This is a genomic window from Sphingomonas sp. Leaf28, from assembly GCF_001421685.1.
Lineage (GTDB): Bacteria > Pseudomonadota > Alphaproteobacteria > Sphingomonadales > Sphingomonadaceae > Sphingomonas > Sphingomonas aurantiaca.
Genome location: NZ_LMKX01000007.1, coordinates 1 through 185,000 on the forward strand (window position 1 = coordinate 1; position 185,000 = coordinate 185,000).

Sequence of the window (185,000 nt, forward strand, 5' to 3'; positions counted from 1 at the left end):
TGTAGAAGTGCGGTAACGCATGGAGCTAACCGATACTAATTGCTCTATTCGCGCTTGAGAGTCTCACACCATCAATGACAACACTGGGTTCGCCCAGCTAGCCACGATGCGTGCGGATGATAACCAAGTCGAACGCCAGATTGCCAATCCCCTCGCCGTCGAGGGATTGGTCGAATACCACCAGCACTCGGTGTTCCGAGAGGCTGGCTACAAACCATGCACGGTATCGATTTTAAGCCCCGTCTCAGCGAAAGCGCCGACGGGGTACCCAAAGCATTCCCCAACGTATCGTCGCACCGGCTCCATTGCCTGGTGGCTATAGCGTCGGTGTCCCACCCGATCCCATTCCGAACTCGGCCGTGAAACCCGACTGCGCCAATGGTACTATCGCTCAAGCGATGGAAGAGTAGGTCGTCGCCAGGCATTGAAGCCCGTGCGGCGATACGCACAAGGAACGCTCAAAACCCATTCACCATGTCTCATACCCCCTTCGCGAAAGCGAATGTCGCGGGGTGGAGCAGCCCGGTAGCTCGTCAGGCTCATAACCTGAAGGTCACAGGTTCAAATCCTGTCCCCGCAACCAAATCATAGAACTACAACCGCCGCCCCTCGGGGCGGCGTTGTTGTTTGTAGGGTACTAAGTTACGTTCGAGTTCTTTCGCGGTCGATGCGACGACGGTTCAGCAACCTCTGCTAAAAGATCTACATTTTTACTCGCCGCGTGTATTTGAAGAGCATCACGAACAACTTCGCTGGCGCTTTCGTAATGTCCCAGAGCTACCTGACTACGAACGTAGTCACATATTGTCTTCGTCAGAGATACATGCAGGGAATGGAGTGCGGCCATACCCCAGACTTAGCTGCTTGTGCAAAGGGTGTCACCCGAAATCCGGCATTAGACCAATCGTTCTGAGAGCAGCTGTAGCTCGAATTTCACCGCATGCTGCGTCCAGGCAGATCTGCGTTACAGCTCTTTGCATCCCGCGGGAAGTACCTCCCGCCCACGTCTGGCAGTAGACTTTTAAGCCGCCTAACGTTTGAGTGGCTGTTCGGGTCGTGCGACGGCTTCAGCTAGATGATCATGCCGTCTAGGCCGTCACTGCCGTGACGTTTCGGATGTCCGATGCCTTCGTAACTGCCGCCATCAGATCGACGTCCGTCAGATCGCGGTGATCGATCCACCATTTGGCGTCAGTGACCCGAAGGCATGCGTTACAGTCGGCGTCGCTGTTTGAGTTGGTTAGCGCTGCGAGCCGCTTGGTCCTGATCGTCGACGCCCATCCGATTTGCCGATCGGTCCCCGCTAGCGGCGGAAGAACAAGGTGTGAGACAGCGGCGCTGCTCAACGCTGCCGCAGCGACCTCCTCAGCCCGCTTTTCCGCAACGAAGCAGTCTCGACAGGTAGTCGTCTTCAGCCACTTGGCCTTACGTTCCTGCTGGCTTTCAAAGCCGGTAAGATGATGAGTCTGCTCATGACCGCAGGCATGAATGATCCGCTGTTCCATGGCACGGATGATGCCCGTTCGTGGTTTGTGCGCAACGCCAATGAGTCAGGTTGAATCAGAATCGCGGCCAGTGGCTGACGACTGAACGGGAATGTCCAGCCAACTAAGCTGGCGCAACGCCGTCAGCGTTCACCAGATTCGGGCCAACCAGTGTGCCGATGAGCCGGACGCGCTTTTCTACCAGATCTACGGGGGTACGATGCAATTCCAGCTCGTAGCGGCCACCGACATCGCGGCGAAGATAGAAGGCTCCGCCATCGCGGACCAAGGTGCCTATCTCATTGATCCGCGTACCAATCGCCACCATCGCTATGTCGTCGCTCCGTTAATGATAATGCAAAATTGCGGGAGATCCTTGGGGCAGCCGATGCTCCTTGGTAGTCGCCTGATCCTGCTAATTCGTTCCTGACCGGTCTCTAAAGACTGATATTCCGCCGCGCCATTTCAGCGAATGCCATATCCCCGATTGGTGAGCGGGGCTCGGCTTTAAAGATGTCGGCCAAATCGAGCAGATCCTCGTTGGAAAGGTCCGCGATCGAGGCTTCGATCTCGGCAAGGCGCCGCACGGCGTGATCGCCGCGATCGGCGACCCGCTTCATTCTTGTCTTGAGCATGCCGCCTTTTATCATAAACGTCGCGGGGGCGGCAGGGGCATTTACGGCCGGTTGGCTGAGGTCATTCGGCCAAAAATGCCCGCTATCTGCAGGCGGAAGAAGCTTCTCTAATGGAGAACCGCACCGCGTTTTGGCAGCAGATCCCAAAGCGGCAGGAGCGCGCAACTTCAAAGAATGAACGGCGCCATCACGGTGCATGCGGACCGTCCGCATTTACGGTAAAACTGGTGGAAAGCCGCCTGTCTGCTTTCTGGCATCCGACCGACTAAACTGCCGTTCGTTCATGTGGCGGGGCGGGGGCCTCGAACGTCTGTTGGTGGAAAGCGAGACGGCTGCTTTGGAGGAGTAGCCTGCTGAAATTGACCTTCGTCGACTAACTCCTCGGAAGCAGTGCCGGACACTCGCGTGCTTACTAGGTAGCGCCGTATCCACACCCGACACGATCGATGCGCTTGTACCTTCCTGTCAGCTATCGCATTTACCGCCATGTTCATTTTCGGCTAAATCAATAAGATCTGAGCCTGAGTTTGACTGGCAATTACCGGGCATTACTAGCCTTGACGCACAAGGCTAAGTAACGTGCAGCCTGCTGTCGGGGCAGAGCCCTATTGATGGCATTTTGGTATTGCGGTCACGGCTAGCGATCGGGCGATCTTCTCTCGGCCCCGGCGGCGCCTCTCGACGCGATTTGACCGGACCGCTCAACGATGTCGAAGAACCTGAGGACATGCTCGTTGGTCAAGCGCAGGGCATCCTCCCAGTTGGTCCCGAAGCCTTCGCGACTGACTCTCTTGCCCTTGCTCGCCTTTGTGAACATGCCATCCGTGCCGAAGAGAATGAGCTGATCGCCGAAAAGGCTGTCGTCGAAATCGATAAGCTCGGCGCTGTCGTGCTTGATGCAGTTGGCGACCTTCCGAAGAAGCTCCAGCCCCTTTGGGTCTATGGTCCAACCATTCGCCTTGAGATCCCCGAATCCCTTCTGTCCCTGATATTCCGACCATTCCATGTAATCGCAGACATGCTTCTCCCATGCATGGAACGTCATCAGGACGAACGCTTTCCTGTGCGCCTGCAGGGCTTCTTCCGCGATCTCTCCGCGTAGGGTCTGATATTCGAGGTTGGGGAGCGTCTGCCCGGTCTCCTCGTTCTGCCAGTCGGGCTCCGCCAGACCGGCCTCGCGGGCTTCCACGGCTGTTTTCACCTCGCCGACGATCGCATCGTATTCCGCAACGAGCGACGCATGCCCGGCGAGATAGGCGGAGCGAAGCGGCCGCAACGCCACGCCCAGAAATATCGGACGGAGGTCCGTCACTTGGCCTGTTCCTGCGCGAACGTCTTCAAGCGACCGGCTCCGCCTCGATCGCCCGGGCTGTCCTGAGTGCCTGCTCGCCATGCGCGGGATCGCCGAGCCAATCCTGCACCAGGGCCATGTCCGTCGTGCGCCCGATCCGGGCGAGGATCTGCAACGCCGCGTCCAGATGCTCGTCCTGAAGGGAGCCGGACGTGCCGAAATGCGGAAACACCGAGCGGGCGGCGTAGCCTCGGGAGAGCACGCGCCGCACCAGGCCCAACACCATCTCCGGCCACATCACGTCGAACGCCATGTTGGCATGCTCGTGGAAACCGAGATTTCGCGCCTCGCGCGCGAGGCGCTGGATCACGTCGAAGGCCTCCGCCGTGCCGCAGCCGACGAAGTCCGGCACGGCGTCCGCCGGAAGCGACGATGACGGGCCGCCGTTCAGCGCATGAAGCAGCGGCGCCGCGCGGTACCAGGCCCGGACCGCCGGGTCCGACGGGGGAGCATCAGGCGGACTGAGGGGGAGCGCGAGGGCCGCGAGCAGCCGGATCGCGTCCGCGAAGCAGATCACCGCGTACTGGTGGGAGCCGTCCGTGAGCTTCGGGGCTTGCGCGAGCGCCTGCAGTTCCGGCCCCGCCGCGCTGTCCGGCGCGCGCGCCATCGCCCGCAGCACATCGGCGATGAGCCAGGGGTCGCCGCGCTCGTCGCGAAGGGCGCGCAGCAGCAGGGCCTGGCGCTTCCCGGGCGCCAGCGCCTCGTAGAACGCCTCCCAGTAGGTGTCCCGGTAGGGATGGTCGTAGGTCGAGGTGAGTGCGCTCAAAGCCAGCGACCGCGTATTCGGCGACTCCGGCTGTTCCAGGATCGTCTCGTACTCCCTGACCGCGTCCTCGACCGAGAAGTCGGTCTCGATCCCGTCGACGCCCTCGAGCGCGTCGATCAGGATGGAGTTCAAGAACGGGTTCGCGCCGGTCATGAACTCGTCGAGCGACGCGCGGACTGCCTCCCTATCGTCCTCGTCAAGGTCTCCACCGCGAAAGCGGATCAGGTCACACACGATCAGGCGCAGATGGTAGACCTGCGTCCTCCAGATGTGCCGAAGCAGGTCCGGGAAGCGGGACGGCAGGTCTGTCGAGTGCGCGCGCCTTAGGATCGACATGAGCAGGAACAGCTGACCGGTGCTCAGCTCCTCGAACCGGTCCAGCATGTCTCGTAGCCCGACGACTCCGTTCTCGCCATCGTCACGCCTGAAGTCGTTCTGGATGTCGTGGAGGATGTTCTGCAGGTGCCGCCCACCGGAGGGATGGTGGTGCATCCCATAGACAGTTTCGAACGCCGCCGCGCGCCAGGCGAGCCTGATGCCGGGATGCTCGGCCCGGAGGCGGTCGGCCTCCGCCGCCAAGCGCCGATCGGTTTCGGCGAACAGGTCGAGCAGCTCCGGCAGCAACCCGTCCCCGACCGATGCGGCGATGAGCTTGAGGTGGAGCGCGTCTCCAGGCCCGTCCCCGTGACCTTCGCCAAGGCTCGGAACGAGCGACGACAGTCGCCGCGCCGACTCGAAGTCCTCGGGGAGGGACAGCGCGACCGTCGCGTAGCGTTCCTTGAGCCGTCCGATCAGGTCGCGCATCCGGTCGAGGACGAAGCCTTTGGCCTTGGCCCCGGCGCGGCCCGAACGCGCGCTTTCCAGCATTCGAATGTCCGACGCATTTTCGAGAAGCGCCGCGATCTCGCGCGTGGTCGCGCAGCCACCGATCACGAACTCGCGCAGTTCCGCGTGGATCGGCTGGCGGACGAGAGATTGGAGTTCAGCTGGCGAACCGGCGCGGCGCAGCAGCGCCTCGGCGGCGAAGAAGTCACCGATCAGGTCATGGCGGAAGCCGACCCTGTTCGCTTCCTCCCACAGAAGACCGGCTTGGCAAGCGGCCTCCATGGCCGTGCCGTCCTTGGCGTCGACGATCCGCGCCGCCGCAGCCCTTGGCATGGCGGAGACGAACGCCGTCCGCATCGCGGTGGCGAGCGCCGCGAGCCCCTGGTCGACGCTTTGCGCCCCGGCCACCTTTAGCCGCGCCCTGGTGAAGCCGTGATAGAGCGCGAAGCGTCCATCGGTGGCCTTGGCCTGGCCGAGGCAGGCCGCCAGGATGGCGGCGTCGTGCGCCGTTGCCACCAGTTCAAGCGTGCCGGTCTCGGGTGTGGTCATCGCTCGACCGATGTGCTCCTCGACCATGCGTTGTGCCTGCGCCGCATCCGGTTGCCTGAGGGCAAGAGTCGCGCCCGACAGAGTCGCTGGCAACCTAACCGGTTGCTGCCCCGAAAGCAGGACGCGGACGCCGTAGTTGACTCGCGTGGCTTGGAGCGCCGCGATGAGATCAGGCCGACTTTCCGTGGGGCATTCATTCAGCGCGTCGACGTGAAGGATGATCTCGGCGCCAGCGTCCGCCGCAGCCTTGGCCAGGCCTGGAAAGCTCCGGTTCGAACACCGCGCCGTTGCCGTCCGCAGCAGACGCCCGAAATCCCGATCGAAGTCGCGCGCTCGAACGAACACCGGAAGATTTCCGCACGTCGCACACGCATCGGCCAGCCGCTTCAGAAGCTCGCTTTTCCCACTCCCGGAGCCGCCGACGATCTGGAACTGCTCGCCGTTTTTACACCGCGTAGCCAGACGCTGTGTCGTAGTCTCCTCGACAAACAGCGGTTCGATATAAGGCCCGAGCGTCGCGCGACTGAGGTCCTGATGGGCGGCGAGATAGTCCGCTACGATTTGCTCCGCTTCCGTGGGATGCCGTGCGCTCTCGTCCTTCAATCGCAGGGACCGCGCAAAGGCCTTCCACCGCTCCAGGCTTACCGCATCCGGGCGGGGCTGCCGTAACAGGGCGAGCAGGTCGGAGTAGCTGCCGATCGCGGCCTTGAAGTCACCCGTTGGTATCCCCGACCCGACCGGGGGCGATGGGTACAGACAGAGCATGCCCCCAACAGCGGGTTTGAGATCGGTGCCTTGCGCCCCGCGCAAAGCGTCCGTCACCGCGAACCGGTTTTCGAGCGCCTGCCGATAGGGATTGGTCGCGTCCAGCTCGCGGTAAGAGCCGTCGTCCAGTTCGAGTGCCCAGGGACCATCCACCGCGCCGTGAACGGCATGGATATAGCCTTTCACCTCGACAACGATCGCGGTCGCTTCTGTCGCCACGATCAGGTCGATCTGGCGTCGCTTTGGTCCGATTGTCAGGTTCGCGAGAATGACAGCATCAACGCCGGCCTCGCTCAAATCCCGTTTGAGACTGCGAACGCACGCGGCTTCGGCCGCGTTCGTGATCGGGTCACCTTGGAAAACGGGCATCATGGATGGAGCGGTCGGCATCTCCACAGGCTATATTTCATCGATCCCAAATGCAGCAGCGATCTTCGGCGCGAGAGCGATCGCACTGCTTGCGCGCGGGAATATGCGGAGACAGCATTGGCCGAAGATGTGATTAGGACGCTATGGAACCGACGCTGCAGCAGACCCAAGGACCCCGACCGGCGAGCGATGGATCGTCCCCGGTCCACCAAATCCTTTGCAGACTCCGGAAAGAGCGCTCGCCGGCGGAAATGGTGGCGGTGCTGAAAACTTTGGAGAGGCCGCGCCGGTCTAAGGCGGTTCAGAGCGAGATCAAATCGCTTATTCAGACCCTCGAAGGACATCTCGCGACCGACGGTACTCGGGAGGCCGTGGCCGTTGCGCTTACGTGGCCCGATGCGCAACAGAAAGCTGCCGTGTCCATCCAGAGCGTGCGCGCGACTAATAGATGTTTTCGTGACCCTCTGCAGCCGCTGCAACGGTAAGTGAATGGGTGTCCGATTTAGATGAGCCGGTCCACCGCGCTGAATGGCCTGAAATGGGTCAGGCTACGGAGGGAACTGGACGGCAACTCGCGACCAACTCAAGCCACTCAGCGTCATTGATGCGAGAGGCGGCTTTTGCTGGAATCCGCCGTTCGGAGCGCCGGAACCAGTCGGTCGGCTTTGCGCCCGTCAAACGTAAGAGCGCATATCGACACTTCCTACTTGCCGACCGTCGGTTTTTGCCGGCTCGGCGGTGTGAGCCGCGCTGGGTTTAGCCGGGCTCCAGTACTTCAGCCTTTAGATCGCGCGTCGCAATGAGCCCTGAGCGGGAAATATTTCGACGTTGACTTGATATAGAGCCGCCTTCTGTCGTCCCCGGGCTCGAAAATTCGCTCCGTCTTACTTGTCGATCGCGCATCTTAGATTGGCTAAGCCTGAACCCGATGGCAGATTGTTTAGCATGAAGAGCGCATACTCAAACGCTATGGGACACGTTGTCGTGGATGGCGGGGACCACCTGCATGACTGACGGTGAAACGCCCTCGCATCCGGTCGAAGAGGGCGATGATGGCGCCGGATCTGGAGCCCATTCCCTCGCTGGATATGATTATCAGGTCGATGTGTCGGTATGGCTTGCGCTAGATCTGCTGCTGGCAAACAAGATTGCGCAATCGATCGAGCTCGAACCAGCCACCGAGGAGGATATTGAAGCGGAGCTGATTGAGACCGAGCCAGGCCGCTTGGCGACGAAAGTCTCTGCAGACGGCTACAAGCTTGTCGTGCAGGCCAAGCTTCGTGGAGGCGATGCTTGGTCGGTCGCAGGCATCAATGCTCTCCTGAAGCATGGCGGCGTACGGCGGCTCTCCGCGGCGCGACGTCTCGCGGACCCTGACGTTCGATACCTTCTTATCACAAGCGCGGGCCTAAACGGTGAAACACGAGGCCTGCGTGTCGGCCGAGCAGGAAGCTGGCCTAAACCAAGCGGAATGCCAGCGACGACGGTTTCCAGCCTTCCCGCCAAGGCTGCTGGACGGGTGGGCATCATACCCAACCTCGACGAGGACAGGCTGGTCGGGGAGATCAAGCGTCTCCTCATCGATCGCTTTGGGGTTCCCTATTCCCGCTGGATCGAATGCCTCCACAAGCTGCGCGAGGAGGCGCGCATGCGCGTTCGGCGGGTCGGCGGTGGCCGGTGGCAGCGCGACGAAGTTGCCCACATCATCCGGGAACATGATGGATATCTTGCGACGTCGCCCCAGCTCGAAAACTATGTCTATCCCAAGAACTGGTCGGCGCTGCGTGAGGCGATGGGCTCGCCCCGGTATGCCGCCGTGATCATTGGACAGTCGGGAACGGGCAAGACCCTCGCGACGCGTAAGCTTTACGAGGAGCTGCGCGCCGAGAATCCAGGCATGGCATCAAAGCCGATCCGGCAAGGACCACAGCAACTTCGCGACGACAAGACCGATCCTCCCGTCCTTTACGACATCGAGGATCCGTGGGGCCGTTTCGATTTCGAGCCAGCCAGCCGGCCCTGGAACGACCAGCTCGCCCGCTTTCTTGCCGGCGCCACGCATGATCGGCGTATCGTCGTCACAACCCGGCGCGACGTGGGTGTATCGGCTGGCGTCCTCAGCACCATCGAGCCGTGGTTGGTGCCGCTCGAGGTCGAGCATTACGGCCCAAAGGAGCGCAGCAAACTCTATCGAACTCGGATCAACACCCTGCCTCGCGATGTGCAAATGCTCGCCGCCGATGCTGAAAAGCAGGTGCTCGACGAACTCGCCTCACCGCTCGAGATCGAGAAGTTTTTCGATGCCATGCGAACGTCGGGGCGACCCGAGCCCAATAACGGCGCTGGCTTCATCAAAGCGGCGATGGCTCGCGCGCATGAGGAGTCGATTGAGCTAACGGTTGCCGAGCAGATTCGAGAACGGAAAGACGTCGCAGCCGCAGCTGTGATTTGGGCACTGCTGAAAGCGAGCGAGAAGCTGTCGATCCAGACCGTTCGATCGCTGGAAGTCGATCTAGCGGAACGCAGTGACCGCTTGGACCGCGGCGTCCAACCCCTTATCGATTTCTTTGCTGCCGCACGCAATCTACGCGTCGGTGAAGGCGACGCATCCTATTATCATCCTCGCGTGGAAGCTGGCATTCAGGCCGCGCTTAAGCGCGAGCCTGTTCCTGCTGCTGTCGTGCTCCGGACACTGATTGACGTGTTGACGGATCCAGACGGCCCTGGGGCTGCCTGGGGATCGGGGATCGCTGCACGTATTCTGGAAGCGATAGGTCGCGTGGAGGAGTTGGCTGTATCGGCGAAACCCGCCGCGCAAAAAGCGATCGACACCTGGATCGATCAACAGTTTTCCGATCCCGCCACGCGCATTCCTGAACATTTTCGGATCGCAGCCGCAATCGGATCGGAGGCGTCCGTTGGAGCGGAATTCGCTCGATACATCAGTCATCGGCCCGACAGGACCTTCGCCAATCTGATGCACTGGAGTTCGCCGGGGCACGGCCAGGACTGGTACGATCGAATGGCTCATGCAGCGCCGATGCCGACGATCGCGACACGGTTTGTCCGTGAGATGCTGCCGAATGATCGAACTGGTTACGGTTCCGAGCTCGTGGCTGATCTCGAGCGCCTCTCGTCCGATCTGACCCCAGTGTATCTCGAGGCGACCGCAGGGATCGTCCGAAATGGGTTCGACCCGGTCGTCGACACGCTGGCCGAGGGTGCCTTGCGCGACCTCGGCGGGTTCGAAGCCATTGTGGATGCCGCTATCACTGAACTGGCGCCCACACCGACCGACCCCGAGACGGACCGCAAGGAACGCCTCGCCTATATCAACAGCGTTTATTCCGACGAATATATGGAGCATCTCGCCGATCAAGGCGACGGGCACACAGCCCAGCAGCTCCTGCGCGCCTATGTCGATAAGGTGCGTGAGGTCAAAGGCTGGCAGCGGCTGGCCCAGCATCCTCAGGCTGAAGCCCTTCAGGCGGACTGGATGCGATCGCTCGCAACCGACGCGCGCGACGGGATGCCGCCCAGCACAGAGGAGCTTGGTGGTGCCTGGTCAATCGTCCGAGACGGCGAGAACGAAGATGCGATCTGGCACGCGCTTCGTCATCATTGGGACGATGCCTACCATGATCGCCTTATCGAGCGAATCCGGAAAGGGCTCGACGACAGGGATGTCAGGGTGGCAGCACTGTCATGTTTGATCGCCCATCGCCGGGAAGAGTTGCCGCGAATTCTCGATGGCCTGATCGCTGCGGGTGAACAGGAGCGAGCGGTCGAACTCGCAATCGATCTTAGCCACATCCTCGCTCAGCGCGCCAGGAGCGGGCCTTTCCATGAGCCGGACGACGGCGCTCGGAACCCGGAAGAAGATGAAGCCAACGCCGCCAGGGACCTATTGCCTGCGGACTACGCGGCTATCGCATACGCCGCCCGCTCGCTGCGAAGCAATGCGGCCGAGATCGTTCCGCTCCCGCCACCAGCGGCAGCATTGCTAGCAGCTACGCCCGGAACACGCCCTGACGTTCGGCGGCTGCGGATCAAACAATACGCGGTGTTGGGAGCCAATGTCGGGCCAGACATTGAGGCAACGCTTGCTGAAGCCAGGGTCACCTGGGAGGATGCGCATCCGTGTGCCGAGGCGATAACCGCCGCAATCGCGCTCGGCCTTAACCCCATCGTCGAAGACGCGCTTGACCACATGTTCGCCGATGTCGTCGCGCCCGCGCTCAAGGCGGTCGGCGATCCCTTGGAAGCCCCACTTCCTGCGGGTTTGCTCGAACTGGCAAAGGCGGAGGGGAGTCCGGTCCGGAAGGCTCTGGTGGCGCTTTTGGTTGCAAAACCCCATCCCGACCATGTTCCGACGTTGATGTCGCTGGCACATGACCAGTGGTCTGCTTCCTATAGGCGATACGAGGAGGATGATCACTTCCCCATCGCCCACCAGGCGATTGCCGCGCTTGCGGCACTACCAAGTCTGCCAGGCGATAATCTTGAACGTCTCGACACGCTCGGGATCGAGACCACCGATCCAAAGCTCCGCTACGACGTCTTTGAACTCCTCGTCACGCATGGCGGGCGTGCGATGCAGGAGCGTCTGCTAGATCGCGCCTGCTCGCCCGGTCGGCCAGCTGTACGACGAGCGGCTGCCCATGCCCTTGTCTTCAAATCGGAGAGCCTAGATGCGGCCGTTGTCGCCGACATCGACGCGGTGACAGTCGCGACCCGCATGCCAAGCGTCGCCGCTTCGCTCGTGCTTGTCGCGGCCTATCGTGGCCAGAGCGAATTCATTATCAAGCTCGCACAGTATCTGGCAGCGCGCCCGAAGCGGCGCGTACTCGTTCTCCTTGCGATCTGGCTAACCCGCGAAGAGCGTCCGGAAGTGGCTGAGGCGTTGGAGGTACTCCTTCCCACAGGCCATGCAGCGATCACTTGGCTTCGGAGCGGCCCCGCGACGATTGCCAATGACGAGCTCGTCAAAGATCTGGGCGACCCGGCGGTCTGCCAAGAGGTCCTGCGCTGGCTCAACCCCAAGGAGCCAAAGGCGTGAGAAAGCCCTTCGACCTTTTGCGTGAGGTCGCCCGGTTTGGCGCGAGCCAGGGGGTTTCGCTGAATGATCCCGCAATGCCGGCAGCGTTCGGCTTGCATGTCGACGACTCGATGAAGCGGGCAATGTCGGATCCGACTTTTCTCCAGGGTCTTCGCGCCGAGGCCATGTTCGAAAACCTCGTGACAAGCCTGGGCGAGGTCATGATGATCAAGCCCGAGGACACTGGTCCCCTCCAATCCGCCGTGCCCATGCAGGCACCCGATTTCCGGATCGTGCTGAAGGATGGGTCGAACTGGCTCGTCGAGGTGAAGAATGTCTACGTCCGGAACGCCTTGCGCCAGCGCCGCAAGATCCTGAATCGAGATTATCGGCGTGCGCTCAACAACTATGCGCAGGCGACAGGTGGAGCGCTCAAACTCGCCGTTTTCTGGGCTCGGTGGTCGATCTGGACGTTGATCGATCCTGAGCAGCTTGCTCCTGGCGACCAAGACCTGACGCTCGACATGATGGATGCGATCAAGGCGAATGAGATGGCATCGGTCGGCGACCAGACGCTTGGATTACGGGCGCCGCTAACGCTGCGACTGACGATGGATCCTGATCGCACCAGCGACATCGGTGAGGACGGCCGTGTGCTGGTCACCATCGGCAAAGCCCAGCTTTTCTGCGACGGCCAGGAGCTCTTGCACCCGCACGACCAGCAGATAGCCTGGACCGTCATGAACTATAGCGACTGGGAAACACCGGACGCCCGCGCCGCAGTTGCGGGAAAGCACCTTCTCGCGATCGAGTTCGAGAGCAGCCCGCCGGAGCTGAGCTATCAAGGTTTCGAAATGGCTGGCAGCCTCAGCCGGATGTTCGCCCATTATTATGCGCAGCGAACCATGTCAGGCGGTGAGGTCATCGATATCAGCGCGCCCATCCAGGCCGAATGGTTCACTTCGCTTCGTTCGAGAGAAGGCTTGAACCGGATGCCGTTGTGGCGCTTTGTCATGCAGCCAAATTATGAGGGCTTCCAGCCAGTCGATGCAGCGCGACACGCGATCGGATCGCTGCCGCGACCGGCGCTACTCGAGCACAAGCGGACGGATTAATCCGGGTTCGGACATCCCTTTTAAAGGCGCTTCACCGACGCCAATGTGTTCGCTCCAAGTGGGGTCCGTCCCGTACGCAGGGGGTTGGGTATAGCTGCGCAGGAAGCCATAGCCCGGCTTCTTCAAATAGGCCGCGAGCTCTTGCGTGCCGTCGGCCTCGGCGATCGTGCGGGCTGTCACGAAGCCGATATTGTAAATGATCGAAAGCCGAACCCCGATGGCCCAGCGCACCCGGCTAGACGGCTTCGTGCTGGACGGGTTCGGTTAGGTTTCGATCGCTGAGGTAGTGCCGCCGGTCCAGGCGGGCAGCCAGAGGTGCCATATTGCGATCGGGCCAGGCGCATCGGCTGGCGCTGTCCGATTTAGGTAACGAAAAGCGCGAGCATGCCGCGTTGCCGCTAGGTCAAGCACAGCATGGCCCCTCTCGACCGGCCAGTCGCTCACTGCAAAGGGGTCCGGTTCTGCATCTCGGCCGGCAGCAAGAAACGGCAACAAGCAAGACTCGATTTTGGACTGGTCGCGGACATAGGCGAGCATGAAGCCGTCCCGGCCCGACCAGCCGTATTCGCCGGTCAGGAAGCGGCGTAGGCCGTTGTTGCAATAGAGAGTGCCGGACTTGCCGTCAGGCGCATCGATGAGCTTGCATTCGACGACCAGGGGAAAGGCCGGAGACCGGCCGGACAGGAAAATAGAAAGATCTGGGCGCTTTTCGAGGTGTGCTCCGTCAAAACTCACCGTCTCCTTGCCGCGCGCGACAGAGCGGACCAATTGCTCCCACAACGGTTGCTCGTCTAGCAAGCGGCTTAGGCGGGCCTCCAGTAGCGCGTTGATCTCGGCTTCGGATCCCGTCGCCAGAGTGCTCGCCCGATTGAGAGCAAGGTCACCCCAGGCGAGCGCGATCATGTCCGCGATCAGCGCTAGGTGCTCCTCATGCAGCGCTGCCAATGGCAGCTCAATCCCACGCGTGAGCTCGTCGATCTGTTCGGGACGCGGGACGGAGGAGCGGGTGGTCACGCGCTCGCCCGCCCCTTGAGCACATCCATATGCTCCCAGGCTAAGCGTTGCGCGACCAGTCTGGCTTGGCTTTCTGACCAGTAGCGCGCTTGGTCGAGCCTACCGAGCCACAGGCAATTACGCGCTTCCTCGAATATAACCTCGGTCGCTGCGAAATGGTCTGCGAGAGGCAGGAATTTGGCCCAGTCGATATGCTGGACCGCTTGTCGTTTCGAGCTCGCGACGCTGGAGGTGATGCGGATGCCCCGCCAAGGCGATGCGTCCAGCTTGGCAGCCGGAAGCGCTTCGATGTGCTGGCCTAGCCTTTGTCCCCACAGCGACAATTCGGCCTCCAAAACTTTGCAGAATTGGTCCACAGCCTCAGTTCCAGCCGGAGCTTGGGCGAGACGACGGTTTCCGGCAAAAGGCAGATTGAACTGTAGCGTATCCGTCACAACCTGCAGGTCGCGCTCACGCAGATGATAGATGCTGGCGCACCAATGATCGACCTCGTTCCATGCATCCCGAGCGCCGTCCTGGACCAGTTGGAAGAGTCGAAGCACCTCGGCCCGATCATCGTACGAGAGGGACTCCACCGTCGGGATGAACAGTCGGTCGATCGTCGCCTTCTCGATCGTATCGCGCTCGAAGCCGAACTCGCCGCTGGTGATCAGCACCTGCCACAGAGCGATCTTGCTGCCGATGACAAGGCTAAGGTAGCGGACGAGTAATCCATCATCGTGCGCTCGCGAGCTATAGCCGTACAGGCTGGTATTGAAGACGGCACCGCCCTGCACGACAGCTGTCTTGATCCGCCCGAGGGCTGCGGGCGGCGCTTTCTGGACGACGACGATCGGACCGTCGAACAATGTCTCAGCCCGCCGATCATGGATGCGAGCCTCGGTGAAGAAGGGAAGCGCGTCCTCGTCGACCAGAATATTGGACATCGACTCTAGAGTGATTTCCCGGCGGCCGTGTAAATAGTCAGCCGCAACGCCGGGCAGGCCATCTCCATGCTTTCTTATACGGCTGCTGTTCCTCAGCTTCTGGTACCCGTTTCCGGTGAAACGGGCTCGCCCAGCCTCAACCCCGAAGAGGCGGCGCCAATATTCGCCAAGGCGCTCAGGTGCATGAATCCTTAGTCGTTCATAGACCTGAACGTCGGCCCGAGTTCCCTTGAAAAGAAGTTTGAAAATCTCCGGTGTCTCGAGGATCTCCTGCGTCGTGATCAGTTCGGCATTGGTCGCATCGATCCGCATTCCGCCGGACTGGTTGAGCGCCGCTTCCAACCGGGGGCTGACAAGGCGGCATCCCGCGCCTTGTGGAGGCGCCTGATTGCAGGCGTAAAGAATGCAGAAGGGTGCCGCGATTTCCGGCCACACCCGGGTCTGGCGCAATTCGACACCATTGACCACACCCGTAACGTCGAGCGCCGCAAACAACGCCCGTCGTGCCGATTGCATGCCATCGCCCTGCTGGAACAGCAGCCGAGCATGAAGTGCGAAGGCGATCTGGCCGAGCGGCTTCGCCCATTCCATTGCGCGCCACACAAAAGGTAGGTCGAGCACCTCGTTCGGGATCGGCGGGGGCGGATAATGCGCCGGCAAACGCTCGGCTGCGATACGATGGATGATCGCCTGCACCACATGCCATCCGGACAGGCGGGTGCTGGTCGCCCAGGGCGGGTTGCCGACGACAAGATCATACTGGCCAATATGTTCATCGCCTACCGCCGGCCCGAGGCTTCCCAGCGGCCTCTCCCGTCCCTCGTCGCTCATCTTGAGGAGAACGCGCCCTCGAAGATTCTCGAATTTAAGTTTCCTTACTGGTTCGGGATGCGCGTCGAGTTCGATCGACATGAGATAGAGACCGAGTGCGGCGAACCGAAGGGCCGCCTCGTTGATGTCGAAGCCAGTGATTTGGTCGTAGAGGATGCGGCGCAGCTCATGCGTGTCCGGGCGCTGGCCGGACACGCGCCAATTCTCCGCCACCAGCTGGCGGAAGGCCGTGATCAGGAAGACGCCAGCTCCCGCGGCGGGGTCAAGAATGCGGGCTGCGTAGGCAGGCGTCGTGCGGGCGACCGCGTTCAGCCCGCCGCGAACCATCAGGTCCGCAATCGGGCGTGGCGTGTAGAAGCCGCCTTCACGTCGTTGCCGGTCTGGAGCGTGCCTGTGGAGATAATGCTCATAAGCCTGGCTGAGCACGCCCACCGGGATATGAGCGAAATCCAGACTGTCCCAGTTCTCTTCCCAACCGAGAAGTAGCTGGCCTCCGGGCGCACGACGCAGGATGTCTCCGAGCACCTTGAAGGCTTCTAGCGGCAACCGATCCCAAATTCCCACGGAGGTGGGAAGGAAATCGCCATTGAAGGTGGCATCGAGCCAGTCGGACGTCGCCGCAGCGCTCGCCGCATCGTCGAACAGTCCCGCTGCCGTGCGGATGTCGACCCCGAGCGATCCCAGCAGGTGACGATCGCCCAGAAAACGCGTGAAAAGGGCGCGTCCCACCAGCGAGATCGCGTCGTCATCATCAACGCCGCACACCGTCTTCAGCGTATCGATCGAGCCACCGAGAAGTTTCAGGACGACCTGCGAGATCCATTGCCGGTTGCCCGCGGGCAGGCCCGGCCGGGCATTGGCCAAATGCGCCAGCGTCGCGATCTCCTGCCCCGCCGCGATACCGATATCCACCCGCGCCTCAGCCGCCCGGCAGTCGTCAAGGCCGATATGATAAATGTCGAGACGTCCGGCTCCGACGACCCCCAGATACGGCGCGTCGCCGCGCATCGCCAGCACACGACGGATCCGCTGGAGGCGCGCCTCATCTCCGCCTAGTCGGTCGGCCACCACGAGAAAGACGAGCGGGGCGCCTTGCCATTCATAGACGCCGACAACTGCCTCGAGATCCTCATCGCCGCCATTGCGGGCAGACAGCAACGTCGCATAGGGGAGAAGCGCAGGACCATCTATATCAAGCAGGCGCAACGCCGCCTCGTCCGCTCCAAATTGCCGAAGCGCCTCAACGAAATCGATCTTTACGACTTCGTTCACAGTCCGTCCGCCACGGCAGTCTGCAGCGTAAGGCTATGCGGAACGCCGCCCAGCTGCCACGCCGGATCAGACGCGCCGCGGGCCGAAAACTCGAAACGGACCCGATTCATCGTCCGGCCTTGAGGATCTGCGGCGGGAAAGGAAGCGCACTTTGCGCCGAACTGGGCGTCGAGGGCATCATGCGCGCTCCGATCCGGCTGACGATGGGATCGCAGGGCACGACCAGCGTGGGCTCGCTGATCTGCCGCGCTGAGAAATCGCCGATCGTCAGGAGGCCAGCGGATGCCGAGCCGATAAGCGCAATAAAACCTTCCAGATGCGCGGGGCGCGCGTCGGCGAGTTCGCGAAACAGTCTGTCTACGCTGATCCCGATGTCGCTGATCCTCGCTCCGAAGCGGTTGGTCAGCTCGCTAGTAATCGCCAGACCCACCAAGTCAGCAAAGGTGAATCGCGCGGCCTTGCCAGGTTTGTCAGCCAGATAGGGTACCGCCTTGCGCCAGGCACGCACGTCGCCTGGCGACACCTCTGCGATGTCGCGCGCTTGCTCTTGGGTAAACTGAATTGTCGCCAACGCCATTTTTTCTTGTCGCCAACAACAGGAAAAAACGCAAGCGCGATCAGGCAGGTTTGGTGAGCGCTTCGGGGCGCTTCTCGATCGTCGCAGCCGTTCGGGAGCCTCGAGCGTCTGCATCCGCTAAAAGCGGTCGTTGACGAGCGTTGTGGGAACGGCAGCTTCGTCCCAATTTACGCCATTTCGGCGATCTCGCACGGTGATCGTGAGCCGATGAACGGGCGGCCGGAGTTGGGGAGCGGATAGGATGCTCTGAACGACCGCTATTGGGTCCTTCCGGATCCGATCGATGGGCTGCCAAGGCCATAAGCCTTCGAGTGTCTATTCGCCGAACAGAACGCTGAAGAAGGCTTGGTTGCGCTTCTTGGCATGCGCGATAAGCGTGTCATAACCCATCGCCTGTATGAAGATTTGCTCGTTGTCCCGATAGCGGACGTAGATGTCTGGGTTCCAGTCGTTCTTGAAGTCGTGGTTGCGCAGCACGGTCACGAGAGACGGCTTCAGGTCTGCAACGATGTAGCCGAACCGGCGAACCACGCCACGGAAGGCGAAGTGCGAGCCATCTGTCCGTGCGATCCCGCCTGCCGCTGTGGCGCCCTTGAGAGTCTCGATCACCTGCATGACGGGATCGTGCTTTACGTCCCCGAAGCGATAATCGTCGCGGCTCGGACGCTTGAACTCGATGATCGTGATCGTCGTACCGTCGTTGTCGCCGAGGACGAGGCTGTCATCGAAGAAGGCGAGATCGGCGATCTTGTCGCCTTTCTTGCGGCCCTTGCCGTGCATCGCGCGGTCGCTCGAGATGTACGGCAGGAACGCCAGCGCGTCGTCGACCAGCCACAGATTATGCTCAAAATAGTCGGTATCGACGCTGTCCGAGAAGCGGTGGAAGACGAGATCGTGGATCGTGTCCTCAGGCGCGTGGGTGCCGGTCGAGCCATATTTGCGCGCGGCCTCGATCAGCTCGATCACCTTCTTGCGGTGGACGACATATTCGGCGAGCGCCTCCTTGTTGGAGGCATCGATCTTGTCGACGATGTCCTTGATGTTGGCCATGTAGTTGTCGGGATCGTTGGCCGCGCTGGTGATCGCCTTAGTTAGATCCCGCGACACGCGGTAACGCTCGATCGCGAGGTCCGACACGAACTGCTGCGCCTTCCAGTTGTTCGGCTTGCCCGCGACGTAACTCGATATCGACTGACCCTTGAGCCCGATCCGTAGGATCGGATTTTCCAGGAGGGCAGTCTCGAGATCGCGCGATTGCGTCGTCTTGATCTTGTCGATCTGGCTCTTTTCTGTCGACTGGATGATGTCGCCAACCGCACTGACAATTTCTTCGATGATTGCCGGCGAGATGTTAATCCCGGTCCGGGCGTCGTTCAGCCGCGTTTCGAACGCGTCCGATCTTACAACGCCGATCACGATGTAGGGCTTGTCCTGATCGTCCATGAAGGCTGGCTGGCCGAGCAGATTGGTGAGATCGCGCGGATTGCCGACGATGCGATCGCCCGCGGCGAACAGCAGGCTGTGGTTTTTGAACGACCGGGTGCGCGGCACCTTGGTCAGCGAGTAGTCGATCGTCTCCGCCCTGCCATCGATCTGGACGTCGAACGAGCCCGATTCCGACTGGACGAAGACGTTCTTGAAGTGGGCGGTGATGCTGCTGGCCTCGGCGTCGTCGAACCGGATCGTGATTTCGGGCAGCCAGCGGTAAAGAAAATGCGGCAGGAAGTGGCTGCCAATATGGTCAGCGATGTCGCTCTCGTCGAGCGTGGCGATCAGCTCGTGCCACTCGGGGCGGGGCTCGTCATAGTCGACGCGAAGGCCGAGATGCCCAAAGTCCGGCTCGCCGTCATGATAGATGAGTTCGTCCTCTTGGTAGATGTCGAAACGGAAGGTGCGCTTGTCGGGCGCCGGCAGTGCCTCGAACCGGCTCGAGTAGAGGATGCGGTTAAACACCTTGAAGGCGATAAAGCGGCCGAAGCCGCGGCCATTCTGCTGAAGCTTGTGGCCTGAAAACGGGGTCTTGAACGAGCGGTAGTTGCCGTCCTCGAGACCGTTGCCGTTGTCGGTGATTGAGATCATCAGGTGCTGGGGATCGTTGATGCTCGACATCGCGATCTCGATCGTGCCCTGCTTGCGGGCGTCATCGCCGAAGCGCGCCTCGATCCCGTGCATCGCGTTCGACACCGCCTCGAGCGTCGGCAGCAGAAAGCCGTGGAGATCCTTGCTGACGTGGGTCCGTTGAAGCACCGCCACCATGTCGGGTTTGACGAGCGTATCGGTCTCAGCGGTCACAGTGTCGATCCTTCACGGCACGGCTTAGGCGAACCGGTGCAGGTGTGGCAATCGATCACATCAATCGTCCTCACTACCGGGCCTCACGCGACGGGCCGCTACCGGGAGATCCCCTTTCGCCGTTCAGCGTCGCTGCGTGAGTTGCAGAAGGCTTGATCGAACAGCATGAACAGGTGTCTGCTTCGGGCAGGCTCGTCACCTCAGCGAACTCCTTGTCCCCGCGCGGCACATTCTCGAGGGCGGCGCTCATCCGCCAGTCGATCTCCGGCGAAGCAGCCTTGCCCCATGTCGCCTCGCTCATCGAATCCCCCGTCTTTCCTTGGACACAACGGACAGCGTTTGTGACGTCGCCGCGGTTTCGAGCGCCGGTGGCCGGACCGTGTGGCCCCGGCCCCGCACGTCGGATATGACATCAATTAGAGAGAGGGTCGGGAGCAGGCGTTTGGCAGACTACAAGTTCATCCATATCGAGGACCGCGCCCCGATCCCGGCGAAGCTGCGCAACACATTCGTGATACAGGGAGACGGGTGGGACGACTACAGCAGCCAGGTCCGCTTCGACCTCCACCACTTCGATGGACGCGGCATCCGGACCGACTACGGCAAGCTCAAAATCCTGGAGAAGACGCCATACGGGTCCTCGACGATCGTCAAGTCGCGCACCAAGCCGCCCGCATCGTTCGCCGAGCTCCCCGACACCTACATCTCGCTAGGCCAGGGCGAGGAATACTACGAGCGGCTGGGTCGGGAATTCGGAACGGCGGAGGCCGTCGAGGTCCTGCGGGCCCTACGCGACATCGCGCTGATGCCGGCGCTCGCCGCAGACTTCGAAACCCACCCGCCCTTCCGCAACGGGATGATGCGGACCAACGGCGCGCAGCGGTCCATCCGCTTCGGCGCGACGTGGGTGCGCGGCGAGGAAGCGCACGTCGAACCGGCCTTCACCTACTCCAAGCTGATCGGCGGGGACATCCCGACCACGTCGCGCTTCGACCTCGATCCAACGGACAAGCTGCCCGGCCGAATCGCCGCGATCATCGGCCGCAACGCCGTGGGCAAGACCTTCTTCCTGTCTCAGCTGGCGGCGGACCTGTCGCAAATCGACCGCATCTCGGAGGAGCGCCTCACGCTCAAGGAGCAGCGCTTTCCCGATGGCCGACCCGTGTTCGCACGGATTATCGCGGTCTCGTTTAGCGCCTTCGACCGGTTCAGGCGGCCGGAGGCGACGCCATACAGCAGCTACGTCTACTGCGGCATCCGGGATGAGAAGGGCGCCTTCTCGCAGCGCAGCCTAACGAGGTCGTACAACGCTAACCGGTCCCGCGTCCGCGGGCTTCAGCGCGAGAGCGAATGGGTCGAGCACATCTTTGAGATCCTTGGAGACGAGCAGGGTCTCACCGCTGACCGGCTGCGCCGCGAGATCTCCGACGAAACGGAAGGCGAGGCCGGGAGCGATCGCCTCCTCGACGAGCTGAGCTCCGGGCAGGCGATCCTTGTGCACTTCGTCACCGCCGTCCTGGCGTGGATCCGCCCCGACAGCCTCGTGCTCTTCGACGAACCCGAGACGCACCTCCACCCGAATGCCGTCGCCAGCCTGTTTGTCGTCCTGACCCACATCCTGCGGCAGTTCCAATCCTACGCGATCGTCGCGACCCACTCTCCCGTCGTGCTTCAAGAGATCCCGGCGAAACGCGTCGTCCAGTTCGTGCGCGATGGAGACACGACGGTCGGGGACCTGCTCGAGATCGAGAGCTTCGGCGAGAGCGTTACCGAACTGACTAGGCACGTGTTCGAGACCTTCGAGGTCGAGAGCCTCTACAAGGCCGCGCTGCGCCAGCTGTCGCAGAAGATGTCCGCCGAGGAGGTGCTCACCCTGTTCCCCCGCGGCCTGAGCATGGCGGCCCAGTCCTTTCTGATCGGGCTCTACGCCGGACGGGACGCCGGATGAGGAACCTGCTCGCGCTCGGCAACAACCCGACATACCTATCGCGCTACGTAGCGATCCGCGACAGCAAGCAAGCACCCGTCCGTCCCGTGCTGGTGGCCCACCACGCCGCAATCTCCGACCGCTACCAGCAGTTGCTGGACCGCGCGGCCGATGACGAGCTCGAGGCGATCGGGAACTCGCCGCTCCTTGCCATCCGGTCCCAGCTGCGGGCATGCTACGACGGAAAGACGCTTAGTCTGCTCGCCCTCAAGAAGGCCATCAAGGACGCGCAGCCGCAGCGGCGCCTCAAGTACTGCCCCTATTGCGGCACCACCAAGAGCGAGACGCACGACCACTACTTGCCGGCGACGCGGTTCCCGGAGTTCGCAGTGAACGGGCTGAACCTCGTCCCCTGCTGCTTCAGGTGCAACACGATCAAGGACGACGACTGGCTGGACGGCGACGGCCGGCGCAGGTTCGTCCACTTCTACCTTGACGCCATCCCGGACGCAGACTTCCTGAAGGTCGCGCTGCTCGTGGCCCCGCCGCTCCGCGGCGTCGGAGCGCGCTTCTCCATCGAGCAGGCCGGCATGGATGATGACGACTGGCGCCTCATCAGGTCGCACTTCGACCGCCTCCACCTGCTCGAACGCTACGGCGAGGACGCCAACGACGAAATCGCCGAGATGCTAGAGGCTGGCGCAGCCTACCTGCAGACGGGCGGCATGGACGTCCGCGCGTTCCTGCTACTGCAGGCGGGAAACAGCGCCGACGTCTTCGGACGCGCGAACTGGCGCGCGGTGCTGCTGCGGGCGCTCGCCGGCCATCCCGACGTCGAGGATTGGATCGCCGAGTTCAGCTAAGCCCGCGAAAAGCCCCTTGGCCCTCCGCGCCACGCCGGCTCTATCCTACGACGGCTCACCTACTGCTCAGCACACCGTCATCGCGCTGCCGCACGTCCTCCGCAAAACCGGAATGGAGTCCGGAGACTAACCTGCTTCGGGCAAGCGTTGCCCGTCGTGGCAACCGGGCATGGTCCAGTTCAATGTCACGATGTGACCGGGGACGGACATAGCTGCGCGGTAGCCGCCTTGAGCATCAGCTGCGACTTGCTCTCCTGAACGCTCAACCCGGGTTCGCGACGGCCCACCCAACCGAGGACGCCGTGACGCTCCCGGTCGGCGCGGTCGCGCTTAAGTGGGTGCGCATGTATCTGCCGCTGGTCCGGAGCGGCCTTCCGCAAATGCCGCGGAACAGCGGCCCGGACGGGGTTCGCGAAAGCCGGTTTCCGCTCGCTCATGGCGTCGGGCTTCGGGCCGCTCGACCTGCGCATGGGCGCCGCTTTCGACGCCGATCGGTCGGCGATGCTCGCGGCGGCACTGCGGGAGGCGGCTGCGACCATCGCGGTGATGCCCGCCAACTTCATCAGGTATCCGAATTCGGCGGATCGGGTGTTCGCAGCCTCCCCGTCCACCCCCCGGCTCATGGGCGGCCTAGCGCTCGACGCCGAGACGCTCGACGCCTTCGGCAACATCGCGGTGTCGGGCCACGTCTGGCGGGCGATGCAGCTGCTGTCCGATAAGGCGTCCGCACGCGGCCCGCTGCTCCGAAATGAACCGGTGTCCGCTTTTGGGTAGCACTCAAGGCTGGTCGAGTGACCGCATCTGGGTCAAAACGAAGCTTCGATACTAACGTATCGGCGACAAGGTTCTCAAACGCTTTGAAAACCTCGTTCTACTCTAAATGAAGATAGCGATAGACTAAAGCCGGCGGGGAAGCAGACAAGTGAAGATCGGGGGACAATTAAGGCGCAGTGGTTGCGAAATATTCATAATATGATGAAGTTGGGACGAAAGATTTCGTCCAAAGTCAATGATATCAGAACTAGCGGCACTCCCGCATCTTGCGTTTGTCGATAGCGTTCGCTCGTTGCCGCTCACAAAACAGAATTATTCTGCCCCAAGGAGACCACGAATCCTCTCAACCGCGTTCGACGATCATCGCTATACCCTGCCCCCCGCCTATGCACATTGTCACGAGAGCGTAGCGGCCGCCGTTGCGGGCAAGTTCGTAGAGAGCCTTCACCGTCAGGATAGCCCCCGTCGCACCGACCGGATGGCCGAGCGATATACCCGATCCGTTCGGATTCACCTTGTCGGGGTCGAACCCAAGCGTTCGCGATACCGCACAGGCCTGTGCGGCAAAGGCTTCGTTGGACTCGATCACGTCGATCTGGTGAAGCGTCAGACCAGCGCGTTCGAGTGCAATCGGTACCGCCTGAATAGGCCCCAACCCCATGTGGCTGGGCGCAACGCCGGCATGACCCCAACCGAGAATCTTGCCGAGCGGCGTCAGGCCGCGCGCCTCCACCGCAGATGCCGACGCTAAAATCACGGCTGCGGCACCGTCGTTGATCCCCGACGCGTTGCCTGCCGTCACCGTGCCGGCCTTCTGAAAGGCAGGGCGTAAACTCGCCATCGAGTCGGCATTCGCGTCGCCGCGGACGTGTTCGTCGACCGCGAATTCGCGTGTGCCGCGACCTTGTTTGACGGTGATCGGCAGGATCTGGTCGTCGAACCGTCCTTCGGATTGCGCCTGCGCCGCCCGCCGGTGGCTCTCGACCGCGGCGGCATCCTGATCGACCCGCGAGACGTCGTGATCGCGCGCGATGTTTTCCGCAGTGATGCCCATGTGATAGCCGTCGATCGGATCGCTCAGGACCGCGATCATCGCATCAACCATCTGCACGTCGCCCATCTTCTGGCCGAACCGAACCGCGGGCACGTGGTGAGGCGACCGGCTCATTACCTCTGCACCGCCGGCTGCCGCGATCTCGACCTCGTCGAGTGCGATCATCTGCGCGGCCGAGATGATCGCTTGTAGGCCCGATCCGCATAGCCGGTTGAGTGTCAGGGCAGGGGCGCGGTCGGGAACCCCAGCCTTGAGTGCCGCGACCCGCGCCAGATACGCGTCCTGCGGTATCGTCTGGATCACCTGACCCATCACGACATGCTCGATATCGTTCGGCGTCAACCCGGCTCGCCGCACTGCTTCGGCGAGGACGCTCGCGCCCAGGTCCGCGGGCGCGTGATCCTTCAGGCTGCCCCCGAAATCACCGATCGCGGTCCGTACGCCCGACACGATATACACTGGCTTCACGCTCGACTCTCCGACGTTGTTCAATATTTGAAGCTTGCCTGCAGCAGGACTTCCCGGCCGCGCGCCACGACTCCGCGCTGCTCGCCCTGCGTGAGTGGAATGCTAGTGCCGCCGGTGCGATCACCCGCAAACAGCAGATAGTACTTGTTCGTCAGATTGCGACCAATCAGCGACATCTGCCACCGGCCGTCGGTCGGCCCGACGCGGGCGCTCGCGTTGAACCGCCAGAAGTCGTTCTGCTTGGAGGCGGGCGCAAAGGAGTCGCTCGCGAAGTATGCGGAGTTATAGAAGGTATCGCCGGTCACCCCGACTTCGAAATCATTGCTGGCCGGGATGGTCAGCTCGAAGCCCGCATTGCCGGTTAGGTCGGGCGAACGCGCTGGGGCTCGGCCGTCGAGCACCTGTTGCAGGATCGGCGTCCCTGCCGCGGTCAAAGTCCGCGTACCCGTCGCGTTGGTCACAAACGAACATCCGGACGGTGCAGCGGCGGTAAGCGCAACGGCCGCTGGAATCGTGTAGCCGTAGCACTGGCCGGTGTAATCGCGGAACCGGTTGTGCACGTATGCAACCGCGGCATGCAGTCGCAGCATCCGTGTGGCGTCGAAATTGGCCTCAAGCTCGCCACCACGCTGGCGTACCTGTCCGGCGTTGCTGATCTGGAATCGTATCGTGCTGGCGTCGTATTGCGTGACCTGCAGATTGCTAAAGTTGTATGCGAAGGCTGATGCAGTCAGTCGCAGCCGCCGGTCAAACAGCTCACCCTTGGCGCCCGCCTCAAAGCCTTTCACCGTTTCCGAATCGAAGTCGATGTCGGCGAGCGTCGTGTTGGTCTGGATCGGGCTAGTGATCCCGAACCCGCCCGATTTGAAACCGGTCTTGTAAGCGATGTACAGCGTCGAGTTGGCCACCGGATGGTAGGACAACGTCGCCTCGGGCGAAATGTTGTCATCCTTGAAGGTCCCGGCGAGGATACCGGGAGTCTGGTCGGTCGAACTTGCGAACACGGTTGCGGCAGTATTAAACCGGCCCAGCGCCGAGTTTATGCCATAAAGGTTCTGGTTCCGCGTCTTCTTCTTCTCCGACGTGTAACGTGCGCCTGCGGCAAGTTCGAGCTTAGGCACAATCAGCCAAGTTGCCTGGCCGAACACCGAATAGGTGCGGCCGGTCAGGTACGCGTCCTTCTCGTACGTCTCGATCCTATCGTTGAGCGGATTGTAGCTGATGTCGGCGCGAAAATTGGTGTCGTTGTACAGTTCGTCGCGGGTGTCGCCGTAATACGCGCCGACGAGGAAGTTGACCGGCCCGTCAAGCTTGGTCAGCAGGCGGAATTCCTGGCTAAAGCTAGCGTAGCTGGTGTCTTCGTACGTGGTCAGCGCGTTGTCGACGGTGTGCGTCAGGCCCGATACGCTGCGATACCGGTTGTAGATTCGGCCGGTCAGCGACGACAGGTTGAAGTCATCGGTATCGTATTTAAGCACCAGCGACGCCGTGTACGCCTTATTCAGCCCGCGCGAGCGGTTGTCACCATCTAGCGCGGGAATGCGGTTGGCGATCGCGGGGACGATGTTGCTGAAGCTGGTCTGGTTGTCGGCGCGGCAATCGCCGAACGGATCGGCGACCCCGAACGACCGTGGCCGGTCGCCCGTGCACGGACCGATATTCTGTGAGAACGAGCCGCCGCCCTGATCATGCGCGATCAGCCCGAACAGTTTTGCGCTTGCCGAAAATGCACTGGTCGGATTGTACTCGAGCGTCACGCGACCCATCGTCTCGTCGTCCCCGACCCTGCGACCCGGTGCGCCGGGTAGCGTTCCGGTCGACGCGGGCAGTGCGGCCGGAAAGAACGGGTTCGGCGCGACTTGCGCGTTGTTGTAGAGCCAGCCCTTCGCATCACGGTGCTTGATCGCCACGCGGCCGCCAAGTGTCTCGGTGATCGGGCCGGAGACATGCGCTTCGCCCGACACTTCGTCGGCGACGAATTCATAACCGACGCGTCCGCCGACCTCGAAGCGATCGGTCGGTCCTGCGGTGGTGATCGAGATGACGCCGGCCGGGCTGTTCTTACCGAAGAACAGCGCCTGCGGGCCCTTCAGCACTTCGACCTGCTGGATGTCAAAGAATCCGAGTGTCGCAACGCGCCCGGAGGACGACTGGATGCCGTCGATCGCAACCGAGACGGGCTGTTCATACCCAACCTGCGTCGGCGGCGAGCTGATCCCGCGGATCGCGATCGAACCGCCACCGATCGTGCGATAATTGCTGACGATCACGGTTGGGGTTAGTTCGCCGATCTTGGTAAGGTCGGTGGCGTTGTATTTGTTGATTTCTGCGGCCGACAGCACGGACACGGCGACGGGCACGTCGAGCAACCCTTCCTTCCGGAGACGCGCGGTGACAACGATGTCTGCGTCGCTGGCGACCGGGGCGGCATCCGTGGCCTGCTCAAGCGGCGTGGGGTTGCCTGGCGGGACGGCGACTGAAGCGGCGGGGGGGACCGGAGTGCCCTGAGCGGGTGCGAGCTGCGCGAGCGCGGTCCCCGCTATCAATGCTGAAGAACAGACGGCGGCAAGCGCGCCGATCCGGACCGAACGATATGAACGCACCTTCATGCCATCCTCCTCCTGTGTCGCGGTATGATTATCCGGCCGACCTCCAGTTTTGGATGGTCTGCCGAAGCCGCTGTGGTGGTCGGTGAGGGAACCTCCCCCCCGACATGTCGAAAGCTAGGCGCGCCTTCCGTCGACTGTCAACAGAAACGTTGACAATAACTGGGGTGATCGGTTGGAGGCGTAATTACGCAACATCAAACAGGTCGTGCTGACAAACAGAAGCGCGCGTTACACTTTTTCAGCGGCTCGTTCTGCCTTCCGACGAGTAGGGGACAGAGCAGTTAATCCACGCAGGCGTTGACGATATCTGCAACCCAAGCGGCTCAGGAATCGAGTATCGCCACCGCGCGTGTCCATCCGCCCGATGCCGCACGAATCTTTACGGGGAAGCAGGCGATCGTGAACCCGGTTGCCGGCAAGCTCTCCAAGTTGTGCAATTTCTCGATATGGCAGTAGCCGATGTCGCGCCCGGCCTTGTGACCCTGCCAGATCAGTCCTGCGTCACCGCTCTTCGCATATTCAGCCGCGGTATGGATGAACGGCGCGTCCCAACTCCAGCCGTCGGTGCCGGTCACGCGCACGCCGCGCTCCGTCAGGTACAGCGTCGCGTCGCGTCCCATGCCACAGCCCGAAGCGACATAATCGTCGTATCCGAACCGGTCGCCCGCGCTGGTGTTGACGACGACGATCTCCAGCGGGGACAGCGTATGTTCGATCCGCGCCAGTTCCGCCTCGACGTCCTCAGCGGTCGCAACGTAGCCGTCGGAGAAATGCCGAAAGTCGAGTTTGACGCCGGGCTGGAAGCACCAATCGAGCGGTACCTCGTCGATCGTGATCGCGCGCTTGCCGCCATCTCCAATCTTGGCATCCATGGTGGACGCATAGTGATACGGCGCATCGAGGTGCGTTCCATTGTGCGTGGTGAGCGCAACGCGTTCGATTGCCCAGGCCTCGCCGGCGGGAAGGTCGTCTGCTGCCAAACCCGGAAAAAAGCCGAGCAACCCCGGGACCGACGCCTTGTGATCGATGTATTCTATACTCGGGCCGTAGCCGGGCGGATCGGAGATCACGTCGTTCTCGAGGAACACCGATAGGTCGATGATCGTGCGTGCCATGCTCAGAACTCCACCCGGTCGCCACCCTTGAGGCCGAGCATCGCGCGCGCCTCGCTCGGCGTGGCAGGTTCATGCCCCATCTCGTGCAGAATGCGGACGATCTTCGCTACCTGCTGCGCGTTCGAGACCGCCAGTTCGCCGCGTTCAATGAAGAGGCTGTCCTCCAGCCCGACGCGGACATGCCCACCCATCAGCGCGGCCTGGGTCAGGAACGGCATCTGGTGCCTGCCCGCCGCCAGCACCGACCATTGATACGAGTCGCGCCCAAACAGCCGGTCCGCAGTCGCCTTCATGAACATCAGATTTTCGAGATCGGGACCTATCCCGCCCAGAATGCCGAAGATCATCTGGATGAAGAACGGCGGCTCGACGATCCCCGCAGCGACGAAATGCGCGAGGTTGTAGAGGTGGCCGACGTCGTAGCATTCATGCTCGAACTTGGTGCCGCCCTCGCGCATCGTCGTAATGATCCGGTCGATGTCGCGGAAGGTGTTGCGGAAGATATAGTCGTCGGAGTTGAGGACATAGTCCTTTTCCCACGCGTGCTTCCAGTCGGTGATTCGCCGCCCCGCGCCGTGGAACGCGAAGTTGATGCTGCCCATGTTGAGCGAGCACATCTCCGGCTTGAACCGCGTCGCCGCCGCCAGCCGATCGTCGAGCGGCATCGTCGCCGAGCCACCCGTGGTCAGGTTGACGACCGCATCGGTACGCTGGCGGATCACCGGCAGGAATTGCGCGTAGACGTCCGGATCGCCGGTCGGCTGTCCCGTCTCGGGCACGCGCGCATGGAGATGCAGGATCGCAGCGCCCGCCTCTGCGGCAGCTATCGCCTGGTTGGCGATTTCCTCGGGCGTGATCGGCAGCGCGTACGACATGCTCGGCGTATGCGCGCCGCCCGTCACCGCGCACGTGATGATGATCTTGGCCATGTTACCCTTTCCGCTCGCGTTGCAGGGCGAGCAGATGACGATGGAGCCCGAGCCGGTCGCCGGATACCTGCGCGCGTGAAACCGTGCCGTCGGCCACGTCGAAAATCGCCGCCAATCTGAGGATGACCGGCTCTCCGATCAATGCCCGGTCGATGTCGACGAACCCGCCCGCATAGCGTCCGTGGCTTTCGACATGCGCGGCCGCGCGGGGGCCGGCGGTGAACATGTGGGAGATCGTTAGCGTATCGATCTCGACCAACGCGGCGAAGTCCGGTCCGTCGACTAGCACGGGCTCGACTGCGGCAGCCCTTAACATTCCAGGCAACCAATCGCGCACAATCGCCTCGGTTGCGGGATCGGGCGGCAGTACCGGCTGATCCCACGGCGCGAGAGCAGGGGCGGCAACCGCGTCGGGCAGGCCGCTCTTCAACTGACGCTTGCGGGCGAAGTAATCCTCCTCCGCCCAGCCATGCGACAACCGCTCGCCAGCTAGACGGAATACCGTGATCCCGCGCCATGCTGCGACGCGACCGTCGTCGCGCACCGATGCGCCGTGCTCGGTAAAGCGCATCGCCACACCGTCGACGCCGAGGATCGTGTCGTGGACCGTTACCGTCAGTCCCGGAAACTGATCGAGTTGTGCCGCGGTTGCGGGAAGATACTGGTCGTCGCGCCCGTCGAACACGTGGCCACCGATCGACAGCTTATAGGCCGGGTCCATCACCCATTCGACAGCTTGCGGATCGTGCGAGGTCAAAAAATCGACTGCGAACCCGCGTAGTGCGCGTGCCTGGGGGGACAACGTCATGCCACAATTTCCGACCGCGCGCGGTCGAGCGTGCGCAGATCCTTTTTCAGTATTTTCCCGGACGCGTTCTGCGGCAGTGCACCGACGAAGCGAACCGAGGTCGGGCATTTGTAATGCGCCAGATGCTCGCGCGTGTAGGCGATCATCGCCGCCTCGTCCGGGTCTGCACCGATCCGCGGCACCACGTACGCCCTCGGGGTCTCGCCCCATTTTGCGTGCGGCACGCCGATCACAGCGACCTGGCCGACATCCGGGTGCGCGCCGAGGACGTTCTCGATCTCGGTCGGATAAACGTTCTCTCCACCTGACACGATCATGTCCTTGTAGCGATCGTGGATGAAGACGAACCCTTCGCCGTCGCAATAGGCGGCATCGCCGGTCCTGAGCCAGCCATCGGGCGTGACCGCCGCAGCCGTCTCGGCAGGTTTCCGCCAATAGCCGATCATCACCATCCCCGACCGGATCCGGACCTCGCCGACCTCGCCGGGTGCGACGCGCACCTCGGTGTCCGGATCAACCAGTTGCAACTCGACCCACGGCAAGGGCCGGCCGCACGACCGCAACCGCTCGGGCGTCGGTCCATCGGGATCATGCTCGTGCGGCGGCAGGCTTATGACGGTCCCGGCGGTCTCGGTCGCGCCATAGGCATGGCTGAACTCGCAGCCGAACAGCGCGATCGCGCGGCGCAGCAACGGTTCGCCGATCGGGGCCGCACCGTAGAGAATGCGTTGCAGTCCCTGAGGCGCGATGCCGCCTGTGTCGACATGGTCGACCAGCCTTTGCACCACGGTCGGGACGAAGAATGTGTGCGTCACCCCGTGCCGGTCGATCGTCGCCGCCACACTGGCCGGGTCGAGCTTTTCGAGCAGCACGGTATGCCCGCCCTGACTGAGCGCCATCATGCCGTAGCCGATCCCGCCGATATGGAAGAGCGGCATCGCCACGAGATTGACGCTGTCAGCGGTGAACGCCCATACCTCGCGTGCCATCCGCTCGACATAAGACAGGTTGGTCTGGCTGATCAGTACGCCTTTCGGCACCCCCGTGGTCCCCGACGTATAGAGGAGCAGGGTAGCCGCATCGGGATTGACCGTAATCTTCGGTGGCACATCGGACGCTGCGTCGCGCAACGCATCGAACGCCGTCAGATCGATCGTCTCGACCGCTACGCCGGTAAGGCGATCGGCCAGTACATCCTGCACCAGCACAAGCTGTGGTTCGCCATCCGCAATGATCGCCGCGATCTCGCCCGCCGCCAGTCGCCAGTTCAGCGGCATCATGATCGCGCCGATCTTCGCGCATGCGTAGGCAAGCTCGTAGAACACGCACGCCGCATGCGAAAGCAGCGCCACCCGGTCCCCCGCACCCACGCCGCGCTCGCGCAGCACGTTGGCCAACTGCGTACTGCGTCGATCGATATCCGCGAACGTCAGCAGCTCGTCGTCAAACGCGAGGCACTTCGCGTCCGGTGTCTCGGCCGCGAAATGCTGCATCAGCGTCAGCAGGGTCGGTTGCATCGTTCGCCCCTCAGTAGCTTTTCGGCAGGCCAAGGCTGTGTTGCGCAACGTGGTTCAGGATCATCTCGCGACTGACGGGCGCGGTCTTGTGCAACCGGGCGATAAACCACAGGTCGGCAAGCCCGTACTCGTAGCTCAGCCCATTGCCGCCATGCGTCTGGATCGCCTGGTCGAGTGCTTTCAGCGACGCCTCGGCGCCGGCGAACTTTGCCATGTTCGCGGCTTCGGCAGCATCCTCGCCCTGGTCGTACAGCTGCGCTGCACGCGCATTCAGCAGGCGCGCCGCCTGGACGTTGATATATGCCTCGGCGAGGGGGTGCGCGACGCCCTGGTGCTGGCCGATCGGTGTCTTCCACACACTGCGATCGCGCGCGTACTGCGCCGCCTTGTCGAGCGCAAACCGCGAAATGCCGTTGTTGATCGCCGCTGCTGCTACCCGCTCAGGGTTCAGTCCGACGAACACCTGTTTCAGGCCCGCACCGCGCGTGCCGATCAGCATCGATGCGTCGAGCTGGATGTCGTCGTAAAAAGTCGTGAACTGCTTCTCGGGCGTCATCACCGCGGCATCGATCGGCTGGTAGCTGAGCCCCGGTGCGCTGGTCGGCAGCAGGAACAACGACAGTGCTGAGCGCCCGTCGCCCGTCTCCATCTCCGGATCGCGGGCGACGATCATCACCGCGTCCGACACGTCGATTCCCGACGTCCAGTATTTAGAGCCGTTGAGCACGAACCCGTCGCCGTTGGACACGATACCAGTCTTCACCTTGTGCGTGTTGGAGCCCGCATCCGGCTCGGTGATCGCGAAGCAGATCTTCTTGGTACCGTTGGCGATGCCCGGCAGCCATTCGGCCTTCATCTCGGGCGAACCATGCGCAGCGATGATCGGCGCCGTGATCGAATTGATGACCAGCGAAAGCAACGGGCATCCCTGCGCAGCACACTCCTCGATCACGACGTTATAGTCGCCGATCCCGCCGCCGCTGCCGCCATGCTCTTCTGAGATGTGCACGCCGAGAAACCCGGCCTCGCCCAGCGCACGCCAGAGTTCGACTGGTTCTTCACCGCTCTTGACGCATTGCTGATAATATTTGCGGCCGAACTTGCCGACCAGCTTGGCGACGCTTTCGCGCAGTTCGCGGTGGTGATCGGCGGTGTCGACTAGGGGGGAGAAGAACATTGGTTGAGCGGACATGCGGTGCGTTCCTTGTGGATCTTATGGAATGTCAGGCGGGCCAGTCGAAGAAACCGTGCCCAGATTTTGCGCCGAGCCGGCCCTCGGCGACCATTTTCGCAAGCATAGCTGGCGGTGCGAAGCGTGGCCCGTGCGCTGCCTCCAGCGCGCGTGCGACCTCCAGCCGAACGTCGAGGCCGACGATATCGCTCAGCCGCAACGGGCCGACCGGGTGGCGATAGGCGAGCACTGCGGCGCGATCGATATCGTCCGCGCTGGCGACGCCGTCCTCGAGCATCCGTATCGCTTCCAGAGACGCCGCGAAGTCGAGCCGGCTAGTCGCGAACCCCGGTACGTCGCGCACCGTGATCGTCTCTTTGCCGATCGCCTTGCCGAATGTACGGGCCTGCGCGAGCGCGTCCGAAGAGGTGGCGGCGCCCTGCACGATCTCGAGAAGCTTGATCGACCAGACCGGATTGAAGAAATGCAGCCCGAGGAACGTCGACGGATCCCGTACGCTTTCGGCCAGCACGTCGATCGACATCGCGCTGGTGTTGGTGGCGAGTAACTGGGGGGACTTGGCGGACGCGCTGGAGAGGACGTCACGCTTGAGATCCAGCCGCTCGGGTACGGATTCGACGATCAGCGCCAGGCCTTCGGGAATCGCCTTCATCGTCTCGACGCGAACGACGCGGGCGGCGGTAGCTTCGGCTGCATCGGCGTCCAGCTTGCCACGCGACACTGCCCCCGCCAGCGTGGTCTCGACCGTTCGCGCCATAATCGCAGCGCGCGTCGCGTCTGGTTCGACGACGTGGACCCTTCGTCCGGCCAACGCTGCAACATAGGCGATACCCACGCCCATCGTGCCGCCGCCGATCACTGCGATATCGTCCGTCACGTCACATCCTCTCTTCCGTTGCAGCGGATTTGCGATTGTGGGTCATTCGCCGAGCCAGACCGGCGCGCGTTTGTCCGCAAAGGCCCGCGCGCCCTCTTGTGCATCGGCGGAAGCGAGCACGGTCTCGACCATGTCGCGTTGCAGGTCCCACCGTCGATCAAGCGGCCAGTCGGGCGACGCGGCCATGATCCGCTTGCTCGCCATCACCGACAGCGGTGCGTTCGCGGCAATCTCGTTCGCCAGCGCCAGAGCGGCTTCCAGCGCACTACCGGGCAGCGCGAGCCGGTTAACCAAGCCCCAGCGGTGCGCAGTGGCGGCGTCCATTCGCGCGCCGGTCAGCGCATATTCGAGCGCGATCGCTGGCGGGATGCGCTCGCGTAGCCGCACCAGCCCGCCCGATCCCGCGACCAGCCCACGCGAGACCTCCGGCAACCCGAACATCGCGGTGTCGCCTGCGACGATCAGGTCGCACGCGAGCGCCAACTCGCACCCTCCCGCCAGCGCGTAGCCTTCGACGGCAGCGATCAATGGTTTTGCGGGCGGTTTTTCGGTGACGCCGGCAAACCCGCGACCTTCGAGTTCCGGTCGTTCGCCGTCGACGAACGCCTTCAGGTCCATTCCCGAACAGAAATTTCCGCCCATGCCGGTGACGATTCCAACGCGTAACGTCGGATCCGCATCCAGCACGTCGAGCGCCTCGGCCAGAGCCAGCGAAACGGCGCGATTGACCGCGTTGCGCTGCGCCGGCCGATCGATCGTCATCACCAGCACCGCGGCGCGGCGTTCGACCACCACGCTCATGCCGACACCCGTTTACGGGTCACGTGGTAGTCGTCTAGGTCTGCCGTATCGGTCATCCGCCACATGTCGAGGATGCGGAACGGGTTGTTGACGACGATCCGCCCCTTTGAATTGCGGACATAGCCATCGACGCCGGGATAGGTCCAGACGAGCCCGGCATGCGTCTCGTCGACCTTTGCGTTGTACGCGTCGTGGACATCCTGCCGCACATCGATCGTCGCGATCCCCTTTGCGAACATCTGGCGGAGCAAGGACATGACGTAGTGCATCTGCCGTTCGAGCACCGAGATCAGGCTTCCGCCATGCCCGTATTGCGTGTTCGGTCCGTACAGGCAGAAGAAGTTCGGGTAGCCCGGCACCGTTGTCCCGAGATACGCGCGCGCATCGTCGCCATCCCAGTCGCCATGCAGGTCGCGTCCGTCCAAGCCGACGACGCGCATCGGTGCCAGCAGGTTGACCACGTCGAACCCTGTCGCCCAGATGATTGCATCCGCCTCATGTGTCGTCCCGTCGCTGGTCACGATGGCGTGCGGTAGGACCTCGGTCACTGCACCGTTGACGTACTCGACATGCGGTTGGGCGAGCATCCGGTACCAGCCATTGTCGAGCAGCATGCGCTTGCCGAACGGAGGGTAAGACGGGATCATGTCGGGCAGTAGGTCCTGCCGCTCGCCCAGTTGCGCCGTCATATAAGCGGTCAGCCCGCGACGGTGGGAGTCGTTGACCGCGTTGATCGATTTGCCTTGGCCGTCCCAGTCAGGATCTTGCCGTAACGCCTCATACTGTTTGTCGTTGAACGCCCAGCTCAGTCGCAATCGGTACCAGAGCCGGTACAGCGGCATCGTCTGCATCAGATGCTGCAACGCTTCTGGGATCGCCTGCTTGAACTTCGGGAACGGCGCGACCCATTGAGGCGTACGGTTTACCACCGTCAACGACACGACACTGTCGACGATTGCCGGCCCGACTTGCATTGCGCTCGCGCCGTTGCCGACCAGCACGACCTTCTTGCCGGCGAGCTCGATCCCGTCCTCAGGGTAGCGTGCGGTATGCACGCTCGGCCCTTCGAACCGGTCCATTCCGGGAATGTCGGGCAATCGCGGCTTGTTGAACGCGCCCACGCCACTGAGGATCATGCTCGCGGTCAGCGTTTCCGAATTGCCATCGGCATCGATCACGTCGGCTTGCCACTCGCCCGCGTCTGCATCCCAGCGCGCCTCGGTCACTTCAAGACCAAAGCGGATATGGCGGCGGATGTCGAAGCGGTCGGCGACATCCTGCAGATACGCGTGGATCTCACGACTTCCCGCGAAATAACGCGACCATTCATAGGGCGCATAGGAGAAGGAATAGAGGTGGCTCGGCACGTCGCAAGCTGCGCCCGGATAGCGGTTCTCGAACCAGACGCCTCCGAGGTCGGGTCGCCGCTCGAGGATGGTGTAAGGGATACCAGCCGCAGCGAATTGTACCGCGGCGCACATTCCCGAAATGCCGGCGCCGATGATCAGCGCGCGAAACCCCGGAGGCGGCGCTATATCCTGAGCGCCGTCGATTGCAGGCTGTACCTCGGTTAGTTGAAGCTCATGCCTGATCATCGCTGCGTAGCTCGCGGGGATAGTCTCACCCAACGACACGCTCATCATCTCGACCAGCAACGCGTCATCCGGATTGGCGAGGGCAGGAGGGCGTCCCTCGAACCACGCCGCGAACGCCGTCGTCGCTGCGGCTCGAATCTCGTCCTGTAGCGCGCCAGGCAGCCCGCCATCGTCGTTATCGTCCAGCCCACGCGTACGGGTCGGCACGAACCGGCCCTCGATCCATTCCCGGTCCCCGGTCAACTGCACCAGCACGCAGGCTAGCGTCGGAATGTTCGCCTGCGCGATGGCCTCTGCAAGCCAGAGGGGGGCATCCTGTCCAATTCTGTCGGCCATCGGCTCTATCTTCATTGGTGTCGCGCCGCGACGGAGCGGCATGGCACAGGTCAGAACAGGAATATGCGCACAGCCTCTTCCTCAGTCAACACTGTTGTTGACGAAAAGTTTGCGACCCATTTCGGTTATCGCGCGGTCGGCCATCGGCGTTAGCATCGGCAGACTTGCAAAGCCGTGGATCATCCCTTCGTAGCGCGTCATCGTCACCACCCCGCCGCTGGTACGAATTGCCGCGCCAAGCGCCTCGCCTTCGTCACGCAAGGGGTCGAAGGCCGCTGTGATGATGTGGGTCGGCGGCAAGCTGGCGAGATCTGCGCGCAGCAGGTCGACATCGGCCGCCAACGAACCGGCATCGCCCAGATAGGACGCCCAAGCCCAACGCATCCAATCACGCGTCAGCATGTGATCGGCCCCCAGCGTTCGCCAGGACTCGGTCTCGCACGCCGGAGCGACCACGGGATAGAACAGGCCAAGCGCGTCTATCCGGATACCTTGGCGGGCCGCGCACAATGCGGTCATGGCAGCAAGATAGCCGCCCGCGCTGTCGCCACATACCGCAAGCTTCCCGATGTCACCTGGCTCGATGCCCGCCACTCGTTGCAGGGCAGAGCGGCAATCATCGCGTGCGGCGGGAAAGGGGGCTTCGGGGGCAAGTCGATACTCGACGGCGACTACCGATGCACCGCTTGCTGCAGCCAGTGAGCGACACAGTGCGTCGTGGGTGTCGAGCGATCCAACAACGAAGCCACCGCCGTGGAAGAACAGGATCGTTCCGTGTGTTTGCGCAGTGGGGCGATAGATGCGGCGTCGGATGGCCTCGGTCTCGTCGGATCGCACCGACCAGATTGCGGGCCCTGCGACCGCCGCCATCGGCCGGTCGAGCCTTTGCCGATAATCCTTCATCGAGAGGCTTGGGGGCGGGGGGCGCAACGTTACCCTTGGATCGGCGAGCAGGGATACGAAAGTGGGATCCAGTTCGGTAGAAGCGCTCATATCAGAAGGATCACCTCTCACCGGCGCGATGTCAACGCTTGTGTTGATCCTGAGGCGGCGGTGTTTGATCTACCGCCCAGGCTGGTTCATGGAGCGACGATGGACGAAGATGATCAGGGCAAGCCCGAGGTACAGAGCGGCATCGGTCGCCGGCGCTCTGCGGCGCGTACCGATTCGAGTGCCTCCTACCAGACCAAGCGCAAGGAAATCGCGGAAGCCGCGGTGCGCGTCTTCAATCGCCTGGGGTTCGAACGGGCAAGCATTGCCGCGGTCGCTGAGGAGATGGGCGTCGACCGTGCCTCGCTCTATTATTATATCTCCTCGAAAGAGGCCCTGTTCGACGAGGTGGTTCGCACCGTAGTCGAGCGCAATTGCGCGATCGCCAAGCAGATCGAAACAAGCGATCTCTCGCCCCGCCGCAAGCTTCGCGACCTGATCACGACGCTGATGACGTCGTATGGCGACCACTACCCGCTCTTCTATATCTACATCCGCGAGAATCTGGGTCATGTCAGCGACTCTCGCTCGGCGTGGTCGAACGACATGCGTGAGATCAATCGCCTGACGACGCAGAGCATGATTGCGATCATCGAGCAGGGTTATGCCGACAAGAGCCTACGCAACGTGGGCCCATCACGGATCGTGGCCAATGGCATATTCGGTGTGATCGGCTGGACTCACCGCTGGTTCCGGCCCGATACGAGCGATGTCAGCGCGGCAGATATCGGCCGTACTTACGCGGACATGATCTTGTCGGGATTGGAAGACCCTTATCGCTGACGGCTATCCGGACTATCCGTTGCGAAGGGCCATCATGGGGTCACGGAAGCGATAATCAATCTCGACGACGATCTTATAACGAGGCTCATTGAACTACATTTTGGCGATACGTGACTGACCGCAATCCTCCCCATCACGACATTCGCGAGCGGATAGCCGGGCGTCAAAATCGGTCATTCGCAAAGATGAACCAGCGTCCGAAGTTGGGAAGTGAGGGAAGGGGCCTGAACGTCTGCTTGTGGGTCGTAACGCCAACAGGCCATTCGTTGAAGGAAGCCACCCGGCAGTCGGTCTAAGCGTCGGAGCGGACTGCTCGTTGAAACGGACGCCACTGCATATGCCCGAATAATGGCGTCACGATTAGATGCGGTACAGCGAGAGCCGCAATGCCCGCGAATAGGGGGCGAACGCCGGAAGGGTCAAAGTGTAACAAGAGAACGCCTGTTATGGTAGCGAGCTGCCCATCGTTGCACAACCGATCTGCGTACGACGTTCGAACGTTTGGGGTGCGGCATGCAGAACGAGAAAGCCCACCGAAAACCCCACGAGTGGCGGCAGAACGACAAGGGCCACAGTCCCGACCAGGAGGCGCAGGTCTTTGCGCTGACATGCTTTTACGACCAAATACGCTGCGGCTATTGCGCCGATCAACGCCATTGTCGACACCATTGCGGGCAGCACGTTTGTCGAGATGCCCCCAAGACGAAGAATATCGGTCAGGTTCGTGGCATGGAGAGTAGCGGGGGTGGCGACAAGGCTCGTTCCTCTCGCCACCCTCTCCAACGGCCGATCCGCTGGTGCATCTTCCACGCCGAAATGAACTGCCGACGCGACGAGAAAAGCCGGAAGTGCGACCGCTGGATCAATGACCCACCAACAGAGGCAAACTGCACCAACAAAGACGTATAAGGCGACGAACAAAGGGCGTTGCCGCGGCTCGACGATTGCCAAGTCGCTGGCGCCATGTGCCATGCCGATGAAACCTATCGCCACAACCGCAAAAGCTAATTGTACGGTCAACGCGCTAATGGAGGCGGCGGCTATTGCCCCTAGAAGCAGGCTCCAGCCCCAGGCTGGAGCGCGGGCGATCATGACTGATGACCGCGTTCGGTGCTATGCTGCTCCAGCGCCTTGTCCAGATTGCTTGCCGCATAGAAGGCGTAAACAACCTTGGCGACGACATCCATGATCAGAATTGCCCAGACTGATGTCGGATCCGTGATGATCTTCATTCCTTCAGGACCGATCAGGAAGACGATTGGATAGAGGAACCAGATAACCGTCAGGAAGGCGACGTTCTTATTGTATGCCGTGCCCAAGGCCATGCCCCGGCTTTTCGCCAGCATGCGTAGCGGCCCCCACAAGAGGTACAGAACGCCGAGAAAGGCGACGCATGACCACGCATACCAGACCCATTTTGCGAACGATGGGCCGGTTAGCGACGACACCAGTCCCGTAGCTATCATTAGCACGTCAAGGACGATGATGGCGGTGAGGTGGCCGCCAACCTCGCCGGTTCTACCATGCTCATGGAAGGCCAGAAGAACGAGGCTCGATAGCAGGGTTGTCACCGACCAATCGAGGTATCTTGCGAGATAGGTGACCGAGCCGTCGAGCTTGAACAGCGTACCGATGCCGAAGGCCATTGCCAGATACGCCGTAGCTGCAATGAACGGCACGCTGGCATGCAGCAGCGTATGGTGGCCGGACGGGTGACTTTTCTTCCCCGTCGCATAGATCGCCAGCGAACCCAGCGACATGATTGTGAACCCAAGTAGGAAGGCAGTCTGATCCATGCGGGATCCCCAGCACAAGGGGGCGACCCGATGCCGACCCAAATCGCATAACATGGATTGTATCGTTTTGTGTCCACGCCGGAGCAAAGTTCATCGGCTTGTCACGAAGCGCGGTCGATAGGAGACGAACGGACACWTCGTCAGTGAATTAAGCCGGCGGACTACCCTGCGCGACGCTGCGTAAGTAATCACTGGTACCGGATGCCTTCATGAGCATCGTATCGACTAGCCGTTGTCCTCTGCAGCCCCGGCGAACTGGATTGCGCGGCTTTGGTATCACGATACTGAAGCTTGGCTGATTGTGGAACGCGCGGTCGCCTGGATCGCTAAGATGGACCGCCTATCGCTCACCCACAAACTGAAAGTTCCGCATGTTCAACGGACTCGGCCTGCCGGTTTTGCTCGCCATCTTTGCCGCCTGCGCAGGTGTAATCTGGGTAGCGGGCGTGAAGCTAGCTGATACGACGGACATTCTGTCCTCGCGCCTTCACCTAGGCAAGGCGCTCGGCGGTATCATCGTACTCGCAATAGCCACCAACCTGCCCGAGGTCGCGATCACCGTCAGTGCGGCGCTGGCAGGCAATCTGGGGGTGGCGGTCGGCAATATAYTAGGCGGCATCGCCATCCAGACGGTTGTGCTCGTGGCGATGGACATCGCCATGAAGGAGCAGGTGCCTCTGACCTACCGCGCCGCCAGCCTCACGCTGGTCGTGGAGGCGGTGCTGGTCGTGGTGGTYTTGATCGTGTCGATCATGGCGACGCAGTTGCCGGGCACGCTGATTGCGGCTCGCCTGACTCCCGGGGCGGTGTTGATCGGCGTCTTGTGGGTCATCGGCGTGTGGCTTTCCAGCAAAGCCAGCAAGGGGCTGCCTTGGCAAGATACGAGCGGCACGGCTCCCGACGGGCAAAAAGAACCCAAGGGTCACTCGCAGGCAAAGAAAGATGACGCCTCCGGACAGCGCGGCGAGAGCACGATTCACGTCGCATTGGTCTTCGGCGCCGCGGCGCTTGCGACCCTGGCAGCCGGCGTACTCCTGGAGCGAAGCGGCGATGCCATAGCCGAACACATCGGCCTCAGCGGGGTCCTCTTCGGGGCAACGGTGCTTGCGGCCGCCACGTCGCTGCCCGAGCTTTCGACCGGTATCACCTCGGTACGCATGAAGGACTATCAGCTGGCCGTCAGCGACATCTTTGGTGGAAACGCCTTTCTGCCAGTGCTCTTCCTCCTAGCCGTCGTCGTCTCAGGCAAGGCGGTGCTGCCTGATGCACAGGCAAGCGACATMTATCTTGCGGGCCTTGGAGTGTTGCTGACCTGCGTTTACGCCGCAGGCCTGATTTTCCGACCCAAACGTCGAATTTGGCGCATGGGCATCGATTCCTTCGCGGTGCTTACCYTTTATGCCCTCGGCGTGGGTGGCCTGTTCGCAATATCTAGCGGTCACGGCAGTTGAGCCGCTTACTTCAAAACGCGACTTTCTGGGGTGGGAGCCAGCCTTTGAAACTAGCCGTGTTNCCCTCGGCGTGGGTGGCCTGTTCGCAATATCTAGCGGTCACGGCAGTTGAGCCGCTTACTTCAAAACGCGACTTTCTGGGGTGGGAGCCAGCCTTTGAAACTAGCCGTGTTAAACATGAACAGGTGTCCGATGTTGGGAGCAGAGAAGGAGCGCGTGTATGGCCGATTCTGGGTCTCCGCAACTGCGGGGAGCCGATCCTTCCTGGATCTCGGCTGGTGGCCGTTGGTGCTGCGCCGAGGTCCTAATCATGAGCTACAACGCCTGCGCGACTATCAAACGCCTGCGCGACTATCAGCTGCTGAAGTATGCCGGACTTCTTAGGTCATCGATTAGGGAGAGGCCGGCCGGTGCCCAGCCAAGTTCAGCTTGGGTGAGCGTGCTGCTCACTGGGTTGTCAACCGAGACGAACGGCGCCGTAAAGCCAAACTGGCGTGTGGCGTCGGCCTGCGTCCCCGAGCGCAGGGGCAGGCCCAATCGCTGGCCCATGACCTCGGCAATCTCCCGATAGGTGAGCACGTCGTTACCTACGCCGTGGTAGACGCCCCCAGGCTTTCCGTTTTCGAGCGCCAGCCTAAACAGCGAGACGGCGTCATCGATATGGACGCCGCTCCAGTGATTGGAGCCCTCACCGACATAAATAACCTCGCCGTGTTTGCGCGCTGCCAGGGCGAGCTGGGGGATTAGGCCCTTGTCGCCCGTCCCGTGTACTGCGGGCGCCAGTCTGACGATCGAGGCTCGCACTTTGTGGGACGCCCAATGCTCCACGAGTGCTTCACTGACAGAGCGGACGTAGCCAGGCGACGCCGCGTTTGGGCAGTCAGTTTCAATGGCAATGCCCCGTGCCGATGCACCCGACGCACCAGCTAAGCCCATCGTGGCGAAGGCGGTGACTAAGGGGCGCTCCGAACCGCTAAGTGCGCTCGCCAGGGTATTGAGGGCCGCATCGTTGGTTGCTGTAATGGCCTTCATCATTCTTCCCATGATGCCACCAGGCCAGCCACCAAAGATGGCACTGAGCATACGTGTACGCGGCATGTCACCCGGCAAGAAACTGTATGCCAGATGAATTACGCCGTCGGCCGCCTCAGCGCCCTGCCGCAGAACCGAAAGGTTAGTAAGGCTGCCAATGAGAGGTTGGACACCGTTCGCTCGCAGCATTTCAGCGGAGGCTTCAGATCTAGCAAGGCCCACAACTTGGTAACCGCGTTTAATGAGGTCATGCGCAATCGCAGGTCCTAGGAAACCCGTTGCGCCAGTGATGAAGACTCGCATGCAGATTACTCCTATATGTTGTTCAAGGAATTGCGTCGGCATTGCTGAAGGTTAGGTACAGCTCTGCCAGGACCATGTTGGGCAGCCAGCATGCCCAGGAAATCACGCGATAGGACAGGACCGGGTCGAGCCCGAGCTGAAAGCTAGCCGGCAGGTAGAGCCGCAGCGTTACTGCCGATAACGTCAGTGCAAACGAGCGGATCATCCAGCGCCGATGCGACGACACTCGTTGTGCGAGGATCTCCCGGACCGCAAATATGGTGGCTGCAATCCAAGCGATACCCAGCAAGCTGAAACCGGTGCCGGCGATAGGTCCTGCGGAGACGCCGGTCGCAAGCACCAGCGCAGCGGTGCCCCCGGTGACGCACCCGGCGACGTAGATTTGCCCGCACATCCGGTGAGCGGCTGTCTGGCGCCGACGAAGCACAGGCAGAAACTGCCATGGGCCAACAAAAAGTGCTGTTGCGGCCCCGGTCGCGTGAATCACAAGCCATGGGTTCACATGGGCATTGGCTGCAATTGTCACTGGAACGGGTCCCGCCTTGGCGAGATAGCGATAGGAAACAAGCGCCACAGCGCTACTCAGCATCGTCATGAACGCCCAAGACACACGTCGCACTAGAGAAGAAAGTGGTCGCGGCCTTTCCGTTCGTGGTTGGGTCCAGGACGGCAGATTGGGATCGATCATGCAAAGGCCTCGTATCTCGACACCGTCTAGGCATGAGGCGCTGGACCGACCATACTCATCCGTCCTCTAATTCATTGCGATCGTCCAAACTCATGGACCCACTTTCTGATATTCTGACGTTGATGAAACCGACTGGTTATGGCTTTCGCGGATTGAACGCGGCGGGGGATTGGGCACTTGCCTTTGAGCCCGCGCAAGGGATCCGCTGTTTTGGTATCGAGACGGGGGCCTGCCAATTGCAGGTCGCGGGCACGTCCGCACCGATATCGCTAGTCGCCGGTGACGTCGCGCTGGTGACGGTAGGGGGAGCGGTGCTCCAATCCTCCGACGCGGCGATACCAGTTGATGCGTTTGCACTGATGACGAGTGTACGAGCTGGACATATCGTCGTCCTGAACGGAGGTGGCGAATGTCGCGGGCTAGGCGGCTTCTTTGGGCTTGGCGGGGTCCAAGCCAAAACGCTGGTCGACGCCATTCCGGCGATGATCCATGTCGGTCCTGGTGCAGGCCGAGAGGCATTGCTGACCGGGATGCGACGGCTGATGGTCGAATTGAGCGATCCTCAGCCAGGCGGCGCTCTTCTGGCGGGCCACCTTGCTCAAGCACTACTGGTCGAGGCTCTGCGTGAACATCTGAAAAGCGGTCAGTCTACCAGCGGCTGGTTAGCAGCGCTTGCTCATCCCAATCTACGGCATGCCATGGCCGCGGTGCATAACGACGTCGCACGTCATTGGTCTATTAGCGACATGGCCCGGGCGGCGGGAATGTCGCGATCAAGCTTCGCCTCGCACTTTGAGAGGGTCACCGGCGCAACGCCGATGGCCTATCTGACCCGCTGGCGCATGATGCTGGCGTCCGAGCTTCTAATTAGCACCGGCATGTCGCTGCCTGCCGTTGCGTCCTCGGTAGGTTATGAATCGGAGAGCGCATTCGGAGCTGCTTTCAAGCGTATCACCGGTCATTCGCCACGCAGGGCCGGGAAGCAACCTCGCAGCTTGCTCTCCGCGACTAGGCCTTAGAACCTGAAGTTCGAACACCAAGGAGTAGGGAGGCGAGCTGGAGAATGAAATCCGGTTGGAAACCATAGTATCGTTGTCTTTTCAGATCTTGAAACGACCCGCAGTCACGCCGAAGGCTGCGCATAGGAGCGTAGTTCATCGACGATCGAATGCCGCGACGGGCGCCAACCAAGCTCGCGCACGGCGCGTTGGCCGGAGACCACCTGATCGCATGCAATCGCATCCGCGAAGCCTCCTAGCACCTGCCGAGCTTCCTCCAGTGGCCATTCCGCCAACTGGCCCCCGGCACCTGCTCCCTCGCTGGCGGCCCGGGCAATTTCGATCAGCGGAATAGCAGCGCCATGAGCCCCGTTGTAGATCGATGCGGCAGGCGCCTTCTCGAGCGCGAGCAGATAAAGGTCCGCTAGATCGTCGGCATGGACGCACGTCCAACGATTCTGGCCGTTGCCGACGTAGCGCGCAGCCCCATGCTCCTGGGCTGAGCTGAACATCATCATCGTGGTCCAAGCATGATTGCCATACACCCAGGCAGGACGGAGAATGATGCCGTGAGCGCCACCTGCAGCAGCTTCGAGAATCTCAGCTTCAAGCCTCTGGCGGAAGCGCACCATATCGAGTGGATGCAATGGGCTCTCCTCGGTCGCGGCCGTATCGCCGGTGGCACCGTACAAGAAACAGCCACTCGTATACAAAAAGCGCTTGGTCGTGCCGCGCAACGCATCAAGGATCGCTCGAACTGCGACCTGGTCATAGGCCGCACTATTCTGGTCGTTCGGCGATGCGGCGTGAACGACGGCGTCGACGCCGTGGACCGCGTTGACGATGCTATCTGCATCCTCCAGATCACCATAGGCTGCCTGATAGGCCATGTCATTCAGCTTGGCCACGCTTGCCTCCGAACGCGCGAGCCCGACGACGTCGTGCCCCGCCGTGGCCAATCGACGTGCGACCGCGCCACCGATCAATCCCGTCGCACCTGTTACCAATACACGCATGTCAGCACCTCATCACCTCTGTGCCAAGGCGTAAAGCGGAACGGCGGGCCTGCGTGAAATCACTAGAGATGATACTGCATGATCGGTTTGGCCGATGACGTCAGGCCGACGCGGCGATCCCGGCAATACAGTCGCGCAGCCATACTGTGGCCGGGTGATCATCCACCCGACGATGCCACATCATCGCTAGCGAAAAGTCGGACACCGCGATCGGTGGCTCATGGACGACGATGCCCAAACTGACCGCAGCGAACCGCTTGGCGACCCGCGAAGCGAGCGTGGCGATGAGATCGGTCTCGGCGACGACGAACGGGGCAACCAGGAACTGCGGCAGGCTCAGCACGACGCGGCGCGTTAGGCCGAGCACGGCGAGCTTACGGTCCACCACCCCTGTGCGATCTCCCTCCGGCGATACCAAAAGATGGGGGGCCGCCGCGAACGTCTCGATGTCGGCACCTTTTGCAAAGGCTGGATGGCCGGGCCGCGCAATGCAGGCAAAGCCTTCCCGGAGGATCAGGCGTGTCATGATGCGTGCCGAAGTGTCGACGGGGACGCTGAGTGCAAGGCTTGCCTCGCCACTGTCGAGGAGGTCGACGACTTCATCCTTGCCGAAAATGCCGCGGACCCGCAGCTCAAGACGAGGTGCCTCAACCGCCAGCCGTGCCAATAGGGAAGGCAGTAGGACAAAGGCAGCGTAGTCGGTCATTGCGATCGTCACGATGTGATCGGCTAACGCAGGATCGAAGCCATCCTTTTGCAGGACCGATTGCATGAGCTGGAGCGAAGACGAGATCGAGCCTGCTATATCATCAGCCCGCGGTGTCGGCAGCATACCTGTCGGCGACCGTACGAACAATTCATCGTCGAACGCCTCGCGCAGTCTGGTGAGCGCACCGCTCATGGCAGACTGGCTCAGGCCGATGCGCTGGCCAGCACGTGTGACGTGGCGCTCTGCGTACAGGGCATCGAACGCCTTCAGCAGATTCAGGTCAAAGCCCGCTACATTCATTCGAGAGCCATAGGAGAATGAGGTCAGCCGGGAAAGCGATCGGAAATAAACTTGATCCCGCCCTTCTTAAAGAGAACGGCCTTCCGGGAGCGGGGGCCCGCCCCCGTTGCCGTGTTCGCTGTGATATGAAGGAACGACTGAAGTTGGCAGCCGCGAATAGCTTGCAAACGTCCACAAATGGGTCGTGGAGATCGAAAACCACCTTAGGCAGTTAGGCGTGTTTCTGGCGAACCCAACTATCGCGTTCAGCGAAGATCGCCTGCATCTCTGCCATGTTCTGGGTCCCCCAAACGCATAACGGCTCGAGTGCCTGGGCAAGGCTCTGACCAAGCTGCGTCAGCGTGTAGTCGACGCGTGGCGGTACCTCCTTATAGTCGTTCCTGCGCAATACGCCGTCCGCTTCGAGCTCCTTGAGATGCTGGATTAGAACCTTGTCGCTGACGTCGCGTACCGCGCGCTTGAGCTCGCCGTAGCGCGTCGGTCCACGCAACAGGAAATACAGAATGAGCGGCTTCCATTTGCCAGAAATGATCTTGAGCGTCGCGTCGAGGCCGCAGGTGAAGGCAGGTGCAACGGGAGCGGGCTCGGCAATGGCGGGGCTCAGATGATCAAACATAATTTACACTTACCAAAAGGTGCATACTTGCTCGTAGGTAGGTCCAGCGCCAGCTGCATGCAACCAAAACTGGAGGCATGTATGAATAGGCTAGAAAGCAAGACGGCGATCATCACCGGGGGCGGCACGGGCATCGGCCTGGCGTCGGCAAAGCGCTTCATCGAGGAGGGGGCGTTCGTCTACATCTTCGGCCGGAGACAGGACAAACTGGACGCGGCATTGGCTACCCTTGGTACGAATGCACGCGCGGTAGTGGGATCGGTCACCGATGCCGACGATCTCGACCGCCTGTTTGACACAGTGAAGCAGGAGCGCGGCACGCTCGATATCCTGTTTGCCAATGCTGGGACTGGTGCACTCGCGCCGCTCCCCGAGATCACGTCGGAGCATTACGACGAGACCTTCGCCATCAATGTGAAGGGCACGATCTTCACGGTGCAAAAGGGCTTGAAGCTGATGGGCCAAGGTGGGTCAATCATCCTTACCGGCTCAACGACCGGCGTGATGGGAACGCCCGCGTTCAGCATCTACAGCGCTTCAAAGGCTGCTGTTCGTAACCTCGCACGCAGTTGGGCGCAGGATTTGCGTGGTACGGGTATTCGCATCAATGTCCTGTCGCCAGGACCAACGCTCACCGAGTTGGCGGCCGAGGTTGTGGGTCGCGATGCCATGATCGAGATGGGGTCTACCACGCCGATTGGGCATGTCGGCGACCCTGCCGAAATCGCAGCAGCCGCGGCGTTCCTCGCATCGTCGGATAGCAGTTTCATGACGGGTAGCGAGCTGTTCACCGATGGAGGCTTGGCTCAAATCTGAGGTCCAAGGCCAGCGGGCGAAAAAGCCCGCTGGCCTTGGACATGGTACCGGTCAAATTCCCGTGGTCAGACCAAGGATGTACGTTCCTCCGCCAGGCCCTCCAGAACCCGAGTAGGCGATGTTCGCACCGGTACGGACTACCCGCTTTTCCGAAAGTCACGCCGGCTGTCCATTTCCGCCGGTCGAACCGAAAATCTGGCCTGTCGAATAGCTCAAGGACGGATCGGCCGCGGCAACGTAAAGCGCCGCAATTTCTGCTGGCTGACCTGCTCTTGCCATCGGCGAGTCTCCACCAAAGCTGCGCAACTTCTCGGGCGTCGCCCCGCCGCTGACCTGCAGTGGAGTCCAGAACGGACCGGGCGCAACTGCGTTGACGCGGATACCGCGGCTGGCAAGCTGCTTGGCCATGCTCTTGGTGAAGTTCAGCACCGCAGCACGCGTTAGCGCATAGTCGACGATGTCGGGGGAAGGATTGCCAGCCTGTTCGGAGGACGTGTTGACGATCACCGCGCCCGCACTCATCCGTTCGAGTGCCGCCTTCGTCAGCCAGAACGGTGCATAGACGTTGGTCTTCATCGTATCGTCGAAGTCCTGGCTCGAGATATCGGCGATGCCGGGACGCGTCTGCTGACGGGCCGCATTGTTGACCAGAATATCGAGCCCGCCAAGCTGTTCGCTGGCTTGCTGCACCAGCCGACGGCAAAAGCGTTCGTCGCGCAGATCCCCTGGAATTGCGACCGCCTTGCGACCCTCGGCCTGGGTCAAGGCAATGACCTCGCGAGCATCCGGTTCTTCGGCCGGCAAATAGTTGATAGCAACGTCCGCGCCCTCTCGCGCATACGCAATCGCCGCAGCGCGACCGATGCCGCTGTCTCCACCAGTTATCAGGGCCTTCTTACCCGCCAGCTTGCCTGAACCCTTGTAGCTTTTCTCGCCATGATCGGGACGCGGCGTCATCTTTGACGCAAGACCGGGCCAAGGCTGCCGTTGTACGGGGTAGGGGGGCTTGGGATACGCTGCGGCAGCCGGTGTCGTCGCGGCGTTACTGGCACCACTTTGTGTCGCGGCGTTTGCGACGGTCGCCGCCATGGCACCGGCGGTAATGGCTGCCCCCGTCACGAAAGTCCGTCGTGTGGTATCGGTCATCGTCATAGCTCCCGGAATGATCACAATTCCAAGCGCTAAACGATTGCTTCCGTTCCAAATTCGGCCGTTGACCGCGTCGTGTCCTCTGCACGCGACAGCATCTGCAAAATGGACCCTCTTCGAGACAGATGAGCATCAGCAAGCGGCATTTGACCTGCCTCTAGCCACGCTTGCGACGCCGAACGTGTCAAATGAACGAGCATCTAATGGGGATGCCAAGAACGTCGCGTGCGTGACCGAGACTGAGTCCTGCAGCCCGCTTCGTCAGGCCCTCATTACGGCGTAGCAGGCAATAGCAACCGTGTGCCTTCTCGGATCGTTACATGCGCTAAAGGAGAGTAGTCATGGCCGCCCCACAGGACGAAGAACCGGGTTTCGAAACCGACGTCAACGAACTGCCGGATAGTAATAACAGTCCGGAAGATAGCCTTGAGGATAAGCCGTCGCCCGATACAAAACAGCCAGACGATATCGAGGAGGCCCAGAAGGAAGGTGCCGAGGAGAGAGAAGAGGGCGGCCTGTATTGAATTGCGAAGGGGGCGTTTGAAGCGTTTTGATTAAAACGTACTCCGAATATCCCCCGTGTGTAAGCATATCCCGCAAGGCCGAGTGGTCTGCATCACCACTGCGCTCTAACAGAACCGGTATTGTCAACGCGGTTGGTGTATCGGCCGCTTTGACATCGGTCGATCGCTTAGAATTTGCCTGACAATCAGATCTCGGTTTATGATAACGGTCATGCGTCATTCGCGTAAAGTTTGTAGCGCGGATGAACGTTTTGGAGCACCAGATGCTTAATTGGCTACGGCCTCCTTCTTGAGCATCGCGTCCTTGAGCGTATTGCCTGCGATCCCCCCGGCAGCGACCGCAACAACAACATTGCCGACGAAAAACTCCACAATACCAACGACGCTGCCGAAGGCGATCAATGCGGACGTCGTTACCGGCAGCGCGGCCGTCGCCTTACCGATCGCGACCTTCGCCTCTTGGCGAACGATCCGAAGCCGTTCGAACACGGGCTCGAGCGGTCGACCTTGATCGACTGCCGCGATCAGATCGCCCAGCGCATGATGCAACGCCTTCAGCTGTTCCAGGGCTACCGCCCGATCAGCATCGACCGGGCCTCCATTGTCGCGGGCGAGCTCTTCATCATCGATCAACCGCTGCACAGCTTCCAAGGCAACCGGCGCTAATGCCTGAACGACAGCGGCATGCTCGCGCAGGGAAGGGCGCCCGGTCCACCTTGCCGAACTGACCGCATCCGGTCCGCGAACCTCGTCCCACAGCGCCTTGAACTGGTCACGGACCATCTCACGCCGCAGATTGCGATCCTTCGTTTCCCGAGCATGGCGTACAAACGCTTCAAGGCTGGGCTGTGCCGCGACAAAGGCCGGCGCCAACGGCCGCAGGTCGGTCCGGCCAAGCAGCGCCCGGCGGAGCGCCTTGTAGCGCGTGTCGTCCGCCAGATCCTGGATGCCGTCGCAAGCGCCAAGGCATAGAGTTTGCAGACGCTGCAGCGCCTCCTCGTCGTTCAGCCCTTCCGGCCAGTGTGTTCCTGAATAGCCCATCGCATTCGATCCATTTCGACTCAGCTGACGGTCGGATGCACGAATGTTTGCCTGTAGGACATAGCAAGAACATCAAAGGGCCAGAACGTCGCTAGACATACGCGTAGCGATGATGTTGGTGGACAGCACCGATGCCGATCCGCCCCGAACATGTCTTCCTGTACCCGATCGATTGGCCCCAGCTATCGCATCTGGTCCGCTTCGTGCGCGCAGGCGGACGCTGCGAACATTGCGGGCGCCCACACGGGCAACGGGTCTTCCACATGGGCGACGGACGCTGGTGGGACAAAGGCCGGTCGTATTGGCGTAATGGCGACGGCAGACGTGTTCGCCGACCGATCGAGAACATCCTCGACTTAGGCAAATGGACACCGGTGGTGCTGGCCTGTGCGCACCTCAATCATGACCCCAGTGACAGCGCGCTTAACCAGTTGGCGGCGCTCTGCCAGCGCTGCCACATGATTTACGATGGCCCTGAACATCGTCGTCGACGTTGGATGAACGCACATTACCGGCGTGCGCTCGGCGATCTGTTCTACGGCCCATATCCGATGCGGGGGGCGGACTGGATCACCCCGACACCCATCAGCATGCTCGATGACAGCCGATCGCTATACGCGAACGTCCGGTAGCTCGGAGCACCGGAAACGCTGTGCCGGCTGCGTCCGGGCAAAAAAAGGGGCCGCCAAAAGCGACCCGGGAAGTTTTTAGGAGAGGATGCCTGAAAGGCGTCACCTTGGTATCCGGCAGGCCGGGCAATGGCGAATGCAAAACTGGCTAATCCGGATTGCATTTCATGCACTTGGCGGGATGTCGGAGCCAAACTCATCCCTTGGCTAGCTCGGCGATAAGGCACGGCTGACGAAGGTTCGATAGCGCGGGAAACGGACTGGATCCGGCACGCCGATCCGCATGCCCAATGACAGTCGTTCGCATACGCGCATTCACGGTCGCCCGCCTCCGCGGCACATAGCCAAACGCGCTTCGCAACGTTCGCAGGCAGAACCTTATCCACATGAGTCTCAAGTCTGACGCTTGACCAAACGGTTCCGGTAACGGAACATAAAGTGAACAGGTAGAGTCTAGACATTATGATCACCGCCCTCGAGTCCCTGCCGACAACCATCGCCCACCTGCGGACAATCGCAACGCCGGTGGTGGATCACCGCATCATGCCGTTCGGTATCCCTGCGCTCGACGATCGCCTCGCAAGCAGGGGCCTTCGCACTGGAGCGCTGCACGAGGTCGCCGCACAAAGCTGTGCGATGGTCGACGATGCCGCAGCAACGCTGTTCCTCGCAGGCATCGCCGCGCGAGAAGCGGCGCATACAGGCGGCCCGGTGCTGTGGGTGAGCTGTCGCAACGATCTCTATGCGCCGGGCTTGGAGCAGGCGGGGCTATCATCTGCCGACTTGATTCACGCACAACCCCGTGACGATGCAGCCTTGCTGGCCGTCGTCGAAGACGCGGTGCGCGATGGAACGCCGTCAGCGGTGATCGCCGAGGTTAGCCGGATGTCGATGGTGGCGACCCGGCGCCTGCAACTGGTCGCGGCCGACGCCGACATTCCCGTTCTCATCCTGCGACGCAGACGTAATCGCGACCAGGATCCGCTCGCCGAGCCGTCCGCGGCCTGGACGCGCTGGCGGATCGCCAGTGCGTCGTCCGAGCGCCTGGGCGTCGCCGGCGTCGGCCGATCGCGGTGGCAGGTCGAGGTCGCACGGCAACGTGGCGGCGAAGCATTTTCGATGATTTTGGAGGGCTGCGATGAGACGGGTTGTCTCGCTGTTCCTGCCGCACTTGGCCATCGAGCGGCTGAGACGGCTGGACCGGCACGCTACGCGGCCGCCTGAGCGGCCAGCCCTTCAGCTTCCCGTCGACGACGATCCCGGTGCGTGTTCGGTGCCGCGGGGCGGCGGGTGGCGGCCGGGCGCGCGCTGGGCGCGTGCCGACATGCCGACCAGGCAGGATGTGGAAGGTGAGATCGCAGCGCTGCCTGCGCATGCGAAACCACCCATGCGTGAACTTGGCCGACGATCGGAGGCGGCGAACCATCCGTTCCACGGACCAGCGCAAGCAGACAGTCACGACAGGGTCGCGGCGACCGTTGCGGCGTTCCACAGGGCACCGCTCGCGCTGGTCGGTAAAGTTGGCCGGCGCGAAGAGGTGGTGGCCGCCTGCGATGGCGCAGCTGCGTTGGGGATCACGATCGGCATGGCCGCGACCCATGCGCGTGCGCTGGTGTCCGATCTCGACATCCGACCGTCCGAGACGGAGGCGGATGCCGCGATGCTGGATCAGCTTGCGCTACGCGCGGTGCGCCGCTGGTCACCGATCGCCGCAGCCACACCGCCCGACGGGCTGTGGCTCGACCTGACCGGCTGCGCGCATCTCCATGGCGGGGAAGAACGGTTCTGCCGGCGTCTGCGCGCGTTTTGCCAGCGTGCCGGGTTCACCGCCCGCGTGGCGGTTGCAGACACACCGGGCGCGGCACACGCCATTGCCCGGTTCGGGCCTGCCGACATCGCGATCGTGCCCACAGGGCGGACGGTCGACGCGCTCAGCGGCCTACCGGTCGCGGCCTTGCGCCTAGCAGGCACTGCGCTTGTCGCCGCCCGCAAGTTCGGCTTCGAACGCGTCGCCGATCTTCTACCGGTCGCGCGCGGGCCTTTGGCACGCCGGCTCGGGCTGGCCGCAATCACGCGGCTCGATCAGGCACTCGGCGCGGTCGCCGAACCCATCACGCCGCGCACCGACGAGGTCATGCCGATCGTCGAGCGCCGGCTGCTCGAACCGATCGTCACCGCAGACGCGATCGCGCAGGTCATGGAGGATCTGCTCGGCGACATGGCCGAGCTGCTGCGCGCGAAGGGGCTCGGCGTACGATCACTACGGCTCGGTGGCCTACGCGTCGATGGCACCGAGCAGGTCGTGGCCGTCGGCACCTCACGCCCGACGCGCGAGGTTTCGCACCTGTTGCGGCTCATGAAGCTCAGGATCGAACGGATCGATCCGGGCCTGGGGCTCGAGCAATTCTATCTGGCGGCACCGCACACAGAGCCGCTCGACGCGGTCGATCTTGGCGCGGTTCTCGCCGGTGAGGTACTCGTGCGTGATCCGGCCCGTCTCGTCGACGTCGTTGCCGGCCGCATCGGCGCTGACGCCGTGTTCCGGATCGCCCCTGTTGAAAGCCACGTGCCCGAGCGCGCCGTCATGCGCGCCGACCCGGTGGTGGCGCCCGCGGGCTGGCCGAAATGGCGACGACCGACGCGCCTGCTGGCCAGGCCTGAACCGCTGTGGGGCGTCATTGCACTGATGCCCGATCAGCCGCCCCGGCGGTTCGAGTGGCGCGGCCGGCCGCACAAGGTCGTCGCAGGCGACGGCCCCGAGCGGATCCACGGTGAGTGGTGGCGCCGCGACGCGGAAGTCTGGGCGGTACGCGACTATTACCGCGTCGAGGATGAGACCGGCGGTCGCTACTGGGTGTTCCGGCGTGGCGACGGGTTCGTCGAGGACACCGGCGATCTGAGCTGGTGGATGCACGGCGTGTTCGCATGACCGACTATGTCGAACTCCAGGTCCTCACGCACTTCTCGCTGCTACGCGGCGCCTCGAGCCCCGAGGAGCTGTTCGCGGCTGCCGCGCTGCTCGGCTATCCGTCGATCGGGGTCAGCGACATCGGCACGGTCGCGGGTGTGGTGCGCGCATGGGAAGCGCAGAAGGCGACGGGCGTTCGCTCGATCGCCGGCACACGCGTCAATCTGTCCTGCGGCCGGCAGTTGCTGCTCTACCCGACCAACCGCCCCGCCTGGTCGCGCCTGACGCGTCTGCTGACAGTGGGCAAGAAGCGGGCGGGAAAGGGGGGGTGCCTCCTCCACTGGAATGACCTCGAACCCTGGTCGGAGGGCATGATCGCCATCCTGCTGCCGGTTGAGCCGGACGAGGATAATCTGGCAGCGCTCGCCGACCTGAAGACACTCTATGGCCGGCGTGGGTATATGGCATTGTTCCAGCGGCGCCGGCCGGACGATGCCGTGCGGATCGACGCGCTGGCGCAGCAGGCAGGTGGCGCTGGCGTTCGCGCGGTGGTGACGGGCGACGTCCTCTATCACGCGCCCGAAGCACGGCTACTGCAGGACGTGGTGACGGCCGTGCGCGAGAAATGCACCGTCGACGAGCTTGGCTACCGGCGCGAGGTCAATGCCGACCGTGCGCTCAAATCCCCCGACGAGATGGTCCGGCGGTTCAAGGCGTATCCCGATGCGCTGCGGGCCAGCGTCGACATCGCGCGGCTATGCACCTTCGATCTGGGCGAGCTGGCCTATCAGTATCCGCATGAGCGGCTAATCGACGGGCTGACCGCGCAAGAAGCTTTGCAGAAGCTCGCGGAAGACGCTGTCGACGTAATGTTCAACGGCGCGGTGCCGGCTGCCTATACCGAGCAGATCGCCCATGAGATGAAGCTCATCGGCGAGCTTGGCTATGCGCCGTATTTCCTGACCGTCTACGCGATCGTCCGCGAAGCCCGCCGGCGCGGGATCCTCTGCCAGGGCCGCGGTTCGGCCGCCAATTCCTGCGTCTGCTTCGTCCTCGGCGTTACCTCGATCGACCCGATCAAGCATGAGTTGCTGTTCGAGCGGTTCGTCAGTGGCGAGCGCCGCGAGCCGCCCGATATCGACGTCGACTTCGAGCATGAGCGTCGCGAAGAGATCATCCAGTGGATCTATGAGACCTATGGTCGCAATCACTCCGCGCTGACCGCCGTCGTCACGCGCTACCGCGCACGCGGAGCGGTCCGCGACGTCGGCAAGGCGCTCGGCCTGCCCGAGGATCTGACCTCGTCATTGGCAGGGCAAGTGTGGGGCTGGTCGGCCGAAGGCGTCGGCGAAAAGCAGGTCAACGAATTGAACCTCGACATCGGCGATCGTCGCCTGCGCCTCACGCTCGAGCTAGCCCGCAAGCTCATCGGCGTGCCGCGCCATATGTCTCAGCATCCAGGCGGCTTCGTTCTCACCCATGACCGTCTCGACGATCTCGTCCCGATCGAACCCGCCGCGATGGAAGACCGCCAGATCATCGAGTGGGACAAGGATGACATCGATGCGCTGAAGTTCATGAAGGTCGACGTGCTGGGTCTCGGCATGCTCGGCTGCATGAATCGCGCCTTCAACATGCTCGAGGTGGACAAGGGGCTTCGGGTCGGTTTGGCCGATCTGCAGGACGATGATCCCGACGTCTATGCGATGATCTCGAAGGCCGACACGCTCGGCACCTTCCAGATCGAAAGCCGCGCGCAGATGAGCATGCTGCCGCGCATGAAACCGCGGCGCTTCTATGATCTCGTGATCCAGGTCGCGATCGTACGACCGGGACCGATCCAGGGCGACATGGTTCACCCGTATCTGCGTAGGCGTGAAGGGCTGGAGAAGCCGGAATACCCGCGGCCCGAATTGCGCGCGGTGCTGGAAAAGACGCTCGGCGTGCCGCTGTTCCAGGAGCAGGCGATGAAGGTCGCGATCGTCGGCGCGGGGTTCACGCCGGCCGAAGCCGACCAGCTCCGCCGTGCCATGGCGACGTTCAAGTTCACAGGGGGCGTGTCGCACTTCAGCGAAAAGCTCATCGGGGGCATGGTCGAGCGCGGCTACCCGCGTGAGTTCGCCGAACGCACCTTCCGTCAGCTCGAGGGCTTCGGGTCTTACGGCTTTCCCGAGAGCCACGCGGCCTCATTCGCCAAGATTTCCTACGCATCGTCGTGGATGAAGCATCATCACCCGGACGTGTTCTGCGCGAGCCTGATGAACGCGCAGCCGATGGGGTTCTATGCACCCGCCCAGATCGTTCGCGACGCGCGCGAGCATGGCGTCGTGGTTCGCCCCCCTTGCGTCAACGCAAGCCGTTGGGACTGCACGCTGGAGCCGTATGGCGGGCGGTACCTCGCCGTACGGCTGGGACTCCGGCAGATCCGCGGTCTGTCCAATGCGGACGGCGCCAAGATCGTCGGCGCGCGCGAGCTGACCGCGTTCGAAAGCGTGGAAGATGTATGGCGACGATCGGGCGTCCAGCGCGCGGCGATCGAGAAGCTCGCCGACGGCGACGCCTTTCATAGTTTCGGTGCCAATCGTCGGCAGGGCCTGTGGAAGGTGAGGGGGCTCGGCGAAGCGCCGCTGCCGCTGTTTGCCGCGGCCGACCGCGCGGACCAGGCCGTCAGCGCGGAAGGGATCGAGCCCGATGTCGAACTGCGCCCACTGACCGATGGTCGTGAGGTTATCGAGGACTACCGGGCGCTGCAGCTCTCGCTGCGCGCACATCCGCTGACTTTCGTGCGCGACGAGCTGGCGCGCCGTGGGGTGACCAAGTGTGCGGACCTGGCGACCATTCGCGACGGACGCCATGTCGAGGTCGCCGGCATCATCCTTGTTCGCCAGAAGCCCGGGTCTGCCAAGGGCGTGCTATTCATCACGATCGAAGACGAGACCGGGATCGCCAACGGCATTCTGTGGCCCGATCGGTTCGAGCGGCAGCGCCGCACTGTGATGTCCGCGTCGATGATCGGCATGAAGGGCAGGGTGCAGAAGGAGGGCGAGGTCATCCACGTCATCTGCGATCGGATTATCGACCATGGCGACCTGCTGCACCGGGTCGGCGAGATGTCGTTCCCGCACCGGACCGGTCGCGGTGACGGTGCCAAGCATGCCGGCTCCCCCGATCGTGGCGACAAGGGCCGGAGCCCTGCCCCTTGCAACTCTTACTGGCCGCCCCATGCGGACGGCATGGATCCGGAAGCTGTCATGAAGTTCAAATCTCACGACTTTCATTGATGGCCAAGCTCGTCCGTCATCAACGCGTTGTCATCGCGCTATCGGTGCATATCTTGCGGGGCGGCGTTGCGCGCTGCTCGGACGCTCGGGTCGATGTCGTCGAGATCCGGTTGGCGCTGCGCTGCCTGCTGCCGCACTGCCCGGAACGCTGGCCCCTCGAGCTCTACTGGGATGCCGCCCGGCAGGAAAACGAGATCGGCAGGGCACAGGGTGTGACCGCTGCGTTCAACGGGATCGTCCGCCAGTTGCGGCGCGCCGGCTGTTATGAAGAGGTAACCGAACCGTGAGTATGCGACTACCGCGAGCAGCCATTGCTCGCGTTCCCGAAGGCACGCGGATCGTCAGCGTTGAGCGAATGTCGCGGGCTTTTACCAAATACCATCTGGATGACGGACGCGCACTGCACCGGTTCAAGATGGAAGAGCCGCATGCGACCCCGCATGATCACCCCTGGAGCTTCGACACCGAGATCCTTGATGGCGGCTATGTCGAAGAGGTGTTTCACCTGGATCCAAACGGCGGTTGGCACAGCGAACTGGTTCACCGACTCCCTGGCGAAACCTACCATGTCGACGCTGCGCACATTCACCGCATCGTGGAGCTGCCGACGGGTGAGTGCTGGACGCTCGTTCGCGCAGGTCCCCACACACGCGAGACCCGGTTCTGGCGGTTCGGAGAAGTGGTTCAGTCCCGGGCGTGGCATGAGCGCCGATGGACGCGCTTAAGATAAGGCATCACGGCAACGGTCGATCCACCACAATATTCATGACGGCGTTGGCCGGGGAAGGGCATCGAGCGCTGCCGATACCTGCAGGCGCAGATCGTCGTCCCGGGTGATCTCCAGCATCGCACTGAGGCTGCTGCGGGCGCCGGCCACATCACCTGCGACCAGTTGAAGTCTGGCGCGCTCCCACCAACCATGGGCATGCGTAGGCGCCACGATCGTCATACGGTCGTACAGGACCAGCGCGCGTGCGGGATCCCCGGCCTGCTCGGCACGGGTCGCCTGGTTGAGCAGCAGGCGGACGAGCGCCGACCGGTTCGATAGGGGAAGCATCCCGTCGGAAAACCGGGCCTGGCCCGTCATCTGCTCCAACAAGGCTTCCACCTGTTCAGGGGCGACGATGCGCCCGTCATTGAAGGGATCGATGATGAGAACATCCGATACGTCACCGAGGCGGACAAGGACGTGGCCGGGGGTATTGAGCGGCATCGCCGACCAACCCAGGCGGCGCGCCATCGCCACATAGATAATCGACAGACTGATCGGCAGCCCGAGCCGCCGATCGACGACCGCGATCAGGTCCGCATTCTGGGGATCGTCGTAGTGCGTGCGGTCACCGGAGAATCGGAACTCTTCAACCATCACGCTGCTTAGAGCCTGGGCCTGGGCGACGCTGTTCGCTGCGTCGCCGTCAGCGGCGCGCAGGGCTATTTCTATGTCGGTCAGCTCGTCGAGATATTCATCGAGATCGACATCCGGATGATCGAGCGCTGCGAGTTCTAGGGCGGCCAGATCAAGCTCAATCTCCCCGTCTTCCATCAGCCCGAGATGAAGAATGGTATTGGTCATGAAGCGGTAGATGGGGGCTTTTCCAATCGTTCCTATGACACGGCGGGCTAGGGGGGCCGGTGAACGTCGCGTCATTCATTCGCGCTGGCCAAAGACGACGATCCGTTCGAAGCCGTGTTCGCATGCCCCGCGCAGCTAATCTGGCCCCGATAGGCCCGCGGCCAAGTCTCGCTGGCACACCGTGTCGCAGGACTGTGCGACCCATGTCATTGCCGAGTGCATTATGCTCGGGCATCGTGACACTATGAACGAGCAAAACAGTGATTTCGAACAGGCGGCACAGATTGTCGAGGCGTTCTCCGAAAGCGAGACCGACGAACGCATTCTCGAACTGCTGACGCGGATCGCAGCCGCGATCCGCGATCACGCAATAGACAACTAAGGCAGCGACCATGTGCAATCGCGCCCGCATGCTCGGTGAACCCGAAACCCATTGGGAGTCTGCTGCGAAGATCTTTAGCGAGCGACCGCGCGACAACCGGTTCGATCCGCGCGAGCTTCGCCCCAAGAGCCGAAATTATGTGGTGCGGGAACAAGACGGCGAGCGTGCCTGGGATGTGATGTCGTGGGACGTGCTGGGCGGGAAGGCTCCATGGCCGATGACCAACGTCCGTAACCTGGCCCTTCCACAGTGGCGCAAACTCGAGGAAAAGCCGGAAAACCGTTGCCTCGTGCCGTTGACCGAGTTTTGCGAATTCACGCCCGACAAGCATGACTTAGGTGACGGCAAACCGCCGCTCAAAGGCGAAATGTGGTTCAGCGTGATCGACCAGCCCGTGTTCGCAGTCGCCGGTTTTTGGCAGCACACTGCTGAAGGAAACGGGTTCACGATGGTCACGTGCGATCCCAACACGCTGGTGGCGCCGATCCACCCGAAAGCCATGATCACGATCCTGGATCCTGCCGACATCGATACGTGGCTGCGCGGAACCTACGACGATATCGTTGGCCTGCAGAAACCCTATGACCCTGCCAAGATGACCGTCCGGGGGCCTGTCTTCCCGACACGCAGCAAGGAACGGTAGCGTTCAGCTATCCTTGGCATTCGAAAATGACCGCACCGAACGATCCATTGTGTCCGCTGCGTGTTGTAAGGCGGTGACAGGGAGCCGAGACGATGACGCAGGATGACGAACGCTGGATGCGCGAAGCGATCGCGATCGCCCGATCGAAGGGATCCGATCCCTCGACCTCGCCGCTGGGGTGCGTGATCGTACTTGATGGCAAGGTTATCGCGGGCGAGCGCAACCAGACGAAGGAATTGCCGGACGCGACCGCGCATGCCGAGATGATGGCGATCCGACGGGCGTGTGAAAGCACCGGGGAGTTGGAACTGCGCGGTGCGACGCTCTACTCCACGCTGCAGCCCTGCGGCATGTGCACGATGGCATCGATCTGGTCGAAGGTCGGCCGCGTCGTTTACGGGGCGGGCCGCGACGATGTTCATGAGATGTATTTCGAAGCGCAGCACGTCGACACGTTGGCGTTCATCGGCGACGCCTACCGCGACGATATCGTCATCGAGGGAGGGTGCCTTCGCAACGACTGCGCCAAGCTCTATTATGGTCCCGACGCTGAGCTGCCAGTCGACGAACAGGCCAATCTATAGCCCGCTGCGGCTGCGCGAAACCGAACGAAACTTACCCCTGAGTCGGTGCGTTACGGCGGTGCCGGAGCAGTTTGCTTCGCGGCTATCCGCTCAGCGAGGACACTATCATGGGCCTGTTTTCCAAAGACATCGTGACGTTCGACGACCTGTTCCTGCATCAGCTGCAGGACGTTTATTACGCGGAAAACCAGATCACCAAGGCCTTGCCTAAGATGGTCGACAAGGCGACGGCACCAGCACTGAAGCAGGGTTTCGAAACCCATCTGCGTGAGACGGAAGGGCAGATCACGCGCCTCGAGAGCATCTTCGACCTGCTCGGCGAGAAGGCAAAGGCAGTAACCTGTCCGGCGATCGACGGCATCATCAAGGAGGCCAACGAAGTCGCTGGCGAGATTGAGGACAAGGCCGTGCTCGACGCCGCGCTGATCGCGTCGGCACAGGCTGTCGAGCATTACGAGATCACGCGGTACGGCACGTTAATCGCTTGGGCGAACCAGCTCGGCCGCGCCGATATCGCAGCGATCCTGAAAGAGACGCTCGACGAGGAATATGCGACCGACGACAAGCTGACGGCGATGGCAACGTCGAGTGTGAACGCAAAGGCGGAAGCGGTTACCGCATAAGCGTTTCAGTGTCGGGGGGCCGATGCCCCCCGACCATTTTCAGCTTTTCACGAAAGGCACGTTCGATGGCCGATGATATTGCATTCACGCTTCCCGAAGCCTTGCGTGCGCAAAAGCATATGCGCGATGCGCTAGGCCTGGGCGAGGAGCGGTTCCCAGTGCCCGCCTTCATCAACATGGTAAGCGACGAGATCGAGCAGCTCCGCGACGCTGGTAGAAGCGATAGCGAAATCGCTGCGCTCGTCGAAGAATCGAGCGGTCATGCGCTCACCGAAGCGGATATAGCGCGCTACTACACGCCGGTCGAAGACCGGCACTCCAACGAGCATTGAATCCGCCCCTACCAAGCCAGCGATTACGTCCCTTGTCAGGGGCAGGGGGCACAGGTTTGCTGTTCTGATCGGGACCACCGATCGCCGCGTCGGAGTAAGCAGGAACAGATGGCGACTGGGGGGCTTTATAACTGAAGGCCGTCTGGAGTGATCTTATGTTCAAAGATGCCGTGATCAAATCGATTGAGCTTAACGGTTTTCGCAGTTCGGTTGGCGTTGCTCCGCTGCCAAGTCGGCAGGAACGACGTCGCGAGGCAGCAAAGGTAAAACGACTGGCTCCCAAACACTGTGCGTGCTGCGCCCCGGACCAGAACTGATGGTCGCAGACCGGCCTTCGCCAATGGAAGCCAAGCTCGTAAATGAGCTGCCGGTCGAACCGGGCTGGCAATATGAGCCCAAATGGGACGGTTTCAGAGCGCTGGTCTTCCGTGATGGCGATGCCGTCGACATCCTTTCCAAATCGGGAAAACCGCTCGGTCGCTACTTTCCCGAGATAGTCGCGCTTGTCGCATCGGTCCCGCAGGAGCGATTCGTGCTCGACGGCGAGATCATCCTACCTATCGCGGACATCCTCTCGTTCGATGCGCTTCAGGCACGGCTGCATCCGGCGCAAAGCCGGATCGATCGCTTGGCGAAAGAGACGCCTGCGCAGCTGATGCTGTTCGATTGCCTCGGCTTCGATGATGCCGACCTAATCAATGCGCCGCTCTCGGCTCGCCGGAGAGCGTTGGAGTCGTTCCATGCGCGACATGCCCGCGCTGGTCTCCTGCTGTCGCCCTGTAGCGATGATATCAACGATGCTACGGCCTGGTTGGCGACGAGCGGCGGGGCACTGGACGGCGTCGTCGCGAAACGGCTGGACGAGCCTTACCGTGGCGGGGAACGCGCCATGCTGAAGGTGAAGCAGCATCGCAGCGCGGATTGCGTCGTAGGCGGCTTCAGACGGGTGAAGGAGGGTAGCGAGGTGGCATCGATCCTTCTCGGGCTTTACGATGATAGCGGAAAGCTCAACCATGTCGGCTTCACCTCAGGTATCGCCGTGGCCGACCGCGCGGCGCTTACCGCGAAGCTCGAGCCGTTGATTGAAGCCCCGGGCTTCACCGGCAAAGCTCCCGGCGGTCCCAGTCGCTGGAACGACGGTCGTGAGAGTGAGTGGGTCCCCCTGCGGCCAGAGCTCGTCGTCGAAGTCCTGTACGATCAGGTGACCGGGAACCGGTTCCGGCACGGTACGCGCATCCTGCGCTGGCGTCCCGACAAGGCACCTGAGGCGTGCACGATGGATCAGCTGGAGCATGAGCTTCGCCCTGCTGAACTGGGCATAGCATCATGACCGATTCCTCCTCCAGCGATGCCCTGGCGAAATACCGGGAAAAGCGGGATTTCGCCAAGACCGCCGAACCTGAGGGCAGGATCGCTAAGGCAGGGGGCAACCGCTTCGTCGTGCAGAAGCATGCCGCGTCCCGGCTGCACTATGACTTGCGGCTCGAACTCGACGGCGTTCTCAAAAGCTGGGCCGTCACCCGAGGACCCAGCATCAATCCTGACGACAAACGTCTTGCGGTTCGCACCGAAGACCACCCCGTTGAGTACGCCGCGTTCGAAGGCACGATCCCGAAGTGCGAATATGGCGGCGGGACGATGATGCTATGGGACACGGGAACGTGGGAGCCGCTTGCTGGCAAGGACCCGAGCAAGACACTGCCCGAAGGGCATCTCCACTTCTTCCTGCATGGGCACCGCCTGAGGGGCGAATGGATGCTGTTCAGGCTCAAGCCGCGCGGAAAGGAGAAGGGCGAGAACTGGATCCTGCGCAAGGTTACCGACGATCAGATCGGCGGATCGGAGGATCTTGTCGGAACATACCTCACCGGGGTCATCAGCGGCCTGACTATGGAAGAGATTGCCGCAGGCAAGCGAGGCAAGTCGGGTGCGTCGGCAACGCCTTCCGCAAAGCCTGCGACGAAAGCTGCAAAAGCACGAGCGACAGGCCGTAAGAAGGCAGGCTCACCCCCGCCATTCCAACCTGTCCAGCTCGCGACGCTTGTCGATCATGTGCCCGCCGGCAACGCCTGGCTGCACGAGATGAAATATGACGGGTATCGAACACTGGTGGCGGTCGGTGGGGGGACGGGCAGGGCCTACACGCGGTCCGGGTTGGACTGGACGGACAAGTTCGCGGGCATCGTCGCTGACGCCGCAAAACTGGATGCGCCGTCGGCTCTTATCGATGGTGAGGCAGTGGTCGTCGACGCGGCGGCCAAGACCGACTTCCAGGCGTTGCAGGCCGCGCTGAAAGGAGACCCGGACGCGATCCTGTACTACGCGTTTGACCTGCTGGCGCTCGATGGTGAGGATCTGACCGGACTACCGCTATCGGAGCGCAAGGCGAAGCTTGCGGCCCTGCTCGGGGGCGGCACTGACCGGATCCGCTACTCGGACCACATCGTCGGCCGCGGCGAGGAGCTGTTCGAGACGTTTTGCGCCGAAGGTCTCGAGGGTGTCATCTCGAAGCGCGCGGACGCGCGCTACGCCGGCTCGCGGTCCGGCAGCTGGCTGAAGACGAAGTGTATCCAGAGACAGGAGTTCGTCATCGTCGGCTGGTTGCCGTCCGACAAGCAGCGAGGGTTCAAGTCGCTCCTCTTGGGCGTCAACGAAGACGGTCATCTCCGCTATGCCGGCAAGGTCGGAACAGGGTATACGGGCGAGGAGATCGACAAGCTGATGGATCTGATGACGCCGCTGGCCGTCACGAAGCCGACCGTCACCGCACCACGCGCAGCCGTACGCGGCGCACGCTGGATCAAGCCGCAGCTGGTGGCCGAAGTGGCGTTCATGGAAGTCACGGGCGACGGAGTGTTGCGCCACTCCAGCTATCTGGGTTTGCGTCAGGACAAGAAACCGGAGGCGGTCGTCGTTGAGAAGCCCGCGCCGGTGGCCAAGCTCGAGACGCCCGAGCCGTCCGTCGTCCGAGTGACCAACCGGGAACGGGTGATCTTTCCCGAGTCCGCAATTACGAAAGGCCAGCTTGCCGACTATTACTAGGCTGTGTCCGGCATCATGCTGCCATGGTGCGGGAGTCGCCCGATAAGCCTGGTCCGGTGTCCGCAGGGCAGAGGGAAGAAGTGCTTCTTCCAAAAGCATGACGCCGGCAGCTTCGGCGATCATGTCCACCATGTCGGGATTGCCGAGAAGGACGGACATGACGAACCCTATCTGTTCGTTGACGATGCCGAGGGTCTCGTCACCTGCGTCCAGATGGGTACGATCGAGTTCCACGGCTGGGGTGCGCGGATCGAAGACGTCGAGAAGGCCGACCGGCTGGTGTTCGATCTCGATCCCGATGGAGGCCTCGATTTCAAGGATGTCATTTCCGCGGCCCTTCATGTCCGCGACGTGCTGGCCCAGATGGGCCTTAAGACCTTTCCAATGGTGACGGGCGGAAAGGGTGTCCACGTCATCGCGCCGCTGACGCCGCAGGCTGAGTGGCCGGCTGTGAAGGATTTCGCGCACCGCTTGGCACTCGTCCTGGCCCAGTCCGAACCCGATCGATTTACCGCAGCCCTTGCAAAGGCCAAGCGAACAGGACGCATCTTCATCGACTATCTTCGCAATCAGCGCGGGGCGACGGCTGTCATGCCGTATAGTGCTCGCGCCCGCGAAGGCGCGCCCGTCGCCGTACCCATCACGTGGAAAGAGCTCGCTAAACTCGACCGCGCATCGGGCTGGCACATCGGCGATGCGGGCGCGTTATTGAAACGCGCGGCGTCCAAGGATCTGGTCGGTTGGGGACGCGCTGACCAAATTTTGCCCGACCTATGATCGTCTCTGTTCGCCTGGTGCCTCGATGAAGATCGCAACCTACAACGTGAATGGCATCAACGGTCGCCTGCCGGTGCTTCTGCGCTGGCTGGATGAGTCTCAGCCCGATGTCGTCTGCCTGCAGGAACTGAAAGCGCCGGACGAGAAGTTCCCTTTGAGTGCGATCGAAGCGGCGGGTTATGGCGCGATCTGGCAGGGTCAGAAGAGTTGGAACGGCGTCGCCATCCTCGCCCGTGGCGCAGAGCCCGTTGAGACCCGACGGGGGTTGCCTGGCGACCCGGACGACGTGCAGAGCCGCTATCTCGAAGCGGCCGTTGGCGGCATTCTGGTCGCAGGATTCTATCTACCCAATGGAAATCCAAGGCCGGGTCCGAAGTTCGACTACAAGCTCGCCTGGATGGAGCGCCTGATTGCTCATGCGGCCACGCTGTTCGATACCGATACGCCGGTCGTGCTGGCCGGCGACTACAATGTGATGCCGACCGAGATGGACGTCTACAAGCCGGAACGATGGATCAAGGACGCGCTGTTTGCGCCGGAGGTCCGGGCCGCGTTCTTTCGTCTGATCGATCAGGGTTGGCTGGATGCGCTACGGGCAAAGCATCCCGACGAAACAATCTACACGTTCTGGGACTATTTCAGGAACGCGTATGGTCGCAATGCCGGGCTAAGGCTCGATCATCTTCTCCTGAACGCCCCTGCGGCTGCGCGACTGGCGGACGCGCAGGTCGATCATCACGTCAGAGGGTGGGAGAAGACCAGCGACCACGCCCCTGTCTGGATCAAACTGAAGGCCGCGAGACGGAAGCGTTCCGCAACTTGATTGTCGGGCCGACGCACGCGATCATAACACTGTGAATTCCAATAATGCGTCGGCTTGGGCAGCCTATCCAACGCCGTTTAGACCTGCAGACCCAGGTCCCCATCCCACGTGAACTCGAGCATCGCGCTCAGGCTATTGCAGGGCCGGTGACGTCTGCTCATTATGAAGTGATGCGGCTGCACCTTGCCGGTGGTCAGGCGCTACCGCGCTGACCGTTTACCTTGCCAGCGGCAGCGTCGAGCTGCTCACGGTCGTTCCCGACTTCGGCAATCAGGTCACGCGCCTCCTGCGCACTCAATCCATGCTTCTGGGCGAAATACTCGACCTCGTAAGGTTCGCTACCCGAAACACGGCTGCGATCACGGTCGTCGGTCTTGCCCTTGTCGTCTGCCAATGTGTGTCTCCAATACGTTCTGATCCCAAAACGCTTGGCCCGCCGAGCGTTTCCTGGACGATGCATAATTTCACTGCTTGAGTAGCTTCGGCATTCAGGCTGGATCGACCATGATCAGTGGCCCTTGGTGACAGTTATCGAAGCCCCAATACGGAAATGTACGGTGCAGCAGATAGCTTAGTCAGATGATGCGCTCTCGTTATCAAGGCTGCGCGATCGTCGATTATGGCAGTTTGGGACCATCCTCGCGGGACCGCAACGAGCACGATCGCGAGCGACATGACGAACAGAGAAAGCCAGATCGCGATCTGGCCAAAGATGTGCAGCACCAACCCCATCCACGAGTAACTACGGCGCAACAGGACGGCGCTGCCAACGGCGACGAAGAATGCGACCGTCGTAGGCATGGTGATCGAGGGAGACCGGGATAGGGAGGCTTCCGCAAGCGGTGCCAATCCAATCGCCATAACCAGCAGCCAAGAAAACCCGAATATGAGGGTGCCAGACATGTCACCGAGTGCCGGGGGGCGGTGCTGAACAGACTGGAAAGCCTTACGCTCGTGCGTTGCCATCATGCTCATTTCGCTATACCCTATATAGTGAGGTGCATCATGCTTGATCCTAGTCAACCCATTATGTTCGACAGTGACTCGGCCCCTGGTCGGGGGACAGGAACATGGCAAATGGATCCAGACCGCGCTTATGACTGGGGTTCCGACGTGTCGCCTAATACCGACACTTTGGCAGGACGGATCGCTAACCGAATTGTTCTCACGGCCGTTTTTGGGGGACTTCCCCTCGCGGCGCTCCATATGCTGTTCAGGTAGCATCACCGCTTCGGGCCTGTGGGACCATTCGCAAGCGACACCTGCGCATCGATACCACGACGGTGCTTCTCACCAAGAAGTTCGGAAGCGCCAGAAGTAACGATACTGTCCTCCCGCTCCGTTGATGGCTTACCGCTCGCAACGGGGTGAGGCGAGGTAAGCCCGGCACCACCAGAAGAGCGCCCAGCAACGCTCGCCTCGGAGGCCACACCGGGCAGCGTCATACCTTCCAAGGCAGGATTGCTCAAAGCGCTTTGGATGTCTCGCTCGATCCCTGCCGAACGCTGGTTAGACCACTTGGCGATAGCAGCATTCCGCATGCCCTCTTGCGTCGCGCTGAGGTTGGTTTCCCAAAGGCCGGGGAGAACGCCGTTGGGACTGTTGGAAACCTCCTTGTCGTAGTGCCGCGCAAGGTCTTGTCGAAGATCTTCCGACAGACTGAAACCATGGCTCTCAGCGAAGCTGGCGTGCTGTTCCAAGGACTGGGACAACTCACGATAATGACGAGCCTGTTCATTGTAGGACTCAATGCGGCTAAGCGACTCCTCGATAGCCCTCGTCCTCGATTCACTTTGCGAGGAACGGGAGAACTGACCGGATTGGCTGAAGGTGCCATCGTTCGTGCTTACGGTTGCGCCGGTGGAATGGTCACGACTTACACCATCGGTAACCGACGTCGAGTTGTCGCGACTGGCCGACGCGGTGTCGCTGTCATTGCTTGTGTTCGAATTGGTATAGCTCTGATTGTACCCAGCGTTAATCTCACCATTGATCCCGATTGCGCGCGCTGCGGCGCCGAGAACCCCGCCGCCTTTACCCGCATTCCCAACGCTAGCCCGAATGCCTCCAGTGTACTGATCTGACCAGTTTGTACCCTTGCCGGTCTCCGACTGGCGACGCGTCCCGTTGCCCGCGCTCTGGCTATTCTGGACGCCGTCGGTGCCCGTGATCGTGTTGCGATCACTAAGCTCGGTGTTGCTGCCGCTACGAACACCGGAACTGGAGTCGTAACCAGACGAGTTCTCGCTCGACCAGGAATGGCCGTTCCGAAGGGCATTGAGGTGCGAGACTTCGCGCCGGCTTGCCTGCTCGAAGCCGTCGGCAACTCGGGCGGCCATCGTCGCCTGACGGCTTTCTGTCGCGACTGATCCCTGCGTCATCGAAGCAGAGAACGGAATATTCGAGATGGCCTTCGACGTGTCGTAGACGTTCTGGCCGTCGCCAAAACCGTTCGTCGTCGCGCCGTTGTCGTGCCGGAAGCTGGATGCAAATGCACCGGTCGAGAATGCAGGCGCGTCCGACCACTGGTTACTCTGACGCATGTTGGACGTCGAGTTCGAGAAGCTGGCATTGCCATAGGAGTAATTGCCTGTGGTCTGCTCCGCGGCTGCAGCCTCCGCAGCGTTCTGCGCCGGCGATAGAACCGATGTCGCCTGGCCTGAGATGCTCATAGCACCCTTGGCTAAGCCAGCTGCAAGGAACGGCACGGACATCAACATGAAGCCCGCAATCGTCGCAGTTTCAGCGTTTACCGCACCAATACCGGCATAGGACCCCAACGACATGCCGCCATCCGCTACGCCCTGAGCCGCGGCTGTCGCACGCGTCATGCAGATCATGTGGAGGATGACATAAAGCGGCCCCCACGCAGCAAGATAGAAGAACCCGGTCAAATACCCTTTGAGCGCGCCGACACCGGTTTGCGGCATCAGGAACAGCGGGAAGATTACCGGAAACATCGCATAGAAGACGACGGTCAGGACGATGTTCAGGATAGGCACCCAACTCATCGCCTGCTGCGCGATCGAGTTGTACGTGTTGCGAGCCTGAATATCGGCCCGCGTCGTCGCGAACGTGTCGATCGAGGCCGCGCCCGGACCACCCGCCATGCCGTCACGGGCCTGCATGAAGGCGTTGATGGCAGTGTTTTGCCGAACGATGTTCTCGTAGCCCGCACTGGACGCGGTGAACGCCTGATTGACGATCGGAACATCGGCCCGCAGCTTCGCGGAGGCGACGGCGGTCGAGAGCTTTGGATAGGTTTCCTTGGCCCAGAGCGAGGTCTGGGCGTCGATCATGCTGTGCCAAAGGCCATCGAGCATACCGTAGGCCTGCCGGCAGCTGACGATGCTGCTGGACGTTGTCGCGCCGGAGCGTTCCACCCAAGGCTGAGACCGCGCAGCCGAGCCGGGTCCCATCGTTGCCCAGAGGTCTTTCGCGGAGGCGAGATCGGTCATCGACTTCTGGCCGAGCATGACGTCGCCGAATACGCAGTTTTTGAAATGCGAAGACAGGTTGGTCGCGAACTCGGCGTCGCAGATCTGAAAATTGCGCGTCGCATCGAGCAGACGGGCACCATAGACCATGCCGTTGGATGAATAGCTAAGCTGGCTCGGCATCGTGAAAACGGTTTCGGCCGTCCGGGTCAGCCAGTCACCGACCTGACTGGTGAAGCTGGCGATTACCCCCAAGCCGAGGGGTACGTTGTCGACAACGGCGGGAGCGAGTGACGGATTGATCCGGTCCGTCACCTTAACCGTGACGGTCGGGACCATAAGGCACATGTAAATGAGCGATGAGCCAAGGAACCAGTTGAGCCAGACGCGCACGTTCATGGTGAAAGCGACGGCAAGGAGCGAGTAGATCAGGCCAAGGGCCATCACCACCTGCAAGAGGGAACGGTAGCCGCCCCCGCCCGTCCAGGCCGCTACCGCGTTGAACGTGTTGACGATGTATTCGCCACCGCCAATCGTGAAGACCTCAACCATGATCCGTCACCCGTCCTAGTTGAGGCCCTGGGCACTCAGGCCCCGCGAGAAATTCAGCGACGCAGACATCGCCGGCGACATGCTGTTCTGAAGGGTGGATTCGAGCATCACCGACTTATTGATGAGCGCGATCGTCTGGTTCAGCGTGTCCTTCAGCTTGACGTCACGCTGAGCGTAGCGCGTGCGCGCCTCCGCCAGTTGATCGCGCCATATTTTGCCCATTTCGGCATCGGCGGGCTGAACCTGGACGGTCGACTGGCTGATCCGGTCGAGCATGTTCTCGATCATCGACGAGAGGAGGTTCACAGCGACGATCTCAGCCAGCGCGCTGGTTTCGCCATCGGCGAAGTTCTGGTGCGCCATCGCCTGTACGGCGAGCATCTTATACAGCGGCAACGTCGTCATATTGAGGAGCTGTTGCTCTGACGCATCGAGCGCCGCATCGGTGCGGATCTTGGAATTGATAGAGTCGATCATTCCCTTGATCTTCGAGCGCAGGCCGGGCCCCGCCTGCAACGTCTGCTCAGTCATGTTGAGGCATGCTTCTGCCTCGTCGCAGTGCAGGATCTTAACCGGCGCGCCTGTCGCAGTGCCGTCGAGGAGGGCGGTGACGACTGCATCCTCGGCTGGGCCCACGAAGCCGACGATCGCTCCGGCCGGGGCCTTCGGATTGATGACGATCGTACCAACGAGCGTCATGAGATATTCCGAGAATTGCTGATCGGTGCTGCCAAACTTGTTCGACTTCTTGATCGCATCCCAGGTGTAATTCCGTGGGTTACCGGGGATCTTGTCGGCCAAGGTCGGATCGGTATTACCCTCGAGGGTGGCGTCCTGTTCACCGCCCGCGCCGCAACCTTGCCGCGACCGCGCCCAGTCGGAAAACTTGCCCTGTGAATTGCCGACCGCTGCGCAGACCGTCGAGCGTGCGCCGGCCATCTTAGGCCAGACTGATCCGACCAACCCCTGCGCCGCCTCGCACGACGAGATGTTCATCTGGTTCATCTGCTGCGCCTTGTTGGCCATGGTATCCATGACCTTGCCGATCTCTGGCGAGACGCTGTCGATCGCGAGCTGGAAGGCAAAACCCAGCGCGTTGTTGGCAGTCGCCTTCAGCATGGCGACCATTTCAGCGCCATTGATGAAGCTGAAGGAGCCGGTGAACAGGTCTATCCCACCGCAGCCCGCGGACACCTTGGGCATCTGCAGGTTGAATGGCTGCACGCTCTTTTGCGGGAAGCGCGTCCAGACGTTGCCCATCGAATAATAGCCAGCGGTCTGCCCCTGATAGGCGCTCGGCCCGGTCACGTTCGCGGCGCCGCCCGCGTCCTGGAAGAAGCTGTTCATCTGCCCCGCGACGTCCGCGCGTGCCATGCCAACGGGGATCATGCTGGCAGCACCGAGGCTCATCGCGACCGCCGCGGTCCGGCGAAGACAGGCGCGGAGGGGTGAGGGGCGAGGAGAGGAGAGATGCGCCATCAGTAGTCACCTCCCGGCTTGGAGTTGGTCAGCATGAAAATACGCTCCATAACTTCGTCGGCCGACATGACACCGAACCCGACGGGAACCGTCTTGCGCGTCACAGTGTCGAACAGGACGAGCGCCGGCGTGGCCAAGGGCACGCCCATGCGCTGACGTTGACCACTGTCGACGACATAGTTGGGGAACTGGCGGCTCGGACCGCCATCCGTCGACACGGCCATGACGGTGATGCGGTGGCTATCGGCAACCGAGCGCAGGATCGGCGAGAAGACCTCACAGGCAGCACAGGACTGCGCGAAGAAGTAGAACATGCCGTAGCGCTGACCCAGGCGCGACAGGACCTGGTCGCGCGTCGCGGCGCGGTTGTCGGTCCACGCGCGCTTGCCGACGGTCGAGACCGGCCGCTGCAGCGTGTAGTCGATATCCGGGTTCTGCCAGAGCGCCCGCTGCCAGGTGTCGGAGAAGATCGACGCCCGATCGAGCTGTTCGCGCTGGTAGCGGACATAGGCGATCACATTCGCTTCGCTCGGCTCGAGGATGGCGCGTGCCTTCAGTTCGTCCAGTTGCTTGGTGATTGCCTTCAGTTGCGCCGTCGACGACTGCTGCGGCTGCGTGGACGCCTGCGGGGCGGTCGGTTTGGCCTTGGGCCGCTCGCAGTAGAACCACTGGCCGAGTTTCCGCTCGCCACAATAGAAGTCGCCGCTCTGCTGCTCCGCCGGGGCGTCAGACGTCCGATCAAATTCGGGCTGAACCACTGCATTGCTGGATTGCGCATCGTCGTCATCGATCGCCTCAGCCATCGACGCGCTCTGCAGATCGACGGCCTGCGCGAGCGCGGGCGTTGCAACAGGCGCCGTCGCTGCAAGCAGCATCAGGATGGCAGCGGTCAACCGCCCGGCACGCTTAGCCTTGATCGTCGTCATCATCATGCTCCCCGTCGAGCTCAATCATTGCGAGTTTGAGAACTGACATCATCGCGGCGACGTCGAGCATCCTGGTGCCCTGATCGAGCATCCGCACGATGCCGCGAAGGTGGCTGCGACCGTGCTTGCGACCCTTGATGGTCGCGCGCATCCCGGTCTCCCGGCGAACCAGCCAGCCCTTGTCCGCCATGCGCGGAAAGGACTGCTCGACCTGGTGCGGATCGACCTCGCACTGGAACCAGTGCGAGATGGTCTGCGCAACCTCGCCCGCCGAAGTGCCTCGACCGGACCGATGGATGCGAAGGAAAATGGCAAGATCGAGCACTGACATGTCGATCGAACATGGCCCCCCCGGACCCGTCACATCATTTGCTCCCGTGAAGGTCATAATACCCCTGAATTTTAGTTTGAATGTCGGCCATTACGGAGACCTCACTGGGCAGCTTTGCTGCATCCATGAACTCCGCATAGACCTCGGAAAAATCCATCTGGCTCAGGTCGAGGCGCTGAAACTCCTCGATGGTGAAGCCCTTGCAGGTCTCGTCCTTGGGCTTGGCCCACGGCTTGCCGATCTGCTGACGGCCCTGCTCCTGAAGGATGCGGCTGAGCTTGCTACCAAAGCAGCAATAGGCGTCCTTGGACGTGACGCAGACGCCTAGAACCTTATCGGAACAGTACGATCCGACCTTGTGGCAGAGCCCCTTGTCGTCCTTCTCGTCGAGCTGCTTTTCGGCCGAACTGCACAGCCACGGCGTGAGCAGCGGAACGCCGCTGCCCGAGCAGCAATTCGAAGCACCAAAGATCTTCTTGTTGCAGGTGCCGCGCTCACCGGAAAAGACGGTGAGGTTGTCCGGATCAAACTGCTTGCCGGCGTCGCCGATCGAATGGAGGGCGACCAGCGCGTCCTTGAACTCGGTCGACGCTTCGCGCTCGATCGTCTCGCAGCTACCGTTGAGGCAATAGACGTCGCCGCCACAGACATACTGCTTATCGGTTGGCGCCTTATCATCGGGAAGCGGGCAACTATAAACCCGCTGCGACACCTTGCAGGCGCCGCTTTGCGGATCGTCGAGGCACTCGTCGCGCAGGAACTTGCATTGTTTGTTGGCGTCGAGATCGGTGCAATCGCTCGCCAGAGTGAGACGCTGACAGGTGAAGGACCGCGACCACGCCCAGCACGCTTGCGTGACGGGAACGCCCTCGATGATGCGGGTCTCAGGGCCCTCGGTGCAGACCTCTGCCGCTTGGGGCACGCACGTCGTGTCGGCCGCAAGCGCAGGGCAGGTGCCCTCGTTGCGGGCGACGGTGACGCTAAGCGTCCCTTCCTTCTTGAGATAAGGGGTGCCGGTCGCATTATTGTGATGGCTGGCGATCTCGGCAGCCGACAATTCGGGATTGCAGGAATATAGCTGCGCCGTGCCGCTGACATTCTTCTTGCAGTATTTACGGTAGCCTTCGACGTCGTTCCCGCCGGCGCCAAGCTCGATCTGCGCGTCGCAAATGTGCTTCGAAACAGGCTCTGCACGGCAAACGCCGGCATTGACCTTCGCCTGCAGGACGCTGTTTTTGGCGAACCCGTAACCCTCGTTTTTGTCGAGGACGCCGTAGTAGAACCAGCGCGCGGTGTTGATGACGGTCGGCACAAGGTTTCCGCGGCAGGCCTCAACCGTATCGGTGACCTTCGAACCCTTGTTGCAGGTCGCCTCATAATAGCCCTTCGAGCCGACCGATGGCGGGAGCGCTGTGCAGGTGCCTTCGGCACCGCCAATGTTCTCCCCACCCAGATAGGTGTCAGGATCCTTCTCGATCGCGGTGCCGCGCGAGGTCGCTGCGAGGATCTCGGCATTGCTGAAGGTCGCCCGCGTGCGGCCGCGATCGGTAACCGTGCCGAACGCATCGTCGGTGCCGGCTTTCGAGCCACCATCGACCACCAGGCGGTCGGGATCGTCGAAATAGACCTTCTCAGCCAGATCGGTGCCGCCATAGCCCGGCAGTTGTGCGAGCTTGGCGTCGTTCGGCCCCAAACTCTCATCAGCGCGCATCGTTTTGCCGAGGTCGGCGCCCTCCTTGCGTGCTTCCTCGATCGTCGTCTGCGCGACGACGCCGCTGGTGGCGCCTGCGAGGACGCTCAGTAGCAAAGAGAAAGCGACGCGCTTCACTCAGACGCCCTTGCTGAGGTTACGCAATGCGACGGACGCCACCCCAGCACCGGGGCCGTGCGCCGCGACGAAGGTATCGAGCACATAGCGAACCGAAACGTTGCCCGTGATCTTGTCGTGCGTCGGCACCAAGGTGGTGCAATTCAGCCCAGAGCAGAGATCGAAGTCGGTCGAGACGGCGACATAGGTCGGGACCGCCTCGACGTTGAACGCGCGAAAGAGCCGGGGATCGATCCCGACATTGGACAGCTGATCCTTGTCGGTGACGACCTTACCCAGCATGGAGCTGAAGGCCTTCATCGAGTTGTTCGGGAAACCCCGGAAGACAACCACACCGCCCGCCTTGGCCGTGTCGGCAATGAGCTGACGAAGGGTCGCTGGCGGCATCGACAGGCTCGCAAAGGCGATAAACTGCGGCGCGTCGCCCTTGGTGCCGGCGACGTTCTGGCTGGCCCCCTTGATGATCTCGTCGAAGTCGAACGCACCGTCCCCGTTCACCGGCAGATCCGCTTTAGCGAGCGCGGTGAGGTTCGTGCTGCTTTTGGCCTGAATGGCGACGGCCTCCTCGCGGAAGGCATCGCCGCGGTTGCGGACATGTTCGGCAAAGAGATCGGCGTCACCCTGCATGGCGGCCGAACGACGCTTGATCGCTTCGAGATCGAGGCCATCGACAGTCTGTGCGATCGCCTGGATGCCGGCGAGCCCGGCGATTGCGGCAATAACGATGGTGATGCGGCGCATGATTGTCTCTCCTCACAGCACGCAGCAGTTGCGCTTGCGCCAGACGAGGTAGCCCATGTCCTCGCCCTTCACGGGGAAGGCGCGGCCCGCCTGTGGTGGCATGGTCGAGGCCCCAAGCGGCGAGCAGGCCATTTTGCCGCTGACCATTGGGATCGGATTGACCATCTGGACGCGGTATTGCTGCTTGCGCAGCACCGGCATCGGGTACTTGTTGCACAGGCCCTTAGAGCCCATCGTGCCCCAGGCGAGACCTTCGCGGTGGATCTTGAAGGCGAAGCGAGCCAGCGCAAGCCGCGACGCCTGCACATGACCGATCGAGGCGGCGATGTTGCCGTTGACCGGATACATCGGACCCTGACAGCCGGCGCACCAAAAGGTCGCGTCGAGCGGCAGCTTGGCGGTTGCAGCGATGCAGTCGCCGGCACACGCAGCCTGCGCGATCGGCGTCGAGAACAGCACGGCTTCCGGGTTGATGAGCGCGGTCAGCGAGTCATCCTGCCAGAGCGGATCGACCTCGGTCATGTACGCGATGTCGAACGACGCCTGCTCGAAGCACAGGAAATCGGTCAGAATCTCCATCCAGTAGAGCAGCGGATAGACGTACCAGTGGACGTGCCACTTCGACGTGTTCTGCCCGTTCCCGCCGGTCTGCGATGGTCCGGATAGCTGGCCCTGTCCGATGTCGAAGCCGGGCGCGATCTTGGTGCCGCCCAGATTGACGAAGCACCACGGTTTGGTGGTGACGTCGGCAAGACGAACAGGCTCCCAAAAACCAGCCGAGATACCGATGCGCGGCACCGGGCTGCCACACGCGCAGACGGGGAGGGACGGATTTTCCGTATCGGCGCGATTGCTCGGCCAGATCTTCAGGCCACCCACCGAGAGCGGAAACAGGCACGACCAGCAGACGTCGGTGATCGGGTTCACGAATTTGCCCGAGCACTTCGATTGCGCCTCCGCGCGCGGGCTAAGTGTCGTCGAAAGCACGAACGCACCCAACAACAGCGTCAGGAAGCGCAGCAGCTTCACGCGTGCTCCTCCGACGACTGTGCAGCGTCGAGGAAGGCGTTGTCGGCGCGATTCTTTCGGAAGACGTAGAGCGCGGTATGCAGCGCCGTCGTCATAAGCAAAGCCGCAACCATGAAGGATGCGGGGCGTCCGAAAAGGCGCACCAGCGGCGAGATGGCAAGGACGCCGATCGCGGACGCAACGCAAAGGACCTGAAAGGTCCGCCTCATGGTACGCAGATCGTCGGTTTCAGGAGCCGCCATCGGCGTGCGCAGGAGGTCGAGCCACAACGGCATCAGCTTATTCCCTTCAGCTTGATTTCGGAGAGCTCCAGGACGCGGCCATTCTGAACGGCGACAGCCGGCGTGTGCCGAATGCCGAGTTTGCCGGTGAGGCGACCTTCCTGGTCGAAATAGAAGCGCCGCTTGCGGTTGGTCATTTCCTCAATCGGCGAGCCGCTCACGAGGATGATTTTTGCCTTCAGATCGCTGTATTGCGACGTTGCCCATTCCACCTGTGCGGCGTCATCACCGTCGACGAACACCAGCGCCTGATGGACCGCGACGAAGTCGAGCGGGTTCACAGTCTGACCGGCGCGGGCGATGTAGTTGCCCTTCTGGTCCTGAACGTCACGCTCGATGACGATCGTCGGATCGTAAGCCCAGCTGCGTGGCTCCGTCGTCGCTGTGATGCCGGCGACAGGCTTCGGCCGACGCACGCGCGCTTCGGACCGCTTGGCGAACTCGGCGTTCATGCGGTCAATTCCACCCGTGGCTTGCAGGCGCTGCAGGCGGGCCTCGATCGTTGCCAGCAAATCCGGCTCAATGATCGGAAAGGCCTGGCCGACGACACCGTGGTCACTGGCGATCGCAACGGAGGAAGTCAGCAGCGCGCTAACCGCGAACATCACACAAAGATCGAGGGCGGCCCTCACAGGATTGGATCCCCGACGCCGACGATCTTGTTCGAGCAGGCGTAGCCGATCGCGGCATAGCGGCTGTCGAAACCGTCCTTGTGCGGACTACCGACATAGTAGCAGCCCTGCGGGATAACGCCCGTCGGGCCAGCCACCAGCGGCTCGCCCGACTTCGTGAACGGCTTCATGTGGCTGACGAGCTTGCCCGCCACGAACACGTCCGCGCCGCGGTGGACGACGGTGTCACCCGGCATGCCGTAGACGATCTTGCCGAACATCTGCTTTTTCGCACCGAAATGCTTGATGACGAGAGGCACGGCTGGCGGCACGAAGAAGACGTACTCACCACGCTTCGGCACTGCCGTCTTGTGGATCACGAACGCCCAGTTCGGCAGCGATTCCGACGCGTTGATGAGCAAGCCGTGCGTGTCCCGCCACTGCGCGATTGCGTTCAGCGAGATCCCACCGGCGACGAATAGACCAAGCGCTGCCCAGAGACGCTTGCGGGGGCGGAAGCCCTCGGCCGGTGTCGGCGCCGCAATTGCCTTACTGGCCACCGGGACCTCCAAAGCTCGAGACCATCGCGCCGGCAACCGACGGATCGACCGGTGCGATGTCCTGGCCAGTGGCGGGGGCGGGCACTGCGGCAAAGGGGTTCGGCGCGGCGGGAACGGGGGCGACCTGCGCCATTTCGACAGGCGCGATCGTCGGCGCGGCAGGGGCCTGCCCCTGCATCATCAAACCCATCTGGGCGGGCGTCGCCGGCACTGGTGCCTTCACGCCCGAAGCATAAACGGCTCTGGCCACATCGGCGGTGATGTCAGGCACGCTCTTGGACAGGACTGCCTCCCCGACGAGCACGACCTGGCCAGCCGCACCGCGGCGCTGCAGCTCCGTATCGAGCGATGCCATGAACGTGCGCATCTGCGCCTGGACCTGGTCGGGCGGGGTCGCGCTACGGGCTTGTGCCTGAACGTACTCGCCAACGATCCGGGACAGGTCTGCCTTGACGATATGCTGCGGCTTTTCAGCAGTCACAACCTTCGTGACCCACATGGCCCAGACCAGCGCGAGGACGAGCGCCGCACCGATCAGCAGCTGTGTGGCGGTGTAGCCTGCGAACACCGTCTTGCGCCGGACAGTGATCGCGGCAGGAGCGGTCACAGCGGGCTCGGCAGTGGGGGTGTCGACGGCCTCGGTCATGCGCCGTGCTCCAGGCGGGCGGCATCACGCGGCAAAATGGCGTGACGGCGGAAGAACATGATCGCGCCGGAGATGACCATATGGACGACACCGACGATCATCTTGAACTGGTCGAGCCGGCCCGCGTCCGCTGCGAGGTAGCGGCTGGTCATGTTCTGCAGATGGTTCATCATGCCATCGAGCGAAAAGCTGCCGATGAGCAGGAAAAACAGGACGAAGACGCCCCACGTCATCAGGAGCGTCGTGGCCATAAAGCCCGCGAAGTGCAGTCCGAAATAAAGGGAATAGCCATAGTCGACCTTGCGCTCGACCTGGAGGGGCTGAAGAACGGTTGCCATAGCTGTCACTCCGCTGCGATCGCCAGCGCGTCATCGGCGCTCGGATCGGTCCATTTCTCGGGGTTGTCGGGGTAAGCGACCCGCTCGATCGCCTCTTCCATCGTCAGGCCTTGCGCGAGCAGGTCGTGGATCGCCGCAAACGTGCGCGGCGACGACGAGTAGACCGTTGCCGAATAGGGATCGAGCACGAGCCGGCCGACCGCCAGGGTCTCCGGACCCTTGATCATCACGTCGGAATATTCGGAGCCGTTACGCTTCAGCGAGCGGAGCAGCGCATCGGTATAATCGTCCATCTCAAAGCGATCGTGCTTCTTGAAGTCGGCGATCGTTTCCGCCTTCTGCTGGAGGATGACGAACCAGTCGCTGTTCTCGAGCGCCGCCTTCGACCCGTCCGACTTGTAATAGTCGTTCAAGCTCTGCGTGGCCGTGACCAGCGACGCGCCGTATTTGCGGCAGGTACGCGCATAGGCTTCGATGAAGTCGGCCATCGAGCCGCCCTTCAGCATCTGCCATGCCTCATCGAGCAGCAGCGCCTTGGGGACCGAGCGGTCCTCGCGGCGCATGGCTTGGCTCGCCATGAACATGATTGCCGTCAGCGCGACGCTACGAAGCTCCTCGCGTGACGAGAGGTCCGACAGCTCGAACACCGTCAGGTTATTCTTGAGCTGGAAGGACACCTCGCCCTCGAAGAAGCGGCCATAGGTGCCGTCGGTCGAGAAGGGGCGCATCGCGATCGCGAGATTGATCGCGAGCGGGTTTGTGGTTTCGTCGAGCGCTGCGATGACGTCGTTGACTGAGCCCTGCCGGCCTTTCTCGGCCCAGACCTTGTTGATCGCGCCATCGATCAGGCCGCGCTCGGTATCGTCGAGCTTGTCGATGTGCCGCGCCATCTGGTTCACGATCGATTTCAGCATGGCGAAGCAGTCCATGAGGTAATCCTCATCGGTCTCCGCCAGCACCGGATCGATCATCGAGAACGGGTTGATGCAGAACCCCGACGACATCGTGAACTCGACGAACGCGCCGCCCTGCAGCTTGGCAGAATGCTCGAACGACCGGCCGTCGTCGATCACGACGACCTTGGCGCCGGCGCCGACCATCGAGGCGCACAGCTCCTGCAGGGCCACCGACTTGCCCGAGCCCGACTTGCCGAAGACCGCCACGTTGTGGTTGCCGGCGGTGTTCTCAAACGGTGACCAGAAGAAGGGCTGGCCGCGCCTACCGATCAGCATCAGGTGCGGGTTGTTGCCGCCCAGATATTCGCCCTGCAGCGGCATTAGGCTGGCAGCAGTCGTGGTCAGGACGGTGCGCAGGCGCTTCATGTTCTTGAGGTCGAACGACAGGCCGTTGGCCATCGTCATCGGCATCGCCGCAAGCAGACCCTGGATCTGTAGATAGCGATCGTCGAGCAGGTCCCAGCCTGCCGCGCGGTACACCGACTTCAGGATGCGCTCATTGGCGTCGCCCTTGCCTTTCGGGCTGAACGAGGTGACCGAGTAGAAGGCCTGCACCAGCTTGCGACCCTGGCGCAGCTCGTCCTTCACGAAACGCCACTCTTCGGACTGGTCCTTCAGCTGTGGCAACATGCGCGCGGACTTGCTGTCGGCGAGGCTGGTGGTGCGCATGAACTTGCGGCCGGCGCGCTGCCCGGAGGCCTCGGCGTCGGGGAAGTCGAGGCACAGGTTGGTCGATACTGGGCAGGGCATGCGCAGCTTGTCCGCGAACATGTCGCCGATCAGCTTGGCCATGTCCCAGGGTGCCCAGCGCTGCGGCAGGTTGCGCACCGAGAAGGAGCGCACGTCAAACGTGTCTGGATAGATCTCGCCAATCTCGGGCGCGTTCTCGACGGTCTTGCCGGTAGGCCGGAAGCGCTCGGTGCGCAGCAGGATGCGGTCCGGCTCGATCTTTATCTCTAGATCATGGCGCACCGCCTGGTCTGCGATCGGGTCGAACGGATTGTAGGTGATCGTGTCGTCACCCGGGGCCGTCGTCGGCGAGGTTATGTCGTCGATCCAGGAGATCAGGCCCTTGGGATCAATTGCCCGTGCGTGGACGCCGAGCGACTCCAGCGCGGAGATCAGCCCCTCCATGACCGAGGTGATTTCCCCGTTCGATACGCGGCTCGATTCCGGCGTCGAGTAGGACAGGCCGAGACGATGATTACGCAGGCAGAAAGGCGCCGATGCTGACAGCGAGCTCCAGACGCCGCCCATCAGATACTCGGTGCGGTGCCGCGCCATGCGCTCGTAGATGCCCGATGCCGAATAGCGTGGCATGTACCACTGCGACAGCTTCTCGCTGATGCGGGGGCTCATCCAGCCATGCACCTGCAGGGCACCCGGCGTCGGAATGCCCTCGGACAGCAGCTGTGCCAACATCTCGTGGCTTTGCTCGGTCGCGCCGATCATCGGGGTCGCTTCGAGGAAGAAGCCGCGTGAGGCGCTATTGTAGTAAATTTGCGTCTTGGGGTCGTAGCCGCGGTAGGGCAGCCAATGGACGAACCGTGGGACGGCTGCGTCCGGACGGCCGTTCTCAGGCTTGGCGGAGTCTCCGAGGAGCGTGGAGAGCAGGCCTTTGAAGATGCTCACTGGACAACTCCGGGAAATGAGGATGCGCGCAGCACCGACAGCGGGTTCGCACCCTTTGCCGCCTCCCGCGCTTCCGGCTCGGCACGGGCAAGGCCGGCACGAACGGCTGGGTTGGCGCCGACCGCGGCGATCGCGGTGCGACCGGCCGGGGTTGCGTACTTCGGCGTGATAACCGAGGTGGACGTGACGACCGGACGAACAGGCGCGGGTGACGGGAGAGGCTTGGCGTTGGTAGTCATGCCAACCGCGACCGGCATGTTTGTCGTGGGGGCTGCTGGCTTCGAGCTATAGGTCAAAGCGGTAGGAGTGCGGAGAGCGGAGGGTGATACCGAAAGGCGGCGCGGGGTCTTCGAGAGTCGACGCGCGACCTGGTCCTTGATGTCACCGACTGGATCGGCCTGCACCCGTGCCGCGGCAACAGCAGCGGCGCTCGGCATGTCTGGATCAGCAATGGAGGAATCCTCCATCACGATGGGGGGATCGGCACGGTCGACGGCCGCTATCAGCGTGTCGCCACCCGTTGCCGCCTGAACCTGTGCCGGGGTCGTAGCGACAGCGTTGCTCGCAAGCGCGCGCTGCCATTCACCGCGCTCGACGACGGCATGAACTGCAGTCTGTTCGTGCAGGCGGCCGGCGCCATCGATCTGCGCCGGGAAAACGATGCGGAGAACCCGCTCCTGGCTACGCGCAGGCGCAGCAGCGGCGGTGTCGAAGCCCCGACCAGCGCTCTGCGGCGTGCTGTACGGACCAGCTGGCGTGATCATGCGATCGCCGTCCTCGCCCGCGATCATCGCAAGCGCGCGATCATCGATCGTGGAGCTGGGCGCACAGATCCCGTCGGGTGCCATGCAAGAGAAGTTACCCTTGATGTTGCCGCCCATCGTCGTGCAGCCGGTCATTATGGTGCCAGACGCCAGGGCGACAGCGAGACAAACGTGGACCTTGTTCACGACCGGCCTCCAGCGATGAAGGAAGCGAGTGCCTCCTTGGGACGATAGCCCTCGATCATCGCGCCATCGGCGCGGACGATGACGGGTGTTCCGTTCAGGCCATGCGACCGGGCAAAGCGCTCATTGGCATCGAGACCCGAGGTGTCGCAGGAGGCGGCGTTGCGCAGTGGCTCGCCGGCATAGGCCTGATGAAGCGCGGTCTCGCGGTTCTTGGCGCAATACACCTGGTTGGCGAGGTCGCGGCTACCCAGTACCGAGATCGGACGTTCGACCACGCGCACATTCATCGAGCGCAGGGTGTTCGACAGCGCGCGACAGTAGCCACAGCGAAAGTCACTGAAGACCGTAACCGTCTTGCCCGACTGGTTACCCCAGACGATTGCGCCGTCCTTGGGGAGACCGTCGAGCGAGATGCGCGACGGCATCGCCGGCACCGTAGGTTGTGTACCCGCACCGACTGCCTTCGCGATCGGGGGCTCGCCGCTGTCGGCCGCATTATTTGCCTTGGCGGCCCCGCCAATCAGAGTGTCCGGATTGATCTCGAGCAGACGGGTCGCGGTTAGATCCTGCCGCGTCTCCATGTCGTAGACCCGGCCGATGACGAGGTAGCGTCCCGAGCGATCGACGTAGAACAGGTTGTTGCCCGCCGTCACTTCGCACAGGCCATCGACAACCGCGCAGTCGACCTTGCTGACCTTCGTCTTGGGCAAACGCGCCTTGAGAAGCGAGATCACCGATGCGTCTACGGGACGAAGCGCAGCATAAGCCGCTTTCGCGCCGATCGCAGCGGCGATGAATGCCGCAATGATCGCGAGGAGGATGAATACCCGTCCCGCGGTGATGCGCTGGTCGGCGCTGCTATCAGTTCCGAACATAAACACCCTCCAGGAAGACGATCTCGACGTCGACGCCGGTCGGCATCTCGATGACCGGCTGGTACTGCTCGGCGCGCTCGATCAGGTATTTCGAGACCATGTCGCCAGCCTCGCCCACGCCGTTGCCGACGCCGCCTTGGGCAATGTCACCCAGACCGAGCTGCTGGCGCTTGCCGTTGACCTGGACGTTGGTGCCCTGAAGGAACGAGTTCGAGTTGGCGGCGAAGCCCTTGCCGATCCCGCCGACGAGGCCAGCGATGAAGGCTTGGCTGACCAGCGACCCCTCCCGGCTGACGACGCGGCCCCGAACACCGGTCTTTCCGCCAAACGCAATGAAACCCTTGACCTCGGAAACCGCATAGCGACCGCCCGGTTGCGGGCAGGTCATCTTCTGCAGCTTCACATAGACCTTCTCGCTCGACAGCTCGCCGCGGGCGGCGCCGTTGATGAGGCATCCCTGGATCTTGGTGGTCAGAAGCTTGCCGTTCTGCAACACCGATCGCGCAGGACCAGTGACGCGCAGGACGACAGGCAGGGGGTCGGTCTGGCTGTTGACGCCGGCTGCTGCATCGACACCGACGATGACCTTGGCGGTAGCGAAGGAGTTCGGCGGAAGATAATTCGGGCTGTCGGTATAAACCGTGCTGCCCTTCGAGACGCGTGACGCGTTACCAGCCTCGGCCGAGCCGAACGACACCATCTTAACTTCGCTCATGCGCGCAGGAGCGACGTCGGGGACATTGCCGGCGCCGGGAGCGCCAGGGCGACCGTACATGGCAGTGCTACCCGGGCCGTACATTGCCTGTGGCCCGGGCACCGGCGCGGGCGCGGCCGCGCGCTCATTGACCTGACGACGAAGCTGGTCGTTCTCAGCCTGATAGGCAGAGACGACACGCTGGCCGTCTGCCGACATCGACTGGTTTTGCGCGCGCATCGCATCGAGTTGCTCGGCAAGCTGCGCGACGCGGGCGTTGGTGCCTTCGACACCCTTCAGCTGGTTCTCGTTGGACTGGAAGCGGTTTTCGGACTGCGCCATCCACTCCTGCTCGGATTTGGTCTTGTTGGTCATGTCGCTGACCGAGACCGTCTTCCTGTCCGCGCTATCGGGATCGATCTTCTCGACCGCGTCGTCACCGCCGAAAATCCAGAAGGAGGAGGCCACCAGGACCACGCCGCACCCGACAGCGAGCTTCATCTGCTGCTTCTTGCGGGTCTCGACGTTGCCATCCAGTTCCGACGCGATCGGCGATACACCGTCGCCGTCGATGGCTTCAGGAGCGTCGAGCGGCTTGCGCTCGCGAGAGAAGATATCTTTGATGACCATGGCTTAGTTTCCGTTCCGCGAGACGAGGTAGGCGGTCGTGACCCGACCCGGCGCCAGCTTGGGTTCGGCGATCGACACCGCGAGTGCGCTCGATGGCACCACGCTGGCCTCGGTCAGCACTGTTTCCTTGGTGCCCTTGTTTTCGATGCGCAGGACGCGGCCGGTGAGAGCGTCGCCGCGATATTCGGCGATCATCTGAACCTTGAGGTCGCCGACATAGACGGGCTTGAGCGAGCGCTGACGCATCTCGAAGCCGTCGACCGTCTTGTTGGCGTACATTGCCTGCACCAGCGTTACAGCGGCCTCTTCCGGCGAGGACGTCTGTGCAACCTTGGTGGTCGTGCCGGCTTCCGCCGCGTCGGCCTTGGCGATCGCGGGGTTCGAGACGAAGACCTGCACCGCCTGGTCGCCGCTGATCCGGCACTGGAACTTGTAGACGTAGCCGCGCTTGCTGGTGCCGAAGAACGACAGGACCTGACGACCAAAGCCTTCCGGCACCGACAGGTAGATGTCGCCGCGAACAGGCTCGTTGACGACCGAGAAGTCGTCCGAAGGGTTGCCCGTGTTGATCTTGGAGACGCCAGCGAACTCGTCCCCGACGAGGCTGATCCGGGTGAGGTCCTTGGCGGATGCATTGCAGGAGACCTGCGCGCCGTCGTCGGCCATCAACGTCTGGTCGCCGGCCGCGAAGGCAGGCGCCGCGAAGACGAAGAGGGCGACGGCGATCAACGCTGCGCCGATGATGCGGCTCAGCCAGCAGAAGGTGCGGGTGGAGAGGGCAGTGCCAAGCGCGGCGCTACCAATGGCATAGATTGGGGTCACATCATGGCTCCCGGACGGGTTTTGGGCTGGACCATGCTGAAGCCGACAAGCTTCAGGGTCATGCCGGCATATTCCCAGTCGTAGACAAAGGTGCGCTGCTCGGACGAAACGACTTTCTGACCGATGACCGTATTAAGCTTGCCCGTCACGGTGGACTGGAGCGCCTTGGGGTCGATCTCCATGCCGTCGAGCGTGAAATACTGCGACATGCTTGAGCCGCGCTGCTCATCAACGATCTTGAGGAGGTCGGCTTTGATCTTACCCTGCGACTTGGGCGAGACGATCGCGAGGACGGACTTCATCCAGTATTCGAGGCTGCTGGGTGTGCGGTTGAGCGTCAGTACGGCCGTGTCGCGGGTCACCAGCTCCAGATACTCGCGCGAGACACCCGACGTGGACAGCGTGACCGGTGAGCCCAGAACAGGCTGCAGCACGATTTCGCGGCTACGGGTTGCCGACATCAAAAGCAGGAGCGCGACAATTCCTGCGAGAACCAGCGCGGCGATGCCGAGGACATTGCGCTGGCGGAGGACGCGCTGCGACTGCGCGTGCTGATAGCTAAAATCCATGTCAGCCCACCATCAGTCGGAGGTAGGAAGGTGGCGTGGCGCGGAGCGACGGGAAGCCGCCTGGCAGATGCCAATACGCCAGATGAATCAGCCACGAAGTCGCCCGCCCCGCCTTGGCCCGTCGAAGAGCCCACCACCCCAGGACGGCCAGGCCGATCCCAATGACGATGTGTTGGGACAAGATCCCCCATGTGAAGGGGATGACCATCGCGAGGAACTCGTCGAGCGTCCAAAACCCGATCAGCTCAGGATCGTCGAGGTGCGATGGGATCACGTACTTATCGGCTGACATCACGCCACCTTCAAAGACGGTGCCGGCGAAGCTGCTATCAACGCCGGCACCTGGCCGGTTCAAATGGTAGCGGTGACGGTCGAGGTGACGATCGGGATACCGGTGCCCGCACCGACGCCCACGCCGACCGGGATTGCGACCTGGCCGAGCGAGAAACGACCCGAGGCGAGACCCACGACACCGCCAGCGAGCGATAGAACGGTGATGATCTTGCCGCCCGAGCCCTCGAGGAAACCCGTGAAGGCTTGGAGTGCAGTGTTGAACGTCTGATCAGCACCGGCCAGTGCTGGGGTGGCGAGAACAGCGGCCGCGGCTGCCGCACCAACGACCGCCAGGGCGGTCGTCTCGGCGCGACGGCCGATCTTGAGCATGGTCTTCATGATAAGGAGTCTCCTTCGATCGAGCGCATTTCAGCGCGCCCAAAAGAAGGCTGAGGCAGGGATTCTTTCGCAGCAATCGCCGGATTACGGAACTTATTAGGAGGCCGTCGATTTAAGCGAAAATGCGACGAGTGGAGTTCCACGACGCATCCAAAAGACACCTCTGTCCGTCGCTACGGACGATTCGTCCGGCGTCACGGACAGATGTCCGCCCACGCGGACGCCTGTCCGCCTACACGGACACTTGTCCGCACAGGCGGACAGGCGATATTCCGCTCTCTGGAATGGCTACGAATCACGACCTGAGGTGTGGCATTAACGCGAAACCGAATGCAGATAGCCCACGCTGTTAGGAGGTTTAGCAATGCGGTGGTATCGGCGCCGATGAATACTGAAGACCAAGCAATGCAACGCGCATTCAGCCTCAAGATATCTGAGTCCCTATGGCGCTTGATGACAGAAAGTGTTCGCCTTTTTTCAAATAAAAGCATGCGCTTCGCTAGCATTAGCGATGTCGTAAACGACCGAGCTCCGGAGACGTCTACCCTGCAGGCGCATTATCGGCCCAGCTCGCTTACAGAACATTTGCGGATAATTCCCACCAATGGCGAAATCGGCGTAGAGCTGGAGATTCTCGAATCTAGCGTATCGGCGATTGACGGTAGTGTTCCGGGGCTTGAGCAAATGATAGGCTCGTCCGTTAGTTTCGCCTCTGCGGTCTCATTGGTACTTTTCGACTTTATCGTTGAGGAGGCCAGGACGGAGGCCATGACAAAGCTTGGACTCAACGCCGAGGATGCCGCTGCATTTCGAGCGGCTGCCCGTCGAGTGGAAACGAATGTGATCCCATTCCGATGATTGATCTGCGTCAAATGACAAAAGGTTAATGAAGGGTTGCCTTCATCGGAGATTAATGCCTACCTGATGGGGCACAGCTAGGGTCTGGGACGATGGAACCGTCAGAGCAGTTTGAACAAAGGGTTAGCGAAGATAATGCCACCCCAGAGTTGGTGGATTTCATTCGGATCCGCATGGTAGAGATGCGCTTCAGTATCCGAATGTTGAAAGCAGCGACCCCCAATATTCGCAAAAGTCGCCTTCACTCTATTGTGCATCCCGACCCGTCAAAGCGCCGCCCAATGCGGATGGATGAGGGCAAAGCGATTTGCGCAGCGCTTGGAATAAGCCAGTGGGAAGCGGCGTTCGGCTGCGAGCTATTGGAGGGCGAATTGAACGACCGCCCCGAGGAAGCGGGCAACCTTGCGGCGTTTATGGCAACCCTTTTCGCAGGATTAGCGCCCCGGTTGGCAACGGCTGTGGTTAGTATCAGCGGCCTCGACCTAAGCGACGTTAAGCCTGAACATGGCCACCAGATTCAGGACCTTGTTCTGGACGGCTTTGAGAAAGGTTACGAGGACTTGGTCCGACGGAAGGGCCTTCGGCTTGGCCGTAACGAGGAATAGCTAAGCCGTAACCGGACAGAACCGAAGAAGCATGCTGTCCGGCATGGCGCCGTCAGCGGGCAGGCAGTCTATCGCCGCCAACATTCTCCTATCGCGATCTCGTTATTGAGCCGACGGTTTCAGTGCTGAATTGCACTTGCGATCGCGCTAACGTAGATCGAGGGCTATGACGAGCCCGCCATCCTCTAAATCCGCGGCCCGATCCATGCGCGCCCGAACGGCAAGTTTTCGGGAAAAGGGATGGGTTCGAAACAACTTCTGGCTTTCACCAGAGTCGGTAAGCGCCCTCGATCAGCTGAGGAGCGAGCTATCTGTCAGCAGCCGCGAACTGACCGTGAATGCCGTCATGGAGCTAATCAGCCGAAATCCAAGCCTGCTCCAGACGATCCGCGGGGCAACTCACGACCCGGTCGTCGGAGGCACCCAGGCTTTGAGTGGAGGGGGAAGGCGATAGGAGGATGGGGTCAGCAAGTCGGGCCGGCAGCTGACTAGCTTCGACGAAGTGTCGTCGAAAGCACGAGGATCGGGCGAAAACTGAGCGCGGACGCCCGCTCAGCGTAGGAAATCGAGCCTAGATTCGTGCTTTCGACGACACTCTTCGTGCTTTCGACGACAGCTGATGACCGCATAGGATTTGTGCGGAAGCGAGCGTCCTACCGCCAAACGCTAGCCTCTGACCGGCTTCAGGAGATCAAGATGACCGACAAGAAAACCGGCCAGGGCGACCTGTTCACCTTTGATAGTCCGCTCCTGACCGGACTTCAGGGCGAGCGCTCGTTGATGGCATATCCATTCTTCGCGTTGGCGAAGACTGCTTGGACTAAACCACTCGTGTATAAGACGGACTCCGTCTCGATCGAGGTAGGTCCGGGGCCAAAGGGAATAGCGACAATCTATGACAAAGAGATACTTTTATACATCGCGAGTCTGATGGTTTCGAAACTGGAGGCAGGGCTCCCAGTATCTCAGGAGTTCTATTTCACCGCGAATGACCTATTTCGGGTGACGGGAGTGAATGCGTCATCGCGGTCGTATACTAGACTATCGGACGCGTTAGAGCGGCTTCAGGGAACCCAAATAAAGACCGATATACAAGCTGGCGGGGAAGGCGAGGCCGGATTCTTCTCTTGGCTAGAGTCCGCTAGACTACAATATACGACGAACAACAGCAACGAGAGACGTCTAAAGGCTGTCAGGGTTCGGCTTTGCGACTGGCTCTTTCGAGCGATACTGAGGGATCGCCACGTGCTTGAATATACGTCAACTTACTTTCAATTAGGGCCTGTCGAGCGTCGTTTGTACGAGGTGGCTCGATCTTCCTGTATCGATGGGCCCGTGAGCATGACGTTGGAAGATCTCCGCCTTCAGCTGGGTTATCAAAGCTCCCCTCGGCATCTGAAATCCATTCTCAAGGATGTAATAGACGCGAACTCCATTCCCGGCTTTGTCTTCTCGATTGCCGAGCCATCTCCGACCGATGGACTAAAGTCGCGAAAAGTGGCGTTCGAGGTCGTTCAGATAACACCCGAAGACGGGATTCACCGGAAAGCGAATCAGGTGATCCATAAGCCCGGTGAGCCTGACCCCGCCTGAACACCCCCCATTTTTGACGTACTGACTGTCGTCAAAAGCACGAAGACGAGCCCATACTGTCGTCGAAAGCACGAGCCGACGAGACTTAGTGTCGTCGAAAGCACGAATGTTTTCTGACGAACGTCGTCGAAAGCACGAATCGCCAAGGTTTTATTAACGGAATTTCTCAGCCACATTCCGAGCGAGAGTTTTCGCACCATGCGAGGGCCAGATAGGACTTGGCTGTGACCACATAAACGAATGCCCGGCACGAAGCCGGGCACCCTGAAAGTTCGATGTCCGCGCCGGCAAGCGCGATCGAGATCACCACGATTTCTGACATAGGCCTTTCTGAGCTTCGGTTCAAGGATGCGCGTTTCGCGCCACGCTATCGCTTTGCCTGGTCCGGCCTCCATCGAGGGGGAAGGCAATGGAAGCTATTAACATCGGCGGAGCATTCACCAGTTTGCTCTCCGGCATGCCCGTCAGGCCCAAGCCTGCGCGGTCTGGAGCGCTGCGTCACACCGGTGCGCCGGTGCTTCGCAACAGCATCGAGGCGGGAACGTTCGAAGAGAGTTTCTTCACGCTGCCGGCCGCGGGCGAACTCCACAAAATATACGCAACCGCAAAAAGAGCCGTGGACGAAGCCAATAGGTTGCGCCGTGTCGCACGTAGCGGCGAGCGGACGTTGACCGTCGCTGAGCGCATTCTGCTTGGTCTGACGGAAAAGGGACTTCGGGTGCTCGAGGAGCTGCTGACCCTTGCTCGATTGAACAAGGGTCAGGTCTACCCAAGCTACGGATATCTGATGGATAGGACCAGCATTGGTCGCGCGACCATAACACGAGCGCTGGCCACTCTGGAACGGCTAGGCTTCGTCATTCGCCAACGGCGCTTCAAGCGCGTGGCAAGCGAGGGAGCTGGGCCACGATACCACCAGACGTCGAATGCCTATCGAATGCAGCTTCCTCAGCGTCTGGTGACGCTCGTTCCGCGCTGGTTGCGTCCTGCGCCGATCCCTGTGGATCTGGAGCAGCACCACCTCGAGCAAATTGGCGAGACGAAGGCAATGCTCGCTACCCTCTCTTGCAAGGAATTCGCCGAGGCCACCGTTGGAGGAGCTCTCGGGAAAATTCTTGCTCGCCTCGGTGCCGGTGTCGATCGTGCGGAGCGTGAGGCTCACAACGGAACGCAACCGCTATTAGAGTCTATTAGATAAGGGATAATCGGAGTTGGCCTTAGACGGCCAACACGCAAATTATAGGAGACCGAGGTCGACGACCAATCAAGCCAAAACCGATTTGACCAAGAGGATAGGACAGGAGTGTCGGCCAAGGCCGCCACAATGCTCCCGAGTGGAGCATGCGACTTCTGCCGTCTTTCACCCTTAACGCGGATGTGCTCGATTGGCTGAAGTCAGAACTGCGTCAACGTCGCCGCACGGGAATAACCCTTGGGAAGTGTCGACATCGTTGCCGGCGAACCCATTGGGGAGGTTAGCCGCGACCAGTTAGCGATAATGTTCGTCACATAGGCCTGCGTCTCAGTGATGCGTGGCACTAACCCGCCGCGTACGCGCCCAGGCCCTGCATTGTACGCGGCAAGGGCAAGGTGGACTTGACCGAAATGGTCTAACTGCTGGCGGAGATAGCGGGCTCCACCTCGCATATTCTGAAGGGGATCATACCGATTGACGCCTAGGCCGACCGCAGTTCCTGGCATCAACTGCGCGAGGCCGTAAGCGTTTGCGGTTGAAGTCGCGATCGGGTTGTACCCGCTCTCGCGAATTATCATGGCGTCAAACAATCCTGTCGGAATGCCATGCTCGCAAGCGACCGCGCTCATCATGCCATAATAGGCGGCGCGACGTGCTTCTGCGCTACGCGCGAGAAACCCCGAAGGACGATAAGCGAGCGGAGCGCAACCGGCTTTGAACGAGATCGGCTGTACAGTGGTCCCCCCGCGGAGCCAGCCCGGAACTTGGATCGACGAAAAGGCTGCGATACCAGCCGTTTGCTGATTCAATACAGGGGCAACCGCCGGCGTTGCTCCGGAGGCTGCCATCTCCTGCTGCATTCGGAACTGGACGTAACGATGACTGAGATCATGTACCTGGAAAGCGTCGGGCAAAGGAGACGCCTCGTTCATCGACGCCAAAACGTTGGGCGAGGGTGCCGCTTCCGTGATCGGCAAGCTTCCTGTCATCGAGATAAGCTCGACCTTTCGGAGGGCTGCCCCTCTTGCCGCGGCACCGGCTTGCGAACCGACAATAAGACCGGCGCAAAGGCCAGCAAAAACGAGTGGATAACGCACGGAAAACCCCCAAGCGAAGTGATATCCAAGAGTTGAGATCATGCGATTTGCGCTTGTCAAGACCACCAGACCTGCCGAAACTGCCTCGACTAAGCGCCTGAAGGGCACTCGAGTATGTGGTTGATCCACCGCGAAACCGACGGAAAAAGCAGGGACAGGATCCCGCTGCCAGCACCCCTGCACGAGGCGCTAGTGCGCTGGTATGTCGGTGAGGGTTCCTTCCATGACGAACAAGCGGGGGTCACTCTCGTCCAAAATGCCAGGATAGGTCATCGTTGGATCGCTTGCGGGTGCCTTGGCCCGGATAGAGCCCCTCCTATCCTGACGCCGGCTTACCTTTCCGAAGCCGAGACCTACTATTTGCGCCGGTTGACGAGCACCAAACGTCCCGAGCACCGCCCCGACTGTCCATTCTTCCGCGATCAGGCGACCAACCGTATTTCAGAGGTCAGGTCGCACAACACGCCGACTGATCCGCCATCGGGCTTTTTCGAGGTTCTTCGACCGGCGCCTGAGAAGCTCGCACAGCGACCCGAGGACGACAGCCTGGATGATCGGACCCGCAATGCCTCGACCCCTCGGCTCGCGCGGCTCCTTTGGCGTCTGCTCGACAGCGCGGGTTGTAACACGATCGCACCGTTGGGGATGGCCTACGAATGGTCGATTAGGGAAGAGTTCGCAGCGCTGGGTCGCGCGGCCGGTAAGATCGAGATCGCGCCGGGAGTCGAGCTGGCTCGCGCTTTTTGGACACACGCCCGACCGCTCGAGACGAACACAGTCTACGGCACCCTTCGCGCGTTGGCGACAAAATGGCCCAAGACGCACGCGCCACAAGGCTTCCTGGCGCTTTACGCGAAATCGATCAAGGGCAACGAAATCCATGTGCCTGACGGCGACCCAGTCGCCATCGCGACCAGGGTTCAGTCGCCGTCGATCCGGGGCAACCACATCACTGGACCCTACATCGTTCTGATTGTGGCCGGAGAGTATCCAGAGGCACGCGGCTTTGCGCCGCTGCGGGCTTACGCTCAACCGATCTACAACGGCCGGATGTTCGTACCGGTGGAATCCGACTTTGAGCGGCGGGCACTGCGCGCCATCCTGCATACCCAACGCGAGTTGCACACACGCGGCGTCGACCTCGCTATTAACAAACCACTGTTCGACACCATGACGCCGCACGGTCCGTGTCGACCTGACTTTATCCTGGAGGCAAGGTCGCGAGTGACGGGAGAGCTACGGACAGTGGTGGTCGAAGCCATGGGTTTCGATAGCGAGGATTATGAGGCTGCGAAGGCCGTCACTCACCCACGTATGGCCGTCCTCGGTGACCTTGTGACACTTGATAGATCGGAAATGGACCAAGATCTGGCGTCGACCAAACTGCTCCGGGTCCTCAATATTTAAGCGCTCAGCTCCAAGTCATTGTTGCTGCGAAATAGCTAACGATTCCAAGCGTTACCGGGGTCGACAGAAGATAAAGCTTTTGCCAGCGCCACCATGCTTTTGGCAGGAATAGAACGGCACCACGAACACTCCGCACATCTTCCCATGCCTTATCCCGGTACATTCCATGGATCGTCACGGATACCGACATCGCCATAGCGATGGCGCAGCACATAGCAGCCGCCAGATAAATGGCGATCCAGTTGGCAATCTCGACCTGCGAAAACTGGTTCATCGACACCTCGGATGAAAAGGGCGCGGTCGACAAACCAGCGCAGAATGACTCTAGTTCCCAAGCTCCATAACGATGACGTTTTAGCAGCGGGTAAACGCCGCGACGTCGCGGTGATTCCCTAAATATGGAGTGGAGAGAGAGGGGTGGAAAGGCGGGGTCACGAAGAGATGGCTCCAGCATCCCTTGAACTTTGGGCGGACCGTTAACGGCTCGCCTTCAAACGAGGCATTTCGCCATGGAACGCTATCTCCTGTTCATCAGAGATGCGGGTAAAACCGACCGCACCGATATACATCCAAGCGAAAGGGACGCCCGAAAAGCGCTCGCCGCTTATGTCCGCCAGCGCTTGGGTCAGAAGGACGCTATCGCAGCGCTCGAAGACGACGAGGCGATCGACGTCTACTTTGAGCGCGAGGCGGCTGATTACGTAATCGCCCGGATGCGCAAGCCCGTACCGAGCAATGGTATTCGATCATGACGCTCATCGCTCGCCGCCCATCCCAGCAGCTGGTCGACCTGGTAGGAGCACTTGGGGGCTCTTGGCATGGGAACACCGCAATGTGCCGATGCCCTGCGCATGCCGACGGTACACCAAGCCTTTCGATCAGGCAGGGTGACCGCGGCTTGCTGGTCACCTGCTTTGCGGGTTGCGATGCCGGTGACATCCTGCGCGAATTGGACCGGATACCGCTTGGTCGCCGCTATGATCCCCCGGCTCCGGCGCAGGCGATGGGCACGGCCAATATTGACCGGCTATGGAATGAGGCGGTCAGTATGACCGGGAACATGGCGGAACGCTATCTCGCCTCCCGGGGACTGTTGCCGGCGCCGAGCGACGTTCGCTTCCACCCGCGCTGCCCGCTCGGCCCCAAACCGGTGACGGTGTTCAAGCCGGCGTTGCTGGTTGGAGTGCGTGACGCACAGCGTCTGGTCGCCTTCCAACGAATATTCCTGAAGGCCGACGGTGGCTATTCCGAGAAGGCAACGCTTGGCACGCTGGGGAGCGGTGCATGGCGTGGCGGTGGAGTTGGTGCGACCATTGGCCTAGCCGAAGGATTCGAGACAGCGCGCGCCTGGTCGCAGATCCGTGGATTGCCCTGTTGGGCGACGCTCGGCTCGCGACGTCTCGATCTTGTGACGATCCCTGACAGCGTTACCAAGCTGATCCTTGCCGGTGACAACGATGTGCCCGGACATCGCGCGGTAGCGCGGAGCATCGCCCGCTACGCCAACGCCAACCGGGTGATCCGGGTCGACTATCCGCAAGGCTACAAGGACTGGGCCGAGGCCCTCGAGGCGGCAGAGAGAGGAGGGGGAGGGAGGCGGTAAGCTGTCGGATTGGCAGCCAACCGAAGGAACCCTGCCATGTACGATCTGCTTGATATCCCGCCCGTCAACGATCGCACCGCAGCGCAACGCATTGCCGGATTACTGGCGGCCGGCACCCCGATCGCCCGCCGAAATCTGAATGAGGCGATGATAGCTGCGTTCGGCGGATCTGATGCCGACGGTCACTGGACCCAGCGCGACAGCTTCGAAATGCTTGAGCACGGCATTGCTCTCCACCTCGCGTCGCGGCCCTACCAACTCAAGGCTTTGGCGGACGTGGCACAGGCATCAGCGGTCATGGCGCTGCTGCCAACCCAGACGGTACGCAGCGAGGAGCAGATCAACCTCCAGCAATTCTCGACCCCGATCGATATCGCAGCGATCGCGGTACTGATGGCGGCGATAGGTCCGAACGACATTGTACTCGAACCCAGCGCCGGCAACGGTCTCCTGATCGTCCAGGCTCCGGTGTGCGCCAGCCTGCAGCTGAACGAGATCGATGCCAAACGGCGAGAACGTCTTGCCGGTATATTCCCCGACGCGATCGTCACCGGGCATGACGGCGCGGCACTGGTCAGTCTGCATGCGCGCATGCCGCGGCCGACGGTGGTGGTGATGAATCCGCCCTTCTCGCGCAGTGTTGGCCGCGGTGAAGACGACCTTGCCGCGCTGCGCCATCTGCAGGCCGCAATCCGCCGCGTCGCGAAAGGCGGCCGGGTCGTGGCGATCATGCCCGACTGGTTCACGCCCAGCGCGCGGCTGAAGGCGGCGTATGAGGCGGTGCTGACGGGTTGCACCGTCCGGACGTCGCTGCGGCTGGAGCATTGCTACCGCAAGCATGGCACGGACATCGCTGTGCGGCTCTACGTCATCGACAAGGTGGCGGGCGGCACGTCACACGTCGTAATCCAGCGCAGCTCGGTCGCGGACTTCCTCGACGCCGTCACCGTCCCACCGCGCGTCGCCCTGGTGGGCGATACCACGATAGCGATGGCGCCGATCGCCAAGCCCAGCCTGTTCGGCGCAGCGCGTCAGGCCAAGGCGACGGTAGTTCGGACCTATCATGCGCCGGTCCGCAACAACGTCCTGCCGGTCGCCTATCAGACGCTTCCGACGCCCGCGCCCCTAGCCGAACAGGTCGGCTGCTACCTGCCCTACCGGCCGAGCCGGATCGTATTCGACACGGCCGGTGACCACCCGACCGCCCTGGTCGAGTCCGTGGCGATGGGCTCGATCCCGGCACCAATCCCAACCCATGTCGCACACCTCCCCGAACGGACCGTCACCGAACGGATGTTGTCGTCGTCGCAGCTCGAAACGGTAGTCTATGCGGGGCACGCCTGGAACCAGATGCTGCCCGGCACCTTCAAGCCTGCCGACAAAGGCGTTGGCCTTACTATCAACGAGACGGGAAGCCGCTACCGCAAGGGCTTCTTTCTTGGCGACGGCACTGGTGCGGGCAAGGGCCGGCAGGTCGCTGCCTGCATCCTCGACAACTGGCTGCAAGGCCGGCGCCGCCACATCTGGGTCTCGAAGAACGAACCGTTGCTCGAAGACGCGCGACGCGACTGGACCGCGCTTGGCGGCATGTCCGGCGACGTGCAGCCGGTGTCGAACTGGAAAATCGATCAGCCGATCAATCTGACCGAGGGCGTCTTGTTCGTGACCTATCCGACGCTTCGGTCCATGCGCTCCGACAATAGCCGCTTGCAGCAGATCCTCGATTGGGCCGGCACCGACTTTGACGGCGTCATCGCGTTCGACGAAGCGCACGAGATGGGCGGCGTTGCGGGCGGCGAGGGTGCCATGGGCAAGAAGGAAGGATCCCAGCAGGGCGTCTGCGGCGTCCTCCTCCAAAACAATCTGCCAGGTGCTCGCGTCCTCTACGCTTCGGCAACCGGGGCGTCCGACGTCAACAATCTCGCTTATGCCGTGCGGCTCGGCTTGTGGGGACCGGAGACGGCGTTTGCCGACCGCGAAGCGTTCATTGCCGAGATCCGTAAGGGTGGCATCGCAGCGATGGAGCTGGTCGCACGCGACCTCAAGGCGCTTGGCCTATATACGTCTCGCGCACTCAGCTTCGCCGGCGTCGAGTACGATGTGCTGCGGCACGCGCTGACCCCGGCACAGATCGAGATCTACGACACCTATGCGAAAGCGTGGAGCGTCATTCACCAGAACATGGAAGAGGCGCTGGAATTGACCGGCGTCGTCGACGGCCTGGAAAAGGCTACTCTCAACAGCGGTGCGAAGGCGTCAGCTCGCTCACGGCTGGAATCGACCAAGCAGCGCTTCTTTGGCCAGGTCCTGCTCTCGATGAAGCTGCCAACCGTAATCGCCGCTGTCGAACAGCATCTGAAGGCTGACCAGTCTGTGGTGCTGCAGCTGGTGACAACCGCAGAGGCGATCCTTGATCGTCGCCTTGCGCAGATGTCGGTTGAGGAGCGCGCGGACCCCGTCGTAGACCTCTCGCCCACCGAATATGTCGCAGATTACCTCACACGTGCCTTCCCGACGCGGCAGATGCAGACCTTCACGGACGACACCGGCACCGCCCGCTCGCTGCCGATGAGCGACGTCGACGGCAACCCGGTCCACAACCCCGATGCGATCGCGGCGCGCGACCAGCTGCTCGAACACATCTGCGGACTGCCCCCCGTCAAGTCCGCACTCGATGCCCTGATCGAGCATTTCGGCACCGACATGGTAGCCGAGGTGACTGGCCGATCGCGGCGTCTGGTCCCGACGTCGGACGGCCGCCAGAAAATCGAGACTCGCTCCGGCCGTTCCAGCCAGGTTGAAGCCGCGGCGTTCATGGCTGGCAGCAAGCGCGTCTTGGTCTTCTCTGACGCAGGCGGCACCGGGCGCTCCTACCACGCCAGCCTCGATGCCAAGAACCAACAGCAGCGGGCGCACTTCCTGCTTGAACCGGGCTGGCGTGCCGATCGCGCGATCCAGGGTCTTGGTCGCACTCATCGCACCCATCAGGCGTCGACACCGCTATTCAGACCGGTGACGACCGACTGCAAGGGCGAGCTGCGCTTCACCTCGACGATCGCGCGACGGCTGGACAGTCTTGGTGCGCTAACACGCGGCCAGCGCCAGACGGGCGGCCAAAACCTGTTCGACCCGGCCGACAACCTCGAAAGCGAATACGCCAAGGATGCGCTCCTGACCTGGTTCGCGCTGCTCGACGCTGGCAAGCTGACCAGCACGACGATGGACGACTTCTGTTCGCGCACCGGGCTTGAGTTGCACGACAATGACGGCGTTCTGAAGGAAGACCTGCCGCCTATCCAGCGTTGGCTGAACCGACTGCTGGCGCTTCCGATCGGCATCCAGAACCTGATTTTCGATGAATTTCTCTCGCTCGTGGAGACCCGCATCGCCGCTGCCCGCGAGGCCGGAACCCTCGATGTAGGGGTCGAGACGATCACCGCCGATACCGCGACCGTCATCGACGATACGCTGTTGCGCACGGATCCACAGTCGGGTGCGACCTCGCATCTCCTGACGATCGAGATTGCTCGTCGTCGTAATCCCATCTCCCTCGAACGGATCCTCGACATCGCCAAATGGCAGGACGACGTTGCGTTCGTGGTCAACGCCCGGTCTGGTCGCGTTGCTCTGCGCACGCGTGCGCGGTCGTGGATGGACGACGACGGTCAGCCGATCGCACGCATTGAGCTGCAGAGACCCTGCAGGCGCGAATATTTGCGCGAGGCAGACCTGCTGGAGAGCGCATGGGACGTCGTCGACCAGGCCACGTTCATCGCTAAGTGGACCGAGGAGGTCACGGAAGCGGCCGACCAGATCGATACCGAGACGATCCGGTTGGCGACCGGCCTGCTGCTACCGATCTGGTCGGCACTTCCGTCGGACCATCTGGCGGTAAACCGGATCGCCGATGCAAACGGTAATTCCTGGCTCGGTCGCCTCGTCTTCGACAAGCACGTCGTTCAACTCTACACCAAACTGGGCATCGCCAAGACCGACGACCTGCCTGTCGATGCGATCGCAAGCTCGGTCCTCTCCGGCCGGAGCGTCGAAGTCGCGCAGCCGTTTCCCATGACCATCAAGCGGGCGATCGTGAACGGCAAATCGCGGGTAGAGATCATCGACGCGCCAGTGTCCCAGCTGCCGTGGCTGAAGGCGATCGGCTGCTTCTCGGAGATCATCGCTTACCGAACCCGGGTCTTCGTGCCGGTTGCCGAGGCTGAAGCAATCTTGAGCCGGCTCCTGAAGCGGCCTTGATAGACAGCCACGATGGGTTTCGTATAAATCATCATATGGCCGGGAGAGGGCGAATGAACGTTAACCCGTACGGAGATGCTAAGCTTCTCCCGTCAATGCCCAGGAGGACGGCATGCGTGCTTTCGTAACATTCAGCTGCGTGGCCCTTGCGCTAATGTTTCTGGGACCATTTGCCGGTTCCTTTGGTGATCCCGAGCCTGGTCGGGTAGCTGGGGGCGCGGCCGACCCTATAATTGGGCTCCTGCAAACCCAAGTCTTTCGCCTCACTATGGTGGTTATGGTAACTCTGTACGGCGTCGTTCTCGCGGTTCAGAGTTTGCGGAAAGAAGGCAAGGCATCGCGATCACCTGACGCGACATTAGATCGAACGCCACCAGCAATCAGCCTTTCTCCGGCTGTCATAGAAATTCGCAAACGTATCGATAGTGCGATTGGCCGTATGAACCTGCTCCCTTTCGAGACCGTCCCGGTAGCGACAAAAATCGATCTCGAGGACATCCAGGGCTCACATCTACCCGGCCTCGAGGCCGCACATCGGAAGGCGCGAGCTGTCTATCCGGACACAGGCCCACAGGCGGAGGCACTGGATCGCGATCTGGCGACGTCGCTAGACCTGATCGCGTCCCGGCTCGACGAACTTCTGGAGGAATGCGGCCGAGAGGCACAAGGCGACTTTGCGACCCAACGTCGCTTCGTCGAACTGCGCCATCCCGTCGCGTCCGATGGACCTCTCGCGCTGCCAAAGGTCACACTGGTTGACGCCCGTTCCTGAGAACGAGCGCAGGTCGTGATTTACTCAGCCTCGGTTGAAGCCGCCTTCGGCGCTCGGCGCGTCTTGGTCGCGGCTGGCGCGGTGCTCGCCTTCTGCCCTGGCTTGCGACCGAGCCCGATCTTCTTCGCCATGGCACGACGGCTTTCGCTGTAGGCTTCGGCAACCATCGGATAATCGGCCTTGAGGCCATATCGCTCGCGATACTGCTCCGGCGTCAGGCCATTCGTCGAAAGATGACGGCGCAAGGTCTTGTACGGCTTGCCGTCGATCATGCTGATGATGTGGTCCTTGCTGGCGAGCGACTTCCGCGCCGTGACGGCTGGCGTATGCTCCTGAGGTGCAGCCTCAGGCGTAGCCGCTTCCCCGCCATCGCCAAGCGAGGCGACCGCTGCGTGCATTGATTTCAGGAACGCTGGGACGTCTTCAGGCGACGTCCGCGTGTTCGGGTTGCTCAACCACGCGATGGTCAACTCGGTCGCAAGCTCAACAACGTTCGTATCAGTATTCATAAAGTCGTCCGTACATCCAAACACATCGATTGTCGGTAGCTTCCAGATAGTCCTGTTTGAAAGGTCGGCAATACTGACGCCATGACGACAGGATCATCCCGGGACAACCAAAACGCCAAGGAGGGAGGGGGAAGGGAATAGGTGTCCGAAAATGGTCGGATGCTCGAAAAAACGAAGGGTGCTTTCCCCATGATCCAGTCCGTCAAGCTCTCGAAGCTCCGCCTCTCCGCCAGCAACGTCCGCACCGCACCGGATGAGACGCTGCAGATCGAACCGTTCGCTGCCGATCTCGAAGCCCGCGGTGTTCTGCAGAACCTGCTCGTTACGCCCGTCTCGCGGCCCCGCGGAATGTTCGAGGTGTTCGATGGCGGCCGGCGCTGGCGTGCACTCAATCTGCTCGTCGAGCGCGGCGTCATCGATCCCGAGAAGTACGAGGTGCCGGTACGGATCATGAAGGGAGACGATGCCGAACTGACTGAAACCTCGCTCGCTGTCAGCTTCCAGCATATGAAGCTGAGCCCTGCCGAGGAATGCCGCGCTTTCCAGCATTTCTTGAACGGCAGCACCGATATCGACGGCGTTGCCAAGCGGTTCGGCGTGACGCGCCGTTTCATCGAGGGGCGTCTGCGCCTGGCTGATCTTGCCGAGCCGATCTTCGCCAAGCTGGCGAGCGGCGACCTCACCCTCGACATGGCCAAAGCCTACGCGTCGACCAGCAGCCATGAAGCACAGCTTCGCGTTTGGTCGACCTATGGCTCGATGTCGCATTACAACGCCGACGCCATCCGCCGGGTCATCGCGACCGATATGATGCGCGCCAACGATCCGGTTGCCCTGTTGGTCGGGGTCGAGGCCTATGAAGCTGCAGGCGGCGTCGTAGATCGCGACCTCTTCAGCAACGACGGCGAACGCTGGCTGCAGCCGGACGTGGCGCGGTCCTTGGCAGCCACGCTGATGGAAGCCGAAGCGGCAAGGATCGGCGAGGAACGCGGTCTGGCGTGGATCCGGCCAATCGCCGGTCACAGCACCTGGGACGCCGCGCGAAATCTCCACCGGATCAGCCTGCCCGAGCAGCCGATGACGCTCGAGGAAGCCGAACGCGCCGAGCAGATCGAAAAGCGCATGGCTGAACTGCACGACGAAATGCAGAACGAAGAGCTGGCCGACGAAGCGTTCACCGCGCTGGAAACCGAGAACGATCGCCTCGCTGAGGAACTCGAAACGCTCGATCGCCGCCCGTCCTTCCTTCCGCCCGAACTCGCCCCTCGCGTAGGTGCCTTCCTGACGCTGTCGCAGTCGGGCACGATGGTCCTGGACGCGACCTATTACAGCGAGACGCCGATCCGGGTGACGGTGGTTGAACCGGAGCCGGTCGACGGGGACGTTGAAGGCGGGCAAGCCAATGACGAAAGCGATGATGGCGATGCCGCCTCTGATCGCGTCATTCAGGCCCCCACCTTCCGCATCGAGGAGGGCGCCACGACTGCGACTACGGGTAACAACGACAAGGTCGTCGATCCCGACAATGCCGCGCCGGGTGGCAAGGCACTCAGCCAGGTTCTCAGCGACCAATTGGCCATGCAGCGACGCGACGTTCTCGGTGCGGCGTTGATCGCCAGTCCGGGGCTGGCACTGGACTACATGCTCTTCGCAATGGTCGACGGGCGCCGGGGGGCCTCCTCGAACGATGGCACGACGATCCGGGCCGACCGGCCGCAGGATCCGATCCTATTGAGCAACATGCCGGCATCACGCGCACGCGACTACCTCTGCGAGGTGCATGACGGGCTCGACGCGTCGTGGACGGAATCCAACGACCAGGTCGTGCGGTTCGAGGCATTCCGCGCGCTCGGCGACGAGGTGAAGTCGGCGTGGCTGGCTTACATCGTCGCGACCTCGCTGGAGGCCAAGATCGCCTACGGCTCGAACCGGCAGAACCCGCTCCATGGCCGCCTCGCCAACATCCTCGATATCGACGTTGCCAGCTGGTGGCGGCCGACTTCGGAAAACTTCTTCGACCGCGTGTCCAAGGGATCACTGATCTCGCTGCTCCATGAGGTGGGCGGACCTGCTCTGTCGAGCCGCCATGCGACCGAAAAGAAACCCGAAGTCTCGGCATCGTGCCAGAAGCTGTTCGGTGGTGACGCGATCGTCGAGCCGGAGATCAAGGAAGCCGCGCTCAAGTGGCTGCCGACTGCGATGTGCTTCACGAACCCGGTAACCAACGCCGAGGCCGAGGCCGAGGACGCTGACGAGCAGCAGGGCAATCTTGCCGACCTGATCGAGGGGGAAGACGACCAGATCGATCCCGACGCCGGAAACAGCGAAATCGGCGGAGACGATCTGGCTGCGTTGATTGGTGACGGTCCGGAAGACGGCAGCGAGCACCGGGAAGGCGACGTCGACGCGGGTCAGCTGGAACATCACAACGACGACGCCGTGACGGACGAGATCGTCGCGGCCGAATAGCGCACTCGGCAATCCCGTCCTGAGTACCCTCACTGCCGGCCCGCGCTACCTCGCGGTGCCGGCAGTATCGTTTCACCTGGCCGAAGAGGACAGCGCCATGACCGCTGCAACCCGCGATATCGCGGCCGACATCACCGCCACCATCATTGCCAAGCTCGAGGCGGGCACCACGCCCTGGCAGCGCCCGTGGTCGATCATCGGCGAGAGCGGCAGGCCGCTCCGCCACGAAGGCGTCGCTTATAACGGCATCAACGCGCTGTGGTTGTGGGCTACCGCCGACACCTATGGCTATCAAAGCCGGTACTGGATGACCGCTCGCCAGGCGCGTGCGCTTGGCGGGGAAGTACGCCGCGACGCACGGCCGTCCTTCTCCGTGTACGCCTCGACGTTCCGCAAGGCCGGCGTCCCCAGCCTGCTCGGCATGTCGGCCGACCGGATGATCCGGTTCCTACGGTCCTACGTCGTTTACAATGCCGACGAGATCACGGGGCTGCCGGACTATTACTACCCCGTTCCGGTCCCCCCGACCCCGCGGCTTCTGTCGGACCGACAGGACCGGATCGATGGGTTCTTTGCGGCTGTGCCGTCAAAGGTCCGACATGGCGGCGACCGGGCCTTTTTTGACCCAACCTTCGACTACATCCAGATGCCGCGGCCCGGCAGCTTCCGGTCGGCCGACGCCTATGCCTCGATTTTGGCGCACGAAAGCTGTCACTGGACTGGGCATCATTCCAGGCTCGATCGCACCTTCGGTAAGCGCTTTGGTGACAAGGCTTACGGCGTCGAAGAGCTCGTCGCGGAACTCGGCTCTGCAATGGTCTGTGGCGATCTCGGCCTGGCAACCGAGATCCACGACAGCCACGCCTCCTATCTCGCCAGCTGGCTCGGACTGCTCCGTGCCGACAAGACCGCGATTTTTCTCGCCGCGACCAAGGCCGAACAGGCCTTCTCGTACCTGCGCGCCTTCTCGACCAAAACGGTCGACACCGCTGCGACGCGGCTCGCCGCATGACCCACAAAAACCGGAGGATACGACATGGGTTGGCTCTCAATGACCAGCGCCGGCATGGGCGGACATGCCACGCCCAAGGCCTATCTCGACACGCAATTTACCTACAGTCGCACGGACGATGGTGGCGGCACGCGCGGCATGCGCGTCATCGACAGCGCATTCGTCGGAAACCGCGTCTGGTACGCAGCGACTGAGATCCTTGCTGACGGTGAGGTGCAATATGTGATCGCGTTGGTGTGCCTTGTCCGCTGGAACCCCAAGGCCAAGGACGGATATTCATTCGCGTACAAGGACATGGAGGAATCGATGGGACCCTGCGAGGCCGGATGCCCCGCCCGGATCCTGCGCCTGCTGTCGCCGACCGCTAAGGAAAGCGCGCTCGACTGGCGCCGTCGCTGCCTCATGCGGTTACGCCTCCATGCCCGCAAGGTGGAGAACGGCATGCGGATCAGGTTTCCACGCGCGATCAAGTTTAGCGATGGGCATAGCGGCACCGAGTTTATCGTCGTGAAGCGGGGTGAAAAGATCACGTTCCACAGCAGCGAGGGACACGGACACTATCGAATATCGCATTTCCGCGACTTGTCCTGGTCTGTCGTGCCGGAGACCAGGATCCACCGCACGGTCTTCGCACCGTCGCTCCCCTCTGCAAAAGCAGCATGATGGAATTGCCCATGTCTGATGACACGCCTCTTTCGCCGCTGCGCCGCATATTGTGCAGCCACTCCAACGCCATTCGCGTCGCAGCCTGGATGCAGGAGGACGGATTCGAGACCGCGGTGATCGCGACTAATGAACCGTTGCAGCCATGGCGGGTCGTTGACGCGGTTTTGCTCTCGATCGAGGACACGCGCGTATGCGCCTGATCCTTGGCCTCGCCCTCCTTGTTGCGGCCTGCGGGCAAGCCGCACGCCAGGCCGAAGACCAGTCCGCAATTCGCGCCGACGGCCGAGCCATCGATGGGGATACAGTCTCCTTCGACGTTCGCCTTTTCGGTGCAGACGCCTTCGAGAAACGGCAATTATGCCGCAACTCGAATGGCTGCTGGCCATGCGGAAAGGCGGCGCAGGATTACGCCTCGAAGCTCCTGAAGACCGGGACCAGCACCATCCGGTTAACCGGGAAGCAGAGTTACGGGCGGCCGATCGGAACGGTGGAAATCGACGGCCAGGATCTCGGAGAAAGCATGATTGCAGCCGGCCTCGCCGTCCCTGCGACCAGTTATCTCAAAAACGATCTGGAACGGGCAGAACGGTATGTCGCTGCTTATGAACGCGCCGAGGCCAGCCATGCCGGCGTCCATGCCGGCTATTTCACCGATCCGACCAAGTGGCGCCGCGGCGAGCGCCTCTCCTGCGAAAGCCGCCCCCGAGATAAAGGGACGCGCTGAAAAACGGGAGAAGAGGGGGAGAGAACGGGCATCGATCTAGGAGAAGACCATGCCCGCTTTCGCCTCCACGCCTGCGCCCGTGCATACGCTCTGGGACACGCCCGATATGGCAACCCAGCGCCTGCCAGGGGTCTGGTGGGTTACGACGCCCTCACACGGCGGGTTTGTCCTGTCTGATGAGCGCCAGGCGGCAATGCCGGAAGCTCTCCGCCTCGACAGCATCTATTACGAGGAGGATGTAAATTGGTCGCTGGTCGTCATCGGTTTCGAGGCCGAGTTCGCTAACCTGAAGGATCAGAATTTCGACATCGAACGTGACCTGGCCCACCAAACTGCACGCCACTGGCGCCCTTGCAAGTACGGTGCATTCACCGGCGAGGTCATCACGCCGAGCGACAGTTACGTGCTCAAGAAAGTCGAAATTCTAGAAGCATCTATCGGCGAAATCGGCGTGCGGTCCGCGTCGGGAGACTGGGCGGATTGGGTGCCAAAGGGCAAAGTCGGCGTGACCGGGCAGCGCATCGCGGGATGTGATCATCTCGGCTTTGTCAGATATGAAGGACCGGACTTCACCGGCCTCTGCGATGCCGCGCGCTACGACAGCACGCGCCCGGTAAATACGTTCGCCGCGCTCGGTGTGGAGCTACTGCCATCACCCTAGCGATGGCTGCATGACGAAGCCACGCCGAGCTCGCTCATGCCCTCCGGATACCGCGCCGGAGGTGTGATTAGCCGCCTGACGACCGGAAAGATGTTTCCGAAAACCGGCAATATCTTTCTGCCGAGGCATGCCCATGCACCCAGCCCTGAGGGGCTGACGATACGAGCGCGAACCCGGTGATGCGGAGGAGAGAGGGGGGTGAGGGGCGTGCGCCAGAAAGGCGTGCGGACCTTATTCGGAGCATGCGTCGATGATTTACGATGTGCCTTTCCGCCACCAACAAGCGCTGGACCCAAGCGCCCTCACCACTGTCACCGCCACGCTACATGCGATCGGCAAGGCCTTGGAGGATTGTCGCAACGCCGGAGTGAGCCCGGACAGCGACCCTGCAGTGGTATTGCTGACGCGGCACATGGCCACCGTGTCGAGCAATCACGCAGACGCAGAGGTCCTGCGTGCAGCCTGCCATCGCCGGCTGCAGGAGCTGCAGCGCTTTCCGACCTTGTTGGCGCTGGCGATCAGAGGCGTTGAATATGACGTCGTCGCCAAAAACCGGTTTCACGAAGATGGCCGCGCGGCGATGCTGCAGCTGGCGATAGCACTCGGCCTTGCTCCGGAAACCTACACGGTGTGCAATTTCGAGGGCACCCCCGACCAGTCGGGTAACGTCCTGCTCGCCGCGGCCGATATTGCGGTCATGGTACAGATCGGGGGTCGGCACGAAGGACGCGAGGTGTCCTATCGCGCGGTGTCGGAGGGCCACCAGCAGCCAAACCGTTTCGCCTCGATCCGGGACCTTCTGAAGCCTGACCGGTTCGCAGACCGGCTGTGCCGCGAGCTTGGCCTGAAGCGTGCCGCCACGCCGGCCAACCTCCCCATCCCGCTCGCCGCCTGAAGGGACACCACGATGGAAATCCTGCACGCCCTTGCCGTTGCCCGCGCTGACGCCGCCAATCTCGCCCGCTTCATCGAGCGCCGCGAACGCTTCCTCGACGCCCTCGATTGGCCGATGATGAGCGAAGAGCACGCACGCCAGTCGTCGATGCTCGACGATCTGCTCGAGGGGGATATGGCTGATGCCATTCTCTACATCGACTGGCTGGTCGACCGGTTGGCGGACGATGCCGGACCACTCCCCGGCGTACTCCGCTTTACGCCACGTCCGCGCCCGTGGCACGCTGAGTGGATAACGCTCGCTTCCTGACCGACTGGGGGATCAATTGATGAGCCGTCATACTTTCACCGGCAACGCCGGCACCACTGTCGCAATCGGTTGGGATCGACCGCTTGCGACGTTTTTCGTCCAGGTTTTGCGTTCTCACCCGACCATGGAAGGCGAGGATGACATGGTCGAATGGCAGGGCACGGAACCCGAAGAGTTACCGACCGCGGCCTCCGCGATTGAAATCGCAGCGCGCTATGCCAGCCTGCCGGACGACCTAGGCGCCACGCTAGAGACCGATCGCCTGAAGACGCTGGGATCGACCGACGGACCAGCGCAACGCGCAGTGCGCCCATTCCTTTATCGGTCCTGAGCAATCCGCTGCGCGACGGGAGAGGGAAGGGGGATGGGATACTTTTGATCCAGGTGGATCGAAGGAGAACCTCCCATGTCCCACATCATCGATATTGGCGGCGCGCCTGCCAACGAAGAATGCGCGCAACTCGGGCAAACCATCGACTTCGAGGTGGCCAATACGCACGAGGTGATGGCCTACAAACTGGCGATGATCGCGCGCCACGGCATGCCACCGGAAGGATGCAAGCTGATCGTCCACACCAACCGGCATGACTTCGGTATCTATCGGACGCTCGCCCTGAAGGTTGAGGACGAAGATAGCGAGGCGGTCGCGGCCTATGCCCAGGCCGTAGAGGAGGGGCTTGGCTCCTGGCTCGAGGCGGGCTTCACGGCACCCGTCACCTACACCGGCAAAGTCGCGAAGATCGAACGCTCGGACCATACCGAGCTGGTAATCGGTGCCCTCCTGACGACACGGCCGAACGCTAACGGCACGTTCCCGATCGCCGACTTCGCGATCCTCCACGGCCATCTGGCAGCGGCCTTCCCGCAACAGGCTGACACGGCGCGCCAGCGTCTCACCGCCGCGTAATCCCGCCTGTCCTCAAAGGATTGAGCCAATGCTGATGTTGCAATCGCAGCCCGCCGAGATTCTCTCGGCGGGCGCATTTCCCGCTGTCAGGGCTAAGCGTGCCGGTGGGGACGTGGCACTGGACCACTTCGATTCTACAGACATGCGCTGCTGGCTGACGCGTGGCCGGTCGGTCGAGCAAGCGACCGAGCTCGCGCGGATTTGGCGATCCTACCCGGATCTCCCACCTACGGCGCCACTGGTTGACCGAATGGCGCGGGGCCGCGAACGGATCGCGGCTATGAAGCCCTTGAATGACGCGATCGCCGCGAAGACGGAAGCAGAGCGGCAGAACCGCAACTTCGCCTTCATGGCATCGCGCGCCCAGGACGGGACGATCACCGATAGCGAGATTGCTATCCTACGTGGTCGGGATCTCCACGGCTACGATTGGGATCTTGCGGTTGCCTATGCGAGCGGCTGGACCGCGGCCGAGGCCGGTTGGGATTTTCGCTTTTGCGCTGATGGCTCGCGCCGGCAAGAGGCCAAGCGTGACGCCTACGACCGGGGCTTCGCCGATGGAGGCGGCGATCAGGGCGACCTCTTCGACGCCGCACGACGCAGCAATTTGGCAGCCATGCGTAAGGACAATCAACGCCCAATTGAGGCACCGCCTCTGGTCGCTCGACCGGCTCCGAGCAGTTGGCCGAAGCCGAACGATCATGCCCGCCCAACGCGGTGGTCGCGCCGTTTACTAATCGTCGCGGATGCCACGATCGAGGAAGTGACGCCGGGATTGATGCGGGTATCTGGTCTGCGACTGAGCGACGAGGTCCGTGCCAGACACGGGACCGAGGCAATGACGATCGTCACGATCGATCGCCATGCTGGCTTCGTCGTGACCGACTGCCCGGTCGAGACGCCGGTTCCTATTTCGGCAACGCGTGCCGACGAGATCATTGCGGATCCTCGCAATGGTGACGCGCTGCGTGCCATCCTCCGCGGACGCGAGATCGATGACATCCTGATCGCGGTACAGGGTGACTACCTTCGCATCGTCGACGCCTTCGCCAGCGCTCTGCCGTTGTGCGCGAACATGGAGCGATCGCGCAATTCGCTCCTGCAACAGCGCACCCATCTGCGCTGCTGGCTCGACCGGGGCTACGACGGCACAGACAATCTCGGCGCCGGCCACATCCGCTGGGGCAAGGCCATCAAGGGCCTGACTGGTAAGCTCGGCGAGTTTACTGCTCGCCATGTCGGCCCCGCGCCCAGGCGTGGTCACCTGATCCGCATTGAGGCCGAGGACGGTACGCCCGCCGAGGGCTACGCGACCTCCACCGGTGATCGTCTCGCGCCCGAGATCATCGTCTCCAACAAGACGAATATCAGACGCGAGATGGCCGCGGCCCTGCGCGCCTTTGGCGGCGCAACGCGCCTGATGGCCCCTGTGCATTATCCGGACACAGATTCACGGTAGGCTTGGCTTTCACACTAGCCTTGCCTTTCGGTCAGCGGATGAAAGGGGTTTACGAAAGGCGCTTCCCGTAGGGGACGCGCCAGCGCCGCTATTACACCGGAAGAGGGTCGTTTATGAAAGGAATGGTAGGGCGGAAGTTGGTTCGGTAACGGCCAGGATTGGGATGATAGACCTGTCGGCTTACGGATGATCCGTCGCGCTGGCCGACATCCTGCGACGCTGCCGTCTTTCTCGAAAAGGATCAAATTTCGGGAATACAAAATGCTTCCCAAAATTGGCATTTTGCGTAATTTGAGAATGTCAGCATAGCGACGGCAAAAGGCGAGAATGCTGGTTAGCGCTGCGTCCGATCGAACTAATCAGCAAGACTCTCGATGATTGGGCACTGCGGTCGATCATCGCCGTTGCAGCGCTCAACCAAGTCGATCAATGCCGATTGCATAGCTTTCAACGCACGCGCCTTGCGGCCCAACTCGGCAGCGCGCGCTTTTGCCAACGCCTTCACCTCGGCGCTCGACCGGTCCCGATCCGACCACAAGCCGAGTAGCGTGCGGATCTCTTCAATCGGAAAGCCGAGGTCTCGCGCATTTGCGATGAACCGCAGCCGGTGAATGTCCGCGTCCGCATAGTCTCGGTAGCTCCCGCGCCGGGGCGGTGCGGGCACGAGGCCTATCTTCTCGTAGTGGCGGATCATGCGTTGCGAGACGCCGCTGGCCTCTGATGCCGCCCCGATGTTCATAATTTTACCGTGTTCAGACGCAGCGCGTTGAGCACGACGGTGAACGAAGAGAGCGCCATCGCCGCGCCGGCCAGCATCGGCGACAGAAGCACTCCGGCAACCGGGTAGAGCACACCGGCTGCGACGGGCACGCCAACCCCGTTGAACAGGAATGAGAAGAACAAGTTCTGGCGAATATTTCTCATCGTCGCGCGGGCAAGCTTGCGGGCGCGCACGATCGCCGAGAGGTCACCTCGGGTAAGCGTCATGCCAGCGCTTTCAATCGCGACGTCTGTTCCCGTCCCCATCGCGAGACCGACGTCGGCAGCGGCCAACGCCGGGGCATCATTGATACCATCGCCAGCCATAGCGACCTTGGCACCACCCGCTTTGAGTTCGCCGATGATCCGAGCCTTGTCTTCCGGGCGCAGATCGGCGCGTACATCGTCCAGTCCACCTACGGCCCGAGCGACTGCATCGGCCGTACCGCGATTGTCGCCCGTCAACATGATCACGCGCAGACCTTCCTTGCGAAGGGCCGCGATAGCGTCGCGCGCCGAAGGGCGCACCGGGTCAGCAACCGCGAGCAAGCCGGCGAGCGCGCCGTCGATCGCGACCAGGATGACGCCGGCTCCCTCGGTTCGATGACGATCAGCCGCGGCGTCGAGTGATTGAGGATCGGCACCGACCCGGTTCATTTGTGCTGCGTTGCCGATTACTATCGATCGGCCGCCAACCGTGGCGCTGACACCCATGCCGGTCTGCGAGGCAAACTCTACAACCGTCCCGAGTTCTAATCCCCGTTCTTTGGCGGCGACGACGATCGCGTGGGCTAGCGGATGTTCGGACTGGCCTTCGACCGCCGCAGCGAGCGCTAGCATGTCGTTCTTACCAACAGTGCCAATTGCCTCGATGGCGATCAGCGACGGCTTTCCCTCCGTAAGCGTGCCTGTCTTGTCGACGACCAGCGTATCCACCTTGTCGAGAGCCTGTAGGCTCTCAGCATTCTTGACCAGCACGCCGGCCTGCGCGCCGCGTCCGGTGCCGACCATGATCGACATAGGGGTAGCGAGCCCGAGCGCGCATGGGCAGGCGATCACCAGCACGGCAATTGCATTGAGAAGGGCATGACCCATACGCGGCTCCGGCCCAACCAGTGACCACACCACGAACGTCGCGACCGAAATCAGAACGACCAAGGGCACGAACCAGCCCGAGACCCGATCGGCGACAGCCTGAATTGGAGCACGGCTGCGCTGCGCTTCCGCGACCATGCGGACGATGCGCGCCAACATCGTATCCGAGCCGACTGCACGGGCTTCCATGACAAGGCTACCTGTGCCGTTCACCGTGCCCCCGGTGACAGCCGCGTCGACGTCCTTGAGGACGGGGGCTGGCTCACCGGTGAGCATGGACTCATCGACCGAGGAACGGCCATCGACCACCACACCATCGACCGGGATGGCCTCGCCGGGACGAACACGCAACCGGTCGCCGGTTGCCACCTCGGCAAGACCAATTTCTTCCTCGGAGCCGTCAGGCAGCAGCCGTCGCGCTGTCTTGGGAGCGAGATCCATGAGGGCGCGGATGGCGCGCCCCGTCGCCGCTCTGGCACGCAATTCTAAGACCTGTCCGAGCAGCACCAGCGTCACGACGACGCCGGCAGCTTCGTAATAGACCGGGACCGTGCCCCCGTGCATGCGGAACGTCGCAGGGAAGACGCCAGGCGTGAGCGTCGCGACGAGGCTGTAAAGAAATGCCGCGCCGACGCCGAGGGCAATCAGCGTAAACATATTCAGGTGGCGGGTGCGAAGCGACGTCCACCCCCGCTCGAAAAACGGCCACCCCGCCCACAGCACGATGGGCGCGGTAAGCGCGAGTTGAACCCAAGGCGAAGCGGCAGGGGTGACGACGTGCAGCCCGAACATCTCGGCGAACATCGAAACGACGAGCAATGGCACGGTGAGCGCCCCTGCCACCCACAATCGACGGGTAAAGTCGACCAGTTCGGGGTTGGGTCCATCGTCAAGCGATGGTTCCTCCGGTTCGAGGGCCATGCCGCAAATGGGGCATGTTCCTGGCCCCTCCTGACGAATTTGCGGGTGCATCGGGCACGTCCAGATCGCCCCTGGCGTTGCCTTAGGCTCAGGCTTCGGCTTGTCGCCGAGATAGGCGTCAGGGTTGGCAACGAACTTGGTCCGGCAACCGGCGCTGCAAAAATGATAGGTTTGGCCGGCCTGCTCGGCATGATGCGCCGTTTTCGCCGGATCGACGGTCATCCCGCACACCGGGTCCGTGACCATCGTCGTGCCCTTGGCGGCTTGGTCGCCAGAGCAGCAGCCACCAGGCTTGGCGTTGCTATGAGCTTGATCGACTGTCGCGGGAGCCCCGCTCGCCGGTTCACCCGAGCAGCAGGACGCAAGCGCGACGGCCGGCACTACCGACGCAGGCTCGGCTTCGCGCTTTTCCGAGCAGCCGCAGCGCTTGGCTTGAGGATCATGAGAATGAGGGTCGGTCATGGCGTAAGACTCCTTCGACCCGAAAGCATGTAGGGTTTGACATTATGTCAGGGTCAAGGCCTGATCGGTGTAAGGGTCAACCATCGGATTCTACGCGCCGTGGAGGGATTGCCCTCACATCGCTGAAGCGGGCGGTTCGAGCGTGCCCAGCCAGGCGACCAGCGCCAAGATCAATACGACGCAGGCCGTTTCGATGGCCAGGCTTCGTCGCAGCGCACCGAGGGCACCGGGATGATCGCCGTTGGCGATCGACCGCTCGAATGCTGGCGTCAGCCGGAAGCGGTTAACCGAGGCAAGCCCGAGCATCGCCAAGAACAGCAACAGCTTCGCCATCAGCAGCCGGCCATATAGCGTCACGCCGAGGTTCAGGGCATTGACAACGCCGACGAGCAGCCACGCGTTGACGAGGCCAGTGACGACGATCGTGCCGACGACGATCGTGCCGATCATACCGAACCCGTGCAGCGCTCGATGCGTCAGCGTGAGGTGCGCGGCATCGATGCGGCACGCTGGTCGTGTCACCAGCAGCCCAAGCCCGAGCAGTGCTCCAACCCATGCACCAGCGCTCAGAAGATGGAGGATATCGGCCGCCAGATGCACCCACCCAGTTGCGCCTTCATCCATCGCCCCGTGCCCCGTCCAGGCGAGCGTCGCGAGAGCGACCCCGGAAGAGATGACAACCAGGGCCAGCGGCATCGTGCGCCACGCTGCCATGAGAGCAGCGATCGACGCCATCACCAACGCGATCATGCGTATTTTCCATGCCGTGCCCGTTGCGGAGTCAGAGAGCAGCATTCCAATCGCTTCCCGATCGATCGGCCACGGGGGTGTGCCTGCCATCGCAGCCGCGAGCAGCGCGATAGCTATGCCGGACAGTAGAAGGGCAAACAGCCCGGTCCCAAGAAGCCAAGGGCGGAAGGCAAGCGCGTCACCGCGCTCGCCCTCCTTGAGCCCGTAGAGACCGAATGCCGAAAGACCGAACAGCCCACTCAGCGTAAGGTAGAGCGCAAAGCGAACCGCGATCAGTGGCCAATCGGCTTCCATCTTACTTCACCGCAAAGGCGTAATTTCCGGCGATGCGGTGTGTGTCGGTCGAGACGACACGCCAAGCAAGCTTATAGCTGCCCGCGCCGAGCGGCGACTTGGGCGTGACGATGAGGGTGCGACCGTCCGAGCCGATAGTTGCGGTCCCGGCGACTTTCATCGGTGCGTGCGTCGTGCCGCCATGCCCGGTCATCATCAGATCCGCGCCGGAGAACTTTGGCATCAGCTTCTCGCTGAAGCGTAGTGTGACATTGGCGGGCTTCGCGACCATCGCATTCGGTGCCGGCGATGCGGATACGAGTTTGGGATGGGCCTGGGCGGCTCCAGCAAGCCCGAGAAGGACGACAGCGGTAGGAAGAAAGACGCGACGCATGGGGGCTACTCCGATCAGGTTGGTTCCTGTTCTACGCGGCCCGGCCGCTCGCCCCTCATGACGAAAGTCGAGGGGTGATGGGCATCGCTGCGTAACAGGTGGTAGAGGCGCGGAGTGGACAGCATGGACGATCTAGACAGAACATTGGCGAGGCTGGCGGGCGCACCCGTGCCGGCATCGCTGGACGGGATCGAAGCACAGGTGTTCGCACGCATCGGTGCGCGGCCCGTCGCACGGTTGACCGGATTGGGTGTCGGGGGCGTGATGGTCGCAGCGCTCGCGATCGGCATGGTTGGCGCGGAACTTCCGGCGACCGCCAGCCCTGCGGTGTCGCTTTCGCCGCTCGGGGGCGCATCNTGACCGGATTGGGTGTCGGGGGCGTGATGGTCGCAGCGCTCGCGATCGGCATGGTTGGCGCGGAACTTCCGGCGACCGCCAGCCCTGCGGTGTCGCTTTCGCCGCTCGGGGGCGCATCGCCACTGGCGCCATCGGCCTTGTTGATTGGCGAGCCATGACTTCGGCCAAGCGTCTTATCGTCTGCGTTGTACTGGCTTTCCTCGCGGCTATCGCAGGCGTGTTCCTTGCGCGCGCGTTGCTGCCCCAGCCCAAGCAACCGGGCACTGCCTTGCACGAAGTCCTGCATCATAAGCTCGCGCTAGATGACAATCAGCAGGCACGGTTGAAGAGCCTAGAGGACCGGTTTGCGGTGCAACGCCGTTCGCTGGAATTGGAAATGCGCGCAAACAATGCTCGGCTAGCCGAGGCAATCGAGACGGAGCATGGCAACGGCCCCAAAGTGACCGCTGCGGTCGATCAGAGTCATGCTGCAATGGGCGAGTTACAGAAGGCCACGCTGGCGCATATTTTTGCCATGCGGCAGCTTTTGCGCCCGGATCAGACCCCCCAATTCGATGCTGCGGTGGTGAAGGCGCTCACCGACGGACAGGGGTGAGCCTCGATTGGACCACCCTGTCCGACGGCGAACTGGCAACGCTCAGCATCGCCGGCCGACAGGCGGCATTCGCCGAAATCATGCGTCGCTATCGCCAGCCAATATTCCGGCTTGCGCGCGCCTTTGTCGGCGAGGCCGACGAAGCGCTCGACTTGGTTCAAGAGACGTTTGTCGCGGCGCACCAGGCGATGCCGCGCTACGATACCCAGCGGGCAATGAAAGCATGGCTTTCTACGATCGCCGTCAACAAATGCCGGGATTGGGCAAGGAAGCGCGCCGTGCGCCGGTTCTTCTCCTTTGCCGCACCCCTGGACGAACAGGCTGAGACGATCGCGGACGATCAGGTAGCGGTCGATGACGCAGCAGCCGATCGACAGGAACTCGATAAGGTGACGCGCTTCATCGCGACCTTGCCGATGAATCTAAAAGAGCCGTTGGTGCTCCGCACAATCGAGGGTTTGAGCCAGGCGGAAACGGCCGAGGTATTGGGGATCAGCCAGAAGGCAGTCGAAACCCGCCTATACCGGGCTCGCGCGCGCCTCAGCGAAAAATTGAACGTAAGCCGAGGGGTAGGCGCGCGGGACGCGTAAAGGGTGAGAAGGGCCGGCAGCGGCTCAATCCCAAGGAGCTACCATGTCGCGCGTTCTAGACCGCCGCCAATTGCTGCGCGGTGCCACTCTTGCTGGAAGCGGCGTCGCGCTGTCGGCGTACATGCCGGCATGGGCGCAGCCCGTTTCCGCCGGTATCGTAAAGCCGCTACCAACCGTATCGGGTGATGAAATCCGGCTCCGGGTAGCGCACCAGATGATGATGATCGACGGACGGCAGAGCCACGCCATCGGCATCAACGGCACTGTGCCTGCGCCGCTGATCCGACTGCGCGAAGGTCAGACCGTGCGGCTGCATGTCGAGAACGGACTCGATGAGCAAACCTCGTTGCACTGGCACGGCCTGATAGTGCCGTTCCAGATGGACGGCGTGCCCGGCGTTGCCTTCCCCGGCATTGAGAAGGGTACGACCTTCACCTACGAGTTCCCGATCGTCCAGGCCGGTACCTACTGGTATCACAGCCACTCAGGGTTGCAGGAGCAAATGGGGCTTTACGGCCCGATCGTGATCGACCCGAAGGGTGTCGACCCGATCCAGTCGGATCGCGAGCACGTAATCGTGCTGTCCGATCATAGCCAACTGCACCCGCACCGCATCTTCATGAAGCTCAAGAAGCAGTCGGGCTATTTCAACCGGCAGCAACAGACGCTTGCCGGCTTGCTCAAGGGCGAGGATCAGCCTCTCAAGGATCGCCTCGATTGGGGTAAGATGCGGATGGACCCGACTGACGTCGCCGACGTGACGGGTTCAAACTACACCTATCTGGTCAACGGTCACGGGCCGCAGGACAATTGGACTGGGCTGTTCAGGCCCGGCGAGCGCGTGCGGCTGCGTGTTATCAATGCGTCCGCGATGACGACCTTCAACGTCCGGATTCCGGGCTTGAAACTCAGCGTCGTCCAAGCGGACGGCCTCAACGTCCGTCCCGTCGAGGTCGATGAGTTCCAGATCGGCGTGGCCGAGACATACGACGTGATCGTCACCCCAACGGACGAGCGCGCCTACACGCTGGTTGGCGAGAGCGTCGACAGGTCCGGCATGGCGCGCGCGACGCTTAGCCCCCGCGAAGGCATGGCTGCGGAAGTCCCGCCGCTTCGCAAGCGCCCGGTTGCGACCATGAAAGACATGGGGATGGACATGAACATGGACATGTCGGGCGGCGGTTCGATGCAGGGCATGGATCACGGCAACATGCCCGGAATGGATCATGGATCGATGGCCGCGGCTGGAAAACCCGCCGCTGCGATGGATCATGGTGCTGTGGGTTCCAGTGCTGGTGAAATGGCCGGCATGGCCGGCATGGATCATGGCGCGATGCAATCGGGTGCTACAATGCCAGGCATGGCAGGCGCGCCGGACGCTGCGGGCGGTATGGCGATGGGCGGCATGGCGGGCATGGACATGAACATGCGCGACTTCTCGAAAGCTCCGGGCGTGAAGAAGGGGCCGGGTGTCCAAACCATTTCCCCGATGCCGATGGATCGTACCGGGGACCCCGGTCAGGGCCTGGAGAATGTCGGGCACCGTGTGCTGAATTACCGCGATCTGGTCGCAGTCGATCGCAATCCCGATTTGCGCGCACCGTCGCGCGAGGTTCAGATCCATCTTACCGGCAACATGGAGCGCTATATGTGGGCGCTCGACGGAGAGAAGCTGTCCGAAGTGAAGGCACCGATCCCGTTTCTTGCCGGCGAGCGGGTCCGCGTCACGCTGGTCAACGACACGATGATGGGTCACCCGATCCACCTGCACGGCCACTTCTTCGAACTGGTGACGGGGCATGGCGCATACAGCCCGAGGAAGCATACCGTCATGGTGCAGCCGGGGGGTAAGGTCAGTTGGGACGTGACTGCCAACGAGGGCGACTGGGCCTTCCACTGCCACATGCTCTACCACATGCACGCGGGCATGATGCAGGTCGTCCAGGTCCGTTCGGCGAAGGGAGAGGCCGCATGAAGGCGCTGCTTCTCGCCGGGATCGGCGCGCTGGTCGCCGCCACACCCGCCATGGCACAGACGATGGACCATTCGATGATGCCGGGCATGAGTATGCCCGCCATGAAGATGCCAGCGAAAAAGCCGGTCGCGAAATCGAGGCCGGCCCCTAAGAAGGCTCCTGCCAAAAAAGCCGTGACTAGGAAGGTGCCGGCGAAGCGTTCCTCCCGGCCTCCTGCCGATCCGCATGCCGGACACATGATGCCCGGTATGGACATGAGCGGTGCGAACGCGACCGATCCGCACGCCGGCCACGACATTTCCCAAATGCCAGGCATGAACCCTGCTCCCGCTACTGAATCAGGCGAGCACGCCGGACACGATATGTCGGCGATGCCCGGTATGGATATGGCGCCCGGCCAGATCATGCAGCATGACATGTCTTCTATGCCAGGAATGGCGGCCGTACCTGTCGGTACAGACCTGAAGCCGGGCAACGCTCCCGCGCCGGCACCATCTCCGGTGCTGGCGGCGTCACGCTATTATGGCGAGGCGACCATGACCGATGCCAACCGCGATCTGCGCCGTGAGCACGGCGGAATGACCTACTACCAGGTCCTGTTTAATCTTGCCGAATATCAGGCTCGCAAAGGCGGGGATGGCTATCGATGGGATGGCGAGGCCTGGATCGGAGGCGACATCAATCGCCTCACTTTGAAGAGCGAGGGCGAAGGCACGTTCGGCAAACCGCTCGAAGCGGCCGAGGTACAAGCGCTCTATAGTCGCGCACTCGATCCCTACTGGAACCTCCAGGCAGGCGTCCGCTACGACTTCAAGCCGAACCCGTCACGCACCTATGCGACGATCGGGGTCGAGGGGCTTGCGCCTTACTGGTTCGACGTCGAGGGGGCGGTGTTCCTGTCGGATAAGGGCGACGTGCTTGGCCGTGCCGAGGCATGGTATGATGAGCGGGTGACGCAATTCTTCGTCCTTCAGCCCCGCGTGGAGGCGAACTTTGCGGCTCAGGACGTGCGACAAGACGGCATCGGATCGGGGCTCACCGACCTCGAACTGGGGCTTAGGCTGCGATACGAAAAATCCCGCGAGTTCGCGCCGTACATCGGCGTGTCATGGGAACGCCAATTCGGGGACACGGCACGCTTCACGAGGGCACGCGGTGATGACACGGGCGGCTTTAGCTTTGTTGCCGGCGTGAGGACCTGGTTCTGAGGAGCGGCAGGCTCCGCCTTCATGTCGGTGCCAGCAAGCTACATCGCTGGCTGGCACTGATTATCGGGGTGCAGCTACTGCTCTGGTTCTCCAGCGGCTTGTTGATGAGCATCCTGCCGATCGAGCGGGTGCGGGGAGAATATCTCGTTGCGCGCGAGAGTACGACGATGCTCGGGTCGGCTCAGGAGTTCGCTTCCCCGGCATCGGTGTTGGGCGCTGCTCCCGGCCCTGTGCTCGAGCTGCGCTACACGACCTTGCTCGGACAACCCGTCGCCGAGTTGACGATGGCAAACGGGACGGTCCGGATGCACGATGCGCGGAGCGGTTTGCCGATGCCGCGCATCGATGCACCGTTCGCGATGCGAGTTGCCCGCGCGGCATATCGCGGCCCCGGTGCCCCTGTTGCATCTGTCGTGCTTGCTCGAACGAGGAGCACCGAGTTCCGTGGCAAGTTGCCGGTCTGGCGCGTGCAGTTTGAGGACGCCGAGACGACCCGTGTGTTTGTTTCACCAGAAAACGGCAGGATTGTCGGTGTCCGAACCGGCACGTGGCGGCTTTACGACTTTTTCTGGGGCCTCCACATCATGGACTGGAAAAACCATGAGGACTTCAACACGCCTTGGATGATGGCATTCGCGGCTGGGGGGCTCGCTCTTGCCGTCGCCGGCGTGGTGCTGCTCTACATGCGCTGGCCGCGCCGCAAACAAAGAAAAATCCAAGGGGTGCGCAACGTGGCCGCGTAACTTTCTCTAGGTGGACCAATACCTCGGGAGAACGACCATGAAGACCATTACCACGATCGGCATGTTAGCCGCAGCGCTCGCCGCCAGTCCGCTTGCGGCACAGAGCAGCATGGCCGGCATGGATCATAGCCAGATGCAGGGAATGGACCATTCCAAGATGCAGGGCATGGACCATTCCAAGATGATGAATGATCCGAGCAATCCTTATGCCGCCTCTGAGATGGACATGCATCAGAAGATGATGTCGGCGAAGCAGGGAGACGCATCGGAGATGTGGACCCGCAAGATGATCGAACATCATCGTGGAGCCGTTACCATGTCGCGCGTGGCGCTTCGGGACGCGAAGAGACGCATCGGAGATGTGGACCCGCAAGATGATCGAACATCATCGTGGAGCCGTTACCATGTCGCGCGTGGCGCTTCGGGACGCGAAGGATGCCGACACGAAGCGCATGGCACAGATGACCATTACGAAGCAGGAAAAGGACATCGCCGAGCTTCAGGGCTGGCTCAAGTCACACGGCAAGCGCGCCCAATAAGGACACTGGCAGGAACCCCGCCCCTGGGCGGGGCTTCACCAAAGGAGTTTAGCGATGAAGTTTTCGATCCGGAGTGCGATCGTTGCCGCAGCGATGATGACCCCGGCTGTGGCCGTCGCGGCGAACAGCATTGCCATGCACCGCGATCCAGGGTGTGGCTGTTGCGAGCAGTGGGCCAAGCAGGTTCGTCAGCAATTCGGGCGCAACGTGCAGATCATCGATGACGCTCGCCGCGATGTGCTTCAGCGCAAGATGGGCGTCCCCGCCGACCTCAGTTCATGTCACACCGCGATAGTCGACGGCATGACATTTGAGGGCCATGTTCCGATTGCCGACATGAAACGGGTCCTTGCCCAGCATCTTAAAGGCGTAAACGGGCTTGCCGTGCCGGGTATGCCGATGGGGTCACCAGGCATGGAAATGCCGGGCATGAAAGCACAGCCCTATGAGGTGATCGCGTTCGGACCAGCCGGGCGTAAGGTGTTCGCCCGTCATTAAAAAGGGGAGGCGCGAACGCCTCCCCCCTCCTACTACTTCTTCGGCATGCCCGACATGTCGTGGCCGGCATGGTCCCCATGCTTGCCGCTCTTCATGTCAGCGCAGCAGTCGCCTTTGTCATCTTTGCAGCATTCAGCACCTTCTTTGCAGCATGCCATATCGGCACAGCAGGAGCCGGCCGCGAACGCGGCAGTGGGAAGGGCGAGCGCCAGTGCGGCACCGATCAGCTTGAACTTGGTCATCAAAATCTCCGTCGATTGAATATGTGAGCTGTTGGGAGCGTCACACGGTTCGCGGAGGAGGGGTCGGTAGCGGGACAGACCAACCGTCCATGCTTGAGGCCCGCGACGGCCAAGGTGCGATCGGCAGCATCGGACGGAAATCGACGGGCGCAAGGGCTTCACCGGGGACGGCCACGCAGGGCGTAGCACAGGCGGCTTGCGGGATCATTTTCTTGGGTGTCGACGATCCCTTGCCGTCCTCGCAGCCGGCCATCGTTGACGCGATCGGCGCGGCTTGAGCAGCGACTTCACAAAACGGCCCAAGGCGCATGAGCAACAGACCCGCAAGCACAGTCAGACCCGCAATACGGAGTAGTTGCGAAAGAAGGCGCGAGGTATATTCCACACCTCTCAACGACATGTGTCAGCTCGATTGTCAATCGGCGCGCCAAGGGTATCGGACGCCCGACCTGCCAACTTGTGCACCGGTGCTCGGGCGCATGGATCGGAGAGAGCATGTCTGCCGTGGCTTTCCCGATTAGGAACCCACAGGAGGAAAGTCGCCCTGGCGATTGCACCGGTCGCCGTCGCGCCATCCCCTTTTTCCCAAAATCTGTTCCCAATTGCTCTTTCCCAAAATTGCCAATCAGAGATGGGAAAACGGGAATGATCGCGCCTAACGAAAGGGTGCGTTCGTTGCGCGGATCGCCAAGCTTAGCGTTCGACACTGGGCGCTTTCAGGCCAAACGATTCCTACCGTGAATCTGTGTCCGGATAATACGCAGAGGCCCTGATGGATGCCTGCGGCTGAAAGGGCGCACCCTAGCAGCGACCGGCAGCAGCAGTTCGTGCTCACCGAAGCTCAATCCCTTGCGTGAAAGCAGGCGGCTCTACATGCTCCAGGATGCCTGCTGTATGACCACACGATACCCGTCCGGGTCTTCGAATGTGCAGCCATTTTCATCCCAATAGGAATTGAACGCGGCGACAGGCTGGAAGCCCGCAGCCGTCATCCGTTCAATCGCGGATTGCCAGTCGTTTGGGTCGGGCACATAGAAGACAAGAAGGTTGTCCTGCGAAGGGGCGCGCCCGACGGTGTGACCTTCTGCTCTGGTAAACTCAAAATGGTAGGGAGCGTCGCACTTCCCGATCATCACGCCATCGAAGCCGTTGTGACCGTCAAACTGGTAGAGAACGTCAAGCCCAAGCCCGTCGCGGTAGAAGGGGATCAACGCTGTGACGTCGTCGGTAGGTCGTGCGACGCGCAATTTCGGGATCATAGCAAACTCACCTTCCGCCATCGCGTTTTAAGCGCGAGCTATGGCTTCAGCCCAGGTACTGAGTTGTGATTGTGCAAGGTCCGTTGTGTTGAAGATCACAATCGTCTCACTCCGATCCAGACGATGCGAGATAAGGGCGCGGTACCCCTGAACCTTACCCGTCTCCCAGGCCCAAACATTGCCGTCGATCGAGTGTACTCGCCCGCCCAGCGCATAGTCCTCTTCTGGCCATTGAATCGTCGTGAGATCACGTCGAGAGGCGGCACTGAGGAGGGAGTCATGAAAGATACCGTGTGCGGCACGTACGGCGTCGCGCACGGTACTGGCCGTATTCCCGCTTGCTGCAATAAAGGACGGGTTCGGGGCCATCTTACGCACAGGCGGCATTGAACTGCCGTACGCAGCAGCCAGGTTCGGCATCGGCGGTTGGCCTGGTTGGACAAACCCAGTCGCTGTCATGCTGAGTGGGCGAAGTACCAGCTTCGCAACCGATTGTGGGAACGTTTCACCGGTAACCCGCTCGATAATCGCCGCTACTATGGCCCAGTTTATCGCACCGTAATCCCACCCCTTTCCCGGCACGAACGACAAGTCGCCATCACCAAACCGCGCGACCATCGTAGCCGCGCTAGCGTCCGTCGTTCGCAAAGCCGGCTCTTTGGCAAGCTGGCGGGTTAATAAGTCCGGGATGCCGCTGGTATTCGATAGCACATGCTTCAACAGTACCTGCTCGCCCGTGTCGCGCCGAAAATCCGGGAGATACGCCGTGATCGGGGCGTCGAGAGACAACCGCTTCTGTTCAACGAGGCGAAGCACGGTCGCGCTCGCCAACCACTTTGATGCAGAGCCCCATTTAAACTGGGTATCGGGTGAAATGGCTTTACCCGCTTCGACATCGGCCATGCCGACGTACCGAGCATGCTCGATCTTCCCGCCCCGGGCGTAGGCGAACGAGCCATTGAAGCCCGATGGTAACTGGACCGCTTCAATTGCGGCGCGCTTTGCAGCGGACGATGGTTTCACCGCCAGCGCGCTTGTTGCACCAAACGCTAGGCCGCTCACCATCAACATACGTCTATCGATCATGCAGTTCCCCCCTGTCTATTCAGTGACATATGCGAGCAAAACCTCCCCGGATAGCCTTTCCAGAACCGAGTCTCATTCGAGAAGGTCAGAACGCTTAGGGCGAGAGCGTGACCAGTCATGAGCCGGTCATCGAGGGGCGACGTATCCCGCTGAACAGCCGAAACGGCACAGGAGAGGAGAGGGGTTGGGGAAGAGAGACCGGAATAGACCGGACAGGATCCTTCCCCATGCGCATCCGCTACATCGCTACTTTTGCAGAGACGATCCGGACGGACCCGGTAACGCTTGCTCGCGAGTATCTCTCTGCACGTGACGCAACCGATCACGAATTTCAGACTGACGAGGCACGGTCTGCCTATGTCGACGTCCTGTCGGCGCTGGGTCGGTTTCAGCACCAGTCCGCGTTCGCGCGGGCGTTGGCGCACCTCGACGGCGGTCCCGAGGCCTTGGACAATACGCGGCAACACAACGGTATGCGCTCGATCGCGTGGTCATTTGGGGACGGGCCGACGTTCCCCGGCTTCACCGATGACACGACCTGGAACGGCTTCCTCAACGTCCGCGTGCCGGTATCGGCTTGGCCTTACGTGTTGGCCGAGCTGATGGCCGGCGCCGATGAAGATGCGGAGACCATCGAGGCATATCGACGAATTGGCACCGCCGATGGTCTGGTATGTCTGTCCAACGGTTTCGCCACCCAAGAGGCGATGCCGACATGGCCAGAGTTCTTTCCTGACTATCCAATCGATACGATGGTGCCGATCCCGTCCGAATGGTCGGAGATGAGCTGGCGCCACGAGACGGCGCCGAGCTTCGGACCATGCGTTGGTCCGATGGGCGAGGCCGCACAGATCTGGGTCGACTACGAACTGCCGGCGATGCGCGAATTTCCCGAGGCTGCAAGGTTCACCTTCAGCCGGCGTGACGCGATCGGTGAACTGACGGTCATCTACGAAGGCGATGACTACGCCGAAGCGCTTGGCCATATCGCAATTGAGACGCTTGCGTGCGCATTCGCTCACCTCATCGCAGAACAGTTAGATCCCGCCGAGTGGCGCGACATGCGAGTGCGAAACCAGACGATCGAGCCTCGCGTCTGTGCGTCGCATGATTTCGTCGACGCCAACATGGTCATGCTAGAGGCGTGGCAGGCTACGCGCTCGCCGACGATCGTCGGCAATGGCGATGCTGATGCCCTTGGCTCTGACCTTCACCATGTCAACGCGGCCTGGTCGGTCGCGACCCGCCATTATCTGACAGCCTCCAGCGAGGGGAGCCGGTTCGACGATTGGCGTGTCACGGGCCGCGACGTGCAGAGCTTGGCTGCTGCGGGGCGCGATCTGGCGACGATCCCACCTTCGGATAGCGCGGGCCGGGTCTACTCGGTCGGCTTTGTCCAGGCATATGGGACCGGCTGGATCGTCGACGTCAGCAACACCAGCCAGAGCTTCGACCACCTCATCGATGCGGAGGCTCACCTCTGGTCTGTCTTCGCATCTGCCGAAAGCCGCCACGCCTGAGCGACGTCGACCCGACTTTTATTGAAGGAAGATCACCATGCGTTCCATCGTCGCATTCTACGAAGTCGACCGAGAATATGGCGGTCCGGAGGAGGGCGGCTGGTATTTCAGCTCTGGCCGCTTCGTCCGCGCCATCGGCTTCTACCTCACCGATGAAGCAGCGATCACCGCCGTGCGTCGCGCTAATCGGCTGCTCGACCGTCTCCAGAAGCACCGGCGTAGCGTGGAGTCTGTTCTTTACGACGGAGGTCGGTTCCGTGCCTTCTCCTTTACCGGGCTGCCGCCTGAGCGCTTTCCTGTGAACCGTCCGCATTACGAATAGACGTGTGTGAGACCGGCCTTTCGCAGAGGCCGACCGGGGAGGCCCAGGGCTCAAGGAGGGAGGGGGAGGTGACAGGCAGATGCGGGGAATGGCCCCGCCGAGCCTGAGGACACCGCCATGCTCCCTGCCACGATCGCCACCAGCGTCGCACCCGAAACCATCGCTAAGGTCGGCCGGCTGTTCAACGGATCCGCGCACGACGTCTTGAGCGAGCTACTCCAGAACGCACGTCGCGCCGGTGCCGGCTCGGTGACCGTCACCACAGCCGGCAAGGGGAGTGACCGACTGATCCACATCGTCGACGATGGCAGCGGCATTGCAGATCCCGCCGCGGTCGTGACGTTGGGCCGGTCCGGCTGGTCAGAGGAAACCAAGACCAACGAGGATCCTGCCGGCATGGGCGTTTTCAGCCTCGCTGGACGAGACGTCATCATTCGTTCCTGGTCGCAGCCCGAACGGCAGGGATGGATGACGCACATTCCTGCCGGCGCATGGGAAAGCAGCCGCCCGATCGTCGTCTCGAAAGATCCCATTGCCCGAGGCACCGCCATCACGGTGCGGATGCCGCAGGAATGGTCCGACGGGCTGGAAGGCGCCATCCGGCAAGTCGCACGACATTACCCGTTGCCGGTGACCTTCAACGGCGAGCCGGTCGAACAGGAAAGCTGGCTCGCGGGCGCGATACTCGTCGAAGAGTGGAACGGCTGTCGGATCGGCATCTTCCGCGAGGAGTCGGCGCACAGCCGTAGTGGCGATCCGCGCCTGAACTTCCACGGCGTCACCATTCCGCTCCCGATGAGCGGCATCGGCGAGGTCGGACGCGGCCAAGCCTGGAACGCCCGGGTCGACATCGTCGACTGTCCCGCGATCCAGTTGGTCCTGCCGGCACGCAAGGAAGCGGTGCAGAATGCTGCGCTTGAGGCGCTGCGTACCGCGATCACCGCGGCCATCTTCCGCACCATCGCCGCGCAGCCTGCGCACCGGCTGTCGTTTGACTCATGGTCGAAGGCGCGGTCGATCGGCATTGAGATCGCCGAGGCCGAACCATATCTGCTGGGCTGGATCGCCCCTCATGCCGACTATGGCGAGAATTACCTCAGCGGTACGCGCGTCTCGACCTCGTCGATGGTCATCATGCCTCCGATCGACGCGCTGATCGCCCAGCCGGCCGCGCTGGCGCTTACCCGGCATTCCCCCTTTGGCGGCGAACTGGTTTGCGAGGAGCCCGCGTTTACTGGTTATCGCTGGTACGACACGCTGGCACGCGTCGAGATGATCGGTTTCGAGATCATCCAGGACGGTCGCTGTTTTGCTGTTGATGCGGACTCCGGCGCCCCGGCCGACGTCGATAACGGATACGTCGACACACTCGATCTGATCGCAACGGTGTCTCATGGCGGTGCGTACATCGACGTTCGGTGCGCGGCCGACCTCGCGTTTGCAGCGGACCACGACCTATCGAGCCATATCGACGATCTGGCGGTCTTCGTCAGACGGGAGACGGAACTGGACAGCGGGGATGTCGTGGAGCTGCTTCAACGCGCGGCTTTCGATCCGAATAGCGACAGCGACGCTGACAGCCACGATACGCAGCGCAGCCGCTTCGTCCGCGATGCGACCAAACGTGTCGTCGGTATCCTCGAAGGCAGCGACGCGGCTATCGAGATCCGGGTGCGGTCGCTTTTGTCGTCCTATCCGTGGCTGGTGCCGTCCGACCGGAGGGTGACGGTTACGATGACCCGCGACGGACTGGTAGTGACGGTCGCCGAACGCACGCCGGAGGCCGAGTGACATGGACGGCCCACCTCCAGCGCCAGTTGTCCTCGCATACGGTGTCGGCGTCGACAGCACTGCCCTCCTGATCGAGAAGGTCGCCCGTGGCGACAGGATCGATCTCGTGCTGACTGCCGATACCGGGGTCGAGAAGCCGGCGACCTACGCCTACCTCGACGTCATCCGCGCCTGGATGGACGCACGCGGGATTCGGCACGAAATCGTTTCCTACCTGCCCAAGCGCTTCAAGCATTGGCCGCCCTATTACGGGTTGCTGGAGATGTGCCTCACCAACGCAACGCTCCCGAGCAAGAGCATGGGCGGGTCGAGCTGCAGCCTGAAATACAAGAAGGCCCCGCAGGATGCCTTCCTCGCCACCTGGCAGCCGGCGATCGATGCATGGTGCCGCGGTCAACGCGTCACACGCCTCATCGGCTATGACGCGGGGCCGCGTGACACGGCGCGCGCAAATCATGCCCTGTCGATCGATGACCCGCTTTATGCCTGCGAGTACCCCTTGCGTGAGTGGGGATGGGACCGGGACGCTTGTGTCGCTCGGATCGTGGCAGAGGGCCTGCCGGTCCCGCCCAAGTCTGCGTGCTGGATTTGCATTGCGAACCAGCCGCAGGAGATTCGCGACCTTCCGCGCTGGTGTTTGCGCCTGATCGTACTGGTCGAGGCTCGCGCCGCCCCACGGTTGCACACGGTCGAGGGTCTATGGCGCAAAGGCACGAAAGCGCGACCAGGCCGGATGACAGACTTCATTCGTAACGAGGGGCTGCTGCCCGCGCGCGAGGTCGACCGCATCTGGAATACCGCGCCAACCGATCTGATCCGCTTTCAAGACGTCGCGGCCTCAATTCCGATCGAGGAACGCCCGACAATGCGGGACTGGATCGACCGTTTCAACGCAGGCGTAGCCGCGATCGAGCGCCCTCTGCTCGCTGCCTGACCCACCCGAAGGACAATGCCATGATCGCACAGCACAAGCTGGCGAGCGCCGACGTGCGTCTCGCGACTATCGCCCGTCTCAACGACCGTTGCCGCCAGGGCCACGACCGTACCGCCAGGATCATGGTGACGCGGACCTGCCTTGACACATTTGCCTCAGGCGATAGCCCTATGACGATCGTCGTTCAGGCGAGACTGTTGGCTACGGTTCGACGACATGAGTTTTCGGCTGACAATGCGGCCGAGCGGGACCGCGGCGATTTCGAGTTCGAAGGGACGCGGGTCTACTTCCGGATCGACTATTACGACGCCGCGCTCGAGTACGGCTCGGAGGATCCCGCCAACGCCAGCATCACCCGCCGCGTGCTGACGATCATGGTCCGTGAGGACCTCTGAAATGGTCACAGACACGACACCCGGCCGCTGTCTCGACCTGATGACGCTGCTTGCGCCAGCTCCAGTCGACGAGGACTGGGAGGCTGAGAAGGCAGGTTGGCGATGCTTCGTCATGGGCAACGAGACGCCCAGCCATCGGTCGGGCAGTCGCCTGAGGGCGGCATGGCAGCGGGGGTACGACGCGGCCTCGCGCAGCAGCGACCCCGTAGGCCTGATGCTGTGACCTTCGCCAATCTTTGAGAGAATCGCCAAATGCGCCCAGACGCTTCACCCGCAGCCGACCGCGCGCGCCGCGCGGGTGTCCGCAATCCTGTTCTCGCATTGCCTGCCGCCACACGTCTTGAGGGTCTAAGCCCGGCGCTTCGCGCCGAGCTTCGCGCACTCCTCATGGATCTGCGCCGCGACGCCCTGGTCCGTGCCGAGGATTGCTGGCGTCGCCACAAGGCACCGATGGCTGCCTATTGGAAGGCGGTCGCAGTCTATGCCGGCCACATCGCCCGCGTGCTGCGATGATCTATAACCCGCGGCTTGCGACCGTCCCGGAGGGCGAGTTCGACCAGTTGATGACGATCGTCCGCGATCAGGCCGCCCCGAGGCCACTGAGCGACGATGATCGCTGGCGGGCGGAATATGCCGATGAGCAACGCCGGCGCAGGATCGTCGGCTATCAACAGGATCTCTTCACCAGCGCTGCGACAATCCATTACCGCCGCAATCCCGCCGCACCAGTCGTCGAACACATGCCGGTCGAGACGGTCCCAGCGAAGCTGGACCGGATCAAAGACGATCCGATGGCCGCCTTTGGTCCAGCTCGCAGCGATCGGCCATCGATCCTGACGCTGCGGCAGAGGCGAACGATTGTCGAAGGGGCAGCCAACTGGCTGACCGTTCGTCAACGGGTCACGCTTGCCGACGCACCAGGCTCCGTTGATCCCGCCTTTGGCATACAGCGCTATCTTGGCCGACACGGCGTCATCTGGCGTCTCTGCGGCTCAACATTTGCTGACCATTGCTACGTCTTTTTCGACGCGGTCGGTGCTGAGCGCACGGCGAAGATCCACATGGTCGAAGTCCGAGACCTGCGGCCACTGACATGAGTGTCCGGCAGCCGGACCTCTTCTACGGCGATCGGCAACCGCCCCGGACGCTACCGCCCGCACGGAGTTACCGTCGGGACGAGAGGACTAAAGCGAAGGCGTTCGCTTGGGAAAGCATGGGTGCGTGGGTTCGATATATGCACCGCCTCTTCGCGCTCGAAAGCCCTTGCAGCGATCATTATCGGCGAACCTGTGAGACTGCACGCGCCCTGACCGTCGAACGCATTCGCGAATGCCGGCACGATGACGATCTTGAGCGCTGTGAGACGATGCTGGTCGAAGCCGGGGCGGGCTGGCTCTACGGCCTTGATCGTGCCTTCAGCAGGGCAGAGCGCGGCGCGTTGCTAGTCGAAGTACGCAACCGCCGACACCTGATAGCTTTGGGACGGAATGGACCCAAGACCAAGGGGCCAAGGCTCGATCCCCGATCCATGCCTGACGACGCGCTCGATCGGCTGATCCAATCCCACGCAGATGTCATGGTGGTCGATCGACTGCGGCACGAGCGGGAGCGACGCGTCATTGAGAGGGGAGGGTGAAGGATGTACCGATAGAAATGAGGGAGAATGACGATGGTGGGTTCAGCACTCGGCTCCGGCCCCTTCGGCGAGTTTGTTGCCATTGAATGGCTTCAGATGGTCGCGGGACTGCCTATATTTCTCTCAGTCATCCTCTACCTCTTTGCGATGTTTAAGAGGCTGACAGGCGAGATCGATGCCCATGGTATCGGCTCTGTGGGAGTCGTGATGATGGCAGCATCGGGTTTTGCCGCTGTAGTCTATCTCACCGGCTTCGCCTGCATTTACACTGGTTTGATGTGGGAAGGCGCATTCCCGCACAGATTACCGGAGAACTTGCTCGGTAGCGCCCTCTTCTTCTTGTTGGGGCTCTTCATTTACACCGCCCCGAAGCTCCTCGACCGGATCGACGAGTGGCGTGAGCATAGGCGTCCACGAGCGTAATCGGGACCAGGCGCGCGTATGATCGCCGCGCGAGTTAGCTGCAGGAAGGTTGGAGAGCCCAAGACCGATAATAATAGTTATGTTAAATCAATGACTTAAGGTAGTAATGGGCACCTATCTTGCATGGGCAATCCTGGACCGTCCGTTCTGAACCACCGATGCGTTTCAAAGCCAAGCGAGTAGTGCTTAACCCAGTAATGAGGATTGCACGGGAAGCATGGGCCTAGGACCGTCGTGGCTTGTGATACCGCGCGCCCCCCTGCTGATGGACTGGCGCTGTACTGATGGCCTGTTAGGGTCCGGGTTCATGGGGAGTATAACGTGCTGTTGATGCTACTAGCTATGGTGCAAGCTGAGCCCGTCAAAGCGCCGCCCTACTATACCGCGCAGGAACGGTGGAAATGCACCTTCCCCGGCTTTGTCGGCAAGACCGAAGTAACGGAGTATTTCGGCATATTCCGCTCTCACGTAGAAAGCGTGTGGGGATCCGATTACACGCTCGCGCAAAACGATGCAGCGGCAGTCGTGTTCATCGCCTCCGATTACGGCGAAACCGATATGTCAGGAAAAACGCTGCATTATGCGAGCGTCGACATGATCGATAAAAAGTCGCGGCAGTTCAAACGCACGGTGCTGAATATCGACAGCAAGCCCGATGAACGCATTGGTGAATGCCAACCGTATTAATGCCCGATACGCCCCGCAACCTGCACGACGCTGATTACCGGTACAGCGATGGATACCAGCAGAACCGTCATGATGATTAGGCACGCATAGCCGTACTGACCCTTCGCAATCAGCGCACGGACGATTTCCGACAGCGCCTGCCATTTCCACCGGTTCATGCCGCATACTCGCGACGAACATCGAAAAGTACGCCAAAGCCACCATTTGAACGATCAACGTAGAAGCCGGGAATAAGCCGGTTTACAACGCCAACGTACCCAGCAATCATGAAGGTACGAAAACTCGCAATGACCGCGCAATCGTACGTTTGACGAACAAAGCCATTGTTATTGACAGTACCGTCAACATGCCGTAGGCGAATTACAGCGAGTAGGACGAAGTTAGCGAACTTAGTACGAACGCTCGAATGGTAGCCGAACATGGCAATGCCTTTCCAAAAGCCAGCGAAGACAGAATGTCATCTGTCACGGGCGAAAAATTACACCATCGATACCCTTCTTAGATTGCCCTGATAGTTGCAAGGGGGGCACTGTTAGATTCCTGCCGCAGTGATAAAATGGCAACGCGGCATACGTCTTGGGCGCGAGGATCCTCGACAAGCCGCAGAACGGAAGGGGAGTCGGGTCGCATTGTAGTCATCGCTTCTACCCAACCGAGCAAACGTCGCTACGATAAGGGTATGCTAGACTTTATTGTGATTGCCGTTTTGATCTTGGCGGCGGTTGTCAGCGCCACAGTCGTCGTTCTCCCTCCTGTTAGCTTTGCCTACGTCGTAACGGCGTGCGGTATCCTTCTGACGTGGCGCATCCAAAACACTCAAGCCAAGCTGGCGGAACGCAAGCTATTCCTTGAGCTAATGCAACGCCGCGCTGAGTGGTATGATCGCGTAAAACTAGCCCTAGAAGGCAGAAGCCAAGAACGCCGCGATCAAGTTGAAGTGATACTGACGGGCAAGATGCCCGACAATCCCGAAAATCTCAGTAAACTGTGGCAGCTGGAAACCGAGGCCAGCTGGCTGTTTGGAAAGGAGATGGTCATCCTCATGGCGAATATGATCGAGGCTGACAATCTGCTGTATGGTAAGATGATGGCCGCCCGTGAGGGAGACTTCGAGGCCGCCAAGGAATGCAGTACCTTCGCTTGGGATGTTAGCAATAGGCAGAGTGGTGTTCAAGAATATCTAAGTGACTATCTCTATGTAGGCGATATTGGAAAGACAAAACAATCTCCCGTTAAGTTCATGAGAGAAAAAAGAAGAGGTCCACTTGGCCTATTGCCACCGCGTAAGTCGACGAGTCCATGAACACAGCCGACCTGATAGCCTTAGGAGCAGCTTCTATTGCAGGAGTGGGCCTTCTCATAACGATTGCGGGTATCGTGGTCAGCCGTGCTGCTAACTCAATCAATCGAAACTCAAGTAGGCAACAAATCGCTGTAGCCGAGCGTCAATTATCTCTCAGTATAGTCGAGAAACGAACGACGTGGATGATTGATTATACAGACGCCTTTATGCGTCGACAACGTGAATGGCGAGTGCAAGCTCACGTTCTGCATGACCTTGCGGGCGCGACTGAATTTCCATGGGAACGGCGACTTCATGATCTTCACGTGATTGCAGGTTGGCTGTTCGATCAAGAAATAATCGATGACCTTGCAGACATAGATCGGGCACAGAGCAAAGCACTTAGAGATTACTCTGACTGGCTTACTGAGGGTAACAGGCTATTACCATATTTGAGCCAGGACCTGACGCCGAGGGTATGGACCTTGCACACAACGCTTTGGGCACGATGAACGAGCACATGAACCGCTTTCTCTAAGTGGGCGACATTCAAAGGCATCCCAGCGGTAGCATGGACGTATTACTTGGCGTGCGGGGGACAGTCTGGAAAAGCTGACATACCCCTACGTATTGCCGACAACCTCGATACCAGTTCCCGGACAACGCGATAGAGCTGCCTTACATACCCTAACTATCTTGCTGTTTAACGAAACAATCGAAGGACTGTAGGTTTGGACGAAGTTGAAGTATCAAAACTGATTCAAGATGAAGGATCTGCTCAAGCAAAAGCACTAGACGACGCAGGCTTGACTGCAACGGAGCTCGTCGACGTTAAAAGTTTGGTCTTCCCGCTACCGGTGGGCGCCATCATTGCATCAATAGTTCTAAGCTATGATACACGTGAGGGCGCCAACCGAGAGAAGGTTCGCTGCGCCGTGTGCCCTCAACACCAAGCTCACAACCGTGGCTTCCGAGTAGCGCTGGCAGACGGTCAACAAGCTCTCATCGGCATAAACTGTGGAGAAACGCGGTTCGGTGAAGGTGCTTGGCAAACTGCGTTAGCCGATTATGAGCGACGCGTTCAGCATGCAACTTATATCGCTCGTATTGATCCAGCTTTGAAAGCCATTGCTGCGATCTCTCCGATAGTAGCGGAATGGCATACTCGAGCTAGAGAGCTTGGGTCATGGCTTAGCCACTTTCGTCTTGCCTTTCCAAACCTGTCGCGCGTTTTAACTGACGCGGCTCGTCGCTCGGAGGGCCGATTTACTCGGGAACGTGGGAGAACCAAAACGCGCATAAACCGGTTAGGACGCGAAGAAAGTTACCGTGACGTCGAAGTCATAGAGATCGCAAGAATCCCTTTCCCCGACATGTTTTTCGGCAAAACCCCTCAAGCAGCACTCGGTTTAGCCATCGACCATCTAGCCGAAGCACAGCGCCTGTTAAAAGCGACCGACATGCGCAGTTTGGCCAGCGCTTACCTTCGCCTGCGCCAAGCCCGTCAAGCTGTGAATGACGCATCTGAACACCATCAAGCATGTTTGCGGAATTGCAACGTCTCTTGGCTCGTTGGGATGTGCGATTGGGTGAACAGAGAGGCAGGACTGATGCCAACGTACTGTTTTGAGGACCAAGACTTAGTCGCGCGAGATGAGGGTGGTTTTGAGCGTCGGTTCGAATGGTTTGCCAGCAGCTCCATCGGCTCTTCCTCATCGGAACAAATTTCGCGGCTATGGCCCGACGCGTAACTTTCGATAGATGTGCTACATCGAGCGGCTCCTATCCGAGCTGCACCAATCCCCTCTTGCGCTGAAACGATAACGGGGCCGGAACCGATAGCAGCGGTCCCGACCCCGTCGATCGAAGGATCCTCCGTCGAAACGGTGGATAGACAGGCTCAACGCGTTAGCGACGATTCCGGTCCCCACCCCCGTTATAAGGTTCATTCTCAATTTTCCATGAACGAGCCGTTCCGGCCGTTCCACCCGCCATACGGCACACCACCCGAAGGACTTCACCCGAAGGACATCAACCCCGAAGGGACATCAACATGACCGTCATCGCACTCTCAGCTCGTCGCAGGTCGCTCGCGTCATTCGAGAACGCCTACGCCGTCGCCATTCAGCTTCGCGAGAATACCGGGGTCGACCAGTTCGTGGTCCGCACCGACAATCCCATCCAGCCCTTCCGCGTCTCCCGGTGCCGGCCACATCACCCGGAGAGTCTTCTCGCCCTGGTCGCCTGACCGGGCGTCGATTGTCAGCCTGCGCTCGATACATTGGTTATGATCTGCGCAGCCGCGCGGCCTTCACACAGTTCAGCGTTCGTCGCGTACAGCACCGGTAGCTTCTGCTCACGCATTACGTTGCACATCCGGCCACGACGATACGTCAAGCTCTGCAGCCAGGCCAACTCGGTGATCGCCTGCTCGATCGGCGTGTCGTACAGCAGATACCAAAGGCGCATCTGGTACGGGTTCTTGTCGCGCAGGATCTCCTCGATATCCTTGTAGCCTTCTCCGTATCCCGTCGTGTTGCGAACGTCGCTCGCGAGCGCGGTAAACGCCTCCTGCAACTCCGTGATCGCGAGATAGGCGACGTCGAGGCCGATGCCGACCGTGGCGCCTGCAAGCACCCTGCGATCGACCGATACCTGCGGATCGCCGTTGTCGTCCTTCTCATTGTTGTTCAGCACGTCGAGCAGCGGCAGGTCGTAATCGTACCCCCGCATCATGTCCTGGACCTTCATCATATTCTCCTTCGGGTGAGGCCTCGGACTTGCTCCGACTGTCACGCGCCCGGTTTCATGGCCGCATGACGAACATTGACAATTCCGCCACCTGCGGCAATGTCTGTACGTCACGACAAACAAGGTCAACCCGAAATGCAAACTTTTTCCAGTCGCGACTTCAATCGCGAACCGGGGCGCATAAAGCGCGCTGCCGTGGACGGTCCCGTCATCATCACCGAGCGCGGTCGGCCGATCATCGCGGTGCTGCCGTTTGCTGAATATGAGCGGCTAAAGGCACCCCCCGGCAACATCCTCGACGCGCTGGACATGGACGAGGTCGGCGATATCGAGGTCGACTTCACCCGACCGCAATCCTTCCCGCGGCCGGCAGTATTCGACTGATGTACCTGCTCGATACCAACGTCCTCTCCGAACTGCGCAAGCGCCGCAGCGGAAAGATCAATCCAGCTGTGGAAGCATGGGCGAGCAGCGTCGATCAAGCCGACATGTACCTCTCAGTCATTACGATCATGGAAGTCGAGCTCGGCATTGCGCTACTCGAACGACGCGATTCTAGACAGGCGGGCGTGCTACGGCTCTGGCTTCACGAGAAGGTTATGCCGGCGTTCACCGGTCGCGTCCTGCCTGTGGACACGGCGATCGCGCTGCGCTGCGCGCGGCTGCACGTCCCGGAAACCAAAAGCGAGCGCGACGCGTGGATCGCGGCAACGGGGCTCGCGCACGATCTAACGGTTGTCACAAGGAACCTCGCCGACTTTGCGGGAACCGGCGTGACACTCCTCGACCCCTGGACCTTCGCCGACTGAACAACACCACTCCGAGATACGCAGACCCAAGGGTTGCGACGCGCATCCGGCGCACGATTTCGGAAGCGTTCATCAAAAGCCATCTAATCTCGATCAAGGGATTGGAGGTTGGATGACTGACGCGCTTCCGGACTCCCTTTTGCCGATCGGCAGCCGGTGGATGTACCGCTGAACCTGATGAAGATGGCACTGGCGTTGCTCGACCAAGAAGTTGGGGCGACGCTCGCTGCAGCTCGCCTCGCGGAGGCCATCGAAGCAAGAAGTCGAGCTATGAGAGGAAAAGGGCATCAGCAATAATAACTGGCCCGTTTTGCTGGCTGTCGTGTTCTGTCTAAATGACAACCTCCACAGTCCCCTATGCGCTTGCGGTCGATGACGACCCTTTCATCCTCATAGATGTCACGACTATTCTCGAAGATGCAGGCTTCCGCACCTATGAGGCGGATGACGGCGATGCTGCGATCGCTATGCTCCCGGAGTACGCCCACACCATCACCCTGCTCTTCTCGGACGTCGACATGCCGGGCGACACGAACGGGTTCACGCTCGCCCATCACGTCGCTGAAAACTATCCCTGGATCGAGATCGTCATCGGTAGCGGTCATCTCCAGCCGAAAGAGGGTGACCTTCCCGAGAAGGCGACGTTCGTCTCGAAGCCGTTCAATGCGCAGATGATCCATGGCCATCTTCGCGAGACCCTGCCCGACGGCAAGCTACCAGATCCGCTAAAAACGGCCGTTTAACGACGACCATGCGGGCCTACTCGTCGTCGGTGTCCATGGTGGCAGCTACGCCGCGGGCTTCGAGGGCGGCGTTTAACTGACGCCTTATGCTCATGCCATTCAGGTGGCTGAATACGCCTTCATAGCCTTCGGCACTCAAGCGATCGCGAATGTCCGAAATTGAACGACAGGCCCCTTCCCGCGACAATTGAAATGCCCGCTCAACCGTTCCGATACGTGTGTCGCTCAATGCCCCTCCGGATAGCCGATCAGCGACGCAGGACACGGGCATCGGCTAGCACGCGATATCGCCCGAAAAATGTCGGGTTCAAGCCTGTTCGCTGTTGCAAAACGATGTTCGCAATTGCAGCATAGGGACGCCTTTCAGGCATCCTCTCCTAAAAACTCTCCGGGCCGGCTCACGCTGGCCCTTTTTTTGTCTGCCGAACGCAGCCGCAGCTGCGTGATAAGAGCACGTCGTTCACGCTCTATCTGAGTTTTCATCATCGCCCAGATATCGCGAGCGCCGGAGCAATAGCCTGCCCAGTCGGCCTCGATCGAGGCGTAGGTCCATTTGGCAATGTGCGCATTCGACATCAGCCGTTTTGCGGTCAGGGCGACCAAGAGATCGGATAGCGCGCTTCGCAGATCTGTATCCGCATCTTCGAGCAAGGCAGGTACGACCGTCTCACTCACGAACTTAGATCGTGCGAGGCTGGCGTCGGTAAGGCTCTGTCGATCCTTGGCCAACTGATCGCTGCCGGGGCAGGACGCCGCGCAATGCCTCTCGATTTTGCCTATCCCGTCGATGATCCTTCGGTGATGCTCCTCCAACGTATGTAGCATCTCGTCGTAGTTCATATGGATGGTCCTTCTCGGTCGCGAGCATTGCTTATTGCTGTCATTGACACCCGCGATCTGACGCCGCGCTTCCGCATTACACGAGGTATTATCACTATTTTATAACGGCTTAGATTGAAGGTCTGGCTCTACCCCTCGGCGCGTCCCCTGCCCCCTTTTGACACGCCGTTACTCAAACGCGCGAAGTCGGCAGGAGACTCATAAAAGCGCATCTGAAACGAAGAAATGGTCAGCGTCGATGACACGCTGAAGGACGTCGCTCGATTGCTGCGAAGTTCGGCGCAGTCTGATCAACGCGGTGGCCCACGGCTATGCACTGGCGGGAGGTATAAGGGGGCCACCCCGCCCAAATGGGCGGGGCCGGGCTCTAGTCGGCAAGAGCCGACCGGAGCCCCGCGAAGAGCGGGTCTCCGCCCTTACGGGTCACGATCCCTTGTCCGTCGTCCTTAAACGCTTCCACGAGCCTTCTGCGGCCATTGTCGCGGATGGAGTGGGGCGGAGGGTGCGCCCTGCCCTCACGTCACGTCCAGGACCACGACCACCGCCAAGCAGCCTGCGGCTGTGGAATCATGCGCTAGGCGCATGATGTGTTCTTTGTGGGCCTGTGTTCTCATCGCACCCTTCGCCGTCTCTCAGTGTCTCGGCGTGCCAGACCCGTCCGGCGGGGGCGGCGTCAAAGCTGAATTGCCCGCAAGCGGGCAATGTTTTTGTTTGATTGGAAGACGCCTCAACAAGAATACCGGGCCTAAAGGCCCTACGGTTTCCACCCCGCAAGCGGGGCGGAGCCTCCGTCATTCATGTTGACCCCGCCGGCCGTGCCTGCCTCTTGAGCCCCTGCGAGGACGGCTCCGGGTGCGATGAGAACAAAGGCCGGACCTTGCCCATCAGAACGGTAGAAACAGAATAGCCCGCTACCGCGGTCTATGCGTCTTTGATTTGTTATTTACGCCCCCTAGTCAGGGCTCTTTTATGCTCGGACTCACCGTGTACGATGACATGGTGTCAAGTAATCAATCCGGTTGGCTAAGTAGAGGGGAGGGGGTAAAAATAAGATGCCGGAGGGGAAAGGCCCCAAGCACCGGCAAACAGGGGGATAGGCCCCCGCCTAGATGGAGTTAAGACTATGAACATCGGTCAGTTCAAGAACACCAGCGGTCAGCTCGTTGGTTCGATCGCAACAGCGACTATCGACCTCCCGCGCCTTGGCCTTCGTCCCGTCGAGAGCAACAACGAACGCGCCCCGGTTTTCGAGATCGTCACCCTGAACGTCGCCCGCCGCTGGGTTCAGATCGGCGCGCTGTGGCAGCTGACCAGCAATTCGACCGGCGAGGTTTTCTATCAGGGTAAGCTGGACGACCCGAGCCTTTCCGAGCCGTTGCAGATCACGCTTTTCGGCAACAACGAAGAAGGTTTCCGAGTCGTCTGGAACCGCGCGCAGCCACGCCGCGAGAACATGGACGGCACCCGCCAGAGCCGCCGCAAGGCAGCCGACGACGGTTTCGGCAACGGCAACGCGACCGACAACGGCCAGCTTGCCGAGCCGCAGAACGACGAAATCCCCGCGTTCTAAGACACCGACCAAGACGGGCGGGGAGAGCGGCTGAAACGCTCCCCCGACCCTAAACCGCAATCCCTGCCAAAGGTTGAGACCATGACCAAGAAAACGACCTCCCCGCGCTTTAACAGCTTTTCCGAAATGGGCGAAGCGTTGAACGGCACCGACGCCAACGCGGACACCACGCCCGCCACGGAAACCGCCAGCGACGACGCCAGCGACCCGCGCGCGGCAGAGATTGCCGAGAGCCACGCCGAGGAAACCGCGACCACCAATTTTCAGGATGCGTTCGGCGACGTTGGCGCGCTTTCCATCGTCGAGCTTGGCGGCGAGCGTCAGGAACTCGACATGCCCGAGCCGATCGAGGCGCAGCACGATTGCGCGGCGATCATGGCGACCCTTTTTGACCTGTTCCGCGATACCCGCCTAGAGGCGAGCGCGCAGGCGATTGCATGGGGGTTCGTTAATTCGTTCCACTTCGAGGCGCAGAAGCTGGAACGCGAGGAAGACACGCTTTGCCGCGACCTTGGCGAGATGACGCGCCGCTATGATCCGTCGGAAATCTACGCAACGGAAATGGAGGAATTGCAACTCCGCGCGCAGACCATGACCGAGCGCCGCGCCGCCATCGAATGTATGCGCGACTATGCCGCCGACTGCTACCGCGCGCAGTCGGGCCACCCATGGTCCCCCGCGCGTGGATCGAAGGTTTCGAGCGGAGGCACCGCAAGCCAGATTGCCGCCCTCGACTTCCTGAAAGCCCGCGCGCAGGACCACCGCGAGAAGCGCAACCCGACCGGCCCGCTTGTCGTCTTTTCGGGCGGCCAAGAGTGGCACGACTTCCAGCAGCTTTGGGACCGCCTCGACCAGATCAAGGCCCGCGTGCCCCACATGACGCTTTGCACCACCGCACAGCGCAAGGGGTGCGATATGATCGCGGCAGCATGGGCGGCGAGCCGTGGCGTTACCGTGGTTGCCTTCACCCCGCAAACGGGCCGCTATGGCAACCGCGCCGGGTTCGTCCGCAACGAGCAGCTTGCAAAGCTGGCACCCGTCGAAGCTATCGTTTGTCAGGGTTCCGGGCTGCAATCCAACCTGTTGCAGGTGCTGAAAAACGCCCGCGTCCCGACCCACGCTTTCCGCATCGACGGACAGGCACCCGCCCCTACCGCAACCAAGCGGCAGGCGATCAGCTAACCCCATCGGGCGGCGCAGCCCAGAACGCGCCGCCCCTCCCCTTTCCTTGGCAGGAATCACTAGGCCAGCGACGGGCGACCCCCGGCGCTGGCCCTTTTTTGTCAGCGTTGCTGTGGGGGGAACCCTACGGTTCCCCCCACGCCAGGCGATCGGCCACGCGGCATCCTTGGCACGGCCCCGTCGGGCCGCGCCTGGACGCCGCGCGACCGATCGCCTTCCCCCCTCCGGTAATGCGCTGCCGCAGCTCCGCAGCGATCGCAGGCGAGTTGGTCGGCGTCGTGAGCGGGGATGGCCCGGCCCCGGCTCGCTCGCATCGGTCAGGCCCTTCGGCCTGCCCTTCGCTACGCATCGGCCGGGGAAGCGCCAGTGCGGGCATCGAGCCCGCCCTGGCGCTGCTGCCGCGAGGAAGAATCTATCTCAAGTCGTCCTATTATCCCGGGCGGCGCGACGAGCCTCAAGGCACGGCAGGGTCCCACCATTTTTCTGCGAAAAATCGTTGCCCCTACCGCCGCTAAAGCGGTCGCAAGAGCGATCCCTTGACCCTCGCCGCGCCGCCCTAATCCGGAATGCGTCTTGAAGAAGAAGGAGGACGAAATGCAGGTCTCATTGTTCAGAGCGCTGAAATCGGCTAATATCGAGGACGAAGCAGCTGCAAAGGCAGTCGCTGTCGTCGAGGAGCAGATCGACATGGCCGTAGGTCGCGCAGTGGAACCACTCAGACAGCAAATCGCCGGACTCGAGCTCAAACTCGACCAGCGGATTGCCGGGCTGGAGGTCAAGCTGGATAGCGGCCTCAAGGGCATGCAGACATCGATCGATGGGCTCAAATGGTACATCATCGGGCTGGGCTCGCTGATGACTGGCGCGATCGCGGTCGGGGCAGCACTTACGGCATACGCTCAGTTCATTAAATGACCTCGGGAGGGGCTACGGCCCCTCCCCTCACCGTCTCACGACTATAGGGCCATCCGGGCGACCGGGTGGCCTTTTCGGTGCCCTATTACGCGGCCCCGCCCGACCGGCTCGCTCGCGTCGGTTCGGCCCCTACGGGCCTCCCTTGCTACGCATCGGCCGGGGAAGCGCCAGTGCGGGCATCGAGCCCGCACCGGCGCTGCTGCCGCGCCCGTCCGGCCAAGCCGTTTCCCCTGCCCGATACGCCTCGCTCGCCTACACGCACCGGCCCTTCGGCCGCGCGCTGGCTACGCCTCGCCGATTGGACTGGTGTGCCTGTTTGCCGGCGTTCCGCATCCTCTCCGGAGAGGAGGGAGGGAAGAGTTTGCGGTTTCAATGAAGGAGGTCAGCATGACCATCACATTCCGCGTCGAAGACGGCCGTTCGATCATACCGCCAAGCGCTGCCGTCATCACCCCTGACCAGTTGGCAGCGTTCCGCGATATGCTTGCCGAACAGGCGTTGCGATTGGGCTTTGCGTTGCTCCTACCTGTCTACGGCGTGACGGGCGATCCGTGGTTCGAGTTCGATGCGCGTGTCTGTCATCTGTCGCTGGCAACGATCGCGCGATGCTTCGATCACGATCCCTCCGTGATCGCGATTCTGGACGAGGCGCAGTTCCTTGGGCGACGGGTCCGGATCGCTCAGACCGACCGGGCGCGCGACATAGAGATGCGGTTGTCCCTGAACCCCGATGCGGCCCCGGAAATCGTAATGGCGAACCCGGCCGCGCTCACGCTGTTGGATGGCCTTGGCATCGATCGAGCGATCGCCGGAATGGTCCCAATGACAGAGCTGCGGCAACGCCTGATGGACCCGCGGATCCGGCGACGCCTCGATGCCGATCCGGGGATGGCTGATTGCGTTGAGACGCTCTCCAAAATGGCGGCACTAAAGCCCGCCGACGGCGAGTATCTGCTGGCGTGGATCTGATCGCCTGCCACATCGAAACAGGACGTAAGGGACGCCCAGCCTAACGGCTGGTGCGTCCCTTTTTTTGCTTGATACCGCCAAGCCGGCTTCGCCGCTTTTCAGCTGAAAAGAGAATGGCCGCACAGGGTAGCAAACCCGTGCGGCCATTGAAGCGGGCCTCGGTCTCAAAACGTCGGCGGCTTACGCCGTCAGCCGCTTCTCGACCTCATCCACGCCCAGCGTCTTCACCGCCTCCATAATCCGCTCCAGTCGGTCCAGTGGGAGCTTGAGCAACCCTACCTTCTCGACCTTGTCGATCGCCGTATCCCGCAACTTCTTCAGGTGCGCCTTTCGACGCTCTGCCAGCTTGCGTTCCTCGGCCTCGATCGCGGCCATTTCAGCGTCCAGTGACTTCGCCATATTCTTGCCTTTTGGTCAGGCTGATCGGGCTCTGAACAACCCCGGTATAGCCTTCGATCAATTACGAGAAAAGACCGCAACCACGGCATCCAGCAGCACCCAAGGAAACACCATGACGTTCATCGGCGAACGGCCCGCTGACACCCGCCGAAGCGCAGGTTTACCCCCCCCATTCCGCCAAGATGGCGGGCCTTTTCCCGGCGGAAAAACGGAACCCCTTCACATCCATACGAAGGACCGAGGCGATCAGAGCAGCACGGAGGAATCGGGACTACAGTAGAGCACACCTTACGCAAGCTGCGCTTGCCTTTTCCCGAGCAATATCAGCATCTTAGAAAGTACGAGTTACGGCGGACCATGTCCTACAGATTGCGGGACATTGTCCGACGCCCACGGAATGGCGGTTATAAGCCGTTTTTTCGTCGGACGACGTAGTACATATTCTCGAACTGTCTCCTGACGGCCCTTGAACCGTATACGCGTCCCGGCTAAACAGAAACTCCGTCGAAGAGTCCACCAGCCCCCCTGCTAGGGAGCTGGAAGTTGAAACTATTCCGTAAATGCTCGGTCAGGTTGCCGCTCGACCTGTACACGCGCATCGATGCTCAGGCGGAAGCCGAGAGCTGCACGCCGTCCGACATCATCCGAAGCGCTATTGAGCAGCATCTCGGCCGCTCGGCCCTCATGAGCCAGAGCCATCGTCGCCAGCTTCGCGTAACGGAATATATGCAGGTCGCGATCGACGCGATCATCCGGGAAAACCACCCGGAATTGCGTGAGACGCTCGTCCTCGAAGCCGACCGTCGCATGAAGCTTCATCATGGCGCGTGACGACCCCAAAGCGCCCCGCCAGGACATCCGTAACGACCGGCGTCCGATCCCACAGAAGCACCATAGCGCGCGCGGTGAAGCACCGCGCAATTCGGGCAACTTCACCCGTGGCAGCCAGCTTCTCAATACCCAAGTCCTGATGTGGCTACAGGGCATCAAAATGCCCGTCTACATGTGGCTTGGTGTCTTCGTCATCGCTTACACAGCGATCCTGTCGATCACCCTCGACGAGAACAACGTTCAGCTAATCTCGATGCGCATCCTGTCATCGCTTTGGGATTGGATTTCGCCCGGCGCGATGAAGAAGATCAACCTGCGCCTGCCGGACAACAGCATACGACATACATACATGGGCTATGTCCCGTTCGTGCCAGAGGTGATCCTCGCCTGGCACAAGGCCGTGAAAGGCTTGATGGGGTCTCTAGCGATCGCCTCGTGCATCACCGTGCCGCTGTCGATCTGGTACGTCGATTTTTCGGCCCGTCGCGGCAAGGCGATGATCCAGGAACGCCATGAGCGCGGCGCCATGCTGGTCGAGCGCGATCTGCTCTATTCCGAGATCGCCCAGCATAACAGAATCGAGTTCGTAAAGGAGGCCGCGAAACTCTTCCCGGACAAGACGCCGGAACAGGTCCTGAAGCTGAAGTTCAAGGCCCGCAAGATGGGTGGGATCCACCACCCCTACACCGTTGCCGGTATCCCGTTTCCACACCGTCTCGAACAGTCACATTTCATGACGCTCGGCACCACCGGCTCCGGTAAAACGACCGTGTTCCGTAAACTCCTTCGGGAGATGCGCGAACGCGAAGATACCGCCGTCGTGTTCGACCTGACCGGGGCCTATGTCGAAGCGTTCTACGACCCGACACGTGACACCATTCTCAACCCGGCCGACGCACGCTGCCCGGCCTGGACGATCTTCAATGACTGCCGAACCTATAGCGAGTTTACCGCTGCCGCTGGAGCCCTGATCCCCTCCGATGGGGGGGCGGCCGATCCGTTCTGGGCCCTCGCTGCGCGCACCCTTTTCATCGAGATGTGCATGAAGCTCATCGAGAAGGGACTGACGTCCAACCAGGCGCTCGCCGACAACCTGATGACCGCCGACCTCAAGCTGGTTCACAAACATCTCGCCAACACTATCGCCGACCCCATCACGGCGCCTGAGGCCGCCAAGATGGCGGAGTCGATCCGAGCCGTCTTTAATACCAACGCGCAAGTGCTTCGCTTCCTGCCCGATGACGGGCCGCAATACTCAATCAAGGACTGGATGACGGCCGAGAAAAAGCCCGGCTCGATCCTCTTCATCACCTCCAACTACACCGACCTCGAGATGAACCGGGCGCTGCTCACGCTCTGGTCGAACCTCGCCATTCACGCGCTGATGACGATGAGGAAAACCCGCAACCTACGCACCTGGTTCGTGTTCGATGAACTGGGCGCACTCCACCGCCTTCCGGCTATCGAAGACGGCCTCCAGACCGCCCGTAACTTCGGTGGTGCGATGGTGCTCGGGTTGCACTCGTTCGACAAGCTCACGCAGGTCTACGGCGAGGAAAATGCCCGCAACCTGTCGTCGCTCGCACGCACCAAACTGATCCTCGCCGCGGCCGACCTCGACACCGCCGAACAGGGTGCCCGCTACATCGGCAACCGCGAGATCCGGCAGATGGATGAGGGGTATAGCTATGGGTACAACAACACCCGCGACGCCTCGACCCTGACCCCCCGTAAACAGATCGAACCGCTGGTCATCCCCGACGACATCATGAACCTTCCGAGCCTGCACGGTTTTGTGAAGTTTCCTGATGGCTTCCCTGCTGCGCGCATCCGCCTCGAATGGGAACATTACCCGACCGTTGCCGAGGGCTTCATCGAGCGAAAACCGACTAAGCCGGACGAGCCTGGAAAGGTTGTTCGCGGAGGTGGTGGCAAGCCGCAGGGTGATGGTGATGACGTAGGGCGTGGCGGTATGCCCGGCCTGACAGAAGAAGAGGTTGAGCCGGCAAACGTTGCCAACACCTTCGCCACCAATATTCTATCGCAGCCGACCGAGAACGAGGTCGACAATTCGCGCGACGCGACAACCGTTGAAGCCACCGCCAGGACCGAACCGCAGGTGCTCCTTCAGGACATGCGTGAGCGCTCCGGCGATGACGATCGAAAGGACCGCGAACGGTCACTGGAGGGTAAGTCCGTCCAGGCGCGCAGTGAGAACCAGCAGCGGCAGAAAGACGATCCTACGCCCACCGGAGAACGGCCGGAGGACCTGTCGATCCGGGAGGCGCGCGATGCCTTCCCTGATGATGGATATGGGATGTAACGATGCACTCGATCGCATCCGTAAGGTCGGCATCCGGCGCCGCAAAATACTTCACCAAGGACGACTTCGTCAGCGGCGAATATTATACCGATGAGAAGGCCGGTGACGTCAGCATGTGGGGCGGTGAAGGGGCTGCCGCAGCTGGCCTTACCGGCACCGTCTCACAGGAGGCATTTGCCAAGGCGCTCAGTGGCGAGCTTCCTTCTGGCGACCGCGTCGTCGATGATAAGGGCTCGCGACGGCCAGGCTACGACCTGACGTTCTCGGCACCGAAATCCGTGTCGGTTATGGCGTATATTGCCGGCGACAAACGCATTCTTGGACCTGACGGCGCACAGACCAGGGCAGTCCAACAGACCATGGCGTGGGTCGAAAAGAACCTGGCCGAAACGCGCGTGACGAAAGACGGGAAAACCGAGGCGGTTAAAACCGGCAATCTGGTCTACGCCTTGTTCCAGCACGACACGAGCCGAGCACTAGATCCGCAAGCACATATCCACGCCATTGTCGCCAACATGACAAAGGGGCCGGACGGCAAACTTCATGCCCTCCATGCCGACCGGATATGGTCAAGCAACAGCGTGATCGGCTCGATCTATCATAGCTTCCTGCGCGATGAGCTGGAGAATCTTGGCTACCAGGTGGAGATGACCGGCAAGCACGGGACGTTCGAAATTGCCGGCGTTCCGAAAGCCGTGCTGGAGACGTTCAGCCAGCGCCGTGAACAGATCATGGAGAAGGCGGCTGAGCTTGGCATTGTCTCGCCGGAAGGCCGTAACAAAATCACCGTAAATACGCGTGATCCCAAGCTGAATGTCGAAGACCGCGACGGCCTCGTGCTCGACTGGATGAAGAAGGCCGCAGAGCAAGGGTTTGACGGCAAGAAGCTGCTCGAAGGAGCGTTACAGAACGCCGCAAAGCTGGAGCAACGCGAGAATGCTGGCCCGATCGGGCGCGGCTACACCGTAATCGCGGACGCCGTGAAAGTCGCGATGGATACGGTGTCGGGCTTGCTCCGGTCACCGGACCCGCTGGTTGCCCGCGGCTTTGTACGCCTGGCGCAGTCAACCGGGCAGGCCAACGCACAGCTTGCTGTCGCATCCGCGGTCCGTAGTCTAAATCAGCGCGAAGCCGCGTTCGACAAAGACAAGGTCGCCAAGAAGGCACTCGATTTCGGCCTGAAGGGCGTCACCATCGATCATGTCGAGGCGAGGGTCGAGCAGCTCATTGAGAAGGGCAAACTGCTATCCGGGGAAATTACCCACCAGGGTCAGAAGGTCGAGGCTGTCACGACACCGGAAGCGCTTCACACCGAGGAGAGCATACTTGCGCGGGTCCAAGCGGGTAAAGACGCAGGTGCTCCGATCGTGGCTCCCTCGGAAGCGCCAGACCGATTGCAGGCCGCCTCCCCTCACCCCCTGAACGAAGGCCAGCTCGCAGCCGCGACCTTGATCGTATCGACCTCCGACCGCATCGTAGCGGTCCAGGGCATCGCCGGTGCCGGTAAGTCGACCATGCTGCAAGCCGTTGCCCGCGTCGTTGAGGGAGAAGGCAAATCGATCCTGGGCCTCGCCTTTCAGAATAAGATGGTCGCCGACATGAAGGAAGGCATGGCGCGACCCGACGCCATCCCCACCCGCGAGATGTCCGTCGACCAGATGCAGGATTCCGGCGTTAAAGCCGTGACGATCGCCCACTTCATCTGGCACAACGAAAAGCACGTCACCAACCCGAACACGCCCGATGCGCAGGCACGCCGTGACGAATTAAAGGACACGGTTATCGTCGTCGACGAGACGTCGATGGTGTCGAACCGCGACATGCTCAAAATGCTGACGATCGCGGAAGCGCTCGGCATCGAGAAGATTGCACTGATCGGCGATCGCCAGCAGCTCCTCCCGATCGATGCCGGCAAGGCCTTTGCCATGATGCAGGCCGACAAGATCGGCATGGCTCGCATGGATGACAACCTTCGCCAGCAGACTGACCAGCTGCGTACGGTCGCGGCGCTGGCCAACATCGGCAAGGCGGGTCAGGCCATGAAGGTGCTTGGCGACAAAGTCGTCGAGCATGAGGATCCATCGGCGCACGCGTCCGACCTGTGGCTGGCCCTGTCGCCCGACGAACGTGCCAACACGGCCATTTTCGCGTCCGGCCGCGAGACCCGCGCGGCGATCAATCAGGCGGTGCAAAAAGGCCTGAAGGACGAGGGCACGCTCAAAGGTGACGGGCTATCCATTGCGGTCATCCAGAACGTGAACATCGAGCGTGAGGACCTGCGCTACGCCAAGACCTATGAGAAAGGGCAGCGGCTAGAGATCAAGGGCTCGGTGCCGGAGCTTAAACTCGAACGCGGTGTAGCCGAGGTCCGGCGAACCTTTGCCAACGGCAAGGTCGAGATCGTCAAAAACGGTCGCTCGATCAAGTTTAGTCCTCAGAAGATCGATCCGATGATCGACAAGGATCGTATGTCCCTCGCGACGATCGAGACGATCCAGATTCACGAAGGTGACCGGATTCGGTGGACTGATAACGACAAGGAGCGCGGCATCTACAATGCCTCGCTGGCCACGATCGCCGGCATTGAGAACGGCAAGGTCACGGTTGATCTGGCGAACAAGGACCAGGTCACGCTCGAGAAGAACGACCCGATGATGCAGCGGATGGACCTCGCCTACGCGCTAAACATGCACATGGCGCAGGGCATCACCGTGAACAAAGCCATCACGGTGATGCAGACCTTCGAGCGCAATCTGTCGAACCAGCGCCTTTTCAACGTAGGCGTCACCCGCATTCGCCTCGACCTGACCATGGTCGTCGACAACCAGCAGAAGCTCGAGCTGCAGCTGGATAAGAACCCTGGCGACAAAACCTCATCCCTGGAAAGCCTCGGCCGCCTCGATATCGATGGTGCTGTCGTACAGACCAAAGCGGCCGACGATGCGCTCACCAAAGCGATGGAGAGCCTCGACGAGGCGAGCAGCGAAAAGATCCTGATCGACCCTGCCAGCCTCGACATGACGGACCTGCCGCCAATGGGCGCGTCGACCACTGACTATTCCGACATCAAAAACCTCGATGGGGAGATGCCGTCGATCACGGACGGTCAGGACGCCGATCGGCGCGATGTTCAGGCCGATCGCAAGGACGACGAGCTTGGCATGCCTCCACTCGACATGGACGACCTCAGCGCCCTGCCCGCGATGCTCAAGTCTGGCGAACAGATCCGCGGCCTTCCTGAAAAAAACCTCAGCCTGGATATGTGACAATGAATAACTCGCCCACGACGGTGATCCTATGCGGCACGAACGAGACCATTCCATCCGACATCCTCGACCTCCTTTTGACGCAAGCGCGGAGGGGGTGCGGACGTTTGATGGTCGTCGACGAAGGTAGCCAACTTGCACGTCTTCACGCCGCCCAGGATACGGATTTCCTGCTCGACCCGGCCATCGGCAACTGGGACTTCTTTGCCGATCACCTAGCACAGCATGAAATCGCATGCGCAGGCGAGGCGATCCTTCGATCAGACGCAGTAGCGCCGGGAATCTACAACGCTGTCAGTTGCGTGCTTGCCGAGATGCTTTCGGAACTAGCGGCGAAACCCGGTGCCAGGCTGCGGGACGTTTCGGAGAGGGTTCGTGCTTTCGGGTATGAATCTATGGCCGACGCGATGGGCCTAAATATCGACCTCGCAGCCGACACGCGGGCAGGCTGGATGGCATTGGCACGCCTCCAGGAAGATGCCGGACGGTTTGCGGCTGGGACGTCGTCTACGACAACGTCCATTCGCCGCTGGCTGACCACAAGCCCTCGATCGGTGCTGTTTCTAACAGCGGGAGCCGGGGTCAACGATGGTGCCTGTCGCTCCGTCCAGGCTGCCATCGACTGCGTCGCACGCCTGGAGGTGAACGCCGGGCGGGAGGTTCAAATCGTGCAAATCCATTCCGCGAGCGCCTCCGGCACGTCGTTGCGAGACGTGTCACCGTCGTCGGTGCCTTGGCAGGCCCGGACCGAAGGCCGTTGCTGAAGATCGAAGTTCTAGAGGGGGAATTAGTACATGATTGTAAAACCGTCGACCAAAGCTGACGAATGCGCGGCGATTGCCGCATTTATGGCAAACCCAGACTTCGACCGCCTTCCAGAGCGGGCGCGCAAGGAGACGATGAACCGCCAGCGCGGGCTGAACGGTGAGCGATCGACCGCGCATATCCTCGATCGTCACTTCCATGACGCGCCAAACCACGCTCTCTTGCACGATCTACGGCTTCCCGACGGTATCGGAGGGTTCGCCCAGTTCGATCATGTCATTCTGTCACGTCTGTCGCGCACAGCGGCCGTAGTCGAGGTGAAGAACTATCGTGGCCGGATCTCCAAGAACGAGCATAATGAATGGCACGTCTGGTATGAGGGACGGCGACGGCCGATCGACATCCCCAACCCATTGGAACAGGCCCGACGCCAAGGGGAGGTTCTCAGGGCCTGGCTGAAAGCGCGTCGGCATGACGTCGCGTTCGAGACGATCGGCGCGTTCGTCATCATCCCTCCGGAAGGCTCGATCGACCGCTCGAAGGTCGGCGCCGACGTGCGGATCTACAAGGCAGACAACTTCATTGCAGCATGGACGGAATTCGGCGGAATATCTCCTATGGGCCGGCTGTTCTCAACCGGCGTGTCAGCCAAGACGCTCTTGGCGATCAGCGGGCAGCTCGCAGGAGACCACCAGCCTGATCCCCGCGGCCTCGAAGAAATGATCGGCTTGCGATCGTCAAAGATCAAGCCGGCTGTGGTTGTCGACAACGAGGAAGACGGAGCCGACGACGAGACAAAGTCTGACGTCACGCAGCAGGGCGGCATCCAGGCCGTGGCTAGCGCAGAGGAGGCCTCCCCTGTCGTCGCCTCAAGCGAGCCTAAGGCAACCGTGGTCACGAGCGATACCGCGCTAAGCACCATAGCCGCTGAGGGCAAGGCATCGGACAAGATTGAGATCGTGCCTGGTATATACGAGCGCGTACTGCCTGACGGCAGCGTCGCCTTCCTCGCCGGTAGGGATGAAGCAGCGGGTGTTTGTCTGAAGCTGGCTTGCGAGGGTGTGGCCCGGTGGAACCCGCGCTATCGCAACTGGCTGAGCGATGCGAGCAAAGCTCCAATCATCCGAGACGCCCTTATCACGACACATCGGGAACAGCGGGAGGTAAGTCATGGGGTTGGCTGAACGCGACCATATGCGAGCACCACCCAGGCAACGTGGTCGTACAACCCGCCTCGATGCCGCGCCGACCGACGGTGTCATCTGGGAGGCGACGGTCGATCCCTCGCCTGAAGCCACACCGCGACACCGCCATCGCCGGCTGATTGCGCTGACATTCTGGATCGTCGGCGGGACTGCCGTCTTCACGGCCCTGTGGGCGATCGCCTGCGCGATGATCGGAGCCCAATGGCATGGGCAGGGCGCCACCTTCACGCCGCACACTACGCAAAGCGTTTCACGTACCGGGGGGAGTAATCATGCAGCACGCTGAAAGTGAACCGTCCTCGGCCGAGCTGCTGACACCCGATGCACTGTCCGACACGGACTTGGCGGACAGCTTCCGGACTCAGTCATTCCACCTAATGCAAGCGCATCCCATCGCCGCTGCGCATCTGGTACTGGCTGCAGCTTCGATAGCGCCCACCTGCGCGGCCGAGCAAGACGTCGCTGACGAGTTTTCGTTCGTCATCGTCGATTTCGCTCAGCAACTAGGTGTTTTCCACCGCCGCGCCGTCAACCGGCGGGCAAAGGAAATTGCGGGGGCTGGTCATGGGCATTGATGACCGAGACTATATGCGCGAGCGCTATCGGGACCGTCAGAGAAAGGCCTCCGGCACAATAATCTGGAACGATCGCAAAGCGAGGGTAGAGCAGCCGCACGACAAACACGGAAAAGCGGTACCGCTTGGCAGCGATACAGCCAGTCGTGGGTTCGACTATCAGAAGAACCGACATCGTCCTAAACAACATGCTCAGACGCACCCAATGCAGAAATGGATATTCCTGCTATGCGCGATGCCTATCTTGATCCCCGCCTACCGTGAGGCAAAACGCTCCGGCTGGTTTCCCGATCGCGTGGCGGAACTGCCCTTCCCAGCGTCCGGAACCGTCACGGTCAAATAGCGTCGATCCAAAGACGGCGACGTCGAAAATTGGGGTGACAGCGGCAGATGCAAATGTTGTCGTACAGCTGTTTGATCGAAAAACCGACGTTCACGTCATCTCCGTCTATGTGAACCGTAACGAGGATGTATCCGTACCGGTGCCACCCAGCACTTACCGGATGAGAATCATCGAGGGGGACAAATGGCACGGTCTGACGAAGTGGTTCGGTACATCGACCACCTATGAGACTGTGGTGCGGCCGATGGTCTTCACACAGCGAACCAGTCGGACGATCGACTTGCATCGGTCGCCGGCCGGCAACCTCCACACCAGCATCAACTTTACCAACCCAAAACCGCTCAACTGAACAAGGGGAACACACATAAATCGGACACTCGCAATCCTTGGGATGCTTGCGATCGCCCTCCCCCCCCCCTGCGACGGCGCAAAAGCTCCTTAAGGGCGGTATCGACACTGATGGTGACATGGAGATGCCGTGCGGCGACCGCTCCTAAGGGCAATCGCGCTGGGCTAGAAGCGTACGCGGTGAACCCTGCCGACGGGCTCTTTGCCGCCATGGTGGCTCTGATTTGGGTGGCTGACGCACAAAACGATGGATGCCTGTGTGTTGACCCCCTCCCCTCCCCTGCCCTTTGCTGAAGCTCCTGGTGTCATAGTTGGGCGATCCCCTGCTCGTCGCCCGCGGAGAAGGTTTATATGCCCTCCAGCGCGAGCGGCAGCTTGCTGTGGGTGGATCGGTCGCTGGCGCAAACAATCAGGCTGCGCTGAAGGCGACAGACTATCTATTGCATGTAAAGCTGCTCCATTTTGCCAACGATCCTGGCAGCAGCGGTGGTCGTCTAACTCCAGCAGCCTACGACGTAGGCCAGTGAGGGGGGTGAATATCCGCAGGATATCCATTTCGTTTGGCTACCATAAGGATATCCAGTTAATATTCTTTGGTTGGCTATCAAACATCGACCACCATATCGATAGGCCGCCATATCCATAGGCAAGGATATCCATAGGCCCGCATATGCATAGGCCACCATATGCATAGGCAACTATATCGATAGGCAATCCAAAGGCTTCCAAAAGGATATCCATTGTATATGTCTTGCACTATCAATAGGATTTCGATAGACAGCCAACAGCCTATGCATGGCCAATCGATCGCAATAGGCAATTAGTAGCCTAGCAAAATGTTAATGAGGAAACGCAGGCATGCCAGCGATATCAGTAGCAAACCCGAAAGGGGGTGCCGGCAAAACGACTCTTACGTTCATTCTCGCTGGGGAGCTGGCTCGCAGCGGCGCGTCGGTTGTCGTCGTCGATGCTGATCCAAACGCGATCATAGCGAAGTGGGGCGCCAGGCGTACCGCTGAGGGGAGGGCACTTCCGTTTGAGATTGTAGCAAGCCCTAAAGAGTCAGAGCTAGTAAAGGTGCTCGACGCCCTCACCGAGAAGAACGACTTTGTTTTAATCGATCTTGAGGGGACGGCTTCGCGGATGACATCAAGAGCACTTGCCCGCTCTCACTTGGTACTGATTCCGTTCAATCTGTCGCCCATTGACGCAGAATTAGCAGCTAATGCCGTTGGTTTGATACACGAGGAGGCGGAAGCCTTGGGCCGCGTTATTCCGTACCGCCTCGTCCGAAGTCGTGACAACGCGGCGATCGAGACGAAATCTGCGAAACGAATTACCTCAGCAATAAAGGATGCTGATCTACCGTTGCTCAACAAGGGACTGGTAGAACGAGCGGCTTACCGTGACGTATTCGATTTTGCATCAACGTTGGAAGAGCTGACCGATGAAAAGACTTCAGGGCTTGCAGCAGCCAAACGAAACGCATTCGAAGTTGCGTACGCAGTAGTAGAGGCTGTGCGTGAGGAGACTGACCGATGAGCGGTTATGGGTTCAAGAAGCCTAATGCGGCATCGGCTGACGAAGTCGCCGACAAACTCAATCTTTCCGGCCTCTCGAAAGCGCCTCTTCGTATCGATCCTATGAGAGAAGAGGAGGCAGTCGCGCGTGGCGCTGCAATGGGGTTCGTCGATCGCGCCCAGGGGGAGGGCGAGAGTGTCTCAGCTCGACCTAGCCGACGTCGGCGAGAGACAGTCGCTCAGGGAAATCTCTTTATTAAGGGTCCACAGGAAACACTCGACTGGTTCGTTGAATTTACCAACCAGCGTGGTCACCGTTCCTATTGGCAGGCACTCGAGGAACTGCGGGCACTTACCGCGAAGGATTAGGGTTCTTCTAGGCACCGAGCCTCCCGCAAGTAAGGCAAGCGAACGGGCTAATAATCTTCGTGGGTATCCAAAACTCGCACTGGCTAGTTTCGTTTATCGAGACCCCGTGTGAGGAGGCGGTCAATCTCTGCCATTGCGATATCAAGATCCGCAGCCGCTGCACAAAGCGGACCGTGATCGAGGGACGCAGACGGCGACGGAGACGAACCGGGGAGGGCGGGGGATACCAAACCTCCCGTTTCGAGCCCGACGAGTCTCGCAGCAGCAAGCGTGCGCGCCTGGATATCGGCACCGGCGCGCGACAAGCCAAGCGCGCGCATGAGCTGCTTGCGCGTGGTCGGACCGAGCGCCGCCAAAAGCGTCCAAGCCTCAAACGCACGGGCGTTGCGGGATAAGCCGACGAGGGCATCCCGACCGCGAGCCAACACCGATTCTATGCGCTCCAAGTTCGTGAACGCGGCCAACGCTTCATGCGTGCTATGGTCGACGAGCGCGGCAGCCCGCTGGGCGTCCGTGACATCGAGGCGAAAGACCGTGCGCGGGACTATCCCGGTAACCGGTGGGACGATGCCGCGTGCAACAAGCACAAGGTTCAGGGCCCAGCATCCGGCCGGCTCGGACGCAGCGTAATGCCGCATCGATCGGGAGGGCAGGGGGAGTAGCGCCTCGTGCCCAGAGCTTTCGGCGAAGTCCGGCGCGCGGATCAAAACGTCGACCGCGACCGCAGCGCGCGCCAGCCCATGGAGCGGATGATCCGGACCGGCGTCCGCCAGTCCGCAGGCACCGGTGAGGGGGCCACCGGCAGCCGCCTGCGCCAAGGCATCCTCGGCGGCGTTGAGCAATGCCAGCGCATCGACCTCGAACCCGCGCGTCGCGTTGACCATGCGAACGACCATCGTTGCAGCGTCGGCAATCGGTGGCACCCCGTGTGCGGCAAGCCAGAGCACGACGGCGTCGCGGCGTGGGTCGTCGGTCATTAGGATCGAGCCAGGATCGCTGCTTGGCTGATGCGCAGGGCCGACATCGCCGGCGCCGGCGTCGCGCCGATACGCACGCCATGCGCTGGCAACGTTTGCCAGGCTCGCAACCCTGCGGATTTCGGGGGACGCAAAGCGCGCTGCGCCAGCCAGTCGACCGAACGCGTAGGCAAGGGAGGTGAAATCAAGGAGCGGCATAGAGACGGCAGTACGCTAGTAAACCGTAAATCACTAGGCAGCATCTTTAGGCAATAAAGGTGACTTACCATAATCGGACATTATGGTAACTAAAGCGATGTGCTACGAAGGCGGAATGCAGGGCAAATCGGACCAGCGGACAGGGCCGGCATGAGCGAAATCGTCGTCCACCGCACCGACGGGGAGGGGCTTCCGGTCCGGGCACGACGTGGGTTGGTCGAGCTGATCGATGCCCGCGTTACTCGGTTGTTGGGTCTTGCCCTGCCCGCTGATGCTGGCCCTGTCAGCGAGATCGGCTTCGTCGCGCAGCTCGGCGCTATGGCAGTGGCGAGCAAGGCGGCGCTGGCGTCGGACCTGGCCTGCTATCTGCGTTGGTGTGAGGACATCCGTGTCGCCCCGCTGCCCGCCGAGCCCGAAAACCTGGTCCGCTACATTGCCATGCTCGAGGCGCGGGGCGCCAAGCCCGCCACGGTCGCCCGGCGGGTTGCCAGTCTCGCCACCGCACACGGCCTGTCAGGCCTGCAGGAGAAGGGGCATGCGCCCACCAGCCACGTCATGGTCCGTGCGGCGCTCAAAGGCCTGCGCCGGCGTCGTGGCGCTGCCCAACGCCAAGCGGCCCCGTTGCGCTTCGGGGCCTCGCTAGACCCCCATACCAAGGGGTTCACGCTGACCGCGCTGCTCGGTGCCTGTGGCGGCGATTTGCAGGGCTTGCGCGATGCTGCACTACTGTCGCTCGGCTATGATGCGGGACTGCGCGTCAGTGAGCTCGTCGCGGTCACCGTCGCGCACATCGATCCGCACAGTGATGGCTCGGCGCTCCTGTTCATTTCATCATCCAAGACCGATCAGGAAGGGCAGGGGGCCTGGGGCTGGCTGTCCGCGGACACGATGCGCCGGGTCGGCGCCTGGCTGGTCGCGAGCGACATCACCGAGGGGCCGGTCTTCCGCCGCGTGGGGGTTGATCGGCGCCGTTTGCGCGCCGCGGTCCCGCCGATGGCGTACGAAGCGATCCCGGGACACACGCGACATTGGCAGGAGAAGCTGAAGGGCAAGAAGGCTGAACCCGCGAGGACCGTCTACACCGTCGGGACGGCCCCGCTTAGCCGGCAGGGTGTCAACGGGATCTATCGGCGTGTGGCGCTGAGTGCATTCGATCAGGGGCTGGTCGAGATGCATATCGCGAAGGTCGAGGAGGCTGCTAGGGCGCTATCAAGCCACTCGCTGCGGGTAGGGCTGACGCAGGATCTGTTCGCAGCCGGGGAGGACGGCGTTGGCATTGCTCAGGCGCTGCGTTGGTCGTCGCCATCGACGGCACTGCGCTATGGGCGGAAGCTTGCCGCCAGGAGCAATGTTGCGGCGCGCGTGTTGTCGAAGATCAGAGCCTGATAATCGCGTTACCCGGTGAGTCTTACGGGACAGACAGCGGTCCCGGCAGCTGCCGAGGGAACCACGTCAGGAGAGCGTCCGACAGCGCCGTAGCGACAACTGAGGGATCGCCTGTTCGGGTGCCACTAGCGCGCACCGTGGTCGCCTGCCCCGTCCACACGACGTGATTGTCGCGGCGCAGCGATACCGTCACCTGGAGACGGGTTACGATCAGTCCACGCAATTGATCCTTCCCCGAAGGCAAAGTCAGCGACAGGCCTCCAAGGCCCGCTGCCATGCCTGGCCGGTCTGATCGATCGTTGCCGGACCTGACGACGCCGCGCTGTGTCTGCGATACCTCAACGTTGGCAATGTAAAGGCTGTGGTTCGGGTCGGGCAGGGGCAGGAATGGTGTTCGAAGGAGGGTTCGCTGAACGGCGTCCGTGAACGTTCTCATGATAGCGGGAGACGTAGTCGGACTATCAGCAGCCACGATCGCTATCGTGCCAGGTCTTACCGCGGTGGTGGCAACCGGCGATTGCATCATGGCTGCTGCCGCAGCGAGAGGAAGTACGTACATCCAACAAGGTCCGATGCTTTAAGAGGCTTTTTGATATAGCTCGGCACGTCGGAGGCATGTGATTTCCCGTCTCAGCCGCGGTCTTTCGCCTCGGTTCGATTACAGAAGATCTTCGATCCTGAACGGCATCTCGCGCAGCCGCTTACCCGTCGCATGGTGAATGGCATTGGCAATGGCGCCGGCACAGCCCGTCATGGCAACTTCGCCAAGCCCCTTTGCGCCAAGAGCATTGATCAGAGGATCTGGTCGATCGATAAAGCCGACGTCTATCGACCCGATGTCGGCATTCACAGGCACGACATAGTCGGCAAGATCGTTGTTCAGCCACCCGCCATAGCGCGGATCGACTTCGGTCGCTTCGCGGAGCGCCGCACCAATGCCCCAGATCACGCCGCCCCGAACCTGACTCTCGGCCGTGCGAGGCGAGATCACCCGCCCGCAATCGGCAATGCTGACGACGCGTGGCACGCGGACGCGGCGCGTACCCGGTTCGACATGAACTTCAACGAAGTGGGCAATGTAGCTGTAGGTCGTGAAGGTCGAGTAATCCGGCCCGACCAGCGCCATGCCGCCCTTGCGCAGTTTCGCCAGATCCTTCGGACCCTGGTCGACAGCAACATGCTCGACCTCGACCTGAAGCGAGGGACGCCGCACGGTCGCAAGCTGTCGGTGAAGATTGCCCGCCACCTGACGCCCCGCCAACAGCTCGGCCATGGCAGCGTTCAACTTGGCAGCCGCCTCTGCCGCTGCCGGCACGACACTCGCGGTGCCCCAGGATCCCGCCGTCGTGTGCTGAGGCGCTACACTGGTGTCGCCGATCGCGATCTCCAGTTTCAAAGGATCGATCGCCAGTTCGCGTACGAGAACCTGTTCGATGGTCGAGCGGATGCCCTGGCCCATCTCATGCCCTGCAGCCGCAAACCGCGTCATGCCGTCTGCGTTCACGCGCAGAGTGACGATGTTGGGATGGGCGGAGCCCGGATAGGCGCCCGATGCCACGCCCCAGCCGACCTGCGTGCCGTCGGGCAGCGTCATCGATCCAGGCTGGAGACTACGCCGTTCCCACCCAAAACGACGGGCGCCCTCCGTCAGGCATTCCGATAGATAGCAGGACGAGAGTTTCTGGCCGTGGATCGGATCGGTCGTGGCGCGGTGGCGCAGTCGGAAGGCGACCGGATCGACGCCGAGCTTGAGGGCAAGTTCGTCCACCGCGCTTTCGAAGGCAAAGCACGACGGATGCGGTGTCGGCGACCGCATATAACCTGGCGCCTGCGTATCGATCCGCAGATTGGCGGCGGTCCCGTGGTAATTCTCGATGCCGTACAGCATGGGTACGGACTCGTGGTAGTCGGGCGGAAACTGGCCTTCGCGCGATTGCTGCTGATCGGCGTCGTAGCGCACCGCGATCATCTTGCCGCTGGCATCCGCACCGATCTCGATCCGGTGACGGTTCTTTGGCCGGAAGGTCGCGTTATGGAAAATCTGCCCGCGCGGCAGGACAAGTTTGACCGGTCGGCCGAGCAGCATCGCGGCGCGGGCGACAAGGGCGGTCTGGCGCTGTGCCCCGCCACGCTGGCCAAAGCCCCCGCCGATCTGTGGGCTCTTTACCGTCACCTGCTCGGGCGTAAGGCGCATGTTGCGCATTACGGCACCCTTGGTGTTGCTGCTGCTCTGCGTGCTTTCGTAGATGGTGAGTTGCCCGTTCTCCCATACAGCCGTCGTCGACAGCATTTCGATCGGGTTATGGTGCTGTGGCGGTGAGACATAGTCCGCCTTGTGGCGGGTTACCGCGCGCGCCATCGCCTGCGTCGCATCGCCCGCTGTCACCGGTTTGACGGCTTCGCGCACCATCCCCGGCTGCTCGATGAGCGAGGTGAACGCGGGCGCTGTCGTGTAGGTCGGACGAATGGCCTCGGCGCCCTCGATCGCAGCCTCGAGCGTCTCGGCAACGACAAGTGCGACCGGCTGGCCGCGATAGGCAATGTCGGCCGTGAGCGTCGCAGGCGGGGGCGGTGCGCCAGGGGTCGCAGGGGGGGGCGGCAGAAAGTCGGTCGCGGTCAGCACGCGAATAACGCCCGGCACCTGCATCGCTGCATCGACCGACAGCGAGGCAATCCGCCCCTTCGCAATGATTGCCGGGACCTGCATGGCGTACAGCAGCCCAGCGACCTGATGGTCGGCGCCATAGCGCGCAGCGCCCATCACCTTCTCACGGGCATCGGCACGGGGACGGTTGGGGAAGGGGGCGGTCATGACCGGTTCCTCGCTGCGGCGATAGTCAGGGCATCGGCAACGGTCCGCGCGCCGAGTTCGATCTTGAAGCCGTTCTGCTTACCAGCTTTGGCATCGGCGAACGCGGCGTGCCCTGCCGCCAGTGCGGTTGCCGGGGTCAGAGGCTTACCAGCCAGCAGTGCTTCTGCCGCGGTCGCACGCCATGGCTTGGTTGCCACCCCGCCAAGGGCGATCCGAGCGCGCGTCACTGTGTCACCATCCATCTCCAACGCGACCGCTGCCGAGGCGAGTGCGAAGGCGTAGCTCTCCCGGTCACGAATCTTGTGATACGTCGAATGCCGGCCTGCCTTCGTCTTTGGCACGACGATCGCTGTGATCATTTCGCCCGGCTGCAAGGTGAACTCCAGATTCGGCGTGTTGCCGGGCAGACGATAGAGTTCGGCAATGGGGATAGCGCGGCTACCGCTGGCGCCCAGCACTTCGACATAGGCGTCGAGCGCGACGAGCGCGACGGGCCAGTCGCCAGGTGAGACGGCGGTGCATGACGAACTCTGGCCCAGCACAGCCTGGCCGCGGTCGAGCCCGCCGATTGCCGCGCAACCCGAGCCTGGCTCTCGCTTGTTGCACGGGTAGGTGTTGCCAACCGACGTTCCGCCCGCACCGTTGCGGAAATAGAGACAGCGGGTCCGCTGCAGCAGGTTACCGCCGACCGTCGCCATATTGCGCAACTGTTGCGAGGCAGCCTTCCACAAAGCCTCGGCGAGGACGGGATAGTCGCGCAGCACGACCTTGTCGGTCGCGACTGCGCTCATCGGTGCGAGCGCCTCAAAGCGTAGCCGCTCACCGTCCGTCTCTATTCCATCGAGCCCTCGGACCGCGGTGACGTCGATGAGGTGCTGAGGCTTCTCGATGTCGAGCTTCATCAGGTCATAGAGCGAGGTGCCACCTGCGATGTAGCGCGCACCGGCTCCCGCGGCTGTGAAGGCCTGGATTGCCGCTACGGCGCTTTCGGGTCGTGCATAGGTGAAGGGGCGCATCAGGCTTTCTCCCTTCCCGCAAACTGCTCGATCGCCGCAACGATGCCGACATAGGCGCCGCAGCGGCAGATGTTGCCGCTCATATATTCGCGAATGCGGTCCTTTGTTGTGGCGTTGCCTTCGCGCACGCACGCCACTGCCGCCATGATCTGTCCCGGTGTGCAATAGCCGCATTGCAGCGCGTCGTGATCGATGAAGGCCTGCTGCATCGGATGCAGCGTCTCGCCATCGGCAAGCCCTTCGATCGTTGTCACTGCACGTCCGTCGACCTTGGCTGCTAGCGTAAGGCAGGACGCTACGCGCCGACCGTCGACGTGCACGGTACATGCGCCGCACTGGCCATGGTCGCAGCCCTTCTTGGCGCCAGTCAGGTGCAGTTGCTCACGCAGGAGATCGAGCAGCGATGTCCGCACATCGATCTCTACCGGTACCGCCTTTCCGTTGACCGTCGTCCGGATCGCCAATCGGACGCCCACAGGCTTGGCCGCTGGCGCAGCGACTGCAGGATCGCCCTCGGAAATAAGCGTAGATGCGGTAAGCGCAGCAGTGCCACCCAGTGCGGTGCGCCGCGTCAGCGGCACGCCCAGCAAGTGATCCATATCAGCCATCAACATCTCTCCGGACGAGCGCCTGCCTCGCCAGGCATTCGTAGCCGAAACAGATGGTTAGCTAAAGCGCTCAGATGGGTCAGGCAGTCGTTGCTGCCATCGACGCTTGCGGCAGCTAAAGGGGCCAGCTCCGGAAGCTTCGCTTACATTCTCGGAGGGGTCTAACCACGTCGATATGCGACGCAGTTGTGAGAAGGGTACAACCCTGCGGGGCGTCTAAACTATTTCAGCTGGCTGTCCTTGCTCCCACGTCGGTTCATGCCGGTCGCCACGGGGCGGTCCCGGCCGCTCTGACAGGCTACGCAGGTGTGTACGCCCGGTAGCGCGCGTCGGCGCCCTTCGGGAATGTCGTCCCCGCACGAGGTGCAGGTAAGTCGGCTTTCACCCACCGGCATCTGGGCGCGGGCCACCAGAACTGCATCGGTAATGGTATCATCAATCTGGTCCTGCACCGCGCCGTCGCGGCTCCATCCACCGGCCACTTATCTTCTCCTGCTGTTGTCCCTCACCATGTAGGAACGGTTCGTACCCACGCCATGAATGTCGCATACCAGCCGAGACACAATAATTGCCCTCGGATTAAGAAGTTATGCGTCCAGGAACGATCCCAGAACGTTTCAAATGAATGAGCAAAACCCAATTTCCGCTTCGCTTCGACCCTAGTTTCGAAAACGTGCCGGATGACGAGGTGGAGACGCAGAGCGGCCTTACCGAGGCGATGCTGGCGATCCAGCGCAAGACGCACGCAGATACAGGTTATGCTCACCGGGCCGTACACGCCAAGGCTCACGGCTATCTTAAAGCCAAGTTCGAAGTCCTCCCCGATCTTCCGACATCTCTTGCGCAGGGACTGTTCGAGAGGGCTGCTACGTACGATACCATTCTGCGTTTCAGCACGACACCAGGCGACGTGCTCGGCGACAATGTTTCGACCCCGCGCGGGGTGGCGCTGAAGGTGTTAGGGGTAAGCGGAGCACGTTTGCCCGGAAGCGAAAGCGATACGACTCAGAACTACGTTCTCGGTAATATTCGCCATCGTTTCAAGTGGCAACTGCTGCCGGCTTTCTAAAGCAATTGAAGGTGTTGGCTGCTACGACGGGGCATGCCGAGCCGGTCAAAGAAGCGCTCTCTGTTATTTCGCGTATGACAAATGCTGGCTTGGAGAAGGTCGGGATGAAGTCGGCAACATTGACCACGCTTGCCGGCCAAGCAACCACCGAATTACTCGGTGACAGCTTCTATTCACAGGCAGCGATCCTCCACGGTGACTATTTTGCCAAGGTGGTTCTTGCACCCGTAGCGACCGAGCTGGTCGCGTTATCTGGCAAGGCCCTTGGTGTGTCCGGCCATCCCGACGCGATCCGCGGGTCAATCCAGCGTTACTTTGCCGCGCTTCCAGCAGTATGGGAGTTAAGGGTTCAGTTGGCGACGGACATCGAGGCGATGCCTGTCGAAGACTCCGCTACCGAGTGGCCCGAGGACGAAAGTCCTTACGTCGCGGTAGTCCGCGTTACTGCCAACCCGCAGCAGTCATGGTCAGAGGAACTGTGGGCTGAGATCGAAAGCGGATTAGCGTTCAACCCCTGGATCGGTTTGGCCGCGCATCGGCCACTGGGATCGATCATGCGTGCTCGGAAGCCTGCCTACGCTGCAGCTCGAGAATATCGTGGGCAAGCCAATGGCATCAGGATCGAAGAACCTTCTATTTTATAGGCGTTTTGCCCAGCTAGCTGGCAAGCTGGAGTTATGGTCGCTCTGGTCATGCTTCGGTGAACGATTTGGCTTCTCAAGCGGTTGGAAGGTCAAGGAGATTTATCAATGCGCGACGCTGACGGGACTTACGCAATCACGGGCGGTTGCCGCTGCGGGGGCATCCGATACCGCCTCACGAAGGCGCCGCTATTCGTGATGGCTTGCCACTGCACGGACTGCCAGGAGCAGACGTCGAGTGCCTTCTCGCTGGGCATGCCTGTAGACAAGGACGGCTTTTCGCACACGGGTGAACCAGTCGTCATCACCAAGACAGCCGAGAGCGGAAACGAGAGCCGCGCATATCGTTGTCCCACGTGCGCAGTGTGGACGCACACGACAACGGACGGAACTCCGGACACAGTCGTGGTGCGTCCCTCGACTCTTGACGACGCAGAGTGGGTCAAACCCGTCGCTCAGATCTTCGTGCGAAGTGCAATGCCTTGGGCAAAGCTCGACTTACCGCACAGCTACGAGAAGGAATTCGATGATCCGACCGAGATCGTGGAAACCTTCCGGTCATCGGGGATAATCGACAGACTGTCATGATCTGCCGCAGAAGATAAGTCTCGTGCCTCCCAAGTCCCGACTCATGGCGGCACAGGACAAATCACTATCCTGCTAAGGTGATCATTCGCGCTTCGAGCCTAACGAGACGAGGATGGCACCCAGACCAAACAAGGCAATGGCGCCTATCGCCACCGGATGGCGCTCCGCAGCCGTATAGAGGCTCGTACGTCGTCCAGGCTGGACTCCGGACCGTTCCTGGCCAAGCTGGTTCGGCTCGAAGATCGACGTCTCCGTCGTTTTCTTGGCTGTGGGATCCGACATGGCAGGTGCGAGTATACCGGAGAGTTTGTCGAGGATCGCTGGAAAGTGCGTGCCAAGCAGGACTTGGAGCCGTCCCATACCGCCTACTGTGATGTCGCGGCGAACGTGCTGCGCGGCGTCCAGGATTGCTTCCGCCACCAGCGTTGGATCGTAGACGGGCGGTGGGATCAGCGCTTCACCGTCGACATGGTTCGCCGCGTGCTGGGCGATGGGTGTGTCAATGCCCGCTGGCTTGATAAGCGTGATCGCAATCGGCAGTTTGTCGGCCGTGATCTCCATCCGCAGCGCATCGACGAAGCCCTTCACCGCGTGCTTCGAGGCCGAATAGGCGCTGAGAACTGGAGAAGGGAGGTCCGATGCGATCGACCCGATCGTGATGAGCGCGCCGCCCTTGAAACGCAGATGCTCGATCGCTGTCAGACTGCCGTGGACGGCACCGAAGTAATTGGTCTGAAACAGTCGGCGATGTTCGTCCAGCGGCGTGTCGATGAGCTTGGCGTAAATCGCGGTACCTGCGTTGTTCACCCATGTATCGATGCGGCCATAGCGAGCGATGGCGACCTTTGCGGCCGCTTGGACCTCCTCGATAACACCCACGTCCGCGACCGCGAAGATCGCGTCACCACCCTCGGCCCGAATGTCCTCGACGGCTTTCGCAAGTGCTGCTTCGTTGCGCGCAACGAGTACGACCTTGGCACCGCGACCAGCTGCCAGCTTTGCCGTGACCAGTCCAATGCCCGAACTGGCACCGGTGATCACGACGACCTGATCCGCGAGGAGTTTCAGTGAGACGGTCATGGAGAGACCTCCGTTTCGAGCAGCTTGTCGATTGTAATGGGCAGGCTGCGAACACGCTTGCCGGTCGCGTGATAGATGGCGTTGGCGACCGCCGCAGCCGTGCCGACGATGCCGATCTCGCCTAGTCCTTTGACGCCAAGCGGGGTGACTTCCGGGTCCGGTTCGTCGACGAAGATGACCTCGATGTCTTGAATGTCGGCGTTCGCAGGTACGTGATATTCGGCATAATTGTGATTGATCCACCGGCCCAACTTCACGTCTGCAAACGTCTCCTCGTGCAGTGCCATGCCAATCCCCATGACGACGCCGCCTAGGATCTGACTCCGGGCGGTCTTGGGGTTGATGATCCGGCCGGCTGCGACCGCGTTGACCACCCGGGTCACACGGACGACGTCCAGCTCTTCGTCGACCTTCACTTCGACAAAGACGGCGCTGTGCGTGTTGCGCGCCTTCTGCATCATGCTGATCATGCCGGAGATTCCAGGAGAAGCGGTCTCCTCCTCTTCAATTACGGTAAGATCCGCAGCACGCATCACCTCGGTGATCGACACGCGCTTGGTGACGTCGGACTTGAGCGACATATGACCGTCGGCAAACTCGATGTCATCGACCGACTTGGCGCCCCACAATGGCCGGCCCTCGACTTTGTCAGCCGCTTTCAGCAGTTTTTTGGCAACCGCCTGGCAGGCTAGCTGGACCGCCGCGCCGCCCGACGCCGCGCCCCACGAGCCGCCCTCGACCGGAGAAGTTGGCAGGTCGCTGTCGCCGAGCTTTGCCGTGATCTGATCCACCGGTAGGCCGAGCGTGTCAGCGGCTACCTGCGTCAGCACGGTGTACGTGCCCGTGCCGATGTCAGATGCTGCCGTCGCCACCTCAAGATGGCCGTTTGCAGTCAGCTTCGCGCTGGCGGCAGTTTTGCTGAATTGTGCGTCCCACATGCCGGTGGCGACGCCCCAGCCGATCAATTCCTTGCCCTCGGTCATTGATCGCGGTTCGGGGGTGCGCTTTGACCAGCCGAACTTGTCCGCACCTTCTCGGTACGCCTCGCGCAGCGCCTTTGACGTGAAGGGCAACTCGTTCATTGCGTCGATTTCCGAATAGTTGATCATCCGGAATTCAAGCGGATCGACCTTCGCCTTATACGCCATCTCGTCGACCGCGATTTCGAACAGGGCCATGCCGGTCGCCGCACCCGGAGCGCGCATATCCGCCGACGTGTAGGTATCGCGCGGCGCGATCGTGTATTCGCCGCCTGCGTTGGGACTGGCATAGTTCATGATGCCCCAGGTAACGATGTCCTCCATGTTGTTCTCGAACCGTGACGTCGACGTTGTTGCGTCGCCGTAGATCGAGGTGAACATGCCGGTCGTCTCGGCGCCAAGCTTGATACCATAGGTACATTCCGGCCTGTGAGCGTGCGTGAACATCTGCTGGCGGGTCATTACGACCCGCACCGAGCGCTCGAGCTTCTTGGCGGCGAGTACCGCGAGCTGCACCTGATATTGCGGCCGCAGCCCCGAGCCAAAACCGCCACCCACATAGGCGTTGACGACGCGAACGTCCTTCTTCGAAAAGCCGAACGCGCTGGCAATATAGGCCTGGACGCCCTGCGACCCCTGCGTCTTGTCATAGACGGTAATCTTGCCATCGCCGTGCCATTCGACGGTGGACGCATGCATCTCCATCGGATTGTGATGCTCGGGCGCTAAATGATAAGTCTCGCTTAGCTGCAGGGCCGAGGCTTTGAAGGCCGTATCGGGCTCGCCCCGGGTTTTTGGCGGATGGTAGGTGTTGCGCTTCTTCTTGGGCAAAAACTTCTCTTCGAGCGATGCCTCGAAGTCGATATTGTGCGCCTCGTTCTCGTACTGCACACCGAGCAGGCTGGCCGCATAGCGCGCAGCCTCGAACGTCTCGGCGAGAACCAGAGCGACAGGTTGGCCGCTGAACATGATCGTCCCGTCATGCAGAGCCTTGAACGGCTCACCTGGGATATTGAGTTCGTCCTTGTAGCTATGGTCGAACCATGCCTCCTTCGGACGGTTCTCATGCGACAGGATCTCGACGACGCCGGGCACACTGCGCGCTGCAGCGTCATCAAAGCCGGTGATCTTGCCCTTCGCGATCGCGCTAGAGACGATCACGCCGTAGAGCATGTTCGGGACGACATATTCAGCGGCATATTTGGCGGCGCCGGTGACTTTATCACGGCCGTCGACGCGGCTAAGCGGGGTGCCGATACCGACTTTCATTTGAGTTGCCATGTCGGGTTCCTTACGCGACGCGCTTGTCGATCTGGGATTGCGGGGTGCCTGCAGCGGCCTGTTCGAGCGCACGGACGATCGCCTTGCGGGCAAGCGCGACCTTGAAGTCGTTCTCACCCTGGCCGACGGCACCTGCAAGCAGAGCGCTTGCTGCCGTCTCAAACGCCTGGACCGTGGGGGCTTCGTTCTTGATCGCCTCTTCGGCCTGGCTGCGGCGCCACGGTTTGTGCGCCACGCCGCCAACCGCGATGCGGACGTCGGCGATGCGGCCGTTCTCCAGTTTCATCGCTACCGCGACCGAGACGAGTGCGAAGGCATAGGACAGCCGGTCACGAAGCTTCAGATAGGTGTAGTTGGTGCTGAAGTCTTCGGACGGTAGGTCGATCGCGGTGACAAGCTCACCGGGTTTCAAGGTGTTGTCGCGCCAAGGCTCGTCGCCCGGGAGGCGATGGTAGTCCTCGAATGCGATCGTCCGGTCACCTTCGGGCCCCGTGACCTGCACCTGCGCCTTTAGCGCTGCGAGGGCGACGCACATGTCAGACGGGTGCGTGGCGATGCAGGACGAGCTTGCGCCGAGGATTGCGTGGATACGGTTCACGCCTCCGATCGCACCGCAGCCTGATCCCGGCTCGCGCTTGTTGCACGGTGCTGCAGTGTCGTAGAAATAGTAGCAGCGGGTGCGCTGATTGAGGTTGCCACCATTGGTCGCGGCATTGCGGAGCTGCGGGCTTGCCCCTGCGAGGATCGCGGATGCTAGCAGTGGATAGCGCTGCTCGACCCGCGCGTCGTACGCGGTATCTGCATTGGTCGCGAGCGCACCGAGACGCAGTCCGCCATCGTCACGCTCGGTAATCTTGTGAAGATCAAGCCGGTTGATGTCGACGATGCGGGCAGGGCGTTCGACATTCTCCTTCATCAGATCGATCAGGTTAGTGCCACCAGCCAGGTAACGGACATGATCCCCCGATCCTTCACGGACTGCCTCGGCAACGTCTCCGGCGCGGGCATAATCGAAGCGGTTCATCGCGCTGCCTCCGTTTCGAGCACGTCCATCACTGCGTCGGTGATGTTCGTGTACGCACCGCATCGGCATAGATTGCCGCTCATGAGTTCGCGAACATCCTCGCGCGATTTGGCGCGGCCTTCGTTGATGAGGCCTTGGGCGGAGCAGATCTGCCCGGGCGTGCAATAGCCGCATTGGAATGCGTCACGCTCCACGAATGCGGCTTGCAGCGGGTGGAGTTCGCCGCCTGTTGCCATCCCCTCGATCGTGGTGATCTCGGCACCGTCGCGCACTACCGCGAGCGTCAGGCACGAGTTGATCCGCTTGCCGTCAATAAGGACGGTGCAGGCGCCGCATTGGCCGTGATCGCAGCCTTTCTTCGTACCAGTCAGATCAAGCTTGTCGCGAAGCAGGTCGAGCAAAGTTGTCCAGGGTTCGACCTGCAGAGCACGCTCTTCGCCGTTGATGGTAAGCGTGATCGGGAGGGTGCCTATAGGTTTGGCGGCATTCTGATGAGACGGGCGTGGGGGAGCAATGGTGGCCATGACGGATCCTCAGGCTGGAATTTGGCTGATATCGGCAGTGTTCTGTGCAGCGACGCCGTTCTCGCGATGACGGAAGTCGGACAGTGCCTTGTAGACCTGCAACCGCGCTCGCATCACCGAGCCCAGCGGGCGGTGCGCCGCCAGGCCATGCGCTGGGCGAAAGGTCATCACCTCGTCGAAATAACGGACGCGGTCGGCGCTGTATGCTTCCTGGCGCGGAATACGGATCGTCGCGACGGTGCGATACTGGCTGTCGTTTGCTGGCCATTCGACCGACGTATCTTCGATCGGCTGGCTTTCCGCGTTCGCCCAGAGCTGTACGCGGACCTCGAATACCGCGTCGTGCTCGCTGAAATACCGGACGGTGGCATGGCGAAAGCCATCCTCGTCCTCGTGCGGATCCAGCAGCCAGTCCTTCAATTGATCCTGATAGACCGAAGCCGGGAACGCCGCGAGCTTGGCCACGTAATCACCGTAGCGGACAGGCGCCTGGCTGAAATAGCTGTCGAACAGCGGGTGACTGTAAGGATGCCCGAAGAAGTCCGCCTTGGGGCTTGGCGTCGCCACCTTCGTCAGCACCTTGTTCATGTTGCGCGCGAGGCTGGAGACCGCGCTCTTGAACCCTTCCGGCAGCGGCGTCGCGGCACCGATCTGCTTTGCGTCGCGCAGGAAGCCTTGAGCGGTACCCGATGGAAAGGTTGGTCCGGTCGCGAACACAAAGTCCTGCGTATCGGCGTCGTGGCCAGGCAGCTTCTCCCCATCCACCCCGAACACCTTGATCGCCATCCCGCGGTGGGTGGACACGCGGTCGCCCAACGTCTCGCCGGGGCCCTGCGCGAACCGGATAGCGACCGGGTGCGTGCCGGGCTTGGCGAACAGGCCTTGCGCAAGTTCGGGGGGCAGGTCGTTCGCGATCGTCAGTTCGCCGGTAACGCATGCAGAACTCTTCGCGTGGCTCGCTCGAACGGCGTGGTGTTCTCGCTTCTCGACCGTCTCGGTCTGCTGGGTCATGCCCTTGATGATGCCGTCGATTGACTCCTGCTCGTCCGGCTGGATCGTCTCGATGTCGTCGCTATACCGCAGATATGCCAAGCTATGCCTCCCAGATCTCAATGCGAGAGGAAGGCGACGCGTGTGGACGCCTGCCACAGTCGCAAACAATCAGAGCGGTAACCATTTTCAGTACGGATGCGTTCCCGACAACCTACTGATCTCGCGCCGAAAGGCGCTGATTCTGAGATCGGCTATTTCCAGGATGAAATCGGAGAACTCGTTGAAGATCGGGGAGACTATCTCCGGTTGAAGGGTTTTAGAGCGAGCAGAGGAGATCGACATGGCGATTGAACAGCCGAACATTGGACCCGACGACGTTAAGCCGGAGCCGAACGACGCGGATAGCGCTGCGACCGTTTTAGACGATGCGCAGATGACCAAAACGCCTGGTGGTGGTGGTCTAGGCGGTGCCGATGCCGCGGACGCGTTGAGCGGATCGGGAAAGCTTAGTGGTGGTGCAACGCCGAACAGCCCTATCGATGTGCCAGTTCCCCATGGCGGTGGTGGTGACCCAACTCGCGAAGCGCAGCTCAGATCTTTGAACGATGGCCCCAAGGAGCCGCACACCAATCCGAACTAATCATCCTCGGATTACTTTCGAGGAACATCGCGCGGGGTCGGGTGGACACCCCAGCGCCTTCGGGACGTTTAATGTCTATGCATGATGATAAGACAGTCTGTCTAACGCGGCCGCGTTGTCTTCCCGAAGGTATGAAAGCAGCCGCCTCGAGGATCATCGATGAGCGCTGATCGTAATCTGACCGGGCGGCGCATCGTGATAACCGGTGCATCGAGCGGTATCGGCGCGGCAACGGCGGTGGCTTTCGCCAAAGCGGGAGCGCGGCTTGTCCTGGGGGCTCGTGGCAAGGACGGGCTGGACGACGTCGCGCAGCGCTGCGTCGAAGCTGGCGGCAGCGCATTCGTCCGTCCAGTCGACTGCACTGACGCAGGCGCAGTGGCCGTGTTCGCTGCGGACGCGCGCGATCTGCTCGATGGCATTGATCTGTGGTTTAGCTGCGAAGGCGTTGGTGTGCTTGGCCGGTACGAAGACGTCCCGATTGCGGATCATGCCCGCGTCGTCGACGTGAACCTCGTCGCCCACATGAACGACGTCCATGCAGTACTGCCGATCTTTCTCGCGCAGGATCACGGCACCTGGGTAAACATGATCTCAGCGGGAGGTTTTGTCGCTACGCCTTATGCCGCGGCCTATTCGGCGAGCAAGTTCGGGTTGCGCGGATTCAGTTCCGCATTGCGCGGTGAGGTGTCGAAGCGCCCGCATATCCACATATGCGACGTCTGCCCGACCTTTGTTGATACACCCGGCGTCGATCACGCCGGTAACTATACCGGCGCCCGGCTTTCGCTTCCCCCCGGTTCGCTCGCACCGGAGACGGTGGCGAAGGCAGTCGTGCGGCTTGCCACGCACCCTCGTAACCTTACCGCCGTCGGCGCACCGGCAATCGCATTCAAACTCGGCGAGTTCGCGGCGCCGAACCTGCTGGCGGCGATCATGAGCGGCTTTCTCGACTCCTGGTCGGCCCGTGCTGCCGACGGCAACGACAACGATGGGGTGTTGTTCGAACCTGGCGTCCCCGCCGGTCCAGATGGTGGCCGACGCGATCCACACCGGCGGCGCAAGCTGGCAGCCGCGGCTGGCGGTATGGCGGTTCTTAGCCTTGCGGGGGCCGGTGCCTGGCTCGACCGTCGCCGGTGATCGAGGACGAGCGCTATCTCGCGGTTCGCCCCTGGATACGGTTCCCAACGGACGCTGTGGGCGAGGATCCTAGGGGCTTGGTATTGCAGGGGCTTACCGCATGACCGAAGCGATCGAGTTGGGACTGTCGGCGCAGGCCTTCGACCGAGAGGATGATGGCGACGACCTTGGCTTCGACGCGCCCCCGCGTTTAGTCACGCACATTGATGAGGCAGCAGTAGGTGCACTGACCAGCCTGTACCGCGATGCGATCCCCGCTGGCGGGCGGGTGCTCGACCTCATGTCGAGTTGGGTGAGCCACCTGCCGGACGACGTCGCCTATGGCGAAGTAGTCGGCCACGGCATGAACGCAGAGGAACTAGCGGCCAACCCGCGCCTCGATCGCTGGTTCGTCCAGAACCTGAACGATGTGCCCAACTTATCCGAGGAGGACGCGCGCTACGATGCCGTACTGATCTGTGTCGGTGTTCAATATCTGCAACACCCCCTGGCGGTACTGCGCGAGGTTCGTCGTGTGCTGAAACCGGGGGGCCGCGTCATCATAAGCTTCTCGAACCGCTGCTTCCCAACCAAGGCCGTGGCGGTCTGGCGCGCTCTAGATACGCAGGGGCACGCCTCGCTTGTCCGCCTCTATCTGGAAACAGCAGGGTTCCGCGATGCGACGGCTTCCATACTCGCCGACGGTCGCCTGGGCGATCCATTGGTCGCAATAACCGGTCGCCGTTGAGGCTGTCGGAATTCCACCGGCAATGAGGGCGCTGACTCCCGGTTCAGTACCGTCGCGCCTGTTACAGGTATGTATCAGGCGCAACGGCAAGCCCGCGGTCAGGCCTCGACGCTGGCGGTTAAGGGTGGCGTCTGCTGATGTTGGACGACCAGCCAATCGTCGTGTCCACGCATCCGTAAAGTCGAGGTGCAATGTGCCTCGTACTTCTCGTCGCCGCTTGCGCAGCGCGCGGTGGATGCAACGACGATTAGGCCCTCTTGAGGTCGTGACACTCGTCGATCCGATAGCTCGACCGTATTCCAATCGGGCGTAGCTTTGACCGCATCCTTCGCTTCCTGCCCTTGGAAGACATAAGGCGGCCGGGGCAAGACCATGACGATCTCCTCGTCGATCCGGTCCTGGTAATGCTCGTCGCTGGCCTCCCATAGGCTTCCTTCGAATTCCCACACGCGCTGGTCGTCCATGCCGTCTCTCCTTCATGGCTCAAGCGCGGGACAATGGGGGAGGGTTCCGGTGTCTCGGCGCCATCGCGCCAAGATCGGCGGTTGGATGAGGCGCCTTGCCTTGGTGTCCAAGACTTTCAAATACAAACAAAGCGGCGGTAGCTAATTAACAATGACGCGCATGGGAACGTCCGCGTGCACCACTGGTTCGCTTGCGTAACAAGGGGATCGTGTATGGCCGGCACTACCGAAAGCGAACGGAGAGGCCACGACGCGGTCAGTCCCTGGGCTATCCCGGCGAAAGGCTGGAAGGACATCGTCCTGCGAGCGTGGAAGGAAGCAGGCCAGGATAACATCAGCCTTGTAGCCTCCGGCGTGGCTTTCTGCGGCGTGCTCGCCATGGTGCCTATGCTGGGCGCCGTCGTGCTGAGCTATGGGCTCGTTGCTACACCTGCTACGGTGATGAAGAACGTCCAGTCGCTGACGTCCGTCATGCCGACAGATGCTGCCAAGCTGATCGGCGAACAGCTGGCCAACGTTGTGACGACATCGGACGGTAAGAAGGGGTTCGGCCTTCTGCTTGCGCTCGGCATCGCGTTGTACGGCGCGATGAAAGGCGCAACTGCGCTTATTACCTCGCTGAATATCGCCTATGACGAAGAGGAAACGCGCAGCTTCGTCCGGCTGAACCTCATCGCACTCGCCATCACCGCCGGGGCGGTGCTTATCGCCATCGTCGCTATCATCGCGATAGCCGCAATGGGCAGTCTGGATACGCTGTTCCCCGCGGCCCCTGCCATCGTTCTCACAGCGGGCAAAATCGTTTCCTATGTGATCATGGCTGGCATGGGAGCGGCAGCCGCGGCGACGCTCTATCGCTACGCGCCCAATCGCGATGAGGCGAAGTGGACGTGGTTGACGCCTGGATCGGTGCTGACAACCGTGTTGTGGCTGGTCGTTACCCTTGGCTTTGGGTTCTACGTGGCAAACTTCGGCAGCTACGACGCTACCTACGGCTCGTTGGGAGCCGCGATCGTGTTGCTGACCTGGCTCTACTTGTCCGCCTACATTTTGCTGCTCGGTGCCGAGTTCAATTGCGAGCTGGAGAGACAGACCACGCAAGACACGACCAGGGGGCCTACTAAATCGCTCGGCGATCGCGGAGCGTATGCAGCCGACACGGTAGCTTCCGGACCGGAGATAGCGCCGCAGCCAGGACCAGGGCCGCAGCCCTCAAATGGTGACAAGGAGGTATCACGAGCCGCACCGTCTACGCCTTCACCTTTGCATGAGTACGCTGCCGGCCGCATGGTTGTGCGTGCAGCACGCGTAACCGGCCTGGGTAAAGTCGGCATTGTACCTACCGTCATCGTTACTGGCGGGCTTGTTCTCCTGCGACGCCGTGACAAGGCGCTTATGGGGGCAGGGCTGCTTGTTATCGGGGGAGGGCTTAGTTGGCTATCCGGCCGACCCGTTGACTCAGATACGCCCGAACTTCCTGAGTAATATTGCGCAGACAGCGCAAGCCTGCCGATCCAAGGTCCTAGCTCGATCGAAGGTGACCGGACCTATAGGTCCCAGCATCTGTTGGTACCGGTCACAACAAGGAAGCCGACATGAATCTCAATGACCTGCTGCCTGATGGTGGCATCGATGCACTCGCCGCCCAACTAGGCATACCGCGTGAGCAAGCCCAGCGCGGCGCCGAGGCGCTGCTGCCGTCGGTTCTGGGCGGCATGGGGAATAACACGACGCAGTTAGACGCCCATGTGAACACGCTTGGCGGCGCAGACCTTGCTGCGAACGTGTTGGGCAACGAGCCGACGCAGATCGATCGCGGTAATCAGATCCTCGGCGGTATCTTCGGGTCGAAGGACGGCAGTCGTGAGGTCGCCGACAACGCGGCGCAGAGCAGCGGCCTGGCGCCCGACCTTCTGAAGCAGATGCTGCCGATCCTGGTCATGCTGGTGGCAGGCCATCTGACAGGGCGCTCAGCCGGGCAGCAAGGTGGCCTTGGCGGGATCCTTGGATCTGTACTTGGCAGTCTGGGTGGCGCTGGAGTCGCAGGCGCTGCGCCCGGGGGCGGTCTTGGCAGCGGACTGGGGGGCATTCTTGGTTCGGTCTTCGGCGAGCGGCGATAGAGCCGTCCGGACATAAGACCGTCTTGCTCGATCAAACCTGCGGATTTGAGGTCCAGGAAAATCTCGTCGCCACGTGGCTACGGCACGGCGATACCATCGACGGCATGACTGGGGATCGGATGTGATGCGGAGACGAGGAAACAGGCGAGCTGGTCCTGTGGCAATTGTCATCTTCGCGATGATCGTGGCACTCGTCGTGACGATCTGCTGGCTCGCCGCGCGAGCCTTTCAGAAAGAGCCGAACGGACCACCGCGTGGTAGTCAGACGCTGCCAGTTCAGGCAGCGCAGGGGACCTTAGCTGCGACGCCTTCGAACGCTAGCCCAGCTCGCTAAATTGAGGACGGTTAAGCCAGCAGCCTAAGGCCGGAGGGGACCGCATGGGGTGCGGTCCCCTCCGGATCGGGCGCGTTAGTTGCGCAGGCTGTCGGGAACGATGCCGCCGTTATCGGCAAGCTTCTGCATCACTGCCTTGTGAAGGGCGATGTTCTGCTCGGCCGAGCCGTCGGCTGCTGCATGGACATTCAGCTCGGCAGCAAGTTCCTTGCGAGCGGTCAGACTGGAATCCAGGTCCAGCAGCTTCAAAAGATCGACAATCGAGCTCTGGTAGTTGCCGCCGCCATCTTTCAACGATGCCATCTCGCCAAGGACCGCACCGACATCGACGGACTGCTGAGCCGCTGCGGGGGCGGGCTGGGCGGTAGCGATCGGCGCGGCCTGTGGCGCAGCTTGGGGCGCAGCGGCGGGAGCCTGAGCCGGTGCGGCGGCCGGCGCCGCTTTGTGGTGAAAAACCTTGTTCATGATCGTGCTGAAGATGCTCATAACCGTGTCCCGATAAGGCCGGCAGCTGTGCCGGCAGACGGCTAGAACGAACTCGCTTCAGGATCGGTCCGGAGTTCGTTGCTCGTGCGGAACGGTCCTCAGGAGGCACGCGTTGAGCAGGCAGCGGTAATATGCGAGCAGATGGAGAGTATGATGAACTTTAAGACCCTGGCACTGGTGTCGGCAGCGGCCCTGTCATTGGCCGCATGCGGCAAGAAGGCCGACGATACGACTGCCGTCGATAACATCACCTACGCCAATACGACCGCCATGGACGTGAACGCAGCTGGTTCTAATGATGCGATGGCAGCACCCGCCTCCGGTGGACAGGCCTTCGTCAACATGGCGGCGGCAAGCGATGCGTTCGAGATTCAGACCTCGGAGCTGGCCATGACCAACGGCGCATCTGCTGCGGTAAAGAAGTTCGCTGGCCAGATGATCACCGCCCATGAGGGTTCGACTGCGAAGCTGAAGGCACTGACGGCAACGCTGTCGCCAGCTCTGACGCCCAACCCAGCGCTGAGTGCTGAGCAGCAGCAGAAGCTTGCCGATCTGAAGACCAAGCAAGGCACCGATTTCGACACCGCTTACGCAGCGGCCCAGGTCGCCGGGCATCAGCAGACGCTTGATACGCTGAAGGGCTATGCCGCAACCGGCGACGTACCCCAGCTGAAGACGTTCGCGTCGGGTCTGGCACCCACGGTCGCAGCGCATCTTAACATGGCGAAAGCGCTCAAGTCCTGAGGTAGCGTCCCAGACGATGAAGTATGAAGCCGAGAGGGACGCCAAGTGTGCCTTTCGGCTTTGCCCGTCCTGACGTCAGGACGGATACAACGAAAAATGCTTCGTGCCGGGCCTCGACGTGACCGATACGCGAGCCCCGGCAGGAAGGTTTCCGCATGAGCAGCCCCGACAATATTGCCGGCTACAAGGATGTCGTAACCGGTAGCCGCGAAGCGCCCGCGGACAATCCAGGTGCGGCTCAGATCCGCTCGGCCTCGGCGCCGGAACTCAAGACGCTGGCCGGCGTGGCCGTTGGCACGCTCGTCATCGCCGCCCTGTATTTCGGTCAGGAGGTGCTCATCCCGATCACCCTGGCAGTGATGCTTTCCTTCGTTCTCTCCCCGGTTGTCAACCTGCTGCAGCGTCTGCGTCTTTGGCGTGCACCTGCCGTGATCTTGACCGTCATCGCGGCTCTGGGTCTCTTGGGCCTGTTCGGCGCGCTCATCGGCAGTCAGGCCGCGTCGCTGACGGTGAACGCGCCGCAATACGCCCGCACGATCGAAGCAAAGGTCCAAGGGGTTCAGGGCTTTGCGGTCGCACGCCTTGCCTCGGTCACCAAGGAACTGGGGGGCAAGCGACCAACTGCCACACCTCGTGCGGCCACGCCGGCGCTGGCAACACCGTCGGCTCCGACGACGGTCGATCAACGCCGCCCTATCCCGGTAGAGATCGTCCAAGGCAGCACGTCGCCGTTCGCGATAGCACGTACGGTTCTCGAACCCATCCTGGGTCCGCTGGAAACGACGGTCATCGTCCTCATCGTGGCGATATTCGTCTTGATGCAGAAGGAGGATCTGCGCGATCGGTTTATCCGCCTGTTCGGATCAAGCGACCTGCACCGCACGACGCGCGCCATTGATGATGCCGGTCAGCGCCTCAGCAAGTACTTCCTCTCGCAGCTAGCTGTGAACACGTGCTTCGGCGTTGTTATCGCTCTTGGTCTGTGGCTGATCGGCATACCATCGCCGGCCATGTGGGGCGTGATGGCGGGTCTGCTGCGCTTCGTACCCTATATCGGGCCGTTCCTGGCAGCAGTGGCTCCTGCGGCGCTCGGTGCGGCCGTGGATCCAGGCTGGGGCATGGCGCTGGAAGTCGTAGCGCTCTTCGTGATCATCGAGCCGCTTACCGGATATGTCGTCGAACCACTACTCTATGGCCACTCGACAGGTCTTTCGCCTGTATCCGTGATTGTATCGGCGATCTTCTGGACGTGGCTTTGGGGTCCGATCGGGCTGATCATGTCCACACCACTTACCCTATGTCTGGTCGTCATGGGGCGTCACGTTAAGAGCCTGGAATTCTTCGATGTCCTGTTGGGTGACAGACCGGCGCTGACGCCTATCGAAAGCTTTTACCAGCGCATTCTAGCTCGGAACCCGGACGAGGCTTTGGCACAGGCGGAGATGCTTCTCGCTGACAGATCCCTCACCGAATACTATGACGGGGTCGTGCTTGAAGGGTTGAAGCTGGCAGTCGAAGACGAGGCGCGGGGGACAATCGATCGCGCCGGTGCGGCGCAGATGACCAAATCGATGATGTCCGTGATCGAGGACTTACAGCCAACGTCAGGGGCAGCAACGTCTGACACCATGGCAAAGGCTCAAACGGTCGCCTGCGTTGCGGGGCACGGTCCGTTCGATGACGCGGTAACTGCTATGCTTACGCAGTTGCTGGGGCAGCAAGGGGTGCACGCGAAGCGTATTCCCAATACCGCAGTGTCCCGAGATGCGGTGCAGACGTTGGATCTGACCGGGATTGATGTGATCGCCATCTCTTACCTGGAGGTGACCGGTTCGCCAGCGCAGTTGCGTTACCTTGTCCGGCGCTTGCGTGCCCGAGCGCCGAACGCTCGCATCGTCGTCGGCCTATGGCCGCAGGGGGAAGCTTCCCTCAGCGATGCGGCAATCCAACAGGCCTTGGGTGCGGACCGGTACGTAAGTTCGCTACACGACGCGGTGGAGAACATTGTCGGTTGGGGATTGTAGGCAAGGAAGCGTTGTACGTCACACCTCACTGTCGCGTGGTTGTGCTGACTCTTCCTGTAACGACCGGATGACCAAGCGGGTGAGATACAAGAGTACGGTGATGAAGGCTAGGTAGACAGCGGTAATCTCGGTGCGCGGCATCCAGCCAGCCGCGCACAGAGGATGCGTTCCGTAGCAGTACAACCAGGTAGCGCTGAACAACATGACGGCGTACCCTACGGTCGAGATACCGATCAGGAAGTAAGCCACGGCCCGGACAAGAAACAAGCGCATCACGAATAGACGCTACCGTTCTTACCGACCGCCGACAACCCGACTTCAATGCTAAGTCAGCCAGTCGAAAGCGCGCTTCAGTTGCGCCGCACCATTGCTTTCGAACGGTCGACCGTGAGCGAAGATCACCCGATCAGGCTCGAGCGCTACGATCGCTTGAACAGCCTTTTTAGCGCCCGCGCCACCTAGCCGTACAGGTAGCCGCAGGTAATGTGCGGTGGTGCCGTCGGTGGCAGCGGATGCCTGCATCAATAGCCGCGCGATAGGTGGCAGCTTGTCAGGATCGAGGTTCTCGATGAGGTCGACGAGCACGAGCGTCTTGGTCTGCCGGTGGAAGAACCAGACTTCGTTGAAGCCAGCACCCCCTGGCACGACGCCCTGATCGAGTGTGTCTGCCCATTCGACTGGAGCCGTCTCACCGAGTTCGGCATCGAACCGCACCGATGATGCGCGGACCTGAGCCCGGTCCTGTAGCCCGGGCGCTGCCCATGTGGTCGCATCGGGGTAGGCCCGTTGCCAGTCGGCAAGGAAAGTCCAGTGCGCGATGTTGGGTGCGACAAGATGCCGCACCCGCCCAAGTGCCTCGACGGCCTTGGCCACCTCGACCGAAAAGGGCGTTGGCGAGTGCAGCAACAGATCGCCGTTTACGAGCCGGAGGATCGTCATGCGCACAGGTAACGTCAGGCCCATCGCATTTATTGGCCCGCTGTCGACGATCCAAACACCCTCGGCAAAAGCTTTAGGGACATCCAGTGGTGGATAGGTCGCGCGGTGCCGGGCATCTTTATTCTCTGGACGTCGATTAGCGCCTGCCAACGCGCAGAGACCTATGGCCGCAACACCAACAAAACCAGCCGCGCCGGCCAACCGACGCCGTCTGCGGGCTTTTGAAGAAGCTTGGGCGGCAAAGAAGCGTCGCATATCGGCGAGCAGGAGCTCTGGTTGTTCCAGCGCCGCGAAATGGCCGCCTGCCGCCATCTCGCTCCAGTGCACGATGTTGTAGGTCTTGCGAGCATGCGAACGCGGGGGCGGTGGGAAGACCGGATCAGGGAAGGCTGCGACGCCGGTCGGTACCTTGATACGGCTGCCGGCGGGAAATTGGCCCGACCCCTCCAATACGCGACCTCGATACATCCAGGTCGATGTGATGAATGACCCCTCGACAAGGTAGAGCATGATGTTGGTGAGGAGCGTATCCTCGTCGAAGGCCTGCCAAAGATCGGGCCGGCCCTGTTCGTCGCGCGGCACGTCCGCCCATGCGCCGAACTTTTCCAGGATCCAGGCGGCAACACCGACGGGGCTATCCGCCATGGCGACGCCGAGCGTCTGCGGACGTGTGCCCTGCTCTTGCGAGTAACCAGTCTCCTCCTTGGCTAGCGTTGCACGTCGAGCTGCCCAGGCGAGTTCGTCGGGCGTTTTCGGGGATACGTCTGCCGCCTGGATGAGGACCATGTTGAGGTGCAGCGCGCCGATGGCTTCAGGATGATCGTGCGCCATCCAGCTTCCGATTGCTGCGCCCCAGTCGCCGCCTTGCACCAGATAGCGAGCATCACCGAACAGTTCGGTCATCAGGCCATGCATGATCTCGCCAGTTCGGCGCGGCCCGATCGGCGCGGCAGGACGCCCGGAGAAGGCGTAGCCCGGAAGCGAGGGCACGACGACGTCATGGCCGTCGGTGACCAGCGGAGCGATCAGCGCTTCGAATTCGATGAAAGAGCCCGGCCAGCCATGCAGTAGAAGCAGCGGTGGACGCGAACCATTACCACGCGCATGAATGAAATGGAGCTTTTGTCCCAGCACTTCGCTGGTGAAGTGGGGTAAAGCATTCAACTGACGTTCCTGCGCACGCCAGTCGAACCGAGTACGCCAATAGTCCACTAGCCGCTTGAGGTCTGCGAGGCCGACACCTGATTGCCAGCCTCCGGCGTCCGGCAGAGCGCCCCAGTCGAATGATGCAACTTTAGCGTAGATGAGGGCGAGCCGCTCGTCGGGTACTGCAATCGTAAAGGGCTTTGCCATCTCGTGTCCTAGCGTTTCAAGGGGAGGCGCCCCTTCTCAAGGCGTAGTAACGCACTCGCGTACGTCGCGTTCACATCCGCGGGCAGCCAGCACACCTTGTGCGGCTCGCGAGGCTATCATTCTTTAGACGTAGCCGAATTGGCAGAGCGGTGGAGGATAGCCGTCCGAAGTAGGTGTCGCCAAAAGTACGAAGCGTACGACGTGACGGACATCAGCTAAGCTGGGCCCCAAGCCGAACCGAATACCATCGATCCGGTCGACTGGGTCTACGACCTAATGTTCGGTGGAAAAGTTTGGCTGTTTCGTCGTCGCAGGGGGTGACCGGGTCGGTCATTTTCGCCTTCCTCAATTGACGAACAGGCAAGAGGTTCTCTCGTTCCGCAAAGCTTACTGCTTCGTTTCGTCTGACGCGACCGCGCCAATCGTCATCGCCAGCAGCGCGGCGCCGCGGTGTTCGTGGTCGAGCTTCACAGGCGGACCCACTGCGCGATATGCTTGCCTGCCGCCTCAACGCCTTTGCGTTGCAGCTGCGGGGTGGTCAGGTTCGTTTCGTTCTGGATTACCGACGCGATCGACAGCGCGAAAAACTCTATGATGTCATCGGCGATCAACGCGTCATCGGCAGAGTTAGCAGCAAGGTACTGCATGACGATTGGCATCATTTCCTGGAAAAGATCGATTTTGGTCTGGCCGTCGACCTTCATGCTGTCTGCAGGCATGCTGGCGCCTTCCGTTCTCGACATGTATTGCTTGAGACCGTGAAACGGAAGGCAGGTTCGATCTCCCTCGCCATCATCGGAGCCTTCATGAATCATCCACGCGAATGGTTTCAGCCAAAAGTCGTAGGGATTGGCTGGTCTCCTCAAACCTGGGAAGGGTGGGCGATCATCGTTTCTGTGATCGCGGTTGGCGCAGTTGTCGGTCGGGTCAATCTTTGACCGGTAGAGACCCAATGACGCCATATTGCACGCGGTGAAAAACTCGGTTTAGGCTCCGCCATGGAAAACACAGCATCGCAGTTCGATCTTCTTGGCCAGCTTCGTTCGCTGATCGTCCAACGCAACGAGGCAGCAGAGGCGTTCGACGTCTTCAAGCAGGACGCGGTGCTAGCGCCAGCGCCTGACATTCCTAACAATGAGGTCTCTTCCGACGAAGCGGCGGACGTGGCGGCAGAGGAGGTCGACACGTTCAAGGCTCAGACTGAGGGCCTTCTGGCCAGCGCAACGGACGATGAGCTTTTGGCCGCGTACCGGCAGACCGAAGGCGAGGTGGGCGATCTTGCGGCTGAGGCGCTACGTGATGAGCTGCGGCGTCGGAATCTCGAAGAGTGAACCGACCAAGTGCCAATCAGGTATCTTTAGATGTGTAGCCGATCGAGTATGTCAGATCGGGAGGTGTGGGAAAAGGCGTCCACTATCGCGGCAGCGTTTGGCGAGGATGAGCCCGAGCGCTTCACAGAACGGCTCTTCGACATTCTTCGTAATACCACCAATCCACAGGACTGGCGTCGTGTCGCGGCCGCGGTTGACGTCATCGCTGGAGCGTCTCGGCAATAGCTTCGGTTGAGCGTCGCTCCGTCGCCTCTATGACGCCAACCGAGCATTTGATGATGTACTGCGCCGGTTTGGCTCGCTGACGCCAGCATGAGCGGTGGTACGCCCAGTCGCGGGGCAGCTGGATCGTGTATTACCGGCAAGTAGGAGTGATGATGGGAAAAGGAGCAGCTTGGTGAAGCGCTTAGTGTCGGTTCAGGGGCAACACGTAGAAGTTTACGTTGAAGAGGCCGAACCTGGGCGGTGGAAGGCAACGGGAGAGTATGGCGGTAAGATTTGGAGCGTGACCAGCACGACAGCGAACCGTGCGGCGTCAAATTGGGGCATCGCCGTTGGGCAGCTAGACCCGGCACACCGTAACGAGCTGCCCCCGGAGGCCGAACGCTAGGCACGCCGGGAGCTCCAGGAATGCTACGTTACGCCAGCGGGGAGCGAAACCCACACCGTCCTTGCCGCTGTCGCCATACGTATCTTTAAGTGAGCCGATGTCGTCCGCGGGCGTTCAATCTCTGCCAGGGCCTATGCAAAGCGTCCTCGCTGACCCGCATCGTGTTTCTCTTGGCTATCGAGGCGGGTCGTCATGCCTGGGTCGGACTTAAGGCTCGCGGTTTATCGACGACGTACGCGTCCTAAATAGACAGTATTGCGTACCTATCGGTCCGCGGCGCGGTTTTGCTCCTACGTTGATCCGTTGCGAGGCTCATTATTTGAGCTACCAAGGCGGCCAGCCTATCCGTTTTTCCCAGCAGTTTTCCGGAAAAGCTGGCCGTTCGTGAGATCGACGAAGCACGCCGCAATTCGCGTACATTGACCTTGCGTTTAGATTCGCTTGTTACTCCTCCTCACGGAGGAGCCCTGGATTGATACGTCTCATTTACATCAGCACCGCCCGATCGGAGTTATCCGAGGTCGAGCTTGAGGCGATTTTACGCGTTTCGAGGCGCAACAATGCCGCAGTAGGGGTGACGGGTTTGCTGATCGTTGGCGGACGCCGCTTCCTTCAGGCGCTCGAAGGACCAGCCGACGCAGTCACTCAGACGTACGATCGCATCAAGGCTGACGGACGTCATTTCGCTGCAGTGACATTGGGCAGCCGCGCAATCTCAGAGCGCAGCTTTCCCGGTTGGGCAATGGGGCATCAGCCTGGCAAATCTTTGCGCGGCGATGGTGCAGTTGCAGACGATGTGGCGGCATTGATCACGCCGATCTCGGATCCCACCACGCATGCGTATTTCGCCGAGTTCGCCAAAAACCATGCCGCCTGAGGCGCGCAAATGCCGGACGTTCAGCGCTGCGCCTACCGTGTAGGGGACTGAGAAACACCATCCTCCAAGAACCCGTTATCCTTTATCTGAAGGCATAATGTGGCCCCGTAGCGTCCCTTGAGCGTTTGAACGCTACAAAGGAGACCGACATGCCGAGCAGAGAGAAGATCACGGACGGTGCCAACGAGCGCGCCATCGACGAGCCGATCGCCGGCACTGCGCCAGGCATCCCCGACGATGCGCTTTTGCCCGGCGGGGAACTACCGGAGGAGCCAAGTAATGAGGAAGTTGCGCGGATAGCAGCGAAGCTTGGGGCACCTGACCCAAACCCGTAACGCCCTAGGCCTGCGATAAGCCTGGCGTTTCCGGATCGATCTGGATGGAATCGTCAGCAGGTTCGAAGCGAAGGGTCCACCGAGGGTAGCCTCCTGGTGCGATCTCGATATCGGGAAGGCCGACCGGGTCGGAGCCGGTTTCTACCCAACCAGCGCCGTGGCAACGATCGCAGGCGGTGCGCTTGCAGCGGAAGCTAACGAGATCAATCTCAGTATTCCACTGCCCCCTTCCTTGGCAGACCGGGCACATGGCATCGAGGCTCCCCTTACGTGGCTGGAGCGGAACAATGTCGAAAGCGTGGGGGCTATCCGGACCGTCGCAATAGACGATGTTGCTGGCGTGGGGCATGCTCCTCAGTCGCGGAGCAGTCGGCTCAATGCAATACCGCGTCTGTGCATTTGGGGCCGAACAATCAGTAAATCAGCGACCATCGATCAGGTCAGAATTATCTAAACAAGTCATTTGAAGCACGTTTCAATTCTGGCCACCATCGCCGTCGGAGGGGCGGCCGTGAGTGAAGATCACTCGGTCCGGCGCCGCAGCGATCAGGACGCGGAAATGACTGAGCGTCGGGCAGGGGAGGACGAACGTTCTCACGATGTCACTGTGTAAAGCGCTTATTCGAGCAGTCGACGACCGGCCGGGCCTCCGCCGACTAAATCCGGGACGCCTCGCGAAATTATGACGGCGTTGTCGTGATCCCACATCTGACAAATTCCCTGTTGACGTTCCTAAGCTGCTCTCTTAAATACGTCGAACCGCAGCGGAGTGCCTCAACGGCTACCGCGACGGTCGCAAAAAACCAGATGCTCCAAGCTTCTTCTACGGAAGAGGTTATGCGAGTGTCGGTATTTTTGTCGGCTCTTTGACATTGTAGGTTAAGATGAAGGGACATGTGGGCGGCGGCTTGCGGTTTCTGGGGTCCTCAAGGCTCCGGGTAATCGTTTAAAGCTAAGTCGTTCTCATATGTCCTTCACATATTCCATATGTAATCGACGCTCTGTCTGGCTTTGGTCGGGTAGGGTGTCTGAAAGATATTGTGCAGAGCGGCTCCTTGAGATGAGCTGGTTGATCGTGGAATTCCACTGCGATTGGCTGGTGACATTGGTGACATAAACTTGAGAGTTTGATCATGGCTCAGAATGAACGCTGGCGGCATGCCTAACACATGCAAGTCGAACGAAGGCTTCGGCCTTAGTGGCGCA

The 185,000-nt window shown here is 61.5% G+C and carries 182 protein-coding genes, 1 tRNA gene, 2 rRNA genes and 2 pseudogenes (1 of these 187 running past the window's edge); 101 read left to right on the plus strand and 86 right to left on the minus strand.

Going from position 1 to position 185,000, the window contains the following annotated elements; all coding sequences use genetic code 11:
* Positions 1 to 308: 308 nt before the first annotated feature.
* Together rrf and ASE79_RS06575 are read left to right on the plus strand one after the other, a co-directional pair.
* Positions 309 to 423, plus strand: a 5S ribosomal RNA gene (gene rrf / locus ASE79_RS06570).
* Between the two features lie 83 nt (positions 424 to 506).
* A tRNA-Met gene (locus ASE79_RS06575) sits at positions 507 to 583 on the plus strand.
* Between the two features lie 54 nt (positions 584 to 637).
* Here the strand turns inward: ASE79_RS06575 and ASE79_RS22035 are convergent.
* The 6 genes from ASE79_RS22035 to ASE79_RS06600 form a co-directional block, all read right to left on the minus strand.
* On the minus strand, positions 638 to 847 hold the full coding sequence (locus tag ASE79_RS22035) for a ribbon-helix-helix domain-containing protein (RefSeq protein WP_156359569.1): 210 nt from the start codon (positions 845 to 847) through the stop codon (positions 638 to 640).
* 241 nt (positions 848 to 1,088) lie between these two features.
* On the minus strand, positions 1,089 to 1,505 hold the full coding sequence (locus ASE79_RS06580) for a hypothetical protein (RefSeq protein ID WP_056413715.1): 417 nt from the start codon (positions 1,503 to 1,505) through the stop codon (positions 1,089 to 1,091).
* Between the two features lie 103 nt (positions 1,506 to 1,608).
* Complete coding sequence (locus tag ASE79_RS21595; RefSeq protein ID WP_082445140.1) at positions 1,609 to 1,812, minus strand: DUF5818 domain-containing protein; 204 nt, start codon at positions 1,810 to 1,812, stop codon at positions 1,609 to 1,611.
* Between the two features lie 109 nt (positions 1,813 to 1,921).
* The gene (locus tag ASE79_RS21600) at positions 1,922 to 2,317 is read right to left on the minus strand and encodes a hypothetical protein (protein ID WP_235516782.1); all 396 of its coding nucleotides are present in this window, start codon (positions 2,315 to 2,317) and stop codon (positions 1,922 to 1,924) included.
* A 439-nt stretch (positions 2,318 to 2,756) separates the two neighbouring features.
* A complete protein-coding gene (locus tag ASE79_RS06595; RefSeq protein WP_056413720.1) occupies positions 2,757 to 3,431 on the minus strand; it encodes a hypothetical protein in 675 nt (224 codons plus the stop codon).
* 25 nt (positions 3,432 to 3,456) lie between these two features.
* Positions 3,457 to 6,765, minus strand: a complete 3,309-nt coding sequence (locus ASE79_RS06600; protein WP_056413724.1) for an NERD domain-containing protein — start codon at positions 6,763 to 6,765, stop codon at positions 3,457 to 3,459.
* 985 nt (positions 6,766 to 7,750) lie between these two features.
* On the opposite strand from ASE79_RS06600, the gene ASE79_RS06615 reads away from it, so the two are divergent.
* Positions 7,751 to 11,803 carry a hypothetical protein gene (locus tag ASE79_RS06615; RefSeq protein WP_156359571.1) on the plus strand — a complete coding sequence of 1,351 codons (4,053 nt, stop codon included), beginning with the start codon at positions 7,751 to 7,753 and terminating at the stop codon, positions 11,801 to 11,803.
* On the plus strand, positions 11,800 to 12,897 hold the full coding sequence (locus ASE79_RS06620; RefSeq protein ID WP_156359572.1) for a hypothetical protein: 1,098 nt from the start codon (positions 11,800 to 11,802) through the stop codon (positions 12,895 to 12,897). Before ASE79_RS06615 ends, ASE79_RS06620 begins: the two co-directional genes overlap by 4 nt.
* On the opposite strand, the gene ASE79_RS20825 is transcribed toward ASE79_RS06620, so the two are convergent.
* The 6 genes from ASE79_RS20825 to ASE79_RS20250 all read right to left on the minus strand — a co-directional run bounded on the left by ASE79_RS20825 (position 12,871) and on the right by ASE79_RS20250 (position 20,110).
* Positions 12,871 to 13,128, minus strand: coding sequence for a hypothetical protein (locus tag ASE79_RS20825; RefSeq protein WP_156359573.1), 258 nt, complete (start codon positions 13,126 to 13,128; stop codon positions 12,871 to 12,873). The genes ASE79_RS06620 and ASE79_RS20825 overlap by 27 nt on opposite strands.
* Positions 13,129 to 13,161: 33 nt before the next feature.
* On the minus strand, positions 13,162 to 13,911 hold the full coding sequence (locus ASE79_RS06625) for a hypothetical protein (protein ID WP_056413740.1): 750 nt from the start codon (positions 13,909 to 13,911) through the stop codon (positions 13,162 to 13,164).
* Positions 13,908 to 16,940: an HsdM family class I SAM-dependent methyltransferase gene (locus ASE79_RS06630; protein ID WP_056413743.1), complete on the minus strand. Its 3,033-nt coding sequence runs from the start codon at positions 16,938 to 16,940 to the stop codon at positions 13,908 to 13,910. The genes ASE79_RS06625 and ASE79_RS06630 overlap by 4 nt, the downstream gene beginning before the upstream one ends.
* Before the next feature lie 106 nt (positions 16,941 to 17,046).
* Entirely contained in the window at positions 17,047 to 17,517 is a 471-nt protein-coding gene (locus ASE79_RS06635; RefSeq protein ID WP_056413747.1) for a hypothetical protein, read from the minus strand.
* A gap of 315 nt (positions 17,518 to 17,832) precedes the next feature.
* Positions 17,833 to 19,809, minus strand: coding sequence for an ATP-binding protein (locus tag ASE79_RS06640; protein ID WP_056413751.1), 1,977 nt, complete (start codon positions 19,807 to 19,809; stop codon positions 17,833 to 17,835).
* A gap of 73 nt (positions 19,810 to 19,882) precedes the next feature.
* Positions 19,883 to 20,110 carry a hypothetical protein gene (locus tag ASE79_RS20250; RefSeq protein WP_082445141.1) on the minus strand — a complete coding sequence of 76 codons (228 nt, stop codon included), beginning with the start codon at positions 20,108 to 20,110 and terminating at the stop codon, positions 19,883 to 19,885.
* A 141-nt stretch (positions 20,111 to 20,251) separates the two neighbouring features.
* On the opposite strand from ASE79_RS20250, the gene ASE79_RS06645 reads away from it, so the two are divergent.
* The 3 genes from ASE79_RS06645 to ASE79_RS06655 all read left to right on the plus strand — a co-directional run bounded on the left by ASE79_RS06645 (position 20,252) and on the right by ASE79_RS06655 (position 23,373).
* A complete protein-coding gene (locus ASE79_RS06645) occupies positions 20,252 to 21,757 on the plus strand; it encodes an AAA family ATPase (protein ID WP_200910331.1) in 1,506 nt (501 codons plus the stop codon).
* Positions 21,754 to 22,599 (plus strand): HNH endonuclease, encoded by an 846-nt coding sequence (locus tag ASE79_RS06650; protein WP_056413754.1) that lies wholly within the window; start codon positions 21,754 to 21,756, stop codon positions 22,597 to 22,599. The genes ASE79_RS06645 and ASE79_RS06650 overlap by 4 nt, the downstream gene beginning before the upstream one ends.
* A gap of 435 nt (positions 22,600 to 23,034) precedes the next feature.
* Positions 23,035 to 23,373, plus strand: a complete 339-nt coding sequence (locus tag ASE79_RS06655; RefSeq protein ID WP_056413758.1) for a hypothetical protein — start codon at positions 23,035 to 23,037, stop codon at positions 23,371 to 23,373.
* Between the two features lie 343 nt (positions 23,374 to 23,716).
* Here ASE79_RS06655 and bktB read toward each other — a convergent pair whose 3' ends face one another.
* The 11 genes from bktB to ASE79_RS06710 form a co-directional block, all read right to left on the minus strand.
* On the minus strand, positions 23,717 to 24,895 hold the full coding sequence (gene bktB, locus ASE79_RS06660; protein WP_056025036.1) for a beta-ketothiolase BktB: 1,179 nt from the start codon (positions 24,893 to 24,895) through the stop codon (positions 23,717 to 23,719).
* 20 nt (positions 24,896 to 24,915) lie between these two features.
* Positions 24,916 to 27,504, minus strand: coding sequence for a TonB-dependent receptor (locus ASE79_RS06665; protein WP_056413762.1), 2,589 nt, complete (start codon positions 27,502 to 27,504; stop codon positions 24,916 to 24,918).
* A gap of 323 nt (positions 27,505 to 27,827) precedes the next feature.
* Positions 27,828 to 28,619, minus strand: coding sequence for a cyclase family protein (locus tag ASE79_RS06670; RefSeq protein ID WP_056413765.1), 792 nt, complete (start codon positions 28,617 to 28,619; stop codon positions 27,828 to 27,830).
* Positions 28,620 to 28,621: 2 nt separating this feature from the next.
* A complete protein-coding gene (locus tag ASE79_RS06675) occupies positions 28,622 to 29,548 on the minus strand; it encodes a 3-keto-5-aminohexanoate cleavage protein (RefSeq protein ID WP_056413768.1) in 927 nt (308 codons plus the stop codon).
* Position 29,549: 1 nt separating this feature from the next.
* Positions 29,550 to 30,356 (minus strand): ester cyclase, encoded by an 807-nt coding sequence (locus ASE79_RS06680; RefSeq protein ID WP_162237008.1) that lies wholly within the window; start codon positions 30,354 to 30,356, stop codon positions 29,550 to 29,552.
* Positions 30,353 to 31,873: an AMP-binding protein gene (locus ASE79_RS06685; protein WP_056413773.1), complete on the minus strand. Its 1,521-nt coding sequence runs from the start codon at positions 31,871 to 31,873 to the stop codon at positions 30,353 to 30,355. The genes ASE79_RS06680 and ASE79_RS06685 overlap by 4 nt, the downstream gene beginning before the upstream one ends.
* Before the next feature lie 10 nt (positions 31,874 to 31,883).
* Positions 31,884 to 33,065, minus strand: coding sequence for an acyl-CoA dehydrogenase family protein (locus ASE79_RS06690; RefSeq protein ID WP_082445142.1), 1,182 nt, complete (start codon positions 33,063 to 33,065; stop codon positions 31,884 to 31,886).
* A gap of 31 nt (positions 33,066 to 33,096) precedes the next feature.
* A complete protein-coding gene (locus ASE79_RS06695) occupies positions 33,097 to 33,942 on the minus strand; it encodes a 3-hydroxyacyl-CoA dehydrogenase family protein (RefSeq protein WP_056413776.1) in 846 nt (281 codons plus the stop codon).
* A 42-nt stretch (positions 33,943 to 33,984) separates the two neighbouring features.
* Positions 33,985 to 34,743, minus strand: coding sequence for a crotonase/enoyl-CoA hydratase family protein (locus ASE79_RS06700; RefSeq protein ID WP_056413781.1), 759 nt, complete (start codon positions 34,741 to 34,743; stop codon positions 33,985 to 33,987).
* Positions 34,740 to 36,674: a flavin-containing monooxygenase gene (locus tag ASE79_RS06705; protein ID WP_082445226.1), complete on the minus strand. Its 1,935-nt coding sequence runs from the start codon at positions 36,672 to 36,674 to the stop codon at positions 34,740 to 34,742. Before ASE79_RS06705 ends, ASE79_RS06700 begins: the two co-directional genes overlap by 4 nt.
* Before the next feature lie 81 nt (positions 36,675 to 36,755).
* Positions 36,756 to 37,667 (minus strand): alpha/beta hydrolase, encoded by a 912-nt coding sequence (locus ASE79_RS06710; protein WP_082445143.1) that lies wholly within the window; start codon positions 37,665 to 37,667, stop codon positions 36,756 to 36,758.
* Positions 37,668 to 37,766: 99 nt separating this feature from the next.
* Between ASE79_RS06710 and ASE79_RS06715 the strand changes: the two genes are divergently transcribed.
* The gene (locus ASE79_RS06715; RefSeq protein ID WP_056413792.1) at positions 37,767 to 38,447 is read left to right on the plus strand and encodes a TetR/AcrR family transcriptional regulator; all 681 of its coding nucleotides are present in this window, start codon (positions 37,767 to 37,769) and stop codon (positions 38,445 to 38,447) included.
* A 444-nt stretch (positions 38,448 to 38,891) separates the two neighbouring features.
* On the opposite strand, the gene ASE79_RS06720 is transcribed toward ASE79_RS06715, so the two are convergent.
* Entirely contained in the window at positions 38,892 to 39,539 is a 648-nt protein-coding gene (locus ASE79_RS06720) for a Brp/Blh family beta-carotene 15,15'-dioxygenase (RefSeq protein ID WP_056413795.1), read from the minus strand.
* A complete protein-coding gene (locus ASE79_RS06725) occupies positions 39,536 to 40,243 on the minus strand; it encodes a bacteriorhodopsin (RefSeq protein WP_056413798.1) in 708 nt (235 codons plus the stop codon). Before ASE79_RS06725 ends, ASE79_RS06720 begins: the two co-directional genes overlap by 4 nt.
* 371 nt (positions 40,244 to 40,614) lie before the next feature.
* Here ASE79_RS06725 and ASE79_RS06730 point away from each other — a divergent pair, with 371 nt between their 5' ends.
* Positions 40,615 to 41,694 (plus strand): sodium:calcium antiporter, encoded by a 1,080-nt coding sequence (locus ASE79_RS06730; RefSeq protein ID WP_056413803.1) that lies wholly within the window; start codon positions 40,615 to 40,617, stop codon positions 41,692 to 41,694.
* A gap of 354 nt (positions 41,695 to 42,048) precedes the next feature.
* On the opposite strand, the gene ASE79_RS06735 is transcribed toward ASE79_RS06730, so the two are convergent.
* Both ASE79_RS06735 and ASE79_RS06740 read right to left on the minus strand, forming a co-directional pair.
* On the minus strand, positions 42,049 to 43,029 hold the full coding sequence (locus ASE79_RS06735; RefSeq protein ID WP_056413805.1) for an SDR family oxidoreductase: 981 nt from the start codon (positions 43,027 to 43,029) through the stop codon (positions 42,049 to 42,051).
* Between the two features lie 22 nt (positions 43,030 to 43,051).
* A complete protein-coding gene (locus tag ASE79_RS06740; RefSeq protein ID WP_056413808.1) occupies positions 43,052 to 43,624 on the minus strand; it encodes a DUF2306 domain-containing protein in 573 nt (190 codons plus the stop codon).
* 125 nt (positions 43,625 to 43,749) lie between these two features.
* Here ASE79_RS06740 and ASE79_RS06745 point away from each other — a divergent pair, with 125 nt between their 5' ends.
* Positions 43,750 to 44,736 carry an AraC family transcriptional regulator gene (locus ASE79_RS06745; RefSeq protein ID WP_235516783.1) on the plus strand — a complete coding sequence of 329 codons (987 nt, stop codon included), beginning with the start codon at positions 43,750 to 43,752 and terminating at the stop codon, positions 44,734 to 44,736.
* Positions 44,737 to 44,840: 104 nt separating this feature from the next.
* On the opposite strand, the gene ASE79_RS06750 is transcribed toward ASE79_RS06745, so the two are convergent.
* The 3 genes from ASE79_RS06750 to ASE79_RS06760 form a co-directional block, all read right to left on the minus strand.
* A complete protein-coding gene (locus tag ASE79_RS06750) occupies positions 44,841 to 45,731 on the minus strand; it encodes an NAD-dependent epimerase/dehydratase family protein (protein WP_082445145.1) in 891 nt (296 codons plus the stop codon).
* Positions 45,732 to 45,831: 100 nt separating this feature from the next.
* On the minus strand, positions 45,832 to 46,740 hold the full coding sequence (locus ASE79_RS06755) for a LysR family transcriptional regulator (RefSeq protein WP_056413817.1): 909 nt from the start codon (positions 46,738 to 46,740) through the stop codon (positions 45,832 to 45,834).
* Positions 46,741 to 46,951: 211 nt separating this feature from the next.
* Positions 46,952 to 47,356, minus strand: coding sequence for a winged helix-turn-helix transcriptional regulator (locus ASE79_RS06760; protein WP_056413820.1), 405 nt, complete (start codon positions 47,354 to 47,356; stop codon positions 46,952 to 46,954).
* An 81-nt stretch (positions 47,357 to 47,437) separates the two neighbouring features.
* On the opposite strand from ASE79_RS06760, the gene ASE79_RS06765 reads away from it, so the two are divergent.
* Positions 47,438 to 48,172, plus strand: coding sequence for an SDR family NAD(P)-dependent oxidoreductase (locus tag ASE79_RS06765; RefSeq protein ID WP_056413822.1), 735 nt, complete (start codon positions 47,438 to 47,440; stop codon positions 48,170 to 48,172).
* Positions 48,173 to 48,328: 156 nt separating this feature from the next.
* On the opposite strand, the gene ASE79_RS06770 is transcribed toward ASE79_RS06765, so the two are convergent.
* Positions 48,329 to 49,318, minus strand: a complete 990-nt coding sequence (locus tag ASE79_RS06770; RefSeq protein ID WP_200910332.1) for an SDR family oxidoreductase — start codon at positions 49,316 to 49,318, stop codon at positions 48,329 to 48,331.
* A gap of 344 nt (positions 49,319 to 49,662) precedes the next feature.
* On the opposite strand from ASE79_RS06770, the gene ASE79_RS06775 reads away from it, so the two are divergent.
* Positions 49,663 to 49,845: a hypothetical protein gene (locus ASE79_RS06775; RefSeq protein ID WP_056413827.1), complete on the plus strand. Its 183-nt coding sequence runs from the start codon at positions 49,663 to 49,665 to the stop codon at positions 49,843 to 49,845.
* Between the two features lie 267 nt (positions 49,846 to 50,112).
* Here the strand turns inward: ASE79_RS06775 and ASE79_RS20830 are convergent, their stop codons facing one another.
* Entirely contained in the window at positions 50,113 to 50,886 is a 774-nt protein-coding gene (locus ASE79_RS20830) for a hypothetical protein (protein WP_156359575.1), read from the minus strand.
* 131 nt (positions 50,887 to 51,017) lie between these two features.
* Between ASE79_RS20830 and ASE79_RS20255 the strand changes: the two genes are divergently transcribed.
* The 6 genes from ASE79_RS20255 to ASE79_RS20835 all read left to right on the plus strand — a co-directional run bounded on the left by ASE79_RS20255 (position 51,018) and on the right by ASE79_RS20835 (position 58,434).
* Entirely contained in the window at positions 51,018 to 51,518 is a 501-nt protein-coding gene (locus ASE79_RS20255; RefSeq protein ID WP_235516784.1) for a hypothetical protein, read from the plus strand.
* Positions 51,519 to 51,977: 459 nt separating this feature from the next.
* Positions 51,978 to 52,739 carry an ImuA family protein gene (locus ASE79_RS06785; RefSeq protein ID WP_235516785.1) on the plus strand — a complete coding sequence of 254 codons (762 nt, stop codon included), beginning with the start codon at positions 51,978 to 51,980 and terminating at the stop codon, positions 52,737 to 52,739.
* Positions 52,654 to 54,444 (plus strand): DNA polymerase Y family protein, encoded by a 1,791-nt coding sequence (locus ASE79_RS06790; RefSeq protein ID WP_321163323.1) that lies wholly within the window; start codon positions 52,654 to 52,656, stop codon positions 54,442 to 54,444. The genes ASE79_RS06785 and ASE79_RS06790 overlap by 86 nt, the downstream gene beginning before the upstream one ends.
* Positions 54,441 to 57,704: an error-prone DNA polymerase gene (locus ASE79_RS06795; protein ID WP_056413834.1), complete on the plus strand. Its 3,264-nt coding sequence runs from the start codon at positions 54,441 to 54,443 to the stop codon at positions 57,702 to 57,704. The genes ASE79_RS06790 and ASE79_RS06795 overlap by 4 nt, the downstream gene beginning before the upstream one ends.
* Positions 57,704 to 57,991 carry a hypothetical protein gene (locus ASE79_RS06800; protein ID WP_056413837.1) on the plus strand — a complete coding sequence of 96 codons (288 nt, stop codon included), beginning with the start codon at positions 57,704 to 57,706 and terminating at the stop codon, positions 57,989 to 57,991. Before ASE79_RS06795 ends, ASE79_RS06800 begins: the two co-directional genes overlap by 1 nt.
* Before the next feature lie 68 nt (positions 57,992 to 58,059).
* Positions 58,060 to 58,434, plus strand: coding sequence for a hypothetical protein (locus tag ASE79_RS20835; protein ID WP_156359576.1), 375 nt, complete (start codon positions 58,060 to 58,062; stop codon positions 58,432 to 58,434).
* 33 nt (positions 58,435 to 58,467) lie between these two features.
* Here ASE79_RS20835 and ASE79_RS06810 read toward each other — a convergent pair whose 3' ends face one another.
* Positions 58,468 to 59,277: a SirB1 family protein gene (locus ASE79_RS06810; RefSeq protein WP_056413843.1), complete on the minus strand. Its 810-nt coding sequence runs from the start codon at positions 59,275 to 59,277 to the stop codon at positions 58,468 to 58,470.
* 244 nt (positions 59,278 to 59,521) lie between these two features.
* Between ASE79_RS06810 and ASE79_RS20840 the strand changes: the two genes are divergently transcribed.
* The 8 genes and pseudogenes from ASE79_RS20840 to xth all read left to right on the plus strand — a co-directional run bounded on the left by ASE79_RS20840 (position 59,522) and on the right by xth (position 66,483).
* Positions 59,522 to 59,659, plus strand: coding sequence for a hypothetical protein (locus ASE79_RS20840; RefSeq protein ID WP_156359577.1), 138 nt, complete (start codon positions 59,522 to 59,524; stop codon positions 59,657 to 59,659).
* A 10-nt stretch (positions 59,660 to 59,669) separates the two neighbouring features.
* On the plus strand, positions 59,670 to 60,302 hold the full coding sequence (locus ASE79_RS06815; protein WP_056413845.1) for an SOS response-associated peptidase family protein: 633 nt from the start codon (positions 59,670 to 59,672) through the stop codon (positions 60,300 to 60,302).
* A 92-nt stretch (positions 60,303 to 60,394) separates the two neighbouring features.
* Positions 60,395 to 60,886 carry a nucleoside deaminase gene (locus ASE79_RS06820; RefSeq protein WP_056413848.1) on the plus strand — a complete coding sequence of 164 codons (492 nt, stop codon included), beginning with the start codon at positions 60,395 to 60,397 and terminating at the stop codon, positions 60,884 to 60,886.
* A gap of 107 nt (positions 60,887 to 60,993) precedes the next feature.
* Complete coding sequence (locus ASE79_RS06825) at positions 60,994 to 61,509, plus strand: ferritin-like domain-containing protein (RefSeq protein ID WP_056415662.1); 516 nt, start codon at positions 60,994 to 60,996, stop codon at positions 61,507 to 61,509.
* 65 nt (positions 61,510 to 61,574) lie between these two features.
* The gene (locus ASE79_RS06830) at positions 61,575 to 61,841 is read left to right on the plus strand and encodes a hypothetical protein (RefSeq protein ID WP_056413850.1); all 267 of its coding nucleotides are present in this window, start codon (positions 61,575 to 61,577) and stop codon (positions 61,839 to 61,841) included.
* A gap of 316 nt (positions 61,842 to 62,157) precedes the next feature.
* Positions 62,158 to 63,171, plus strand: coding sequence for an ATP-dependent DNA ligase (locus ASE79_RS06835; protein WP_056413851.1), 1,014 nt, complete (start codon positions 62,158 to 62,160; stop codon positions 63,169 to 63,171).
* A pseudogene (gene ligD, locus ASE79_RS06840) lies at positions 63,168 to 65,660 on the plus strand (DNA ligase D). The gene ASE79_RS06835 and the pseudogene ligD overlap by 4 nt, the downstream one beginning before the upstream one ends.
* A 25-nt stretch (positions 65,661 to 65,685) precedes the next feature.
* Complete coding sequence (gene xth / locus ASE79_RS06845; RefSeq protein ID WP_056413854.1) at positions 65,686 to 66,483, plus strand: exodeoxyribonuclease III; 798 nt, start codon at positions 65,686 to 65,688, stop codon at positions 66,481 to 66,483.
* A 193-nt stretch (positions 66,484 to 66,676) separates the two neighbouring features.
* Here xth and ASE79_RS06850 read toward each other — a convergent pair whose 3' ends face one another.
* From ASE79_RS06850 to ASE79_RS06955, 22 genes are all read right to left on the minus strand, one after another.
* Positions 66,677 to 66,877: a DUF3606 domain-containing protein gene (locus tag ASE79_RS06850; RefSeq protein WP_056413858.1), complete on the minus strand. Its 201-nt coding sequence runs from the start codon at positions 66,875 to 66,877 to the stop codon at positions 66,677 to 66,679.
* A 134-nt stretch (positions 66,878 to 67,011) separates the two neighbouring features.
* Complete coding sequence (locus tag ASE79_RS21390) at positions 67,012 to 67,458, minus strand: hypothetical protein (protein WP_200910333.1); 447 nt, start codon at positions 67,456 to 67,458, stop codon at positions 67,012 to 67,014.
* A gap of 248 nt (positions 67,459 to 67,706) precedes the next feature.
* Positions 67,707 to 70,472 carry a conjugal transfer protein TraG N-terminal domain-containing protein gene (locus tag ASE79_RS06860; protein ID WP_056413860.1) on the minus strand — a complete coding sequence of 922 codons (2,766 nt, stop codon included), beginning with the start codon at positions 70,470 to 70,472 and terminating at the stop codon, positions 67,707 to 67,709.
* Between the two features lie 15 nt (positions 70,473 to 70,487).
* Positions 70,488 to 71,882 (minus strand): conjugal transfer protein TraH, encoded by a 1,395-nt coding sequence (locus ASE79_RS06865; RefSeq protein WP_235516855.1) that lies wholly within the window; start codon positions 71,880 to 71,882, stop codon positions 70,488 to 70,490.
* 68 nt (positions 71,883 to 71,950) lie between these two features.
* Positions 71,951 to 72,877, minus strand: a complete 927-nt coding sequence (locus ASE79_RS06870) for a conjugal transfer protein TraF (RefSeq protein WP_235516787.1) — start codon at positions 72,875 to 72,877, stop codon at positions 71,951 to 71,953.
* Positions 72,858 to 73,202, minus strand: a complete 345-nt coding sequence (locus ASE79_RS06875; RefSeq protein ID WP_162237009.1) for a hypothetical protein — start codon at positions 73,200 to 73,202, stop codon at positions 72,858 to 72,860. The genes ASE79_RS06870 and ASE79_RS06875 overlap by 20 nt, the downstream gene beginning before the upstream one ends.
* 40 nt (positions 73,203 to 73,242) lie before the next feature.
* Positions 73,243 to 75,036 (minus strand): conjugal transfer protein TraN, encoded by a 1,794-nt coding sequence (locus ASE79_RS06880; RefSeq protein ID WP_056413869.1) that lies wholly within the window; start codon positions 75,034 to 75,036, stop codon positions 73,243 to 73,245.
* Entirely contained in the window at positions 75,037 to 75,777 is a 741-nt protein-coding gene (trbC, locus tag ASE79_RS06885; protein ID WP_056413872.1) for a type-F conjugative transfer system pilin assembly protein TrbC, read from the minus strand.
* 12 nt (positions 75,778 to 75,789) lie between these two features.
* Positions 75,790 to 76,779, minus strand: coding sequence for a conjugal transfer pilus assembly protein TraU (gene traU, locus ASE79_RS06890; RefSeq protein WP_235516856.1), 990 nt, complete (start codon positions 76,777 to 76,779; stop codon positions 75,790 to 75,792).
* Positions 76,780 to 76,802: 23 nt separating this feature from the next.
* Positions 76,803 to 77,081, minus strand: a complete 279-nt coding sequence (locus tag ASE79_RS06895; protein ID WP_056413874.1) for a hypothetical protein — start codon at positions 77,079 to 77,081, stop codon at positions 76,803 to 76,805.
* Positions 77,081 to 77,692 carry a type-F conjugative transfer system protein TraW gene (gene traW / locus ASE79_RS06900; protein ID WP_056413877.1) on the minus strand — a complete coding sequence of 204 codons (612 nt, stop codon included), beginning with the start codon at positions 77,690 to 77,692 and terminating at the stop codon, positions 77,081 to 77,083. Before traW ends, ASE79_RS06895 begins: the two co-directional genes overlap by 1 nt.
* 23 nt (positions 77,693 to 77,715) lie before the next feature.
* Positions 77,716 to 78,258, minus strand: a complete 543-nt coding sequence (locus ASE79_RS06905; protein ID WP_235516788.1) for a S26 family signal peptidase — start codon at positions 78,256 to 78,258, stop codon at positions 77,716 to 77,718.
* A complete protein-coding gene (locus tag ASE79_RS06910; protein ID WP_082445149.1) occupies positions 78,248 to 78,904 on the minus strand; it encodes a TrbI F-type domain-containing protein in 657 nt (218 codons plus the stop codon). The genes ASE79_RS06905 and ASE79_RS06910 overlap by 11 nt, the downstream gene beginning before the upstream one ends.
* Complete coding sequence (locus tag ASE79_RS06915; RefSeq protein ID WP_056413879.1) at positions 78,901 to 79,242, minus strand: hypothetical protein; 342 nt, start codon at positions 79,240 to 79,242, stop codon at positions 78,901 to 78,903. The genes ASE79_RS06910 and ASE79_RS06915 overlap by 4 nt, the downstream gene beginning before the upstream one ends.
* Before the next feature lie 5 nt (positions 79,243 to 79,247).
* On the minus strand, positions 79,248 to 81,830 hold the full coding sequence (gene traC, locus ASE79_RS06920; RefSeq protein WP_056413882.1) for a type IV secretion system protein TraC: 2,583 nt from the start codon (positions 81,828 to 81,830) through the stop codon (positions 79,248 to 79,250).
* Positions 81,827 to 82,780, minus strand: coding sequence for a conjugal transfer protein TraV (locus ASE79_RS06925; RefSeq protein WP_156359580.1), 954 nt, complete (start codon positions 82,778 to 82,780; stop codon positions 81,827 to 81,829). The genes traC and ASE79_RS06925 overlap by 4 nt, the downstream gene beginning before the upstream one ends.
* Positions 82,777 to 83,655 carry a DsbC family protein gene (locus ASE79_RS06930; RefSeq protein ID WP_056413888.1) on the minus strand — a complete coding sequence of 293 codons (879 nt, stop codon included), beginning with the start codon at positions 83,653 to 83,655 and terminating at the stop codon, positions 82,777 to 82,779. The genes ASE79_RS06925 and ASE79_RS06930 overlap by 4 nt, the downstream gene beginning before the upstream one ends.
* Entirely contained in the window at positions 83,642 to 84,979 is a 1,338-nt protein-coding gene (locus ASE79_RS06935) for a TraB/VirB10 family protein (RefSeq protein WP_056413890.1), read from the minus strand. The genes ASE79_RS06930 and ASE79_RS06935 overlap by 14 nt, the downstream gene beginning before the upstream one ends.
* Before the next feature lie 3 nt (positions 84,980 to 84,982).
* Positions 84,983 to 85,801 carry a type-F conjugative transfer system secretin TraK gene (locus ASE79_RS06940; RefSeq protein ID WP_056413893.1) on the minus strand — a complete coding sequence of 273 codons (819 nt, stop codon included), beginning with the start codon at positions 85,799 to 85,801 and terminating at the stop codon, positions 84,983 to 84,985.
* Entirely contained in the window at positions 85,798 to 86,370 is a 573-nt protein-coding gene (locus ASE79_RS06945; protein WP_056413896.1) for a type IV conjugative transfer system protein TraE, read from the minus strand. Before ASE79_RS06945 ends, ASE79_RS06940 begins: the two co-directional genes overlap by 4 nt.
* Before the next feature lies 1 nt (position 86,371).
* Positions 86,372 to 86,662: a type IV conjugative transfer system protein TraL gene (traL, locus tag ASE79_RS06950; RefSeq protein ID WP_031439148.1), complete on the minus strand. Its 291-nt coding sequence runs from the start codon at positions 86,660 to 86,662 to the stop codon at positions 86,372 to 86,374.
* Between the two features lie 59 nt (positions 86,663 to 86,721).
* A complete protein-coding gene (locus ASE79_RS06955; RefSeq protein WP_056413899.1) occupies positions 86,722 to 87,042 on the minus strand; it encodes a TrbC/VirB2 family protein in 321 nt (106 codons plus the stop codon).
* Positions 87,043 to 87,426: 384 nt separating this feature from the next.
* Between ASE79_RS06955 and ASE79_RS06960 the strand changes: the two genes are divergently transcribed.
* The 4 genes from ASE79_RS06960 to ASE79_RS06975 all read left to right on the plus strand — a co-directional run bounded on the left by ASE79_RS06960 (position 87,427) and on the right by ASE79_RS06975 (position 91,296).
* Positions 87,427 to 87,900 carry a hypothetical protein gene (locus tag ASE79_RS06960; RefSeq protein ID WP_162237010.1) on the plus strand — a complete coding sequence of 158 codons (474 nt, stop codon included), beginning with the start codon at positions 87,427 to 87,429 and terminating at the stop codon, positions 87,898 to 87,900.
* A gap of 92 nt (positions 87,901 to 87,992) precedes the next feature.
* Positions 87,993 to 88,505, plus strand: coding sequence for a hypothetical protein (locus ASE79_RS20845; RefSeq protein ID WP_156359581.1), 513 nt, complete (start codon positions 87,993 to 87,995; stop codon positions 88,503 to 88,505).
* A 696-nt stretch (positions 88,506 to 89,201) separates the two neighbouring features.
* Positions 89,202 to 90,098 (plus strand): replication initiator protein A, encoded by an 897-nt coding sequence (locus ASE79_RS06970; protein WP_082445228.1) that lies wholly within the window; start codon positions 89,202 to 89,204, stop codon positions 90,096 to 90,098.
* A 409-nt stretch (positions 90,099 to 90,507) separates the two neighbouring features.
* Complete coding sequence (locus tag ASE79_RS06975; protein ID WP_056413908.1) at positions 90,508 to 91,296, plus strand: helix-turn-helix domain-containing protein; 789 nt, start codon at positions 90,508 to 90,510, stop codon at positions 91,294 to 91,296.
* 197 nt (positions 91,297 to 91,493) lie between these two features.
* Here ASE79_RS06975 and ASE79_RS20260 read toward each other — a convergent pair whose 3' ends face one another.
* Positions 91,494 to 92,432: a lytic transglycosylase domain-containing protein gene (locus tag ASE79_RS20260; RefSeq protein ID WP_235516789.1), complete on the minus strand. Its 939-nt coding sequence runs from the start codon at positions 92,430 to 92,432 to the stop codon at positions 91,494 to 91,496.
* 72 nt (positions 92,433 to 92,504) lie between these two features.
* Between ASE79_RS20260 and ASE79_RS06980 the strand changes: the two genes are divergently transcribed.
* Positions 92,505 to 93,797, plus strand: coding sequence for a hypothetical protein (locus ASE79_RS06980; RefSeq protein ID WP_056413911.1), 1,293 nt, complete (start codon positions 92,505 to 92,507; stop codon positions 93,795 to 93,797).
* 4 nt (positions 93,798 to 93,801) lie between these two features.
* On the opposite strand, the gene ASE79_RS06985 is transcribed toward ASE79_RS06980, so the two are convergent.
* The gene (locus ASE79_RS06985; RefSeq protein WP_056413914.1) at positions 93,802 to 94,071 is read right to left on the minus strand and encodes a hypothetical protein; all 270 of its coding nucleotides are present in this window, start codon (positions 94,069 to 94,071) and stop codon (positions 93,802 to 93,804) included.
* Positions 94,072 to 94,306: 235 nt separating this feature from the next.
* Between ASE79_RS06985 and ASE79_RS06990 the strand changes: the two genes are divergently transcribed.
* The 4 genes from ASE79_RS06990 (at position 94,307) to ASE79_RS20850 (ending at position 100,426) form a co-directional block, all read left to right on the plus strand.
* Positions 94,307 to 94,549, plus strand: a complete 243-nt coding sequence (locus ASE79_RS06990; RefSeq protein ID WP_056413917.1) for a hypothetical protein — start codon at positions 94,307 to 94,309, stop codon at positions 94,547 to 94,549.
* 146 nt (positions 94,550 to 94,695) lie between these two features.
* Entirely contained in the window at positions 94,696 to 95,400 is a 705-nt protein-coding gene (locus ASE79_RS06995) for a toprim domain-containing protein (protein WP_321163325.1), read from the plus strand.
* A gap of 36 nt (positions 95,401 to 95,436) precedes the next feature.
* Positions 95,437 to 99,654 carry a strawberry notch family protein gene (locus ASE79_RS07000; protein WP_056413923.1) on the plus strand — a complete coding sequence of 1,406 codons (4,218 nt, stop codon included), beginning with the start codon at positions 95,437 to 95,439 and terminating at the stop codon, positions 99,652 to 99,654.
* A gap of 268 nt (positions 99,655 to 99,922) precedes the next feature.
* Positions 99,923 to 100,426 (plus strand): hypothetical protein, encoded by a 504-nt coding sequence (locus ASE79_RS20850; protein WP_235516790.1) that lies wholly within the window; start codon positions 99,923 to 99,925, stop codon positions 100,424 to 100,426.
* A 20-nt stretch (positions 100,427 to 100,446) separates the two neighbouring features.
* On the opposite strand, the gene ASE79_RS07010 is transcribed toward ASE79_RS20850, so the two are convergent.
* Complete coding sequence (locus ASE79_RS07010) at positions 100,447 to 100,935, minus strand: MucR family transcriptional regulator (RefSeq protein WP_056413928.1); 489 nt, start codon at positions 100,933 to 100,935, stop codon at positions 100,447 to 100,449.
* A gap of 189 nt (positions 100,936 to 101,124) precedes the next feature.
* On the opposite strand from ASE79_RS07010, the gene ASE79_RS07015 reads away from it, so the two are divergent.
* The 11 genes from ASE79_RS07015 (at position 101,125) to ASE79_RS07065 (ending at position 110,037) form a co-directional block, all read left to right on the plus strand.
* Positions 101,125 to 103,404, plus strand: coding sequence for a ParB/RepB/Spo0J family partition protein (locus ASE79_RS07015; protein WP_056413930.1), 2,280 nt, complete (start codon positions 101,125 to 101,127; stop codon positions 103,402 to 103,404).
* Between the two features lie 97 nt (positions 103,405 to 103,501).
* Complete coding sequence (locus ASE79_RS07020) at positions 103,502 to 104,416, plus strand: ArdC family protein (RefSeq protein WP_056413933.1); 915 nt, start codon at positions 103,502 to 103,504, stop codon at positions 104,414 to 104,416.
* A 39-nt stretch (positions 104,417 to 104,455) separates the two neighbouring features.
* The gene (locus ASE79_RS07025) at positions 104,456 to 105,079 is read left to right on the plus strand and encodes a DUF6927 domain-containing protein (RefSeq protein WP_235516791.1); all 624 of its coding nucleotides are present in this window, start codon (positions 104,456 to 104,458) and stop codon (positions 105,077 to 105,079) included.
* Positions 105,080 to 105,090: 11 nt separating this feature from the next.
* Complete coding sequence (locus ASE79_RS07030; protein WP_156359583.1) at positions 105,091 to 105,282, plus strand: hypothetical protein; 192 nt, start codon at positions 105,091 to 105,093, stop codon at positions 105,280 to 105,282.
* A complete protein-coding gene (locus ASE79_RS07035; RefSeq protein WP_056413942.1) occupies positions 105,273 to 105,806 on the plus strand; it encodes a thermonuclease family protein in 534 nt (177 codons plus the stop codon). Before ASE79_RS07030 ends, ASE79_RS07035 begins: the two co-directional genes overlap by 10 nt.
* 49 nt (positions 105,807 to 105,855) lie before the next feature.
* The gene (locus ASE79_RS07040; protein ID WP_056413945.1) at positions 105,856 to 106,467 is read left to right on the plus strand and encodes a DUF7007 domain-containing protein; all 612 of its coding nucleotides are present in this window, start codon (positions 105,856 to 105,858) and stop codon (positions 106,465 to 106,467) included.
* Between the two features lie 250 nt (positions 106,468 to 106,717).
* Positions 106,718 to 107,362: a hypothetical protein gene (locus tag ASE79_RS07045; protein ID WP_056413948.1), complete on the plus strand. Its 645-nt coding sequence runs from the start codon at positions 106,718 to 106,720 to the stop codon at positions 107,360 to 107,362.
* 12 nt (positions 107,363 to 107,374) lie between these two features.
* Entirely contained in the window at positions 107,375 to 107,671 is a 297-nt protein-coding gene (locus ASE79_RS07050) for a hypothetical protein (protein WP_056413952.1), read from the plus strand.
* 19 nt (positions 107,672 to 107,690) lie between these two features.
* Complete coding sequence (locus tag ASE79_RS07055) at positions 107,691 to 108,002, plus strand: hypothetical protein (RefSeq protein ID WP_056413955.1); 312 nt, start codon at positions 107,691 to 107,693, stop codon at positions 108,000 to 108,002.
* A gap of 75 nt (positions 108,003 to 108,077) precedes the next feature.
* Positions 108,078 to 108,578 (plus strand): hypothetical protein, encoded by a 501-nt coding sequence (locus ASE79_RS07060; protein WP_056413957.1) that lies wholly within the window; start codon positions 108,078 to 108,080, stop codon positions 108,576 to 108,578.
* 28 nt (positions 108,579 to 108,606) lie between these two features.
* A complete protein-coding gene (locus ASE79_RS07065) occupies positions 108,607 to 110,037 on the plus strand; it encodes a hypothetical protein (RefSeq protein ID WP_235516792.1) in 1,431 nt (476 codons plus the stop codon).
* A 355-nt stretch (positions 110,038 to 110,392) separates the two neighbouring features.
* Here ASE79_RS07065 and ASE79_RS07070 read toward each other — a convergent pair whose 3' ends face one another.
* The 4 genes from ASE79_RS07070 to copC form a co-directional block, all read right to left on the minus strand.
* Positions 110,393 to 110,776 (minus strand): MerR family DNA-binding protein, encoded by a 384-nt coding sequence (locus ASE79_RS07070; protein ID WP_056413965.1) that lies wholly within the window; start codon positions 110,774 to 110,776, stop codon positions 110,393 to 110,395.
* Complete coding sequence (locus ASE79_RS07075) at positions 110,773 to 113,058, minus strand: heavy metal translocating P-type ATPase (protein WP_082445153.1); 2,286 nt, start codon at positions 113,056 to 113,058, stop codon at positions 110,773 to 110,775. Before ASE79_RS07075 ends, ASE79_RS07070 begins: the two co-directional genes overlap by 4 nt.
* 330 nt (positions 113,059 to 113,388) lie before the next feature.
* Entirely contained in the window at positions 113,389 to 114,318 is a 930-nt protein-coding gene (gene copD / locus ASE79_RS07080; RefSeq protein ID WP_056413972.1) for a copper homeostasis membrane protein CopD, read from the minus strand.
* A 1-nt stretch (position 114,319) separates the two neighbouring features.
* Complete coding sequence (copC, locus tag ASE79_RS07085; RefSeq protein ID WP_056413975.1) at positions 114,320 to 114,691, minus strand: copper homeostasis periplasmic binding protein CopC; 372 nt, start codon at positions 114,689 to 114,691, stop codon at positions 114,320 to 114,322.
* A 511-nt stretch (positions 114,692 to 115,202) separates the two neighbouring features.
* On the opposite strand from copC, the gene ASE79_RS07095 reads away from it, so the two are divergent.
* From ASE79_RS07095 to ASE79_RS07125, 7 genes and pseudogenes are all read left to right on the plus strand, one after another.
* Entirely contained in the window at positions 115,203 to 115,643 is a 441-nt protein-coding gene (locus ASE79_RS07095) for a periplasmic heavy metal sensor (RefSeq protein ID WP_056413978.1), read from the plus strand.
* Positions 115,640 to 116,233 (plus strand): RNA polymerase sigma factor, encoded by a 594-nt coding sequence (locus tag ASE79_RS07100; RefSeq protein ID WP_056413980.1) that lies wholly within the window; start codon positions 115,640 to 115,642, stop codon positions 116,231 to 116,233. The genes ASE79_RS07095 and ASE79_RS07100 overlap by 4 nt, the downstream gene beginning before the upstream one ends.
* 43 nt (positions 116,234 to 116,276) lie before the next feature.
* Positions 116,277 to 118,208 carry a copper resistance system multicopper oxidase gene (locus tag ASE79_RS07105; protein WP_056413982.1) on the plus strand — a complete coding sequence of 644 codons (1,932 nt, stop codon included), beginning with the start codon at positions 116,277 to 116,279 and terminating at the stop codon, positions 118,206 to 118,208.
* On the plus strand, positions 118,205 to 119,416 hold the full coding sequence (locus ASE79_RS07110; protein WP_056413985.1) for a copper resistance protein B: 1,212 nt from the start codon (positions 118,205 to 118,207) through the stop codon (positions 119,414 to 119,416). The genes ASE79_RS07105 and ASE79_RS07110 overlap by 4 nt, the downstream gene beginning before the upstream one ends.
* Positions 119,413 to 120,159, plus strand: coding sequence for a PepSY domain-containing protein (locus ASE79_RS07115; RefSeq protein WP_268796159.1), 747 nt, complete (start codon positions 119,413 to 119,415; stop codon positions 120,157 to 120,159). Before ASE79_RS07110 ends, ASE79_RS07115 begins: the two co-directional genes overlap by 4 nt.
* A gap of 37 nt (positions 120,160 to 120,196) precedes the next feature.
* Positions 120,197 to 120,698, plus strand: a pseudogene (locus ASE79_RS22040) (DUF305 domain-containing protein).
* 54 nt (positions 120,699 to 120,752) lie between these two features.
* Positions 120,753 to 121,196: a DUF411 domain-containing protein gene (locus ASE79_RS07125; protein ID WP_056413992.1), complete on the plus strand. Its 444-nt coding sequence runs from the start codon at positions 120,753 to 120,755 to the stop codon at positions 121,194 to 121,196.
* Between the two features lie 32 nt (positions 121,197 to 121,228).
* On the opposite strand, the gene ASE79_RS07130 is transcribed toward ASE79_RS07125, so the two are convergent.
* From ASE79_RS07130 to ASE79_RS07140, 3 genes are all read right to left on the minus strand, one after another.
* Positions 121,229 to 121,438 (minus strand): hypothetical protein, encoded by a 210-nt coding sequence (locus ASE79_RS07130; protein WP_056413995.1) that lies wholly within the window; start codon positions 121,436 to 121,438, stop codon positions 121,229 to 121,231.
* Positions 121,439 to 122,307: 869 nt separating this feature from the next.
* Positions 122,308 to 122,718 (minus strand): VOC family protein, encoded by a 411-nt coding sequence (locus ASE79_RS07135; RefSeq protein ID WP_056413998.1) that lies wholly within the window; start codon positions 122,716 to 122,718, stop codon positions 122,308 to 122,310.
* A gap of 6 nt (positions 122,719 to 122,724) precedes the next feature.
* On the minus strand, positions 122,725 to 123,783 hold the full coding sequence (locus tag ASE79_RS07140) for a serine hydrolase domain-containing protein (protein ID WP_082445154.1): 1,059 nt from the start codon (positions 123,781 to 123,783) through the stop codon (positions 122,725 to 122,727).
* 107 nt (positions 123,784 to 123,890) lie between these two features.
* Here ASE79_RS07140 and ASE79_RS07145 point away from each other — a divergent pair, with 107 nt between their 5' ends.
* From ASE79_RS07145 to ASE79_RS07195, 11 genes are all read left to right on the plus strand, one after another.
* Complete coding sequence (locus ASE79_RS07145) at positions 123,891 to 125,303, plus strand: hypothetical protein (RefSeq protein WP_162237012.1); 1,413 nt, start codon at positions 123,891 to 123,893, stop codon at positions 125,301 to 125,303.
* A 37-nt stretch (positions 125,304 to 125,340) separates the two neighbouring features.
* Positions 125,341 to 125,625: a hypothetical protein gene (locus ASE79_RS07150; RefSeq protein ID WP_056414007.1), complete on the plus strand. Its 285-nt coding sequence runs from the start codon at positions 125,341 to 125,343 to the stop codon at positions 125,623 to 125,625.
* 117 nt (positions 125,626 to 125,742) lie between these two features.
* On the plus strand, positions 125,743 to 127,416 hold the full coding sequence (locus ASE79_RS07155; protein ID WP_056414009.1) for an ATP-binding protein: 1,674 nt from the start codon (positions 125,743 to 125,745) through the stop codon (positions 127,414 to 127,416).
* Between the two features lies 1 nt (position 127,417).
* Entirely contained in the window at positions 127,418 to 128,350 is a 933-nt protein-coding gene (locus tag ASE79_RS07160; protein WP_056414013.1) for a hypothetical protein, read from the plus strand.
* 20 nt (positions 128,351 to 128,370) lie between these two features.
* The gene (locus ASE79_RS07165) at positions 128,371 to 128,745 is read left to right on the plus strand and encodes a DUF3768 domain-containing protein (RefSeq protein WP_056414014.1); all 375 of its coding nucleotides are present in this window, start codon (positions 128,371 to 128,373) and stop codon (positions 128,743 to 128,745) included.
* A gap of 1 nt (position 128,746) precedes the next feature.
* Positions 128,747 to 128,968 (plus strand): hypothetical protein, encoded by a 222-nt coding sequence (locus ASE79_RS07170; protein WP_056414017.1) that lies wholly within the window; start codon positions 128,747 to 128,749, stop codon positions 128,966 to 128,968.
* A 29-nt stretch (positions 128,969 to 128,997) separates the two neighbouring features.
* On the plus strand, positions 128,998 to 129,258 hold the full coding sequence (locus tag ASE79_RS07175) for a hypothetical protein (RefSeq protein WP_056414020.1): 261 nt from the start codon (positions 128,998 to 129,000) through the stop codon (positions 129,256 to 129,258).
* Positions 129,255 to 129,842 carry a hypothetical protein gene (locus ASE79_RS07180; protein ID WP_056414023.1) on the plus strand — a complete coding sequence of 196 codons (588 nt, stop codon included), beginning with the start codon at positions 129,255 to 129,257 and terminating at the stop codon, positions 129,840 to 129,842. The genes ASE79_RS07175 and ASE79_RS07180 overlap by 4 nt, the downstream gene beginning before the upstream one ends.
* Before the next feature lie 137 nt (positions 129,843 to 129,979).
* Positions 129,980 to 130,381: a hypothetical protein gene (locus ASE79_RS07185; RefSeq protein WP_056414025.1), complete on the plus strand. Its 402-nt coding sequence runs from the start codon at positions 129,980 to 129,982 to the stop codon at positions 130,379 to 130,381.
* A gap of 33 nt (positions 130,382 to 130,414) precedes the next feature.
* Entirely contained in the window at positions 130,415 to 130,804 is a 390-nt protein-coding gene (locus tag ASE79_RS07190; RefSeq protein WP_156359585.1) for a hypothetical protein, read from the plus strand.
* 321 nt (positions 130,805 to 131,125) lie between these two features.
* Positions 131,126 to 131,491, plus strand: a complete 366-nt coding sequence (locus ASE79_RS07195) for a hypothetical protein (RefSeq protein WP_156359586.1) — start codon at positions 131,126 to 131,128, stop codon at positions 131,489 to 131,491.
* Here the strand turns inward: ASE79_RS07195 and ASE79_RS20865 are convergent.
* Positions 131,488 to 131,649: a hypothetical protein gene (locus ASE79_RS20865; RefSeq protein WP_156359587.1), complete on the minus strand. Its 162-nt coding sequence runs from the start codon at positions 131,647 to 131,649 to the stop codon at positions 131,488 to 131,490. The genes ASE79_RS07195 and ASE79_RS20865 overlap by 4 nt on opposite strands.
* On the minus strand, positions 131,646 to 131,912 hold the full coding sequence (locus tag ASE79_RS20870; RefSeq protein ID WP_156359588.1) for a hypothetical protein: 267 nt from the start codon (positions 131,910 to 131,912) through the stop codon (positions 131,646 to 131,648). The genes ASE79_RS20865 and ASE79_RS20870 overlap by 4 nt, the downstream gene beginning before the upstream one ends.
* 258 nt (positions 131,913 to 132,170) lie before the next feature.
* Here ASE79_RS20870 and ASE79_RS07200 point away from each other — a divergent pair, with 258 nt between their 5' ends.
* The 4 genes from ASE79_RS07200 to ASE79_RS07205 all read left to right on the plus strand — a co-directional run bounded on the left by ASE79_RS07200 (position 132,171) and on the right by ASE79_RS07205 (position 135,021).
* Complete coding sequence (locus ASE79_RS07200; RefSeq protein ID WP_056414034.1) at positions 132,171 to 132,794, plus strand: hypothetical protein; 624 nt, start codon at positions 132,171 to 132,173, stop codon at positions 132,792 to 132,794.
* Positions 132,791 to 133,285 carry a hypothetical protein gene (locus tag ASE79_RS20875; protein WP_156359589.1) on the plus strand — a complete coding sequence of 165 codons (495 nt, stop codon included), beginning with the start codon at positions 132,791 to 132,793 and terminating at the stop codon, positions 133,283 to 133,285. Before ASE79_RS07200 ends, ASE79_RS20875 begins: the two co-directional genes overlap by 4 nt.
* A 219-nt stretch (positions 133,286 to 133,504) precedes the next feature.
* A complete protein-coding gene (locus ASE79_RS20880) occupies positions 133,505 to 134,524 on the plus strand; it encodes a hypothetical protein (protein WP_156359590.1) in 1,020 nt (339 codons plus the stop codon).
* A 302-nt stretch (positions 134,525 to 134,826) separates the two neighbouring features.
* Complete coding sequence (locus ASE79_RS07205; RefSeq protein ID WP_056414036.1) at positions 134,827 to 135,021, plus strand: hypothetical protein; 195 nt, start codon at positions 134,827 to 134,829, stop codon at positions 135,019 to 135,021.
* Positions 135,022 to 135,035: 14 nt separating this feature from the next.
* Here ASE79_RS07205 and ASE79_RS07210 read toward each other — a convergent pair whose 3' ends face one another.
* Positions 135,036 to 135,524, minus strand: coding sequence for a hypothetical protein (locus ASE79_RS07210; protein WP_056414039.1), 489 nt, complete (start codon positions 135,522 to 135,524; stop codon positions 135,036 to 135,038).
* A 135-nt stretch (positions 135,525 to 135,659) separates the two neighbouring features.
* Between ASE79_RS07210 and ASE79_RS07215 the strand changes: the two genes are divergently transcribed.
* The 3 genes from ASE79_RS07215 (at position 135,660) to ASE79_RS07225 (ending at position 137,076) form a co-directional block, all read left to right on the plus strand.
* Positions 135,660 to 135,908, plus strand: a complete 249-nt coding sequence (locus ASE79_RS07215) for a type II toxin-antitoxin system Phd/YefM family antitoxin (protein WP_056414041.1) — start codon at positions 135,660 to 135,662, stop codon at positions 135,906 to 135,908.
* Complete coding sequence (locus ASE79_RS07220) at positions 135,908 to 136,333, plus strand: type II toxin-antitoxin system VapC family toxin (RefSeq protein WP_056414044.1); 426 nt, start codon at positions 135,908 to 135,910, stop codon at positions 136,331 to 136,333. Before ASE79_RS07215 ends, ASE79_RS07220 begins: the two co-directional genes overlap by 1 nt.
* Positions 136,334 to 136,668: 335 nt before the next feature.
* Positions 136,669 to 137,076 (plus strand): response regulator, encoded by a 408-nt coding sequence (locus tag ASE79_RS07225; protein WP_056414047.1) that lies wholly within the window; start codon positions 136,669 to 136,671, stop codon positions 137,074 to 137,076.
* Between the two features lie 16 nt (positions 137,077 to 137,092).
* On the opposite strand, the gene ASE79_RS20885 is transcribed toward ASE79_RS07225, so the two are convergent.
* Positions 137,093 to 137,305, minus strand: coding sequence for a hypothetical protein (locus ASE79_RS20885; RefSeq protein WP_200910334.1), 213 nt, complete (start codon positions 137,303 to 137,305; stop codon positions 137,093 to 137,095).
* Positions 137,306 to 137,439: 134 nt separating this feature from the next.
* Positions 137,440 to 137,916, minus strand: a complete 477-nt coding sequence (locus ASE79_RS07230; RefSeq protein ID WP_056414052.1) for a hypothetical protein — start codon at positions 137,914 to 137,916, stop codon at positions 137,440 to 137,442.
* 1,123 nt (positions 137,917 to 139,039) lie between these two features.
* Here ASE79_RS07230 and ASE79_RS07235 point away from each other — a divergent pair.
* From ASE79_RS07235 to ASE79_RS07250, 4 genes are all read left to right on the plus strand, one after another.
* On the plus strand, positions 139,040 to 139,486 hold the full coding sequence (locus ASE79_RS07235; protein WP_056414055.1) for a DUF736 domain-containing protein: 447 nt from the start codon (positions 139,040 to 139,042) through the stop codon (positions 139,484 to 139,486).
* 81 nt (positions 139,487 to 139,567) lie between these two features.
* Entirely contained in the window at positions 139,568 to 140,668 is a 1,101-nt protein-coding gene (locus ASE79_RS07240) for a DUF2493 domain-containing protein (RefSeq protein ID WP_082445155.1), read from the plus strand.
* Positions 140,669 to 141,241: 573 nt separating this feature from the next.
* On the plus strand, positions 141,242 to 141,583 hold the full coding sequence (locus ASE79_RS07245; protein WP_056414058.1) for a hypothetical protein: 342 nt from the start codon (positions 141,242 to 141,244) through the stop codon (positions 141,581 to 141,583).
* 387 nt (positions 141,584 to 141,970) lie between these two features.
* The gene (locus ASE79_RS07250; RefSeq protein WP_156359592.1) at positions 141,971 to 142,552 is read left to right on the plus strand and encodes a hypothetical protein; all 582 of its coding nucleotides are present in this window, start codon (positions 141,971 to 141,973) and stop codon (positions 142,550 to 142,552) included.
* Positions 142,553 to 142,732: 180 nt separating this feature from the next.
* On the opposite strand, the gene ASE79_RS07255 is transcribed toward ASE79_RS07250, so the two are convergent.
* A complete protein-coding gene (locus tag ASE79_RS07255; protein ID WP_056414064.1) occupies positions 142,733 to 142,951 on the minus strand; it encodes a hypothetical protein in 219 nt (72 codons plus the stop codon).
* Between the two features lie 573 nt (positions 142,952 to 143,524).
* Here ASE79_RS07255 and ASE79_RS07260 point away from each other — a divergent pair.
* The 12 genes from ASE79_RS07260 to ASE79_RS20895 all read left to right on the plus strand — a co-directional run bounded on the left by ASE79_RS07260 (position 143,525) and on the right by ASE79_RS20895 (position 154,496).
* Positions 143,525 to 143,782 carry a hypothetical protein gene (locus ASE79_RS07260; protein WP_056414067.1) on the plus strand — a complete coding sequence of 86 codons (258 nt, stop codon included), beginning with the start codon at positions 143,525 to 143,527 and terminating at the stop codon, positions 143,780 to 143,782.
* Positions 143,772 to 146,105: a type IV secretion system DNA-binding domain-containing protein gene (locus ASE79_RS07265; protein ID WP_056414068.1), complete on the plus strand. Its 2,334-nt coding sequence runs from the start codon at positions 143,772 to 143,774 to the stop codon at positions 146,103 to 146,105. Before ASE79_RS07260 ends, ASE79_RS07265 begins: the two co-directional genes overlap by 11 nt.
* A 2-nt stretch (positions 146,106 to 146,107) precedes the next feature.
* Positions 146,108 to 149,371: a MobF family relaxase gene (gene mobF / locus ASE79_RS07270; protein WP_056414072.1), complete on the plus strand. Its 3,264-nt coding sequence runs from the start codon at positions 146,108 to 146,110 to the stop codon at positions 149,369 to 149,371.
* A 2-nt stretch (positions 149,372 to 149,373) separates the two neighbouring features.
* Entirely contained in the window at positions 149,374 to 150,135 is a 762-nt protein-coding gene (locus tag ASE79_RS07275) for a type IV secretion system DNA-binding domain-containing protein (RefSeq protein ID WP_056414076.1), read from the plus strand.
* 30 nt (positions 150,136 to 150,165) lie between these two features.
* Positions 150,166 to 151,320 carry a nuclease-related domain-containing protein gene (locus tag ASE79_RS07280; protein WP_082445156.1) on the plus strand — a complete coding sequence of 385 codons (1,155 nt, stop codon included), beginning with the start codon at positions 150,166 to 150,168 and terminating at the stop codon, positions 151,318 to 151,320.
* Positions 151,307 to 151,627, plus strand: coding sequence for a hypothetical protein (locus ASE79_RS20890; protein WP_156359593.1), 321 nt, complete (start codon positions 151,307 to 151,309; stop codon positions 151,625 to 151,627). The genes ASE79_RS07280 and ASE79_RS20890 overlap by 14 nt, the downstream gene beginning before the upstream one ends.
* Positions 151,614 to 151,916 (plus strand): hypothetical protein, encoded by a 303-nt coding sequence (locus tag ASE79_RS07285; RefSeq protein WP_056414082.1) that lies wholly within the window; start codon positions 151,614 to 151,616, stop codon positions 151,914 to 151,916. The genes ASE79_RS20890 and ASE79_RS07285 overlap by 14 nt, the downstream gene beginning before the upstream one ends.
* Positions 151,906 to 152,259, plus strand: a complete 354-nt coding sequence (locus ASE79_RS21610; protein WP_235516796.1) for a hypothetical protein — start codon at positions 151,906 to 151,908, stop codon at positions 152,257 to 152,259. Before ASE79_RS07285 ends, ASE79_RS21610 begins: the two co-directional genes overlap by 11 nt.
* 34 nt (positions 152,260 to 152,293) lie before the next feature.
* The gene (locus tag ASE79_RS21615; RefSeq protein WP_235516797.1) at positions 152,294 to 152,608 is read left to right on the plus strand and encodes a hypothetical protein; all 315 of its coding nucleotides are present in this window, start codon (positions 152,294 to 152,296) and stop codon (positions 152,606 to 152,608) included.
* A 310-nt stretch (positions 152,609 to 152,918) separates the two neighbouring features.
* Positions 152,919 to 153,134, plus strand: coding sequence for a hypothetical protein (locus ASE79_RS21240; RefSeq protein WP_162237013.1), 216 nt, complete (start codon positions 152,919 to 152,921; stop codon positions 153,132 to 153,134).
* Positions 153,135 to 153,465: 331 nt separating this feature from the next.
* The gene (locus ASE79_RS20270; RefSeq protein ID WP_082445157.1) at positions 153,466 to 154,149 is read left to right on the plus strand and encodes a ParA family protein; all 684 of its coding nucleotides are present in this window, start codon (positions 153,466 to 153,468) and stop codon (positions 154,147 to 154,149) included.
* The gene (locus ASE79_RS20895; protein WP_156359594.1) at positions 154,146 to 154,496 is read left to right on the plus strand and encodes a hypothetical protein; all 351 of its coding nucleotides are present in this window, start codon (positions 154,146 to 154,148) and stop codon (positions 154,494 to 154,496) included. Before ASE79_RS20270 ends, ASE79_RS20895 begins: the two co-directional genes overlap by 4 nt.
* 83 nt (positions 154,497 to 154,579) lie before the next feature.
* Here ASE79_RS20895 and ASE79_RS07295 read toward each other — a convergent pair whose 3' ends face one another.
* Positions 154,580 to 155,671, minus strand: coding sequence for a hypothetical protein (locus ASE79_RS07295; RefSeq protein ID WP_056414088.1), 1,092 nt, complete (start codon positions 155,669 to 155,671; stop codon positions 154,580 to 154,582).
* A gap of 150 nt (positions 155,672 to 155,821) precedes the next feature.
* On the opposite strand from ASE79_RS07295, the gene ASE79_RS07300 reads away from it, so the two are divergent.
* Positions 155,822 to 157,057: a hypothetical protein gene (locus ASE79_RS07300; RefSeq protein ID WP_056414091.1), complete on the plus strand. Its 1,236-nt coding sequence runs from the start codon at positions 155,822 to 155,824 to the stop codon at positions 157,055 to 157,057.
* 658 nt (positions 157,058 to 157,715) lie between these two features.
* On the opposite strand, the gene ASE79_RS07305 is transcribed toward ASE79_RS07300, so the two are convergent.
* The 4 genes from ASE79_RS07305 to ASE79_RS20275 all read right to left on the minus strand — a co-directional run bounded on the left by ASE79_RS07305 (position 157,716) and on the right by ASE79_RS20275 (position 161,975).
* Positions 157,716 to 159,869, minus strand: coding sequence for a xanthine dehydrogenase family protein molybdopterin-binding subunit (locus ASE79_RS07305; RefSeq protein WP_056414094.1), 2,154 nt, complete (start codon positions 159,867 to 159,869; stop codon positions 157,716 to 157,718).
* The gene (locus ASE79_RS07310; RefSeq protein ID WP_056414097.1) at positions 159,866 to 160,885 is read right to left on the minus strand and encodes an FAD binding domain-containing protein; all 1,020 of its coding nucleotides are present in this window, start codon (positions 160,883 to 160,885) and stop codon (positions 159,866 to 159,868) included. The genes ASE79_RS07305 and ASE79_RS07310 overlap by 4 nt, the downstream gene beginning before the upstream one ends.
* A complete protein-coding gene (locus ASE79_RS07315; protein WP_200910335.1) occupies positions 160,885 to 161,499 on the minus strand; it encodes a (2Fe-2S)-binding protein in 615 nt (204 codons plus the stop codon). The genes ASE79_RS07310 and ASE79_RS07315 overlap by 1 nt, the downstream gene beginning before the upstream one ends.
* 215 nt (positions 161,500 to 161,714) lie before the next feature.
* The gene (locus ASE79_RS20275; RefSeq protein WP_082445158.1) at positions 161,715 to 161,975 is read right to left on the minus strand and encodes a DksA/TraR family C4-type zinc finger protein; all 261 of its coding nucleotides are present in this window, start codon (positions 161,973 to 161,975) and stop codon (positions 161,715 to 161,717) included.
* 143 nt (positions 161,976 to 162,118) lie between these two features.
* Between ASE79_RS20275 and ASE79_RS21395 the strand changes: the two genes are divergently transcribed.
* The 3 genes from ASE79_RS21395 to ASE79_RS07330 all read left to right on the plus strand — a co-directional run bounded on the left by ASE79_RS21395 (position 162,119) and on the right by ASE79_RS07330 (position 163,791).
* Positions 162,119 to 162,562: a hypothetical protein gene (locus ASE79_RS21395; RefSeq protein ID WP_056414103.1), complete on the plus strand. Its 444-nt coding sequence runs from the start codon at positions 162,119 to 162,121 to the stop codon at positions 162,560 to 162,562.
* The gene (locus tag ASE79_RS21400; protein ID WP_200910336.1) at positions 162,538 to 163,206 is read left to right on the plus strand and encodes a hypothetical protein; all 669 of its coding nucleotides are present in this window, start codon (positions 162,538 to 162,540) and stop codon (positions 163,204 to 163,206) included. The genes ASE79_RS21395 and ASE79_RS21400 overlap by 25 nt, the downstream gene beginning before the upstream one ends.
* Positions 163,207 to 163,401: 195 nt before the next feature.
* Positions 163,402 to 163,791, plus strand: coding sequence for a GFA family protein (locus tag ASE79_RS07330; protein WP_268796160.1), 390 nt, complete (start codon positions 163,402 to 163,404; stop codon positions 163,789 to 163,791).
* An 81-nt stretch (positions 163,792 to 163,872) separates the two neighbouring features.
* On the opposite strand, the gene ASE79_RS07335 is transcribed toward ASE79_RS07330, so the two are convergent.
* From ASE79_RS07335 to ASE79_RS07355, 5 genes are read right to left on the minus strand one after another with little or no spacing between them, the layout of a single operon-like run.
* A complete protein-coding gene (locus tag ASE79_RS07335; protein WP_056414113.1) occupies positions 163,873 to 164,871 on the minus strand; it encodes an SDR family oxidoreductase in 999 nt (332 codons plus the stop codon).
* Positions 164,868 to 167,132: a xanthine dehydrogenase family protein molybdopterin-binding subunit gene (locus tag ASE79_RS07340; protein ID WP_056414116.1), complete on the minus strand. Its 2,265-nt coding sequence runs from the start codon at positions 167,130 to 167,132 to the stop codon at positions 164,868 to 164,870. The genes ASE79_RS07335 and ASE79_RS07340 overlap by 4 nt, the downstream gene beginning before the upstream one ends.
* 10 nt (positions 167,133 to 167,142) lie before the next feature.
* A complete protein-coding gene (locus tag ASE79_RS07345) occupies positions 167,143 to 168,156 on the minus strand; it encodes an FAD binding domain-containing protein (protein ID WP_056414119.1) in 1,014 nt (337 codons plus the stop codon).
* Positions 168,153 to 168,680: a (2Fe-2S)-binding protein gene (locus ASE79_RS07350; RefSeq protein ID WP_056414122.1), complete on the minus strand. Its 528-nt coding sequence runs from the start codon at positions 168,678 to 168,680 to the stop codon at positions 168,153 to 168,155. Before ASE79_RS07350 ends, ASE79_RS07345 begins: the two co-directional genes overlap by 4 nt.
* A 9-nt stretch (positions 168,681 to 168,689) precedes the next feature.
* On the minus strand, positions 168,690 to 169,772 hold the full coding sequence (locus ASE79_RS07355; protein ID WP_056414124.1) for a catalase family protein: 1,083 nt from the start codon (positions 169,770 to 169,772) through the stop codon (positions 168,690 to 168,692).
* A 241-nt stretch (positions 169,773 to 170,013) separates the two neighbouring features.
* Here ASE79_RS07355 and ASE79_RS20900 point away from each other — a divergent pair, with 241 nt between their 5' ends.
* From ASE79_RS20900 to ASE79_RS07365, 3 genes are all read left to right on the plus strand, one after another.
* Entirely contained in the window at positions 170,014 to 170,313 is a 300-nt protein-coding gene (locus ASE79_RS20900) for a hypothetical protein (RefSeq protein WP_156359595.1), read from the plus strand.
* Positions 170,314 to 170,472: 159 nt separating this feature from the next.
* A complete protein-coding gene (locus ASE79_RS07360) occupies positions 170,473 to 171,450 on the plus strand; it encodes an SDR family oxidoreductase (RefSeq protein ID WP_056414128.1) in 978 nt (325 codons plus the stop codon).
* Between the two features lie 100 nt (positions 171,451 to 171,550).
* Positions 171,551 to 172,177 carry a class I SAM-dependent methyltransferase gene (locus ASE79_RS07365; RefSeq protein ID WP_056414133.1) on the plus strand — a complete coding sequence of 209 codons (627 nt, stop codon included), beginning with the start codon at positions 171,551 to 171,553 and terminating at the stop codon, positions 172,175 to 172,177.
* Positions 172,178 to 172,275: 98 nt separating this feature from the next.
* On the opposite strand, the gene ASE79_RS07370 is transcribed toward ASE79_RS07365, so the two are convergent.
* A complete protein-coding gene (locus ASE79_RS07370) occupies positions 172,276 to 172,641 on the minus strand; it encodes a hypothetical protein (protein WP_056414138.1) in 366 nt (121 codons plus the stop codon).
* Positions 172,642 to 172,854: 213 nt separating this feature from the next.
* Between ASE79_RS07370 and ASE79_RS07375 the strand changes: the two genes are divergently transcribed.
* Positions 172,855 to 174,126 carry a YihY/virulence factor BrkB family protein gene (locus ASE79_RS07375; protein WP_082445159.1) on the plus strand — a complete coding sequence of 424 codons (1,272 nt, stop codon included), beginning with the start codon at positions 172,855 to 172,857 and terminating at the stop codon, positions 174,124 to 174,126.
* 110 nt (positions 174,127 to 174,236) lie between these two features.
* On the plus strand, positions 174,237 to 174,761 hold the full coding sequence (locus ASE79_RS07380) for a DUF937 domain-containing protein (protein ID WP_056414141.1): 525 nt from the start codon (positions 174,237 to 174,239) through the stop codon (positions 174,759 to 174,761).
* Between the two features lie 409 nt (positions 174,762 to 175,170).
* On the opposite strand, the gene ASE79_RS07385 is transcribed toward ASE79_RS07380, so the two are convergent.
* Positions 175,171 to 175,581 (minus strand): DUF3597 family protein, encoded by a 411-nt coding sequence (locus ASE79_RS07385; RefSeq protein WP_056414144.1) that lies wholly within the window; start codon positions 175,579 to 175,581, stop codon positions 175,171 to 175,173.
* Positions 175,582 to 175,734: 153 nt separating this feature from the next.
* Between ASE79_RS07385 and ASE79_RS07390 the strand changes: the two genes are divergently transcribed.
* Positions 175,735 to 176,325, plus strand: a complete 591-nt coding sequence (locus ASE79_RS07390) for a DUF4142 domain-containing protein (protein ID WP_056415681.1) — start codon at positions 175,735 to 175,737, stop codon at positions 176,323 to 176,325.
* Between the two features lie 155 nt (positions 176,326 to 176,480).
* Complete coding sequence (locus tag ASE79_RS07395; RefSeq protein ID WP_056414148.1) at positions 176,481 to 178,349, plus strand: AI-2E family transporter; 1,869 nt, start codon at positions 176,481 to 176,483, stop codon at positions 178,347 to 178,349.
* 324 nt (positions 178,350 to 178,673) lie between these two features.
* Here ASE79_RS07395 and ASE79_RS21405 read toward each other — a convergent pair whose 3' ends face one another.
* Together ASE79_RS21405 and ASE79_RS07415 are read right to left on the minus strand one after the other, a co-directional pair.
* A complete protein-coding gene (locus tag ASE79_RS21405; protein WP_200910338.1) occupies positions 178,674 to 180,641 on the minus strand; it encodes an alpha/beta fold hydrolase in 1,968 nt (655 codons plus the stop codon).
* 467 nt (positions 180,642 to 181,108) lie between these two features.
* The gene (locus ASE79_RS07415) at positions 181,109 to 181,603 is read right to left on the minus strand and encodes a hypothetical protein (protein ID WP_156359596.1); all 495 of its coding nucleotides are present in this window, start codon (positions 181,601 to 181,603) and stop codon (positions 181,109 to 181,111) included.
* 36 nt (positions 181,604 to 181,639) lie between these two features.
* On the opposite strand from ASE79_RS07415, the gene ASE79_RS07420 reads away from it, so the two are divergent.
* Positions 181,640 to 181,972 (plus strand): hypothetical protein, encoded by a 333-nt coding sequence (locus tag ASE79_RS07420; protein ID WP_056414157.1) that lies wholly within the window; start codon positions 181,640 to 181,642, stop codon positions 181,970 to 181,972.
* 1,082 nt (positions 181,973 to 183,054) lie between these two features.
* Positions 183,055 to 183,459 carry a BLUF domain-containing protein gene (locus ASE79_RS07425; protein WP_056414160.1) on the plus strand — a complete coding sequence of 135 codons (405 nt, stop codon included), beginning with the start codon at positions 183,055 to 183,057 and terminating at the stop codon, positions 183,457 to 183,459.
* A gap of 810 nt (positions 183,460 to 184,269) precedes the next feature.
* Here the strand turns inward: ASE79_RS07425 and ASE79_RS21870 are convergent.
* The gene (locus ASE79_RS21870; protein WP_268796156.1) at positions 184,270 to 184,392 is read right to left on the minus strand and encodes a hypothetical protein; all 123 of its coding nucleotides are present in this window, start codon (positions 184,390 to 184,392) and stop codon (positions 184,270 to 184,272) included.
* A 517-nt stretch (positions 184,393 to 184,909) separates the two neighbouring features.
* Between ASE79_RS21870 and ASE79_RS07435 the strand changes: the two genes are divergently transcribed.
* A 16S ribosomal RNA gene (locus tag ASE79_RS07435) occupies positions 184,910 to 185,000 on the plus strand (it continues 1,396 nt past the right edge of the window).

Excerpts from the sequence above, each read along its gene's own strand:
- ASE79_RS07045 (WP_056413948.1), top strand. The coding sequence starts at position 106,718 with ATGATTTACGATGTGCCTTTCCGCCACCAACAAGCGCTGGACCCAAGC.
- ASE79_RS20845 (WP_156359581.1), top strand. The coding sequence starts at position 87,993 with ATGGAACCGTCAGAGCAGTTTGAACAAAGGGTTAGCGAAGATAATGCC.
- ASE79_RS06985 (WP_056413914.1), bottom strand. The coding sequence starts at position 94,071 with ATGAACCAGTTTTCGCAGGTCGAGATTGCCAACTGGATCGCCATTTAT.
- ASE79_RS07230 (WP_056414052.1), bottom strand. The coding sequence starts at position 137,916 with ATGAACTACGACGAGATGCTACATACGTTGGAGGAGCATCACCGAAGG.
- ASE79_RS06655 (WP_056413758.1), top strand. The coding sequence starts at position 23,035 with ATGGCGTCGGGCTTCGGGCCGCTCGACCTGCGCATGGGCGCCGCTTTC.
- ASE79_RS06825 (WP_056415662.1), top strand. The coding sequence starts at position 60,994 with ATGGGCCTGTTTTCCAAAGACATCGTGACGTTCGACGACCTGTTCCTG.
- ASE79_RS07040 (WP_056413945.1), top strand. The coding sequence starts at position 105,856 with ATGCCCGCTTTCGCCTCCACGCCTGCGCCCGTGCATACGCTCTGGGAC.
- ASE79_RS07365 (WP_056414133.1), top strand. The coding sequence starts at position 171,551 with ATGACCGAAGCGATCGAGTTGGGACTGTCGGCGCAGGCCTTCGACCGA.
- ASE79_RS06975 (WP_056413908.1), top strand. The coding sequence starts at position 90,508 with ATGGAAGCTATTAACATCGGCGGAGCATTCACCAGTTTGCTCTCCGGC.
- ASE79_RS06710 (WP_082445143.1), bottom strand. The coding sequence starts at position 37,667 with ATGAGCGCTTCTACCGAACTGGATCCCACTTTCGTATCCCTGCTCGCC.
- ASE79_RS07280 (WP_082445156.1), top strand. The coding sequence starts at position 150,166 with ATGATTGTAAAACCGTCGACCAAAGCTGACGAATGCGCGGCGATTGCC.
- ASE79_RS07350 (WP_056414122.1), bottom strand. The coding sequence starts at position 168,680 with ATGGCCACCATTGCTCCCCCACGCCCGTCTCATCAGAATGCCGCCAAA.
- ASE79_RS07225 (WP_056414047.1), top strand. The coding sequence starts at position 136,669 with ATGACAACCTCCACAGTCCCCTATGCGCTTGCGGTCGATGACGACCCT.
- ASE79_RS20865 (WP_156359587.1), bottom strand. The coding sequence starts at position 131,649 with ATGAACCGGTGGAAATGGCAGGCGCTGTCGGAAATCGTCCGTGCGCTG.
- ASE79_RS06955 (WP_056413899.1), bottom strand. The coding sequence starts at position 87,042 with ATGAAGACCATGCTCAAGATCGGCCGTCGCGCCGAGACGACCGCCCTG.
- ASE79_RS06945 (WP_056413896.1), bottom strand. The coding sequence starts at position 86,370 with ATGGATTTTAGCTATCAGCACGCGCAGTCGCAGCGCGTCCTCCGCCAG.
- ASE79_RS20850 (WP_235516790.1), top strand. The coding sequence starts at position 99,923 with ATGGTGGTTATGGTAACTCTGTACGGCGTCGTTCTCGCGGTTCAGAGT.
- ASE79_RS07240 (WP_082445155.1), top strand. The coding sequence starts at position 139,568 with ATGACCAAGAAAACGACCTCCCCGCGCTTTAACAGCTTTTCCGAAATG.
- ASE79_RS07285 (WP_056414082.1), top strand. The coding sequence starts at position 151,614 with ATGCAGCACGCTGAAAGTGAACCGTCCTCGGCCGAGCTGCTGACACCC.
- ASE79_RS07150 (WP_056414007.1), top strand. The coding sequence starts at position 125,341 with ATGCGTTCCATCGTCGCATTCTACGAAGTCGACCGAGAATATGGCGGT.
- ASE79_RS07190 (WP_156359585.1), top strand. The coding sequence starts at position 130,415 with ATGGTGGGTTCAGCACTCGGCTCCGGCCCCTTCGGCGAGTTTGTTGCC.
- ASE79_RS06870 (WP_235516787.1), bottom strand. The coding sequence starts at position 72,877 with ATGACGACGATCAAGGCTAAGCGTGCCGGGCGGTTGACCGCTGCCATC.
- ASE79_RS07335 (WP_056414113.1), bottom strand. The coding sequence starts at position 164,871 with ATGACCGTCTCACTGAAACTCCTCGCGGATCAGGTCGTCGTGATCACC.
- ASE79_RS22035 (WP_156359569.1), bottom strand. The coding sequence starts at position 847 with ATGGCCGCACTCCATTCCCTGCATGTATCTCTGACGAAGACAATATGT.
- ASE79_RS07135 (WP_056413998.1), bottom strand. The coding sequence starts at position 122,718 with ATGGCGGAAGGTGAGTTTGCTATGATCCCGAAATTGCGCGTCGCACGA.
- ASE79_RS07375 (WP_082445159.1), top strand. The coding sequence starts at position 172,855 with ATGGCCGGCACTACCGAAAGCGAACGGAGAGGCCACGACGCGGTCAGT.
- ASE79_RS07175 (WP_056414020.1), top strand. The coding sequence starts at position 128,998 with ATGCGCCCAGACGCTTCACCCGCAGCCGACCGCGCGCGCCGCGCGGGT.
- ASE79_RS06740 (WP_056413808.1), bottom strand. The coding sequence starts at position 43,624 with ATGACGATGCTGAGTAGCGCTGTGGCGCTTGTTTCCTATCGCTATCTC.
- ASE79_RS07200 (WP_056414034.1), top strand. The coding sequence starts at position 132,171 with ATGCTAGACTTTATTGTGATTGCCGTTTTGATCTTGGCGGCGGTTGTC.
- ASE79_RS07130 (WP_056413995.1), bottom strand. The coding sequence starts at position 121,438 with ATGACCAAGTTCAAGCTGATCGGTGCCGCACTGGCGCTCGCCCTTCCC.
- ASE79_RS06665 (WP_056413762.1), bottom strand. The coding sequence starts at position 27,504 with ATGAAGGTGCGTTCATATCGTTCGGTCCGGATCGGCGCGCTTGCCGCC.
- ASE79_RS20870 (WP_156359588.1), bottom strand. The coding sequence starts at position 131,912 with ATGTTCGGCTACCATTCGAGCGTTCGTACTAAGTTCGCTAACTTCGTC.
- ASE79_RS06635 (WP_056413747.1), bottom strand. The coding sequence starts at position 17,517 with ATGGCGTTGGCGACAATTCAGTTTACCCAAGAGCAAGCGCGCGACATC.
- ASE79_RS06715 (WP_056413792.1), top strand. The coding sequence starts at position 37,767 with ATGGACGAAGATGATCAGGGCAAGCCCGAGGTACAGAGCGGCATCGGT.
- ASE79_RS06910 (WP_082445149.1), bottom strand. The coding sequence starts at position 78,904 with ATGACCGAGGCCGTCGACACCCCCACTGCCGAGCCCGCTGTGACCGCT.
- ASE79_RS20840 (WP_156359577.1), top strand. The coding sequence starts at position 59,522 with ATGAACGAGCAAAACAGTGATTTCGAACAGGCGGCACAGATTGTCGAG.
- ASE79_RS06735 (WP_056413805.1), bottom strand. The coding sequence starts at position 43,029 with ATGCGAGTCTTCATCACTGGCGCAACGGGTTTCCTAGGACCTGCGATT.
- ASE79_RS06980 (WP_056413911.1), top strand. The coding sequence starts at position 92,505 with ATGTGGTTGATCCACCGCGAAACCGACGGAAAAAGCAGGGACAGGATC.
- ASE79_RS06830 (WP_056413850.1), top strand. The coding sequence starts at position 61,575 with ATGGCCGATGATATTGCATTCACGCTTCCCGAAGCCTTGCGTGCGCAA.
- ASE79_RS07055 (WP_056413955.1), top strand. The coding sequence starts at position 107,691 with ATGAGCCGTCATACTTTCACCGGCAACGCCGGCACCACTGTCGCAATC.
- ASE79_RS07370 (WP_056414138.1), bottom strand. The coding sequence starts at position 172,641 with ATGGACGACCAGCGCGTGTGGGAATTCGAAGGAAGCCTATGGGAGGCC.
- ASE79_RS07065 (WP_235516792.1), top strand. The coding sequence starts at position 108,607 with ATGCTGATGTTGCAATCGCAGCCCGCCGAGATTCTCTCGGCGGGCGCA.
- ASE79_RS20835 (WP_156359576.1), top strand. The coding sequence starts at position 58,060 with ATGTCGCGGGCTTTTACCAAATACCATCTGGATGACGGACGCGCACTG.
- ASE79_RS06705 (WP_082445226.1), bottom strand. The coding sequence starts at position 36,674 with ATGGCCGACAGAATTGGACAGGATGCCCCCCTCTGGCTTGCAGAGGCC.
- ASE79_RS06795 (WP_056413834.1), top strand. The coding sequence starts at position 54,441 with ATGACCGACTATGTCGAACTCCAGGTCCTCACGCACTTCTCGCTGCTA.
- ASE79_RS07185 (WP_056414025.1), top strand. The coding sequence starts at position 129,980 with ATGCACCGCCTCTTCGCGCTCGAAAGCCCTTGCAGCGATCATTATCGG.
- ASE79_RS20895 (WP_156359594.1), top strand. The coding sequence starts at position 154,146 with ATGAGCGGTTATGGGTTCAAGAAGCCTAATGCGGCATCGGCTGACGAA.
- ASE79_RS07020 (WP_056413933.1), top strand. The coding sequence starts at position 103,502 with ATGACCGCTGCAACCCGCGATATCGCGGCCGACATCACCGCCACCATC.
- ASE79_RS21405 (WP_200910338.1), bottom strand. The coding sequence starts at position 180,641 with ATGGCAAAGCCCTTTACGATTGCAGTACCCGACGAGCGGCTCGCCCTC.
- ASE79_RS07050 (WP_056413952.1), top strand. The coding sequence starts at position 107,375 with ATGGAAATCCTGCACGCCCTTGCCGTTGCCCGCGCTGACGCCGCCAAT.
- ASE79_RS21395 (WP_056414103.1), top strand. The coding sequence starts at position 162,119 with ATGAGCAAAACCCAATTTCCGCTTCGCTTCGACCCTAGTTTCGAAAAC.
- ASE79_RS07075 (WP_082445153.1), bottom strand. The coding sequence starts at position 113,058 with ATGGTCACGGACCCGGTGTGCGGGATGACCGTCGATCCGGCGAAAACG.
- ASE79_RS06720 (WP_056413795.1), bottom strand. The coding sequence starts at position 39,539 with ATGATCGCCCGCGCTCCAGCCTGGGGCTGGAGCCTGCTTCTAGGGGCA.
- ASE79_RS06815 (WP_056413845.1), top strand. The coding sequence starts at position 59,670 with ATGTGCAATCGCGCCCGCATGCTCGGTGAACCCGAAACCCATTGGGAG.
- ASE79_RS07250 (WP_156359592.1), top strand. The coding sequence starts at position 141,971 with ATGACCATCACATTCCGCGTCGAAGACGGCCGTTCGATCATACCGCCA.
- ASE79_RS06770 (WP_200910332.1), bottom strand. The coding sequence starts at position 49,318 with ATGACCGATACCACACGACGGACTTTCGTGACGGGGGCAGCCATTACC.
- ASE79_RS06935 (WP_056413890.1), bottom strand. The coding sequence starts at position 84,979 with ATGGTCATCAAAGATATCTTCTCTCGCGAGCGCAAGCCGCTCGACGCT.
- ASE79_RS07345 (WP_056414119.1), bottom strand. The coding sequence starts at position 168,156 with ATGAACCGCTTCGATTATGCCCGCGCCGGAGACGTTGCCGAGGCAGTC.
- ASE79_RS06700 (WP_056413781.1), bottom strand. The coding sequence starts at position 34,743 with ATGAGCGTGGTGGTCGAACGCCGCGCCGCGGTGCTGGTGATGACGATC.
- ASE79_RS06580 (WP_056413715.1), bottom strand. The coding sequence starts at position 1,505 with ATGGAACAGCGGATCATTCATGCCTGCGGTCATGAGCAGACTCATCAT.
- ASE79_RS21390 (WP_200910333.1), bottom strand. The coding sequence starts at position 67,458 with ATGAGCATGATGGCAACGCACGAGCGTAAGGCTTTCCAGTCTGTTCAG.
- ASE79_RS06810 (WP_056413843.1), bottom strand. The coding sequence starts at position 59,277 with ATGACCAATACCATTCTTCATCTCGGGCTGATGGAAGACGGGGAGATT.
- ASE79_RS07215 (WP_056414041.1), top strand. The coding sequence starts at position 135,660 with ATGCAAACTTTTTCCAGTCGCGACTTCAATCGCGAACCGGGGCGCATA.
- ASE79_RS20270 (WP_082445157.1), top strand. The coding sequence starts at position 153,466 with ATGCCAGCGATATCAGTAGCAAACCCGAAAGGGGGTGCCGGCAAAACG.
- ASE79_RS06750 (WP_082445145.1), bottom strand. The coding sequence starts at position 45,731 with ATGCGTGTATTGGTAACAGGTGCGACGGGATTGATCGGTGGCGCGGTC.
- ASE79_RS20900 (WP_156359595.1), top strand. The coding sequence starts at position 170,014 with ATGGCGATTGAACAGCCGAACATTGGACCCGACGACGTTAAGCCGGAG.
- ASE79_RS20875 (WP_156359589.1), top strand. The coding sequence starts at position 132,791 with ATGAACACAGCCGACCTGATAGCCTTAGGAGCAGCTTCTATTGCAGGA.
- ASE79_RS20890 (WP_156359593.1), top strand. The coding sequence starts at position 151,307 with ATGGGGTTGGCTGAACGCGACCATATGCGAGCACCACCCAGGCAACGT.
- ASE79_RS07235 (WP_056414055.1), top strand. The coding sequence starts at position 139,040 with ATGAACATCGGTCAGTTCAAGAACACCAGCGGTCAGCTCGTTGGTTCG.
- ASE79_RS07025 (WP_235516791.1), top strand. The coding sequence starts at position 104,456 with ATGACCAGCGCCGGCATGGGCGGACATGCCACGCCCAAGGCCTATCTC.
- ASE79_RS07420 (WP_056414157.1), top strand. The coding sequence starts at position 181,640 with ATGGAAAACACAGCATCGCAGTTCGATCTTCTTGGCCAGCTTCGTTCG.
- ASE79_RS07415 (WP_156359596.1), bottom strand. The coding sequence starts at position 181,603 with ATGGCGTCATTGGGTCTCTACCGGTCAAAGATTGACCCGACCGACAAC.
- ASE79_RS07000 (WP_056413923.1), top strand. The coding sequence starts at position 95,437 with ATGTACGATCTGCTTGATATCCCGCCCGTCAACGATCGCACCGCAGCG.
- ASE79_RS07360 (WP_056414128.1), top strand. The coding sequence starts at position 170,473 with ATGAGCGCTGATCGTAATCTGACCGGGCGGCGCATCGTGATAACCGGT.
- ASE79_RS06930 (WP_056413888.1), bottom strand. The coding sequence starts at position 83,655 with ATGTTCGGAACTGATAGCAGCGCCGACCAGCGCATCACCGCGGGACGG.
- ASE79_RS20255 (WP_235516784.1), top strand. The coding sequence starts at position 51,018 with ATGCCGATCCGCCCCGAACATGTCTTCCTGTACCCGATCGATTGGCCC.
- ASE79_RS06970 (WP_082445228.1), top strand. The coding sequence starts at position 89,202 with ATGACCGACAAGAAAACCGGCCAGGGCGACCTGTTCACCTTTGATAGT.
- ASE79_RS07265 (WP_056414068.1), top strand. The coding sequence starts at position 143,772 with ATGGCGCGTGACGACCCCAAAGCGCCCCGCCAGGACATCCGTAACGAC.
- ASE79_RS06680 (WP_162237008.1), bottom strand. The coding sequence starts at position 30,356 with ATGACGTTGTCCCCCCAGGCACGCGCACTACGCGGGTTCGCAGTCGAT.
- ASE79_RS06675 (WP_056413768.1), bottom strand. The coding sequence starts at position 29,548 with ATGGCCAAGATCATCATCACGTGCGCGGTGACGGGCGGCGCGCATACG.
- ASE79_RS07305 (WP_056414094.1), bottom strand. The coding sequence starts at position 159,869 with ATGACCGCCCCCTTCCCCAACCGTCCCCGTGCCGATGCCCGTGAGAAG.
- ASE79_RS07205 (WP_056414036.1), top strand. The coding sequence starts at position 134,827 with ATGACCGTCATCGCACTCTCAGCTCGTCGCAGGTCGCTCGCGTCATTC.
- ASE79_RS20250 (WP_082445141.1), bottom strand. The coding sequence starts at position 20,110 with ATGAGCGAGGCGACATGGGGCAAGGCTGCTTCGCCGGAGATCGACTGG.
- ASE79_RS20830 (WP_156359575.1), bottom strand. The coding sequence starts at position 50,886 with ATGGGCTATTCAGGAACACACTGGCCGGAAGGGCTGAACGACGAGGAG.
- ASE79_RS21600 (WP_235516782.1), bottom strand. The coding sequence starts at position 2,317 with ATGCACCGTGATGGCGCCGTTCATTCTTTGAAGTTGCGCGCTCCTGCC.
- ASE79_RS07255 (WP_056414064.1), bottom strand. The coding sequence starts at position 142,951 with ATGGCGAAGTCACTGGACGCTGAAATGGCCGCGATCGAGGCCGAGGAA.
- ASE79_RS07300 (WP_056414091.1), top strand. The coding sequence starts at position 155,822 with ATGAGCGAAATCGTCGTCCACCGCACCGACGGGGAGGGGCTTCCGGTC.
- ASE79_RS07315 (WP_200910335.1), bottom strand. The coding sequence starts at position 161,499 with ATGTTGATGGCTGATATGGATCACTTGCTGGGCGTGCCGCTGACGCGG.
- copD (WP_056413972.1), bottom strand. The coding sequence starts at position 114,318 with ATGGAAGCCGATTGGCCACTGATCGCGGTTCGCTTTGCGCTCTACCTT.
- ASE79_RS07275 (WP_056414076.1), top strand. The coding sequence starts at position 149,374 with ATGAATAACTCGCCCACGACGGTGATCCTATGCGGCACGAACGAGACC.
- ASE79_RS07030 (WP_156359583.1), top strand. The coding sequence starts at position 105,091 with ATGTCTGATGACACGCCTCTTTCGCCGCTGCGCCGCATATTGTGCAGC.
- ASE79_RS06755 (WP_056413817.1), bottom strand. The coding sequence starts at position 46,740 with ATGAATGTAGCGGGCTTTGACCTGAATCTGCTGAAGGCGTTCGATGCC.
- ASE79_RS06820 (WP_056413848.1), top strand. The coding sequence starts at position 60,395 with ATGACGCAGGATGACGAACGCTGGATGCGCGAAGCGATCGCGATCGCC.
- ASE79_RS07035 (WP_056413942.1), top strand. The coding sequence starts at position 105,273 with ATGCGCCTGATCCTTGGCCTCGCCCTCCTTGTTGCGGCCTGCGGGCAA.
- ASE79_RS06960 (WP_162237010.1), top strand. The coding sequence starts at position 87,427 with ATGAATACTGAAGACCAAGCAATGCAACGCGCATTCAGCCTCAAGATA.
- ASE79_RS06650 (WP_056413754.1), top strand. The coding sequence starts at position 21,754 with ATGAGGAACCTGCTCGCGCTCGGCAACAACCCGACATACCTATCGCGC.
- ASE79_RS06800 (WP_056413837.1), top strand. The coding sequence starts at position 57,704 with ATGGCCAAGCTCGTCCGTCATCAACGCGTTGTCATCGCGCTATCGGTG.
- ASE79_RS06765 (WP_056413822.1), top strand. The coding sequence starts at position 47,438 with ATGAATAGGCTAGAAAGCAAGACGGCGATCATCACCGGGGGCGGCACG.
- ASE79_RS07105 (WP_056413982.1), top strand. The coding sequence starts at position 116,277 with ATGTCGCGCGTTCTAGACCGCCGCCAATTGCTGCGCGGTGCCACTCTT.
- ASE79_RS21595 (WP_082445140.1), bottom strand. The coding sequence starts at position 1,812 with ATGGTGGCGATTGGTACGCGGATCAATGAGATAGGCACCTTGGTCCGC.
- ASE79_RS07330 (WP_268796160.1), top strand. The coding sequence starts at position 163,402 with ATGGCTTGCCACTGCACGGACTGCCAGGAGCAGACGTCGAGTGCCTTC.
- ASE79_RS07060 (WP_056413957.1), top strand. The coding sequence starts at position 108,078 with ATGTCCCACATCATCGATATTGGCGGCGCGCCTGCCAACGAAGAATGC.
- mobF (WP_056414072.1), top strand. The coding sequence starts at position 146,108 with ATGCACTCGATCGCATCCGTAAGGTCGGCATCCGGCGCCGCAAAATAC.
- ASE79_RS07140 (WP_082445154.1), bottom strand. The coding sequence starts at position 123,783 with ATGATCGATAGACGTATGTTGATGGTGAGCGGCCTAGCGTTTGGTGCA.
- ASE79_RS06600 (WP_056413724.1), bottom strand. The coding sequence starts at position 6,765 with ATGCCGACCGCTCCATCCATGATGCCCGTTTTCCAAGGTGACCCGATC.
- xth (WP_056413854.1), top strand. The coding sequence starts at position 65,686 with ATGAAGATCGCAACCTACAACGTGAATGGCATCAACGGTCGCCTGCCG.
- ASE79_RS07380 (WP_056414141.1), top strand. The coding sequence starts at position 174,237 with ATGAATCTCAATGACCTGCTGCCTGATGGTGGCATCGATGCACTCGCC.
- ASE79_RS07110 (WP_056413985.1), top strand. The coding sequence starts at position 118,205 with ATGAAGGCGCTGCTTCTCGCCGGGATCGGCGCGCTGGTCGCCGCCACA.
- trbC (WP_056413872.1), bottom strand. The coding sequence starts at position 75,777 with ATGCGCCGCATCACCATCGTTATTGCCGCAATCGCCGGGCTCGCCGGC.
- ASE79_RS20260 (WP_235516789.1), bottom strand. The coding sequence starts at position 92,432 with ATGATCTCAACTCTTGGATATCACTTCGCTTGGGGGTTTTCCGTGCGT.
- ASE79_RS06775 (WP_056413827.1), top strand. The coding sequence starts at position 49,663 with ATGGCCGCCCCACAGGACGAAGAACCGGGTTTCGAAACCGACGTCAAC.
- ASE79_RS06760 (WP_056413820.1), bottom strand. The coding sequence starts at position 47,356 with ATGTTTGATCATCTGAGCCCCGCCATTGCCGAGCCCGCTCCCGTTGCA.
- ASE79_RS07395 (WP_056414148.1), top strand. The coding sequence starts at position 176,481 with ATGAGCAGCCCCGACAATATTGCCGGCTACAAGGATGTCGTAACCGGT.
- ASE79_RS07165 (WP_056414014.1), top strand. The coding sequence starts at position 128,371 with ATGATCGCACAGCACAAGCTGGCGAGCGCCGACGTGCGTCTCGCGACT.
- ASE79_RS06835 (WP_056413851.1), top strand. The coding sequence starts at position 62,158 with ATGGTCGCAGACCGGCCTTCGCCAATGGAAGCCAAGCTCGTAAATGAG.
- ASE79_RS21610 (WP_235516796.1), top strand. The coding sequence starts at position 151,906 with ATGGGCATTGATGACCGAGACTATATGCGCGAGCGCTATCGGGACCGT.
- ASE79_RS06745 (WP_235516783.1), top strand. The coding sequence starts at position 43,750 with ATGAGGCGCTGGACCGACCATACTCATCCGTCCTCTAATTCATTGCGA.
- ASE79_RS07160 (WP_056414013.1), top strand. The coding sequence starts at position 127,418 with ATGGACGGCCCACCTCCAGCGCCAGTTGTCCTCGCATACGGTGTCGGC.
- ASE79_RS07390 (WP_056415681.1), top strand. The coding sequence starts at position 175,735 with ATGAACTTTAAGACCCTGGCACTGGTGTCGGCAGCGGCCCTGTCATTG.
- ASE79_RS06615 (WP_156359571.1), top strand. The coding sequence starts at position 7,751 with ATGACTGACGGTGAAACGCCCTCGCATCCGGTCGAAGAGGGCGATGAT.
- ASE79_RS06670 (WP_056413765.1), bottom strand. The coding sequence starts at position 28,619 with ATGGCACGCACGATCATCGACCTATCGGTGTTCCTCGAGAACGACGTG.
- ASE79_RS06990 (WP_056413917.1), top strand. The coding sequence starts at position 94,307 with ATGGAACGCTATCTCCTGTTCATCAGAGATGCGGGTAAAACCGACCGC.
- ASE79_RS06915 (WP_056413879.1), bottom strand. The coding sequence starts at position 79,242 with ATGGCAACCGTTCTTCAGCCCCTCCAGGTCGAGCGCAAGGTCGACTAT.
- traL (WP_031439148.1), bottom strand. The coding sequence starts at position 86,662 with ATGTCAGCCGATAAGTACGTGATCCCATCGCACCTCGACGATCCTGAG.
- ASE79_RS06685 (WP_056413773.1), bottom strand. The coding sequence starts at position 31,873 with ATGCAACCGACCCTGCTGACGCTGATGCAGCATTTCGCGGCCGAGACA.
- ASE79_RS07155 (WP_056414009.1), top strand. The coding sequence starts at position 125,743 with ATGCTCCCTGCCACGATCGCCACCAGCGTCGCACCCGAAACCATCGCT.
- ASE79_RS06865 (WP_235516855.1), bottom strand. The coding sequence starts at position 71,882 with ATGAGCCTCGGTGCTGCCAGCATGATCCCCGTTGGCATGGCACGCGCG.
- ASE79_RS07095 (WP_056413978.1), top strand. The coding sequence starts at position 115,203 with ATGACTTCGGCCAAGCGTCTTATCGTCTGCGTTGTACTGGCTTTCCTC.
- ASE79_RS07010 (WP_056413928.1), bottom strand. The coding sequence starts at position 100,935 with ATGAATACTGATACGAACGTTGTTGAGCTTGCGACCGAGTTGACCATC.
- copC (WP_056413975.1), bottom strand. The coding sequence starts at position 114,691 with ATGCGTCGCGTCTTTCTTCCTACCGCTGTCGTCCTTCTCGGGCTTGCT.
- ASE79_RS06895 (WP_056413874.1), bottom strand. The coding sequence starts at position 77,081 with ATGCCGTTGTGGCTCGACCTCCTGCGCACGCCGATGGCGGCTCCTGAA.
- ASE79_RS07070 (WP_056413965.1), bottom strand. The coding sequence starts at position 110,776 with ATGAACATCGGGGCGGCATCAGAGGCCAGCGGCGTCTCGCAACGCATG.
- ASE79_RS07385 (WP_056414144.1), bottom strand. The coding sequence starts at position 175,581 with ATGAGCATCTTCAGCACGATCATGAACAAGGTTTTTCACCACAAAGCG.
- ASE79_RS06785 (WP_235516785.1), top strand. The coding sequence starts at position 51,978 with ATGATCACCGCCCTCGAGTCCCTGCCGACAACCATCGCCCACCTGCGG.
- ASE79_RS07125 (WP_056413992.1), top strand. The coding sequence starts at position 120,753 with ATGAAGTTTTCGATCCGGAGTGCGATCGTTGCCGCAGCGATGATGACC.
- ASE79_RS07220 (WP_056414044.1), top strand. The coding sequence starts at position 135,908 with ATGTACCTGCTCGATACCAACGTCCTCTCCGAACTGCGCAAGCGCCGC.
- ASE79_RS07295 (WP_056414088.1), bottom strand. The coding sequence starts at position 155,671 with ATGCCGCTCCTTGATTTCACCTCCCTTGCCTACGCGTTCGGTCGACTG.
- ASE79_RS06725 (WP_056413798.1), bottom strand. The coding sequence starts at position 40,243 with ATGGATCAGACTGCCTTCCTACTTGGGTTCACAATCATGTCGCTGGGT.
- traW (WP_056413877.1), bottom strand. The coding sequence starts at position 77,692 with ATGTTCGCGGTTAGCGCGCTGCTGACTTCCTCCGTTGCGATCGCCAGT.
- ASE79_RS06790 (WP_321163323.1), top strand. The coding sequence starts at position 52,654 with ATGAGACGGGTTGTCTCGCTGTTCCTGCCGCACTTGGCCATCGAGCGG.
- ASE79_RS07015 (WP_056413930.1), top strand. The coding sequence starts at position 101,125 with ATGATCCAGTCCGTCAAGCTCTCGAAGCTCCGCCTCTCCGCCAGCAAC.
- ASE79_RS07180 (WP_056414023.1), top strand. The coding sequence starts at position 129,255 with ATGATCTATAACCCGCGGCTTGCGACCGTCCCGGAGGGCGAGTTCGAC.
- ASE79_RS07310 (WP_056414097.1), bottom strand. The coding sequence starts at position 160,885 with ATGCGCCCCTTCACCTATGCACGACCCGAAAGCGCCGTAGCGGCAATC.
- ASE79_RS07210 (WP_056414039.1), bottom strand. The coding sequence starts at position 135,524 with ATGAAGGTCCAGGACATGATGCGGGGGTACGATTACGACCTGCCGCTG.
- ASE79_RS07340 (WP_056414116.1), bottom strand. The coding sequence starts at position 167,132 with ATGGCAACTCAAATGAAAGTCGGTATCGGCACCCCGCTTAGCCGCGTC.
- ASE79_RS06690 (WP_082445142.1), bottom strand. The coding sequence starts at position 33,065 with ATGTCCGCTCAACCAATGTTCTTCTCCCCCCTAGTCGACACCGCCGAT.
- ASE79_RS07170 (WP_056414017.1), top strand. The coding sequence starts at position 128,747 with ATGGTCACAGACACGACACCCGGCCGCTGTCTCGACCTGATGACGCTG.
- ASE79_RS06860 (WP_056413860.1), bottom strand. The coding sequence starts at position 70,472 with ATGGTTGAGGTCTTCACGATTGGCGGTGGCGAATACATCGTCAACACG.